Origin of the sequence: Alkaliflexus imshenetskii DSM 15055 (assembly GCF_000517065.1) — a bacterium.
GTDB lineage: Bacteria > Bacteroidota > Bacteroidia > Bacteroidales > Marinilabiliaceae > Alkaliflexus > Alkaliflexus imshenetskii.
The window spans coordinates 523,635-754,320 of sequence record NZ_KI912105.1; the positions used below are offsets into that span (position 1 = coordinate 523,635).

Annotated in this window: 156 protein-coding genes; 48 read left to right on the plus strand and 108 right to left on the minus strand. The window is 43.1% G+C overall.

Annotated features, from left to right (window positions below; genetic code table 11):
- Positions 1-75: 75 nt before the first annotated feature.
- Positions 76-792, minus strand: coding sequence for a tyrosine-type recombinase/integrase (locus ALKIM_RS17360; RefSeq protein ID WP_052345252.1), 717 nt, complete (start codon positions 790-792; stop codon positions 76-78).
- Between the two features lie 295 nt (positions 793-1,087).
- Between ALKIM_RS17360 and ALKIM_RS0102345 the strand changes: the two genes are divergently transcribed.
- The 4 genes from ALKIM_RS0102345 (at position 1,088) to ALKIM_RS20350 (ending at position 3,869) form a co-directional block, all read left to right on the plus strand.
- A complete protein-coding gene (locus ALKIM_RS0102345; RefSeq protein ID WP_026473245.1) occupies positions 1,088-1,432 on the plus strand; it encodes a type II toxin-antitoxin system RelE/ParE family toxin in 345 nt (114 codons plus the stop codon).
- 2 nt (positions 1,433-1,434) lie between these two features.
- A complete protein-coding gene (locus ALKIM_RS0102350) occupies positions 1,435-1,734 on the plus strand; it encodes a helix-turn-helix domain-containing protein (protein ID WP_026473246.1) in 300 nt (99 codons plus the stop codon).
- 180 nt (positions 1,735-1,914) lie between these two features.
- A complete protein-coding gene (locus ALKIM_RS0102355) occupies positions 1,915-3,435 on the plus strand; it encodes a TlpA family protein disulfide reductase (RefSeq protein ID WP_026473247.1) in 1,521 nt (506 codons plus the stop codon).
- A gap of 275 nt (positions 3,436-3,710) precedes the next feature.
- Positions 3,711-3,869, plus strand: a complete 159-nt coding sequence (locus ALKIM_RS20350; RefSeq protein WP_394332393.1) for a PLDc N-terminal domain-containing protein — start codon at positions 3,711-3,713, stop codon at positions 3,867-3,869.
- An 84-nt stretch (positions 3,870-3,953) separates the two neighbouring features.
- Here the strand turns inward: ALKIM_RS20350 and ALKIM_RS0102360 are convergent, their stop codons facing one another.
- Positions 3,954-4,919 carry a lytic transglycosylase domain-containing protein gene (locus tag ALKIM_RS0102360; protein ID WP_044117695.1) on the minus strand — a complete coding sequence of 322 codons (966 nt, stop codon included), beginning with the start codon at positions 4,917-4,919 and terminating at the stop codon, positions 3,954-3,956.
- 217 nt (positions 4,920-5,136) lie between these two features.
- Between ALKIM_RS0102360 and rluF the strand changes: the two genes are divergently transcribed.
- Complete coding sequence (rluF, locus tag ALKIM_RS0102365; protein ID WP_235714358.1) at positions 5,137-5,964, plus strand: 23S rRNA pseudouridine(2604) synthase RluF; 828 nt, start codon at positions 5,137-5,139, stop codon at positions 5,962-5,964.
- A 17-nt stretch (positions 5,965-5,981) separates the two neighbouring features.
- Here rluF and ALKIM_RS0102370 read toward each other — a convergent pair whose 3' ends face one another.
- A complete protein-coding gene (locus ALKIM_RS0102370) occupies positions 5,982-6,359 on the minus strand; it encodes a hypothetical protein (protein ID WP_026473250.1) in 378 nt (125 codons plus the stop codon).
- Between the two features lie 176 nt (positions 6,360-6,535).
- Here ALKIM_RS0102370 and ALKIM_RS0102375 point away from each other — a divergent pair, with 176 nt between their 5' ends.
- Entirely contained in the window at positions 6,536-7,090 is a 555-nt protein-coding gene (locus ALKIM_RS0102375) for a carbonic anhydrase (protein ID WP_026473251.1), read from the plus strand.
- 311 nt (positions 7,091-7,401) lie between these two features.
- On the opposite strand, the gene rsxA is transcribed toward ALKIM_RS0102375, so the two are convergent.
- The 7 genes from rsxA to ALKIM_RS0102410 all read right to left on the minus strand — a co-directional run bounded on the left by rsxA (position 7,402) and on the right by ALKIM_RS0102410 (position 13,070).
- Positions 7,402-7,977 carry an electron transport complex subunit RsxA gene (rsxA, locus tag ALKIM_RS0102380; RefSeq protein ID WP_235714359.1) on the minus strand — a complete coding sequence of 192 codons (576 nt, stop codon included), beginning with the start codon at positions 7,975-7,977 and terminating at the stop codon, positions 7,402-7,404.
- 12 nt (positions 7,978-7,989) lie between these two features.
- Positions 7,990-8,574, minus strand: a complete 585-nt coding sequence (locus tag ALKIM_RS0102385) for an RnfABCDGE type electron transport complex subunit E (RefSeq protein WP_026473253.1) — start codon at positions 8,572-8,574, stop codon at positions 7,990-7,992.
- Positions 8,558-9,280 (minus strand): RnfABCDGE type electron transport complex subunit G, encoded by a 723-nt coding sequence (locus ALKIM_RS0102390; protein WP_026473254.1) that lies wholly within the window; start codon positions 9,278-9,280, stop codon positions 8,558-8,560. Before ALKIM_RS0102390 ends, ALKIM_RS0102385 begins: the two co-directional genes overlap by 17 nt.
- A 24-nt stretch (positions 9,281-9,304) precedes the next feature.
- Entirely contained in the window at positions 9,305-10,306 is a 1,002-nt protein-coding gene (locus tag ALKIM_RS0102395; RefSeq protein WP_157363730.1) for an RnfABCDGE type electron transport complex subunit D, read from the minus strand.
- Between the two features lie 45 nt (positions 10,307-10,351).
- Complete coding sequence (gene rsxC, locus ALKIM_RS0102400; protein WP_026473256.1) at positions 10,352-11,683, minus strand: electron transport complex subunit RsxC; 1,332 nt, start codon at positions 11,681-11,683, stop codon at positions 10,352-10,354.
- A gap of 101 nt (positions 11,684-11,784) precedes the next feature.
- On the minus strand, positions 11,785-12,660 hold the full coding sequence (locus ALKIM_RS0102405) for a Fe-S cluster domain-containing protein (RefSeq protein WP_235714360.1): 876 nt from the start codon (positions 12,658-12,660) through the stop codon (positions 11,785-11,787).
- Positions 12,657-13,070 carry a SoxR reducing system RseC family protein gene (locus ALKIM_RS0102410; RefSeq protein ID WP_044117696.1) on the minus strand — a complete coding sequence of 138 codons (414 nt, stop codon included), beginning with the start codon at positions 13,068-13,070 and terminating at the stop codon, positions 12,657-12,659. Before ALKIM_RS0102410 ends, ALKIM_RS0102405 begins: the two co-directional genes overlap by 4 nt.
- A 577-nt stretch (positions 13,071-13,647) precedes the next feature.
- Here ALKIM_RS0102410 and ALKIM_RS0102415 point away from each other — a divergent pair.
- Complete coding sequence (locus tag ALKIM_RS0102415; protein WP_084555778.1) at positions 13,648-14,268, plus strand: C40 family peptidase; 621 nt, start codon at positions 13,648-13,650, stop codon at positions 14,266-14,268.
- Positions 14,269-14,274: 6 nt separating this feature from the next.
- Here the strand turns inward: ALKIM_RS0102415 and recG are convergent, their stop codons facing one another.
- Positions 14,275-16,374, minus strand: a complete 2,100-nt coding sequence (gene recG, locus ALKIM_RS0102420) for an ATP-dependent DNA helicase RecG (protein WP_026473260.1) — start codon at positions 16,372-16,374, stop codon at positions 14,275-14,277.
- 114 nt (positions 16,375-16,488) lie between these two features.
- Between recG and ALKIM_RS0102425 the strand changes: the two genes are divergently transcribed.
- From ALKIM_RS0102425 to ALKIM_RS0102445, 5 genes are all read left to right on the plus strand, one after another.
- Positions 16,489-17,295 carry an O-methyltransferase gene (locus tag ALKIM_RS0102425; RefSeq protein ID WP_157363732.1) on the plus strand — a complete coding sequence of 269 codons (807 nt, stop codon included), beginning with the start codon at positions 16,489-16,491 and terminating at the stop codon, positions 17,293-17,295.
- A 54-nt stretch (positions 17,296-17,349) separates the two neighbouring features.
- Positions 17,350-18,720: an aldehyde dehydrogenase gene (locus tag ALKIM_RS0102430; protein ID WP_026473262.1), complete on the plus strand. Its 1,371-nt coding sequence runs from the start codon at positions 17,350-17,352 to the stop codon at positions 18,718-18,720.
- A gap of 221 nt (positions 18,721-18,941) precedes the next feature.
- Positions 18,942-19,649 carry an ABC transporter ATP-binding protein gene (locus tag ALKIM_RS0102435; RefSeq protein ID WP_026473263.1) on the plus strand — a complete coding sequence of 236 codons (708 nt, stop codon included), beginning with the start codon at positions 18,942-18,944 and terminating at the stop codon, positions 19,647-19,649.
- 336 nt (positions 19,650-19,985) lie between these two features.
- Complete coding sequence (locus ALKIM_RS0102440) at positions 19,986-20,546, plus strand: cob(I)yrinic acid a,c-diamide adenosyltransferase (RefSeq protein ID WP_026473264.1); 561 nt, start codon at positions 19,986-19,988, stop codon at positions 20,544-20,546.
- A gap of 84 nt (positions 20,547-20,630) precedes the next feature.
- Positions 20,631-20,852 carry a DUF2795 domain-containing protein gene (locus tag ALKIM_RS0102445; protein ID WP_026473265.1) on the plus strand — a complete coding sequence of 74 codons (222 nt, stop codon included), beginning with the start codon at positions 20,631-20,633 and terminating at the stop codon, positions 20,850-20,852.
- Between the two features lie 39 nt (positions 20,853-20,891).
- Here ALKIM_RS0102445 and ALKIM_RS0102450 read toward each other — a convergent pair whose 3' ends face one another.
- From ALKIM_RS0102450 to guaB, 5 genes are all read right to left on the minus strand, one after another.
- Positions 20,892-22,478, minus strand: coding sequence for an OstA-like protein (locus tag ALKIM_RS0102450; protein WP_044117697.1), 1,587 nt, complete (start codon positions 22,476-22,478; stop codon positions 20,892-20,894).
- A gap of 47 nt (positions 22,479-22,525) precedes the next feature.
- A complete protein-coding gene (locus ALKIM_RS0102455; protein ID WP_026473267.1) occupies positions 22,526-23,884 on the minus strand; it encodes a peptidylprolyl isomerase in 1,359 nt (452 codons plus the stop codon).
- A 31-nt stretch (positions 23,885-23,915) separates the two neighbouring features.
- A complete protein-coding gene (locus ALKIM_RS0102460) occupies positions 23,916-24,773 on the minus strand; it encodes a hypothetical protein (protein ID WP_026473268.1) in 858 nt (285 codons plus the stop codon).
- Between the two features lie 89 nt (positions 24,774-24,862).
- Complete coding sequence (locus ALKIM_RS0102465; RefSeq protein WP_026473269.1) at positions 24,863-26,806, minus strand: foldase protein PrsA; 1,944 nt, start codon at positions 26,804-26,806, stop codon at positions 24,863-24,865.
- A gap of 473 nt (positions 26,807-27,279) precedes the next feature.
- Entirely contained in the window at positions 27,280-28,749 is a 1,470-nt protein-coding gene (guaB, locus tag ALKIM_RS0102470; RefSeq protein ID WP_026473270.1) for an IMP dehydrogenase, read from the minus strand.
- 139 nt (positions 28,750-28,888) lie between these two features.
- Between guaB and ALKIM_RS0102475 the strand changes: the two genes are divergently transcribed.
- From ALKIM_RS0102475 to ALKIM_RS0102495, 4 genes are all read left to right on the plus strand, one after another.
- On the plus strand, positions 28,889-29,704 hold the full coding sequence (locus ALKIM_RS0102475; RefSeq protein WP_026473271.1) for a hypothetical protein: 816 nt from the start codon (positions 28,889-28,891) through the stop codon (positions 29,702-29,704).
- Positions 29,705-29,922: 218 nt separating this feature from the next.
- Positions 29,923-36,990: an Ig-like domain-containing protein gene (locus ALKIM_RS0102485; protein ID WP_084555779.1), complete on the plus strand. Its 7,068-nt coding sequence runs from the start codon at positions 29,923-29,925 to the stop codon at positions 36,988-36,990.
- A gap of 5 nt (positions 36,991-36,995) precedes the next feature.
- On the plus strand, positions 36,996-37,937 hold the full coding sequence (locus ALKIM_RS0102490; protein ID WP_162148784.1) for a PorP/SprF family type IX secretion system membrane protein: 942 nt from the start codon (positions 36,996-36,998) through the stop codon (positions 37,935-37,937).
- A gap of 1 nt (position 37,938) precedes the next feature.
- Positions 37,939-39,471, plus strand: a complete 1,533-nt coding sequence (locus ALKIM_RS0102495) for a PD40 domain-containing protein (protein ID WP_026473274.1) — start codon at positions 37,939-37,941, stop codon at positions 39,469-39,471.
- A 7-nt stretch (positions 39,472-39,478) separates the two neighbouring features.
- Here the strand turns inward: ALKIM_RS0102495 and ALKIM_RS0102500 are convergent, their stop codons facing one another.
- Together ALKIM_RS0102500 and ALKIM_RS0102505 are read right to left on the minus strand one after the other, a co-directional pair.
- Entirely contained in the window at positions 39,479-39,856 is a 378-nt protein-coding gene (locus ALKIM_RS0102500; protein ID WP_026473275.1) for a DUF3127 domain-containing protein, read from the minus strand.
- A gap of 124 nt (positions 39,857-39,980) precedes the next feature.
- The gene (locus ALKIM_RS0102505) at positions 39,981-40,442 is read right to left on the minus strand and encodes a peptidylprolyl isomerase (protein WP_026473276.1); all 462 of its coding nucleotides are present in this window, start codon (positions 40,440-40,442) and stop codon (positions 39,981-39,983) included.
- Positions 40,443-40,652: 210 nt separating this feature from the next.
- Between ALKIM_RS0102505 and ALKIM_RS0102510 the strand changes: the two genes are divergently transcribed.
- Entirely contained in the window at positions 40,653-41,237 is a 585-nt protein-coding gene (locus tag ALKIM_RS0102510; RefSeq protein ID WP_026473277.1) for a plasmid pRiA4b ORF-3 family protein, read from the plus strand.
- A gap of 87 nt (positions 41,238-41,324) precedes the next feature.
- On the opposite strand, the gene ALKIM_RS0102515 is transcribed toward ALKIM_RS0102510, so the two are convergent.
- Positions 41,325-42,140: an FKBP-type peptidyl-prolyl cis-trans isomerase gene (locus ALKIM_RS0102515; RefSeq protein ID WP_044117698.1), complete on the minus strand. Its 816-nt coding sequence runs from the start codon at positions 42,138-42,140 to the stop codon at positions 41,325-41,327.
- Positions 42,141-42,192: 52 nt separating this feature from the next.
- On the minus strand, positions 42,193-42,786 hold the full coding sequence (locus tag ALKIM_RS0102520; RefSeq protein WP_218916654.1) for an FKBP-type peptidyl-prolyl cis-trans isomerase: 594 nt from the start codon (positions 42,784-42,786) through the stop codon (positions 42,193-42,195).
- Positions 42,787-42,938: 152 nt separating this feature from the next.
- On the opposite strand from ALKIM_RS0102520, the gene ALKIM_RS0102525 reads away from it, so the two are divergent.
- Positions 42,939-44,795: a mechanosensitive ion channel family protein gene (locus ALKIM_RS0102525; protein ID WP_026473280.1), complete on the plus strand. Its 1,857-nt coding sequence runs from the start codon at positions 42,939-42,941 to the stop codon at positions 44,793-44,795.
- The gene (locus ALKIM_RS17365) at positions 44,785-46,029 is read left to right on the plus strand and encodes a DUF6807 domain-containing protein (protein WP_052345254.1); all 1,245 of its coding nucleotides are present in this window, start codon (positions 44,785-44,787) and stop codon (positions 46,027-46,029) included. The genes ALKIM_RS0102525 and ALKIM_RS17365 overlap by 11 nt, the downstream gene beginning before the upstream one ends.
- Positions 46,030-46,032: 3 nt before the next feature.
- Here ALKIM_RS17365 and mnmD read toward each other — a convergent pair whose 3' ends face one another.
- The 4 genes from mnmD to ALKIM_RS0102555 form a co-directional block, all read right to left on the minus strand.
- Complete coding sequence (gene mnmD / locus ALKIM_RS0102535) at positions 46,033-46,692, minus strand: tRNA (5-methylaminomethyl-2-thiouridine)(34)-methyltransferase MnmD (protein ID WP_026473281.1); 660 nt, start codon at positions 46,690-46,692, stop codon at positions 46,033-46,035.
- A gap of 142 nt (positions 46,693-46,834) precedes the next feature.
- Positions 46,835-48,265, minus strand: a complete 1,431-nt coding sequence (locus ALKIM_RS0102545) for an MATE family efflux transporter (RefSeq protein ID WP_026473282.1) — start codon at positions 48,263-48,265, stop codon at positions 46,835-46,837.
- 82 nt (positions 48,266-48,347) lie between these two features.
- Positions 48,348-49,013: a transaldolase family protein gene (locus tag ALKIM_RS0102550; RefSeq protein ID WP_026473283.1), complete on the minus strand. Its 666-nt coding sequence runs from the start codon at positions 49,011-49,013 to the stop codon at positions 48,348-48,350.
- Between the two features lie 383 nt (positions 49,014-49,396).
- Complete coding sequence (locus ALKIM_RS0102555; protein ID WP_026473284.1) at positions 49,397-49,960, minus strand: hypothetical protein; 564 nt, start codon at positions 49,958-49,960, stop codon at positions 49,397-49,399.
- A 335-nt stretch (positions 49,961-50,295) separates the two neighbouring features.
- Between ALKIM_RS0102555 and ALKIM_RS0102560 the strand changes: the two genes are divergently transcribed.
- Both ALKIM_RS0102560 and ALKIM_RS0102565 read left to right on the plus strand, forming a co-directional pair.
- Positions 50,296-51,861 (plus strand): PepSY-associated TM helix domain-containing protein, encoded by a 1,566-nt coding sequence (locus ALKIM_RS0102560; RefSeq protein WP_052345257.1) that lies wholly within the window; start codon positions 50,296-50,298, stop codon positions 51,859-51,861.
- A 244-nt stretch (positions 51,862-52,105) separates the two neighbouring features.
- Complete coding sequence (locus ALKIM_RS0102565; protein ID WP_026473286.1) at positions 52,106-52,522, plus strand: RNA recognition motif domain-containing protein; 417 nt, start codon at positions 52,106-52,108, stop codon at positions 52,520-52,522.
- A gap of 92 nt (positions 52,523-52,614) precedes the next feature.
- On the opposite strand, the gene ALKIM_RS0102570 is transcribed toward ALKIM_RS0102565, so the two are convergent.
- The 7 genes from ALKIM_RS0102570 to ALKIM_RS0102600 all read right to left on the minus strand — a co-directional run bounded on the left by ALKIM_RS0102570 (position 52,615) and on the right by ALKIM_RS0102600 (position 58,805).
- Positions 52,615-53,517, minus strand: a complete 903-nt coding sequence (locus tag ALKIM_RS0102570; RefSeq protein WP_026473287.1) for a cation diffusion facilitator family transporter — start codon at positions 53,515-53,517, stop codon at positions 52,615-52,617.
- Between the two features lie 21 nt (positions 53,518-53,538).
- Positions 53,539-53,979, minus strand: coding sequence for a copper resistance protein NlpE (locus ALKIM_RS0102575; RefSeq protein WP_026473288.1), 441 nt, complete (start codon positions 53,977-53,979; stop codon positions 53,539-53,541).
- A 414-nt stretch (positions 53,980-54,393) separates the two neighbouring features.
- On the minus strand, positions 54,394-55,620 hold the full coding sequence (locus ALKIM_RS19505; protein WP_235714361.1) for a DUF4861 family protein: 1,227 nt from the start codon (positions 55,618-55,620) through the stop codon (positions 54,394-54,396).
- A 78-nt stretch (positions 55,621-55,698) separates the two neighbouring features.
- Entirely contained in the window at positions 55,699-56,499 is an 801-nt protein-coding gene (locus ALKIM_RS0102585; protein WP_044117699.1) for a gluconate 5-dehydrogenase, read from the minus strand.
- Between the two features lie 12 nt (positions 56,500-56,511).
- A complete protein-coding gene (locus ALKIM_RS17370; RefSeq protein WP_052345260.1) occupies positions 56,512-56,862 on the minus strand; it encodes a cupin domain-containing protein in 351 nt (116 codons plus the stop codon).
- Position 56,863: 1 nt separating this feature from the next.
- Positions 56,864-57,700 (minus strand): 5-dehydro-4-deoxy-D-glucuronate isomerase, encoded by an 837-nt coding sequence (gene kduI, locus ALKIM_RS0102595; RefSeq protein WP_026473291.1) that lies wholly within the window; start codon positions 57,698-57,700, stop codon positions 56,864-56,866.
- Between the two features lie 79 nt (positions 57,701-57,779).
- Positions 57,780-58,805, minus strand: coding sequence for a LacI family DNA-binding transcriptional regulator (locus ALKIM_RS0102600; RefSeq protein ID WP_044118095.1), 1,026 nt, complete (start codon positions 58,803-58,805; stop codon positions 57,780-57,782).
- A 292-nt stretch (positions 58,806-59,097) separates the two neighbouring features.
- Here ALKIM_RS0102600 and uxaC point away from each other — a divergent pair, with 292 nt between their 5' ends.
- The 13 genes from uxaC (at position 59,098) to ALKIM_RS0102665 (ending at position 73,717) form a co-directional block, all read left to right on the plus strand.
- Positions 59,098-60,492, plus strand: a complete 1,395-nt coding sequence (uxaC, locus tag ALKIM_RS0102605; RefSeq protein ID WP_026473293.1) for a glucuronate isomerase — start codon at positions 59,098-59,100, stop codon at positions 60,490-60,492.
- Between the two features lie 47 nt (positions 60,493-60,539).
- The gene (locus ALKIM_RS0102610; RefSeq protein ID WP_026473294.1) at positions 60,540-61,577 is read left to right on the plus strand and encodes a sugar kinase; all 1,038 of its coding nucleotides are present in this window, start codon (positions 60,540-60,542) and stop codon (positions 61,575-61,577) included.
- Between the two features lie 90 nt (positions 61,578-61,667).
- On the plus strand, positions 61,668-62,339 hold the full coding sequence (locus ALKIM_RS0102615) for a bifunctional 4-hydroxy-2-oxoglutarate aldolase/2-dehydro-3-deoxy-phosphogluconate aldolase (RefSeq protein WP_026473295.1): 672 nt from the start codon (positions 61,668-61,670) through the stop codon (positions 62,337-62,339).
- A gap of 5 nt (positions 62,340-62,344) precedes the next feature.
- Positions 62,345-63,193 (plus strand): SDR family oxidoreductase, encoded by an 849-nt coding sequence (locus ALKIM_RS0102620; protein ID WP_026473296.1) that lies wholly within the window; start codon positions 62,345-62,347, stop codon positions 63,191-63,193.
- 268 nt (positions 63,194-63,461) lie between these two features.
- Positions 63,462-64,541: a sugar kinase gene (locus ALKIM_RS0102625; RefSeq protein WP_044117700.1), complete on the plus strand. Its 1,080-nt coding sequence runs from the start codon at positions 63,462-63,464 to the stop codon at positions 64,539-64,541.
- Positions 64,542-64,613: 72 nt separating this feature from the next.
- Positions 64,614-65,888, plus strand: coding sequence for a lactate racemase domain-containing protein (locus ALKIM_RS0102630; protein WP_026473298.1), 1,275 nt, complete (start codon positions 64,614-64,616; stop codon positions 65,886-65,888).
- 204 nt (positions 65,889-66,092) lie between these two features.
- On the plus strand, positions 66,093-67,547 hold the full coding sequence (gene gnd, locus ALKIM_RS0102635) for a decarboxylating NADP(+)-dependent phosphogluconate dehydrogenase (RefSeq protein ID WP_026473299.1): 1,455 nt from the start codon (positions 66,093-66,095) through the stop codon (positions 67,545-67,547).
- 147 nt (positions 67,548-67,694) lie between these two features.
- Complete coding sequence (locus ALKIM_RS17375) at positions 67,695-68,732, plus strand: TRAP transporter substrate-binding protein (protein WP_044117701.1); 1,038 nt, start codon at positions 67,695-67,697, stop codon at positions 68,730-68,732.
- Between the two features lie 17 nt (positions 68,733-68,749).
- Positions 68,750-69,235: a TRAP transporter small permease gene (locus ALKIM_RS0102645; protein ID WP_026473300.1), complete on the plus strand. Its 486-nt coding sequence runs from the start codon at positions 68,750-68,752 to the stop codon at positions 69,233-69,235.
- 70 nt (positions 69,236-69,305) lie between these two features.
- Positions 69,306-70,610 (plus strand): TRAP transporter large permease, encoded by a 1,305-nt coding sequence (locus ALKIM_RS0102650; RefSeq protein WP_044117702.1) that lies wholly within the window; start codon positions 69,306-69,308, stop codon positions 70,608-70,610.
- A gap of 239 nt (positions 70,611-70,849) precedes the next feature.
- A complete protein-coding gene (locus ALKIM_RS0102655; RefSeq protein ID WP_026473302.1) occupies positions 70,850-71,896 on the plus strand; it encodes a substrate-binding domain-containing protein in 1,047 nt (348 codons plus the stop codon).
- Positions 71,897-71,958: 62 nt separating this feature from the next.
- Positions 71,959-73,209: a tagaturonate epimerase family protein gene (locus tag ALKIM_RS0102660; RefSeq protein ID WP_026473303.1), complete on the plus strand. Its 1,251-nt coding sequence runs from the start codon at positions 71,959-71,961 to the stop codon at positions 73,207-73,209.
- 31 nt (positions 73,210-73,240) lie between these two features.
- A complete protein-coding gene (locus tag ALKIM_RS0102665; RefSeq protein ID WP_262480529.1) occupies positions 73,241-73,717 on the plus strand; it encodes an FKBP-type peptidyl-prolyl cis-trans isomerase in 477 nt (158 codons plus the stop codon).
- A 661-nt stretch (positions 73,718-74,378) separates the two neighbouring features.
- Here ALKIM_RS0102665 and ALKIM_RS0102670 read toward each other — a convergent pair.
- The gene (locus ALKIM_RS0102670; protein ID WP_026473305.1) at positions 74,379-75,446 is read right to left on the minus strand and encodes a serine hydrolase domain-containing protein; all 1,068 of its coding nucleotides are present in this window, start codon (positions 75,444-75,446) and stop codon (positions 74,379-74,381) included.
- A gap of 709 nt (positions 75,447-76,155) precedes the next feature.
- Here ALKIM_RS0102670 and ALKIM_RS0102675 point away from each other — a divergent pair.
- Positions 76,156-77,424, plus strand: a complete 1,269-nt coding sequence (locus tag ALKIM_RS0102675) for an MATE family efflux transporter (protein WP_026473306.1) — start codon at positions 76,156-76,158, stop codon at positions 77,422-77,424.
- 52 nt (positions 77,425-77,476) lie between these two features.
- On the opposite strand, the gene ALKIM_RS17380 is transcribed toward ALKIM_RS0102675, so the two are convergent.
- From ALKIM_RS17380 to ALKIM_RS19080, 16 genes are all read right to left on the minus strand, one after another.
- Positions 77,477-78,841 (minus strand): glycoside hydrolase family 28 protein, encoded by a 1,365-nt coding sequence (locus ALKIM_RS17380; protein ID WP_084555781.1) that lies wholly within the window; start codon positions 78,839-78,841, stop codon positions 77,477-77,479.
- Positions 78,842-78,864: 23 nt separating this feature from the next.
- Positions 78,865-79,656, minus strand: coding sequence for a rhamnogalacturonan acetylesterase (locus ALKIM_RS0102685; protein ID WP_044117703.1), 792 nt, complete (start codon positions 79,654-79,656; stop codon positions 78,865-78,867).
- Positions 79,657-79,815: 159 nt separating this feature from the next.
- On the minus strand, positions 79,816-81,087 hold the full coding sequence (locus ALKIM_RS17385) for a DUF4861 family protein (protein ID WP_162148785.1): 1,272 nt from the start codon (positions 81,085-81,087) through the stop codon (positions 79,816-79,818).
- 69 nt (positions 81,088-81,156) lie between these two features.
- Positions 81,157-82,500 (minus strand): pectate lyase, encoded by a 1,344-nt coding sequence (locus ALKIM_RS17390; protein ID WP_235714362.1) that lies wholly within the window; start codon positions 82,498-82,500, stop codon positions 81,157-81,159.
- A gap of 255 nt (positions 82,501-82,755) precedes the next feature.
- Complete coding sequence (locus tag ALKIM_RS0102700; RefSeq protein WP_026473308.1) at positions 82,756-83,940, minus strand: glycoside hydrolase family 88/105 protein; 1,185 nt, start codon at positions 83,938-83,940, stop codon at positions 82,756-82,758.
- A 67-nt stretch (positions 83,941-84,007) separates the two neighbouring features.
- Positions 84,008-85,888 (minus strand): pectate lyase family protein, encoded by a 1,881-nt coding sequence (locus ALKIM_RS19075; protein WP_052345264.1) that lies wholly within the window; start codon positions 85,886-85,888, stop codon positions 84,008-84,010.
- Positions 85,889-86,007: 119 nt separating this feature from the next.
- Positions 86,008-87,570, minus strand: a complete 1,563-nt coding sequence (locus ALKIM_RS0102710) for a pectate lyase (protein WP_026473309.1) — start codon at positions 87,568-87,570, stop codon at positions 86,008-86,010.
- Between the two features lie 151 nt (positions 87,571-87,721).
- Positions 87,722-89,326 (minus strand): DUF5123 domain-containing protein, encoded by a 1,605-nt coding sequence (locus tag ALKIM_RS0102715; protein ID WP_026473310.1) that lies wholly within the window; start codon positions 89,324-89,326, stop codon positions 87,722-87,724.
- Between the two features lie 20 nt (positions 89,327-89,346).
- Positions 89,347-91,251 carry a RagB/SusD family nutrient uptake outer membrane protein gene (locus ALKIM_RS17400; RefSeq protein ID WP_162148786.1) on the minus strand — a complete coding sequence of 635 codons (1,905 nt, stop codon included), beginning with the start codon at positions 91,249-91,251 and terminating at the stop codon, positions 89,347-89,349.
- A 13-nt stretch (positions 91,252-91,264) separates the two neighbouring features.
- Positions 91,265-94,498, minus strand: a complete 3,234-nt coding sequence (locus ALKIM_RS0102725; protein WP_026473311.1) for a SusC/RagA family TonB-linked outer membrane protein — start codon at positions 94,496-94,498, stop codon at positions 91,265-91,267.
- A gap of 423 nt (positions 94,499-94,921) precedes the next feature.
- Positions 94,922-95,671: a rhamnogalacturonan acetylesterase gene (locus ALKIM_RS0102730; protein ID WP_026473312.1), complete on the minus strand. Its 750-nt coding sequence runs from the start codon at positions 95,669-95,671 to the stop codon at positions 94,922-94,924.
- A gap of 119 nt (positions 95,672-95,790) precedes the next feature.
- Positions 95,791-97,500 carry a glycoside hydrolase family 28 protein gene (locus tag ALKIM_RS0102735; RefSeq protein WP_026473313.1) on the minus strand — a complete coding sequence of 570 codons (1,710 nt, stop codon included), beginning with the start codon at positions 97,498-97,500 and terminating at the stop codon, positions 95,791-95,793.
- Between the two features lie 74 nt (positions 97,501-97,574).
- Positions 97,575-98,558 carry a pectinesterase family protein gene (locus ALKIM_RS0102740; RefSeq protein WP_026473314.1) on the minus strand — a complete coding sequence of 328 codons (984 nt, stop codon included), beginning with the start codon at positions 98,556-98,558 and terminating at the stop codon, positions 97,575-97,577.
- 80 nt (positions 98,559-98,638) lie between these two features.
- Complete coding sequence (locus tag ALKIM_RS17405; RefSeq protein ID WP_044117704.1) at positions 98,639-99,844, minus strand: glycoside hydrolase family 88/105 protein; 1,206 nt, start codon at positions 99,842-99,844, stop codon at positions 98,639-98,641.
- A gap of 69 nt (positions 99,845-99,913) precedes the next feature.
- Entirely contained in the window at positions 99,914-100,906 is a 993-nt protein-coding gene (locus ALKIM_RS0102750; protein ID WP_044117705.1) for a pectinesterase family protein, read from the minus strand.
- 283 nt (positions 100,907-101,189) lie between these two features.
- On the minus strand, positions 101,190-103,751 hold the full coding sequence (locus ALKIM_RS19080) for a T9SS type A sorting domain-containing protein (protein ID WP_157363737.1): 2,562 nt from the start codon (positions 103,749-103,751) through the stop codon (positions 101,190-101,192).
- 609 nt (positions 103,752-104,360) lie between these two features.
- On the opposite strand from ALKIM_RS19080, the gene ALKIM_RS0102760 reads away from it, so the two are divergent.
- The gene (locus tag ALKIM_RS0102760; protein WP_026473316.1) at positions 104,361-108,770 is read left to right on the plus strand and encodes a hybrid sensor histidine kinase/response regulator transcription factor; all 4,410 of its coding nucleotides are present in this window, start codon (positions 104,361-104,363) and stop codon (positions 108,768-108,770) included.
- A gap of 286 nt (positions 108,771-109,056) precedes the next feature.
- Here the strand turns inward: ALKIM_RS0102760 and ALKIM_RS0102765 are convergent, their stop codons facing one another.
- Complete coding sequence (locus ALKIM_RS0102765) at positions 109,057-109,386, minus strand: helix-turn-helix domain-containing protein (protein WP_026473317.1); 330 nt, start codon at positions 109,384-109,386, stop codon at positions 109,057-109,059.
- Positions 109,387-109,391: 5 nt separating this feature from the next.
- Entirely contained in the window at positions 109,392-109,736 is a 345-nt protein-coding gene (locus tag ALKIM_RS0102770; protein WP_026473318.1) for a type II toxin-antitoxin system RelE/ParE family toxin, read from the minus strand.
- A 406-nt stretch (positions 109,737-110,142) separates the two neighbouring features.
- Between ALKIM_RS0102770 and ALKIM_RS19085 the strand changes: the two genes are divergently transcribed.
- The 4 genes from ALKIM_RS19085 to ALKIM_RS17420 all read left to right on the plus strand — a co-directional run bounded on the left by ALKIM_RS19085 (position 110,143) and on the right by ALKIM_RS17420 (position 116,172).
- Positions 110,143-113,673 carry a pectinesterase family protein gene (locus ALKIM_RS19085; RefSeq protein WP_162148787.1) on the plus strand — a complete coding sequence of 1,177 codons (3,531 nt, stop codon included), beginning with the start codon at positions 110,143-110,145 and terminating at the stop codon, positions 113,671-113,673.
- A gap of 136 nt (positions 113,674-113,809) precedes the next feature.
- Positions 113,810-114,109, plus strand: a complete 300-nt coding sequence (locus tag ALKIM_RS0102780) for a type II toxin-antitoxin system HigB family toxin (protein WP_026473319.1) — start codon at positions 113,810-113,812, stop codon at positions 114,107-114,109.
- 2 nt (positions 114,110-114,111) lie between these two features.
- Positions 114,112-114,462: a helix-turn-helix domain-containing protein gene (locus tag ALKIM_RS0102785; RefSeq protein WP_026473320.1), complete on the plus strand. Its 351-nt coding sequence runs from the start codon at positions 114,112-114,114 to the stop codon at positions 114,460-114,462.
- Positions 114,463-114,711: 249 nt separating this feature from the next.
- On the plus strand, positions 114,712-116,172 hold the full coding sequence (locus ALKIM_RS17420) for a carbohydrate-binding protein (RefSeq protein WP_044117706.1): 1,461 nt from the start codon (positions 114,712-114,714) through the stop codon (positions 116,170-116,172).
- 128 nt (positions 116,173-116,300) lie between these two features.
- Here the strand turns inward: ALKIM_RS17420 and ALKIM_RS0102795 are convergent, their stop codons facing one another.
- The 11 genes from ALKIM_RS0102795 to ALKIM_RS17425 all read right to left on the minus strand — a co-directional run bounded on the left by ALKIM_RS0102795 (position 116,301) and on the right by ALKIM_RS17425 (position 134,969).
- Positions 116,301-116,735, minus strand: coding sequence for a putative toxin-antitoxin system toxin component, PIN family (locus ALKIM_RS0102795; protein WP_026473321.1), 435 nt, complete (start codon positions 116,733-116,735; stop codon positions 116,301-116,303).
- Positions 116,716-116,946 (minus strand): type II toxin-antitoxin system VapB15 family antitoxin, encoded by a 231-nt coding sequence (gene vap15 / locus ALKIM_RS0102800; RefSeq protein ID WP_026473322.1) that lies wholly within the window; start codon positions 116,944-116,946, stop codon positions 116,716-116,718. Before vap15 ends, ALKIM_RS0102795 begins: the two co-directional genes overlap by 20 nt.
- Before the next feature lie 210 nt (positions 116,947-117,156).
- Positions 117,157-117,795 carry an urease accessory protein UreH domain-containing protein gene (locus ALKIM_RS0102805; protein WP_026473323.1) on the minus strand — a complete coding sequence of 213 codons (639 nt, stop codon included), beginning with the start codon at positions 117,793-117,795 and terminating at the stop codon, positions 117,157-117,159.
- Positions 117,796-117,879: 84 nt separating this feature from the next.
- The gene (locus ALKIM_RS0102810; protein ID WP_052345281.1) at positions 117,880-119,388 is read right to left on the minus strand and encodes a RagB/SusD family nutrient uptake outer membrane protein; all 1,509 of its coding nucleotides are present in this window, start codon (positions 119,386-119,388) and stop codon (positions 117,880-117,882) included.
- A 1-nt stretch (position 119,389) separates the two neighbouring features.
- Positions 119,390-122,440, minus strand: coding sequence for a SusC/RagA family TonB-linked outer membrane protein (locus ALKIM_RS0102815; protein ID WP_026473325.1), 3,051 nt, complete (start codon positions 122,438-122,440; stop codon positions 119,390-119,392).
- Positions 122,441-122,843: 403 nt separating this feature from the next.
- Positions 122,844-124,211 (minus strand): RagB/SusD family nutrient uptake outer membrane protein, encoded by a 1,368-nt coding sequence (locus tag ALKIM_RS0102820; protein WP_026473326.1) that lies wholly within the window; start codon positions 124,209-124,211, stop codon positions 122,844-122,846.
- Between the two features lie 11 nt (positions 124,212-124,222).
- Positions 124,223-127,222 (minus strand): SusC/RagA family TonB-linked outer membrane protein, encoded by a 3,000-nt coding sequence (locus ALKIM_RS0102825; protein WP_026473327.1) that lies wholly within the window; start codon positions 127,220-127,222, stop codon positions 124,223-124,225.
- Between the two features lie 1,051 nt (positions 127,223-128,273).
- Positions 128,274-129,608, minus strand: coding sequence for a TolC family protein (locus ALKIM_RS0102830; protein ID WP_026473328.1), 1,335 nt, complete (start codon positions 129,606-129,608; stop codon positions 128,274-128,276).
- Positions 129,609-129,933: 325 nt separating this feature from the next.
- Positions 129,934-132,996, minus strand: coding sequence for an efflux RND transporter permease subunit (locus tag ALKIM_RS0102835; protein ID WP_026473329.1), 3,063 nt, complete (start codon positions 132,994-132,996; stop codon positions 129,934-129,936).
- A gap of 56 nt (positions 132,997-133,052) precedes the next feature.
- Positions 133,053-134,117, minus strand: coding sequence for an efflux RND transporter periplasmic adaptor subunit (locus ALKIM_RS0102840; protein WP_026473330.1), 1,065 nt, complete (start codon positions 134,115-134,117; stop codon positions 133,053-133,055).
- Positions 134,118-134,528: 411 nt separating this feature from the next.
- Positions 134,529-134,969, minus strand: coding sequence for a DUF4494 domain-containing protein (locus ALKIM_RS17425; protein WP_044117707.1), 441 nt, complete (start codon positions 134,967-134,969; stop codon positions 134,529-134,531).
- 287 nt (positions 134,970-135,256) lie between these two features.
- Here ALKIM_RS17425 and ALKIM_RS0102850 point away from each other — a divergent pair, with 287 nt between their 5' ends.
- Positions 135,257-135,496 carry an acyl carrier protein gene (locus ALKIM_RS0102850; RefSeq protein WP_026473331.1) on the plus strand — a complete coding sequence of 80 codons (240 nt, stop codon included), beginning with the start codon at positions 135,257-135,259 and terminating at the stop codon, positions 135,494-135,496.
- A gap of 72 nt (positions 135,497-135,568) precedes the next feature.
- Here the strand turns inward: ALKIM_RS0102850 and ALKIM_RS0102855 are convergent, their stop codons facing one another.
- The 5 genes from ALKIM_RS0102855 to ALKIM_RS0102875 form a co-directional block, all read right to left on the minus strand.
- Positions 135,569-137,095, minus strand: a complete 1,527-nt coding sequence (locus ALKIM_RS0102855; RefSeq protein ID WP_026473332.1) for a carboxypeptidase-like regulatory domain-containing protein — start codon at positions 137,093-137,095, stop codon at positions 135,569-135,571.
- 11 nt (positions 137,096-137,106) lie between these two features.
- Positions 137,107-138,099: a FecR family protein gene (locus tag ALKIM_RS0102860; RefSeq protein WP_162148788.1), complete on the minus strand. Its 993-nt coding sequence runs from the start codon at positions 138,097-138,099 to the stop codon at positions 137,107-137,109.
- A 57-nt stretch (positions 138,100-138,156) separates the two neighbouring features.
- Positions 138,157-138,702, minus strand: a complete 546-nt coding sequence (locus ALKIM_RS0102865; protein ID WP_026473334.1) for an RNA polymerase sigma-70 factor — start codon at positions 138,700-138,702, stop codon at positions 138,157-138,159.
- Positions 138,703-138,768: 66 nt separating this feature from the next.
- Positions 138,769-140,370: an endonuclease/exonuclease/phosphatase family protein gene (locus ALKIM_RS0102870; protein WP_044117708.1), complete on the minus strand. Its 1,602-nt coding sequence runs from the start codon at positions 140,368-140,370 to the stop codon at positions 138,769-138,771.
- Between the two features lie 176 nt (positions 140,371-140,546).
- Entirely contained in the window at positions 140,547-144,770 is a 4,224-nt protein-coding gene (locus tag ALKIM_RS0102875; protein WP_235714363.1) for an ATP-binding protein, read from the minus strand.
- A 303-nt stretch (positions 144,771-145,073) separates the two neighbouring features.
- Here ALKIM_RS0102875 and ALKIM_RS0102885 point away from each other — a divergent pair, with 303 nt between their 5' ends.
- The 3 genes from ALKIM_RS0102885 (at position 145,074) to rlmN (ending at position 148,548) form a co-directional block, all read left to right on the plus strand.
- Positions 145,074-146,576 carry a glycoside hydrolase family 10 protein gene (locus tag ALKIM_RS0102885; RefSeq protein WP_026473337.1) on the plus strand — a complete coding sequence of 501 codons (1,503 nt, stop codon included), beginning with the start codon at positions 145,074-145,076 and terminating at the stop codon, positions 146,574-146,576.
- 13 nt (positions 146,577-146,589) lie between these two features.
- The gene (locus tag ALKIM_RS0102890) at positions 146,590-147,261 is read left to right on the plus strand and encodes an FAD-binding oxidoreductase (protein ID WP_044117709.1); all 672 of its coding nucleotides are present in this window, start codon (positions 146,590-146,592) and stop codon (positions 147,259-147,261) included.
- A gap of 228 nt (positions 147,262-147,489) precedes the next feature.
- On the plus strand, positions 147,490-148,548 hold the full coding sequence (rlmN, locus tag ALKIM_RS0102895) for a 23S rRNA (adenine(2503)-C(2))-methyltransferase RlmN (RefSeq protein ID WP_026473339.1): 1,059 nt from the start codon (positions 147,490-147,492) through the stop codon (positions 148,546-148,548).
- Between the two features lie 285 nt (positions 148,549-148,833).
- Here the strand turns inward: rlmN and ALKIM_RS0102900 are convergent, their stop codons facing one another.
- The 14 genes from ALKIM_RS0102900 to ALKIM_RS0102960 form a co-directional block, all read right to left on the minus strand.
- The gene (locus ALKIM_RS0102900; RefSeq protein ID WP_044117710.1) at positions 148,834-149,673 is read right to left on the minus strand and encodes an alpha/beta fold hydrolase; all 840 of its coding nucleotides are present in this window, start codon (positions 149,671-149,673) and stop codon (positions 148,834-148,836) included.
- 1 nt (position 149,674) lies between these two features.
- A complete protein-coding gene (locus ALKIM_RS0102905; protein ID WP_026473341.1) occupies positions 149,675-149,989 on the minus strand; it encodes an HPF/RaiA family ribosome-associated protein in 315 nt (104 codons plus the stop codon).
- A 13-nt stretch (positions 149,990-150,002) separates the two neighbouring features.
- Positions 150,003-151,157: a baeRF3 domain-containing protein gene (locus tag ALKIM_RS0102910; protein WP_044117711.1), complete on the minus strand. Its 1,155-nt coding sequence runs from the start codon at positions 151,155-151,157 to the stop codon at positions 150,003-150,005.
- 807 nt (positions 151,158-151,964) lie between these two features.
- Positions 151,965-152,096 carry a hypothetical protein gene (locus ALKIM_RS20320; RefSeq protein ID WP_262480530.1) on the minus strand — a complete coding sequence of 44 codons (132 nt, stop codon included), beginning with the start codon at positions 152,094-152,096 and terminating at the stop codon, positions 151,965-151,967.
- A gap of 74 nt (positions 152,097-152,170) precedes the next feature.
- Positions 152,171-152,764, minus strand: a complete 594-nt coding sequence (locus tag ALKIM_RS0102915) for a YeeE/YedE thiosulfate transporter family protein (RefSeq protein ID WP_218916655.1) — start codon at positions 152,762-152,764, stop codon at positions 152,171-152,173.
- A gap of 17 nt (positions 152,765-152,781) precedes the next feature.
- Positions 152,782-153,315 carry a YeeE/YedE thiosulfate transporter family protein gene (locus tag ALKIM_RS0102920; RefSeq protein ID WP_157363739.1) on the minus strand — a complete coding sequence of 178 codons (534 nt, stop codon included), beginning with the start codon at positions 153,313-153,315 and terminating at the stop codon, positions 152,782-152,784.
- Positions 153,316-153,518: 203 nt separating this feature from the next.
- On the minus strand, positions 153,519-154,940 hold the full coding sequence (locus ALKIM_RS0102925) for an MBL fold metallo-hydrolase (protein ID WP_026473345.1): 1,422 nt from the start codon (positions 154,938-154,940) through the stop codon (positions 153,519-153,521).
- A 12-nt stretch (positions 154,941-154,952) separates the two neighbouring features.
- Positions 154,953-156,743, minus strand: a complete 1,791-nt coding sequence (locus ALKIM_RS0102930) for an SLC13 family permease (protein ID WP_026473346.1) — start codon at positions 156,741-156,743, stop codon at positions 154,953-154,955.
- Between the two features lie 259 nt (positions 156,744-157,002).
- Positions 157,003-157,593, minus strand: a complete 591-nt coding sequence (locus ALKIM_RS0102935; RefSeq protein WP_026473347.1) for a chemotaxis protein CheB — start codon at positions 157,591-157,593, stop codon at positions 157,003-157,005.
- Between the two features lie 356 nt (positions 157,594-157,949).
- The gene (locus ALKIM_RS0102940) at positions 157,950-158,555 is read right to left on the minus strand and encodes a YciE/YciF ferroxidase family protein (protein ID WP_026473348.1); all 606 of its coding nucleotides are present in this window, start codon (positions 158,553-158,555) and stop codon (positions 157,950-157,952) included.
- 39 nt (positions 158,556-158,594) lie between these two features.
- Positions 158,595-158,822, minus strand: a complete 228-nt coding sequence (locus ALKIM_RS0102945) for a hypothetical protein (RefSeq protein ID WP_218916656.1) — start codon at positions 158,820-158,822, stop codon at positions 158,595-158,597.
- A gap of 54 nt (positions 158,823-158,876) precedes the next feature.
- Complete coding sequence (locus ALKIM_RS0102950) at positions 158,877-159,335, minus strand: ferritin-like domain-containing protein (protein ID WP_026473350.1); 459 nt, start codon at positions 159,333-159,335, stop codon at positions 158,877-158,879.
- Positions 159,336-159,497: 162 nt separating this feature from the next.
- Entirely contained in the window at positions 159,498-160,088 is a 591-nt protein-coding gene (locus tag ALKIM_RS17430) for a DUF4142 domain-containing protein (RefSeq protein WP_044117712.1), read from the minus strand.
- Positions 160,089-160,357: 269 nt separating this feature from the next.
- Entirely contained in the window at positions 160,358-160,558 is a 201-nt protein-coding gene (locus ALKIM_RS0102960; protein WP_026473351.1) for a hypothetical protein, read from the minus strand.
- Between the two features lie 488 nt (positions 160,559-161,046).
- Between ALKIM_RS0102960 and katG the strand changes: the two genes are divergently transcribed.
- Positions 161,047-163,251 (plus strand): catalase/peroxidase HPI, encoded by a 2,205-nt coding sequence (gene katG, locus ALKIM_RS0102965; protein WP_084555783.1) that lies wholly within the window; start codon positions 161,047-161,049, stop codon positions 163,249-163,251.
- Positions 163,252-163,587: 336 nt separating this feature from the next.
- Here katG and ALKIM_RS0102970 read toward each other — a convergent pair whose 3' ends face one another.
- The 4 genes from ALKIM_RS0102970 to ALKIM_RS0102985 all read right to left on the minus strand — a co-directional run bounded on the left by ALKIM_RS0102970 (position 163,588) and on the right by ALKIM_RS0102985 (position 172,932).
- The gene (locus ALKIM_RS0102970) at positions 163,588-165,564 is read right to left on the minus strand and encodes a glycoside hydrolase family 97 protein (RefSeq protein WP_026473353.1); all 1,977 of its coding nucleotides are present in this window, start codon (positions 165,562-165,564) and stop codon (positions 163,588-163,590) included.
- A 24-nt stretch (positions 165,565-165,588) separates the two neighbouring features.
- The gene (galA, locus tag ALKIM_RS0102975; RefSeq protein WP_044117713.1) at positions 165,589-168,450 is read right to left on the minus strand and encodes a beta-galactosidase GalA; all 2,862 of its coding nucleotides are present in this window, start codon (positions 168,448-168,450) and stop codon (positions 165,589-165,591) included.
- Positions 168,451-168,738: 288 nt separating this feature from the next.
- Complete coding sequence (locus ALKIM_RS0102980) at positions 168,739-169,938, minus strand: TlpA family protein disulfide reductase (RefSeq protein ID WP_026473355.1); 1,200 nt, start codon at positions 169,936-169,938, stop codon at positions 168,739-168,741.
- A gap of 237 nt (positions 169,939-170,175) precedes the next feature.
- Positions 170,176-172,932 carry a phosphoenolpyruvate carboxylase gene (locus ALKIM_RS0102985; protein ID WP_052345286.1) on the minus strand — a complete coding sequence of 919 codons (2,757 nt, stop codon included), beginning with the start codon at positions 172,930-172,932 and terminating at the stop codon, positions 170,176-170,178.
- 385 nt (positions 172,933-173,317) lie between these two features.
- Between ALKIM_RS0102985 and ALKIM_RS0102995 the strand changes: the two genes are divergently transcribed.
- Together ALKIM_RS0102995 and ALKIM_RS0103000 are read left to right on the plus strand one after the other, a co-directional pair.
- Entirely contained in the window at positions 173,318-173,650 is a 333-nt protein-coding gene (locus tag ALKIM_RS0102995) for a type II toxin-antitoxin system HigB family toxin (RefSeq protein ID WP_026473357.1), read from the plus strand.
- 21 nt (positions 173,651-173,671) lie between these two features.
- Positions 173,672-174,112: a helix-turn-helix domain-containing protein gene (locus ALKIM_RS0103000; RefSeq protein WP_026473358.1), complete on the plus strand. Its 441-nt coding sequence runs from the start codon at positions 173,672-173,674 to the stop codon at positions 174,110-174,112.
- A 251-nt stretch (positions 174,113-174,363) separates the two neighbouring features.
- On the opposite strand, the gene ALKIM_RS0103005 is transcribed toward ALKIM_RS0103000, so the two are convergent.
- The 7 genes from ALKIM_RS0103005 to ALKIM_RS0103035 form a co-directional block, all read right to left on the minus strand.
- Positions 174,364-176,769, minus strand: coding sequence for a glycosyl hydrolase family 95 catalytic domain-containing protein (locus tag ALKIM_RS0103005; protein WP_044117714.1), 2,406 nt, complete (start codon positions 176,767-176,769; stop codon positions 174,364-174,366).
- Between the two features lie 285 nt (positions 176,770-177,054).
- A complete protein-coding gene (gene galB / locus ALKIM_RS0103010; RefSeq protein ID WP_026473360.1) occupies positions 177,055-179,481 on the minus strand; it encodes a beta-galactosidase GalB in 2,427 nt (808 codons plus the stop codon).
- Between the two features lie 593 nt (positions 179,482-180,074).
- Positions 180,075-184,220: a hybrid sensor histidine kinase/response regulator transcription factor gene (locus tag ALKIM_RS0103015; protein ID WP_044117715.1), complete on the minus strand. Its 4,146-nt coding sequence runs from the start codon at positions 184,218-184,220 to the stop codon at positions 180,075-180,077.
- Between the two features lie 299 nt (positions 184,221-184,519).
- Positions 184,520-186,307: a cellulase family glycosylhydrolase gene (locus tag ALKIM_RS17435; RefSeq protein WP_084555784.1), complete on the minus strand. Its 1,788-nt coding sequence runs from the start codon at positions 186,305-186,307 to the stop codon at positions 184,520-184,522.
- Between the two features lie 150 nt (positions 186,308-186,457).
- Positions 186,458-187,903, minus strand: a complete 1,446-nt coding sequence (locus ALKIM_RS0103025; protein ID WP_026473362.1) for a hypothetical protein — start codon at positions 187,901-187,903, stop codon at positions 186,458-186,460.
- Between the two features lie 42 nt (positions 187,904-187,945).
- Positions 187,946-189,580: a RagB/SusD family nutrient uptake outer membrane protein gene (locus ALKIM_RS0103030; RefSeq protein ID WP_026473363.1), complete on the minus strand. Its 1,635-nt coding sequence runs from the start codon at positions 189,578-189,580 to the stop codon at positions 187,946-187,948.
- 11 nt (positions 189,581-189,591) lie between these two features.
- Complete coding sequence (locus ALKIM_RS0103035) at positions 189,592-192,714, minus strand: SusC/RagA family TonB-linked outer membrane protein (protein ID WP_044117716.1); 3,123 nt, start codon at positions 192,712-192,714, stop codon at positions 189,592-189,594.
- A 566-nt stretch (positions 192,715-193,280) separates the two neighbouring features.
- Here ALKIM_RS0103035 and ALKIM_RS0103045 point away from each other — a divergent pair.
- The gene (locus ALKIM_RS0103045; protein WP_026473365.1) at positions 193,281-196,751 is read left to right on the plus strand and encodes a hybrid sensor histidine kinase/response regulator; all 3,471 of its coding nucleotides are present in this window, start codon (positions 193,281-193,283) and stop codon (positions 196,749-196,751) included.
- Positions 196,752-196,820: 69 nt separating this feature from the next.
- Here ALKIM_RS0103045 and ALKIM_RS0103050 read toward each other — a convergent pair whose 3' ends face one another.
- The 17 genes from ALKIM_RS0103050 to ALKIM_RS0103130 all read right to left on the minus strand — a co-directional run bounded on the left by ALKIM_RS0103050 (position 196,821) and on the right by ALKIM_RS0103130 (position 230,211).
- Positions 196,821-198,371, minus strand: coding sequence for a RagB/SusD family nutrient uptake outer membrane protein (locus ALKIM_RS0103050; protein WP_026473366.1), 1,551 nt, complete (start codon positions 198,369-198,371; stop codon positions 196,821-196,823).
- A 168-nt stretch (positions 198,372-198,539) separates the two neighbouring features.
- Positions 198,540-201,602: a SusC/RagA family TonB-linked outer membrane protein gene (locus tag ALKIM_RS0103055; RefSeq protein WP_026473367.1), complete on the minus strand. Its 3,063-nt coding sequence runs from the start codon at positions 201,600-201,602 to the stop codon at positions 198,540-198,542.
- Positions 201,603-201,705: 103 nt separating this feature from the next.
- The gene (locus ALKIM_RS0103060; protein WP_052345291.1) at positions 201,706-203,433 is read right to left on the minus strand and encodes a glycoside hydrolase family 9 protein; all 1,728 of its coding nucleotides are present in this window, start codon (positions 203,431-203,433) and stop codon (positions 201,706-201,708) included.
- Between the two features lie 49 nt (positions 203,434-203,482).
- Complete coding sequence (locus tag ALKIM_RS0103065) at positions 203,483-205,915, minus strand: GH36-type glycosyl hydrolase domain-containing protein (RefSeq protein ID WP_026473369.1); 2,433 nt, start codon at positions 205,913-205,915, stop codon at positions 203,483-203,485.
- 45 nt (positions 205,916-205,960) lie between these two features.
- Entirely contained in the window at positions 205,961-207,574 is a 1,614-nt protein-coding gene (locus ALKIM_RS0103070) for an MFS transporter (RefSeq protein ID WP_026473370.1), read from the minus strand.
- Between the two features lie 15 nt (positions 207,575-207,589).
- Positions 207,590-208,354 carry an NUDIX hydrolase gene (locus ALKIM_RS0103075; protein WP_044117717.1) on the minus strand — a complete coding sequence of 255 codons (765 nt, stop codon included), beginning with the start codon at positions 208,352-208,354 and terminating at the stop codon, positions 207,590-207,592.
- Between the two features lie 504 nt (positions 208,355-208,858).
- The gene (locus ALKIM_RS0103080) at positions 208,859-209,278 is read right to left on the minus strand and encodes a hypothetical protein (RefSeq protein ID WP_157363741.1); all 420 of its coding nucleotides are present in this window, start codon (positions 209,276-209,278) and stop codon (positions 208,859-208,861) included.
- Between the two features lie 97 nt (positions 209,279-209,375).
- Positions 209,376-211,676: a carbohydrate-binding protein gene (locus tag ALKIM_RS0103085; RefSeq protein ID WP_026473373.1), complete on the minus strand. Its 2,301-nt coding sequence runs from the start codon at positions 211,674-211,676 to the stop codon at positions 209,376-209,378.
- A gap of 594 nt (positions 211,677-212,270) precedes the next feature.
- Positions 212,271-213,128: a T9SS type A sorting domain-containing protein gene (locus ALKIM_RS0103090; RefSeq protein WP_026473374.1), complete on the minus strand. Its 858-nt coding sequence runs from the start codon at positions 213,126-213,128 to the stop codon at positions 212,271-212,273.
- Positions 213,129-213,329: 201 nt separating this feature from the next.
- The gene (gene bglX / locus ALKIM_RS0103095) at positions 213,330-215,579 is read right to left on the minus strand and encodes a beta-glucosidase BglX (protein WP_026473375.1); all 2,250 of its coding nucleotides are present in this window, start codon (positions 215,577-215,579) and stop codon (positions 213,330-213,332) included.
- A 4-nt stretch (positions 215,580-215,583) separates the two neighbouring features.
- Complete coding sequence (locus ALKIM_RS0103100) at positions 215,584-216,915, minus strand: hypothetical protein (protein WP_235714364.1); 1,332 nt, start codon at positions 216,913-216,915, stop codon at positions 215,584-215,586.
- A 180-nt stretch (positions 216,916-217,095) separates the two neighbouring features.
- On the minus strand, positions 217,096-218,943 hold the full coding sequence (locus ALKIM_RS0103105; protein ID WP_044118109.1) for a glycoside hydrolase family 2 protein: 1,848 nt from the start codon (positions 218,941-218,943) through the stop codon (positions 217,096-217,098).
- A 230-nt stretch (positions 218,944-219,173) separates the two neighbouring features.
- Positions 219,174-220,109 (minus strand): hypothetical protein, encoded by a 936-nt coding sequence (locus ALKIM_RS0103110; RefSeq protein WP_026473378.1) that lies wholly within the window; start codon positions 220,107-220,109, stop codon positions 219,174-219,176.
- 188 nt (positions 220,110-220,297) lie between these two features.
- Positions 220,298-221,383 carry an endo-1,4-beta-xylanase gene (locus ALKIM_RS0103115; protein ID WP_026473379.1) on the minus strand — a complete coding sequence of 362 codons (1,086 nt, stop codon included), beginning with the start codon at positions 221,381-221,383 and terminating at the stop codon, positions 220,298-220,300.
- A gap of 114 nt (positions 221,384-221,497) precedes the next feature.
- A complete protein-coding gene (locus ALKIM_RS0103120; protein ID WP_026473380.1) occupies positions 221,498-223,069 on the minus strand; it encodes a RagB/SusD family nutrient uptake outer membrane protein in 1,572 nt (523 codons plus the stop codon).
- A 33-nt stretch (positions 223,070-223,102) separates the two neighbouring features.
- Entirely contained in the window at positions 223,103-226,081 is a 2,979-nt protein-coding gene (locus ALKIM_RS0103125; RefSeq protein WP_026473381.1) for a SusC/RagA family TonB-linked outer membrane protein, read from the minus strand.
- 281 nt (positions 226,082-226,362) lie between these two features.
- Positions 226,363-230,211, minus strand: a complete 3,849-nt coding sequence (locus tag ALKIM_RS0103130; RefSeq protein ID WP_026473382.1) for a hybrid sensor histidine kinase/response regulator transcription factor — start codon at positions 230,209-230,211, stop codon at positions 226,363-226,365.
- Between the last annotated feature and the right edge of the window lie 475 nt (positions 230,212-230,686).

Below are 230,686 nucleotides of genomic sequence, written 5' to 3' on the forward strand. Positions count from 1 at the left end.
GCTCCTGTAAGGTTACAATGTTTAAGCCCTGCTCCAATAAATGGGTTGCATACGTGTGGCGTAAGGAGTGAAGGTTCACGTTTTTAGAGATGGTGGTTTTTTAAGGCTTTCCCGCATAACCCAGGATAATCCTTTGACGCTGTAGCGTCCATCAGCCTCTTTGCCATTGAATAGCCAAACATGCGGATTCTCGGCTCTGAGATATTTCTTGAGCCCGATGACCATTATGGCGGACAAAGGCACAATCCGATCTTTCTTGTATTTGCTCTGGCGGATGTGGATGACCATGCGCTCAAAGTCAATATCGGATATCTTAAGGTTGATGACCTCTTGCCCCCGTAATCCGGCAGAATAGATCAGCGTAAGGATAATTCGGTGCTTAAGCAGCGTAGGTGCCGAAAATAGCATCTTTAGCTCCTGGCGGTTCAGCACAACCGGCAACTTGCTCTCTTGCTTTAATGAAGGCAAAGCAATGGCCTTTTTGTTCATGCCCAGCAAACGGTAGTAATACCTAAGGCCATAAACCATGTGCTTGAAACTGCTCCGCGAAGGAGCCTTGACATCGCGTGCCAAAGCCACCAGATACTCGTTGATTTCATCTTCGGTGACGTCTTCGGGCAGTTGTTTAAAATGGATAACAAACAGCGCTATGCGCCGAATGTAATTATTCAGAGTGCTCTGACTCTGTCCACGAAGTACCACCTGATGCTCCATCTTTAAAGCCCTGGCCTTAAACTCCGGAACAAGAACGAGGGCGCGCTCTACAATCGTTAAGGTTGTTTTCTTTCTCATAACTGCATAATTTAAAAGTGAGTAATGCAGTTATAACGGCTTGCATCTAAAAAGATTAATGCTATTTTTGAAAGAGGCTATCCCGGAGGGATTTAGTTCAACATGCAATATAGCAAAAGGCGGGTTTAGTGGTTGTTTGAAGCATTCTGCCCCGCATCAAATTTTGTAACGGTGGATAAGGACGTAGCCCGCAATCCGCCACTGGTCATATTGCAATCCGTTAGCCCCCATAGTAGGAAAAAAAACACTTGTAAATTTGTAACTTATAAGTTAACTTTGACAAAAAACGAATTAGATGGAAAGAATTCGGACAGTCATTGCTTATAAGGATTATTTCAAGGAATTTCTCATTGAACAACCGCAGAAAGTTCAAGATAAAATTTTCAAAATCATTGAAATTATTGAATTCCAGCAGAGGATTCCAGAGAAATATCTCAAACACATTGACGGAACGAAAGGTCTTTATGAAGCAAGAATAAAACTTGGTTCTGATATTTGGAGAGTCTTTTGCTTTTTCGACAAAGGGAAACTGGTGATTTTACTAAATGGATTCCAGAAAAAAACTCAAAAGACACCAAAATCTGAAATCGAAAAGGCAGAGAAGTTAATGAAAGAGTATTTCAACGAAAAAGGAGAATGATTATGAAAAAAGAAAATACAACAACATGGTCTGAATTGAAAGACCAGGTTTACGGAAAAAAAGGAACTGAACGAAGAGACCGCTTAGATAGAGAATTTAAATCATTAAGAGTCGGACTAATGCTTCGAGAAGCAAGAGAAAAAAAACAAATGACTCAAGACCAATTAGGACAGGTCATTGACAAGAAACGGAGTTTTATATCACGAATTGAAAATGACGCAAGTAATATGACTTTAAAAACTCTTTATGACATTGTTGAAAAAGGACTTGGAGGAAAAATTAAAATACAGATTGAATTGTAAATCAAATAACTACGGGGCTAATGCAATATAAAACATTGGAGTTTAAGTGGTTATGCAAGCGTTCTGCCCCGCATCAAGTTCGGTGTAGCTGGACAGGTTTGTAGCCCGCAATCCCCAAGATATACAATTACCGTTATGCCTAATTAAGAACCAAACCCTTACTCAATAACTTTTGAAATAATGAAAACCAATCTTGAAAAACTCGCATTTATTCTATTAACATTTTCTATTTTGATTTCTTGTCGTCCGGAAGTTGAATTAAAGCCCGTTCAAACGACTTCTAAACCGGTTTTTATTACCGGAAAAGTTCTAAATCAAACATCAGAATATAATACCGTAACAATTTATGTCAACGAATTACTTTCGGGGGAACAAATGTCTTATGTGAGTTTAGTCGATTGTTTCGGCAATTTTCAAACTAAATTCAATTTGTATTATCCACAAGACATTTTAGTTAGATATGGAGATAACGCCTTTCCTATCATAATTCACCCCACAGATAGTATCCATATTGTATTTGATGCAAATAAGATATCTGACAAAGACGAACTGTCAAAATCTATTCAGTTTTCTGGAAATAAACATGACAACGAAAGATTGATAACATTTCATGCTATAAATTCAAAAATATTTATCCCTTGGGAACAATATTGTCAATATGAGAAGGAGTATAATTCAGATGAATTTACAGCCCTGCTTGACAGCTTAAGAAATCTAAAAAAGGAAGTCGCCAATGAATTTATTCGACAAGGCGTATCCAAAGAACTTGAAAACTGGATTAAAAATGAAGTTGACTTTGATTATTACAGTTGGCTTGCCCGTTATCCACATGACCATGCTGGCTTTAATCAATTAGATGAATACACTATTGTACCGTCATCTTTTTATGATTTTATGAATATTGAACTTTCTCTTAATGACCTGAGTAACTCAAAATCAATTGATTTTATAAGTCTTTATCGTTTCGGAAGAATTCGTGTTTTATTGATTGACGAAGGGAAGCTGTATAAGAGAAATGAAAGATGGACTTACAAAGCCAATGCAAACAAAGCAATAATCAGCACAATCATCAAAAATACGAGTGATACTCTTTTAAAGGAAATTCTAATTGCCCGTGAACTTTATAAGATACTTGAAATGCGTGACGTTAAAGAATTCGATAGACACTACTCATTGTTTAAAGAAATAGTGAAACAGCCTTTTTTGAAAGAACCTCTTATTAACAAGTATATAGAGACAAAAAAACATTTTGAGAATGCGCAACCAATAGAAAACACATTATTGAAATTGACAAAAAACACACCCGCAAACGAACTCATTACCAAAATTCTGGATGACCATAAAGGGAAAATAATATACTTAGATATTTGGGCTACATGGTGCAGTCCTTGTCGAAGAGAAATGCCTTTTTCTAAAGAGCTAATGCAAACGTTGAACAATGACAAGGTTGCTTTTGTGTATCTGTGTGTTGACTCCGAAGAAGATAAATGGAAAGCAATCATTAGTGAACTAGATATTTCAGGCAGTCACTATTTAACGACTCCAGACCAAAGTAGGTTTCTTTACCAACTGTTTGAAATGAACGGAGTACCCCAGTACATATTACTAGATACTAAAGGCAATGTGATAGAAAAAGGAATTCACCTGCGACCAAGTGAAAGTTTAATAAAAACTAAAATTGACAAGCTATTAATGGAATAAAACTGGGAACAATACATCGGAATATGAGCACTTCAATGACCCCGCGATTATTCCAGGTTGAACGACATCCCGTCAGGACTACAACTGGTAACTATGGACTTTTTGTTGTATTTGTGATGAATTATTTACTAAAACATGAACTACTTCAATTTGCAAAAATCAAATCTTTCAAAGATTGAAATCTTAATTTTAAAAGTTGCAGTTTTATTACGGATACATTACTAATATGAACTAGATAACTCAATGAATTGGATATTTTATTGGTAATATTAATTGTGCTCTCAGCAATCTTATGGGCTTGGGCTGTTTTCGATATAAACAAATCAAGGATTAAAAACAAACAGAGCCTAATATGGATTCTACTAATACTAGCCTTCCCACTGGTTGGACCAATTATCTATTTTCAAATGAAAAGAAGGTACCAAAGCAATTAAAGTGTACCATGACTAAACAAATGTTACGAAAAAAGTCAAGTTGACCCCAATAGTAACAGGGCCTATAATTCTCTTGATAATTCGTTAATCCTCCTTAGGTCCAGGCACGAGAAATGCACCCGGCTTAGGAACTTTTATCACATACTTTTTACCCGATGAATTTGAAAGAAAAGTTTCACGCAACCAAGGGTTTAAATCTTTTATTTCTCGATAGGTTGCCCCATGAGACTGCGCAAAGTCGGCAAAATCGGCAATGGGAGCTTTCACCTCCACATCGTAAGTCTCAATAACCGGGTAGAGGTCGTCCACACCAAGATGAAACCCAAATTTTTGAGGATTGGAAAAAATCTCCTTAATCGCAATGATTCGAAAAACGTAACGACTGGTCTCCTCCACCAAAAGCAAATCATAATAGCTATCCACTTTTTGCCGTCCAATTTGTCGGTCGATACCACGAATACCTGCATTATACGCAGCTGCGGCAAGTGACCAGCTTCCATATTTTTCGTAAGCAGATTTAAGGTATCTGGCAGCCGCGGCAGTACTCTTTTCCAGATGATATCGCTCATCAACCTCTTTCGATACCTCTAGTCCAAAATCACGTGCCGTTCCAGCAAGGAATTGCCATATTCCGGCTGCACCAGCCGGCGATACCGCCCTCTCAAGAAAACCGCTTTCAATCAATGCCAGATACTTAAAATCATCGGGAACACCTTCACTGGCCAATATTGGCTCAATTACCGGAAAATAACGATTGGCGCGTTTCAAGAAAAGTAACGTTTGCGATTGCCAGTAGGTATTTACCAACATTTCACGGTCGAAGCCCTCACGCACATAGGTTTTTTCCAAAGGAACCCTTTCACCGGCAAAATAGAGTTCATCGGGGATGGGAAGGGCATGCACACTGTAATTCTTCTGAAAAAGGCTTATTTCTACTTCGTCGCCCGGTGGCACTTGAATTGGGGCTGAAGAATGAACAAATAAGCTAAAAACCAAGGCCACAGCAATAACAGAACTCGATATGGATAAAACTTTTATGTAGGCTGACATATAAATACAAATCAAAATATGAATACTCATCAATTTCCCTCAAACAATTATAGCATACGAGATGCTTCCTGCGATGTTACAAAAAGCGTACCCTTTGCAAACCATTAAACTATCAGTAAAATTAGCGAAACCACAAGAGAACCGCATCTTTTTAGTGATAAAAATATTTTAAGCCTGGCCGTAAAATTTTAAACCTCTCAATTACAAAGACAAACCAATGAATGAGTACAATCCGGAAGTTCATTGCACCTCGAAACATAAAGGTATTTCACCATTAATTGGTACTTTTGCATGGCACAATCCGATAAAGAATATGCATAAACAGGAACCTACTCGCATCAATAAATACTTAAGTGAAATTGGTTACTGCTCAAGGCGTGCAGCCGATAAGCTTATTGAAGAAAAGCGGGTAACCATTAATGGCAAAACACCTGAGGTAGGCACCAAGGTAATGGCGGGCGACGACATCCGGGTAGACGGGAAACCGCTTAAACCATCAAAAGACACTCATACATACATTTTGCTAAACAAGCCGGTAGGCATTGTATGCACCACCGATATCAAATCCGAAAAGAATAACATCATTGATTTTATCAACCACCCAAAACGTATTTTCCCCATCGGCAGGCTCGACAAGGATAGTCAGGGTTTAATTCTGCTCACCAGCGATGGCGACATAGTGAATAAAATTCTGCGAGCCGGCAACAATCACGAAAAAGAGTATATTGTAAGCGTGAACAAGCCCATCACCAAAGAGTTTATCCGTCGCATGGGCAGCGGAATCCCAATTCTGGGTACCATCACAAAAAAATGCAAAGTGGAACAAATTTCGAGGTTTACATTCAGAATAATCCTCACTCAGGGACTAAACCGGCAGATTCGGCGGATGTGCCAATTTTTGAATTACGAAGTTACAGACTTGCAAAGGGTACGCATCATGAACTTAACCCTTGATGTGCCAGTTGGCAAGTGGCGCGACCTCAGCAGCTCCGAGCTTAACACCATCCTCAAACTGGTAGAAAGTTCATCAAAGACACACCTTTAAGTTAACAGAATACCAAGTCAGTCCATGCTATCCCTCTTTCCCTGCCGGGCAGCAACACGTATGGCACGCATCTTACGAATAAACACATACACAAAAAATGCCTTAAGCACCACCCCACTCACGGTAAACGAGAGAGCTAAAAAAGTATCGTACATATTTTTTCTAAGCCATGAACCCAAAATAACCATTGTTACGCCAAGGCCAAGATACAACAATTCAATTCCGGGCTTATAACCCCCAAATTTCATAATCAGAAAAACATAGACCAACTTGAGAGAGCCTCCCACCGACACAAACACATTGCCCAGGCCACTGCCGTTCATTAAAAAACGCAAAATTAATCCGGCCACAATAAAAACCAGACCGGCATATAATAAAAGCTTAATACGCTGCATAGAGAAAAATTTCAAATGGCAAAAATACCACGATATCCCATCGCCACCTAATCATTGCGCAAAATAATCAGTCATCACATCACCCAACTAAAATAAAGATAAAATGAACAAAAAGCATCCTTTTATCTTTTTATAATTTGTTAACACAATCAAAAGAAGCATCAAAATAACAGCTTATGAACAGAATGGTTCCCGTAAACACTGAAAATGAAATATTTCCGCACTACCATGATACACCTGTTGGCCGTCTGTTGAAATACCACAACCTTGCGTATCCATTTGACGAATACGAGAAAGCCCAGTTGCTCATTGGAATGTGCATGGACAACCGGCACCAGCTCAAAATACCAAACAACTTCGCCTATATACTGCGCACCGGAGGCGGCAATCTCCGCCCTGCCGAATTCAAAATATCCTATGCGGTATCCGTTGGTCAGGTTAGCCACATCGCCCTCATTGGCCATAGCAATTGCGGCATGGTCAACCTTTATTCACGTCGCGAACAGTTCATCAACGGGCTGGTAACCAACGCCGGATGGGATCGCGATTACGCCGAAGAGCACTTCAACAATTTCGCCCCCATCTTCGAAATTGGCAACGAAATAGACTTTCTCCTTTGCGAAACACGGCGCATTCGTCAGCGATATCCCAAAATAACCGTTGCCCCGCTCTATTATCGCATCGAAGACAATCGCCTCTATCAACTCGACGAAACCAATACAAACCTCTAAAACACCATCCTTGGGGCGTGCCCCGCTCAGGCGGGTCGGGCTTTTCGCTTCAACTCCCCGCCCGGCCTCTAAGCCGTGCGGCGGGTTTACGCTTCAATCCCTCACGCGCATCAAGCTACACACCTGCATAAACAAGAAAAGCTGCCTTCGCAGACAGCTCTCTTTACCGTAATGTAATTCATTTATTTTGTGATAAAACGAAAATTGCTCAAACTACACACACCCAATCCATCCCGCAAAAATCCATACTATCATTTATCTAAAATCCAACCTTCTAACATCTAAGAATCTTCTATCTAATCATCTAAAAACTAAACCATCCCCGCAAAACCCATAAATGCCAAAGCCATAATACCTGCCACAATAAGTGCTATTGGTGCACCTTTCATCCCGTCAGGTATATTCATAAGCTCCAGATGTTCACGTATGCCGGCAAATGAAATCAAAGCTAGTCCAAAACCCACTGCCGATGCGATGGCAAAAACAACAGCCTCCACAATATTAAAATCCTTGGCAACAGTCATTATGGCCACACCCAGAATGGCACAATTGGTTGTAATAAGAGGCAAAAACACGCCCAAAGCCTGATAAAGGGGCGGACTAACCTTTTTCAACACAATCTCAACCAGCTGAACAAGCGACGCAATTACAAGAATAAATGAGATTGTTTGCAAAAATGTAATTCCAAAAGGAATCAGCACCATGTTTTGAATAAACCACGTAACAATGGTAGCAATAACCATCACAAACGTAACGGCTCCTGTCATTCCAATACCAGTCGAAATACGCTTGGAAACACCCATAAACGGACAAATCCCCAAGAACTGCGCAAGAACAATATTGTTAACAAAAATGGCGCCTATAATAATCAGGAAATAACTCATCATAACTCTTCCTCCTTATGCTTTTTTTAACCGGTTAAGAATTGCTATTAAATATCCAAGTGCAATAAAAGCACCAGGAGCCAGCACAAACACCAGCATACCATAATCCTCCGGATAAATGGCAAATCCGAAAAAATGCCCGCTGCCCAGCAACTCGCGCACACCGCCAAGCAACGTGAGTGCAAAGGCAAAACCTAAGCCCATTCCGGCACCATCAACTATCGATGAACCAACGTTATTCTTTGAAGCAAACGCTTCGGCTCTTCCAAGCACCAAACAGTTAACCACAATCAGCGGAATAAACAGTCCGAGTGCATCAAACAGGGCTGGCACATAAGCCTGCATGGTCATCTCTACGATGGTCACAAACGTGGCAATAACAACAATGAATGCTGGTATACGCACCTTATCGGGGATAAATCCCTTAATCAGTGACACCACAATATTGGCCATCACCAACACAAAGGTGGTTGCCAGTCCCATGCCTAGTCCATTAATAGCCGAGGAGGTTACCCCCAATGCCGGACACAAACCCAGCAACAGTATAAAAACAGGGTTCTCCTTGAGAAAACCTTTTGAGAAATTACTCCACTGGTTCATTGTCTCCTCCTTCCTCTTCGTTATATTGAGTTGTTGCCGAACTAGCGGCATCTGTTCTTTCCGTGTAAGTAGTATAGGCCACTTCTACAGCATGTAAAAATGCACGGGAAGTAATGGTAGCAGCCGTAATGGCATCCACTTCTCCCCCATCCTGCTTCACAACCATACGTGTGGTACCGGGATGTTTTCCCAGAATATTCTTTGTGTCGCCGCTCTCTCCGGCCTTAATACCAAAGAAACCATCGAGTAAACGGGTTCCCGGCTCTTTACGGCCTTCAACAACTACGGCAGGTTTAAACCAGTCGTCCATTTTCGTACCAAGCCCTGGCGTTTCTCTGTGTTCAAGCACCTGATAGTTAATAATAGAGCCATCGGGCTTAAGCCCTACCATAATCTTTATTTCACCACTAAAGCCACGATTACTCATGGTCTCAATAGCAACCCCTACCAGCTCTTCGCCCTTACGTGCAGGAAAAACCTTAAGCGGAAAGCCCTCTGATGAAGTTAGTTCATACATTTCCGCAGCGGGATCATTATCAAAATCAGGAACCACCAATTGAATCGCTTCCTGTTGCTTTGCAACAGCTGCTGCCTCAATAGGAGCCTTCGTCATTTGAAAAACAAATCCCAGGGAACCGCCTGCCACTGCTGTAATCATCAGCAGGGTCAGTACCATATTGGGTAATGATGATGCGCGTTTGCCCATTGTAAATATCTTTATTTTAGGTTTTTATGCTTTGGATTTTATCACTTCGCCAAACCGCTTGGGTTTAATATACTTGTCAATAAGTGGCGTAAACATGTTCATTATCAGGATGGCGAATGATATTCCTTCAGGATAGGAGCCATACGTTCTAATCAAGACCGTTATTACACCAATGCCAACACCATAAACCAACATCCCTTTAACCGACATGGGCGAACTGGAATAGTCTGTGGCCATGAAAATGGCACCCAGCAATACACCTCCCGTTAATACGTGGAAGAGCGGACTGGCATAGGCAGCCGGATCTATCAGGTGGAGCACTCCGGTAAAGGCAGCTACCGCTCCGACAACTGCAACCGGAATGTGCCACGTTATAATCTTGGTCCACAACATATATATCAGACCGATGACCAACGCCACACCGGCAATTTCACCGGCAGAACCGCCCATCACTCCCAAAAACAAATCGAGGTAAGATGGCACATCTCCCATTACTTCTGAAAATGGGCGACCCGTGGCTAAGCCTTCCTTCATTACCGAAAGCGGAGTAGCACCGGTTGTGGCATCAAGATAGCTGGCTCGTGAGGCCAAAGGAAGTGGCCAGCTAGTCATCTGAACCGGGAATGAGATGAGCAAAAACACACGTCCAACCAAAGCCGGGTTAAATGGGTTCTGTCCAAGGCCTCCAAAAGACATTTTGCCGATGCCAATGGCTACAGCCGAACCAATTAGTATAATACCCAAAGGGATATTGGTAGGCAGGTTAAATGCCAGAAGCAATCCGGTTACCGCAGCCGAGCCATCACCGATTGATGCTGGCTGCTTCAGTATATACTTCTGAATTAGAAACTCGAACAAAACGCAGGCAACCACTGAGGTAAGTGTTACTATCAGTGCGCCAAGCCCGAAAAACCATAAAGAAGCAGCTAATGCAGGCAACAGGGCTATGATCACTCCATACATGTTTTTCTTCACAGAATCGCCGCTGTGTACATGTGGAGATGGTGAAACAATTAGTCTGTTCATAATTAGTTTAATGTGTCAAATATTGAGAACCCTCAACAATCAAAATTATTTTGTTCTGCTACGCATTATTTGTCCTACTTTCCCTTTGCCAAGGCGTATATAATCAAGTAGTGGACGAGACGAAGGACAGGTATAGCTGCAAGAACCACATTCGATACAATCCATTATCTTTTCCTCTTCGGCCATATCCCAAATGGCCTTCTCAGCCAATGTCATGAGCAAATAAGGAGACAGCCCCATCGCGCATACCGAAACGCATTTGGAGCAGCGGATGCAATTTTCAACTATGCCGCGTGATGCTATCTTTTTGGGAAGAATAAGAATGCCTGATGTGCCCTTGGTTACAGGCACTTCGATTGATGTTAGCGCTTTACCCATCATTGGACCGCCACCCACTATTTTTCCTGTATCTTCAGGCAGCCCGCCGGCAGCTTCTATTATTGCTGAAATAGGTGTTCCGATTCGAACCAGATAGTTGCCTGGCTTTTTTACCGACAAACCGGTCAGAGTCACGATGCGTTCCACTAACGGTTTGTTTTTCTGAACGGCTTCATAAACTGCATACGCGGTACCCACGTTATGAACAACTGCACCAACTTCAATCGGCAACTTTCCGGATGGAACCTGACGGTTGATGCATGCATCTATCAACTGCTTCTCACCTCCCTGAGGATATTGCACTTTCAATGGTTGTACGGTGATGCCTGTGAATCCGGCGGCAAGCTTCTCGATATGTGCAATGGCATCTTTCTTATTGTTTTCGATACCAATAATTGCCTTGTTCACATTCAGTGCTTTCATCAAAATTTGGACGCCAACCAGCATCGCTTCGCCTTTTTCGAGCATAAGGCGGTGGTCACTTGTCAGGTAAGGTTCACACTCCACACCATTTATGATGAGCACCTCACATACTTTTCCGGGGGGGGGCGACAATTTAACCTGTGCAGGAAATGTAGCACCTCCAAGTCCAACAATACCGGCTTCGCCAATACGTTTCACTATCTCTTCGGCCGACAGGGTAATGTCACGTTTAAGTTCGGGAGAGAGATCGATGTGTTCGTCCCACACATCGCCATCCGTTTTAATAATAATGGCCTTCCGTTTATAACCGGAAGCGTCGAGAATTTCATCTACCTTATCTACAATACCGGAAACTGGCGAATGGATATTGGATGATACGAAACCAGTTGTTTTAGCTATGAGCTGGCCTACTTTTACAGCATCACCCTTTTTAACCACAGGCTCACCGGGTGCGCCGATATGCTGTGACACAGGTACCGATACCACAGCAGGTATGGGCAGAACTTCAACGGGACTACCTGCCGATAGTTTGTTTTCGGCAGGATGAATGCCCCCAAGTGAGAATGTCTTTAACACTGTGAATCCTCCTATATTTTTGCTTCAGTTCTTATGAATTAGAGGTTGCTAACAAAGAACCTAAGCGAATGATGATCAATAAAGAAAATTAATTACCCTGATTATTCCACTGGAGCTTTTGCAGGCTCTTCCTTCTCCACTTTTGGCTTGCGTGGTGGGAAGTTGATCTCATGGATGGCATTGGTTGGGCAAACCTCCGGACACTTACGGCACAGCTTACATTTGTCATAGTCGATATAGGCCAGATTGTTCTCAATGGTAATGGCATCGAACTCACATACCTTCTGACACTTGCTACATCCGATACACGCCACAGCGCATGATTTTTTGGCAGCTGCACCCTTATCTTTGTTTATACAACTCACGAAAATCCGTCGTCCTTTCGGGCCTTTTTTTCGTAGTTCTATTATACTTTTTGGACAAGCAGTGACACAAGCTCCACAAGCCACGCAATTGTCCTCTATAATTACAGGTAAACCTGTTGCTTCATCCATATACATGGCGTCAAACTTACAAGCAGCCACACAGTCGCCTAATCCCAGACATCCGTATGAACACCCGGATTCTCCTCCATACAACGAAGCTGCCACGGCACATGACGTAGCGCCCTGATATTCATTTAATTTTGGACGATGTTCACATGTTCCGTTACAGCGCACGACGGCAACCATTGGTGTAGCAGATCCGGCCTCTTTACCAAGCATCTCAGCCACTTTATTCATGGTATCTGCACCTCCAACCGGGCAGTTCATGCTTGATATATCGTCAGATTTCACAAGCGCCTCGGCAAAAGCCCTGCAACCAGGAAACCCACATCCACCGCAATTTGTAGCAGGCAAAATCTCCTCTACCTGATCGATTCTGGGGTCTTCAAAAACCTGAAACTTTTTAGATGCCAGATACAAAATCACGGCAGCAATTGCCCCCAATCCGGCCAATGTCACTATTGTTATCAGAACAACACTCATGATGGTCATTCGCTTTTAGATTTAATCGTGAATGAAAAAGTCTGTTTCATGGCCTTATCGGCCAAACGTATACTAAAATAATAGGGAACCAGAATAAGCAAGGCCAGAAATCCGGCCAAACTTTCATTGCCAGTTGCCGAAAAAACCACGCTAAGCGTGAGGAGCATTAAAACAACAGGAAGAATATATGCCCACCAGGCAGCTTTAAGCCCCTGTGAGCGCTGTCCGACCAACACCACATGATCTCCAGGTTTAAATGTATCAGAAGTAATTACATCCACCTCCTTATCCTGAATATCGGCAGCCGTACATGCGCCCTTTGCATGGCAAGATGCACAAGCCGACTCACTGACAATCTTCACTTTAACGTGATTTCCGGAGATTTGGTCAACCACTCCATCATGTTCAATTATCTTCATATTTTCCCGTTAAAAATCGGGTCGGGTGAAACAAAAGTATGTAATATCGATGGATTCTGTAATGTAAAAATATCAGTTTCAAACAGTTTCTATTTAGAATAAATAAAAATAATAAGCTGTTAAATAATGTTATTAACTGAGGAATAGAAACTTATATTGCTATGTTGAGATAGCAAAATACACATCATACTGCTATGCAAAACTTCCGTTGATTCACACGGAGACATAAAGCAATTTATAAACAGCTCATTAGCTAAACGTAAGCAAGCCCATTACATAAAATGCTTGAAATTACACGGGAACACACGACCTTAAACACCAACAAAATAGCTTATTCAAACATCTGTGAGAAACACATAACTTTATCGCATCGCAACCGTAATACACTTTAAAAAGTTGTAAAAAACTTACAAAACCTTTTACCTTGCCACCTGAAAAAGTTTTCATCTTATCAAATTTCAATCACGAATATGCCAGTGCATTGCGGTTGAATATTCTACATTTGATTTTACAGGCACTGATTTAAAAAAAACGCATACACTGAAATAAATCTGATAAAAATCTGTTCACATTAGATATGACAAATCAACCTTCATCTCTACATAAACCATCATCACAAAAGGCATCATACACATCAGCAGTGTATATCATGCTAATTGCTCTGATTCTGATTGCCTCCTGCTCAAGAGAGCTATACAAAACATCGAAACCCACGCAAGAAAGCCGAAAACCAGCACCCACTAAAACTGAACAGACCGAAGATCCGAAACTCAATGCATTTTTAAACGGGGGAAGTGGTAAAACCTTAAATACAGGCAGTTTAGATTCAGAAAAGATTATTAAAACAGCATCGGCCCGAATTGGCACACCACATTGCATGGGTGGCAGCACCACCAGATGTATGGATTGTTCAGGTCTTCTGGTATTTTCCTTTGCACAGCATGGCATAAAACTACCACACAACTCACAGGAACAAGCGCGATACGGAAAAATCATTTACGATATAAATCAACTTAGGAGAGGTGATTTGATATTCTTTATTAATACATACCGCACATCAAACTACATAACTCACTCAGGTATATATTTGGGAAATGGTGATTTTCTGCATACCTCCACATCACAAGGCGTTACCATCACTTCAATATCGAACCCCTGGTGGCGCGAGCGATACATCTTTGGCACAAGGATTTTTTGATGTTGATTAGCTAATCATGCTCCAATTAATTTTTGCACGTGCTAGCTTGGTAAGTTGTTTAGTGAGAATATAGTTTTCAGGCTTTTCGAGTAAAGGGTCATCCTCTAAAATATCTTCAGCTACTTTACGCCCCATTTGAAGAATCTGGCTATCGCGCGACAAGTTGGAAATTTTCAGTTCAAACGGCAGACCCGACTGTTGAGTACCCTCCAAATCGCCCGGGCCACGCATCTTCATGTCAGCCTCAGCAATTTCAAATCCATCGGTGGTACGCACCATTATTTCCATGCGCTTGCGTGTCTCCTCAGCCAGTTTAAAGTCGGTCATAAGTATGCAAAAACTTTGTTCGGCTCCCCTGCCTACACGTCCACGCAACTGGTGAAGCTGTGACAGACCAAACCGCTCGGCACTTTCAATCACCATCACCGATGCGTTGGGCACATTAACGCCTACCTCAATCACTGTAGTTGCCACCATTATTTGTGCATTGCCCGCAGCAAACTCATGCATCGCAGCATCTTTCTCCGACGGTTTCATACGACCGTGAACCATAACAATCCTGCTTTCAGGAAAAGATTTCTGCATATACTCATATCCTTCGGACAAGTTCTTGAAGTCCATCTTCTCCGACTCATCAATAAGTGGATATACCACGTAAACCTGACGGCCTTTTTGAATCTCATCACGAAGGAAACGGTTAAGCTGATTGCGGCGATTGTGAAAATAGTGCACTGTCTGGATAGGCTTCCGACCGGGTGGCAACTCATCAATAACAGACACCTCAAGGTCGCCATACACTGTCATGGCAAGCGTGCGGGGAATGGGCGTGGCAGTCATCACCAGTACGTGCGGTGGATTGGGGTTTTTACGCCAAAGGCGTGCCCTTTGCTCTACACCAAAACGGTGCTGTTCATCAATCACCACCAATCCTAGCTTTTCAAATATCACAGTATCCTCAATAAGCGCATGCGTTCCGATAAGAATTTGCATCTCCCCGTTGCGCAATGATTGATGGATTCGGTCACGTTCAGTTTTTTTTGTTGAACCAGTGAGTAAAGCCACATGTATGCCTAACGGCTCTACCTGTTTTGAGATGGTCTCATAGTGTTGTGTGGCTAAAATTTCGGTTGGCGCCATTAAACAGGCCTGATAGTGATTGTCGAGTGCAATCAGCATTACCATGAGCGCCACGAGTGTTTTTCCGCTACCTACATCACCCTGAAGCAGACGATTCATCTGTTTTCCACTGCCCATATCATGGCGCATTTCGCGAATCACACGTTTTTGGGCATTTGTAAGTTCAAATGGCAGATGTTCAGCGTAAAAAGTATTAAGATAACCGCCCACAGTGCCAAACACATGGCCTTTGATGTTATATGTGCGTTGGTTTCGCAGTCGCAGAATATTTAACTGTATGTAGAACAGCTCCTCAAACTTCAGCCGAAACCGGGCTTTTTCCAACTCCTGATTGTTCGAGGGCAAATGAATAATTCGAAGCGCATCGTTTAGAATCATCAATCTATATTTATCGATGATTGACGATGGCAATGTTTCAGGTATTTTACCTTTCCATGAAGCAAAAAGCGTTTGAATCAGCTTACCAATTACTCTCGAATTGAGAAAATTGCTTTTCATCTTTTCCGAGGTATTGTAATGCGCCTGCAACCCCATCTTAACGTTTGCCTTTGCCTCATCAAATCGCTCTATTTCAGGATGCACAATACTTATTCCGCCATTAAAAACAGATGGCTTTCCAAAAACAATAAAGGTACTGTCACCATTGATACTGCCCTGCACATACTTCAAACCTTTAAACCACACCAATTCCACGGTACCTGTACCATCTGAGAAAGTTGCAGATAAACGTTTGGTGCGTCCTTCCCCTATGGTTTTTAAAGATGTGAACCGTCCTTTAAGCTGAATGTGTTGCATGGATGCATCCACCTCGCGAATGGCATAAATTCGACTGCGATCAACATACTTATAAGGAAAATAGTAGATGAGATCTTCATAGGAAGCAATTTTTGCTTCCTGCTTAAGGAGTTCAGCTTTTTTAGGCCCTACCCCTGACAGATACATAATATTTAAAGTAGCTAACTCTGACATGACGATTGCCAAAATTAACTTTTCGCAACGAGTGTTGCAAATGGGTAAACACAACCATTGAGCAAACAAGTTCACAATCCCCCACCCCTTTTTAGTTAACACATTTTTCTATCTTTGAAGCAAAATAAGAACATGAACCTGTTTCAGATAAAGCGTTACGCTGCATTTATGCTAAAACCAAACCATTGGAAAGGTTTTGGCATCCACTCGCCATTCATTTTCGACTTGATAACCGGCTCTTTCCGCGTAAGACATGAATATTATGCGTTTGGCCAAATTCGTTCGTGGAGAAATGCATTACTGCGAAACAGAAAAGAGATTGCCATTCGCGATTATGGTGCAGGATCAAAAGTCACTGGTAATAAAATCAGACGTGTTCAAGAAATAGCAAAGCATAGTTGTATTCCCGAAAAATATGGCCAGTTGTTGTTCAAAATGGTATGTAAATTCAATTCTGTAAACATACTGGAGTTGGGCACATCTTTGGGAATTGGCACGCTGTACCTAGCCATGCCAAACAGCAAAGCCCGAGTAATTACCATTGAAGGATGTAAAGAAACGGCATCGATTGCAAACCATACCTTTGAGCAGATTCAAACGACCAATGTGCAGTTACTGACCGGCACATTTAACGAGAAACTGCCCGAGGCACTGGAAATGCTTCAGAAGGTTGATTTGGTGTTCTTTGATGGCGACCACCGGGAGCTATCCACACTTGCATACTTTAATCAGTGTTTACCCTATGCGCACAACGACTCCATCTTTATCTTTGACGACATACACTGGTCACTTGAAATGGAAAATGCATGGAATCAGATTGTTAACAACCCGCAGGTCACCGTCTCGCTTGACCTGCTCCGGCTGGGCATCATCTTTTTCAGAAAAGAGAGCAAAAAGGAGCATTTTGCTGTTCGGGTTTAAATGGGGATGACGAACAGGGATAGATGGCATCATTTAAAAAAATCCAAACAGAAAATGAATATTTCAGAAATATACGATAAGCAACAAGCCTTTTTTAATTCTAATAGAACAAAGAGTGTTAGTTTTAGAATTGAGCAATTAAAAAAGTTTAGACGCATTCTCAAAGAGAATGAGGATTTATTATTGAAAGCAATTCATGATGACTTCAGCAAACCTGAATTCGAAACCTATGTAACAGAACTAGCGTTGCTATACCACGAAATAAACCTCTTTATAAAAAATATTAAAAGATGGAGTAAACGAAAAAGAGTTACAACCGGATTGGCCAATTTCCCTGCCAGAAGTTATATCATTCCAGAGCCGTTGGGGACCACATTAGTAATCGGGGCATGGAACTATCCTTATCAACTTTCATTAGTTCCTGCAATAACATCGCTAGCTGCAGGCAATACTGTGATTTTAAAGCCAAGTGAAATCCCAGCCAAAACTTCAGAAGTAATGGCTAAGATTGTCAATGAAAACTTCCAAAACGAATATTTTTATGTGGTTCAAGGTGGGATTAAAGAAACCACAGAACTCTTAGATTATCGATTTGACAAAATATTCTTTACGGGGAGTATTCCTGTTGGGAAGATAATCTATCAAGCCGCAGCAAAACACTTAACACCTGTTACACTTGAACTCGGAGGAAAGAGTCCAGCCTTTGTACTAGCCGATACAGATATTGAAATGACTGCCAAACGGATAGTTTGGGCAAAATTTTTGAACGCGGGGCAAACCTGTGTTGCTCCGGACTATATTTTAGTTGAAAAGACGATTGAACTTAAGCTCCTTGAAGCACTAAAATCTGAACTTGAAAAAACCCACAAGAAAAACGAAGAGGGTATAGGAGAAAATTATGTGCAAATTATAAATGAGACAAATTTTGACAGACTCCATAAATTAATCGATATTGAAAAACTATACCACGGGGGCAAAACAAACAGGGAGCAGAGATTTATTAGTCCTACCATTTTAAAAAATGTGTCTTTCGAAGATGAAGTAATGAAAGACGAAATTTTCGGCCCGATTCTTCCAGTACTGCCATTTTCAAACCTCGACCAAGCAATCAAATTGGTTAAAGAAAGACCAAAACCATTGGCATGTTATATCTATTCTAAAAACAGAAATACAATTAATAAATTACTCGAAGAAATATCATTCGGTGGAGGAGCTGTAAATGAGAGTTTAATGCACTTAACAAATAGCAACCTTCCATTTGGAGGAGTTGGATTCAGTGGAATAGGAAGTTATCATGGGAAGTTTGGTTTTGATACCTTCACTCATTACAAGAGCATCTTATATAAACCATTTTGGTATGAATTCAATAAAAACCCACCTTACACTAACGGAAAACTAAAGATAATCAAACTGTTATTTAAATAAATTACACAGACAAAACACATTGTATAAGTAATGGCAGATGAAATGGCATATATGAAAAGTACATCCCACTTAAACTGCTAAGCGGTTTTAAAGCAAACTATCACTTAACCAACCTCTAATCAGTCAATTTGCCGATAATGAAACTATTCAAATCTGTTTGACATTAAACCATAGCATCCATCAAAAGTCTAAAGTCAATAAATGCACAAAACAAAGGAAGCATGTCGATGAATGTAATTGAAATTGATAAAATAGAGAAGAACTACGAAGTTGGCACCCAGATTGTACGAGCGCTTCAGGGAGTATCAACCAATATAGTAAGAGGAGACTATGTGGCCATTATGGGTCCGTCGGGCTCAGGAAAATCCACACTGATGAATATTATCGGGGCACTAGACACCCCTTCGGCAGGTTCATACGTTCTAAACGGCACCGACGTGAGTCACCTGACCGACGACAGGCTAGCTGAAATACGAAACCGCGAAATAGGATTTGTTTTTCAGACATTTAACCTGCTTCACCAATACACAGCGTTGGAAAATGTGATGTTGCCATTGGTTTATTCCGGAGTACCAAAAGCTGAGAGGATAGAACGGGCAAAGGAAGCCTTGGATCGTGTAAATCTGGCAAACAGAATGACGCACAAACCCAATGAATTGTCGGGCGGACAGAGACAACGTGTGGCCGTAGCCAGAGCGCTAATCAACAACCCATCCATCATATTGGCCGATGAACCCACCGGAAACCTTGACTCCAAAACATCCATCGACATAATGCGGTTATTCGACAATATCCATCAGGCAGGCAATACCATCATCCTTGTAACTCATGAGGAAGATATTGCACGGCATGCCCATCGTATTGTGCGTCTTCGCGATGGCCTGATTGAATTGGATGAACGCAATCAGCAAATTACAAAAATGAACTAGACGTACCGAAATTTAATGACCAAAAGCAAAACCCTATTGCTTGCGGATTGTTATATTTGAAATTAAAGAGTAGACGGAAAACCTTTCCGATACTCTTTTTTTTTCAATAAAACCAAACTGCTCTATCTGAATAGCTCAATAGAGCAGCTCATAAAATAATTAAAGTTGCATTAAACATGAATAGAAACTTCATATAACCAAAGGCTTAAACATACTATTTTCACATGAAACGAGCCATGAGTAACTATAACTCACAAAGGGGCATGATTATTAAGGCGAGTTCCATCCCGATAAATTGGGACAAGTTCTGACAACTGAAAAACAAAATTTAAACAGATGAAAAAAAGCTTGATATATACTAAAACCGGCGACAAAGGCACCACCGGCCTCATTGGCGGAACAAGAGTTGAGAAAGACCATTTCAGACTAGAGGCCTACGGCACTGTGGATGAGCTAAACGCTCATATTGGCATGATACGTTCATATCCTATTGATGAAACATCTGCCGCAACGATTGTGCGCATTCAGCACCTACTCTTCACAATTGGCTCCTATCTGGCCACCGACGAGTCGGTTTCGGACTTACGTGCACGCCTTAATACCGATGAGAAAGAGATAGAGTTTTTGGAATATGAAATGGATCGCCTCGAAGACGCACTACCTCCATTAAGAAATTTTGTAATCCCTGGTGGACATGGAGCAGTATCGCAGGCACATATTTGCCGAACAGTTTGCAGAAGAGCAGAACGTCGCGTGGTTTCCATGTCGGGCGAAGTTCCGGTTGATGAATGGGTAATCAGATACCTCAACCGTTTGTCAGACTATTTCTTTGTATTATCGCGACATTTATCAAATTATTTCGGAGTTAATGAAATTCCATGGATATCGGGCTTGTAAGAATGAATTTTTTTTATAATTTCGCCGTAATCAGAAAAATTAAACGAAACAAAATATTGTTTAAGAGTTAAAACCCGAATAACTATGTATTGGACTCTTGAATTGGCCGCTAAGCTAGAGGATGCTCCATGGCCAGCTACCAAAGAAGAATTAATTGATTTCGCCATCCGTTCAGGTGCACCTCTTGAGGTGATTGAAAATCTTCAGGAAATTGAAGATGAAGGTGAGATTTATGAGAGCATCGAAGACATCTGGCCGGATTATCCAAGCAAGGATGACTTTTTCTTCAATGAAGATGAATATTAATTTAACAAAAAAGGAGCTGAAATTCGGCTCCTTTTTTTGTTATCTTTTAGGTAGGGTTCTATCGAATAAGAACTCATTATAATTTATTTGCTCCACCGACTCTGGCGGGGCATCTCTCAGAAATATGTCCTCTCTGCGCTTTGGACGATACTCTTCGAGCCATCTGAAACCACTTAAAAAGCGTCCATCGCGCTTAACCAAATATGGTGGATTAAGATTTCCGGATGGCTGTGTGCGCAAAATAATACCCGTCACCTGATTGTCTTCAAGTAATATGCTTAAAGTACTTGCTTCGGCACGATTCATCCCAATTATTACATTGTCTTCTTTAGGATAGTAGATAGTCTGGCCGTTGCCATCCACATCAATACGGTAAAGTTTATTGTTGCGAATGTGACCAGTCATATTGCGACCTTTAATCTGGTTATAACTCCCCGTATCCTCAGGCGCAATCACAAAACTGTTTTCCAAAAGCTCGGCCTTAAACAAAGCCCTGTTTCGGGTATGAAGCCTAATAGTGTTAGCTGTCATCTGATTGCCTTGTGCCCAAATCACCGGGTCTTTATAGAAACTATTGATCGAATCCTTTAGATCATAGACCATTGAATCACATCTCCCTTGAAAATCGGGGCGGTAAAACTTCACATTGCGGTATGCACGTATCCTTTGAAACTCAGTATCGGGAATTGGATCCACCCTAAGAGTATCTGCATGCAGAAATAGCGTATCGTTTTGGTGAACCTGCATTAAAACAGCTCGCCGGGTAGCCAATGCTCTTTTGGTCAACTCATTATAATAACCATAGTCGCCGGTCACTATTACATGGTTGGTAGTATCGTGCAAGAACATATTGGAAAAAACCTCCCCAAAACCACTGCGGCGATCATAAAAAATTGTATCCCCTTTAAGTGTTTGTTCTTCGCCCTCGATGGAGCCGTTGCGTTCCAAACGTGCCACGTCATTCTTTGTGTCATAATAACCGGCTTCGGCATAAATCACGTTGCGTTCGCTCTTAATGGTTGTAGGGCCTACAATTTTCACTATTTCGGGAACGGTAAAATATAAAAGCGTATCGGAATACATCACATATTGCGGGTTTGTTACAACCACATTGTCGCGAAAATGGGCCTCTTCGGTTTTGGGATAGTAGTATCCCCATGAACTCACAAGAATATTGTCGCCACTCGTAATTTTTCCGCCATTGTAATAATATGCCACATCGTTACGCCGGTCATAATCCAGAAAGTCAGTAGTAAGTACAACCTCTCCGTTCACCATGCGGACATTTTTACGCACCATCGCTTTATCTTCATTCCCTCTGTAATACAACACTTTACCATAGAGATGTATGGAGTCATCCTGAATTACGTGAATGGAACCATAAGCATGAACCATATTGGAGTCACGATAGAAAAAAGCACTGTCGCAATGCATTAGCGTGCGATGATGACGGAAGCGCACATTACCAAAGAGCGCCTGCACATTTTTGCCAAAACGCTCAGAGGCTTCCATGACATCGGCATGCTCAATGTGTATAGTGGTTCGTCCACCCCTTTGCTGCTGGGCTGGCACAAAACCAACCCATAAGAGTATCAACAGCACGGCGAAAAATCGAATAAACTTCATTAAGGAAGAGTTATTTAATCTCCGTATTTATAGGCTAAACCGGGGTTTTATTTGCGCCATCCTTCAAAGTCGAACCGGCAATTTACCCAGTTTGGACTAATTGAAATGTAGGTCTCGTGTTGCTTCTTAATTATCCATTGGTGAAATGTCTCCTCCCGTTTTTGATTTTCGAGAAGGGTTTGCAACAGCTGATAGTCATCCCGAATATTTGCACGGTGGGGTTCGTTACGCGAGCGCAGTTTTACCAGCGCAAAATAGTCTTTACCCAATCGTTCGTCCTTCATCATGAAGGCATTTGAAACGTCACCCACTTCCATATTTTCGATTTGGCGGTTGATGGCAGGAGCAATATGCGGTATTTCAAACTTAGTGGATTGATTCATTGGGTTTACCATCAAGCCTCCATTGATACGTGTATCTTTATCCATTGAGAACCGTATTGCAGCCTCTTCAAATGACATTTTTCCATCTCTGATGATGGTGGCAATAGAGTCGGCACGTTGTTGGGCCTCAACAATGGCAGCCGGACGGGGTTTTGGACGTAAAAGAATGTGGCGCACATTTATCCTGTCGCCTTGACGTTCAATAAGCTGAATGATGTGAAAGCCAAACTCAGTTTCAACAATTTTTGAGACCCTTCCAGGTTCCTGAAGGTTAAAAGCAACCTGCGCAAACTCTGGTACAAGCTCAGCACGGGCCATGAAACCGAGCTCGCCTCCTCGTGCAGCCGACATTGGGTCTTCTGAATAGAGCACCGCAAGTGTGGCAAAATCACGACCGTCGGCTACCTGGCGTTGATACTCACGTAAGCGCGCCTTCACATTTTCTGTATCCTCCAACTCAATTTTAGGAAACAGAGTTATTTGTTGTACCTCAAACTGAGCAGGTACCATCGGAAGACTATCCTGTGGCGTACGTCGATAAAAAGCTCTGATTTCGGCAGGTGTAACTCTGATATCTTCTGCAATTTTGCTCTGCATTTGTTGCGTCAGCATTTGGTTACGTACCATTACCCGTTGCTCGCGTTTTATTTGGTGCAGTGGTTTGTTAAGCCACTCTTCAAGTTTTTCGCGTGAACCGGCGCGATTAATAAACTCATTAATCTGGCGGTCAACCTGCATGATAACCATGTTTTCACTCACCTCAACACTATCTACTTTCGCTTGTTCTAAAAGTAAATTTTGCATAAGAAGCTGCTCAAAAATGTGACATTTGAGATCTCCGGTAAAGGATACTCCCTGCATCATGGCCTGTTGGTACTGATACTCCACATCGGATCGAAGAATGGGGTTGTCACCAACAACAGCAATCACTTCATCAATCACATTGGATTGGGAACGTGCCGCAGAAGACACAAATAAACCTAAAACAAACAAGCTAAGTAAACGGGGCTTCAATAATAACATATTTCAAATTTTGTGGTCAAAATTAAGAAAACTAATGGAAATTCACGATTTTATCACGTAATGCTTCTTCATAAAGGTCTTGTCCAAGGCGCTGAATGAATTCCATACGTTTTTTGTTCAATAAAATGGCTTTGATTCTATCTTCAACATAATTTAATGGTGCGGTGCTGCCTGCAAGTTTATAATCGTGCACCGAAAAGTAATAATTATAGAGCGAATCTCTGGCTTCATGATTTCTTGTCCAACGCAGGAAGCTCTCCTGGTTTCGGATTGGCTCAGGCAGTAATGCATTGATGCGATTAAATGACACCCATGTTTCAATAAACTGCTCATACTTTCGGGCATATTGAAACGAATACGCCTCGAGGTTAATAATATCTTCCTGTTTCAGGGAGCGATACCACCGGCGAAGCTGATCCTGATTTGGTGCATTCACGGGCACTTTTATAAATACGCCCTTTATGATATTATCCTGCAGATTAAAATTATCCTGCATCTCGTTATAATACTGGGCTATTTCCCGGCTGGTAACCAAAGGGGAGTGTTTCTGATCAAGCATTTTTTGCTGATAGAGATGAACCAATAGGGAGGTGCGGTACTCATCGAGCAGCCGCTCCACATTTTTTTCGGCTGGTGAAAGGTTGAGTTCTGCCTGCCTGAGCATTAACTTGCTGCGAACCCAACGGCCAATAAAATCATCGGCAAGGGCAATACTATCGCTATAACTAAGGTTTTCAGGGATGGCGTTCTTCAAATCTCCAAAAGTGAGTGTGCTGCCATCTACTGTTACGATGGGTCTTTTAAGTTCATCATCCTTTGGAGAGCCACAGCCCAACATTGCAATGAAACCCAAAGCACACAAATACACGGTAAATTTATTAGCCATCATCTCTAGCTCTTGTATAACTTAAACTTGCTACTAATAATCCGATTCACCATCGGAACAATTATTGTATCAGCAAAAAAATGCCTTCCAATCTATTTTTTGCGTTTCTTAATCAGCTTGTAATTAAAAACTGGCTGATACTTTAAGTTCAATGATTCTACCCACTCTGCTTCAAGCCTGTTTTGATAAGCACTCATTACCTGACCTCTTACCTCTTCAAACAGCGGTACTGGGTTTGAACTGATTTCGCCTTGCCAAAACAACTTATAAGAGCTGGCCGACAAGATGTTTTCGTCAGGTAAAACACTCCCATCCAATGGATTATTTGCATCCATCAAGAAAGGAAAACGCCCTTCGCTACAGGTATAACATTGCTCCGACCGGGCATTGTCTATCAATATTTGTACCAGATTTGCCTGGCTATCCCTTTTTATAGCGTTTGAAGCACGTTTGGCAAGTCTTTTCGTTTTTACTTCACAAATAAATCCGGTTAAAACAGGCGGCTTTGCAAACAACATCGGGTTTTCATTAAAAAGGTTTACCAGGGCGGTGGAATCGCTACCCACCTTTTGCCATACCTCTTTATTACTCAACTCAAATATCAACAATCCGTCATGATACTCATTCACCAGATATCGATACTCAGGTACATTCTTCGCCAAATCGCGTTTCTCAACTTTCAGTATTGCTTCATTTACCATACCATCGAGCAAGCGGTTGACAGCAGGCGCACCTTCAAGTGAATTAAACGAAATGGTATTCTCAATGGCTTCAAGAAACTGATGTAGTTTAAACTCATAATCATGATACCTAAACAACAAGTTATCGCCATCAGACTTTAATCTTTCAATAAAGGCTTTTGAGTTAGAATTATCAGCAATCATCTCTTTAATGATACGTTCAAGCAATGGTTCATTGAGCTTAAATCTGGTGCTGTTTCGTTTTGCGGCAACAAAAGCGTCATGCCCGGTCTGGTCGCGTCCATCGCGCCCCATCATGTTCATGATGGTTGCCCTCTCTGCGGTAAAGTCGCCAACAGGGATGTGCTCCAGTCGTTTAATGATGTGCCAGCCAAAGTCGGTACGTACAGGTGTCGAAATTTCGCCGTCACTGGTTAATTCGAAAGCAGCAAGCGCAAACTCCGGCACCATCTCCTGAAGCGAAAAAGCGCGCATTTCACCACCTTGATTTGCGCTCTGTCCATCGTCGGAATGTTCACGGGCGAGGGATGCAAAATCTTTGCCCTTCAACAATTCATGGTATATTGAATCGATTGTAGCATACGCCTTAGCTTCGTCGCTGGCAGTTACGTTACGTGGAAACATCTTCATAATGTGAGCCACCCGGATACGACCGGGGTTGGGCTGTCGGGAGTGTACCTTAAGAATGTGGTAACCAAAATCGGTTCGTATGATGTCAGATATGTCGCCTTCGGCAGTTGCATAAGCCGCTTTCTCAAAAGGATAGATCATACGAAAAGCAGAAAAATAGCCAAGATATCCATTGTTACCTGCAGCAGATGGATCTTCTGAGTAGGTGGCAGCCAGTTTACCAAAGTCTTCACCAGACAATGCTCTTTTGTGAACAGAATCCATCTTTTGCCATGCTATAAGCGTGTCGGAAGCGGCTGAACCAGGTTGAAGGCGAATAAGGATATGACTTGCTTCAATCATCTCCTGCATATTACGGTGTGCTTCACGAGCTACCTTCTCCAGTGCAACAGAATCAACCAGGAAAGAAGTTTTAAGGTCTTCGGCATATTTTCCAAACTCCTTAACAAACGAAGGCACTGTGTCCAGCCCCTGCTGTATTGCCTCTACAACCTTCAGTTTATAATTTATAAAACGAACAGCAAAATCTTCAGGCGTTTCATTAAAACCGGGCAAATGACGGTTCTTGTTATATACATGCCAAAACTCACCTTCGGAAAACTGGTGGTTACCAATGGTGAGAATATTGCGATTATCTTGTGCAGATACATTTGCAGCACTCAGAAAAATAAAAAATGAGACAAGGGAAAAGAATGTACTTTTCATAAAAAAAACATTTTTTAAAACCACTAATTCAATAGCCGGAGCTAATCTTAATATAGAACTGACGCAAAGTGCGACATGCAAAACAACCACCGACAGGGCATGCTCATTTGTTAGAGACTGTTTAATATTTGTATAACAATTTATTTCAAGAATTTTAGATATTAGATATTTAGAAAAACAGAAAATAAGACAAATCTAATCATCATTCTCAATGATACTATCTATCTAAAATCTAGCACCTTTGAAACCACATCATATTTTACTAACTAAATCTAAACAGTTGCTTAAACATTCATTGAAACTCCGAAATTAAAAACACTTTTAGTCACACTAAAAAAACGCCAAAAATTAATCATTTTTTTGCGGGTTCACAACAAAAAGCACCTGGTTGGCTCATCAAATAAAAAATGGGGAAACCCTTTATATAGCTTCCCCATTTGAATATGTTATATAAAAACATTCGTAATCAGACCCTATCGGGAGTAGTTAGGAGCTTCGCTGGTAATTGTAACATCATGAGGATGCGACTCCTCAACCCCTGCATTTGTAATACGCGTAAACCTGGCGTTGTGAAGATCTTCAATGTTTGCGGCTCCGCAATATCCCATTCCAGCTCTTAAACCACCAATTAGCTGATAGATTACTTCATAAAGCGTACCTTTATAAGGAACACGTGCTGAGATGCCTTCGGGGACAAGTTTCTTAATGTCATCCTCCACATCCTGGAAATATCTGTCCTTAGAACCTTTTTGCATGGCTTCGATGGAGCCCATTCCACGATAAGTTTTAAACTTTCTACCGTTAAAAATGATGGTTTCGCCCGGTGACTCCTCTACCCCGGCAAACAATGAACCAGCCATCACAGAGTGTGCACCCGCTGCCAATGCTTTGACAATGTCGCCGCTATACCTGAGTCCACCATCGGCAATCAGAGGCACTCCAGTACCTTTTAAAGCTTTTGACACTTCATAAATTGCAGATAACTGTGGAACACCTACACCAGCTATTACACGTGTGGTGCATATTGAACCGGGACCAATTCCAACTTTAACGCCATCGGCACCGGCTTTTATCAAATCGGCAGCAGCTTCGGCAGTAGCAATGTTACCAACAACAACTTCGAGCTCGGGATGGCGGCGCTTAGCCTCCTTGAGTGTTTCAATAACTCCTTTGGAATGACCGTGAGCTGTATCGATGACAATGGCATCTACATTGGCTTTTACCAGAGCTTCGATACGCTCAAACGTATTAAACGTAACACCTACGCCGGCAGCTACACGAAGCCTGCCTTTTTCGTCCTTACAGGCAAACGGCTTATCCTTTGCCTTGGTAATATCCTTGTATGTTACCAGACCTATCAGTTTGTTGTTTTTGTCAACAACAGGTAATTTTTCAATTTTATGTTGCTGAAGAATTGCCACAGCACGTTCCAAGTCAGTAGATTGATTGGTAGTAACAAGGTTTTCGCTCGTCATTACCTCATCGATAAGGCGGTTAAGATTAAACTCAAAACGCAGATCCCTGTTTGTAACAATCCCTACCAGATAACCATGTTGATCAACCACTGGGATGCCGCCAATTTTATATTCGCTCATCAGCTTTAATGCATCGCCAACAGTACGACCTTTGGTGATGGTAATGGGATTATAAATCATACCATTTTCGGCACGTTTTACAACTTCGACCTGACGGGCTTGTTCTTCGATGGTCATGTTTTTATGAATCACACCAATTCCCCCTTCACGTGCAATGGCGATGGCCAGCCTCGATTCAGTTACTGTATCCATTGCAGCAGATACAATTGGGGTATTTAACTGGATGTTTCGGGAAAATGCAGTAACCAGGCTTACATCACGTGGCAATACTTCAGAATAAGCCGGGATAAGCAATACATCATCGAATGTTAATCCGTCCGATACAATTCTATCTTCAATAAACGACATGGGAGAAGCTTTTGGGTGTTCGTAATAAATTTTGGCAAAGGTACACAAAAATATTGTACACGAAAGATGTTCAAACGGCTTTACCGCTAAAAGCATATTTTTATATCTTTGCCAATAGATGTATAAAAAATACAGAAAGATGGACTTTACACTCAGGACGATTTCAATTTTCTCGTTGGTTGTATTATTTGCCTGCGGTCCTTCGCGACTGGAAGAAGCCGGGCGCAGACTCGAAGAAGCACACAAGCTCAGAGAAGCAGGTAATTTTAATCTGGCAAAGTTGAAGCTGGATACAATAATTAGGGAGTATGACGATCAGTCTGAAAAAGTGGTACTTGCCCGTGAGTTGTTGCGTCAAATCAATATCAATGAACAGGAAAGAAGTCTTCATTTTCTGGACAGTATGCTATTGGTAAAAGAAGATCTGCTCGCACCCATGATGCGTAACTTTTTACTGTCAGACGAGTATGGTACCGAAAAAATATTGATACACAGACGTCAGAGGCCTGAAAACAGCTTTAACCGCACCTTTTTAAGAGCCCACTTAAATGAGGCTGGAGATTTTTTCATCTCAAGCAGGTATCACGGTACCAACTGGATAAACCATCGCCAAATAAGAGTATATATACGCGATCAATCTGTTTTATCGGAGGCCATTCCAGAGGATGGATTCAATAACAGGAGATTTGAAGATGGTCAGGACAAATGGGAGATTGTGAACTACAAAGATGGGAAAGACAACGGCATTATCGATTTCATAGCCAAAAACTGGAACGAACCCCTACGTGTACAATTCATTGGTCAGAGACATGAGTACATCATACTGGAACAATTTGACCGTGAAGCCATTCGAGATGGCTACGAGATATCATTTATACTAAAAGACATTCGTGAAATCAAGAATGAGAAACAAAAAACTCAAAACACACTGAACGAACTCAGAAGAGAGCGATAGTATGTGCATGTGTATTTCATCATACCTCACTCAAACCGAAGGAATAGCGAAATAATTCTATTGTTAACACACCCCGAAAACCAATTTAAAACCATTCCAAACTATCACAAAATATTCGGGGTTCACATCAAAATCATACGGTTTTATCAAAAAAGAAGTGCGCATGGCGGTTTGACGTTGTAAATTGGTACCTCCTTACAACTGAAAACAGCCAACTTATGAAGCGTTCTCTACTTCTATGCATATTTAATTTATTGCTTATATTCTCTCAAGTTGCTTTCGCAACTACCCGAATTTCTCCGGATGATTTTTCTTTGGAGGCGAATAAATTCCCTTTATCATACAACAGCCTTTGGGATGACGAATCACACGCGGTTGCCGTCACTATTGAGGCCAATAAATTATCGTACAGCAACATTGGAGAAACCATAACCTACACCATCACTGTTACCAACATCGGAACTTCGCCCCTTACCAATGTTGCCGTAACAGACATATTGGAAAATACCACAACGAATATGGGGCCCTTAGCTCCTGCCGAATTTCTTACAACCACCAGAACCCATTCTGTTACCCAGGCCAATATCGACAATGGCTCTGTTGCAAACAGTGCATCAGTAACATCAACAGAAGGAGCTAATGCAAATAGCACCATTCTAACAATTCCGGCAAACCAAATTACAACGGTTACAGCAACCATCAACTCCTCCTCCCCATCAAACTTCTCAACACCAGGAGAAAGCATTACCTATAATGTAACCATACAAAATACAGGCAACGTTACGCTAAACAACATAAACGTTACTGGCACAAAGGATGGAAGCACGCTTTCCACTATTGGGATTATCACCCCCGGTTCATCAGAAACAATAAACTTTACATACATTACCACACAGAGCGACATTGATGCCGGAAGCGTGGTGAATGCTGCAAAAGTTACGTCAGCACAAATTACAGAGACCACATCGGGAAGTGTGACCACAACCGCTACGCAGACCAGAACTGTGGCCCCTAACATCACCAATGCCACGCCGGGCTCGTTTGCTACAACCGGAACGACAATCACTTACTCGGTTTCGGTGGAGAACACGGGCAATGTTACACTCACAAACCTATCCGTGACTGGCACTAAGAGCGGAAGCACTGTGGCAACGATAACCTCGCTGGCACCTGGCGCCACCGCCAACACATCATTTACATACAACACCACACAGAGCGACATTGATGCCGGAAGCGTTGTGAATGCTGCAAAAGTTACTTCGGCACAAATTACAGAGACCACATCGGGCAGTGTGACCACCACCGCTACGCAGACCAGAACTGTGGCTGCTAACATCACCAATGCCACGCCGGGATCGTTTGCTACAACCGAAACGACAATCACTTACTCGGTTTCGGTGGAGAACACGGGCAATGTAACACTCACAAACCTATCCGTGACTGGCACTAAGAGCGGAAGCACTGTGGCAACGATAACCTCGCTGGCACCTGGCGCCACCGCCAACACATCATTCACATACAACACCACACAGAGCGACCTTGATGCCGGAAGCGTGGTGAATGCTGCAAAAGTTACGTCGGCACAAATTACAGAGACCACATCGGGAAGTGTGACCACAACCGCTACACAGACAAAAACAGTTACAGCATCCATAAATGCCAATAAATCCTCTTACAGTTTGGTTGGTGAAACCATCACATATACCATAACAGTCAACAACACCGGAAATGTCACACTTACCAACATTGTTGTGACTGACGCACTATCATCTACGCAAACAATCATTCCATCAATTCTTCCGGGAGCCAGTGCCACAAGCACGCGAAACCATGTGGTGACCCAGACAAACATTGACAACGGCTCTATTGTCAATTCGGCCTCTATCACTTCAGCTGAGGGTGCTACGGGCAATACCGGGAATTTTACACTCAATGCCTTAAAAGATGAAGGAGTTGTAGCTGTAATGTCGGCTAACAAGTCACAATACTCTACAGTAGGAGAAACCATCAACTACACAATTACAGTAACAAACACCGGAAACATTACACTTACCAACGTAACCGTAGTTGACATCCTCTCTTCCACCCAAACAACTTTTGCCTCCATTGCCCCCAACGGAGGCGTCGCAACTACAACCAGAGTGCACTCTGTAACCCAACAAAACATTGACAATGGACAGCTTGTCAATTCTGCCACAATCAATTCGACACAAAATGTAACTGGCTCTACCGGCAACTTTACGATTACAGCCCAACAAAATAAGGTTTTAACGGTATCAGTAAACCATAGCCCATCTACATTTTCAACAGTTGGTGAAACCATCACCTATAACATTGAGGTTAGAAATACAGGTAACACAACACTTAGTACCATTACTGCTACGGATAACCTGACAGGACTGAATCAAAATCTGGGAACACTGGCACCAAATGCGGCCTCAAATTTTGCAACCACATACAATGTAAATCAAAACGACATCACCAATGGCAGCGTTACCAATACAATAACTGCTACATCGGGAGCGCTTCAATTCCCGAAAGAACACATCGTTAATGCGGTACAAAATCCAGCATTAAACATTACCGTTACCCCATCAAAAACCACTTACCGTAAGGCAGGTGAAGCAATATCATATAACATATCTGTAACCAATACCGGTAATGTTCCGCTAACGAACATCAACGTAAATGAATCGTTAACAAGCTACAACAATGTAGTTGTGAGTTTGATGCCCAACACCAGTTTTTCATTTGTTACAAATTATACTACAACCACCAACGACCTAAACACGGGTGTAATTAATAATAGTGTAAGCGCCACAACAGTTTTTGGCTCCACCAACGTATTAAGAACTGTCACAAGCAGCATAAACGTAAACGCCTCCGACATCGCATTAACATTACTGGCTGACAAATCGACTCCAAACGTTGGCGAACAAGTTGCATATACCATTACAGTGCTCAATAATGGCCCTGACAATGCTACAAACTTATCGGCATCGACGACACTTTCCAATGGACTGAACTATCATTCACATCAAACTTCAACCGGTACATACATCTCAACTACCGGACAATGGAATATCGGGAATTTGAATGCTGGCAGTCAGGTAACACTCATCATCACCACTGTTGTTAACACTCCGGGGGCTGGCATTACGTATAATCATGCTGTAAACACTACTGTAGATCAACATGACCCAATCACATCGAACAACCAGGCAAGTGTCACCATTACACCCCAACAAGCAAACCTATCCATTACCAAAACAGCAAACGAATTAAACCCAAATGTGGGTCATCAGGTTACCTTCACCCTAACAGCCGGAAATGAAGGTCCTCATGATGCTACCGGCGTTATAGTTAATGATTTATTACCATCGGGACTCAAATACTTTAACCACCTAACAGCCACTGGAAGCTACAATGCTGCAACAGGGATATGGAACATAGGCGGGTTGTCATCTGGCACAACAGCAACCCTGAGCATTTCGGCAACTGTTGAAACACCGGGCAGCGGCATCAACTTTATAAACACTGCATCAATAAGCGGTGTGCAATACGACCCTGGAACAACCAACAACACATCGCAAGTTGAGATTACGCCTCAACAAAGTGACTTATCCATATCAAAGACAGTAAATATAGAACGTCCTTTGGTAAACAACGAGGTTGTGTTTACAGTCACAGCCTCCAACAACGGCCCAAATACTGCCACCACAGTAATAGTGGCCGACAAGTTACCGGGAGGCTTCAGCTACATTGGTCACAATGCAGCTAAAGGCACCTATGATGCAAACAGCGGTAATTGGAACGTTGGCACACTAAACTCAGGTGAAGCCACTACTTTGGCCATTACAGCATTGGTTAAGGAACCATCTGATGAACTTTCCTATTTAAATGTTGCGCTAATCAGTGCGGACCAGTTCGACCAAAACACCACCAACAACAGTGCACAGGCCTCAGCTATACCGCAAAAAAGCAATCTAAAATTAACCAAAAGCGTGAATAACAACACGCCAGTGGTTAATGAAGAGATTACCTTTACCATCACTCTTACAAACTCAGGACCAGACAACGCCACGGGTATTGAGATCACAGATGTTGTTCCTGTGGGTTACGGCGCAATTTCGGCTATCTCAGGCAATGGAACAGCCACCGGTAACACCATTCGCTGGACAGGCTTAACACTCAACAATGGCGCAACTGTTCAGACTAGCTTCAAGGCAATTGTTCAGCCGCCATCAGGAACCATAGGTGAATATACCAACATGGCTCAGGTCACCAAATTGAATCAGTTTGATCCTGATCATTCAGACAATCTGGCCTATCTGACCCCAAATATCAACAACACACCGCCTGTGGCAAACCCGAATGTTTACACCACCAATGAAGATACGCCTCTTGCAGTTACCGTTGAGAACGGACTTCTGTCGAATGACACTGACATTGACGGCGACGCACTGACGGTGGTAAGTTTTTCAATTGGAGCACAAACACATACGGCCGGAACTACGGCCACATTTACCCATGGAAAACTAACCATTAACGCCAATGGAAGTCTGACTTATGAGCCGGCACTCAATTATTTCGGCACCACATCAGGTATCACCTACACCATCACCGATGGAAAAGCCTATGCCAATGCCAACCTCACGTTTACTGTGCTTCCGGTAAATGACCCTCCGGTGGCCAACGACGATTTTCTATACACTGCTGAAGGCACACCTGCCAACATGAACGTTTTGGCCAATGACAACGATGATGCCGATGGTATCCTGGGTGGTATTAATCCAGCAACACTTCGCATCACCCGTCAGCCCGTCAATGGCACCATCATCATTCTGCCAAACTACAATATCAACTACACGCCCCATGTTGGGTTCTTTGGCGAAGACAATGCAGAGTATGAAATATGTGACAAAGGCCATCCACTGCCACCTCAATGCAGCAGAGCAACCATCCATATTTTTGTGGCAAGGCGCTCTCCTCTGGCTGTAAACGACATTGCCGAAACAAACGAAGATGAGTCCGTTAACATTGACATCCTTGCCAACGACATTGATACTGACATCAATCCCGCAACGGTAAACATTGTTATAAAACCCAAAAACGGCACCGCCGTTTACTTAGGAAATGGCATTGTAAAATATACACCCAATCAGGATTATAACGGCACCGACTTCTTTACCTATACGGTGAGGGATTTCACCAACCTCATCAGTAACGAGGCACGCGTGGACATCACCATCCATCCGGTACCTGACCCTCCTGTTGCACTTGATGGTTGGTATTCAACACCTGAAAACAAGCCAATTGCCATTCCGATAAACGAACTCGTTACAGATCCCGACAATGACGTTGATTTTAGTACCCTGATTATTGTGACTGAGCCTGAATCGGGCGTACTTGAATCCGGCAGCACAAATCAGGAAGTCATCTATACCCCCAAAACAGGTTTTGCTGGTGTCGACTTTTTTGAATTCTACATCTACGACTCCACCGGATTGATGAGTAACACCGCCAGAGTCACCATCCAGATATCCGATCAGGCTCCGGTAGCTGTTGACGATGCTGTAACCATAAACGAAGATGAAACAACCATCATACATGTGTTAAGTAACGACACCGATCCTCAGGACAATATAGATCCCACAACTGTGAGCATCATAACACAGCCAACCAGAGGCTCTGCTGTTCCAAATCCGGATGGAACCATCACCTATACGCCAAACAAGGATTATTATGGAACAGATAGCTTTGTTTACAGAGTCTGTGATTTAACCGGTTATTGCGACGAAGCACGCGTGTCGATTACAATACTTCCGGTAAACGATGCACCTGTGGCTGAGGATGACCATGTTACCATTCTGCAAGGCAGTTCTGTTTTTATTGATGTTTTGGCCAATGATTTTGATGTGGACAACTCGAAAGATGAGCTAAAACTTTCCATTATTACTGAACCTGCAAATGGCTCAGCGCAGTTGGTAGCATCACCGGCAGGTATATTTTACGTACCTGATCCGTGGTTCTCGGGAAGCGACAGTTTCACCTATCGGGTTACAGATACAGAAGGATTATGGGATGAAGCAACTGTGTACATCACTGTTACATGGGTAAATTCACCTCCCACAGCAATGGACGACACTTTTGGCCCAATTAGTGGAGCCGGCATGACCCTTAACATCCTGCAAAACGATACCGACCCGGATGAAAACATTGACCCATCCTCTGTTTCCATCATCACCCATCCTGAACATGGCCAGGTGACAGTAAACACCAATGGCACTGTATTTTATCTGCCTGAGCCTGATTTCTTCGGAAATGACAGTTTTGTTTACTCAGTATGCGATATGGCTGGTGAGTGCGATATGGCAGTTGTAACACTTTTTGTTGTAGCAGGTAACGGACCACCTACCGCCAACGATGTGCACATTGAACTTGATGAGGACACACCCACGCGCATTGAACCATTAACCAACGACACAGACCCGAACAACAACATCGATCCGGCCTCTATAAAAATAATCAGTGGGCCGTTACATGGCAAAATTGAGTTTACGAGTGACGCTGGTTCTCTCCTCTACACGCCAAATGCAGATTTTTACGGAGAAGACGCTTTTGTATATGAAGTTTGTGACTCCGGAGAACCGGTATATTGCGATCAGGCAACTGTGTATATTACCATCAGGCCTGTGAATGATGCGCCCAGACCTATGCCCGATGTGATGTTCCTTTATGATAATACTTCGGCCACCATCAATTTGCTCGACAACGATTTTGAACCGGAAGGAGAAGAGATGACTGCTGTCTTGATTTCAGATGATGTAACAGAGTATGGTAAAGTAACACTTGCCGCCGATGGAACCTTTACTTTCGAGGCGTTTCCGGGTAAGTTTCACAATATAGTAGAGGTGCATTATTTGGCTTGCGACCCACACGGCGCCTGCGCCGAATCTTTTGTAACCATACACATCGAACCATTGGATACCGATGGTGATGGTATTCCTGACCATATCAGCATCCCATCCACTTTCTCGCCCAATAACGATGGTGTAAATGACAAGTGGATCATTCATGGCATTGAGGAGATAGCCAACAGTGAACTGTCGGTTTTTAACCGATGGGGTAGCCTGGTTTACAGTAAAAGCCCGTATGACAACAGTTGGGACGGCCGAGCCTCCACTTCTGTGCTTGGCAGTCAGGTACTACCTGAAGGCACTTATTTCTATATACTCAAAATCAACGATCGCTATTTTAAAGGAAGCGTGTACATTAAATGGTAAGAAAAATGCGTCAACTACTTAAAATTATATTACTCCCCAGTCTGTTACTGATTCTGCACGTGCAACCCGTCAGCGGACAGCAGGATCCCATACTCACGCAGTATATGTTTAACACACTGGCGCTTAACCCGGCATATGCCGGTACCGGCGGCGTATTGAATGCCATGATCACAACAAGGCACCAATGGGTTGGCTTTGACGATGCACCATCCACTCAAACCTTCACGATTCACACACCGGTATCGTCGGCCAATTTTGGTGCAGGCTTATCCTTTATCCATGATAAGATTGGGCCAGTGACCAACACCACCGCCTTTCTGGATTACGCCTATCATTTACACCTTAACAGGCAGGTTAAATTGTCTCTCGGATTGAAAGGAGGGTTTAGCCATTATCAGAAAGATCTTTCGCGTTATATTACCGAAGTTGGAGCCGATGACAATGCTTATTCCGAACCATCAGAAACAAGTTTTCTGCCCAATTTTGGCTTTGGCGCTTATGCATGGTCGGGCAGATTCTATTTTGGCTTATCCGTTCCAAGACTCATCGAAAACCAGTTTGACAATGATGATCAAAACGCATCGACACTAATTCCAAAAGAAAACCGACTTTATCTGCTTATGGGAGGTTTGGCCATTCCCATACACCGTGAACTGGTTCTAAAGCCATCATTTATTCTGAGAGCTACCAACTCGGCTCCACTCTCGGGCGATGTCAATTTGAGTCTTCTGATACGCGACAGACTTTGGACGGGTGCCATGTGGCGTCCCGGTGAAGCAGTAGGCTTGATACTTCAATACCGCATAACTGACCAGTTGAGCGCTGGATATGCTTATGATATAAACACCAATAAATTACTCTCTCAATTTGGCAATACTCATGAAATAATGGTTAGTTTTGAACTTAATTTCCAAAAAGAAAGAGTGTTAAACCCAAGATATTTCTGATATGCTGCAACGGATTCTCATCATCCTGCTTTTAACAACACCTGTATTTGCTGCGTCTCAAAGTCGTGATTTGCAGCGGGCAGACTCTTTTTACAACCGATTTAAGTATCCCAAAGCACTCTCTTCTTATTTGAAGGCCGAGAAAAAAGGCGAATCAGTATATTATGTTACCAGAAGGATAGGTGATTGCTATCGCCACATGAAAATGCCTGAAAAAGCTGTTGAATGGTACCAAAAAACAGTGACTTTTCCCGATGTAGAGCCAGACACCTATTTTCATCTGGGTCAGCTGTTGCGAACCCTTGGAAGATACGAGGAATCGGATGGTTACCTAACCAGATTTTACACCCTCACCCGCACACAGGCTGCCTTTCGGGGATTGTCGCCGGAGGATCACCTTCAATCCATCCTGTCAGATTCCGGACGGGTAGAAATCCTAAGGCTCGACATCAATACCCGCCATTCGGAATTTGCTCCGGCAATTTGGAACAATAAGCTGGTATTCATGTCGAATCGTCCTGGCTCCTCCCCGGTCAGAACAAGAGATGCCCGTAGCAGAGAATCCTTTTTTGACCTGTATGCTGCACAAATAAAATCGCTGACAACATTTGGTCGTCCGGAGTTATTCGACAGCAGACTAAAAACTTCACTCAATGATGGGCCGGTAAGTTTTTCGGCCGATGGCCAGCAAGCCTACATTACGCGAAACACTGGTCGAACCGTGGATGGCGTAAGCGAACTTGACATTGTCGTTGCCCGATTCAGAGACGGGCAGTGGCAAAAAAACACCACAACATTGCCATTCAAAATCAGAGGCTTCTCGATTGCCCATCCGGCTACAACGCACAACAATGAGCGTATCTATTTTGCTTCAGATATGCCTGGCGGCTACGGTGGAATGGACCTCTATTACAGTGAACGGCGCGACGGCTTTTTGTCGCAGCCCGTAAATATGGGGCCACTCATCAATACTCCAGGGAATGAAATTTTTCCTTATGTAGATGAGAAAGGTCGTCTTTTCTTCGCTTCTGACGGACATCCGGGTCTGGGTGGACTCGACATTTTTGTGGCCTTACCTACACCTGACGGTTATGCAGAACCGATAAACCCCGGTCCAGGCATCAATAGTTCCCATGATGATTTCACTATTGCATTTAATGAGGATGGTCTTTCAGGATATTTTGCCTCAAACCGACCATCGGGAAGTAATCAGAACAACCAGAACGACAATCTATATGCGTTCCGCATGATTCGTCCCCTCGAATTCACGATGATTGATGGATTTGTGCGCAACCAAACCACTGGTGCACCGGAGGCCGAAGTGACAATCTCAGTTTCAAAATCTGACGGCACACTTGTCTCTACTTTTGAGAGCGATGAAAAAGGTCGATTTTTGGTTCACTTGCTGTCTGATGTGGAATACAAATTCACCTTCCGAAAAAGAATGATGGAACCATACGAAAAAAGCATAACCCCCACTGACATGAAAGGTTATGCTTCGTATAATCTTCAGGTGAGTATGTCACCCAGATAGAGCTTAATTAAAATGGCAAGTCATCCTGCGCTTCCGCAGGCGGAATATCTGTTTCCTGAAATGGCGGAGGAGCAGGAATTGCACCACCCTGTGCCGCTGCCACACTCTCTATGCGCCAGGCTTCTAAACTGTTAAAATAGTTTACACGTCCATCCTTTTCCCATTTCCGGCCACGAACGTTAAATGATATTTTCATCTGATCGCCAAGTTGAAAAGAGTCGAGTAAAGAACATTTATCCTGAGTTAGCTGGAATTTCAAGAAATCGTTCCAGTCGCTGTTGCGCTCATTCACCACTTCAATCACAAACTCACGCTTCTTAAAATTGGCACTGATGTCAACGGTGTTCTCCTTAACAATCAGGGCTCCTGATATTTCAAAATTCATCTATTAACTTTTAAACTTATTAATACAACGGTTATCTTTTGTGAACGAACCTGCAAATATTTCAGGAGCCGGAAAACTAACCGGACTTAAGTTAGTCAACTCCTTACATCTTCAAAAAAGAGAATTATTCAGCATCCACAATAACAATCTTTTCAATTTTGTCGCCCGCCCTAATCTGATCTATCACATCAAGACCTTCGTAAACTTTACCAAAACAGGTATGGTTTCTGTCGAGGTGAGCGGTGTTTTTGCGGCTGTGACAGATAAAAAACTGTGAACCACCTGTGTTGCGACCGGCATGAGCCATGCTCAGCACACCGCGATCGTGAAACTGATTGTCACCATCGAGTTCACAGTCGATTTTATAGCCCGGGCCACCAGTCCCCACGCGCGGATTTCCGGCTTCACGTGATAGAGGGCACCCTCCCTGAATCACAAAATCAGGGATAACGCGGTGAAACGATAAACCATCATAAAACCCCTCAGTAGCGAGTTTAATAAAATTTGCTACCGTTCCCGGCGCATCAGCATGGTAAAAGTTTACCTTCATCACGCCTTTGGATGTATGAATTTCAGCACTTTGCATAACACTATATTAATAATTGATAAATAATTTCTCAGTTTCACACTCAAAGTGTAAAAATAACCAATTATAACGGGGCAGACAAAAGCCATTTCAATTTATTTTAAACAAACTGAGATTCATTTACATACAAAGACGATAACGACCGCAAGAAATTAATTATCACTCCATTTGAATTAAATAATTACATTTGTATAAATTATTAACTTAACGATGATACAAGTACCAGCGATATACCAAATTAAAATTACTCTGGATGGTGTTACACCAGCTGTCTGGAGACGTATTCAGGTGCCTTCAGACCTGTTTTTACACGATTTTCACAAAGTGATACAAACCACCATGGGCTGGGAAAATGCCCATCTGCATCAATTTACAAAAAATGGTCGCACATTTGGTATTGCTGATGACGAACTGGAGATGTCAGACAAGTTTATGGATTACACATCCATCAGGCTTATGGACATCCTGAAGAAGCGTGGCGAAGAGATTCAGTACATTTACGACTTTGGCGACAATTGGAAGCATAAAATACTGTTGGAGGAGATTCTGGAAGCGGCCAGCGATCAATACTATCCGATTTGTATCGAAGGAAAGCGTAATTGCCCGCCCGAGGATTGTGGTGGCTATACTGGTTATGCCGAACTGCTTAAAGTGATAAACAAACCCGGACATCCGGAAAGAGATGAGTTACTTGAATGGCTTGGCGACGACTATGACCCTGAAGATTTTAACCTCGATATTGTTAATGAATTGTTGATGGAAGATGATTTCGGGTGCTTACCTCTCATCGACTAATTCACTCCCTATAACAAAAAAGCTGTAACATCTTAGTTGACGTTACAGCTTTTTTGTTTGATGAATATCTTTTACTTCAAATATGGATTACTCTTCAATTATTTCGAGCAATTCTACTTCGAAAATCAAAGTGGCATTAGGGCCAATGTCAGAACCTGCACCTCTTTCGCCATAGGCCAGTTCAGAAGGTATGTAAAGTTTCCATTTTGAACCAACAGGCATAAGCTGTAGCGCCTCGGTCCATCCGGGAATAACCTGATTGAGTCTGAAAGAAGCAGGCTCCCCACGTTCTACAGAACTGTCAAATACTTTACCATCGATAAGCATACCATGATAATGACATTTGATGCGGTCTGTTGATTGTGGTTTTGGGCCACTACCCTCAGTAATAATCTCGTACTGCAGTCCGCTCTCAAGCACAACAACACCTTCGCGTGTAGCGTTTTCAGCCAGAAAGGTGATGCCTTTTTGCGCACTCTCCTTTGCCAGTTTATTTGTCTCTGCGTCTTTTGCGGCTCTGGCTTTCTCAAAACTGGAACGAAGAAAAACATCGGCAGAAATGTCGGTAAAATAGGATTTACCATAAGCCAGTTCGTTGATAAAAGCTGTTTTAAACACCTTCTCGTCAAAACCCATGAACTGATCCTTGCGGAAATCAGTATACCCTTCTCTCACGGCAGATTTTGAAAACATACGTGCAGCCGTTTTAGCATCAATCGAGTCAAACACTGAAGTCTCATCAAGTGCTTTTCTGAACTGTTGAGCCTCAAGAAAACCGAGCGCATAACTCACGCTGTCGATGTTGTCTTTAAGCACAACTTTACCTGCACCAGGAACTCGAGAACAAGAAACTGCGGCCAAAAGTGCTACTGAAACCGCAAATAAAAACAGATTTCTTTTCATACAACTAATTGTTAAGAATTAAAGTTTAATGATTTATGTGTGTAATTTAAAATTAGTTTTCGATGGCAATAAGCTCCACATCAAAAATCAAGGTAGCATTGGGACCAATAACGCCTCCGGCTCCTCGCGTGCCATAGGCAAGGTTAGAGGGTATATACAAACGCCATTTGCTGCCTTCGTTCATCAGCTGAAGCGCTTCTACCCATCCCTGAATAACGCCATTTACAGGAAACACAGCAGGCTCGCCACGCTGTACTGAACTGTCAAACACAGTGCCGTCAATCAAGGTACCATGATAATGGCACTTTACGCTATCTTCGGCGCTGGGACGCTCCCCTGTTCCATCATTCAAAATTTCATACTGAAGGCCACTCTCTAAAACAACCACACCTTCTTTTTTAGCATTCTCAACTAAAAAAGCTTCCCCTTCTATGGTAGCTGCCTCATGCTTCTTCGATTCCAAAGCCATAAAATGCTGCTGAAGCAATTGATTGGCTTCATTCATATCCATCAACGGAGTACCATTCTCCAAAGCGGCTTTCATTCCTGAAACAAAATCATCATAATTAACAGACTCCATTCCGGAAGCCATCAAATTTCTGGCAATATTCATTCCCAGTGCGTAACTTACATTGTCCATGCTCATCTATTACATAATATTAAAAAATCCCCGAAAGGTACAATAAATTTCCTTTTCAATTTGTATTTTGAAGTTTACATTTGATAGACCAAAACAACTCATCAGGGGTTGTAAACATTGTGCTAGCCATCCCATAAACTTTTTCAACACCAACAAGAATGAAAAAACGCCAAATATTACCCTTTCTAGCCCTTCTATTTGCGCCATTATTATCAACAGCGCAGAACGATTCTATTTATGAGCGGCTGATACATTTCAAAAAACTGGTTGAAAATGCGGGGTTTACGGATGAAGCTGATTCACTTCAAAAAACAGATTTGATAACCCATATCAACACGCTCATAGAATATGAATCGAGTTTAATGACGCTTAGCCAAACTGCCACCGCAGAGGAAATGCGCGACACCGAGACTAAAGAGGCTGAACTCATCAGCGGATTGCAATCTCTAAAGAAAAAGGCGGCGGGCGTGCCTGTCATTCTTTTTAAGGATACACTGTTTCACATCTATACCGGAACTGGCAATTTAACTGCAGACGAAAGGGCTGCCAACATCACGCGACGCATCAACAATATCTATGATGATTTTACCTTAAAAGATTCTCTAATTGTTTTAAACACCGAACGTAGCGCCGACATCGTGTTTCACGACATAATTTTAATGAGTGTTACAAATGAAGATGCCGCCTGGGAGTTTAGCAGCAAAGAGAACGTTGCACAGGAATACGTCAAAATTATTACTGCATCCATTGTGGATGAAAAAGAAAAGGATAACATCACTCTGTTTTTGATTCGTGTTGGGCTTGTAATATTGGTAATTACAGGCATATATCTGCTTATCTGGGGTATTAACAAGGGTCATAGGCGCATGACAAGGTTTATCACCCGAAACAAGGATAAGTGGTTAAAAAATCTGGCCTATAAAGATTACACTTTCTTGTCGGCCGAACAGGAGCTACGCCTTGTGTTTGTGTTATTCAACCTCTTAAAGTGGTTCATGATTCTGATGTCGTTATACCTGGTGCTACCTCTTGTTTTTAGCATATTTCCATTTACGCGTGGCTGGGCAAACATCCTTTTCAAACTGGTATGGTCACCTTTTAAAGGAATTTTTATAGGCATCTGGGATTACATTCCCAATCTCTTCACCATACTGGTTATCTATTTAGTAATGAAATACTTCATCAGATTTGTGAAGTACATTTTTTCTGAAATAGAATCAGAAAAACTTAAGATTTCGGGTTTTCATATCGATTGGGCTCAACCAACCTATAGCATCATTCGTTTTTTGCTGTATGCCTTCATGTTTATCCTCATCTTTCCTTATTTGCCGGGCTCCGATTCAGAAATCTTTAGAGGTGTATCAGTATTTCTAGGTATCCTCTTCTCGCTGGGCTCATCCACTGCCATTTCAAATATGATAGCCGGATTGGTAATCACCTATATGCGACCCTTTAAAATTGGCGACCGCATAAAAATTGGCGACATGACGGGAGATGTGATGGAGAAGACACTTTTGGTTACGCGGCTGAAAACGGTAAAAAATGAAGAGATTACCATACCCAATGCATCTGTGTTAAGCGGAAATACTGTAAACTATTCGGTTCACGCACGGGAAGAAGGTCTCATCATCCACACCACCGTAACCATAGGTTACGACGTGCCATGGAAGCACATGCACGAGGCTTTAATAGAAGCCGCAGCGCGTACAGCAGCAGTACTCAAAAATCCTGAACCTTTTGTTTTACAGACTGCCCTAGATGATTTTTACGTGTCGTACCAGCTAAATGCCTTTACACGAGAGGCACAACGTCAGGCATTTGTATATTCAGACCTACACAAACACATTCAGGATGTATGCAACGAACGGGGCATTGAGATACTCTCGCCGCACTACCGGGCACAAAGAGACGGGAATATGACCACAATTCCGGCAGACTATCTTAAACCAGATTATGATGCGCCCTCATTCAGGGTTGAAAACAGAACACAAAATGATGCTAAACATGACATATAAAAACGGACTGTTTCTAATTTTTATGCTCCTGACAGGGTCAGTTCTGTGGAGTCAACCAATTGCATTTTTAAAAGTTGACGCGGGCAATCATCAAAGAGAAAACACTCTGGTATCAGTTGTCATCAGCAACAAGCTAAACTTGTCTGATAAATGCATACAACTGTTTGAAATTACCGGAGACGGACTCAAACCAACACCCTTTCAGATAAAATCAGTTGACGCCGTTGAACTATGGTGGGTACTCGATGGCATCACAGCAAAAAAGCAATTGCGAAGCTACGAACTCCACATTGGAGAAACACCTTCTGCTACCGCACCAAACGAGCAATTTGTGAGAGACGCCACATCCTACCTTTTTCTGAATCATACACATAAGGCTCTCAAATACAACTTTGCCCCTGCCCCGGTACCCTCAGGCGTTGACAAAGCATTCTCGCGTAGCGGATATGTACATCCACTTTACAGTCCATCGGGCAAAACGCTCACCTACATACAACCACCGGATCACATTCACCATTATGGGTTATGGAATGCCTGGACCAGAACACAGTTTGAAACTAGATCGGTTGATTTCTGGAATCTGGGACAAAAACAAGGAAGAGTTGATTACATCGCTACCATACACACCCTCACAGGTGACATTTTTTCCTCACTTAAAGCTCTACATCACCACAAAGTGGTTAACACAGATGAGAAAAATGACATTGCACTGCTCGAAACATTGGAATTAACGCATTACAACGCGTTACAGGAGGTTTATGTAACCGATTACACCTCAACATATAACTGTGTCAGCACGCAGGGACTTTTTCTCGAGGAATACAGATATGGTGGATTTGTGTTCAGAGGAAGTGAAACATGGAATCCTAAAACGGTGGAGATGCTGACCTCTGAGGGCAAAAACCAATCCAACTGCGATGACGCGCGGGCACGCTGGTGTCTTGTAAATGAAATAGCAGATGGTGGAGCCGGTATTTTGCTGATGAGTCATCCTCATAATTTCAACCATCCGGAACCACTCCGCACCTGGGAGCCAGGTGCAAACAAAGGAGAAGCCAACATATTCATAAATTTCAGCCCAATCAGAAACAGCAGCTGGGAAATGAAGTATGGCCAAAACTACACGTTAAGATATCGTATCGTAACCTTTAACGGTAAGATGTGTCAGGAAACAGCTGAAAAGTATTGGATAGATTTTGCCCATCCACCTGTGGTTGAAATGAGTCTGCCTTAACTCTCAGACCTTCATTGCCCTTAACATTTCACGCTTTCCGGGCGGCCCCTGAAGCCTCTCAACTTTAAAACCGGCCGATTGCATAAATCGTCGTACCACTCCCTTGGCACAATAGGTGGTTAGAATTGCGCCATTGCGCATGGCCTTGAATAGCATCTGAAAAACCGATTCGCTCCACATTTCCGGCTGTTTTTCAGGTGCAAAGGCATCAAAATAGACCAAATCATAAGTCGAATCAACTGAAAACATCAATAAATCGGCTTCCATTTTGGTGAGATAAAACCCATTGGCAATCTTTACTTCACGATTCCAGTCGGCAGTATGTATCTGGCCAAACCATTCGCCTGCCGATGGATGCGGAACAACTGATGGATAATTTATTACTGCAAGCAAATCGTTGGGCACCGGAAACTTTTCCAATGTATGATAATGAATCACCCTTTCAGCTTTATGTGTGAGCGTTAAAAGCGCATTCAATCCTGTGCCAAAGCCAATTTCCAGAATATGGATATCATTTTTGCAGACCATCTTTAAACCAGCATCAATAAAAACATGTAATGACTCTTGCACCGCACCATTCATCGAATGGTAATGCTCATTCAAGTCAGGTCTGTACAATGTAGAGCTGCCATCAGCAGATACTTTAACTTCAATATTTTTCATCTATCTATAATCTGCATTTCAATTGCCAGAACTTGTCCCGATTTATCGGGATGGAACTTGGTATTATAGTCATCCTTGTGTATGAGAGTCAGGCTCTCATTGCTCGCTTTAATGTACTTTAAGGACAAAGCTCTGTTTAACATTAGCTCTTTTTGATAAAGAATTGTTGCCGCAGCCTTGAAGGTATCAGATATATTAACCTGCTACCGAGGTGACCCATCCTGTTATCTCCTCCATGGCGCAAAACCAGTATAAACCATAATGGCAAAACAATGCCCTTAAAGACACTGGTGAGCGATATGGCCCACCAAACACCAAACAAACCCAATGCAGGAAAAGATATCAGCAAGTATGCCAATGGCACTCTTGAACCGGTAAAGAGGATGCCCACCAATGATGGCGGCACAGTTTGCCCCACCCCATTAAAAGCACCACGGGTGGTTATTTCGTAAATCATAAACAGCTGTGAAACGGCCAGAATATAGAGATAAATTGCACCCAATCTCTGCGATTCAGGGTCTTTCAGAAACAGAGAGAATATCTCTTTCCCAAACAAGAGAAACAGCGCTGTAACCATTAATCCAAGCACGGTACCAATCAACAAAGTATAACGGTAACCAGTGCGAATGCGATCCCAACGTCCGGCGCCATAATTTTGCCCGGTAAAACTACCAAGTGCAGTGGCAAAGCCTGAGGAAGTCATCCATGAGAGGGCCTCAATTTGTGCCCCGATGCTTTGAACCGCAATGGCCACAGCACCAAAGCCAGCAACAATACGCGCCAGAAAAATGGCAAATACCGCAAACAGCGCACTTTCAGAAGCCACCGGAATGCCGAGTGCAAAAATCCGGCGTGAGATACCCCCATCAAATTTGAATTTCCGCAAATAGAGAGGCATCATCTCCTCCAACAGAATTAACCGATAAAAGAATATAGCAAAAACCAGAAATTGCGACATAAAAGTGGCCCATGCAGCACCCACCACACCCATTGCGGGAATTGGCCCAAAACCGAAGATAAACAGCGGGTCGAGCACAAGGTTAAGTGCCACACCGGCTGTCATATACCAAAACGGTGATCGACTGTTTCCCATGCCGTTATAAATACCGGCAAAAGTGGGGTTGACAAATGAAAAAACAAAGCCCATTGCCATAATGCGCAAATAGGATGCTGCATCGGTATTGACTTGTACAGAAGGCAGTCCAAAAAAACCTATGAGAACAGGCGTGAATAAAAGGACAACAACTGCCAAAAGCGCAGAGATTAATACGGCCCAGAACAAAGCATGCCTTACAAAGCGCAAGGCGAGTGCACTATCCTTTCGACCCAATGATTGCGACACCCCCACTTCAGCTCCCACTCTGGTAATCAACAACAACGAAATACCAAACCAGGTGTAGAAGCCGGCAACACCAACTGCCGCAACAGCATCCTCGCCCAACATGCCCAGCCAAAGCATATCGGTGAGATTATAGGTCATCTGCATAAAAGATGAACCTATTGTAGGAATTGCCAGTCTGAAAAGATGACGAAGGATTGGCCCGTTGGTAAGATCAATGTATTTGCTGCCCATAAGAGCGCAAAAGTACAAAAAAACCATGCAGCAGCGCGCTGACATAGGTCATTTCGCACTGCCGCATGGCAATTCTGGTGAGTTAATATTTTATGTCGTAAAACTCGGCACCATCACGCGAAAACCAATCCACATTCATATCGGTGAGCGGATGGCTTCTGAGTCGCTCAAGCACCTCATAGCAAACTGTAACGGCGTAACAGCCTGTTAAAGTCACACGATGCACCTGATCCACTGTTTTAAAACTGGCAGCCAGCACCTTGGTTGGCATCTTGTAGTCGTTAAAACTCTTCACAATATGTTGCACCACTTCGATACCGTGTGAGGAAATATTGTCGAGACGGCTCACATAAGGCGCCACATAATTGGCACCGGCACGCGCAGCAACCAATGCTTGCAGGTGGGTATACACCGCAGTAGCTGTAACTTTCAGCCCTCGCTTTTTGAGCATGGGCATGGCTTTGTAACCCTCTTCGGTGACGGGAATTTTAGCGTAGAAATTCACATGTTCACCAAGAAATTCCTGGTAACGCAAGGCCTCGTCGAGCATGCGGTCGGCTTTGTTGCTGATCAGTTGAACATGCAACATTTTCTCACCTACCAGCTCTTTAAGTCGTGGCAACAGTTTGGTCAATGGTCGCCCTTCGGTAGCAATTATCGATGGATTGGTTGTAACCCCTTCCAAGGGAAAATAAGAGAACAGCTTTTCAAGCTCATCCAGATTGGCACTATCGGCAAGAAACAACATAATTCAAGATTTTTATAAATAAAATACTCGTAAATGTGCATCCTTTGAGAATCCAATTTACGAGTATTTTTAATATCTGACTTAAAGAGTATGAAAAAAATATCGAATTTATGATTGAGATGGTAAGATATTAGATTTTAAAAAAGTTGGATGAATATTATTTCTCATTTAGACTAATAGACAAGATTAAACAGAAAAGAAGATCGTTCTTATCATCTTTCTCAACTACTCTATCTGTCTAAAATCTAACACTCTTCTCATCTGTAACAAGTTTCTATAATTAAAACAGTTACTTAATATGCTGCAAATTAACCAAATATCAAATTAACATGTGGCATTAAAAAAGGTGGATTCTGAACTAAAACGAATCTGTATAAACTGGATTATTTTGACATCAAACCATTGATTCTAGGCTGTAAAAACCACAATCCAACAGGAAAAATAATCATCAGAATAAACTCAGAGATAAGTTCATCAAAAACAGCAGGCTTTTGCAGTTCAGCCGAACGTAGCACCTTGGCAGTAAAATAAAAGCAATAAAACTTACTTATGATAAGCACCATCTGTAAAGGAATCAGAATCCAAAGTGCACCTGTGAGCGTATTGGCCATGGAGAATTTACCCATACTTAAAATGGATGCACCCCATATCCAGAAGGCCATTACCAATAATATCATTACCACCGGAACAATAATCAGGCTCCGAAAGAGTCCATTAGAAAAGAATTGCTGCAGGCCAAATCTGCGATACACCACTGTACCAACCGACCACATCCACAGATACAATGTCAACTGGGCGATGACAATTGCGACAGGCAGAGCAAAAAACAACCAGGCGCCATTAAAAAAATAAAGGGGCACCATAAACGCTGACAAAAAAAGTGCAAACGGAATAATAAATACAAATAGAAACAGTTGCCAGTGTCTGGCTTTTAAAACTTTATCCATAAAAATCGATTAAAAATCAAACCTCATTCACCCGCTGCAGCACCTTTATGTAGCCCCACGGTAGTGTTTCAGCACAAAGAAACAGAATTTAAAAATGCTTATACCAGTCTGTAACGAAAAAAAGCATTCACGGTTACATCATACCGCAAAAAACATGTAAAAATCGGCATTTTGCCAATGCATATACTTACTGATTTGATTCAATATTGATTTTTATTGAAGATATTTTTGTCCACTTTTAGTTTTTTAATATTTTTACGCAGCAGCAGACACCCCGATGCTCGCAGAGTAAACAATACAATTACAGTCTAATCAAACCAATTGACATTTTGCAGATGAGCGAAAGACTTAAACAAAAATCAACCCGAAGTAAATGGCTAAAGGCCATGCGTAAGTTTCACAAATGGCCGGGTATTATACTTGCTGTATTTGTCATACTCTTTTCCTTATCGGGGATAATACTGAATCACCGAAACTGGTTCTCAGCAGTAGATGTATCACGTAATCTGCTGCCACCAGATTTCAGGTTAAACAACTGGAACCTTGCTTCGATTCGCGGGGCAGTTCACGTATCGCCAGACGACATGGTGATATATGGTAACATTGGCGCCTGGCTCACCACCGAAAAAATGGATCGGTTCATCGATTTGAACGAGGGATTTCCAAAAGGCATCGACAACAGAAAAATTGATGCCATGCTGTTAACCAACAACGGCGAATTACTTGCCGGGACGCTCTTTGGACTTTACAGCTACAACGGTGAAACGTGGCAACCAGTAAATATTCCGGTTTCGCATAAGAGAATTACAGATTTAACTGAACACGACGAAAAAATCCATATACTTACCAGATCTCAACTGTTGCTAACATCAAACCTAAAGGATTTTGAGATAGTGAACCTCCCTCCTTCGCTACATGATGACAATAAAGTAAGCCTCTTCAGAACCTTGTGGACACTGCACAGTGGAGAGTTGTTTGGTGAAGTGGGCAAAATTGCAGTCGATATTTTGGGTTTAGGACTAATTTTTTTGAGTGTGACCGGGATACTACACTGGATTTTCCCGGGATGGATAAAACGCAGAAAAAAGAAAGAGCAAGGAGTTGAGAAGGTTAAGAAGGCGTTTGTTCAAAACTTGAAATTACACAACAAAGTTGGCTACATACTAGCATTTTTTCTAGTGATAACAGCCATTACCGGCATGTTTTTAAGGCCACCACTACTCATCACCATTGCACCAAAAAAAGTAAACAAAATACCATACACAATTTTAGACAACCCCAACCCATGGCATGACAAGTTACGCCGCATAATTTGGGACGAAGCGCATGAAAGGTATCTGGTATCCACCTCTGATGGATTCTTCTTTTTTGATAATACTTTCTCTGCTCCGGCCGAGCGCGTACCAATGCAACCACCGGTTAGCGTAATGGGATGTACCGTACTTGAACCACATCCTTCGGTTTTGGGCAATTACATTGTTGGTTCATTTACAGGCCTATTTAAATGGGATGTGCAAACAGGAGCTATCATCAACGTGATGACCAATAGCTTTTACAGTCCATCCGGGCGCATGGGATCACCCATATCAGAAAATCTGATTTCAGGATACATCCGCACCTCTACTGACAGATATGTAGTGGATTACAGTCGTGGACTGGAGCACTTAAGTGGGTCAAATACGCCACCACAAATGCCCAAGCCAATCATCGAGGCAACCCCTATGTCGCTATGGAATGTGGCATTGGATGTACATACAGGAAGAATTTTTCAGCATCTTTTAGGGTCTCTCTATATATTATATATACCCTTGGCCGGTATTACTTTGTTAATTGTACTGATAAGTGGTTTTGTTATTTGGTGGCTGGCTCATAAAAAAAAGAAAAAGGAGCAAGTCAGTTAAGTAATATTTGCTAAAAGCATTAAATCTAACGGACGCAAAAACAAACCACGGCAATCGACTGAGCTTCATCTATCCTTAGGAAAATAACGCCTTACAAGGTTAGAAAACTGCTTGTGTGAGGATAGAACAGAGAGATTCAATACCATAAAACAAATATTTTCAGTAAGTTTTTTTATAAAGAATACCATCTGAATAATAAAAACCATATCTTTAGGGAACAATTTAATTCTTTAAATATCTTAGGATGAACATTTTCGTTGGCAGCTTACCCTTTCGTTTGGAAGAAGCTGAATTAAGAGAGCTGTTTGAAGCTTATGGTGAAGTGTCCTCAGCACGCATCATCACTGACAAATTCTCAGGCAGAAGCAGAGGTTTCGGTTTTGTTGAAATGCCCGATGACGTAGCGGCCCAGAAGGCCATTGATGAATTGAACAGCGCCGAAGTTGATGGACGCGCCATTGTTGTTAACAAATCAGAAGAGAGAAAAGATTCTGACCGTAAGCGCTCATTTGGTGGTGGTGGCGGTGGCAACCGTGGCGGATTCGACAAAGGTGGTTACAACAAAGGCGGTTTCGGCGGAGGTCGTGACAGCGGTAACAGAAGAAACAGCGGCGGTGGCGGCGGTTTCAACAAAGAAAGAGGTAGCAGAAGAGATTACTAATCTCTGAAAATGCCGGCCACGGAAAGGAAAAATGATTATTCTTTCACGTACCATACTAAAAAGAGGATGCTCTCAATGAGCTTCCTCTTTTTTTATTTGCATATATCGCATACCTCACCCTGAAACTCAATGGCAATGGTGGGGTGATCAATGCCAATTTCTCGCAGAACCACATTGGCAGCAGACCTAACAGACACCTGCTGTTCCGAAGTAAGATCAACAGGAACCACAAGATGCACGCTCATCACATGGTAGTTACCATCCATACTCCAGGTATGAATGTCATGCACTTCCAGAACATTTTGAATGGCCATCAATGCGCTTAACACCTTATCGCCATCAAAATCGCGGGGGGTTGTTTGCATAAAAATTGCTGCAATGCCCTTCAAATTGACAATCACATTATAGAGAATAAAGGCTGCCACTCCCAACGAAAGGATGGGGTCTATCCAGTACCAACCGGTAAACTTTATAACAACGCTACCTACCAAAACCGCTATCCAACCCAGAACATCCTCAATAAGATGCAGCATAACGGCCTTGTTGTTAAGAGACTGATTTCCTCCTTTAAGTCGCAAAACGGCAATGCCATTAAATATGATTCCAAGCACCGCCATCACCATCATACCAACGGCCATTACCGGCTGTGGGTTAAGTATGCGGGGAATCGCTTCGTAAATAATGATGATACTGCCTGCAAGTAAGATGGCACTGGTAATGAAAGCTCCTAAAGTAGAGTAACGCTTATATCCGTATGAGTATTTTTCGTCGCGGCCGCGCTCCGACACCTTCTCGAGCCAAAGCGCGCTTCCAATGGCAATGGTATCTCCCAAATCGTGTACAGCATCGGAAATGATTGCAATGGAATTGGTATATACCCCGCCTATAAACTCGATGATGGTAAATGAAAAGTTGAGCAGAAACGCCACTTTCAGTCTCTTACGTACGCCCGGATCTTTTTTATCCGGATGAATATGATGGTGATGATGCCCCATTTAGAATAAAAAGTTTTAGAATCACTGCAATGTCAACCTGTAATGGTCGGCTAATTCACCCTGGATGCGGTTACCATCGGCATCGAGGTGCAAAAGATATCCCTCGCCCACAAAATAATGCCCCGGCATGCCATCTACATTGTTCAGTGTAATGGCTGATCCGGCATCATTCCATGAAAAAGTACCGCTAACCACATCGGTTAATTCAGTCTCCGCTCCTTGCCATGTTTGGCGCAATATAAATGTTTCGTCATAGCCTAACGTAAGCTCCGTAAGAATTCCGGAACAGCTGGCGCAGGGCAGCAGACCAACGTATGTGCCAGCCCAGTCGAGAGACGTGCGTGAGTTGTGCATATCAACTACTAAATCAGGAGTTTCAGCAACAACCTGCTGATTTGTAGTGCGCGGTTTGCAAGCAAAAGCGAGCATTAAAACTGGAAATAACAGAAAAACAGCTTTCATCTGTATATAATTTATTTTTAATTACCAGAGCTTGTCCCGATTTATCGGGATGGAACTCACCAAATTAGTCATCCACATGTGTGAGAGTCTGGCTCTCATGGTTCGTTTCATGTGATTACCTTATATTGAATGCATAGGTATATGCAATTAGACTATTAAAGATGTAAAGTTAGAAAAAGATTCACTGAGATATACAGTTCAACTTTCAACAATTGTTCAAAGTTAAAGTTAAATATACCAAAGTTTTGCGGCTATTATAGTTGTCGTTAATACTGTACAGCCGTTAGGAACTGCTTTTACTTTCGGAAATGGAAGCATCACCAACCCTTACAAAAAACCGCCTCCTCCACAAACGGTGTTGTGAAGGAGGCGGTCAACCACTTAAACAATAAAAAAAAATCAATTACCAATCAGCTACCAGAGTCGGCCATCAAGTTTCAAAGCCGCTTTGGTGAGCATATCTTTAAAATAAAATTCAGATGTAAAACCGGGGTCTTGAAGTTCCCATCCGGCAAAAAAAGCATACTCAGAGGGAGCATCAAAAGAGAGTTTAATGCCTGTAAGGTGTGTAAATGTTACCCCTTCGCCGGATTTAGGTGCTGTCTTCAGGTGAAGAAACTGCTCATCGGGGATGATGATGCCCAGACCGAGAATTTCATCGTCGAAACCCTGATTGCCATGTGTGCCAATGATGGTGTAGCCAGCCGATGCCAGTTCAAATGGCTCCAGTTCGTGTAAGTCAACCACACCGGAATAAAGCACCTCATCGCCAATAAGACCTTCGACCCAAACCTTGCTGCGATAAAAATGGTCGCCCGCATAAATTGAGATTTGGTGAACCACATTGTAGTTACGATTACCGACGGCAATACCGTTAAAATAGAGTTCGAGGATAGAGCGTACCGGCCCTTCAGTAATCAGGCGGAAACCAGCCTCATCGGCAAGGCCAATGCGGTAAATTTCATCACCAATGCCCAATGCAATGGCACCGGCACCAAGCGAATTGGCTACCTTGAGAATATCCATACCCCAATGGTCGAGTACGTGGTAGTCCTGTCCATCAATACCGGCATGGTCAAGCACCATATCGCTGGTGCGTTTTCCGAAAATATCCATCCCATTTCTGGCATCGTAATAGTTGCGGAAGCCCACAATGTCATTTTCCCATCCCGGACCTTCCATCTGATATATGGCCGATATGGTTGGGCTATCGGTAGATTTTAGTCTTAAATCACCTTTCGCATCACCATGAGGAGGATTTTTATATGCAAAGCGCACATTGGTACGTTTTGGAAACTCTTGAATTGCATCAGCAGGGAGAGCTGTAAAACTAAATTGTTGTAGTTCAGCAACACCAAAACTGGCAAGAAAGACGAGTTCGTCCCATTTCCCATCACCAGAAACATCGTCGAGTTGAGATATCAGAACCCGACCACGGCGATCGGTAACCTGAATCAAAGACTTATCGGTAAAATCACCCTGTATTAATGGTTCAACTGTGGCTCTATCCAGAACAATAGCTTTTCCAAGAACAGGTTCATTAAAAGGATTGGCCAGCTCAAAAACAGGTGGTTGCACCTTGCCACATGAAACCAGTAACATCAGACCTATTGCCACTGAAAAGATGTACTTTATATTCATAGGAGTAAATTTAAAGGGTTATAAATAAAAGAAGCATCAGGCGAAGGAATCAGATAAAGTACCCTTCGCCTGACACAACTAGATATCATTTTCGCCTTTCACATAGCCGAAGTTAGCCAATATACCACCATCCACATAAAGAATATGGCCATTGACAAAATTACTGGCTTTGGATGAGAGGAACAGCGCTGCATTGGCCACATCCTCAGGCTCGCCCCATCGTCCGGCAGGTGTGCGGGTCATAACCAAATCGTTGAATGGATGATTGCCTTCCCTGATGGGCGCTGTTTGTGCAGTGGCGATGTAACCGGGGCCAATACCATTGATTTGCAGGTTATATTTAGCCCACTCGCAAGTCATGTTTGAAGTAAGCAATTTCAGTCCACCTTTGGCAGCTGCGTAGGCAGACACAGAATTACGACCGTAAACACTCATCATGGAGCACATGTTGATGATTTTTCCGGCACGCTTCTCAATCATTTTTGGCGCCACACGTTTGGCAACGATGAGCGGAGCAATCAAGTCCACATCAATCACCTGCTTAAAATCGCTGAGGGGCATATCTAAAATAGGGATACGCTTAATGATTCCTGCATTGTTTACAAGGATATCCACGCTGCCTACTTCTTCCTCGATGAGCGAGATGCCTTTGTCCACATCGGCCTCGTTGGTTACATCAAACACAAGTGTAAACACATCGATGCCATCCTTGGCATATTCAGCTTTACAAGCATCGAGGCGTTCCTGTGACAGGTCGTTCACCACCACTTTGGCACCAGCCTGCCCCAGCACTTTTCCGATGGCCATTCCAATACCATGAGTTCCGCCTGTTATAAGGGCAACTTTGCCCGCAAGATTAAACAATTCGTTGATTATCATAATTCAAGTTCTTTATTTGGTTAAAAATTCCGCTCTGATTGGTGTAAACGAATCCACAATTCGCACATGTTTGGTGAGCCGCTGAATGGTGTGAGGCACATCTGATGGCATTGCGAACATATCACCCTTCTTCAGTGCTACCGGTTCTTTATCGCCCTCAAAAAGAAGGATTTCACCTTCGGCGATAAATGAGACCTGCTCATGTACATGTTGGTGAAAAGGGTCTGGTGCTTCGGTGGGGCCATCATAAAAATCGACCACCACCAACATCAGGTTATCCGTTTTTATAATGCGTCGCTCGATATCAGCCGAGAGATGGGTAACGGGAGCCTCATCATAGTTTTGCCACATGCCATCCATCATACTACTTCAATTCAGAAGGTTGACGCGTGTCCATATCACCATAGTCAAGGTTCTCACCAGCCATACCCCAGATAAACGTATAGTTTGAAGTACCGGCAGCACTGTGAATACTCCATGACGGAGAGATTACGGCCTGTTCATTTTTCATCCAGATGTGGCGGGTTTCGTCGGGTTGCCCCATAAAATGACACACCACCTGGTTTTCTGGCACTTCAAAATAGAAGTAAGCCTCCATACGGCGGTTGTGAGTATGCGGCGGCATGGTGTTCCAAACGCTTCCCGGCTTAAGTTCAGTCATTCCCATTTGAAGCTGACAGGTTTCCACCACGCTGTTTACCATCAACTTATTAATTTGACGGTGGTTAGAAGTTTCAAGCGCACCAAGCACAACCACTTCGGCATCGGCCAACGTGATTTTTTTGTTGGGATACTGTTTGTGCGCAGGTGCAGAATTAATATAGAGTTTGGCAGGGTTTGCCTCATCTTCAGATGCCAGCACCACATTTTGGTTGCCACTACCAAGATAGAGCGCTTCCTTATAACCAAGTTTGTATTCAACATCATCCGCTTTAATCACAGCCGGTCCACCAACATTGATAAAACCAATTTCTCGTCGTTGCAGAAAGTACTGCGCTTTAAGTTCCTCGAAAGGCTCAAGTTTACTACCAGCTTTTGTGGGCATGGCACCACCAACAATAAAACGGTCGTACATGGAATAAACCACTTTAATAATGCCGGAACTGAAGAGATCTTCCACAAGAAAATCCTTACGCAAACGTTCGGTATCATAGTTTTTTGCATCAGCCGGATGGGCTGCATACCTTAATTCCCATTGCATAATTCTACTCTTTTAAGGTTATACTATTGAAATAATATTCTAATACAATTTAAGGTCATAACCGTAGCTACCACAAGAGCTAAACGTTACTGCCGTTTTTCATGGATGAATCACGAACCAGTAACCGCACCGGCACCACATCTTCGGTTTGGATGGCAGTATAACCGGAGCGGGAAATGAGTTGAATCAATGAATTTGCCGCCCGGATACCTATTTCATAAGCATTTTGCTCAACCGTGGTGAGACCCGGAGAGATTATATCTGCAAACGGCTCATTGGCAAAACCGACTACGCCTATGTCATCGGCCACTTTCAATCCTTTTTCACGGATGGCTTCCATTGCACCAATGGCAGCATAATCACCTGCGCAAAATATGGCATCCACCTGATGTTTTTCTAAAAGCTCACGGGCACAATTCAGTGCGGTATCACGCGTGATGGCACCCTGGTAGGTGTGAGTCGCATCTATAAGCATCGATGCCTCATCCAGCGCATACTTATATCCACGAAACCTATCCTGATACACATTCACACTGAGCGAACCGGTAAGGTGGCCAATGCGTTTATAACCACTTCGGATAAGATGTTTCACGGCCATATACCCACCTGAAAAATTATCGTTTATGATACGTGGCCCTGGCACCTGTTTGGTTACCCGGTCAAACTGCACCACCGGAATATTTTCAGATGTTGCTTTAAGAATATGCGAGAAATCACTCATCTCCATGGCATGAGACATTATAATACCTGCCACACGGTTTTTAAGCAACACGTTAATGGCCTGCTCTTCGCGCAAAACCCGTTCGTGACTTTGACAAATCAGTAAATTATAGCCGGCAGGATTAAGCACCTCTTCCACGGCACTGATCACGTGACTGAAAAAATGCCTGTTGATGCGTGGCACCATCATCCCGATGGTATCACTCTTCCCTTTGCGCAGCGATGCCGCCACTATATTGGGCTGATATCCCAACTCCCTTGCTTTGTCCATCACCCTTCGACGCGTGCTCTCGCTCACCCTGAGGTTACCGGCCAACGCCCGTGATACGGTTGATGGCGTAATGTTGAGTGCCTCGGCAATATCGATAATGGTGATTCGCTTCATAGGTTGTTTGTATGATTCAAATGCAAAAATACAAACGTTTGCACAAAAAACACAATTTTTCAACCATCTTTTTTCATACAAGGTAAAAACACACCTTAAATGTATGGCAATAAACCATTGGATAAAAAGTTTAACACTTATCAAACCCACATATGTTTTGCAATGTTTATCAATCACTTAAAGCCACCAAACATTGTCACTATGAAAAAATTCGTCATTAATTATTAAAAAAACATTTGGAAAAAAACCAAACCTGTTCTATCTTCGTGTTCGTTAACGACAACAAAAAAATATGGCAAATTTTATCAATCCGGACTTTGTTCTTCAAGGAAAAACAGCTCAAAAGCTTTATCACGACTATGCAGAGAAGCTTCCCATCGTGGACTTCCATTGCCACCTATCGCCAAAACTGATAGCTGATAACCATCAGTTTGAAAGCCTGGGGCAAATATGGCTGGAAGGAGACCACTACAAGTGGCGCGCCATGCGCACCAACGGTGTGGATGAGGAGTTTTGCACAGGGAAAGCATCATTCCGCGACAAGTTTCAGAAATGGGCCGAAACGGTGCCTTCCACCATTGGCAACCCACTTCACCACTGGACACATCTTGAACTGGCACGCTATTTCGACATCTACGAACTTTTGTCGCCAGCAAATGCCGGTAAAATTTATGACCAGGCTACTGAAATGCTTCAGCAGGACAGTTTCAGGACTCAAAATCTGATTAAGAAAATGAACGTGGCCGTAATTGGTACCACCGATGATCCGATTGACACACTGGAGTATCACAAGGCATTGCAGGGATTCAGCGTGAAAGTGCGTCCCACTTTCAGACCCGACAATGTGCTTAAAACTGAAGATGCCCAATTCTTTAACAGCTATATTCAAAAGCTGGAAGCCGTATCCGGAAAAACCATTAAAACACTGGCTGACCTGATTCAGGTATTGGACGAGCGCCATGCATTTTTCCATGAAATGGGCTGTAAAGCATCAGACCACGGATTGGACAGATTGTACTATACGCCCAACTTTGCCGCTGGTGCTGACAAATCATTTGAAAAACTGCGCAATGGCCAGTTGCTTACCGACGAAGAGACAGAAGTCTACCGTACTTACGTGATGTACGAACTGTGTAAAATGAACCACAAACGTGGATGGGTTCAGCAGTTTCACCTGGGCGCCATGCGTAACAACAACACCCGCATGTTTAAAAAACTTGGGGCTGATGTGGGCTTTGACTCCATCGGAAATTCGCAGGATGCCAACAAAATTTCACGTTTCATGGATTTGTTGGATACAGAAGACAAACTGGCCAAAACCATCCTTTACAATCTAAACCCTGCCGACAACGAGATGTTTGTCACCATGCTGGGTAACTTCCAGGATGGCCGCACGCCGGGAAAAATCCAATATGGTGCCGGCTGGTGGTTCCTCGACCAAAAAGTAGGTATGGAAAAGCACCTTCGCGACCTGTCAGTTTTGGGTCTTACCGCCCGTTTTGTAGGCATGGTAACTGACTCAAGGAGCTTCCTCTCCTACCCGCGTCACGAATATTTCCGCAGAATACTTTGTAACCACCTGGGCACTGAAATCGACCAGGGTCTCATCCCCAACGACCAGGCATTGCTCAAAACGGTGGTTGAAGACATCTGTTACAACAACCCGATGAATTATTTCGGTTTTTAATCAGTTAAAAACAGTTACGTAAAATCTTACCAATTAAAATTAAATAGATGACACCAAGAGTTGTTTCTTTCGGAGAAATCATGTTACGCTTATCCACACCCGGATATCAGCGTTTTGCGCAGGCCACCTCGTTTGATGCCTGCTATGGCGGCGGTGAAGCCAACGTGGCCGTATCATTGGCCAACTATGGCATAGACTCATCATTTGTGACAGCCCTTCCAAAAAACGAAATTGGAACTGCCTGCCACATGGAGTTGAAGAAATATGGCGTCGACACAAAAGACATTCAATTTGGTGGCGAGCGCCTGGGCATCTACTTCCTTGAAACCGGTGCTGTGGCTCGTGCCAGCAAAGTGGTTTACGACCGTGCCCACTCCTCTTTTTCGCAAGTGAAAAAAGGACAGTTCAACTGGGACGAGATTCTGGAAGGCGCATCATTATTTCACTGGACCGGCATTACGCCTGCTGTTTCGCAGGGAGCAGCCGACGCGTGTCTGGAAGCCATTCAGGTTGCCAACAGAAAAGGCATCACCGTTTCAACCGACCTGAACTACCGTAAAAACCTCTGGAAATATGGCAAAAAAGCGAGCGAAGTAATGCCTGAACTTGTTGCAGGTTGCGACATTGTTTTGGGTAATGAAGAAGATGCAGAGATGGTTCTCGGAATCAAGCCGGAAGGTGTGGATGTAACGGGTGGTCATGTGGAAGCTGAAGCATACCGCAGCGTATCGCAGCAAATCATGAAACAGTTTCCTCGCGTGAAGAAAGTTATCACCACCCTTCGTGGTTCGGTGAGTGCCAACCACAACTCATGGTCGGGCGTGCTTTACGATGGTAAAAACTTGTTTACAGCACCAACCTATCAGATTACCCACATTGTTGACCGTGTAGGCGGTGGCGACTCATTCATGGGTGGTTTGATTTACGGATTGCTTACCTATACCAACGACGACGAAAAAGCGTTGCGCTTTGCAACCGCAGCATCTTGTCTGAAACACACCATTCTTGGCGACTTCAACCAGGTGACTGTGGAAGAGGTTGAGAAACTTATGGGTGGCGATGCTTCAGGTCGCGTATCGCGATAACGCCGATGACAATAAATTTGTGGAGAGAGCCGGTCGGTGAAATTACCGGCCGGCATTTCCCATCCAAACAAACAAAAAAAGGAAATTAATATGGCAAAATATAGTCGCAGTGAAGTGGTCATGGCTATGAAAGCCACCGGAGTGGTTCCAGTATTTTACCACTCAGATGTGGAAGTATGCAAGAATGTGGTAAAAGCCTGCTACGATGGAGGCATTCGAGTATTCGAATTTGTAAACCGTGGTGATTTTGCACATGAAATCTTCGGCGAAGTAAACAAATATGCACTAAAAGAGCTTCCCGGCATGATATTAGGCGTTGGCTCACTGGTGGATGCGCCTACTACAGCCATTTACATTCAATTGGGTGCCAACTTTATTGTTTCTCCATTGTTGAATGAAGAAATGGCTAAGGTATGCAACCGCAGAGGTGTGGCGTGGTCGCCCGGCTGTGGCACCATTTCAGAAATCAACAAAGCACAGGAACTGGGTGCCGAGGTGGTGAAAATGTTCCCAGCATCAGAAATTGGAGGCCCCTCATTTGTGAAAGCAGTGAAAGGCCCAATGCCATGGACCAACATCATGCCTACCGGCGGTGTAGACACCACCGAAGCCAACCTGAAAGGCTGGTTTAGCGCCGGAGTAACCTGCGTGGGCATGGGTTCAAACCTCTTCCCAAAAGAGATAATGGATAAGAAGGACTATGCAGGCCTCACCGAAAAGGTAAAGGAACTGATGAATACCATTAATAAAGTGAAAAACTAAACGTTATGACAGCTCCCATCAAAGAACTGAACCTGAAGGGCAAAGTAGCTGTGGTTACAGGCGGTGGCGGCGTTATTTGTTCCACCATGGCCAAAGCACTGGCCATGCATGGGGCAAAAACAGCCATCCTGGACCTGAACCTGGAAGCAGCGCAAAAAGTTGCTGCCGAAATTGAAGCCGAAACAGGTGCAAAATCGGTAGGTTTCGCAGCCAATGTGCTCGACCGTGCCTCATTGGAAGCAGCAAAAAAGGCCATCAACAGCGAGTTGGGCAAAATTGACTTTCTGGTGAATGGTGCCGGCGGCAACGCAGCCACGGCCACATCGAAAGTCGAAAAAATGGAGAAAGGCGACAACCTGGAAGACACCTTCTTTGGTCTTCAGCTTGAAGGCTTTGACAAAACCTTTGACCTGAACTTTAAAGGAACCCTGTTGCCAACAATGATTTTTGCCCAGGACATGTTAGAACTTGGAAAAGGCGGCATTGTGAACATCTCATCGATGAACTCCTACCGTCCGTTGACCCGTATTCCAGCTTATTCGGCATCGAAAGCAGCCATCAACAACTTTACGCAATGGCTGGCGGTGCACTTTGCCAAGACCGGTATACGCGTGAATGCCATTGCACCAGGCTTCCTGCTCACCAACCAGAATCGTTTTCTTTTGATAGATGAAAAAACCGGCGAATCGACCCCACGCGGCAAAAAAATCATCAACGGAACGCCAATGGAACGTTACGGAACACCCGAAGAGTTAACCGGATCGCTGCTCTATCTCCTTTCAGACTGGTCAGAATTCATTACCGGCGTAGTTATTCCCGTTGATGGTGGATTCAGTGCATACAGCGGCGTTTAATAAAAGATAATTAGATAAAAGATATTTAGATTAGAGATGTTTAGATAAAAGATGTTTAGAAGGATAGATTAGAGATTTTAGAGGGATAGATGACAGATGCTTAGAGGGCTAGATTGCAATGGGAAGATGCTTTGTCACCACAATAATTGGTTAACCTTACTTCTATAATCTAACATCTACTAACATCTAATCATCTTACATCTGTTGTATCTCACATCTAATTATCTACGACAAACAGAGCTTTACATACCCTTAAAATCGAACCAAGATGAGTATTCAATTGAAAAAAGAGTTTAAATGGTCACTGGTGGTTCCCACCAGTATGGGCGTGCGCATCACGCCTGTTAACGGCCAACCCGTACATAGCAGCGATACATTTATGATGCAGGCTACCAGTGCTGAAACCAACGTAGCAAGCATCTCATCATATTTAGGCCTTCCGGTGAAGGTGCTCACCACCTTTGTAAAGGATAGCCCCATTGCTCAGTTTATTAAGAGCAACCTCAAAACCCGCCACATGGAATATGAAGGCGCCGAAGTGGAGCAAGGGGACCCGTGGGGTTTCCGTCACCAGTTCAACATTGCCGACAGCGGCTTTGGCGCTCGCGGACCCCGCGTGCAAAACGACCGTGCCGGCGAGGTAGGGCGTACCCTCAACGTAAAAGATTTTGACCTGGAGCGCATCTTCGGAAAAGAAGGCGTACAGATTGTGCACCTCTCCGGGCTTATTGCAGCCCTCTCGCCCGACACAGGCACCTTCTGTCTGGAGCTGGCACGTGCCGCAAAAAAACATGGCACACGCATCTCTTTTGACCTGAACCACCGCGCCTCCTTCTGGAAAGGCCGCGAAAAAGAGCTACACGAGATTTTTACTGAAATTGCCTCGGTATCAGACATCCTGATTGGAAACGAAGAGGATTTCCAGCTTTGCCTTGGCATCGAAGGCCCCGAGGCCGGCGGAAAAGCCATTGCCGATAAAATCGACAGCTTTAAGGAGATGATTATCCGCGTGAAGAAGACATTCCCCAACGCCTCTGTGTTTGCAACCACCTTGCGTGAAGTTGAAAATGCCAACGAGCACCTGTGGGGCGGAATCATGCTCGAAGGCAACAACTGGCATGTGGTAGAACCTCGCGAAATACGTGTGCTCGACCGCATTGGTGGTGGCGATGGATTTGTAGGCGGCATGCTTTACGGCATCCTGAAAGGCTGGGAACCACAAAAATGGATTCAGTTTGGATGGGCTACCGGTGCATTGGCCACCACCTTCCTCACCGACTATGCCCAGCCAGCCGACGAAGAGATGGTTTGGAGCATCTGGGGTGGCAACGCCCGCGTGAGAAGGTAAATGAAGCATTGGGCTATTTCGACATGTTGTTCGGATAGCCCTGCTATTTTCAACAATTCAAAGAAAAACATCATGGTACTATATCAACGTGGTTCGGAAAATGATGTGCTGACTTCGGATGACCTGAAGAACGCACTGTATGAGGCTCTCGAAAAATTGGGCCCGCGGAAAAGAGTACTTGCCCTACCGCCCGACTACACCCGTTACCATTCGCGCTCGGGAGAGCTAACGGCCTATGCATGGCAATATTACCAGGATAAACTGGTTGATATTTTGCCGGCATTGGGTACGCACACTGCCATGCCCGACCACGAAATTGAGCACATGTTCCCTAACGTGCCAAAAAGTTTGTTCAGGGTGCACGACTGGCGCAACGATGTGGTGACCCTCGGCGTAGTGCCCGGCGCATTCATCTCAGAAATAACTGAAGGCAGGGTAACTTATGATTGGCCGGCACAGGTGAATAAACTGCTGGTAGAAGGCAATCACGACCTTATTTTGTCCATCGGCCAGGTGGTGCCCCACGAAGTAATAGGCATGGCCAACTACAACAAAAACATCTTTGTTGGCACCGGCGGCTCCGAAGGCATCAACAAAAGCCACTTTATTGGTGCAGTGTATGGCATGGAACGCATCATGGGACGCGCCAACAACCCTGTGCGCAAGGTGCTGAACTATGCATCGGAGAATTTTGCCAAACATCTGCCCATCATCTATGTGCAAACCGTGGTTGGCCGTAACAGCGATGGCAACCTGGTAACACGCGGTATTTTTATCGGCGATGACGAAGAAGTTTTTGAACTGGCCGCTGACCTATCCATCAAAGTAAACTTTGAAATGGTGCCCGAGCCTTTGAAAAAAGTGGTGGTTTATCTTGACCCCACTGAGTTTAAAAGCACATGGCTGGGCAACAAGAGTATTTACCGCACACGCATGGCAATGGCCGATGGTGCTGAACTGATTGTGCTGGCACCTGCACTTAAGGAGTTTGGCGAAGACAAAACCATCGATAAAATTATCAGAAAATATGGCTACTGCGGCACACCCAAAACGTTGGAGTATGTGGAAAGCAACGAGGACATGAAAAACAACCTGGGTGCAGCAGCCCACTTGATTCACGGCAGCTCAGAGGGACGGTTTTCAGTTACTTACTGCCCGGGTCATCTCACCAAAGAAGAGATAGAATCTGTGCATTTTAAATATGCCGATTTAAAAGAGATGATGTCACGCTATAATCCTGAAAAACTAAAAGATGGCGTGAATATTATGCCCGATGGCGAAGAAATTTTCTATATTTCGAATCCGGCAGTCGGATTGTGGGCACACAAGGATAGATTTAAAGATTAAAAACAGATGTAAGATATCTAGATGTAAGATATTTAGATGTTAGATGATTAGATGTAAGATGGATAGATTAGATAATTAGGTTCTATCAGATGCTTAAGTAATTTTGGCAACCTATTCGTTTAATTCCGTAATCGAAACCTCTTTTCTCTGTAAATCAAACATCTGACCATCATAAAATAACAACCCTTATAAATTAAAACAATAATGAAAGCATTATCAGACATTGGCCTTATTGGCCTGGCCGTAATGGGCGAAAACCTGGTGCTGAACATGGAAAGCAAAGGTTTTCAGGTATCGGTTTACAACCGTTCGACCGATAAAGTTGACAACTTCATGGCCGGCCGTGCCAAAGGCAAAAACATAAAAGGTACGCGCACCCTTGAAGAGTTGGTGCAGTCGCTTGAGCGTCCTCGTAAAGTGATGCTGATGATTAAAGCTGGTAGCGCCGTAGATGCATCCATCGAAAGCCTTATTCCGCTTCTGGAGCCCGGCGATATTATCATTGATGGTGGCAACACCCATTTCCCCGACACCGACCGTAGAACAGCCTATGTGGAGAGCAAAGGTCTGCTTTACATCGGCACCGGCGTATCGGGAGGTGAGGAAGGTGCTTTGTTAGGCCCCTCCATTATGCCAGGTGGTTCACCCAAAGCATGGCCCATCGTGAAGCCCATCTTCCAGAGCATCTCAGCAAAAGTTGAAGATGGTACACCCTGCTGCGACTGGGTTGGCGAAAATGGCGCCGGTCACTTCGTGAAGATGGTGCACAACGGCATTGAGTATGGCGACATGCAGCTCATCAACGAAGCCTACCACATCATGAAAGATGTATTGGGAATGGATGCCGACGAGATGCACCAGGTTTTCAAAGAGTGGAATGAAGGGCCACTGGACTCATACCTCATTGAGATTACCCGCGACATTTTGGCTTATAAAGATGAAGATGGCACAGCGTTGGTTGAAAAGATTCTGGACACTGCCGGTCAAAAAGGTACTGGAAAATGGACAGCCGTTTCAGCGCTTGACTTGGGTATTCCGTTGACCCTTATTGGCGAGGCTGTATTCTCAAGGTGTCTTTCGGCCATCAAAGATGAGCGTGTAGCAGCATCAAAGGTAATTTCAGGACCAAAACCAGAGTTTAAAGGCGACAAAAAGCAATTCCTGAAAGATTTGCAAGACGCACTATATGCTTCAAAGGTGGTATCTTATGCGCAGGGATATGCCCTGATGGCCGCCGCAGCCAAGGAGTATGGCTGGAACCTGAATTATGGTGGTATTGCGCTCATGTGGCGTGGTGGATGCATCATCCGCTCTGTATTCTTAGGAAAAATTAAAGAAGCATTTGATGCCAATCCGAACCTCACCAACCTGTTGCTGAACCCATTCTTTAAAGATGTGGTTGAAAAAGCCCAGGCCGGATGGCGCAATGTGGTAGCTACCTCAGTACTGAATGGCATACCCACACCAGCATTTGCCACTGCACTGAACTATTTTGACGGATATCGCAGCGAACGTTTGCCAGCCAACCTGTTGCAAGCACAACGCGACTATTTTGGCGCGCACACCTATGAGCGCATCGACAAGCCACGCGGTGAGTTCTTCCACACCAACTGGACAGGTCGTGGTGGAACAACTGCTTCCACAACATACAACGTATAACCATAGAACAACGGGGCTGTCTTTCTTATTACAGAGAGGGACAGCCCTTTTTACCAAAAGCCCAAGCAAAACAACCAAGCCCACACAGCCCTGTTTGTCACTCATATATTCAGGATTGTAACATCTATTCTAATAAACCATCAAAACATGAAAAAAAATTTTGCAATAACATTGTTTTTGGTCACGTTAATTCTTTCGGGATGTGGCTTAAAGAGCGATGTTAAGGTATTAAAACTTGGCCATACGCTGGATACACAACACTCGGTACACCTTGGCATGGAATATATGGCCAAGCGTGCCTACGAGTTGTCCGACGGTAAAATTGAGATACAGATTTATCCCGGTGGCGTGCTTGGGTCGGAGCGCGAGAGCCTTGAGTTGCTGCAGTTGGGCAGCATGGATTTGACCAAGGTATCTGCAGCCGCTATGGAAGGTTTTGTTGAAGAGTACAAAGTATTTGGTCTTCCTTATATTTTCAGAGACAAAGAGCATCTGTTCACCGTATTAGATGGCCCAATTGGCGATGCCATGCTGTCAAAAGGTGACCGGTTCTGGCTCAGAGGACTCTGTTTTTACGATGCGGGTGCACGCAGCTTTTACACCTCATCAAAAATTGAGACCCCCGAAGATTTACGTGGTAAAAAAATCCGCGTGATGCAAAGTATTACAGCCGTAGAAATGGTGCGTGCCATGGGTGGCGCCCCTACGCCCATTGCCTGGGGTGAATTATACACAGCGCTTCAGGGCGGTGTGGTTGACGGAGCCGAAAACAATCCCCCCAGTTTTTACCTGTCGCGCCATTACGAAGTGTGTAAATACTACCTGCTGAACGAGCATACCATGATTCCTGACGTGATGATTATAAGCACCCATGCCTGGAACAAACTCAACGAGCAGGAACGTGAGTGGCTGCAACAAGCTGCTGACGAGTCGGCAGTGGTTCAGCGTCAGTTGTGGTACCAATCAGAAATGGAAGCCCTGGCAGCAGTAAAAGCCGCCGGCGTTGAGGTGATTTATCCCGACAAGACACCCTTCATGGCACGTGTAGAAGGCGTATTTGACCTCTACAAATCGACTCCCAGGGTGTATGACCTGATTAACCAAATCAGAGCCATCCAAACAGAACCAACGGAAACGCCTGCGCCCGAAGCCGACCAGGAGACTGAAATATCAACATCACTATAATTAAAAAATATCATCTCATGACGCTCAGAACACGAATAGACAAAATTCTTGAAGTCTTTCTGGTAATCATCATGGCTACCCTGGTACTCGATGTGGTATGGCAGGTAGCCAGCCGCTATGTTTTTGCCAACCCAAGTTCATTTACCGATGAGTTGGCAGGCTTCCTGCTTATTTGGGTTGGCATGGCCGGTGCTGCCTACGTGAAAGGTCAAAACGAACACCTTGCCATTGATATACTGCATGGAAAACTATCACCCATATCCAGAACCAGACTAATGATTTTCATCAACATCCTGATAATTATTTTTTGCTTATCCATTATGGTTGTAGGTGGTATTTGGCTCGTTTACACGCGCTTTGTCCTTGGTCAGATTTCAGCAGCATTGCAAATCCCAATTGGTTATGTGTATATGATTGTGCCCATTAGTGGATTGCTGATGACCTATTATGCAGCTGACGACATAAAACTGCTTAACCACGAGCTTAAAGCGCTCCAAAGCTAAAAAACATTTAGTGCTGAAGCCTGGAGGCTTCGACCCACACATTCAAAAACTGATTTTAAAATCAACAACCATGGATTTGGATATAATTGGAATCTTAGTACTCATACTTTCCTTTCTCTTTTTTCTGGTCATTGGAGTACCGGTGGCCTATAGCATTGGTCTTTCGGCCATGGCAACCATGCTGGTAAGCTTTGACGCCATGCCGGCCTTCTCAACTCTGGCCCAACGCATGGCCACCAGTCTCGACAGTTTTTCGCTACTGGCGATACCATTTTTCATATTGGCAGGACAGCTGATGAACTCCGGAGGGATAGCCATCCGGCTCATTGAGTTTGCCAAAGTGTTGGTAGGTCGTCTGCCTGGCGGTCTGGCCTTTGTGAACGTAACTGCCAACATGCTGTTTGGCGCCATTTCGGGCTCGGCAGCTGCATCGGCATCGGCCATTGGTTCCATCATGGGCCCTCAGATGAAGAAAGAGGGTTATGAAGAGAATTTCTCGGCAGCCATCAACATCACCTCAGCTACAACCGGTTTGGTGATTCCTCCCAGTAACATACTTATTGTTTACTCACTTGCCAGTGGAGGCGTTTCCATTGCGGCATTGTTCCTTGCCGGATATCTGCCTGGCATTCTTACCGGTATTGCATTGATGATTGTGGGAGGCGTTTATGCCTATCGCAAAAAATATCCTGTGGGGCAAACGGTTACTTTTGTTCAAGGCATTAAGAAATTCTTAAGTGCTATACCCAGTCTTTTAATGCTTCTGATTGTGATTGGCGGTATTGTAGCCGGTTTATTCACAGCTACCGAAGCATCTGCCATAGCAGTGGTTTACTGTCTGGTTCTGGCATTTTTATACGGAGAGGTAAAATTACACAACCTGCCGCGCATCTTTGTAAATACGGTTAAAACCACCGGTATTGTGATGCTTCTGATTGCCACCTCTATGGGTTTGTCATGGGTTATGTCATTCGAGAACATTCCGCAAACAGTGAGCGATGGACTGCTGTCGGTATCGTCAAACCCCATCATCATTCTGCTGATGATTAACTTCATTCTGCTTTTTGTGGGGATTTTTATGGACATGACACCGGCAGTACTCATCTTCACGCCCATCTTCCTGCCCATTGTAACCACACAGTTGGGTATCGACCCCATCCATTTTGGTATCATCATGATTAGTAACCTCTGCTTAGGATTGTGTACGCCACCTGTGGGAGCTGTGCTTTTTATAGGTTGTAGTGTGGCCAAGCTGAAGATACAGGATGTGGTGAAACCGATGATTCCATTTTTCATAGCGATGATAGTGGTGTTATTGCTGATTACCTACATACCGGCCATCAGCCTAATAGTGCCACGTTTATTTGGATTCTAACATCGACACGCGGGAGCAATAAGCCCCGTAAAACAGATAAAACAGTTGACTACAACATACGCATAACAAGATGCGCCTGTTGTGGTCAACTGATATCAAAACCAACACATGGCCGATTTAAACATCTGTCATCAAGATTCATAAAGATTGCTGCGTTGAACATATAATACGAATAAGAAGCAATCAGACGAATAAGGCAACCACAAACCAAACTGCCTTAATTCAAACATCACACGACAATGAAACAAGTCAGAATTAAAGATATTGCTGAAAAAGCAGGGGTATCCATCGGTACAGTAGACAGGGTGCTGCACAACCGTGGCGAAGTAGCTGCCGAAACCAGAGAAAAGGTTCTTACCATTGCGCGGGAGATGCACTACCAACCCAACATTGTGGCACAGGCACTCACATCTAAAAAACAGTACCATTTGGCTGCTCTGCTGCCGCGCGGAGGTCAGGATAACGTATATTGGATGGCTCACCCGCAAGGCATCGAAAAAGCTGTGAACGAGTTACGCCCATTCTTTGTGGATGTGCACTTTTTCTTTTTTGAGCTACACAACGAGGCCGATTTCATTGCCAAAACCAGGGAGATTATCGAGTACAATCCCGAAGGCGTCATCTTTGCGCCGATCCTCAAAAAAGAGTCCATCCAGTTTTGTGCCGACCTCGACACCAAAAACATCCCCTACATTTTCATCGACACCTTTATTGAAGACTCCAATTGCCTCTCGTTTATTGGTGAGGACGCCTACCAGGGCGGACGCGTGGCGGCCAGCCTCATTGACTATGGACTGGATGCCGACAAAGACATTCTCATTGTTAACATTGCCAAAGACCTTGAAAACACCCAGCACCTGAACCGCCGCAACCAGGGATTCATGAGCTATTTTTTAGATGCCGGCAAAAACAGAGGGATGAAAATCACCGTGGAAATTCCTTCGGCCGAGAGAGCCGATGTGGAAGTACGCATGGACTCCATCCTCAACACCAACAAAAACATTGGCGCCATTCTGGTGTCGAGTGCCAAAACACACGTGATTGCAAGATATCTGGAACACAAAAAACTGAAAGACACCATACTGGTTGGTTATGAACTCACACGAAAAAACACCGACTACCTCAAAAAAGGCATCATCAATTTTCTGATAGGACAAAAACCGATGGAGCAGTCGGGTAAAGCGGTTAAACGGATGTTTGAATTCCTGACCACACGTCAAATCCCATCTAAAAAGGAGTTTCAGCCTGTAGAAATTATCAATGTTGAAAATGTGGATCTGTTTTAGCAATTCAGAAAAACCACCATCTAAATGTTAGTCACCAAGTAATTATATTAACACTATACGACATGGAAAAATTATCAAAATACTCCATCGGGATGGGCGACCGTTTTGCCCATCAGGCAGAGGCTCAATTGAAAGCCGTGATTGATGCAGAAAAAAAAGGATTCAGCATTACCCCGGTTTGGAACAAATCGAACCGCGAACACTCCTTTATTGGCAGCAAACCCGAAGAGACCCGCGCGGCTGTTGACAAGGCCATTTCAGCATTGGGCTGGACAAAGCCTTACTTTGTTGATGCAGACCACATCAACCTGGATACAGTTGATAAATTTATGGCGGCATCGGATTTTTTCACCATCGATGTGGCATCATACATAGGCAAACAGGGCGATTGCGCCGAAGCCGAAGCGTTCATAGCCAAAATGAAACCTTACATTGGTACCTTTAACATACCCGGCATTGCCAAACCCATTGTAGTTAACGAATCACAGCTTAAGGAAATCACCTATCAGTTTCTTTATGCTGCCTGCATGGCTGGTGAAACTTATAAAAAAATAGTGGCTGCCAAAGGCGAAGGCAATTTCATCACCGAAGTGTCGATGGACGAAGTGCCAAACCCCCAAACGCCGGTTGAAATGTTTTTTATTTTAGCGATGCTGGCGTATTACAACGTGCCGGTACAAACCATTGCGCCAAAATTCACCGGACGGTTTAACAAGGGTGTTGATTATGTGGGCAATACCAAACAGTTTGCCGATGAGTTTGAAGCAGATTTGATGGTGATTGATTTTGCCATTGAGCAATTTGGCCTTCCCGCAGAGCTAAAAATGAGCATCCACTCGGGCAGCGACAAGTTTAGCATCTATGAGCCCATTCGCGACCTCACCCAAAAACATGGCAAAGGCTTTCACCTGAAAACAGCCGGTACCACCTGGCTCGAAGAGGTGATTGGGTTGGCATTGGCCGGCGGCGAAGCCCTGGATTTCGCAAAAGAGATTTATGCCAAAGCGCTTCAGAATGTGGAGAAGCTTTGTGCACCCTATGCCGATGTGATAGACATTGACCCGGCGCAATTACCTTCTGCCGAAACAGTAAAATCATGGAGCAACGAAGATTTGGCCAACGCCCTTCGTCACATTCCGGGTCATCCGCAATACAACCCCAATATGCGCCAACTTGTGCACGTGGCGTTTAAACTGGCTGCCGAACAAATCGACAAGTACAACGCATTGCTTGAAAAACACGCCGAAGTGGTAGGACAGTGCGTATATGACAATATTTATGACAGGCATCTGAAGCGATTGCTGAATCTCTAATGATGTAAAACAAAATAGTACTGTTATTTTTGTGAGGGCTTTGCGCAGATGTGAAGCCCTCGCTTTATTTACAGAAATGGCAAACAGAGAGAAGAAACAAAGAAGCAAAGGTTCGGCAGGCAACAACAGAAAAAGTGGTGAGGATTTTCTGGAAATGAATGCCAAAAAAGAGGGTGTAATTGAGACCGAAAGCGGCCTTCAATACATGGTGGTGGAGCAGACAGACGGCGCCAAACCCGACGAGTGGAGTACAGTAGAAATACATCAGAGGGCACTGCTGCTTAATGGCACGTTACTGGAAGATACCTATCGGCTCAACCAAACATCCACCGTTGCCATGAATGAATTGATTGAAGGACTACAAGAGGGGCTTCAACTGATGTCGGCCGGTAGCCGGTACAAATTTTGGGTTCCCGCCGAGTTGGCATGGGGGCGTAAAGGCACCGGTAATAAAATCCCACCCAATGCAGTACTGCATTTCGACATAAGGCTTATGAGCATCCGCTAAGATGTTATATAACAACCTTGAGCATTATGCACTGGTTGCTGGCCTAAAACTCGTGAACCGCAAACAGTAGTTACACCCACTATGGGTAAGCATAGGCTACCACTATGGAAGTGCATAGGCTACCACAATGGGAGAGCATAGGCTACCTAATATAGTTTACAACGCGTCCATTTACGTTTGACATTCCATTGTGGTAACAGGCGACAATAACGCTGAGATAAACTTCTATGGAGTTATATGTGCCGTTCCTACGGAACTCAACTTCACTTGACTATCTGCAATAACCGGATTAAAATCCGGCCTATAACATTCTGCGTTCCTACGGAACTTCAAAAAAATATTGCTGATTGTACGCCGTTTTCAAGAGCCGTAGGTTCGAATACATGTTGTAGGGATGGATATTAAACCAAATTAAAATCCGGCTTTTAATATTCTGTGTTACTATGGAACTTCAAAAAAAATATTACTGGTTGTATGCCATTCTTAAGAGCCGTAGGCTCGAATCTATGTTATAGGGATGGATTATAAACAAAATTAAAATACGGTCTTTAATATTCTGTATTATTACGGAACTTCAAAAAATATTACTGCTTGTATGCCATTCTTAAGAGCCGTAGGCTCGAATCGATGTTATAGGGATGGATTTTAATCCATCCTAAAATTAATTTATTAGAGCGCTTAATTTAGACCAAAGTTCATTATCCAAACCTGAAACAGCAAAATTTGGGTTTGCCGGGTCAGAGGCATTTCCCATTCTAACAACAACCATATTTCTGCTTGGAACAACATATATGCGCTGGTCTTTTGCGCCCATGGCTGCAAACATATCATTGGGAGCATTCGGAATTAGCGGACCTGTGAATATAGCTTGGTCTCCAGGTAACATATATTTGATTTTTCCATTGAGCCACCATAAGTATCCGTAGGATGGATTCAAATTTTGAGATGAATTGCAACTTTCTGTAAAAAATTGCGCCTCAACAATTTGTTCACTTTCCCATTTCCCCTTATTGAGAGCCAAGAGACCAAATCGAGCCATACTTCTTGCGGTACTATGGTATATTGTGAAAATCAAACCAAAATTCCAATGACCATCCATTCCTATCTTGTTCTTCAGTTTCTCATTAAAATAGGTTTCAAAGTTTTTATTGGCGGCATTAGCAGTGATATCAGTCAATTTTTGAAAAACATTCCCATAGGCCCATCTCGTTCCAGCATCAGCAACATAAGTCAGGTTGGGTTTTATTGTCAATTGTTTTGTATCATCTATGCCCGAAGTCATAGAAAGCAGATGTTTAACGGTTATTAAATCCTCTTTTTCTATTGGCATATTTGTCCATCCAGCCCCCAAATAGTCTGAAGCTTTATTGTTTTTATTCAAAAAACCTTCCTGCTGAGCAATTCCTATGGTTGTAGCCACTAAGGTTTTTCCAGCGCTATTCCACTCCCATTGGGTTGATGAGGTGTGCCCATCAAAGTATTCTTCCATTACTATTTTCCCATCCACCAATATCATAAACGATTTTGTGTGTTTTTGAATTAGGAATTCCATTAAAGGTTGAACAGCATTTTGGTTCCATCCTAAACTGGCAATGGTTTTTGTTTCCCATTCATTGCCAGTGAGTGGTGGAAAGTACATTGATTTTAATGCAGATGAAGAATTGTCCTCCTCTTTACTACAACCCTGAACCAGAAAAAGGGTAATTAAAGTATAAGCCAGTAGTCTCATGTTTAAAGGCATATTTTAGAATTTGATTGTTTAGAATTAAAATCGCTGAACCAAAGTTATGACATTTTTTTGCCGGTTTGCATTGGTTTACTACCTGTGATTTTACATTTGACATACCATTACAGAAACAGGCGACAATATCGATGAGATAAACATATATGGAGTTATATGCGCCGTTCCTACGGAACTCAACTTAACTTGACTATCTGCAATAACCGGATTAAAATCCGGCCTATAACATCCTGCGTTCCTACGGAACTTCAAAAAAACATTGCTGATTGTATGCCATTCTTAAGAGCCGTAGGCTCGGATACATGTTGTAGGGATGGATATTAAACCAAATTAAAATCCGGCCTTTAATATTCTGTGTTATTCCGGAACTTCAAAAAATATTACTGGTTGTATGCCGTTCTTAAGAGCCGTAGGCTCGAATATGTGTTATAGGGATGGATTTTAATCCATCCTTAAATAGAAACAATCAGAAAAATGAGAGCCGTAGGCTCGGTACATTTTATAAGGACGGATTTAATCCATTCATCTGTCAACGGACGATGCAAGAACGTATTTTTTCTGTCCATTTCCACGATATAGGTCATTCTACAGATGAGATTTAATAGAATAAATTGATACTTTTAACCTACACAAATAATAAACACAGCATCTAATCAATCCAGGTATTTGTAAGGCCAGAAAACATCTAATCAACAGCATGTTAAAGAAAATATTTTCCACCTTTATAACTAAAATTCTGACAGGAATTATCAGTCTCTTAATAGCGGTATTGGTATCCAATTGGTTAGGGGCAGAAGGTAAAGGTATTCAAGGAATATATTTCACAACAATAGGACTTTCAATCACACTCATCAGCATTCTGGGTTTAATGCCTGTCACTTATCTGTATCGGAGAAAGCCATCCTTAAACTACTTTATGATTGTCTATTTATGGTCCTTCATATCGATACCTCTGTTATATTTTTCCTTAAAATACACCCAACTCATCAACCCGGAATATGTACTTTATGCCACCATTACTTGCTTCTGTTCTTCACTGGTAAGCAACAACTTATCCATCTTCATCATCAAGGAAAAACTGATTTATTTCAATCTGGCTTTGATTAGCCAGCCCATCTCAAAAATTCTGTTTATCCTATTATTTTATTACTCTAAACAAACCTTCACCATCGATGACTATATACACAGTTTATTGTATAGTTTTCTAATACTTTTATTATTTAGCCTAAAAGGATTGGTTCTTATTTTTAAGGAGCAAATACGCCTTAAGCTAAACAGCCTTATTAAGGACCTGATTGACATGTTTCGCTATGGCTTTCTGCACCAAATTACAACTATACTCCAATTGTTGAGTTTCAGAGTCACGTACTATATTTTGAACCATTTTGATGAAGTAAGCAATCTGGGTGTTTATACAAATGCGATATCTATCTCAGAATCGGTTTGGATAATAAGTAAAAGTTTATCGGTAGTATTTTATTCCAGGATGTTAAATACCAAATCGAATCAACATAAAGAGTTGTTTCAGACCTTCACATACGCTTCATTTTGGATACAAGCAGTGGCTCTTGCCGCATTGGTATTTATTCCATCCACCTTTTATACCTATTTATTTGGCAGCGACTTTTACAACCTAAAAAACCTGTTGGTTCTGCTATTACCTGCATCACTATTATTTGGTCAGTCATTCATTTTTGAGTTTTATTTTGCTGCAACCGGGAAACATCACATAAATGTAATGGCGAACTTAACCGGTATGGTGATAATTCTTGGTTTTGCATATTTGTTTATTCCTTCCTTATCGGCTGCCGGTGCTGCTTTAGCTACCAATATTGGTTGTATAGCCACAATTATAATCTACAACCACTTTTTGGTTAAGAATTTTAAGTACTCCATTTTAAAACATCTGTTCAGCATCTCAACATTTAAGACATATTACCAAAACCTGCGGCAGGTTATTAGCTGAAACAACGCTGTTTACCATCAGTAAAAGAGACAACTAGAGCAGCATTACGCAATCACTGCACCCACGATGGCGGCCCGGCCTGACCTCCAATGGATACATCTTCGAGGATTATGTTGCGTGCTTCCTGCAAATCGAAAGCAATTTGAGCCTGTTCGATGGTTACATTGGTGAAATGGATGTTGTGCACCTTCTTCTCAGGAAACCCGTGTATGACAATACCGGCGGCGGTGGCCTCGCGACAATACACATCCTCCACAAAAATATTGTGAATGTGCGTGACATGCCCCTTGCCCTCCTGATGGTAGAAAGAGGTGATAAAAAAGGCATCTTCCACTTTATCAAGCTTTACGTTTCGGAAGAAAATATTGGATATTTCGCCGCCACGGTCGGGGTTTGATTTGATGTAAAGACCGCGCTTCAGGTAACCAATGGCTTCGCAGTTTTCCACAAATACATTGTGTACCCCGGCGGCCATTTCGCTGCCGATTACAATACCATGCAAACCCAGCAATTTACAGTTACGCACAATGATGTTTTTGGTGCTTCGCCCAATGGTCCGACCTTCCAAATCGCGTCCTGCTTTGATGGCTACGTTGTCATCAGCATTGTTGAAAACCACATTTTCTATGAGCACATCCTCAGAGTATTCAGGGTCGATGCCGTCGTTGTTTTTATTTTGCGCATCGAAACGAATGCCGCGCACAGTTACATTCTGACACATGAGCAAATGCAGACACCAGAATGGTGAATCTTCAATTTTCACATCTTCCACCAGGATGTTACGGCAATCGTAAAACTGAATGAGGTGTGGGCGCAGGTAATGGCCATCACCAAAGATGCGTTGTGCCACAGGCACCTGATCGTTGTTCATTTGACGAGACAGTAGCTGGCTTTCGCGCTGTATCTCGCGCCAAAGTTGCCACGTATCAGAGGCCTCACCATCAATGACTCCACTACCGGTAATGGCGATGTTCTCGCACTGATAAGCATAGATAAACGGGCTGTAGTTATAAAGCAGCGTACCTTCCCAGCTTGTGGGTACTACCGGCAAATAGTGGGCAGGTTCACTGCTAAAGAAGAGACGTGCCCCCTCGGCCAGATGCAAATCCGTATTACTCACAAAATGAATTGGCCCTTCCATAAAGTAGTCTCCAGCCGGCACTACGATGCGGCCGCCACCAGCCTCTTCTGATGCCGCCATGGCTTTGTCAAAGGCCGGTTTGCTATTTGTAACACCATCACCCACCCCGCCAAAATCGGTAATTAAAAAGCTCCTTTGGGGAATCACTGGTGGCTTGATACGTGCCAGAATCTCCTCTTTGGTATCGAAGCGCGCATTAACGTCTCCATCACCGGCACATCCACACATGATACCAAATGCCATGGTTAAGAGGAATATGAACAGATAATTTTTCATAATAACAGATGTTGTAGTTATATCTAATTACAATCAAATTTGGCAATGGACTGCAAAGCATTAAACACCAGCTGTGCCACCGCCTTAGCTCCCTCGGGCTGAAAATGGGTGTTGTCGCGCTGTCCGTTGGGATAGGCAGGATAAATACCGGCATCCAGATTCATGAAATACTTCACTGTAACATAGTCACGACCCACCTTTGAAAAATGTTTCATGGAGAGATGGTTTAAGTCGATTAGCGGCACCGACATTTCAGCAGCAATCTCTTTCATTGCATTGGGATAATCGCCGTGCACATTTTCCAGGTGGTTGTCCCTCCAGGGATAGTTGCGAGCCACCGGCGTAAGCAATATGGGCATGGCACCTTTTTCGCGCGTCTGGCTCACATACAATCTCAAAAACTCTTTGTACCCATCCACAGGCACATAACGCTCCGTTTTCTCCTCCGATTGGTCATTATGACCAAACTGAATCAGGACCAGGTCGCCGGGCTGCAAAGCCTCGAAAACACTACGCCATCTTCCCTCCTGAAAAAAGGTACGTGTGCTTCGCCCACCCTTTGCCCGGTTGTCGACCACCACATTGGGCGTGGCGACTAAATTGCGTAGTTTCTTGAGGCTGTCGGGTACCATAAACTGAGGGAACTCTTGTCCCCACCCGGCAACTGGATGTCGGCGTTTCATATAGTCCTCTTCGAGGGTGTAATCAGCAACAGTGCTGTCGCCAATCAAAAATATGGTGGTGTGCTTTCGTTTTTCAACGTTGGTACAACCGGCAATGAGCAAAACAATCAGATAGAGTAGAATTAACCGCATGGCTATTTATTTTTTTTGTTTAAACAGAGAGTGAACCACTATAAATCCGGCCACAATGCTGATATATATACACTTGCGAACTGGATGATGAACAATTCAGGGAAGAGAGCGCAGTGGCAGAAAAGAGATTCCACCCGGCTCTCTCTTTAGTCATTCTGATTACTGTACCGATGCCTGAACAGGATTTTCAAGCACATCGAGGCTTTGCTGCAAATAGGCTTTGAAAGCCTCAAATGTGGTGACACCATCCGGCTCCTGCTCCCAGGCTGCCAGGAAGTAATACTCCACGGTTGTCAGCGGCTTTTCGAACACCACCAGATGGCTGAGCCTGTCGGCTGTTACGCGCCCGTTTTGATGGGCAGGAAATAAAACTGCCAACCCCATGTTATCGCCAGCCAGGCTTTGTTCGCCCCACGAAGCGATGGCACGCCATTTTCCGTTGGCAGAAGTCATCTCAAACATGTCAATACCTTTTTCGATGATAAAACCAGTGGCCACATTATGCTGTGGAGTATCAAATGTGAGTAATTCACGTGTCATTCTGCTACCGGCATCAATGGTTTTTAGCGAGATAAGGTTATTTTTTGTTTCACCGGTTTGCCAGCCATAATACCATGTTTTTACCTGCGAGCGAATAAGCCCATCGGCTTCGATTTTACACATTACGCTGTCAGTTTTCTCAACGCGCACAGCCTTTTCGCCATCAAACCAGGCAATGGAACCAATACCAAGAGAACGACCCACTTTGAGCACATCCATGCCCCAATCGGCCATGTGGTGATACGTTTCAAAACCATCAACCCCCACATCCTGAAGCACCATATCGGTAATTTTTTTGCCAAACACATCGTTGGCATTGCGCCAATCGAGATACATGCGGTATCCAACCTTGTCGGACTCCCAACCCGGCCCTTCATATTTTATGAAATAGGTATGATCAGTGAAACCATCGGGTACACGCAGTGAATCAAATCTGAAAAAGTTGCCGCCACCCCGGTAAACGCCGTTGCGCCAGTTGCCCGTTGTGCGGTGCCAGAGTTCGGCCTGAGTTTTTTTCACAAATTCCACATCGCCCGGATTGCCTGCATAAACGGAGAGTGCAACTGCCCCGCCAGCCGGAATCATTGCTTCAACTACAAGCACATCCAACCGGCCATCACCGTTGCTGTCAGACAGCTCAGCCGGCACAATTCCCAGAGGTGTTACCGCATATAAAGTACCTTGAGCGTGTTTCAGTTTACGGGTCTGATCAGCAGTTAATGCAACCTGATGAACGCCGGATAAATCGTTTGAAGCAGGGTTGTTTAACTGAACAACAAACTGCAACACACCGTTGTGACGCACCACTGGAGCACCCTGACGCACCGATACACATGCAGCCATCAACAGCAATACAAAAAGAGATAGTATTTTTCGTGATTCTATTTTCATTTCTGATAATTTATAAAATTTCAATACAATTTGAACACCTTCAGACATTTCAAAACCAGTGCATGTCTGCTATCGTGCCACAAGGCCATTGAGATAAACCTCAATATTGGTATATTGATTGGAAAGATTATAACCCGCATGGTCATTGGGATTATTTGGGTCTAATCCATTGGCAACTTCCCACTCATCGGGCATGCCGTCGCCGTCGGTATCAATCATGGGTGTCCCGGGTTCCAGATAAGGCCAACCGCCCACTTCATCTTGTCCGTTGATAATGCCTCGATCACCAAAAGTGTACGTTCCAGTGCGCACCTCCTCAATGACACGCGCATCAAGGGCATCTCTAAAATGGCTGGCTCCGGCATATTTAAGCACTGCATCGTAAGCATCTTGTGCAGAAACGGCCACAAAATCGGAAACAATATAAGGCTCAAACACTACCATATCATCCAGTTCTCCCCTGCGGGTGTTAACGCCAAGCAGATTATTTTCAGTAACCCTGTCACTGCCATGCATCACATTGCCATGAAGATAGAATTTTCCCAATGGCGCATAAGGTTCGAGAAACAGCTCCCGCTCGCTGTTGTTTGTAGCCGGTCCGGGTTTAAAATAGTTACCAATCATATTGTAAAAGCCCTCTTCGCCGCCATAGGCTGCCTTCGATTGCCAGTTGTAGACCACGTTGTTAACCATCTCCACCATCTCCTGTTGTCCATCCCGCAAACGGCGTCCTCCCTGAAAACGGGGGTTGCGACTGTTGTTGTGTGCCACCAGATTGTGATGGAAAGTGGCTTTGTTACCGCCCCAAATACCACCATAACCATGTTCTCCTTTGTGATGGTGAGAATCGTTGAGTGCCTCGCTCACAATGGACCATTGAACGGTCAGATTTTCGATGTTATAGAGGGATAATACTTCGTCGTTACCCCAACTCATGCTGCAATGATCGATGATAATGTCTTTATGATTGATGCCTGTGAGAGCATCCTGCTCGAGCGGAAAAATATCGCCCGGCCGCATACGAATGTAACGCATGATGACATTGTTGGCGCGAATGCGAACACCATGTCCGGTGATGCAAATACCGGAACCTGGAGCCGACTGCCCTGCAATGGTTAAATCGCCCTGGTCGATATAGAGCATGCTGTCGAGCTGGATATTGCCAGCCACATCAAACACAATGGTACGGGCACCCTTCATCTGTATGCCATAGCGTAAACTTCCCGGTCCGGCATCGTCCAGATTGGTGACCTTATAGATAAAACCACCGCGTCCGCCGGTAGTGTATTTTCCTGCGCCTTCGGCACCCGGAAAGGCAACCTCTTTTTGTGATGACGAATGATTGGCTGCACCACACGAAGCCAGTATTATGGCAGCAGCAACGATTATGAATGTAATGGATTTAGTGTACATAGTAGATGCGTAGATAGGGATATGAAAACAAAACGAGACTGAACCGTTGCCATCAGACATTCGACTCAGTCCCGTTTTGGATTAACAAACCTGATTTAAATAATATTTCATCTTTTGGAATAGATTAAAACCTAAGATGCCAAATAAATAGGTGCTCCGGGTCAGTCTCCGGAAAAAACACTCCATCTATCTCTTAACTACAAACAGCGTATGCCTGCGCTGTATATGCATTTCCGGCGCAAGCCAAAGATGACCTTACCTGTCGAGTTCAAGCGCAGCTATAATGAATGGCGCCGTACCTTTTGGGTCGTTGTCAACAATAGTTTCGCTAATGTAATATTCGTAAGAACCGTCGCGGTATGGATTGCCTCCCAATCCGGTTGGCCCCACAATGTTTTTCATGATGATAAGGCCATCCTCCTGCTCCACAATCAGATGTTCGATTATGCCATCAAAAGTAGTGTTGGCAATATCCCAATATTTTTTGTCGAGGTAACCATTTTTGGCACCTTTGGCAAACACATAGGCAAACATGGCAGAACCAGAACCTTCTACGTAATTACCATCCTTGTCGCCCAAATCCAACACCTGAAACCAGAGACCGGTTTCCGGGTCACGCACCTTCAGCAAAGCCTCAGACACATTCTGTAGAATTGTAATGATGGAATCACGATCAGGATGATTTTTTGGAAGGAAATCCAAAACATCCACAATGGCCATGGTGTACCATCCCATCGCACGCCCCCAGAAATGAGGCGATTGACCTGTTTCAGGATTGGCCCAACCCATTTCACGGCTCTCATCATAAGCATGATAAAGCAAGCCGGTATTCTCATCCAGCGTAACCTGATAAGCGAGTTTAATCTCTTTGGTTACCAAATCGAACCATTCGGGCGCGTTAAATTCCTTGGCATATTGTGCCAGAAATGGAGATGCCATATACAAACCATCGAGCCAGATTTGATTGGGATAGATTTTTTTATGCCAGAAACCACCCGACTCGGTTTTGGGGTGTTCGCGCATTTGCTGAATGTGCAGTTCAATGGCATCGCGGTATTTCTTTTCGCCCGTACGCTTATATAGCGTAATAAGGTTTTTGGCCGGATTGATGCGGTCAATGTTATACTCTTCAACACGATAGCGATGCACGGTACCATCTTCACGCACAAAGAAATTGATGTAATCCTCCATGTACTTGGAGTATTTAGGGTCTAAATCGCCAAGTTTATCAATGGCCTGTCCCACAAAAGAGACATCGTACTGCCAACGTATACGGCCGCCGTCCATTTTCAGGAGCGTATCGTACTGCACCATCAAGGTATTGGCCATGCGTACTGACCACTTCTCCTGGCTCTTACCGGCTGAATTGCTGCCGCTTCCGCAACCGGGCACAGCAACCAGTAAAAACAACGCTGCAATTGCAAAAATTAGTTTCTTCATTGATTATTGTTTTTCAAGTTATACCAGAGATAACATCTTTGTAAAAATCAAAGAGTTAATTATAATTTTATTCCACTATAAATTTTACTGTTTGGCTTCCCAAACCGGCGTTTACCTTTATGAAATATACACCTTGCTTAATCCCTTCTGTGTTGATAACCAGCTTACTTTGTCCGGCAGGGTAGTTTTTCTTTGCGATGCCGCTCATCCGCACACCCGAAAGAGAATAGAGATCCACCGAGACAGCCATGGTCTGGGGCAAATTGATGTATAGATTCAGTTGATTTTTAACCGGATTTGGGAAAATCTCTGAATCAACAGCTAAGGTTGTCTCTCCGCCAACCGATGACGCCTTATCGCCCAGAAGCGCAGGCAAAGCCGAAGCTTCCACCAAAAGATGCTCATAAGCATAAGGCACATCAAGAACACATTCGGGACTTGTAATGTAGCTACTCGACTGAAAAACATTGTCTATCACCTGCAAGTAACCGCCCTCAATACTGTAATCAATGTGTATGGCTTTGCCCACATTCTCAAAAAAGTTGTTTTCGATGCGCACGCAAGCACCCATTCGTGAATTGATGCCATCGCCACAATTTTTATAGTAGTTATTAAAGATGTGTGCTTTGCCGAAACGGATACTGGGGATTCTGCTTCCAAGGTTATAGAAGTAGTTGTGATGCATCGTGATACGAATCACATGATCATTGGTTTGCCCGTCGCCGGAACTTATGAGCACCGACTTAAAGTGATCATGAAAAACGCTGCGTGAGATGGTGATGTGTGTGGCGCCATTTTTTATGTCGAGCAGCCCATCATAATAATCCTGGTGGTGATCCCTGTCGTTATAAAATTCACAGCCATCAATCCAGATATTTCGCGAACCATGGGTAATCTCAATCAAGTCATATTGAATCACGTGCGAAAATGTCATGTTTTGAATAATGATGTTTTGCGCGTTGGTTATTTGCATCATGATGCCCTCAATATGTGCATCATCCGTGATGCCGATAAGCGTTTTATCAGAGCGTATTTTTACCTGGCCAGTTCCTGTTATTTTGCGGTCAACAGTTACCACAAGCGGCTCATCGCTATCGAGATAGTTCTCAAGCTCCTCTTTGTTGGTGGCAAGTACGGTGCGCCCTAACTGACCACCAATGAGCAAAAATGGCGTACCCAAATCATCCTGAATGGCAGCATATCCAATAATATCAGGATTCATGGTAGTACCTTCGGGATAAAACATTGCTGTAACAACGGAGTTATCAGAAATAGCAAAAGTATGCTCCCACTCTGTTGATGGCGCATTTCCGGACCAGCTGTGAAAAAAGTTTCCCTCGTTGGCAGTAGCCCTTACGGTGATTAGAGTACCCTCGTCATAGTAAGATTGCACAGGCTCATAAGTGATAGAGCCAGCATCTTCAATGTTTTTACCTACCGATAAAGTGTACGAAGGCAGACACTCGGCACCTGCTAAACCTTCGCCAGTAAGCTCAAGAAAATCGGTGTTAGGCAAGCCGGTTGATAACATGGCCACCAATCGGATTTTATTGACACCCTCCTTCAATTCGATAGAAAAATAGTCGGTATATGCCCAGTTGGTCCATGCACCTGTATGAACAAACTCAATAATGGCAGCTTCCACCGATTCGTTGATCATGAGGCGTCCGTTACGAGGATTGTTCCATCCGCCAAAAGCGTAGCGCAAACGCATTTGGTAAGTGCCTGCCTGGGCGGCATCCACACTCCATAAGATATAGGCGCCCTCCGCATTGTTCACGTTGGCATAGCCCTGCGGACTTTCAAACCCCGCAACCCCTCTGTCAATAAATCCAACAACGGAACAAAAACCGGATTCACCGGTGTAAATCTTTTTCACTTCGGCATTGGCTTGTGATACAAGCGTGACACCTAGCAGTAGAAATAATATTTTGTAGATTTTTTTCATTCGCAACTCGAAATTAGCATTACACAAAAGCTGAACTATTTGGTTTGATAAAAAGAATGATTTTAAGGATTTACCATGGGATGCGTTCACAGAGGCATCCCATGGCACCCTTTATAATGCTAGTTATCTGAACCAAACTTACTGCTGACAATGCTGTTCAGATAGACTTCAAGATTTGGATAAGTCTCATCCAGATTGTATTTCCAGGCGTCAGACGCATCGTTGGGATTGAGTCCATTAGCAATTTCCCAGGCGTCGGGCATGCCATCACCATCGGTATCAACCCAGGCTTCGCCGGGGCTCAACTCTGGCCAGCCACCCACATCCGACTGTGAGTCAATCAGTCCAAGGCGACTGCCCTTTGATCCCTGAAACTGATAGGATCCTGTTTCCACATCATTCACAATGCGTATGTCCACAGCATCGCGACTTATTGACGCACCGGCGCGAGCCAGCACTTGCGCATAAGCTTCGGAAGCAGTATGTGTGGTTACAAAAGGCATGTTGAACTCGGTGGTAGACTTGATGCTGCTTACCCCTCCCTCGGGAAGCGGAGCGGCACCCGTATTCACATAGAACCCATTCCAGTTATCGCTGTTGGCGCTGGCAATGGATATACGATGTGTTGAAGTGAGATAAGAACCGGTATCGTCAATATAGTTTCCATTCACATAGAATACACCCCAAACACCTTTGGGCTGGCGATTGGCGCCATTGTCACCATTGGCCTCAAAGATGCGGTTAACCAGATTATTTTTGGTGGCTGTAACAGGACCGGGTTTATAATAGTTGTTCACGATGTTATATGAACCCCCTTCACCGGCATGTGCCCCATTGGCATCACCCCAGTTATAGAGCACATTGTTTCGGAAATCGACTTTTTCGTTTACAGGATCGTTTGAATAGCGACTGCCATTCATACGCGGGGTACGGCTGCGGTGATGCGCAATCAGGTTGTGATGAAAAGATGCATTCTTTCCACCCCAGATGCCACCATAACCGTGCAGACCTTTTTCATGAACGGAATTGTTCAAGCTTTCGGAGATAATGCTCCATTGCATGGTGAAGTTGGTGTTATCGTAAAAGGACGACACCTCATCGGTACCCCAACTGATGGAACAATGGTCGATGATAATATCCCGGCGGTTTTGACCTTCGAGGGCATCACCTTCCACAGCTCGCTCATCACCCATACGGAATCTGATAAAGCGAATAATCACATTATTGGCACGCACCTGTACAGGAAAATCCCGTATGGTAATGCCATCGCCAGGCGCAGTTTGACCGGCTATGGTGATATTGCCATTGTTGATGTTCAAGGCACGGCTTAAACGAATTGTGCCTGCCACATTAAAAACTACTACTCTGGCTCCGGAACGTTCCACCGCATAGCGCAGGGTACCCGGGCCAGCCCATGCCGGATCTTCAAGACTTGTCACTACATATACGGTGCCGCCACGGCCACCTGTAGTGTACATACCCCCCCCTTCAGCACCTGGGAAAGCAGCTACCGGACCATCAGGACCGGGAAATTCATTGTTCTCATCGTCGTCATCATCATTACCTACAGGATCTACAATTTCCACATCATCCAAATCATCATCCTTGCTACAACTCATTACAGCAAATGACAACATGGCAACCAACAACCACAAGGGTAATTTAAAAAGAAGTCGTTTCATACTTCAAAACTTATTATCTGTTAACGATCAACGGCCATCTCCACCAACCTGGCAACACTTTAACCCGGCAGAAGCGTCGTTAAAAATATTTATCATAAAACACAAAACAGGAAGCGCACCTATAGTCCGCTCCCTGCTTTGTATATTTTAATTACCACCAGCGTGGGTCTCCGGCTGTTCCGCGACCACCAAAAGCGGTATCCTTAATGCGGTAATCTACATTGTCGGGATTTTGGAATACATCGCCAGACGGACGGCCATAAGAAGGCACATCAATCTTACGGGTTTGACCAACTTCGGAAAGGTTCTGAGAGAAATCACTCAAAGCATACGAACCGGGTGAAGAGAACACAGCACCATCCACAGGCGACATACCAAACACACCACCTGTATTGGCTTCAGCATTCCAAACTGCGCCACGGGTTTTGCCCAAAATAGAGTTCTCAAACACCACCGAAGCAATGGGTGATTTTAGTTCAACCATGAAACGTCCTGCATCGCAGAAATCATTTACGGTACAGTTTTTCAGATGGAACAAAGCGTTTGGAATATTGGAGTTGTTGCGCACCAATCCACGGTTGCTTCCTACAAATGTACTGTTGCTGTAAACAATCTCATTGATGTACGAATCATTTTCCATTACAACCACCGCATAATCAGAAGTAGCACCGGTAAAATTCACAATTGAGTTATGGATTGTCAACTTATCCATGTGAGAGGTAGAACGATAGCGGATAAAGTTACGTCCAAACATTGAAATGATTGAATTTTCAATAACCATCTCGTTAAAACCACCCGCACCATTTTTGTTGATAAAGTGAGGATGCCACAATGCAGGCGCAGCACTCTTATCGCCGGCGGGCGCTCCTGTAAGCTCAATATTGTCAATTCTCAGGTAATCCACACCTGGATCGGCCTGGCTGATACAAGTAGAACCTGAAATGGCATTGAAGGCAAACACTGGTTTCACAAGACCCGGCCCACCTTTAATGGTAAGGCTTACCCCAGAAACCATTGTCCAGGTTCCTTCGTGCACAAAAGTGCTACCTGATTGCAGTACAATCACCTGCCCATTTGAAGCCGAAGCAATGGCAGCAGTGATGTCATCACCATCCTTCAGGAATACGTCACCTTCAACTTTTAAGCTGAGGGTACCACGTACATTCTCGTTATTGATAAGTGAGATGGTGTATTGCACATTGTTTTCAGCCACCTGCACCTGTTTCATTCCTGCCTCACGCTCAGCCTCCGACACTTCTACAAGAAGCGTTTCGCCAGCTGAAACAAGTGAAAGATGCGTAACAGTATTACCCGGTTGCCACTGTACATGTACAGTGCGCACATCAACCACACCGTTGTACACACGGAAATTATTAAACAGGTTTTCTACCGGAATGGAAAACTCCACATCGGCAAGTCTTGAATTCATAGAGGCGTCCTTGGCATTGGCCATCACTTTGGCCACGTAAGTAGCACCGCCATTCAATTCAGTAAACTGATAAAAAGTCTCTTCGGTGGTAACTTCATAAACCTTTACCTCATCCAGGAAGAGCTGCAAGGTATAGGAAACCGCGCCAGGTACCGATCCCCATGAAATTTTTGCATTCACCCTGTCAACTGAAGCTTCCACTGCGGTGGGACGGAATATTCGGGGAGCTTTCAAATCCTCCTCGTTGTCATCGTCACAACTTGTTAGCATAAATGAGAATGCCAACAATGCCATCAGATACACTTTTATATTTAATATCTTCTTCATAATTCTAATCTTTTAAATAATTAAGGAAGCTTAGTCCAGTACGCATCATTGGCCCAAAGACCTCCCGAAGTAGCTACCACTTCAGATGGGAATGCAAATAAATGGTTGTTTACCTCAGGATCATATCCTTCGTTAAGATAATTTATCCAATCCTGAATATAGGCAGTCTGGTTGGTTAGGCTAAGCGGATACCATTGTATGTCATAATATCCTGAACCGGGAGCCGGCACTTCACTTACCGGTGCATAGAAATTGGCAGAGCTGTAATCAATTTCAGGGTAAACACCGCTGGTATCGAACTTATAGTATAAGCGCGATGGCACAGATATGCCGCTGTTATTGAGGCGGGCAGGAAGCACGCCATTTACCGCCAGATTTGAGTTCTCAGTTTTAAACTCAGTCAATTTCTGACCAAGAAGATTCCAGCGAACCAGGTCATACTTACGTACGCCTTCACCTGCTAGTTCCCATGCACGCTCATCAACAATGGCGTTGAAGAATGAAGTACCACCCAGATTATCCACATACTGGTCTACTTTCGTGCTCCACTGGTCGGTAGGGAAAGCCCTGCGGCGAACCACTTTAAGCGCTTCTTTGGCGTCGGCAGAAGCTCCGTTGAGACGGTATTCAGCTTCGGCAAACATCAGATATACATCTGACATACGCATGATGGGCCAGTTGATGCCATTGAAATATTTCTGGTCGGTACCGATGCTTCCTGAAAGGGCAGCTCCGGTAAGATACTTAATAGACCACTTGCCAATACGATAATCTTTTGGATTGCTCACAATGCGTTGACGGTAACCAACAGGTCCGGCAGAACTCTCCTGCAACACATTGTCGTACACAAAAATTTCGACAGTAGGCTTAAGACGTGAATCCTGGGGGTCAAAAGAGTAGAAGAATACAGGAGATGTATTGATATAACCCTGGGTTCCACGACCGGCAAAAGCGTTAACGCCATTGAAACGGGTACCGTTGCTATAACCAACCTCGCCACTACGACCAATTCCGAAACCTACCTCAAACAAACTCTCGCGATAGTTCACATCCACCTGATGGCGGGTCTGCATGATGAAATAGTCATGAAAATTGGGATTCAAGCCATGTACACCTGCATCAATCAGTTCCTGAGTCTCTTTTTTGGCGATGGCGTAATAAACTTCAGGATTTGAACCCTGGCGGGTAACACCATCGGCACGCAATGAGTAACCGGCGCGGTAAAGCGCAATGCGGGCTTTCAATCCTTTGGCGAAACCTTTGGTGGCACGCTCAACAGTTGAATATCCGGCTTCACCAACCCATGGTAAAAGCGCTTCGGCCTCGTCCAGGTCAGCAATTAATTGCTCATAAATCTCATCTCTGTCGGTTCTGGGCAGATAGAAAGTCTGGTCACTGGCAGGCTCGATACGGAAAGGCACATCGCCCCAGTTACGAACCAACTCAGTATAAAGCAATGCACGCATAGTTAATGCTTCAGCGTAGAAAGTCCACATTCTGCGTGCATCCGCAGTTTCAGCTGCAACAAGCGAACTTTTTGGAACGTTGGCAATAACCAGATTCAAGCGCTCGATGGCACGGTAGATGGTGTTCCAGGGATTGGTGATATCAGCCATATCCATGGTAGGACGCGAAAAATAGTTGCTCAAACCTCTACGGTCGGCATTTTTGTAATCGGCAGCACCGAAAGAAGTTATCTCGATATCGGTATTGGTCATCCAAAACAAGCTCATACGGCTTGAGTACATTGCATCTTCATTTAAGAGTGCGTATGCACCTAAGAGAGCCAGGTTGGCATCGTTAACCGATTCAAAAGTTACGTCCACCGCCTGCGACGACAGTGATGTTGTTTCAAGGTAGTCTTCGCAAGCTGGCAGTAGTGTAAACAACAATGCCAAAAGACTGAAAAAATATATCCTCTTCATAATCATTCTGTTTTTAGAAAGTAACATTAACACCTGCAATCACAGACCTGCTTCTGGGGTATGCAGAGAAATCTACACCGGGAGTCATAGGTCCCTGAGCACGACGCGAGTCAACCTCGGGATCGTAACCTGAATAGTTGGTCCATGTATAAAGGTTGTAGCCTGTTACATACACACGCAGGCTCGAAATATTCACGCGCTCAACCAATGTTTTGGGAAGTGTATATCCAAGTGTCACATTGTTAAGGCGAAGGAATGAACCATCTTCAATGGCATCAGAAGTCATCCGTGAACGGGTGAGCAACGGAGAATAGATAATAGCATCCTGGTTAACAGCCTGTAATCTGGCAGGATCCAATCTGATGTTGTCACCTGTTGCCGGGTCGATATACATGAAGCGGTTCTCAGAGTTCATGCGGTTCAATACATTTCTGTATTTGTTCGAACTGTCGTACCCTATTGAGAAGGCCACTTTGTTTGCATTATAAATGTCATTGCCATACACCCAGTTAAAGAATGTACCCATGTCAAACTGCTTGTATCTGAAATTCAGATTCAAACCACCGATATGTATTGGGTTGGCATCGCCAATGATTGTTTTGTCAGATTCCAGACCAATCACATTGGTGCCATCATCTGCAATTTTCTTGTATTTAATGGCACCGGGGCCAAAGAAGGAAGCACCGGATACGGCGCGGTTATCGGGCACACCGGCATTTAGCACCCACTGGTTATTAGTAAAGGTGAAGTCATCGAATGTATAGAAACCATCATACTGATAGCCATAGATTTTACCCATTGATTCGCCTTCCTTCACGATGAAGTCGATACCGGGACCGTTGGCGCCACCATACCATCCTGAGTCAAACAGAAGGGTTTTCTCTTCGCCCAAACGATCAACATTGTTTCTGTTGAAAGAGATGTTGAATCCGGCGTTGAAAGAGAAGTCACGTTTTTCGATAATACCGGCATTAACAGAGAACTCAACACCACGGTTTGAAGTTCTGCCGATGTTCTGCATCTGGAATCCGTAACCTGTACTGGTAGGTATGCGCGAACGAATCAACAAATCGCGTGTGGTATTGTGATACAGGTCAATAACTGCATCGATGCGCGAGTTGAACAATCCGAAATCAACACCAAGGTTGCGAGTCACGGTGGTTTCCCACTTCAGATTCTCGTTTGACATTACGTTGTCGGGCACAAGGCGCGACTGCTCAACGTTGTTAATATAATAATCCTTTCCGCTGGTAGCAGTAGAATAGGTAAGTTTCCAGAGGTCATCGTCGATCCGGTTGTTACCCGCCATACCTACACTCACGCGAGGCTTTAAGTTCGAAAGCCAATGTCTGGTGCCTTCCATAAAAGACTCCTCAGACATACGCCATGCAAAAGCAGCTGATGGAAAGTATCCCCACTGGTTGCCGGGCGCAAACTTACTGGAACCATCGGCTCTGAAAGTAAGTGTAAGAAGGTATAAGTCACTATAGTTATAGTTGGCACGGCCAAAGAATGAAGCCATGTGGTGCGGATAACTCTCGTTGCTTGAGATTGATTCCGGACGACCTTTACGCATGGCAGCAATAACCGCTTCGGGAGACATCTCCACGGCAAATTCACGTGAACGCATGGTTGTGCTCTTGGTCCAATCGGCATTTACTTCCTGACCCACCATCAGGTTCAACGAATGTACGCCATTGATTCTGTCAAGATCATAAGTCATAATGTTGGCAATACGGTAACCTTCGCTGTTTGCGTTGGAAATGATACCTATTGGGAAACCGGAACCCTGACTACGCGACTGAGAAGTGGTGGGACCAAATACACGGTCGGTGCGGCGGTCGGTAATAGAATAACCAGCCTCGAAACGATAAGTCAGGTTACTGAGTAATTTATAATTAAATGCAGTATTAACGTTGGTGTTGATACGACGCTGCTCTTCAAAATCGTCGTTGGCCACATCGATTGGGTTGTACACCGCACTTGAGTTTTCCATCTCCTCAAGCAAGGCCAAATCCACCTCATCGGTAAATGCCATCAGACCCATGGTAGGGCGAAACTGAATGGCATGGCGCAAACGGCTGGTTGATGATTGTCCTGAACTGGCCAAACCGGCACCTTCTACATTGGTATATGCCAAGCGGAAGTTAACTTCAAAGCTTGCCCTGTCGTTGATGTCGTTGGTGAAACGGAAGTTCACGTTGGTACGGTCGAAACCAGAACCAATCATGATGCCTTCTTCATCGGTGCGTGTCACGCCCAGATTGTATCTTGATGTTTTAGAACCGCCGGTGATGCTCAGGTTATAATACTGAGTGATAGCCTCACGTCCGAACATCTCTTTTTGCCAATCAGTTCCTTTTTGATAATCATAAAGGTCCAAATCCCTGTAATCACCAAAGTAACGGGTAAAGTCTGTGGCAGTGGTTCCACTTATTTCGCCTTGGAGCATTACAAACTCACGTGGACTTAACACATCCAGATACTTGGAAATCTTTTTCACACCCACATAAGAATTGAAAGAGACAGTGCTTTTACCTTCTGAGCCCGACTTGGTAGTAATAATAATTACACCGTTAGCACCGCGCGCACCATAAATAGCAGCAGACGATGCATCCTTCAGCACGTCGATACTTTGAATGTCAGATGGGGCAATGTCAGAGATAGATGCTACAGGGAAACCATCTACAATGTAAAGGGGCGCGTTGTCCTGAGTAACAGAGCCACCACCACGTACACGAATTTTCACCTCGGCATCGGGCGAACCTTCTGTGGTCGTAATCTGCACACCAGCCAAACGTCCGGTGATAGCTTCGGCAGCAGAAGCAACGGGGGCATTGCTCAATACAGACTCGCCAACAGAAGCCACCGAACCAGTAAGGTCTCGTCGTCTGGCTGTACCATAACCAATGGCCACCACTTCAGAAAGTCCAATGGAACTTTCAGCCATTATTACATTAATGGTACTCTGCGCGCCAACCGCAATCTCTTGCTCGTTGAATCCAATAAACCGGAAAACCAATACAGCATTGGCAGCGTCGGTTACCTGTAGTTGGTAGTTGCCGTCAAAGTCAGTTACGGTTCCCGTACCTGTTCCCTTGATTATGATATTAACCCCGGGAAGTGGATAATCTTGCGTATCCACAACCTTTCCGCGGATTAATCTGCTCTCCTGGGCAAATGCTGAGACCCCAAAGGCCCATATACCCACGAAAAATAGCAATTTTACAATTTCTCTTTTTCTCATAATAATATTGACTAAGGTATTACACCATTAAACTATTGTTTTGTATTAACAATTTGTTGCAGTACTTTTTATAAAAGTGAGTTCTATCTTCAAATATTAAGTTGTTAACAATGCTTTACTAACCATTCAGGACTACCCTTAACAACCCTTAACCTTTCTGTTGCAATTTATACACAAGCCATCTTACCTCGTGTAGAGTAATTATCGAATTTACGGTCACAAATTGACTCAAAACACCTGCCACAAACTCTCTAAACTCTATATGTCAACATCTTAACAAACCAGCAAAAATGTCAATTGCGGAAAAAAGTATGCAAAAACGTGTTGAAATCAATTTTAAAAATTAACAAAGAAACCTTGAAAAAGTATAGTCTCCGCTCCACTTTATCCGGCTTCAAAACGTGCATTACTTAACCACCCCTCCTACTTCTTCAGATACTTTGCCAGCTCGGGAAAGTTATCGCGTATACCGGCCACAACCAGATCGGCCACTTTAAAGGCACCATAGGCCGACAAATGCGTATCATCCACAATATTTGCCGTTAGATGCGTATATTCTGTGGTATCGATATGCAAATAAAGGTTTTTGGAGCGAAACTCGCCAAATCGCTGTACCATTTCAAAAGTAGATTGGTTCAAATCAATGATAACCACATCTTTCTTTTTAGCCAGTCGGCGAACGGCATCCGGATAGTCGCCATGTGTTTCAATGAGTTTACCGGCACTATCGAAACGACGGCGCACTATAGATGTGGTTAATACAGGAATGGCTTGGCGGCTGCGCACCTCATCAATAAAACGTAAAAGGTTGTTGGTATAATCGCCCCAGGCGGCAGCATACCGTGTGGAGTCTTCGGATTTTGCATCGTTGTGTCCAAAACCAAAGAACACATAATCGCCCGGTCTCAATTGGTCAACCAACAGCTCCCACCTGCCTTCATCGATAAAGCTTTTGGTGCTGCGGCCATTAACGGCATGGTTGTCGATGCGCACGCCGGTGTTAAAATAGAGTGGCAAAACCTGCCCCCAGCCCTTCTCAGGATTACCGGTGCGGTACGGTTTGTCGGCAATGGTGGAGTCGCCAGCCAAAAAGATGGTAATCTCATCATGCTGCGGTGCCTTACATCCATTCAGAATAAGCAATGAGACAAGCAAATAGAAAAAATACTTCATGTGTTCACAATTTGTGTTAACCATACATTTAGATCATAAACAGACCAAATGTGTAAATTCGAAAAAGATAGAGCCGGAGTAATCCGAAGATTTCCCGGCTCTATCATCATCACACCTAACTAGTTCAATACAACAGCATCTTTGGACGCACCACCTATGGTGATTACCTGAGCTGCCGGGTCTGCAAAGTCAGCCCTGTTGAGTTTAATATTTTCAGAAACAGCACCGGCCACCACAACGCCGGGTTTATTCTCTTTAGTATCAAATTGGAAATTGCTAACAGACACATTGCTGCTATTGAAAATAGTCAGTGCAGGGCCGGTCTCCTGAATAATTTTCACATTCACAAGCTCCACGCCATCCACATCAATCATGTTAAAACCTTTAGGCGCACGTATCACGGCATTTTCGAGACGCACATTCTGAAGTTTCATCTCCGGAAGTCCCATGAACAACGCTGCATTGCCAAATCCATTGGCCACCACATTTTTCACAAAGATGTTACGAAATGAGGGTGTTTCTTCGGTAACTGGTTTTGGTGCCACATCAGTGCCAATCAGGCCGGTACTACTGGTGCCATCATCCAGAACTGGTGCCAGACCTTCATAAAAAAGGTTGAAACGAATGGGCTCCGTGGGAATATCAATCATGTTAATGTTTGATATGTAGATATTTTCCACCACACCGCCACGTCCGCGGGTGCTTTTAAAACGGATGCCGATGTTGGTTCCCATAAAGGTGCATTCAGACACATGCACGTTACGCACGCCGCCCGACATCTCGCTGCCTACCACAAAACCGCCATGACCATGATATACCACATTGTTTTTTACAATCACATTTTCGGTAGGTATGCCACGCTGGCGACCCTCTTTGTCGCGTCCCGATTTGAAACAGATGGCATCGTCGCCTACATCGAAGTTGTTGTTATAGATAACCACGTTTTTGCACGATTCCAAATCGAGACCGTCACCGTTTTGCGAATACCATGGATTGCGTACGGTGAGATTACGGATGGTTAAATGTTCACACATCAGAGGATGAATGTTCCATGCCGGTGAGTTCTGAAATGTTGGGCCATCGAGCAGAACACGCTTGCAATTGATAAGGCTCACCATTACCGGACGCAGAAAATCCTTTACCTCCGCGTACTCCTCAAAAGTGTCGAAGATGGGTATGTTGTTACCATTGCCGCGCACATAACCTAGAGCTGCGCTCTCAGAAGGAAACCAATATGCGCCATCATCCACCAGGGCACCACCGGATTTGAGCAGGTTACGCCACTGGTTTGCTGTCATTTTAAAGCGCTTTACAGGGCGCCATGCTTGTCCATTTCCATCAAACACTCCATTACCTGTGAATGAAATATTCTCCAGGTCGCGGCCACTGATTGGCGACTGACAGCGCCAGGTCATGATACCTTCAAAGGTACTTTCCACAATTGGATAGAGGTCAAAGTCATCGCTGAAGCGAACCAATGCACCATCTTCCAAATGGATGTTGATATTACTTTTGAGCACGATGGGGCCTGTAAGCCAGATGCCGGCTGGCACAATCACACTACCGCCTCCTTTGGCTGTGAGCTTATCAATGGCTTCAGCAAAAAATTGGGTGTTAAGTGTACGGCCATCGGCTATAGCGCCTAAATCAGCAATATTGATGCGGTTATTGGGAATAACCGGTTCCTGAACAATGGGCATGTCGAACTCAATGTTGTCGTACACCCACGAATAATCAGGCCCTTTGGCTTCGGGACTGCTACATGCGTATGCCACAAAACCTAAAAGCAACAGAGACAGTAGTCTGTTGGTGAATTTTCTGATTTTCATATTCTTTCTGTTTTTATCTGTTTTCATGTAAAAATTCTATCTATAATCAAAAGGGATTGAGTAATCATTCCCCTCTATTTTCGTATCACCTTTAACCATGGATTCCAGCCATCGTTACCACTCAGCACATTTTCAACAGTGTATTGGGCTGCAACATCCTTGGTAAGCTGATGTGACCAAGTCACGCGCTCCGACGGAGCAGCACCGGGGCCGTGTGATTTATACTCGGCATAAAAAGCAGTCTGCTCGGCGTTCGGCTTGTTCCAGTTGTGCCATCCTGCCGGATGAATCAACTCATCCATGTAACAATTCAGAAAAACAGTCTGGGCATAATCGCGCCAGGGGCGTCCCAGGTAGACTGAATGCTTTGGTGCATCGCCAACAATGCTGCAATTGCTGAACACAAACCCATGTTTTGTATCCTGGTTGGTAGATGCTGCCGTAACATAACCTCTGTTTTTTGAGAAGATTTCACACTGCTCGAACCATGCAGTGGACCATCCAAAGATAAAATCCACCGTTCCCTCGATGTAACAGTTATAATAAAACTGGCGGCCCTCGGAGCCGTAAGGATATAGCGTATCTTGAAAGCCCAGAAACCGGCAATTATCAAACACCACGCGGTCGCCACTAATGCGCACAGCTACAGCCTGTCCCACAGGTCCGGCACTGTTCTCAAAGGTGATATTGCGTGCAGTAAAATCGTTGCCAAACAGAAAAAACCCCGACGACCCTGTTGTTCCCATCTCTTCGCCAAACCGGTTGTGCTTAGAGGCATAATCATCATTGGTAACAATTGTATTTTCAAGGCATTCACCAATCAGGGTCACATTGCTTTTTGATTCGGGCAATATCAGTTTCTCCTTGTATATGCCTTTGCGGATAAACAGGATGGTCTCGTTTTTTCGAAAATCAGGTACCGCCATTATCGCCTCCTGAATTGTGGAAAAATCACCACTCCCATCGGCCGACACAATAAAATAGGATTTTATATCTGTTGCAGCCACCATTGCAATTGTCTGCCATACCATCAACCCAAACAAAAAATATCGTCTCATTAAAACTACTTTTTAAAGATGTTCACAAATTATTCACAACACGCATTATCCATTAAATATCCATACATTCAAAAAACACATTAATCCACAGCATCCAACAAACTCATTTCGATGGAAGCCAGAATAAATGGTCCTACACCCTTGGGATCATTGTCTCTTATTGGCTCCGATATGTAATAATCGTAAGAGCCATCGCGATATGGGTTCCCACCTAAACCGGCCACAGCGCAACATTTTTCAAGCGAAATGGTGCCATCCTCATCAGTACGGATAAGATGGTTCAGAACGCCATCGTAACCCTTTTGGGCAAAATTGAGGAAATAGCTATCCAAATATCCCAATCGGACCGACTTGAGCAAGAAATAAGTTAGCATTACCGACGCTGTGGCCTCCTGGTAATTGCCTTCACGGTGCGGCTGATCCATCACCTGCCACCAAAGTCCGCTCTCTGCATCCTGATGCCTTATGATACCTTCGGCGGTGCGCTGCAAAATGCGTATCAACTCCTGACGCTTTGGGTGATCATTGGGAAACCATGAAAGCGCATCCACCAACCCCATCGCAAACCATCCCATGCTGCGACCCCAGAAATTGGGTGAAAGACCAGTTTCCGGATCAGCCCAAAGCTGGGTTTTACGCTCATCCCAACCGTGATAATATAGGCCAATGGCAGGATTATACATGTTGTTATCGACTATGATATATTGCAATGCCACATCGTTGAGCAGACAGCTGTCATTAAAAGTCACGGCATACTGAGCCAAAAAAGGTGCACCCATGTATAGTCCATCGAGCCACATCTGGTGTGGATAAACTTGTTTGTGCCAAAAACCTCCTTCAGAGGTACGCGGATGGTGTCGCATCTGTTCAATAAGCATGTTTATAGCGCGTAACAACTTTTCGTCGCCGGTAATCTGATAAAGCTCTATCAGAAACTTTCCGGGGTTTATCCTGTCTATATTGTAGCCCGTGAGCTTATAGGTGAGTATGGAACCATCGTCACTCACAAATTTTTCGGCAAAACCCTTTACATAACTGAGGTATTGTGCATCACCTGTTTGCTTGTAGAGGGCCATATAAGCACTCATCATCAATCCGTGAGTATATTCCCATTTGGGTGTTTGCCTAAAGTCAATCATCCAGGCCTCCGGGTTGCGCTTCATATCAGAATCAGCCATTTTTACTGCCCACTGAAGATAATCGGAGTGGGTAGCGGCAGGTTGCCGGCACGAAGTCATCAAACCAAATAAAAACAAGACACTTAAAATAAATACACAACACTTCATATCCTGAACCTTAAGCTGTTAAACACTCAAATTAATGCGCTTATATTTGTTTAGTATCACCAAAAACCATTAATAGAGGCTTGCGCCATAATTGCCATCGGTGCTTGTGGCATCCCAATTATCGAAACCACCAAGTACATTGGCTATTGAATATGCTGACGCTTCTGAACTGTTAAGTCTCCTTGCCCAATCAACCCGTTTCAAACAGTTAGCGCCTGGTCCAAAAGAGCCATATTCGGCATAAAAAACGAGTTGTTCCACCGCCGGTCGGTTCCAGTTGTGCCAACCCTCATCACGTATGTGGGCGCCCATCTCACAATTTATAAAAACCGTTTTGGCATAATCGCGCCAGGGACGTCCAAGATAGACACGATCCACCTCATCGGCAGCTGTTAAGCGACAATCCACAAACACGTAACCAAATTCGATATTGGCAGGCGTGGATGCCGCTGTGATGTAACTGTTTCGCAAACTGTGAAGGGTGCAATTGCGGAAAAAAGCAGTGGAACCACCAAAAATAAAGTCTGTTGTGCCTTCGATGTAACAATTGTCGAAAAACTGTCGGCTGTTTTCACGACCTGTATAAACCGTGTCTTGATGACCCAGGAACCGACATTTTCGAAATACTACCCTATCGCCTTCCACATGCACAACTACGGCCTGACCAACGGAGCCTGCGCGGTTTTCAAATGTGATGTTCTCAGCAGTAAAATCATTTCCTGCAATCAGTATGGTAAAGGAGTTGAATGTGTGCATACCATCGCGCTTCCCGGAAAAGTCGTCCCACGTAATAACTGTGGTGGCAGCATCTTCACCTTTGAGTGTAATGCCGGTCATCCAGACTGGGATGGCCACTTTCTCACGATAGACGCCCGGCTTAAGATGGATGGTGATTGGCCGTGGAGAAAATGCCCGTTGGGCATCTATGGCAGACTGAACCGTAGAATAATCGCCACTGCCATTGCCACAAACAACCACTTCAACCTTTTCGGCCGCATTAAGTGTTGAGAACGACATCGCCATCCAAAAGCCCACACAAATTATTTTACATTTAGTCAACATTCTGTCACCTTCTTTTTTGAGAACAGTTTTTTATTTTAATTAACTAATGCAAGATAACGAGCTTAAAAAGAAGCATAGAGGTATAAATAGACCAAAAAAGTGTAACAAATTGGTCTGTGGGTAACGTGGTCAAACTATCTAATCACTAATTAGCAACACTTTACGAATCAACAAAAAACTGCCGGACAAATTAACGCTGAAACGAAAGTAAAAATGAAAGCGCTCTAAAGGTCTAAATCATTAAAGAAATAAACCTTTAGAGCGCCTATTTTAAGACAAATTGCTACTTCAACACTTTTACAGAAACAGTCATTCCATCGGTAAACAGAACCTTCACAAAATAGACACCTGAAGGTAAATCAGCCATCCTGATGGCGGTTTTTGACCCGAAAACAGCCTTCTCCTTTACAATGCGGCCATCAGGCGAAATCACTCTGATGCGTGCCATTTCAAGATTGGCAGCAGACTTTAGTTGTAACACATCGCGAACAGGATTTGGAAACGCCATTACCAAATCATCAGCATTTCGCAAGAGAGGTGCGGAACTTGTGGGGTTATTCACCGTAAAGGTGCCACCACGAGAGGCGGTAGTGACCCCACCAATGGTACGAATGGTGTACTGGAACACACCAGCCTGCACAGGAGCACCACTAAAAATGGCATGTTTATTCACATAATCCATCATCACATTTATTCCCTCGGGCAACCCTTCCACATCTACACCCAAAGCATTTACCCATCTGAAATGAAATCCTGCAATGGATTCGCCCATATTAAGCGTCTGACTAGAGGAACCGGAACCATGCTTAACTATCTCTGCATTGCCATCAAACACATGGATATTGATTTCGAGGCTGGCGGTAGTGAGCCCACCTACTGTAGTCAGTCCAAACTTATAACTTCCGGTTTGAGCAATGGTTCCGGAAACAAATATCTCCTGATTAACGTTATCAATACTTACATCGATGCCAACAGGCAAATCACCTACAATAACATCCGCAGCACCAACCCAATCAATTACAATATTCTGAATTGGACTACCTGTGATAACAGACTGCGTTAAAAGATGGCTGTTTACCGGAAAAAAACCGGCTCCACCATCTATTTCGATCACGCCCGACTGCGTTACCACAGACACACCTCCGGTTGTAGATACAGTAAACTCAAACACGCCCGATTGTGTGGGCGTTCCACTGATTGTAACAGTATGATTTTCATTATCCACATCAACCACCAAGCCGTTTGGAAGACCTGAAACCACGACCGATGCAGCTCTCGTCCATGAGAATGAAACAGTCTCGATGGCATCTCCTGCCTGAATAGACTGGTTCACCATACCATTGGCTGTTAACTCGGGCGCGCCTCCTATCACATCATAAATATCCTCATAGTTGGCAACTCCGCTGGCATTCTTATCAACCACAATATGTTGAACCAGGCTATTGAGATAAACCTCCACGTTGGTAAACATACTGTGCAATGTATATGCTTTTCCATCATCTGGATTATTTGGATCCAGCCCATAAAGAATCTCCCAGGCATCGGGCATGCCATCGCCATCGGTATCAACCGGAGCTTCGTCTGCCTGATAAACTGGCCAGCCGTTCACATCGGCCTGAGAATCAATAAGACCATTGGTACTGCCGTTTGACCCTTGAAAAGTAAATGTTCCGGTTCGCGTTTCGTGAACGATGCGATCATCCACTGCATCGCGACGCAAACTGGCGCCTGCCCATGCCAACACGGCATCAAACGCATCAGATGCAGAATGCGTGGTTATCTGGCCCTTGGCAAACTCTATATTGGATCTCAACTCACTCTTATTTTTTGAAGAGGGATTGGGATGCACCCCCACCCAATTGTCGGTAGTTACTGATGAACTGCCATGCACGTAATTTCCATTCACATAAAAACTGCCCCACACACCGGCGGGCTGAGAATTGCCGCCATTGTCGGCATTGGGTTGCATAATGCGATACCGCACACCTGAACTTGTTGCCGGGCCATGCTTGTAGTAATTGTTAACCATGTTGTAACTTCCGCCCTCGCCTGCGTAAGCACTATTGCCTCCCCAGTTATAAATCACATTGTTTCTGAAATCAACCAATTCAAGATCGGGTCTGTTGGTATAACGGCTGCCACAAAAACGGGGATTGCGGCTGTCGTGATGTGCTATCAGGTTGTGATGAAAGCTCGCCTTTTGGCCACCCCAAATACCCATATATCCGTGCCGGCCTTTGTCGTGCACTGAGTTCCGCAAACTCTCAGACAACAAACACCACTGCATTGTAAAGTTTGCATTGTCGTAAAAAGAGGACGCCTCATCCGTTGCCCAACTCATGGTGCAATGGTCTATAATGATGTTGCTCTGGCGGCGTCCCCAAATGGCATCATCTTCAGTGGCTTTTTCATCGCCCATGCGAAAACGTAAAAAGCGGATGATGACGTTGCTGGCACCAACATAAACCGTATAATTTTTCAGGGTGATGCCATCGCCCGGAGCTGATTGTCCGGCAATGGTAAGATCTCCGTTTGAAATGCTTATGCGCGATTGCAGTTCTATTACACCTGAAACCTTGAACATCACGATTCTTGGGCCACTGGCAGTTACCGCTGCCCTGAAACTCCCGGGACCACTGTCGTTCAGGTTGGTAACATAAATCACCCTTCCGCCGCGCCCGCCGGTGGTAAACCTGCCAAAACCCTCCGCTCCCGGAAAAGCAATGGGTGCGCTGTTTATTTCCAAATCGGGCGTAGAAGACGCACTCGATTCAATCTGCAAAAGTGGTGAGACCAAAAAGGCACATACCAACCACATCCGCCACATCAGTAAAAATCTACTCATAACACGCATAATAAATTTCACATATCACACACTACTCCTCTAACTAATAAAACCTTAATCTCAAATCATCTTAGGCAATTCAGATAATCGGGATGAGACTAAAAACATGAAGATTACATGTTGTAAACTCAAAATTATATTTTATTGATGCAGCTTCAACATGCACCTGATATCTTAACCAGATACTCCCACCTAATTGAACAAAACAGCCACATCCGACCAATCAGTTAACGGAAATTATCAAGGTATGTTACAGAATAAATTTTGAACTGACTCACACGCTTGAACTGCGCACAACACTGGATTTTCATTGTTTATCAGATAAATACAAACACCAACATAAACAAATCAGCTAAGGAATGGAGAGTTGGCCATCGCATTTTTACACCATTCACTTTCAAAAAAGATTCGAACTTTGTCAGAAATTGATATTTTTACATGCTCTTTTTCGTATATTAACATTTAAATACACAGTACCAGAATATGGACCGAAAAAGAGAGCCAAACAGCGTTCCCTCTTACCACGCATTAATCACTATTTGGCAATAACAACGCCATACCTGGCCCGGTGTTTTAAACAAGAATTGCTTAATACCACAACTATCAACCATGCGAAGCAGAAAATTCCATACATATTACCATATAGTCGCCACGTTATCCACTGTTTTATTTATTCTGAATCTCCGGCCTGTCGGAGCGCAGGACATCCTGCGTTTTGAACATTTTAATACATCAAGAGGCCTTTCTCAAAACACGGTTTCGTCGGTATTATCTGATTCCAAAGGATTTTTGTGGATAGGCACCAACAATGGACTGAACCGCTACGACGGGAACAAGTTCAGGGTATTCATGAATGAGGAGAGGGGTCAGCAGAATTTCACTCACAACCGCATCGTGAAAATATGGGAAGACAGAAGGGGATTCATCTGGTTCGAAACACATGATGGTCATTACCACTACTTTGACCCGGTAACAGAACAGTTTAGGTCATTGGCAGAGTTGCTGCCCGGAAATGACGAAGGACATGCCATTTTCAGTGATTTCCTTCAATACTCCCAAGACGAAATCTGGATAGGCATGAAGTCCAGGGGCTTATTAAGGCTCAAATATGACAAAAATGAGCATGGCTACATAAAAACGCATTACACATCGAGGGGAATCAACTCCCTCTCCAATGAACAGGTGGCCTTTGTGCGAAAAGACACCAACGGTAACCTTTGGGTTGGAACACGCAAAGGACTTAACCTGATGGAAAAGGATAACATCAACAAACCCGGATCTGGTTTCGACCACTTGTTCATCACCCACAGCTTCACCTCATTTCTGGAAACAGCAACAGAACTGTGGTTTGGAACTTCGGATGCAGGGATACTCAAGTTCCAAAGAAGCCATCAGCTATATACGTATGCCAATCCGGAAAACACCCCTTCACTAAAATCGAACCACATTACGCATCTCCATATCACCAAAACCGGAACCATTCTGGCTGCACTGTACAACCAAGGTCTGCAAATATTCAACGCACGCCGCAACAATTGGGAAACCATTACAGTACATGGCTCGCAGGTAGACCAGATATATGAAGACCGGTTTGATTTGGTTTGGGTGACAACCGAGAACTTCGGAATTTCAAGTTTGCAAACAGATACCCGTCAAACAACCTATTTTCGCTTCTTCAACCCACAGGAGGGCACAGTGCCCGATGCCGAAAGACACGTGTTTTTTGAGGACAGCAAAAACAATTTCTGGATTGGCACACACGAAGGTGCACTGAATTTATATGACAGAAACAGTAAGCGCTTCGTCCATTTCAGAAACAATCCCGGCGATCCCAATTCCATCTCGTCAAACATCGTTCTCTGCATCACCGAAGACCACTCGGGTCAGCTATGGGTGGGAACTGGCCAATTTCAGGGTGGTTTGGAACGCATCATACTTAAGGAGCCGGCTTTTGACCATCTATTGCCCGCCGGCGAATTCAACCACATTTCGGACAACATCGTGCGCGCACTGTTTCAGGATGCCCAAAAACGCATGTGGATTGCCACCAAAGCCGGTCGGCTGCACGTGATGCAAAACGGAAAAACCGAGCACATATTCAACCGATTCACAACGCAGAACGAAATACTTTCCGGTGTAAACATCTACTCCATTTTGTTGGATGATGACGGACATCTGTGGCTTGGCTCCAAAGGCAAAGGCATCCTGGTTAGCAGGCAACCTCTGGCACAATACAATCAAATCAGAGACATCACCTTTTACAATTACCAACCCGTTGCAAACGATTCCACAAGCCTAAGCCATGCAAACGTGTATAGCATAGCAAAGGATAAGTCCGGCAAAATATGGATTGGAACTTATGGCAACGGCTTTAACCTGGCTCAAAAAAATCTGGACGGACGCTATAAGTTTCGAAGGTTCACCATGGAGAATTCTGACCTTTCCAGCAACCTGGTGCGCTATATACTTCCCGACAGCCAAGGCAGACTCTGGATTGCCACCGGCTATGGACTAAACCTGATGGAACACTTTCCTGACAGAACACAAACACCGCGTATCCGGAGTTTTTTTGCCGACCAAACATCTCACTCCATAAGTCTTAACGACATCATCCACCTCTATGAGGATTCATCGAAACGGATATGGGCAGCATCGTTTGGCGGTGGCGTGAACATGCTCACAAATCTGACTGATACGGATGCGTATTTCACCAAATACACGCAAATTAATGGCCTGAGCAACAACGTGGTGTATGCCATGCTCGAAGATGGTACCGGACACATCTGGTTCAGCACAGAAAATGGCCTTTCCAGACTCAATACCACCAACAACACCTTTGAAGTTTACAATTCAAACAACGGATTAAATTTCAACAGTTTTTCAGAAAACACCTGTATCAAAACAGACGATGGCAAACTGGCTTTTGGTGGCTTTTTGGGTATAGAGATGGTTAACCCCGACAAAATATCGCGATCCAGATGGCAAAACAGAGTAGAACTAACAGACTTTCAATTATTTAACAAGCAAGTACCAATTGGTTCGGACTCTCCACTGCGAAAAAGCATCGCCTACACAAATGAGTTAACGTTGCGACACTTTCAATCAAGTTTCAGCATCGAATTTTCTGCAATGGATTATCTGGATCCGGATAAAACGCAATACGCTTATAAACTCGATAACTTTGACCAGGACTGGAACATGGTTACCTCTGAACGTCGCGCCGTATATACAAATCTATCGCCCGGACGATATGTTTTCAGGGTAAAAGCCACAAACCGCGAAGGTGAATGGATTGACAGCGACCGCATTGTACGGATTCAAATCCTGCCGCCCTGGTATAAAACACAGTGGGCATTTATGGCGTATTCGGTGCTTCTTGTGCTGCTATTCATTATCGTTTTCTCCACAGTTTCAAAAATAAACCAATACAGGAACGAGCTAAAAGTGGAAAGGCGTGTTAACGAAATGAAGCTGAGATTCTTCACAAACATCTCACATGAAATCAGAACGCCACTTACCCTCATCATCGGCCCCATCGAGGATTTGTTGCGAAAAGAGAGACTGGACAACGCCGACAAACCCAAACTCGATATCATTCGCCGTAACGGCAAAAGAATGCTTCAGCTCACAAACCAGCTTCTGGACTTTAGAAAAATACAAAACAACCGGATGCGGGTCAAAGTATCTGAATTTGATATCGTTGAATTTGCCCGTAACATCTTCGAGAGTTTTGCACCCCTGGCAAATCATAAAAACATCGACTACCGGTTTGAGTCGGCCAACAACTCTCTGTTTGTTTGGGGCGACCCATCAAAGCTGGATATGATTATATACAACCTGATTTCCAACGCCTTAAAATTCACCGAGGCACACAAAAAAGTGACCATCAGTATCAAAGAGAGTGACGACACAATAGATTTCACAGTTTCGGATGAAGGCCGGGGTATTGCCCGCGAAAACCTACCCCATATTTTTGACCGCTACACCATCCTTAGTGGCGAAGAGTTGGCCGGAACGGGCATTGGATTATCCCTATCCAACGAGCTGGCAAAACTGCATCATGGTGAAATAAGAGTGGACTCTGAATCGGGCAAAGGAAGTACCTTTACGCTCCGTCTCAACAAAGGTAAAGCACATTTCTTAGACGATGAAAAAGTTGTGTGGACAGATAAAAAAGAGTCATCGGATACTGTCATCGCGGCCTCCGATGATAAAACTTCTGACATTCAGGAGTTGATATCGGAGCAACACTTTGACGAGAAAGAATTGCCAGGTAAGCCAATGGTAATGGTGGTGGAAGACAATCACGAAATAAGGGACTACATCTGTCAATCGTTAAGCCCTGACTTTAGCACATGCCAGGCAGCCAATGGAGAGGAGGCCCTTGCATTCCTCAACACACGCAATCCTGACATAATTATTTCAGATGTGATGATGCCGGTGATGGATGGTATGGAGCTCACCCGACAACTTAAAGACAACTTCGCAACCAGCCACATACCCATTGTACTGCTCACATCCAAATCATCGGTTGATGACCAGATAGCTGGCGTGGAACTTGGCGCGGATGCATACATCACCAAGCCCTTTAACTCCGACTACCTGAAAGCTGTCACCAAAAACCTGGTGGATCAGCGACGCAACGTAATTGCCAAATTCCGAGACAATAAAACCATTGATCCGGCCACACTAAAAGTCAACTCCAAAGATGAAGAGTTTCTGGAAAAACTAGTAGCCTACGTGGAAGAAAACTACTCCGAAGATTTTACCATTGAGCAGTTGGCCGATGTGCTCTGCGTGAGTAGAACCGTGTTTTACAACAAAGTGAAAGGACTAACCGGGCTTAGCCCCGTTGAGTTTGTGCGCCAGTTAAAACTTAAAATAGCTGCACACCTGCTCACACAAGGCTACAACGTTTCTGAAGCTGCCATTAAAGTAGGCTTTTCCGATGCCCGATATTTCAGCCGCCAGTTCAAAGCACTGTTTGGTTACCTGCCAAGTAAGCATGTGAATAAATAGTTGCAAAGCGGCACAAAACTTCAGTAATTTATGTTCGGTGTTTCCTGCTAAAGGGTGACAAGCGTACTATTCATCCGATGACTACAGACAAACCATGTGAGTCATCGGATGAATTGTATAATGCTTAGCCTTATCTTGTCTATCAGTCTAAATGTCTAATGGGGATTGCGGGCTTCGTCCTTGTCTGCCGACACAAAAGCTGATGCGAGGCACATAAATTACCCACAAATTCATGCAATCTCTTTATTGCCAATACCTTATATGTAGTATTGCAAACCTAGTTATTCTATGCGATTCTAAAATCTCCATCAATAAGTTCTACATTGAAATTCACTTTTGCTTTCAATGCTTTAAAAACCCGCAGAATTGTTTCAATTGTTACATTCTTCGCATTTCTTTCAATACGAGAAATTTGAGATTTTTGTACACCAATCATTTCTCCTAATTCGGTTTGGGTCAAATGTCTTTCTTTTCTTGTGCGTTTAATTACTTCTCCCAATAAGTCAAGCCGAAGTTCGTATTCATACTTATCCCTTTTCTCAGTTCCAATTTTTCCGAGATGTTTGTCTTTCAGCTCGTCAAGGGTATAGGTTTTTATTTTTTTTGTTGTTTCCATTGTTATTATTTTTTGCTTTTCTGTTCAAAGTACAACTTCATGATTGCTTTCACTTTCTCGATTTCTGTCTTAGGAATTTTGTCCGTCTTTTTAATAATTCCGTGAGTTGCAACTACAAGTGTTTCTGTCTTGTTTGTTTTATCCCAGAATGCAAATAGTCTATAATACATTCTGTTATATTTGGTTCTAAACTCCCAAATTTCATCTTCAAGTTTCTTGAACAGTTCAGTGTCGTTAAAATATTTCGACTTATCAATGTTGTAAATAATCTTTTCTTTTGTCTTTTCGTCAAGAATATCAAATAGTTCCCAAACTTCATCAAGTAGAATAACATCAAATTTCGATTTCATTCATCGTATTTTATTAACAACAAACATAAGCGAAAGTTCTAATATATGGAAACTATTATGCGGATTTTTTCCTGCACTATGTTTGCTAACTAATTTATAAAGCAGGATTTAGACGCGAACAGTATTGATTTTTGACAGATTGAATAATTGAGGAAGATGATTAGATTTATCTTTTTCTCCGTATTTTTTCCTGCTAAAGGGTGACAAGAGTAAAATTCATCCGATGACTACAGACAAACCATGTGAGTCATCGGATGAATTGTATTAAACATCAAAATTTCTGGGCTACGGAACCTCTAAATTAAGCTCCAATCAAATAATACACCTTTTAAAACAATTCATGACACCTGCTGCTGATTTGGTTAGCTTAAATTCGCATTTATTAACACTGCCAAACAAATCAATTATGCGAAAGTTTACTTCCTTTTTATTTCTGGCATTATTGGTCACACTATTGAATGCCCAAGACAGAGAAACCATTGTGAGTTGGACCTTTTCAGGCGCCCTCACCCCTGAGCAGATGCTCCCGAACACATCCGGAACCGGAAGCGGCAATTTCTATTTCACATCCACACATGCAACACCGGCGACATCGTTCAACAACACATTTGGGCGTCCGGCAGTGCGATTTAACAACCATCTGGCCCATCCCGATGACCTTATCTGGCATGTGGCATTTGATGCCACCGGTTATAAAAATATTGCGCTTAGCTCTTATCTATGTGGCAACGGAACCGGAAACCGTGGCGAGGTGAACCTCGATTATCGCATTGGAAACGGTGATTGGACAACCATTAAAACGTTTCCGGCCGATATGGTACTCCGAGACAATCTCTCAAACGAATATGCCGTATCGGCGGAGGAGTTTAATGGCGTGTTGGACGACCAGGTGTACATCACACTTCGCTACCGCGAAACGGGCACGCCTCAGCTCTTTCGCTCTGCCATTGCCGATATCGTAATTACAGGTGAAAAAATGACCGATGCAGCAGTGCATACCCTCGAGGTGACATCCAACAATACAGCGCTTGGCACCATCGACATCCGACCTATCGTTTCGCTCTATCGCAACAATCAGGCCGTGGGCTTAAAGGCAAATCCCGTCCTTGAGGCCCGATTCACGGGCTGGTTCGATGCCGATGACAACTTACTTTCTGAGGATGAATTATTTGTATTTCGCATCCACTCTGCCATCTCCATTGTGGCTCGCTTCGAGTCACAAATTGTTTATGAATTTATTGCAGAGGTGGACCAAATCAAAGGTACACTCATCCAAAGCCCTCGCACCGATAACAACCAATACGCCGAAGGCACTGAAATCACCCTTCAGGTAGAACGTAAATTTGGATATACCTTTAACCGATGGTCTGATGGCAATACCGACAATCCCAGAACCATAGTTCTGGATAGCAATAAAGCCATCTCGGCCATTTTTGACGCGGTGACTACGCACCAGTTCAACCTTAATATTGAAGGCAGCCAATGGGGTAAAGTCCAGGTTAGTCCGCAACCCGTAAACGGTAAATATGAGACTGGCCAGATAGTGAACCTAAAGGTGGTTCCCAACGCCGTGACCTCATTCAGCTACTGGGAAGATTTGACCACCAACACCGAGCGAATCATACAGATAAACGAAGACATTACACTTACAGCTACCTTCGATGAAATTCCATTTATTGTAGGATGGGATTTTGTCACCCAGGAACCACGCACTGGTCGCTCAGGCGATTACTATGCACAGACCGACAATGTGGGCAGCATCTCACTCTATCGCCCCGATGGCACAACGGTGAACTGGCTGGCCAATACAGGGAGCTTTTCACCAAGTCTTGCCTGCATCCGCTACTGGACGGCAGAAGCCAGTTTTGCCACGGAAAAACGTTATTTACAGGCATCGCTCTCTACCGTCGGATATAAGAACATTGAAGTAAAGTCCCTGGCTGGTGGCAACTACCAACTGCATTCGGTGCAGATTCTCTCCTGGTCAACAGATGGAGAAAACTTTCATGAGCTGAACCGTGTAGACCTTACCGATGTTTACAACAGTGGCTGGAAGCCGCTTAATGCCACTCTGCCCCAGGAAGCCGAAGGACTAAATCGCATTTATCTGCGCTGGCATGCCGATGCCAACAGTCCTGTGCTTGGCACTGGCAACGATGGCACTGCCTTTACTCAGATTTTCATCTTTGCCGACAGCAACGTGACCGACGACACTGTAGCGCCGATCCTCATTTCAACTGTTCCGGCCAATGGGTTCGAGGGTGCTTCGGCCAGTGGCTCCATCGTGTTGACGTTTAATGAGCGCGTGAAAGCAGGTCAGGGCGATGCCACACTCGACAATGAGGTACTAACGCCTCTATTTGGCTCAAAAACGGCCACATATCAATACGCCGGACTTGATTACAACACCGAATACACCTTTTTTGTGCCCGATGGCGCCATCACTGATATGGCAGGCAACACCTTTGAAGGCGTTGCCATCACCTTCCGAACAATGGAAAGGCCGGAACCCATCAAAAAGCTGTTTGATTTTGTGGTTGCCAAAGATGGTTCCGGCGATGGCATCACCATCCAATCGGCTTTCAACGCTGTTCCGGCTAACAACAATTCGCCATTTTTAATTTTCGTGAAAGATGGTGTATATAATGAGCGACCATCATTGCCACAGGGTAAAAACAAGGTGAGCCTCATAGGTCAGAGCCGCGATGGCGTAGTTATTACATCCAACTACTACAGCGGATTAACAGTTGACGGCGTTACCTATACCACCTCAACATGCCAGACGCTCGAAATCATGGCCAACGATTTCTATGGAGAGAATTTCACCGTACAGAATACGGCAGGCATCAATGCCGGACAAGCGGTGGCCATGAAGGTGTATGGCGACCGCTGCGCATTCAAAAACATCAAACTCACAGGTTATCAGGACACCCATCTCACCGGGAATGGTCGACAGTATTACGAGTCGGCCCATATCCACGGAACCGTTGATTTCATCTTTGGTGGCGGTGATGTCTTTTTCAATGAGTGCCTGCTTTATCTGGAAGCCAGAACCACCGGCAACGTCATTGTAGCGCCAAGCACACAGGCTGCCAACCAGTGGGGGTACGTGTTTTATAATTGCACCATCGATGGCGATGCTGCCACTCAAAACAACAACTATCACCTGGGACGACCCTGGCAAAACGCGGCACGTGCCATTTACATCAACACGCGAATGAACCTCGTCCCCGTGGCAGAAGGATGGCGCAACATGAGTGCATTTCCGGCGCTTTTTGCTGAGTACAACAGCATGACGGCCAATGGCAACCCCATAGACCTGAACAACCGCCGCGACAACTACACGGTGAATAGCGAAACGCGTACGGGTTACCAAACTGTAATTACCGACACAGAAGCCGCGCAATATACCATCGGCAATGTACTTTCGGGCAACGACCAGTGGACGCCCCTGCCGCTGACTGAGAACAACGCAAAACCAGAGAATGTGAAATTTGCCAACGGCACAATCACCTGGGATGCAGTGCCATACTCCATCTGTTACATAATTATTAAAGATGGAGAAGTGACAGGATTCACCACCTCAACCAGTTTCGAGGATGAAACGCTCAAAGCAACCTCTGTATCGCACGATTACCAGATTGTTTCGGTGAGTGCTTCCGGAAGTCTGAGCCCGGTATCAGAGAAGGCATCTGCCGCCACTTCCATCAAACCGCAAAAAATAAATCTGACCTCGTGTTATCTGCAAAATGGTGAAATTGTGGTTGAATCCTCAATGCCATCGGCTGCTGTAACCATCACCAGCACCTCTGGTGTGGTTGTGGTGCGTGAAAGCAAAGTGACATTCCCTGCCAGATTCAAAGTTCCTGCCGGCATCTACATTGTGACAATTCAATTTGCCAACAAAACTGAATCGCACAAAATGATTGTCAGATAATTCTGAAACACCATTGAGCTTTTACATATTAAGGGTTTCACTAGCAGTGAGGCCCTTAATTGTTATACGCCATTTATTAGAACCAAACCCAATATCCCATATTGGGATTTAAGGGAAGATTTTATATCTTTGTGTTATGAGAATTATTGCCTTTAGAACTCTAAGAGAGTTTTATGAAAAACCAGAATACTCTGATTCCGAGGTTTCATTGAGAGCTTGGTACCATGATGTTAAATCGGCAGAGTGGAAAAACTCAAATGAATTGAAAAAGCAATACAAAAATGCAAGCATTATCGGAGATGGCAAAATAGTTTTCAACATAAAAGGCAATGATTACAGACTGGTTGTTGCAATTGACTATGAATTTCAGGTGGTTTTCATCCGATTCATTGGAACTCACAATCAGTACGATAAAATTGACGCAAAAACGATTTGACTATGGACATTCGACCAATAAAAACAGAAAATGATTACAATGATGCCTTACGCAGAATTGAAGAATTATGGGGCGCTAAAAAAGATAGTCCTGATGGTGATGAGTTTGAGTTATTGGTAACTTTAGTTGAATCTTATGAGATGAAACACTATCCCATAGCTCCGCCTGACCCAATTGATGCCATAAAATTTCGTATGGAGCAAATGGGAATGACCAATGCCGATATGAAAAAATATCTTGGAAGTCAAAGTCGGGTGAGTGAAATCCTTAACAAAAAAAGACGACTCTCTTTGGGTATGATAAAAACACTTTACAAAGAATTGAAGATACCTGCAGAAATTCTATTGTCCTGATAAACTTAAAAACGGCGTGCATCAATATTATATAAAACTAACCTAAAGGTTCTTGTTTGCTCGTATCAAGCAGATTAACGTTAGCCATTCTATTAAGGGTTTCACTAGCAGTGAGGCCCTTAATTGTTATACGCCCAACCGCCTCTATTCTACCTCTCATCAGTAAAAGTGAGTTTTTTGTGTGGTGGAATATTTTGAAAAATTAACATTCTATTCAATTTTTGTAACAAATCTTCAAAATCCACCAAAATGAAAAAAATCTATCTCACATTTCTCACTGCATTTCTATTAATTTCAATAAACACCTTCTCGCAGGATTGGGAGTTGGTTTGGGCCGATGAATTCACCAACGGCATTAGTGAGGACTGGGTATTCGAAATTGGCGACGGATGTCCCAACCTTTGCGGGTGGGGCAACAATGAACTTCAGTATTACCGTCGTGAAAATGCCACGGTGGAAAATGGTATGTTGGTAATCACAGCTAAAAGGGAGAACTATGGTACGCGCCAGTACACATCAACCAGAATGAAAACTCAAGGCAAAGCCTCATTTACCTATGGCCGTATTGAAGCCCGGATGAAACTGCCTGCATTTCAAGGCTCATGGCCCGCATTCTGGATGCTGGGCGAAAGCATCACCTCAGTAGGCTGGCCTGCTTGCGGCGAAATCGACATCATGGAGCAAATCAACACTGATAACAAAACCCATGGTACCATTCATTGGCACAACGGCTCTGGCTATGCATCTTACGGAGGTGCCACCTCCTTTGACGTAAACGTGACCGATTTCAATGTATATGCCATTGAGTGGGATAAAGACAACATCAAGTGGTTTGTGAATGGCACCCATTTCTGGACGGCCAGCATTGCCAACAGCATCAACAGCACCGATGAGTTTCATCAGCCACATTTCCTGCTCTTAAACCTTGCCATTGGCGGTAATTGGCCCGGCACTACCATCGACAATACGGCATTTCCGGCTAAGATGGTGGTTGATTATGTGCGCGTATATCAAAAAGAAGGTGATGACAACGGCACCACACCAGAGCCAATGGAGCCTTTACAAATAGAAGCCGAAAGCCATGGCTGGTCAAACGGCATTAGTGACCACCCCACCACCGACGAAGGTGGCGGTCAACACATCCGTTTTAATGCTGCAGGAAATTGGGCAGCCTATCATCCAGTCAACATTACGCAAACAGGCGAATACCTAGTGGAATTTAGAGTAGCCGCGGAAACCGCGGGTGGGAAACTACGCTTCGAAGCTGCTTCGGGCACCATGCTTCTGGCAACACTTGACATACCATCAACCGGCAGCAACCAAACATGGACCACCATCAGCCAAACCATTACGCTTAATGCCGGAAGCTACTCTTTTGGTCTCAACTCTCCGGTAGCTGGATTTAATCTGAACTGGTTTCGCATAAGTCCTGTGGTAGCCAATAACATCCCAAATCAGACACTAAACAAAGCATTACATATCTATCCCAATCCATTGTCTGGCAGCGAATTTCGAATAGATGCAAATGACATCAACTTGTCGAACGGCCGACTCTCGATGACTACCCTCGATGGCCGAGTGATTTTTCAAAAACAACTAACCGGTAACAACGAACACATCTCCCTTCCAAATCACACCGCGAAAGGGGTATATATTATCTCCGTAGAACTTCAGGATGGCATATTATCCGAAAAAGTGGTGGTGAATTAAACGTATTTACGGTTTGCAATATGACCAGTGGCAGAATGCGGGCGACATCCCTGTCTGCCGTTACAGAACTTAGTACGGGGTAGAACTTTTCAAGCTACCATTGCGCCAGCCATTGGTTATATTGCGTGCTAACGGTTCAGACTTTCTTTGCTAAGTCCTTTTTCAAATTCTGCCGGTGTTAAAATTTCTGCTGTTTTGAACGGATTAAGTGCTAATAAATCTTTATCACCTGTTACCAAATAATCAGCTTTCGAATAATCAATCAAGTCTAAAAGAAAATTGTCTTTGGGGTCTCTATTTTTAAAATGTGTTGGCTTTATTTCAACCTTTAACGCAATAGTCTCTAATAATTCAACTAATTCTTTAACGCTTTCTTTGGGAAAGTACTTTTTTAATTTTTCACGATTTGTTACAATTTTGATTTCAGTCAGAAGTTGATCAGTAGTAACAATGATTATACTGCCGTCAGAAATGTATTGCTTAATTTTAATCAAACGTCTACCAATCAAGAAACTAATCCAAACATTTGTGTCAAAGATGACTTTAACTTTTTTGTTTTTCATAAATTTCTTGTCTTACACTTTCCACTTCTTCGTCTATGGTTTTAATGTCAAGGTCTTTAGTTTTAAAAGTCTTTAATAAACGTGACAACTTTGAGTCAATAACTTCTCTTTCCAATTCTTTTGTCAACTTTACTTTTTGTTGTTTTGGAAGCTGTCTAACCAAAGAGAGGATTTGCTCAAATGTAAGATCTATTTGCAATGCTGTTTTCATTAATCAAGCTTTATTAGTTATTCTCCAAATTTACAAAATTATCATTGTAGAAGCCAATTTTCATTAAGTTCTTGTTCTTCTTAGCCTGACCGCTAACAGGAGCTTAAACATCTGTATGTCCAACGTAGTGATGGGATTATAAACCTGGTAAGGCGACTGCCGCACAACCAAAACTTCTGCGTTCTTCGTATGTTCGCAGGTTACCAGGCTCTAAAGTCCCAACACTTCAATGGCCAACCCTGAAAAGAAGATGACCAATCCGGCAATTGAATGACTATACTTCTCTATTGGTTTGAAGGAGACAAAGCTCAAGCCATAAGCAGTCACCCATACCGATGCCAACATGGTTAACAACGTGCTGATGCCAAACACAGCCGACACCGTTATCAACGCGCCCATGCTCTCATTGGCTGCCGGGTACATCAACACAGGAATAAGCACCTCACACGGGCCCAAAACAAATAAAATAAACAACACCCAGGGGGTAATCTTCTTTTGTGCCCCTTTATCTGGTGCTGTATGCTCCTTTTTTCTATACCAATGCCGTACGCCCCATATTGCGTAAGCCAAGCCAAAGGCAATCAAGCCCCAGGCGGCCAGATTTCCTCTGAAATCTTCAATATGTATAAGGCTCTCTACCTGCGAACCAATGGCAATACCGGCCATGCCAATCACAACAGAACTTAAAACATGTCCCACGCCACAAATAAACGTGAGCCAAAGTGTACGTGAAATATTCCACTCACGAGCCTTACCAATGGCCACAAAAGGCAAATAGTGATCGGGACCAAGAATGGTATGCACAAACCCCAACGAGGCAGCTGTTACAAGTAATAGTTGAAAATCCATAGATTATAAACTTATAAGCAAAACATAAAAACCGCCCCAGATGTTCTCTAGGGCGGTTTTAACTAAATTATAGAACCAATATCTTTAGTTAATGTATGCATCATTCTGAACCAAATTCTCATTAACATCTAATTCACGTTGTGGAATAGGTAAAACAAGCCTGCCATCATTCCACTCTAACACCTGTCCTGCCCAATCAGAACCACTCGGAGCAACTACAGAACCTCTAAATCGTCTTAAATCATGTAGTTTATGCCCCTCAAAGGCTAATTCTCTGTATCGCTCGTCACGAATATCGTTTAACGTTAATGTAGCCAAAGCAGTAGCATTAGAACGAGTTCGTATGGCATTAATATCAGCAAGAGGCTCAGCACCAATACTTGAACCATTTCTGAAATTTGCTTCTGCTCGCGTCAAAATCATTTCCGCAAGTCGAATTACGGGAATATTTGCATCATACTTACCCCATTTACTCGACATCACATTACCCGCATCAGTGCCAACCCCCACATACAACATAGATGGTACATCAGAGATTGATCCAATTTCAGGATTATCGGTAATTTGAACACGTAAATCTTGCGATTCAAATAAATCGAAAAATGAGGACGAAACGTAAACATCACCTCGACCCAAGCCGGGTAGACTTGCAAAAAAAGTGGTAATTCCATCATTGCTTTGCCCTGCATTACTCTGGGCGTTTTGATTAATCATAAAAACATCCTCAGAAGTATAGGAGTCACTATTAAATGCAGATCGAGGATCACCATGCAACGCCGCATACCCCCCAAATCTTGAAACTACTAAATTAGACTCATTGGCAGCAGCCTCCCAATTACCCATGGACAAATATACGCGTGCCAGAAATGCAGCTGCTACAGTAGATGTTGCACGACCTCCATTAGCACCAGAAGTTGTTCCTATACCTCCTAAAAGAGTTTTAGCATCATTCAAATCTTCCAGAATTTGAACATATACTGCATCAACCGTTGCACGAGAAACAAGATTCTCATTAGTTATGGACTTAGTAGGTGTTAACACTAACGGCACCCCTAATTGAGTATTAGATTGGTTAAACTCATACGGCAGTGCATAAAAGCGAACCAATTCAAAATAAATGATTCCACGCAAAAATTTGGCTTCACCTTCTACTCGTGCTCTGTCTCCTTCATTTACAACCTCCAGATTCTCAATCACGTTATTGGCCATATCAATAGCCTGATAACTCCTTAACCATTTATTGGTTATTGTTGCATCATTGGGATCCATAGATTTCCAGTTCATTTGACGATACCCAAGAAAAGTACCAATCCAACTTAATTCTCCTGAATTTCCTACTAAATCACTATGAAACACACTTGTACCAGCATAAAGCTGCGGCCCTGCTATTCGTTCATAAATACCATACAAGGCATTTACCACTCCACTATGGCTATCGTAAACAGTTTCATTACTAACTGATTGTTGTGGCTCAATATCGAGAAACCCTTCACAGGAATATGATACAAGACCCAACCCGATCAACCCTAAAAACATATATATACATGAACTTTTCATAAGCTCCTTAATTAAAATGTTAATAAAAGCATTCATCTTAGAATGTCATATTTAAACCAAAGGTTAAAGTGCGTGGCTGAGGGGCAGTATAAAAATCCCATCCTTGACGAATATTACTGCTTTGAGTAGTTGCATCAGCTGTTCCCGGAGAGCTAGCCTCTGGATCCCAGCCTGGATAATCTGTTATGGTTAGTAAGTTATATGCTCTGGCAAAAACTCTTACATTCTCTAAACCACCTCTCTGAACAATTCGTTTTGGAATTGTGTATCCAAGAGAAACCTCTTTTAGCCTAATATATGAGCCATCAAAAATTAACATGCTAGAGGTTCCATATCCATTACCCTCATAAAATCTTGGTTGTGGATACTTTGCATTATCTCCAGGTTGTCTCCAAATGTTTTCATAAAACTCAACAACCTGATTGTCAAACCAAGAAAAACCATCTGCTTGCCATTGTCGACCTTGATTAAAAATATCATGTCCATAAACAAATTGAAACATTACATTTAGATCAAAACCGGCATAACGGAATGAGTTAGTAAAACCACCCCAGAAATCTGGGTTTGGATCACCAACAATACGATTAGCTGCAGCGGAGAGACTAGTTGTTGTTTCATCCCCTGTTTCATTCAGGTAAAACAAAGCATCTCCATTTGTGGGATCAACTCCGGCAAATTCTTTTGTGTAGAAGACACCAATCGGCTGACCTTCCATAACACGCCAGATGCCTGAAGAAATAACTTGACCATCCAAATTCGTTATTTTATTTTTATTAAATGTAATATTGAAATTTGATGACCAGCTGAAAGGCCCCTCAATATTAACGGTATTAAGAACAAATTCCCACCCTTTGTTTTCCATCTCCCCAACGTTACGGTATACTGTTGAAAAGCCAGTGGTACCAGGTATTTGTACGTTTAGTAACAGATCAGTTGTTTTTTTGAAGTAATAGTCAATTTCGCCTGTTATGCGATTATTAAAAAATCCAAAATCCACTCCTACGTTAGTCTGGGTAGTGGTTTCCCACTTTAAATCGGGACTTGGTATAGAGGAAGATACCATACCAGACAAACCAGCATAATTACTTCCCATATACAACCCACGTGCAGCAAAGTTGTCAATTTCGGAGTTTCCTGTTACACCCCAACTAATTCTGGGTTTTAAAAAAGATAAAAAGTCATTATTCAAGAGAAAATCCTCATTAGATGCTATCCAAGCCAAAGCTGCTGAAGGAAAGAAACCATAACGATTGTCTTTACCAAAACGTGATGAACCATCAAATCGTCCACTAGCATCAATAAGAAAACGCTCCATCACTTTTAAGTTGGCTCTTGAGAAGTATGAGTTATAACGATAACCGGTTCCGCTTGACGTAGCATTGGTAATTTCAGAGGCACTTGCAATACGCTTAAAATTATCGTTAGGAAAACCCTTCGCTGATATTGCAGCAAAATCAAAATCTGCCTGTTGCAAACTATTTCCTAACACCACGTTAAGATCTAAAACAGGCGATAACTTTTGATTGTAAGTAAAAAAACTTTCGAGGTTATAAATCTTTGAATTCACGGAACGATCATAAGCCTCTCCTTCAGGCCCACCATCGTTGGTTAATCGACTTCGATACTCTATTTCTCGCTGATTCAACAAATCTACTCCTGCTTCAGTCCGGAAGCTCAACGATGGTAAAATATTGATTTGGGCATAAAGATTACCGAAATTCCTGAAAATTTCAGTATTCGACATATTATGTTTACGCACTATCAAACCATTCTCGTATAACGTATTAGAGTTAAGCTCACCAGTATTTGGATTATACTTTGGGTTTAACGGAGGTAGCGCAACCATTTGCAGAGGTGTAGAGAATGCATTGTCATTAGCTACCCTGAAGTTTCGGCTACGTACCAAATTCATATTCATACCAAAAGATACATTATCAGTTGCCTTTTGATCTAAATTTAAACGTCCACTAATCCTGTCGAAAGAATTACCATTTACGATGGAAGTTTGATCTACTGTGGACAAACCTGCATAAAATTGTGTCTTTTCGTTTCCTCCACTTGCGCTAAAATCAAATTGCTGCATAGATCCACGTCTTAACGCTTCATCCTCCCAATTTGTGTCAGGACCTTGTGATAAGTCGCTTGGATTGAGAGGATCTCGCCAATAGTTTAACCCCCAATCTAAAGCATCAGTCCAATCATCCCAAATAATATAGGGTTCATTTGATCCTCCTGCCACATTGGAGTAAGCTAACTCAAAAAGATCTAAATATTGAGCTCTATTTAAGAAATTCACTTTATTTGCTGGTTCACTAATCCCGATTTGACTCGAAAAATTAAATGTGGTTCTACCTGGCTTTCCCCTTTTTGTGGTGACTAAAATTACCCCATTAGATGCTCTGGAACCGTAAATTGCAGCAGCAGACGCATCCTTAAGCACCTGAATAGATTCAATGTCATTGGGATTTAAATCTGCAATAGGGTTGGTAGGTTCATTATTATTTGCACCAAGGTTCTGCGATTGGACAGGCATACCATCAATTACATACAAAGGCTGGTTACTAGCAGAAATTGATGAAGCCCCACGAATTCGGGTTCTTACGGCCTGCCCAAGTTTTCCACTACCTCCTACAACATGTACACCTGCTGCACGCCCTTGCAATGCGGACTCAAATGTAGGTGCAGTGTTATCTGCAATATCAGATGCTCTTACAGAAGCTATTGAACCAGTTAACTCTGCCTTTAATCGTGTTCCATAGCCAATCACAACTACTTCACTTACAGCTATGGCATCACTTGCGAGAATCACATCAATTACGCTTCTTCCGGCAATGGGTTGCTCCTGTGAACGCATACCCACAAATGAATAAACAAGCGTCTGCGCATCGGCAGGTACGTTGATTGAGTAAGAGCCGTTTACTTGTGTTACGGTACCAATGGTGGTTCCTTTCACAAAAACCGAGGCACCCGGTATGGGCATGCCATCGTCACTCCCGGTAACTGTTCCGGTAATGGTCCTGGTCTGAGCCATTAAGGCTGTGAGCCCACAAACCAGTACGAACGAAAGCGCCAATAGAACTTTCTTCATAAAGTCAAAGGTTTAAATTAATAAATAGGATAATAGAAATGAATTTTCTCCATTTCACTGATATTCAACAAAAGAAATATACTAAACTCAATTTAGAATAGTTTTCCAACTCTCATTTTTTGTCTTTCAAGAATATTTTGAAACTCTTAAAAAATGACTAGTCACTAAAAAACTGACTTAAATTGACTATAAATCTACAAAGAAATGAGTAATTAAAACAGTTTTCCTTACGTTTTTTGGCAAAAACACTGATATTTTTTATAAAATATCAACCAACACACCTTTTTTTAGTACAACTAGCAAGAAAAATATTGAATTAAATTAATCCAACAGAAAATACAATGACAGAAAAGGACTTTGAAACAGATGTTTCAAAGTCCTTAATCTTAAAAAATACTTTTACTTAGTAACCTGGATTTTGCTCCAGCAGAGGATTCACGTCTCTAGCTGCATCAGGAATCGGATATACCAAATCACGTGTTGTACGACCTTTAGACTCAAGATATACTAAAGCCATCGATTTATTTGGATTAGATTGAGATGGAGTTCTCTTCATGTCAGTCCATCTTGTGCCTTCAAAAGCTAACTCAACCCTACGTTCGTGTATGATTTTATGCAAATCTAAGGTAGTAAGCGCTGCTAATCCACGTTTCTGACGTACGGCATTAATTCTCCCAAGAGCTACTTCGTCAGTTGAATTATTTGATATTTTGAACTGCGCTTCAGCAGAAATAAGATACATCTCTGCAATACGAGATACGATAAATGGAGAGGAACCATCACCTGGATCACGAAACTTCTTTGCAAACCATTGCCAGCTAGGATTTGTAAATGCGGTAGGAATATTTACAACAGACGCATCTTTACGAGTATCTCCTTCTTCATACGCTTCAATTAAAGACAAATCAACAGGAAGTTCAGCCCTTCCACTGCCAACCATACTTGAATGCCTTAAAAAGAATCCCATAGAGTTTGTTCCATCTGTGGCTGTGTGGTTAATATAAAAAATGTGCTCTTTATCGTTATTTGCCTTTACCCATATATTATCATAGTTATCACTTAAGGCAAACAAATTACTGGCTATAACCTCATCAGCTAGTCTTTTGGCCTCGCCATTATTCCCTCGTATTAAATACACTCGCGATAATAAAGCTTTTGCAGCCTCCTTTGACACTAGAGTTGGGCCTTTATATGCGGCTGCATTATTTACAGCAAACACTAAATCATCGATTATATATTGCCAAACATCAGCCTCAGAACTTCTGGGAACGATTTGCATATCTGGATCTCTTGATTCAATAATGGGAACACCGCCAAATAATGTAACCAACTTGTAATATGCATACGCTCGCAGATAACGTGCTTCACCCTCTAATAGCTTCTTAGATTCTTCTGGAATTGCTGTCGCAACTTCAAGTAAATTAACAACATCGTTAGCAGTCTGTATAATAGAATATGGACCATTATAATAACGTAATGTTAGTACATTATTAGTTAAAATGGCATTATTATCAACTTCACCGTGTTGAAAGAAAGTTGCCCTATATACAAGATTGTCAGAAGATAAATCTTCAGTAAGGAAACTTAAATAAAAGAACGTTATTGGATTTCGCCATGTTGCATAAACACCATTCATTAACAGTTGAACGTCATCACTGGTAATTGTATTTGGCGTAAGCTGGTTTCTAGGAAATACATCCAACTCATCTTCGCATGAAGTAATAATACCTCCAAAGATGATAAGAAACAATAAATATTTAAATGCTTTCATAGTCTAATTGATTAAAAGTTTGCAGTGATTCCAAACTGAACAGTTTTCATCTGAGGAATGGCTCCTTGGTCAACACCATAGTTCGCTACAATAGTCTCTGTTGAAATCTCAGGATCAAATCCAGTATACTTAGTGAAAGTCAACAAGTTCTGACCAGAGACATATACACGAACTGAATTCAAATTGATACGTTCAGTGTACATCTTTGGGATTGTATATCCAAGAGTAATATTTTTTAAACGCACGTATGAAGCATCTTCGAGAAATCGAGAACTTCTTTGAGTATTAAATGTTCCTTGAGTTCCTGCTATCACTCTTGGTTGCTTAGCATTTTGACCAGGCGTTGTCCATCTGTCATCGTAAATATCCTGAAATACATTTGTAGCAGTAGCATTAGCACCTAGACTAGCCCCTCCACCAATTCCTTCTTCGTGAAGTTTATACAGTTTATGACCAAATGAACCTTGGAAGAAAAGTGAAAGATCAAATCCCTTAAACGAAAACTCATTTACCAAACCACCATAAACTTTAGGAAGTGGACTACCCATAAACTGACGGTCGTCGGAATTAATAATTCCGTTCTCATCCAAATCTTCATAAAGCATATCCCCGGTTTGAGGATCAACTCCAAGAGCCTTAATTACAAAGAATGCACCTAAAGGTTGACCTACTTCATGGCGAGTAACGAAAGAACCATTAATAGGTTGATCTTCGTAAAGCTTCGTTATCTCATTTTTATAAGTACTTAATGTAAGAGTGGTATTCCATGTAAATACTCCCCTCATATTATTGGTCTTAAGAGCAATATCAAGACCAGTACCTTCCATGTTTCCAATATTCTCTAATCTGGTATTAAAACCAGCCGTTGCAGGGATTGGTCTATTGATCAGAAGATCTTCAGTTTTCTTCTTATAATAATCTAATTCAAACATAATCCTGTTACGCAGGAAACCCAGTTCTAGTCCTAAATCGACCTGCTCTGTTGATTCCCATTTCAGGTTGGGATTACCTAATCTAGCCAAAGCTAAGCCTGAACGGTCGTTATAGTTTTGTCCTGCCTGAAAAGTTTGTAGATAACCGAAATCGGCTATACCACCTTGGTTCCCGGTCTTACCGTAACTTGCTCTAAGTTTGAACATCGAGACGAAATCAAGAGGAAGATCAGAAAAGAAATTCTCTTCAGCTACATTCCATCCGGCAGATAAGGAAGGAAAATAACCATATCTTCCCTCTTTAGGGAAACGAGAGGATCCATCACGGCGCATTGAAAATCCTAATAAGTATTTATCTTCCCATGACAAGTTTACACGTCCTAGAGTAGATTCAAGAGTATTTCCTGTCCAACTAGTCCAGCCAGCAACTACCTTAGCTCCGGCATCCAAAGTTCTGGTTACATCTGACGGAAAATCATGAACCTCGGTATAAGTCCTATCTCTGGTGTTTTTTTGATACTCAAAAACAGCAATAGCATCTAAATATAATCTATCCTCAAGAAAAGATTTACGGTAATTTAGATTTTGCGTTAGTACATAGTTCATCCTTCTTGAAATACCAGAAGTTGCACTACGGTTTGCTGCTTGCCCCTGAAAAGATTTAATTGGATTAAATGCATCTTCTTCAGTAATTACGTAATCAATACCAGCAGTAGACCTAAAAGTTAATCCATCATACAATTTTACTTCCACAAATGTAGATGTCAAAACATTGGAAAGCACTACGCTCAAATCTGGCTCGAACATCTGAACAGGATTATTAAATGCATTTGTACCATAAGAGCCATCTGCATTAAAAATCGGTTCATCTGGACGAGCAACCAACGCCCTTGGCCATGGACTATAAATACTATTGTCATTGGTGGTTTCAGCTCGTTCAGAACGAGATAGGTTCATATTTGATCCTACTTTAATGTAATCATTAATTATATGATCTAGATTTAAACGAATACTATATCGCTCAAAACGTTGCTTATTTAATAAACCTTCCTGACCAAAATATCCAACGCCCAAGTAGTACTGAGACTTCTCAGAACCTCCAGCAGCAGAAAACTGGTAATTCTGGACAACAGGGCTATCCTTTTTTATTTCATCTATCCAATTTACATCATAAGTCGGATTAATAATTTCACTTTCGGTAAAAACTGCTGCGTTTCCAGCTGCAATTTGTGCATCATTATACATTCTTCGATAATCACTTGCGCCCAAGAGTTTTCTTTCATTTACCAATGATTGAACTCCATAATATGAACTAAAGGTTACACTCGACTTTTCTTTTAAACTACCTTTTTTTGTAGTTATGAGAATCACACCATTTGAACCCCTAGAGCCATAAATTGCGGCGGCGGCGGCATCTTTTAGTACGTCAATCGAAGCAATGTCATCAGGATTCAAGTTTGCAAGAGGAGAGAATCCTTGTCCAATATTTGTATTAAACAAATCTTGCGTGTTGGATATTGGTACACCATCTATTACTACTAAAGGATCATTTCCTGCAGCAATTGAGGAGCGACCTCGTATCGCCATAAGAACATTACCACCGGGACGGCCAGAAGTTGCTGCAACATGAACACCTGCCATACGCCCAGAAAGCGCTTGAGCTACGTTGGCAACTGGCATATTCTCAATCTGTTCAGCAGATACACTAGCAACAGCAGTGGTGACTCGTCTTACACTTTGAGTACCATATCCCACTACTACAACTTCATCCATTCTAATGGCATCGCTTATAAGTATGGCATCTAATACAGTGCGCCCAGCAATGGGTTGCTCCTGGGTTTGCATACCCACAAAAGAAAACACGAGGGTTTGAGCATCGGCAGGTACATTTAGGGAGTAACTACCATTTACCTGAGTAACGGTACCAACTGTGGTACCTTTCACGAATACCGAAGCACCTGGTATTGGCATACCATCGTCACTTCCGGTAACTGTTCCTGTAATGGTTCTAGTTTGGGCTGTTAACGCAGATAGCCCACAAACCACCACGAACGAAAGTGCTAAAAGAACTTTCTTCATAAAGTTAAAGGTTTAAATTAATAAATAGGACAAAACAAGTTTAGTATTGATATATATATGACAATTAAAACATTATCCTAAATCCTTTGAGGTATTCATATTTTACCTCTGTCAACAAATAACACGTTTTCAATTTATTATAACCAAAACTTCAACAATTCAAGTCAAGTTAAGAATAAATTAAAACAAATAGTAAATGAATTGATACTTTTTTTTACTATTTACTTAAACAAATGTTATTTAATGACTTTTGTCAGGATTTTAACCTTCAAATATTCATCAAACACCGCACTATTATTACGGGACATCACAAAAATAACATTTTTAAGTTACAAACCATAAGTTCGATTAAAATAGTGTTATTTTTTTATCGAATCACCTATTAAAAACATACCCAAAAGACTCAAAAAACATTAGAATTAACAGCATATACGGCAATTTCATATCAACCTATCACAAAAAACTATATTGTATAGGCAAGAGCAAAAAACTGTAAACCTCTGTAAGGGTTATAAATGGTAGATAAACGAGTAATAAGTGATGTAACATTGAATACTTCGTAACAATTTTTCACAAGAAAGAATGACAAAACACATGGTTTTTACATGACAAATATCACTTTAAACCCACGCTTCCAGATAGTTATGCATGCTTTATATGGCCACAACATGCAGATAATAAACTGAAAGCAACCTAATTACAGCAACCCCATGAGCGTAACAGCAAGCCAAAGAGCAAATGTTATCTATTTGTTAAAATTTTGTAAAGAGAAATGGCATACATCTGATAAGGCAGAAATTTTTATGTAATCAGTGGTTAAATGGGAAGATAGATTAAATCGTATTCCTGTGGTTGTTTACAAAACTGCGCGACTTTGCCCCAAACAGGCAACATGTCGCTAAAAAAAAGGATGTACGGGAGCGTTGTGCCGCCCCCTATGGGGCGCACGGATTACAGATGAACGTAGTATTGTATGAGATGTGCGCACCTAACGGTGCGCCTCTTGATTAAAGAACACAAAAACTTTGTTATTGGCCGCAAAACGAAACTTCTAGTAGATTCGCTCCAGAAACTCCTCCATTTGACCACTCAATACCAGTAAAGAGAGTTCAAGCACCTTGGATTGATACATGGCATCGAGGGAGCGATCCACCGCATTGATATAGCTCAGCTGAAACTCCCTAAAGCCCAGACCGGAAAGCACTCCCAACTCATATCTTTCGAGGGCCAGATTCAGGTTGTTGCGCGATACTTCTACGTTCTGTTTTTCAAAGTCCACCATCAGCAAATTGTTGATGTAGGTATTGTAGAGCATAGCCATTTCACTAAACACCTGGAGCTTTGCATCTTCGTACGTCAACTCACGGTTTTCTATTTCGATGCGTGCATTTTTAATGGCCCGGTTTACTTGCGAGCCATTGAAGATGTTCATCGATGCTTCCAGACCATAATTAAACCCTTTGGATTGATTAAAAGTAGTGACCGACGCTGGCGATTCGGAGCGGTTGTAGGTATAACCGGTAACAAAATCAAGTGTAGGAAAACGAGCCGCCGTAGCCAGTCGCAACTCCTCCTGCGAAATGCTAATCCCCATCGCAGAGGCGGCTAAAAGGGAGTTATTCTCCAGAGCCATCAACTCAAGGTCATCCTGAACCAAAGGTAAGCCCAATGAGATGGTATCTGATACGTACATTGAACTTGCCAAATCCAGGTTCACCAATCTGTTTAAACGCACGTAGGCGTTACGTAAGTTCTCCGTTTGACGTACATAATAGGAGCTGTCGGCATTGAAATCCAACCGTGCCTGTTGTAAATCCATGCCCGAAGCGGTACCAATGTTCACTTTCTCGGTGATGATACGAAAGCGCTCCCTCGACAAGTTCATGAGTTGCTGTGCTGCATCCATGCGGTGCTGCTGCACCACAATACGGTAGTACTGATTGCTGATATTCACCACCAAATCTTCAACAGTACGTCGTGTCTGCATTTCGCTGAGTGAAAGATTCCAGGCTGTTCGGTTAAAATTGGCAAACATTGCAAGACCGTCGAACAAACGCCAGCTGAGATTGATGCCTCCATTGAGGTTTTCGGAGCGGGCATCCCTAAACTGACGCGTTACACCTTCGCCTTGAGCCAATGTAATTTTGCTCTCGGTGCGAGACTTGTTATACCTTCCGGTTCCTCTTACAGATGGTAAAAAAGGTTGATATGAGTGATTGTTTCGGGCCATCTCCGCACGGTTAATCATGATCTGCACCTGCGGATTGGATTCCAGACCCAACTCGATAAGTTGCGACAGCGGAATGGATGAAACTTCCTGAGCCTTGCTGCTCAATGTCAGTAAGAGTACAACCAGAAAAAGGATTACGGATTTATAGCGTATCATATTAAGAGACTGTTTGAAATTTGTATTAAATCTGTTTTTAAAGAATTTTAGACCCTTAGATGCTGAGCAAAGCGAAGTGCCGCAATGCGGGATAAGATATTTAGACTGACAGATAAGATATAACAGAAAATAAAAAAACTAATCATCTATCTCAACTATTCTATCTGTCTAAAATCGAACACTCTTTGCCTCTAATTCATGTTTCGTAAATTCAATTTAAACAGTTACTAATAATAGCAGACAATTCAAATAAAACGAATGACTTCACAACCATACTCATATTATTATCTCCGCTTTAAGATATATGCATTCACTGAGACGTAAGTTAAATTGCAGAGGGCTCTTCAAGATTAGACACCTCCTTGCTCTTTTCAGAAATAAGTGAGTAGACAACCGGAATGACAAATAGCGTCAGGAATGATGCAAACATCAGACCACCTACCACTGCAATACCCATCGACACACGGCTCTCGGCACCTGCTCCCCAGGCCAGTGCCATAGGCAGCACACCCAGAATGGTCGACATACTGGTCATGAGAATTGGCCTGAAGCGTGCAGCAGCAGCTTCGCGAATGGCTTTACCAATCGGCAGTCCGGCGGCTTTTCGCTGATTGGCAAATTCAACCATCAATATACCGTTCTTGGAGACCAATCCAATGAGCATGATGACACCAATCTGGCTAAAAATATTCAATGTCTGATCGAAATACCACAATGAAATTAAAGCGCCCACCAGCGCCAATGGCACCGTAACCATAATGATTAATGGATCGCGGAAACTCTCGAACTGCGCAGCCAAAACCAGATAAATCAGAATCAACGCGAGCATGAATGCAAAAAGCAAACTGGAGGTACTCTCCACAAAATCCTTAGAGTCGCCAGCCAGTGCTGTGCTGAAAGTATCGTCCAACACAGATTCTGAGATACGATCCATCTCTTCCAGACCCTGACTGAGGGTATATCCACGGACCAACCCTGCTGAAACCGTAGCAGAAACAAAACGGTTATAACGAAACAACTGAGGCGGTGTACTGCTTTCCTCCATCGTTACTAGGTTATCAAGCTGTATCAGGTGTCCACTGTTGTTTCGCACATAAACGGAAGCAATATCGGCCGGACGGTTGCGGTTGTCGCGTTCCAGCTCACCAATTATCTGGTACTGCTTGCCATTCATAATGTAGTATCCCACACGCTGACCACTCAATGTCAGCTGTAGGGTTTGAGCTATATTCTGAACCGATACGCCCATCATGGCCGCCTTTTCTCTATCGATGTGAATTCGGAGTTCAGGCTTGGTAAATTTGAGGTTCACATCATACGTTTGGAACGCCTCACTCTGCCCCACTGCCTCCATAAATTTAGGTAAGAACTCCTTCAATTTATCGAGATTCTGAGCCTGAATAACATATTGAACCGGCAAACCGCCCCGTCGTCCGCCAAAAGTCTGTTGCTGTGTCACAAAGCTACGGGCACCGGTGAGAGAACGCACACGTTCGCCCAAATCATCGGCAATCTGCTGCTGCGTGCGCGTACGGTCAGATGGATTCTCGAGCGTGACGTTAAAAAAGGCACTGTTGTTATTCCACAAACCGACAATTTGGAACAGCGCTCTGTGCTCGGGCACGTGCTCACGCACAAGCTCTGCCAGCTCATCGGTATATCTTAATGTATAATCAAATGTAGCGCCTTCCGGAGCAGTGGTGCTGATGCGTATTTGCGATCTATCCTCCAAAGGTGCCATTTCGGATGGAATACTGGACCATAATGCCCAAATGAGGATTACGGCAGAAATCATCAATAAAGGCGTGAGATACCATCGCTTCATGAAAGTTTCAAGCGAACTACTATAAGTATTTGTGAGCCAGTTAAAGAATGGTTCAGTGGCCTTGTAAAACTTGTTGTGTCCATTGGTACGCGGCTTAAGAATCTTAGTTGAAAGCATGGGTGTGAGTGTCAACGCCACAAAAGATGAGATCATCACTGCACCAGCAATCACAATACTAAATTCGCGAAACAGTCGACCAGTGACCCCCTGAAGAAACACGATGGGGAAAAACACTGCCACAAGCGTAATTGTGGTGGCAATAACGGCAAAAAATATCTCTGATGCCCCTTGAATACCGGCCTCTTTGGGATTCATCCCCTTCTCTATTTTGGTATAGATGTTTTCCATCACCACAATGGCATCATCTACCACCAGACCAATGGCCAACACCACAGCCAGAAGAGTTAGTATATTTATGGTGAAACCCGCGGCATACATAATAAAGAAGGACCCAATAAGCGAAATGGGTATGGCGATGGCGGGAATGATGGTAGTACGCCAGTCGCGCAAAAAGAGAAAAATGATTAGCACCACCAGCACAAAGGCCACATAAATGGTCTGTTGCACCTCGTTTATCGAGTCACGGATATATTGTGTATTGTCGAAACCCACTTCGGCGATAATGTCGGCAGGCAAATCACGCTTTATCTCTTCCAAACGTAAAAGCGCCTCATCAACAATGGAGATATAATTGGCACCAGGCTGAGGCACCAGCACGTTGTTCACCATGGGAACGCCGTTCATCTTCAAAATACTGCGCATGTTTTCGGCTTCAACCACGGCGCGACCTAAATCACCAAACCGCACCACACGGTCGCCATCCTGAAACACCACCATGCGGTTAAAATCCTCGACAGAGGTAAAGCGCCCCATGGTTCGTACGGTCAGCTCTGTGTTTGCACCTTCAATCATTCCCGAGGGCAACTCGATGTTTTCCCGGGCCAGAGCACTGCGAATATCCACAGGCGTAAGTCCGTAGGCAGCCAGTTTGGCAGGATCCATCCACAAACGAATGGCAAAACGCTTGGCACCCCAGGTCATCACATTGCTCACACCCGGAATGGTTTGCAGACGCTCCCTGAAATTCACCTCAGCAAATTCGGTAAGGTCGATCAACGAACGCGAATCACTACGTATGGTGATGGAAAAGATGGGCTGTGCATCGGCATCAGCTTTGGAAACCACAGGTGGATCCACATCCGGAGGCAGCATACGCATGGCACCAGACACTTTGTCGCGCACGTCGTTGGCAGCTGTTTCAAGGTCAACCTCCAGATTAAACTCTACCGTAATCTGGCTACGGCCATCGCGGCTCGAACTGCTGATACTTCTGATGCCGGGAATACCATTGATGGCCTGTTCCAGAGGTTCAGTAATCTGCGTTTCAATTACATCGGCATTTGCACCTGTAAAACCTGTTGAAACCGATACAATTGGCTGGTCCACACTGGGAAAGTCCCGTACACCGAGATATGAAAACCCGATAATCCCAATAATCAGGATGAAAAGGCTCATCACAATGGCTAATACGGGCCTTCTTATACTTAAAGAAGATAAACTCATTCTATTTCAGTTAACTACAACGTAATAAAACTAAATTGACTAATGCGTAAGGGTTATTATCGGTTCAGTATGGTCACCGGCATGCCTGAACGGAGTTGCAAAATACCGCTTGTAATAACCGTGTCACCGGCAGCCAGACCTTCAACCACGGCCACAGTGCGCTCAGTGCGCGTGCCTGTACGTATAGATGTTTGAACGGCTCTGCCATTTCGATATACAAACACCAGCTCGCCATCCATTTGTGGAATGATGGCCTCACTTGGAACCTGTACCACATCCTCTTCACGGCTAATGATAATTCTCAAATCGGCAAACATACCCGGCAAAAGTCTGTACTCCGAATTGGGATATGTTGCTCTTAGCACTACAGAGCGCGTCCGGGCATCCACCGAGGGCTCCACAGCATATACTACGGCCTCAAAAGTTTCGTTAAAGCCGGCCACATTAAAGTACACGGTGCGGCCAGAGAGGACTTCGGATTGGTACCTTTCGGGCACTGAAAATTCCAGTCGCAGAGGCGAATTCTTTACAAGGCGCGCCACACGCATGCCGGGTTGCATAAAGGTACCAGGACTTACATATCTGAAACCGATGAGACCTTCGAATGGTGCTCTGATTTGCATTTTTGCGATGCGTGTATCTAAAAGTTTAATCTCCGATTCAATTACCAGCAAATCGGTTTGAACCCGGTCAAAAGCTTCCCGGCTAATGGCCTCTTTCTCTAAAAGAATTTGCTGACGTTCAAAGGTTTGCTTTATCAGCTCGCGTTGATGAATGGCTTTATCGCGCTGAGCCTGCAACTCAGCATCATCAATGCGGAGGAGTAAGTCTCCCTTCTTTACGCGGGAACCTTCCTGAAAATAAATCTCGCGCACTATCCCGGAAATCTCAGTTGTCACATCAACCTCTTCGCTGGCAACCAATGTACCGGCAGACCGCAACGCGTTCTCCATAGCTTCGGGCTTTAATGCCACAGCCGACACCGGAAGCGATCTGGACATGCCTGAGTTGCCGTTACCTCCAGCCTCACTTTTAAACAGATTGGTTTTTGGCAAGATGATAATGCCCAATACAACCAAAACTAACAATATCAGTAATGTTCTTTTTAATGTGGTATTCATTTGAAAATTCTTTTATGACATTGGTCTAAATAATTCATGCTACATTATATGGCTATTGCAACCTAATCGCTTATTACTGTTACTGGCAGAATATAAACCACCTCTTTTTCACATCATTATAAAAACAGATAAAAACCATCATTGTTTCATGGTGCACCAAAAGATGCGTTTACGATGTGCATCAAGCAAAAAACAAATAAGTTGAAAAACACCTGTATTTATTAAAAACGGGATGCGATAAGGCCTGTTCACTTACAACAACAGTATTTAAGACCTCAATGGAAGTAAATAGTTTAACAGCCTAAATGTAAAAAAAAGTAAAACACGGAGCGCACAATGCATTATACTTTGTGCGGCTGCGTGTTTACAAATAAGTTGCTGATTGGTTATGCTGAGAATGAGACAAAATCTCTACTCCTCGTCTTTAAAATATGGAAACACATCCATTATCGGACTTTCGTTAACACCTGTCACATCAAAATCAACAGTCATTCCAGAAAGAGACGTAAGCAGATTGTCATAGGCCTCCTTCAGGTTATTGCCCATAACAAGCATTTGTGAAGTGATTTTCTTCTCCTTGCCGGCAGTCTCATCAATGGATACGTAGCCAACTTTGCATTTGTACCAGCGGTCGGCATCATCAAAAGGAAAAATATCGGAATAATCGGCTTTGCGGATGTTGGTAACATGAAATTCGCCACGTATCATCTGCTCAAGCTCTTTATGAATGCGGCTTTCGGCTTCAGTAAACGATACGGCATCAACCAGATAGGGCTCATTCACCTTTTTCTCTTTGCCGGTGGTTTCATCAATTTTAATATAACGTACTTTACACTCAAACCAAGTATGCATCTGGATAAAATTTTAAAATGAAAAAGGCAAAGATAACATCGTAAACCGTTCCAGAAACTCTTTTCAGGTTCAATTTATGAACAACTGAAAATCACAGATAATGAGCAGCGGATAAAAAATTCAAACATTTTGAAAAAAAATTCGCTTTTTCAATACGTGTGTGGCAGCTCTGATTTGTCATACTACTGAAAACCGATAAAAGAGGCTATTTCAATGTTACGGTTTCGCAATTTTTATGACTGAAAAAACATTGATAATAAGAACAAACCAAATAAAAACTACCTGATATGGACAATAAGGATATTCGCCGGAACTTATACCGGGTACTAAGAAAAACAGGCGTGCCGAGAGAGAGAATTGTAGTTGAGGCTAATTTCTCAAATGATTTGTTAATGGATGAAGTTGATATGACTTGTTTTCTATTCTATTTGGAAACCAAATTCAACGTGGATATTGATACCGCTACGCTACCAAAAATCCATTCTATAAAATCGACCATTGATTATCTTCAGCAACGTTGTGCCTGACCTGACATAGCTGAACATGAAAAGCACAGCCATGAAGACGCAAAGCGGGACTTTTTTCGAAGTTCCGCTTTTTTATTCCTGGCTGCCAAACACGCGCTCAAGAGCTTCGTCGGGTTTAATGATGTTGTAGTTTCGCCAAAATTCGGGATCAAAATCGCCCAACTGCTCCGAAAGCACATAATCGGGGCGAAAGGCATCGGCCCAACGTATGCGAGTGCGTGGCTCCAATATGTGCACATCGCTCACCAACATCTCCGATACGGTATGAAAGACACTTCGATCCCGCCGATCGCGATCCACGATGCGCAAGCTCACCTCACCCCTCACGCGCGACAAAACCCATAAATCGCCCCATGGACGGTAATCCACAATATAGCGTGCAAAAAATGGCCGCGTGCGAAACCGACGGGCATCGCGCTTAATCAAGTAGCTGCGGCTTCGACGTAACGAAGCAGCCGTCATCTCAAAAGTTGCACTCACCAGGGCATGGCTTTCGGAATCAATTCGCAACTCGCCCTGATAAAACAGTTCGCCACTATCGGTTACAGGTTTAAAACCGATTCGGTAAACCACTCTTTCATACTCAATACCTACACCCTCAAACGAATACTTATACCGGCCATTTTCACCAGTAGAAGGGAAAAAATCACGGTTGCGCACCACATCCAAACGTGAAAAATTATAAGGACCACCAACCAGTTTGAAATTGACAAAATCCATGTCGGAGGTTTCCCGCCCCTTACGTCCGCGAATGAAGCGCACCCGCTCGGGTTCGTCAGCAAAACGGTAGGTAGGCTTAAACACTTCAACAACGGCCTCTGAAACATCTACATAACGTCCATCCTGCTGTATTGTCTCCCGAAAGAAAGCAGTAAGTATGGCAGAAGTTTCAGAATAGTTGTTGGGAATATTTTCAACCATCTGACGAATAATATCTTCCGGGTTGATATAGACCACACGAACCTCGGGCAACCTGACAGAAGTTTCAGGCATGAGAATAAGCAGCGTGGTATCCTGCGCAGGGATAGTAACTTTTCGGCTTAAATAGCCAAGATATGAAAACATGAGTTGCTCGCCTGCATAGCTGTTGGGCAGGAGAAATTCAAACTGCCCCCCATCGTTTGTGGTGGTACCAACTGGTTTCCCCACCACACCTATATTGACCATTCCCATGGGGCGGTGAGAGCCAAACTCCTCTACACTGCCCCTGATGCGTATTCCGGATGCTTCGGTTATATGTCCACGCCTTCGACCAATGATAACCTGACGATCCATAAACTGCACCACCACGTTAGGTTGGCTAAAAAACTCATCAATCCAACGCTCAGATTGCGCAACAGGTATAACGACTGACACCAATGAGTCAGAGTTGATTAAATCGGCATCATACGCAAAATCATATCCCAGATGCTGGCTTAAGGAATCGATGAGCATCCGCACTTTAATGCGCTCATAACTAAGAAAAGATGTGTTATTGGAATTAGTCTGCCCCAAAAAGGGTTGACTGAAAAATGTGAAAATTGTCCACACAACCAACACAACCATTCCGATCCGCAGACGCGCGGAGAACAGAAAATGATTGCGGATGTGTAGCGTCATAGTGTAAAGTTTTACTCACCTTTTTTCTTTCGGGCAAGTATTAGTGCGCCATTGTCTTCGGTATATGTCAGGTCAAATGTCATACAAACCACATTCAAGATATAGGTAAATGTGTTTTGGGAGAAATGTGCTCCCAACCGTTCGTTCAGGATGGTGGTGTCATTTACCGACAGCTCTACATCGTAAACACGTTCGAGCGTTTCGAGCACTTCGGAGAGTGGCGTATTGTAGAACTTAATGTCACGGGTTTTCCAAGCCAGCGCGTTGGGATTGGCCTTAACACCGGTGAGCAATCCGGATGATTTGTGATAGACAGCACCCATACCGGCCTCGAGTTGAAGCACTTCTTGTGCATTGTGCTTCTGCCTGATTTCTACCAAACCGCTGCTTACATCTATATAGGCTACACCGGCCTCATTGTATGACCTGATATTAAACGAAGTGCCGCGCACATGCACGGTTAAATCACCCATATCAATTACAAATGGCCAGTTGTCAGCCCCTTTCACATCAAAAAAAGCCTCACCTGAAAATTGCACCAGCCGCTCATCGCTGGTAAATGGTTGCACACACATAAGATTGGTGCCATGATTTAAGAATACCACTGTGCCATCGGACAGAACTACTTCCTGTTGCACATCGGAGCTAACAGCAAATGATTCCGGGAGCAATATTCGCTCGGGCATCATAAGCCATATCAGAGCCGCTACCATCATAAGCAGAATAACAGATGCAGCAGCAAACTGCACAGGTCGAAACAACCTGGGAGCCACAATCACCTTTGGTTCAATTGCGTCACGTACCTTTTGCCAACCCTGCTGCACATCAACTTCCTGATATCGGGTAGCATCGGTGCCCAGCTGCCACGCCATGCGCAACTCCTCCCACAACTGCACATTGGCGGCCGACTCATTCAGCCAATGAATGTGCTGCGACCGCTCATCTGCAGTTGCTTCACCGGATAATATCCGTGCCGCCAGTTCGTAATTGATCATCTCAGACATTTTGTTATTTGATAATTGATTGTTCTTATCCATAATTATTGTTACCCGGCTATCAGCTTATAATCCGTTGGCCAACATTTTTCGGGTGAGGTGTTCTCTAAGGTATTTCAAAGCCTTACCCATTTGCGCTTCCACCGTTTTCACAGATATGCCTAACAAACTTGCAATCTCAGCGTATTTGAGTCCTTCAAAACGGTTAAGTCGAAAAATGCGCTGTCGCTGCTCCGGCAGCTGACCTATCACACTTTGCACCTTATTCACAATCGCCTCATCCAAAGGCACCTCATCATCTTCGGGTCTGTTAACCGGAAACTGGTCCAACGACTGAAACTGCTTTGCCTGTTTTAGCTCATTGATGCAGGTATTTCGCACTGCAATCATTAAATACGCAAATGGATTTGAAATGGAGACTTCAGCACGCTTCTCCCACAACTTCACGAAAACCGACTGCACCACATTCTCGGCAGAATCAGAATCGGACAGATACTTGCGGGCATAGATTACCAAACGTGCGTAGCAGGATTTGAACAACAGTTCAAAAGCTCTGTCATCGCCACGGGCAATACGTTGCATCAGGTCCTTATCACCATTTTTTTGTTCCATTCAATTCATCCGTCTAAGAGATAGACCAATTTAATGGAAAAAACCCTTACCTGAAACAACAAAAAATTATCTCCAACGAAAAGTGGTGACCACAGCAGCATGGTCAGAGGGAAATCCAAGCGGATAGCTATCGATGACATAAGCATTTACAGGTTCGATAGGCAAACCGGAGTAGTAGATGAAATTAACACGGTCCTGAAGCACTTCATTAAAAACGGGAGACCATGTATGACCAGGATGCTCTACCGGATCGGGATATATCTTGCGATAAGCATCGATATAGCCTGCCTGCTCGAGCAACCGGCTTGAGGGAAAGTCGATCACCAGCCCATAACGGTTGGCACTGTTGGCCTCAGTCCAGTCCAAATGAGAACCGGAATTGAAGTCACCGGCTAAAATCAGTGGCACCTGATCCTTTTGGTTCAGGAGCGATTGCAACTCCCAGGCAATGAAGCGCATTTCGGCACCACGGCTCTCAAGTTCACGCGCCAAAATGGTATCGGCCACAGCATTACCCGACATGATGTAGGGCCCCAGATTTGGCAGATAACTCAAGTGTATGGGGCAGAAAACAACCTGTCGCTGCCCCGGAAGTTCAATGGTGACAGCACCTGCCATTCGTGAGCGGTAAATATTATAGGTACGCCCAAGCGGATAACGGCTCAACACACTCAATCCATCGCTTCGCTGATAATGAAAGTATCCAAGCGCATCCGCAATCATCTCACCCGAACCAAAAGTCTCCTGTAGCGAAACAATGTCGGCACCCGACTGGCGTATTACATCCGTGATGCGTTGCACGCCCACAAATTTACCGTCACGCTGACCGCCATTCCAGATGTTCCATGTCATCACGGTTAGAGAGTCAGGCATTTTACGCTGACGTGAAATTCGCGTTGGTTTATATTTTGCATATAAAGCACCAACCTGCTCGGGGGTTAAAATCCGGCTATAAACAGACAAATCATCGATAAGGCCGTTATAAGTCTCCATTAGCGGCAGAGCCGAAGTAGGGTCGCCACCAAGCACAAAGGTGTTGTCGAGTATATTCAGGTTAAACTGTTGCAGGCTTATTACAGAAACATTGCGGCCATTGTAGTAAAGACGCGCTTCCTTGGCCTGAAAATCCAACGAAAAACCTATCTGATGCCACTCACCATCATTGATTGGCTGGTGTCGGGATGTGGGCATGTAGGATGCAGTATTAAAGCCATCAAAAATTTGCCAGTACCAGGCGCCGCAACCCGCTGCACCAATGCGCCAACCCGACTGGTTAAAATCGCTATTTTCAGTTTTTTGGGAGATGATGGTGTAGGCATTGTTATCTTCCGAATCCATTTTGGTCCAGAACATGAGCGTAATGCCGGGATAATCGTTGAAGGAGTCGCCAGCGCTTTTGGTAATGATTAACGGCTTGCGATATTTGGCAGTAGCTGACAAATCAAGACTTTTACCGGATATACCCGTCGCATAGCTCACATGTCCGTCTCCACGAACAAAAACCGGCAACACACCTTTGTTGTGCACCTGTTCATTAAAATCGTACATGATAAGTGGCATGGATGGCAACTCGGCCGGTCGGTTACCACTGTTACAGGAAATTTGTAAAAAACCTACAACAAAAAGCAGTAGCAGAGCTATTATCGGGAAAAGGACGTTTAAACGCATATATAAAGAGTTTCCATGGAAAATGATCAATCTTAAATTACATTTTTTAAGATTTGTACGGAGATTCTTTAAACTGGTTACGTACTCAGCACGCTGTGAACCTCAAAACACCTCTCCCAGAAAGCCCATTCATACTGCCATTCAACCAGTTAGACCACACAACTTTTCATCCGCAACTATCCATTCATAAAAGGCTGCTCCTGAATCCGCTTCACCAATGATGCCACCTCAAATATCAGCTTGTCGGCCAATTCATTGAAGCGGGGAGACTTTTCTTTGTATGTTTCTTCGGCCTCGATGGCCAGGGGATAAAGCTCCAATGCCTCCATAGTGCCCACAATACCTTTTAGCGAATGCAGTGTACGCACCAGCGTTTCATGGTCGTTCATCTCGAGCAGTTCCTGCATTAAACCACCAAAATGTTTGTAGTCGTGACAAAAACCGCGTAACAACCTCTTATACAAGTCAGTTCGCTGCCCCATTCGCTTAATACCGGCCTTCACATCAAGCCCCTCAATGGATGGAAAATCCACCACGTCTGAATCTGATTCGGTGATTTGCGCGCCAGCCGGAATGTTATCTTCACCAAAAACAAGGCGATAAATTACACCAAACAACTCCTCCGGATCGATGGGTTTAGCTACCATACCGACCATACCCGCTTGCAGACAAAGTGCTTCCACGTCACCAAAAGCTTCGGCTGTCATGGCAGCCACCGGCACATCGTGCCAGCCATCTACGGCCTTTAAGTGGCGGGTTGCTGCATATCCGTCCATTTCCGGCATATTGATATCCATCAACACCACATCATACGGACACTCGCCGTTGAGAGATTTAGCCATTTCAATTGCTTCGTAGCCGCCGGGCATCACGTCGGTTTTGATACCTGCCATATCGAGCAATTCAACAGCCAGACTGCGGTTGCTTGCTGTATCGTCAACAACCAATATGCGTAATGACCTTTTATCGAGAAGTAAATCACGGTAGAGACGTCGCTTCAAGGCAGAAACATCCGGCATAAACGTTTCGCCGCCAAGTACATCCATAAGACAATCAAACAACATGGAGTAATTAGCAGGCTTATTCAAAAATACGGCCGGTGCATCATACTGCCATGAATTGCGGATGGTTCCTTCGTTAAAAGGCGTGGTGAGAAAAACCAATGATTCATAAAACCCGGACATCTCCACCAGTTTTTGAAAGGCGTTGGTGTCTCCTTCCTGAAAAATATTTTTATCCACAAAGAGCAGTCGGAAAGGATTACCGCCTTCGGTGCGCTCCAGCTCACGCCACAATGCAGTACCTGAGGTGCAGCGTTTTACATTAAACCCAAAATCCTGAAGCATGTGCTGCAAGCTTCTGGCAGAAGAGCGATTGCCATCTGCCACCAGCACCGTTTCCCCAGCTCCTTCAAAGGCATGACGCATCTGCTCCTTCTTCTGCACGGATTGTTGCTTCATTCGGGCGGTGAACGAGAAAGTACTGCCCACACCATATTCACTCTCGACCCAGATTTCCCCACTCATTAAACTCGTGAGACGTTTACAGATGGCCAGTCCAAGTCCGGTTCCACCATATTTGCGCGTAATGGAGACATCGGCCTGCGAAAAAGCTTTAAAAAGGTGGTTCTTCTGCTCCTCTTTAAGACCAATACCGGTATCGGACACGGCAAAGAGTAGCTCAACCTGATTGCCTTCAATAATTTTGGAAGATATTTTAACTACCACTTCACCCTGATCGGTAAATTTAATGGCGTTGTTCACAAGGTTCACCAGCACTTGCTCAATGCGCAATGGGTCGCCAATGAGGCTCAAAGGCACATTGGGCGCGTAATCAAACACCAGATTAAGTCCCTTTTCGTTGGCTCGGAACAGAACAATATCGGCCAGATTCTGCATCACCGATTCCAAATCGAATTCTATACTTTCGAGCTCGAGACGTCCGGCTTCAATTTTGGAGAAGTCGAGTATGTCGTTGATAATACCTAATAACGAACGTGATGATGACTGTATTCGGCGCAGATAATCGGCATGCCCCGAAGAGGCCATCTTCTCGAGGCCCAAATGCGTCCAGCCAATGATTGCATTAAGGGGTGTGCGTATTTCATGACTCATACGTGCCAAAAAGTCACTTTTTGCGCGAGTGGCAGCTTCGGCTTTTTCTTTGGCCTTTTGCAGTTCGATGGCACCCTCGTTTCGGGCAATCACAATCCCAAGCGTAACAGCAAAGGCTTTGAACAGTGTTTTATGGGAGTCGTTCCAGTTGCTGTTGCGCAAGCCAATGCCAAAACCAATGAAACCCCAGAAATGCTCATGGACAAAAACAGGCACAAGCAGCACCGATGAGGAGCGCATGGCTTTCAGAAAGCGCTGTTCGCCAGCCTCTGCCTGACGCACGCTCACCATCACCTCCTTTTTTTCACTCATGCGGTAAAACCACGATGTGGAGAAATCCTCATAGGAAGCGCCATCAAAATCGGTTCGGCTGACCGGCTCAAGCACGGCCTTATCCCATTCGGTTAGGTGTTTGATGGTGATTTTTCCGGTCTCGGTGCATCGGCGGTTATAGAATGCAAATGCCCGGTCCACCCCAGCTCCAAGCCCCATTACCCGCAAGGCTTTAAGGACGGCCTCCTCGGGAACTGGTGTCATGATAAGTTCTTTAACCGCTTCGGACACCCCTTCTAGTAAGCGGTCGCGCAGCATCAACTCCGAAAGCGCATCCTTCTGCGCCGTGATGTCGATGATAACTCCTTGCAATGTTACCCGGGTTGATTCCCGATCATAAACCGGCAACCCTTTTTCATACACCCATTTGCGGTGACCGTATAAATCACGGATACGGTATTCAATCTCATACGCTCGCTGTCGCAACACAGCCTGACGAATGGTTTCGCGCACCTTCTGGACATCCTCGGCATCAACAAAAGGCATAATGGACTGACCTTCCACAATAAATGCATCAATACCCAATCCAATAAGTTTTTCAACGCCACCGCTGATGAAAAGCATGCTGCGGCGGGCATCGTTGTGACAGTGATACACCACACCCGGCACGTTTGTCACGATGTTGTGATAGTTCTCCCTGCTGCGTTCCAGATCCGACAATGCTTTTCGCAATGCAGTAATGTCAGTGGAAACGCATACCAGCGCAGTTGTGCTGCCGTCGGCACTTTGAATTGGAAATTTGTTTGACAGGAAGGTTCGCCTGCCCGAGGAAGAAGGCAGAAATTCCTCTATTTGAACGGGCTTACCGCTAGCAAGCACATCCTGGTCGTTTCGCTGAATCACATCGGCATATTCCGAAGGGAAAATATCCGCATCGCGCCTTCCGATGATGCGGTGTGCTTCCATACCCAAAATCTCTTCCATGGGTTGATTTATCAGGGTATAATGACCCAATAAATCTTTAACGTAAATAAGTGATGCACTGTTGTTGATGATGTCGTTGAGAAGTTTCCTATTCTCCTGAAGCTGTTTGTTGGCAGCTGCACGAGACTCCTCGTCCTTTCTTACTCGACGGATAAAGACAAAAGCCATCCAGAAACCCACACTGATAGCCAGCACCATTATAACGGTGAGTATGTAAAGGCTGTAGAGCGACCACTGCTCCATGGCCAAATTTTGATGGCGGTTGGCATTTTCGCCGGCATGCTGAATGCTGATGGCACTCTGAACCATCAAGTCCTGAGCTTCCTGCAATTCGTGAATGGCATTAACCAGTTCAATCATCACCACCCTGTAACGGTTAAGGTCGGCACCCAAACGGCGCACCGTTTGTCCCGCTCTTGATTCGGGATCCACAACCCCATCGGGTGGAAGCAAGCTCCTGATTCGCTGAAAAATAATTGTCACAGAATCGGCCGACACTACCTCTTGCGGAAAATTCCAAATCTTTTTCTCTATCTCTTTCAGATGCAAAAGTTGATACAAAAGGTCGTTCTGTGTATCGATACCGGAGTTGGAGCCTGACATTCCGGATGGCGGACGTGGGAATGGCTCTCTGGCGGTCATAAAAATGCGCTGAAAAAGCCTGTCCATGCGCGCTTCTGCCGAATTTCTGTCCTGCTTTAGCTGAATAAACATCAGCCAGTAACGGTTAAATTCACGCATCCAACTGTCAACATTTGCAAGCTCATTGCGGCTTTTGGAATAGAGGCGGCTGCTGCGGGCAGCCTCTAGCGCACGGCCAATCTCATTTGTAAGGCTATCTACCTGATAGGCATGCGTGGTATCACTGTTTAATGAAAAACCTTTAGCCTCTATCCGGGCAAGGTATATCTGGTGCAGAAGATGATCCACTTTTTCGGTACTGTCAACCCACTCATTCAGCCTTTTAACACCCCAGATGGTAGCACCAGATACCATCACCAACAGTAAAAGGTTGATAATGTATCCCATAAAAACCCTTTTACTAATTGAGCTTTGGGCAGAATGACGTTGAAGAAAAAAATTCAGCATGAAAATTTGAACCAATCGATATAAGAACTGCAAAAATCGCAAAAAATTATGGAAGTGAACAGCATTCAACTCTATCTTTTTAACGAAGCAACGAAAAAAAGGTTTACATTTTTTAACAGAACAACTGCCGTTAAAAACAACGTAGCCTGAAGAAGCGCTAAACCGGTTACTTTTTGTTTGTGCTCTCTTCAAATATTCACTTGAAAACAACTATATTGGCAGCGCAATTTCAAAACCACGTCAATGCTCAGAAAATCATTTTTCAGAACCTCCCTTCTTATACTCTCCTGCTTTTTTACTGCGATAAATATTACCCTCGCCAATCCGGTGTTCGAATTTCGCGGCGTTTGGGTGGCTACAGTAACCAACATTGACTGGCCCTCCAGGCAGGGTTTAGACGCAAAAGCATTAAAAGAGGAGACTGTAAAAATCCTCGACCTGCATCAGCAACTTGGAATGAATGCCATTGTTCTGCAGGTGAGGCCTGCGAGTGATGCCATCTACCCATCGGCGCTGGAGCCCTGGACTAAATACCTTTCGGGTGTTCAGGGCGTTTCGCCTGATGGCACCTTTGACCCTCTCAAATTCTGGATTGAGGAAGCCCACAAACGCGGCATGGAACTTCATGCCTGGATAAACCCTTTCAGAGCTGCCATGCGAAGCGATGAACCGCTGCACAGTTCGCATCCTGCTGCGCTTAACCCGCACTGGACCATAAACTACGCCAACCGCCTCTATTACAATCCGGGACTGCCTGAGGTAAGAAACCACATCAAATTGGTAATTGCTGATCTGGTATCGCGCTATGACATCGACGGTCTGCACATGGACGACTACTTTTACCCTTATCCCGTGCGTGGCGAAATATTTGATGATTCACTCACTTTTATCCGGAGCAAAAAGGTAAACGAAAATATTGGCATTGATGATTGGCGGCGCGAAAACATCAACATCTTTATAAAAGAGACCTATGAAACCATCAAAGAAATAAAACCATGGGTGAAATTTGGCGTCAGTCCGTTTGGCGTATGGCGTAATGGCGCCGACGACCCAAGAGGCAGTGACTCCAGGGCAGGCGTTACCTGTTACGACCATCTTTATGCCGATGTGCTAAAATGGTACGAAAAAGGTTGGGTAGATTATCTGGTACCGCAAATTTATTGGTCGACCAAAGACGAGGCAGCAAATTACACCAAACTAGCCCGCTGGTGGAATGATGCCATAAAAGAGCGGCACCTTTACATTGGTCATGGCATCTATAAAATAAATGGCCCTCAAGCCCATTGGGACAATCCCAATGAAATGAAAGAGCAGATTAACATCACGCGCAAATTAAGAAACACCCTGGGCAGCGTCTATTTTAGTCACCGACATTTTGAGAGAGACAACAACGGCCTTAATAAAAACTTATCGCAAGACCTCTACCGAAACCCTGCGCTTACACCGGCCATGCCTTGGCTTACCAAAACCACTCCCAATACAGTGAAAAACATCGACCACCGCAAGCGAGTGATAACCTGGCAAATGACAGAAGCGACTCATCAAATGAACCAATCTCCCAGATACATTGTTTTTTTCAAGCCTGTAAAAGGTGGAAAGGAGCAATGGATTATCACCGGTAACCCATTTATCAGAACCGAGACACTCTCAGCAGGCAAAAGAACTAGGTATAACGTACAGGTGGTTGCTTTGGATCGACTTAACAACATGAGTCCCCGCAGCGAAACCATCCGTATTAGGTTTTAATCTGATTTAAATAATGTCAATCACCAATCGCAAAAAGAAAGATCTGCACCCTGTTAAAATCCTCTCAAACAAAGAGATTGAAAAAGGCATCTTCATTGTTGACATAGAGCGCAGCTGGAATTTTATCCCCGGACAGGTTATAGCTGTGGCGATGAGTCCCGACGATGAACCTCGCCTTTATAGCATCGCTTCAGGCATCAACAGCCCATATTTCAGCATTTTATTTGATGTAAAACCGGATGGTGCGCTGACCCCTTCGCTGTCAAAAACAAAGCCCGGCGACCTTATATATATATCTGAACCATTTGGCAAATTCATTGATTTGGGCGAACCCGGATACTGGATTGCCACCGGAACCGGCATCGCACCTTTCATTTCGATGATGGAATCTGGTATAAGCAGCAATAAAACACTTTTGCATGGTGCCCGTGAACTCAGGCAATTCTATTTGGCAGAAAAATTTATAGCATCAATGGGAAGCAGATACCTTCGGTTTTGCACGGCAGAAACAGCAAATGATGTCATTTCAGGTAGACTGACAAACTATCTGAAAAATTCTGACACGCTCCTCCCCGATAGAAAGTATTATCTTTGTGGCAATCCGGAAATGGTAGTGGATGTAAGAGATGTCTTAATCAACAAAGGAATCCCGTTTGATAACATATTGGCCGAGATATATTTTTAAATTGCAACTACCTGAAATTTGGATTTGAACCAATGTTCACTTTTTTAATGCCATAAAAAAGTAGTTTTCACAACAACCAAACTGTCTTCATTTCACCGATGACCGCAAAATTTAAAAAGTATCGCGCACAAATTGAAATGAAACAAGACAGTTATTATAGAGGCATCGCACAAGAACAGAACAACCTGGTTTTATACAATTAAGAAGCTTACTGCTAAACATACAAAAATGCAACAACCATCCTCAAATAAAGATTTTCTTTACGGAAAGACGCTTCAAGAACTCGCGACCATTGTAAAATCATTTGGACTTCCGGGTTTTACTGCCCGACAAATTTCTGACTGGCTTTACAAAAAACAGGCAGGAACAATAGACGACATGACCAACTTGTCGAAAAAAGCGCGAACCCTGCTTGCCGAAAACTTTGAAATGGGCGTGACGCTGCCATCCAAGGTTCAGGAGTCGAAAGACGGCACAAAGAAATATCTTTTCCCAGCCCATGCAAACCTGTTTATTGAGGCAGCCTACATACCCGAAGAGGATAGAAAAACACTCTGTGTATCGTCACAGGTAGGATGCAAGATGGGTTGCTTGTTTTGCATGACTGGAAAACAAGGCTTTCAGAGTAACCTCACAGCAGGTGAAATTTTGAATCAGATACGCAGTATTCCGGAAAGCGCACTGCTCAGCAATGTGGTTTACATGGGTATGGGCGAGCCGCTGGACAATCTGGACGAAGTACTTAAAAGTCTTGAAATACTCACTGCCGATTGGGGTTACGCATGGAGTCCCCGACGCATCAATGTGTCCACCATCGGTTTGATTCCAGCACTGCGCCGTTTTATTGAAGAGAGTGAAGCGCACCTTGCCATAAGTATGCACTCACCATTTAACGAAGAGCGAAAAAAACTGATGCCCATCGAACAGGTTTACACCATCGAACAAGTAGTGGACGTGCTGCGAGAGTACGATTTTGGTCGTCAGCGGCGCATCTCATTTGAATACATTATGTTTGGTGGCATTAACGACACACCGGCTCACGTAAAAGGCATCACAAAACTTCTGAACGGTCTGCGCTGCCGAATAAACCTCATCAAGTTTCATCCCATACCGGGTTCACCACTCAAGGGCAGCACACTGGAAACCACACAATACTTTAGCGACCAGCTGAGCAAAAAAGGGATTGTAACCACCATTCGCCGTTCACGAGGAGAGGATATTTATGCCGCTTGCGGTCTTTTATCAACCAAAGAGCTGGTGAAAAAAGAGAATGAGGAGAGCTATTAACGTGTTGCATTTATATACCGTTTTCACATCTCCTTACCCATCACCCCGTTACCAAACAGGCCAGCCATCGAAAAGAATTGGATAGTTCAAATTTATCCGTAAATGAGTATCACCTTATTGTTTATCTCTGCGCATTCTCTATGACTCTTCTAAACCGTATGAGTCTTAGACCCCGCAGGGATTTAGTTTCATTGCTTTTGAAAAATAACACATTAAAATCAGGTTTGATAATTAACTTATAATTAACCGATTAACTAATATTTGTCTATACTGGTCAAAATCTATCTAGTCCTTCGCAAATTTTACTAACTCAGCATTAAACTTCTGGGTTTCTTCAAGGAATAAACTATGACCACTATCTTCAAAAGCAACAATATACGAATTAGCAATAGCGTTGTTCATTTGCACAGCTAGATCGAACGTGCAGATTTTGTCCTTTTTGCCGTGCATTATTAAAGTTGGAATTTCAATATTGGCAAGGTCGGATCTTAGGTCAGTATCACGCAAGGCAATCAAACACTCAGCCATTGCATAGGAGGAAGAACTGATATTTATTCCGTTTAACCAATTGGCGATGCCTTCGTTGAGTGAAGTTTCGGTGGCAGAAAATATTTTCCCAACATTGGCCAACAGTTTGGGTCGGTCTTTATAATTTAAGGCAATTAAATCATCAACAGCACTAGTGGAAAGGTTATAAGGAAAATCATCGCGTTTTGTCCATATTGGTGCGGCAGCACCAAATAGAGCGAGTTTCGAAATAAGAGCGTCTTTATCAGTTGCTGCAAAACGTATTGCAATTGCACCGCCCATTGAGAAGCCACCCATAACGGCATCCTTTATTTTAAGCTGGGTTAAAATCTTCCGTATATCAGAAACATGCACATCGTAACCATATTTACCGTATGGCTTATCAGATTTGCCGAAACCACGCAGGGTAATACCTATAGCTCTGAAGTTGTTTTTTATTAAAGTGTTATACTGGTATTCAAACATCTCGTCGCTTAATGGCCAACCGTGTATTAAAACAATAGGCCTGCCTTCACCTGCATCTGAAATATGAAGACGAACGTTGGGTTCTACTTCAATATATTCGGCTCTTATGGAACCTGTATGAACTTTTCCCATTTCAATAATTTTTAAAACGTCCGGTTATTTTTTCCAAAGAGGCTAACAATTTGTCAATAGCACCAAAAACAGCCTGCTCATGGGTGTTTGCGGAGTCAATCACAGCGATTGGTTTCATGCCTGCAAGTCGGGCTTCCACGAGACACCGCTTATCATTAACGCCATTTTTAACACCATTCTCATCTGAGATATGAACCTCCACCCTTGTTATGTGCTGACTGAATCTGCCTAGTTCATCCAATATTAAAGATGTAGAAGAGAGAATAAGTTCCTCGCTTCCAGTTACGTTTTTGTCTATGTTAATTTGTATTTGCATTTCTTTCAGTAATTTAATAACGAAATATTGCTGCCAATCCGGTTTCAGAAGGCATCTTATCGGCTGGAAGCACCACCACCTGACCACCCATTTTCATCACCAACTCTCCCATATCGTCGAGCAGATCATCAACTTTTGGATTACTCAAATCTCTTTTTTGAGTATTTCCAGTCACCAAATTTGTAATCCTCACAGGAATTATTCGGTCTGCCTCAACAATAAGTGTATGAACCTTTCCCTCAACCGCAGCAATAGCAACTTCCTTATAGTCATCACTTCCTTTGCCATTAACTCTTGCTTGAATAAAAAGGCCTACTATATTACTCAGTTTTAAGTTATACTCTGGCTCCATTATTTCCCATGCCATTTTTGCAAACTTAACCACTGAAACTGATGATGGGTTTATTGCAATGCCATTATGGAGTAGAAGAGGATTTTTGCTTAACTTATGAAAAAGGTTGTGGTGTTCAGGCAATGCAGCAAGTATAAGTGGCCAACCTGTGGGCTTAGAGTATTGTTCGTAAATCGTATTTGCTACAACACGAAAAAACCTTTCAGCGTCTTTTTCAGATTCCTCCTTTCTTCCACCATGCCCATGGTGCATAGACGAACTTTCGCCACCAGTACCACCATAAGATGCCACTGTTGAATGCTTATCTGTCAACTCCTTACCGAGTGCCTCAGTTATCGTTTTTGGAGTATCTGCAATAAGTTCAACTTCAGTTAGGGCGTAACGATTGCCCTCAAAAAGCTGCACGTCATGAAGTGTTAAACCCAAAACGTGAAAATGATCAAGAGATTGCAAATATTGCCGAAGCGGTTTTGTGTGGAAACTGTCGGCCACAATTGCTAACTCTTCAAACGATTGATGAACACCAACAACTTTAAACACATTGTGCGCACCAAAAACGGCCAGACCATTAAAAGTATGATTCCATTTAATATTGTCTTCAGCAAGCGCTTCAAAAGGTTCAAGGTGTTTTTTCACCACATCTAATGAATACTTCTGTAACAAGGATACTTTTAGTTGCCTAACAAGGTTTTTAAATAAAATTATATCCTGAAGATTATCAGGATGCGATCGATGAGTAGGCATGTATATTGAGAGGCATGGTGCCTGATTAGCTGCAAGGAGTTCATGAACCAAATCTTTTGTAAGTAATTCCATAATTTATCATTTAATTAATTCAACAAACTTACTTTCTGAACTAATGAATTGTTGCAGATTATACATTTTCCATTACTCGACTTAATCATAAATAAGAGCATGGAAAAAATATATCTTTCACCAAATTGGATCTGTTTAGCTAACTAATCTGTTTAAAACTTATTCTATTAGGGTCAGCATTAATGAGATTTCTGTTTAATTTGATTCTGCAAAATGCTGCGTAGGTAAAAGCATTTCTATTAGCATAAAGGTGAGAATGTAATGTGGGAATACGTTATATTATTTAAGAAAATCTTTACATCAATCACATATTATCATTTTATCATAACAGCACGTAAAAACATCAGTTCCGGCAATGAAACAATATTGAAAAAGACACTATTGGCAAGTCATCAATTAAAAAGCTAAAATCTATCAGCCTAATACGAATAAATCATGTCACTTAGATTAAACTCAATATGGTACGTTACTCATTACCCGGAAATGAGTTTGTTTTAATGTAACTTGGTGATTCAACCACATTGTAAGCATCCATTTAGTGCCAGTTTTCATGGTTGGTTGCATCTATATATTGTTCTCAAAATAATTAATTAATTACAAACAGATTTTACCTAAGAGCTAACTTCTTCTATTTACGTGGAATTACTCTTGGTCTAAACCGGTATAATTCTGGTCTTGCTTAATATTAGCAAACACCTAATTAATCAACTTGTGCGACAGGGCTGTTGCAAAATCGGAGAGCCTGTTCTGTTAGTCTAGATATTAAGCATGTACCCATACATCAGTGGTTTTAGTGGGTTTAAATCCTTAGGTAATTGGAGTTACAGCATTTAAAACATTAAAACCATTAGTTTGTTGCCATCCAGCATCACAATAGAGTATGACGACTACAAGGAGGATAAACACTAAAATTTTATTAACTCTTGCCAGTTGTTTCATCTGTTTATATTAAATTTTTTGTTATGAGGAACTAAATAGCTCATGAAATTCCTGCCCATGGGCATATTAATATATTAAATGCCTGCTTTCTCAATCCAATAAAGTAACAGAGCTATCAGAGCAACTAAAGGCACAATCACAACCCAGTTGTTTACTTTTAACAATCCAGGTATGGTAATCTCGCCGAAATCACCTTTATTCAAAATGCCGTCCTTTAATACGGGATACATTAATGCAAAAAACCAAGTTCCCAGAATGATTCCAGCCAGTCCGCCAACTATGGCATCTAAATAACCATTGCCAATGGCACCGGCAATCGTACCTGGGCAATAGCCAAGAATGGCAAATCCAACACCGAATATCAGTGCACCAATAACATTCTTACCTACAGAACCTTTCTTGAGCGAAAGCTTTATCCATCCTTGCGATTTCATAAAGTAAACACCAATCATCCCCGTTGCAATTGCAGAAAGCATAATTTTTACAACCGTAAAATCGGTTAGCAGCAACTGGCCAACAATCACATCATAGTTTGTGGCACCGCCTTTGTGCAGCAAAAAACCGAAGATAATACCAATACCCAAACCAAAGAATAAGGGACTTCTACTTGCTACTGCCACATCCATTCTGTTTTGTAGCGTTTCAGAAACTGTATTTTTGGTTTTCATTTTTGAAATGGTTTGCGTTAAGCGATTATGAAAAAAATGATATGGGCAGTAGTAATTCCTGCAATGAAAAAAAAGATTACCGAAACCCAGCTCGATACAGCAAGTTGTAATGTGCCGCTTATACCATGCCCACTGGTGCAACCACCCGAAAAGCGGGAGCCAAAACCCAATATGATACCTCCAATAATTGCAACAAATACGCGCAAAAGTACACTGTCGCCAAAAGCCGATGACCAGAGCGATGGTACCCAAACACCAATCTGAAAATCGTCAGAAACAATGGCTGACAGAAATGAGCCTAATACCACTCCTACAACAAGCATCCACTGCCAGTCTATCTTGAGTTTTATCATTTTATAGTAGGGTCTTTGCTTTGCCTTTCCTCCTGATATATAGTTTTCGATCATTCCTCCTGCACGGGCAAATGTGGTAGAAGTGGCAATGGGCTTGCCCGATATTAAAAAGCTTAGCCAACTCAAAATTCCAATGCCTATACCTGCTACATAGGGCGACCAGTTAGGATCAGTAACAACTGAAGCAATTGTTTCCATAATCAATTGTTTAAAATGTGCTATTATACCTAAATACATTATGCCCTCTGAAGTGTGAGTGCAACAAAGACACTTCAATTTATTTGTTTAAAATACTCGCTTCAGGAGCAGGTAGTTTCACCTCTTTACGAAAGGGAAAATGCACTGGCAATGAAGTCTCAATGCCAATTTATCTTTCTGCGCAATTATATTCGTTTCATATTTTAAATTTTTGAATAAAACCTTGACCCATGTGGAACCTGGCAAACATTACATTGTTTGGCATATCCGGCTGCGCTATATCCAGTTAATCCACCTGCTACATTGTAAAGATTTCTAAAACCTTTTTGCCTCATAATGCTTACACCCAAACTACTGCGATTACCTGAACTGCAAATTGCAATAATCGTATCTTCCTTATTCAGTTCTATATGTCGTTCTCGCAAATCGGCCACAGGAATATTAATTGCTCCCTCAATGTGGGCATCCTCATACTCTAATGGAGCTCTTACATCAAGCAAAACGAATTTATCAGTACCTGTAACCATATCATGTAAATCTTCGGCTGAAATTTGAATTACATGATTGGTTTTGTACCCTTTGGTAACCCAGTCTGCCATGCCGCCATCCAAATAACCAACAATACGATCTATACCAACACGTCGGAGCCAGACATTGGTATCTTTAGCTTCTTTAAAACTGTCGGATACAACCAGCAATTTTTTGTCAAGGGGTAACACCCATCCTGCAAAAGTAGGAAGGTTACCGTTAATGTCCAGACTCCACGAATCCGGAATATGCTGGCTGCCAAAAGCAAGATAACTACGGGTATCAACAATAGCTACGTTTTCTTCATTAATCATTTGTTTGAAAGATTCTGCATTGAGCTCTTTCATGCGAGGAAGCTGTGAAATAAGTACTGGCCCGTTACAGTTAACGGTTGTACTACGACTAAAATGGTCGGGCGCAGGTGGCATATCCTTAGTAAGCGACTTTATGAACTCAATCTTATCCATAATATGTAATGCGGTGTTATACTTCTTTTCGTAGCCAATGGTTGAGCGCCATTTGGCACCCATTGCACGTCCGCAAAGCGACCCGGCACCATGAGCAGGAAGCACTTCGCAAAAGTCGGGGAGCTTTAAAAGCTTATCAAACAAGCTGTGGTATAGTTTACCAGCCAGTTCTTCTGCTCTGTTGGGGAAAAGGTCGGGGCGCCCTACGTCACCTACAAACAGGGTGTCGCCTACAAAAGCACTAACGGGATCATCTCCACGCGATGTATCAACCACCACATAGCTCAAGTGCTCGGGCGTGTGTCCAGGAGTTTCCAATACTTTTATAACAATGTCTTCTATATCAATGGTATCTCCTTCGCTTAAAGCAACATGTTCGAAGGAGCAATTGGCCGATTTAGCCAAATAGATTTTGGCACCTGTTTTCGCAGCAAGATCCAAATGCCCCGAAACAAAATCGGCATGAAGGTGAGTTTGCAGAATATGAGTGATGACGACGCCCAACGCACGTGCCTCATCAATATAAATATCGATATCACGCTGTGGATCAATAACAGCGCAAACATCCGAACCGGCCAAAATGTATGAACTGTGGGCAATTTTATTGATGAAGTAATGTTTTATCAGCATTGCAATGGGTTATTAAATGATGAAAAAATAGAATAGTAAAACTGTAATTGTCAGAAAAAGAATTGATATTCCACTCCCAGCCTTTATATAGTCAGAAGTACGATATCCGCCAGACGACATTAGGAAGGCATTAACCTGGTGTGTAGGCAGAATAAAGGAGTTCCCGGCGCAAACAGCTGCCAAAAGTACAAGTGGCCGTGGATCCATTTCGGCAATAACTGCCATGCCCATTACCAGTGGAGCCAGTACTACAATTGCTCCCACATTGGACATGAAAAGTGAAAAAACGGTTGATAACACCCCAACCATCAGTACGATAAATACAGGGTGTACATCCACAACTACATTCATAATGGATTCGGCTAGGAACATGGCAGCTCCGGTTTTTTGCATGGCTATACCTAATGGAATCAATCCGGCTAGTAGAAAAACCACTTTCCATTCGATGGATTCATAGGCTTCTCCTATACTTAAGACCCGGGTAAGAACCAAGCAAAGTGCTCCCGTAAGAAAAGCTAAGGAGATGGAAAAGCCTGCCATGGCAAGGGTAATGGCAAATACAAAACAGCCAATTGCCGGCCATGTTTTCGATTTGTCGTTTTTATTCACTTCAAAACTTGTGAGTGCAACAAAATCAGAGTTTTCTTTTAAATCTCGTATTTTGACCCATCTGCCATAAACAATCAGTGTGTCACCTGGGCTAACTTCCACATCAGAAAAATCGCCATCTACTCTTTCTCCCTTATTAAAAAGTATTATCGGCTCAACAGCGTAGCGCTTTCTAATTGAGTATTCTCTTAAACATTTCCCAATTAGTTTTGAACCCGGTGGGATAATTAGCTCTGCAAAACCGCTAAATTTGGGGTTAAAATCATCAGAAAAATAGCGTGTATCTGAATGGTCATCAAGTCGAAAGTCTCTTGAAAACTGATCTATCGTTTCAGCAGAACCCAAAAGAGCAAGAGTTTGTCCATGTTCAAATTTAGTTTCACGCCAAGGGGCATAAACTACATTATTCTCTTTTGCAATGCCTAATAAATTAACATGGTAAGTTTTCCACAAACCAGCGTCTTCTGTGGTTTTTCCGGCTAGTAAACTTTCACCTGTGATTTTTAAAAATTTGATGTTGTGAGGTAAATTAAGCTTCTCCACAAGTTTTTCCTGGTCTGTTTTACCTGTTTCACCAACTTTTTTTTGGGGTAGAATTTTATTTCCAAACAGCAAAAAATAGCCTATACCCGACAACAAAAGAACAATGCCAACAGGGGTTACGCTAAAGAGATTGTAAGCTTCATGCCCGGCATTTCTTAACAGGTCGTTTACCAGAATGAGATTACCCGAGGCGACCATTGTAAGTGTTCCACCTAAAATGGCAGCAAAACCTATGGGCATAATAAGTGATGATGCGTGAATCTTTGTACTTCGTGAAACCTGCATTATGCCAGGCAGAAAGAGAGCAGCAGCGCCAATGTTTTGAATTATACCAGATAACAAACCTACTGAAATTGAGAGTAATCCAATTAAATTTCGTTTACGCGTGCCAGCCTTCTTGATAATAAATTTTGAAAACTCATCCATTATTCCCGTACGGGCAATGCCGCGTCCTAGTATCATCACACTCAGCATGGCGATTACAGCATTGCTGGAGAACCCCGAAAAACTCTCTTGCGGATTTAAGATGCCTGTCCAGCCAAGTGCCAGCATACAGCCAATGGCAACAATGTCAATGCGAAGCACATCAAGTATAAGTAAAATCGCTGTTGCGCTCAGAATCAACAAAACTGTAATAATATCTGTGTTCATTGTTTTTAGCTGAGTCTTAACTTTCGAAGTAGTTTTACATTTCCTTCCTGCTATACTGGTGTCCCCCATCTGAATCTATAATCCGGAAATCTGGATTTTGCATCCACTATAAAAATCCCATCTTTTTTGTCTATCTCAGACGAAAGTCTGGCGTCTCTCAACCTATCATAAAATTGATTTAAAACCGAAGGTTTTCAACAAATTTGTATTCTAACACAGTTTTCTGTATAGACCCAAACTTCGAATCTCACACCTCACATCAAACAACAAGCGCAATTCTCTTTATTTCAAGTGCGATATCCTCTGGAGAAAGAACTAAATCTATGTAGCTATTTGCCATGGCATCTTCAGACATATCGGGTTGAGCGGAAGTTTCGGGTTTCTGTGCTATGGTAATACCACCAGCCTCTTTCAAATTGCACAATGCACCTGCGCCCTCTCCATCATAACCAGATACAATTACAGTGATTAGTATGCCTTCCCAATTATCAGTAAGTGAGCGCATAAAAGCAGTAATCACATCAGGCCACCCCCAGGGTACTGAAATTGGCTTTAAACGAAACTCTTCATCAACAACATGTAAATCTCTCTTCTCTGGAATTATAAATACATGGTTAGGCTTAACATCCAGTTTATCTTTAAGCAATACTACCGGCATCTCTGTATAATACGGAAGAATATCGTGTAACAAATTAGCGAATGTTCTTAGGTGATTAACAATAACTATAGCCACTCCCAAGTCATCAGGTATTTTCCGGAGTAACTTAATATAGGCATCAAGTCCGCCAGCCGCCCCTCCCACACAAACTATTGGAAAGTTCTTTTTCAGACGTTCAGTTTTTCTTCGCATTATTTGTCTATTATATAGATAGTAAAACATGGATTAATTTGCTTCAAGTTTTATGCAGTGTTGTGTTCAAGGTTCTTACTTCCACTTTATCGTAAATTTTGGTTAACTAACTTTAAAATCATCACAAACCTCCCGAAAAGGGAGGTTTGTGAACCAAACTTATAGTTATTGGCATTATGATACTCCTATCTTTCAGAAAAATAGTATCACCAGAGTTGACCAACTCGCGATTCAGGAAATAAATGAATAAAAACACCTCTGATAAAGCTATATTATTCTATATCCCAAACAGCTACATTAAATAAAAGAAATGTAACAGCATACAGAATGTATCTCAAAATATTTTGAAATATGTGTTACCCATTTGAACTAGATGACACTCCAGATACTATTTTCACCTCTGCTGCTTCAACATTAATTGATTGTGCAACTTCCGATAGTTTTGCGTCTGCCGCTTTTTCTTCTTTGAGCGTTTCTTCAAGAAGTTTCACAGCTTCTGTTACACCCAGCGTTTTTGCAAATTGACGAAGTGTACCATAAGAGGCTATTTCAAAGTGCTCAGCTTTTTGTACAGCGGCAATAATTCCTGCATCGCGCATTGCACCTTTTTTGTATGATTTTATTTTTGATTTTGCCTCCTTAATCAAACCATTCATTGCATCACATTTTTTTGAAGATGCATCTTTGCCTATATATTCAAAAACCTTTTCCAGCCTCGTAACCTGATTTGTTGTTTCAGCAAGATGACTTGTCAAAGCATCATTAAGTCCTTGACATGTGGCATTTTTAATCATTTTGGGAATTACTTTGGTTAATGCCTTTTCTGCCCAGTAAATGTCTTTTAACTCAGCTTTAAATAATTTCATCAGTTGAGATGTTTGCAATAACCCATTTTCAGGCTTTTCGGCTAACTGTTTTTTGCTTTGGCGAGGAGTCATCATATTTGATTTTTGATTTTGCATAATTCCATGTTATAAATTGATTGATAATTCTTTACACAATTATTTTTCTTTGCTCGTCATTTTAGACATATCATTATCACGCGGTTCTTTGTTTCTCATAAGATTTAATCCATACGTGTGGTTTGCAGATAGAATTACATCATTGCAATCAAAGTGTTTGATGACACCGTCTTTTACAAGTGCAATAACCCAACATGTATTTTGATGCATCCCATAATCGATTACAAAGAGTGCTTGCCCTGCACCCAAAGGGGTTTCTACTAACATCGAAGGATCTAGTTGAAGTATCATATTTATGTACAACTAAAATGAAAGAATGACCTACCCTTTAACCAATGAATTTTTCAAAGCCTTTAAATGGTTTTGGTCAACAATTAGCATTGACTTTTGCTGAATTATCATGGTTTGTTGTTTTGAACTTAAATACTCTGAATCATTCTCCAACACCTTTTCATAAGTATCTCTGGCCTGCTCTTCTCCATATTCGCAAGAACTGAGAATTGTTTTACGGTCTTTACCTGTGAGTGCTGACTTTACATCCATCCACGCACGAAAAAATTTTCCTGAAACCTTTGTACCTGTGGCGACCTCCCCACCAAGTGTATTTACCTCCTTAACCAACTCTTGTTTGCATCGTCTACTGGTTTCAATAAACTGTGAGAACAAAGTTTTTAAATCAGTTTCATCGGTTTCTTTAGAGGCCGTTTCATAACCCTCTATTCTATCGTTATTAATAGTGATAAGTGTGTTTAACACATCCACTGCTTTTACATTTTTCATATTCGTTTCAATTAAACTCTATTATACTATTCATTTGCATTTTATAAAATAAAGGGCAGAATTTTAAAACCTGATGCTCAAGCAATCAGAATGACATTAAAATTGCTGCCCTACACTGCAGCGCATTTGCCGGGCGGGCATAACCTCGTGTAAAAAACTGAACTACTTCTTTGTACATTTCGTCTGACAATCTATGGATTGATTGAGATTTGTGCGCAAATCAGATAGTGTTGCTATTGCCCAATTATTAATATCACGATCATAACGATCTGTGGTTGCTTTCTCGAAGATGGCAATTGCATCTTTGTGCTTATTTACCATCATATCGGCATATGCTTTATCAAAATCATTTCCTGATTTGTTATTTAAATCATTATAGGCATTCCTTACTTTATTGGTTGTTGCTGTGGGAATCGTTATCCTTTTACTATCAGCAAGAGTCGTTAAATTCTTTAGCGACATGGTGTAAGCATCTTCAAGATTTTTCCCCAATTCTTTAACATGGGTTGATTGGCCTCTTTGCTGTGCTAATTGACCCAATTGAATTTGAGCCATGTTAATTTCAGCAGCGTTCACAATAAATTGTGCATCTCTTTCCTGCTTTTTGCTGTCAAATTTTTCTTCATTGTGTTTCTGGGCAACATCTCTGGTATCCTTCGGTTTCTGACTATTAGTGCATGAGGCAGATAGTAAAGTTGTGCCTAAAAAGGTCACGAGAAGGATTAATAAATTAAAATTTCTAATCTTTTTCATCTTGGTTTAATTTAATTGTTGGTTGAAAAAAAAACAGATAAACAGTTTTTGTCTTTCTATTTTAGTGTTAATAATAAGAATAGGCTAACGTTATATAGAGTCGCCCGAACGGGCTATGTGTATTTTGTAATCTTCTGCCAATAACATCCTATAACAAACACGTTTTTAAATAATTACGCAACATCAATTCATCACTTTGTTTGTATTCATTGTGATATGGGTTAAATCGCTACCAAAATTCTGAACATAGAGAAATAGGGTTTATTAGATTAAGCTTCTACGATTTTGATTTCTTCACGACTCCAAAAGCGATGTTTGGCAATACAACCAATAAATTTATCAACGTTACCATCGGTAATTAACCTTTGATTAGTCGTTAGTAATTCAGCTGCACCATTCTCTGTATTTACCAGAAGACCATCAATTTTTGATGTGGTTTTCTTCGCCGGATGCTTTTCTGAGTTTGGCATATCAAGTGTAATTGAACGTTATTATATATAAAGTAGCATTACAAAAGTAATTTGATTAAATCTGAAAGGTGTTATACTATGTGTTAGAATGTTTTCATAATTCACACATTTGCAATGAATTATCAAAAATTACTTATTATGATAACATTTAAGATTGGAAAGAGAAGATTATGAATATTTAGAGATAACAGAATTTTCTATGTTACATAAATGCCAAAGAGCCACTAAAAAGATGATCAAACGCCAAACAATTTATAATCTATGCCTTGAAACAGCACATACAAATTGGCAAATTATTGACAATGAGGTAAGATTTATCTAAATTGATAGGGTTTTATATTAAAAACAGGAGATATCACGAACGATAATACATCGGTTGAATGAGAACTTGGCATCAATCAAAACCAGCCATTTCGCCATGCAGACTATTTCATTCGATAATTCCAGTGTTTTTTTGTATTTTGTATCAAATTCTAAATTTTAGATAAATGGAAAAATCTAAGGGAACAGGTAAATGCCCGGTAACAGGCATGACAGGCAAACATAATGTAGGTGCTTCAGGCACAAAAAACCGTGACTGGTGGCCCAATCAACTAAAGCTTAATACGCTTCGCCAACATTCGTGCAAGTCGGATCCAATGGGTGAAAACTTCGACTATGCTAAAGAATTTAAGTCGCTTGACTTAAAGGCATTAAAAAAAGACCTACAACAATTAATGACCAATTCTCAGGATTGGTGGCCAGCCGATTTTGGGCACTATGGCCCACTGTTTATCCGGATGGCATGGCATAGCGCCGGCACATACCGAACCGGCGATGGTCGGGGTGGTGGCGGAACCGGACAACAGCGCTTTGCACCACTCAACAGCTGGCCCGACAACGTGAATCTGGATAAAGCAAGGAGACTGCTCTGGCCCATCAAACAAAAATATGGACGTAAAATATCGTGGGCCGACCTGATGATTTTAGCAGGTAACGTGGCGCTGGAATCGATGGGCTTTAAGACCTTTGGTTTTGCCGGTGGACGGGCAGATGTATGGGAACCTGAAGAGGACGTATATTGGGGTTCTGAAACGCATTGGCTCGACAACGATCAACGTGATCTGGATTTATCACAATCAGACAATCCATTAGCAGCCATACAAATGGGATTGATATATGTAAACCCTGAAGGTCCCAATGGCGTACCGGATCCGGTGGCTGCCGCAAAAGACATCCGCAACACATTTGCCCGCATGGCCATGGACGATGAAGAAACTGTAGCCTTGATTGCAGGTGGCCACACATTTGGAAAGACCCACGGAGCAGGCGATGCCGTACATCTTGGTTCAGAGCCCGAAGCTGCCGGCCTTGAAGAGCAAGGTTTGGGATGGAAAAACTCTATGGGAAAAGGGAATGCCGGCGACACCATCACCAGCGGCCTGGAAGTAACATGGACCCAAACCCCGGCTAAATGGAGCTACTACTTCTTCGACAATCTGTTTAAGTATGACTGGGAACTTACGAAAAGTCCGGCCGGCGCCCATCAATGGGTAGCCAAAAATGCAGGAAACGTGGTTCCTGATGCACACGACCCCGCCAAAATGCATCCGCCCACAATGTTGACTACCGACTTGTCGTTACGCTTTGATCCGGCATACGAGAAAATATCCAGACGCTTCTGGGAAAATCCGCTGGAGTTTGCCGACGCATTTGCACGCGCGTGGTTTAAGCTTACCCACCGTGATATGGGACCAAAATCGCGCTATCTTGGGTCTGAAGTTCCAGCCGAAGATTTGATATGGCAAGACCCCATTCCAGAAGTGAACCATCCTTTGGTAGATGAAAAAGATATAGCAGGGCTAAAAGAGAAAATAGTAAAATCAGGTTTAACAGTTTCAGCTCTGGTATCCACAGCGTGGGCATCTGCATCCACCTTCCGTGGATCAGATATGCGTGGAGGTTCCAATGGAGCCCGTATACGTCTAGCACCACAAAAGGATTGGGAAGTTAACAACCCTTCGCAGTTAACCAAAGTACTCGAAAAACTTGAGGCCATACAGAACGATTTCAACAATGCACAAAGCGGTGGTAAAAAAATCTCTTTGGCCGACATGATTGTGCTGGCTGGTTGTGCAGCAGTTGAAAAAGCTGCCAAAGATGCAGGTGTTGTTATCAAAGTACCCTTTGTTGCGGGACGTATGGATGCGCTGACTGAGCAGACCGATGTGGAATCGTTCAAAGTTTTGGAGCCGGTAGCAGACGGATTTAGAAATTATCTGAAGAGGAAATACACCATCCGTACAGAAGAATTATTGATTGATAAAGCGCAGCTACTCACCCTCACGCCGCCTGAGATGACGGTACTCATAGGCGGTATGCGAGCGCTCAACACCAACTGGGATCAATCCAATCATGGCGTATTCACCGATAAGCCAGGTGTGCTGACCAATGATTTCTTTGTAAACCTGCTGGATATGGGAATTGCGTGGATGCCCGTTTCAGAAGACAATGAATTATTTGAAAGTCGCGACAGAAAAACCGGAAAAACAAAATGGACAGGCACACGCGTGGATCTAATCTTTGGTTCCAACTCAGAACTTCGTGCGCTGGCCGAAGTTTACGGTAGTGCCGATGCACATGAAAAATTTGTTAAAGACTTTGTATCGGCATGGAACAAGGTGATGAACCTTGACCGTTTTGATCTTGAATAGGTTCTGAGGTATTAACCAGGCCAAGACTAAATTGCAGAGGCTGCCCGATTTTCATCAGGCAGCCTCATCTTTTAGGTGTGTAATATAATAAACCAGCAAAAATCTTGTTTCGTACAAAGCTAATCATGCCATGCCATCTGCCATAGAAAACCAACACATAACAAACACATGAACCAATGGCCGTCAACTCACAAAAAACTCATCAAAAACAACTATCAGATACAAGATACAACTATATATCAAACAATTAATCAATAAACAGTTGACAATACTCACCTCTCTAAAAATTACCGGTTAGGATAACTCCCAACCGGCAACTAACTAAAACAAACAGAATTACTTTACAGGCACCAATCGTGCAGCCCAACCGCCTCCTGGTGCCATATATACTTTTATGCGCGTATCTGAGGTTACCTCAACCACTTTTCGCTTGTAATCGTTGCCATTTCTATCGGCATTGATGCCATCTCTAAAAATCTCTGCCTCATACCTGCCATCCTTTAAAAACGAAAAATCAATTTCAATCTCTCTGGATTCCCAACTGGTCATTGCGCCTACGTACCAATCTGCACCATTTCGGCGGGCAATGGCCACATACTCGCCTAGTTTTCCGCTAAGCGCCACAGTCTGGTTAAATACAGTGGGGATGGAAGCAATAAAAGCAGTTGATTCAGGCTCTCGCTTATAGTGTGTAGGATTATCGGCCATCATTGAGAGAGGCGATTCAAATACGACATACATGGCCAACTGATGACAGCGTGTGCCCTGACTCATTGGCGTGGAATGCACCGCCCGCCAGTTCCATCGGTTGGCATTAATCATGGCGCCTGGCGTATAATCCATGGGGCCGGCAAGTGCACGGATAAACGGGATGGTCACATCGTATAAAGGCATGTCCAGATAGTCGGTCCACTTGACATTTTCCAAACCATACACACCTTCAAATGTGATTACATTGGGATAGGTAAATTGCAGTCCGGTTGGTTTGTAGGCACCATGAAAATTCACCAATTGCTTGTATTGAGCGGCTTTACGTGCCACGCGATAGTAAAACTCCACGGTTGGCTGATCATCACGATCCATGAAATCAATTTTATATCCGGCAACTCCCATTTTAGAATAGAGCGCCATCACCTTATCCATCTCCTCATTAAGTGGCAACCATCCGGCCCAAAGAATGATGCCAACACCCCTGTTTTTGGCATGGGTGATGATGCCTTCCAAATCGATATAGGGCTTAATTTGGAGCAGACTCTCCTGCTCCGACCAACCTTCATCCAAAATGACGTACTCCACACCATTGTCGGCAGCAAAATCAACATAGTATTTATAGGTTTCGGTATTTACACCCGAACGGAAATCCACACCAGTGATATTTAAATCATTCCACCAATCCCAAGCCACTTTTCCGGGTTTAATCCAGGACACATCACCAATCCGGTTGGGAGCGGCCAATCGTGCAACCAAATCATTGTCGAGCAATTCCACATCGTTTTGGCTTATGGCAATGGCCCGCCATGGATAAGAACGGGTTCCTTTGGTCTTAGCGATATAATCTGCCCGTTGTGTAACGATGGACTGAAGATTGTTGTGCCCCCCTCTCACCTCCTCGAGCGGGTATGGCGCAAAACGGCCTCGAAAGCCATTTCGTTGGTTGTTGATGGTAAGAAACATTCCCGGAAACTCCTCCAAATCCACCTCCGTAATTACAGCTTTACGGTTGTTACCCAACTCTATAAGCAGAGGCATGATGATGAGACTATCCGCCACAATGTCATCTAACTTCAATACATCATAAGTACTTTCAAAGGATGTGCTGAAAGGATCGAAAGGACGCGGAACGATGTAAGGCACCCAGGCTTTCTCACTTGCAGGAAACACCAGATTGGCTTCTTCATCCAAAATATGTATCTCCTTCTTGAAAGATGTATTTAACTGATATGCAACACCATCGTCATACACCCGAAAAACAACACCAAGACCATCGCGAAGCGCCAATGTCATTTGGTTATAATGATTAACCACACTGCTTTTGCGGTAAACCGGTGTTTGAATCACTTGGTTAATACTCTGACGTGTGACGCGTCTCACGCGGGTATTCCTCCCCAAAACACCTTCGTTTTGAACCGAAAGTGAAATATCTGAAGGCCCCATAACCAAATCACCATTCAAAAAGAGGCTCCAGGTTAAGCGGTCTGCCACATTTACACGAATTTCTATAATTCCGGATGGCGATTGAACTCTGTGTTCTTCGGCTTGTAGCCAAACCTGTGCAAACATCGAAAACAAAAGCGATAAAACAATTTTCTTCATAGTATAGGGATTATTGAATAAACATTATTGGAGAAATGGGCGACGCGGTGCTTTCACGGTTTTAATGACATAACGGACCGAAGTGAGTCCCGGTGAAGAAGCCGAAATGACTACATCACCCTGTTTACCGGTTGACTGGATAATAATTTGAGCCAAACCGTTAAATGTTTTTCGTTGCCATTTTTCATGCGCCTGAATAACCTGAACAGCGCCGGGATTGGTATTAACCTCATCCCATGGATTAACCTTCACGAAGGGATTAGCAACCACAGTCACGATGTTCTCGCCCGGCCTAACCACATCGCCCGAAAGCTTAAATACAAAATCACGCTGGTTGTTGTCAAGGTTTTCACCGACAAGGTGCCCGTTTACATAAACAGACTGGTTATTGCCAACACTTCGGAACATCCAATTGAGATTGCCTTTAAGATCATTCTCGGTTAGATGCAGTGAAGCCCGGTACAATGTAGGCAGGGAACTGCTTCCGGGTGCCAATCCACCATCTGAAAAAGCCGGCTGCCAGTCTGCAACAAAAAATTCAGGCATTACAGCTTCGGAGATGTTGACTCCAAATGCTGCCATTTGCTGCCATTTAGAGAAGCTAACTGTCCGCACCTCATCAAAGAATCTACATGGCTCATGTGAAGTAGGGTCGCCGTTGCCTACACCAATGATTTGAGCAGGCCCCGAAACCTCAAAATAAACCTGATGGTTTGCATCTGGAACTACCCGTCCCTTGCGATCGACAATCTTAACTGTCACCACCGACACATCTTCAAAATCACCTTTTAGTTCGGCTCTGTGTGGTTCCAGCGCAACACCTGAAGGTGCACCGGTAGTTTCAACGGTTGTGACCTGCACTCGTTTGCCATTTTTATACCCAACGGCGCGTAAAGTGCCGGGTACGTAATTAACCTGCCATGACAAATGGCCGTTGCGCTCCATTTTTTGTCGTCCCTGACTGCGATTGTTGACAAATAACTCAACCTCATCGTGATTACTATAAACCCACACATCAATGGGTTCACCTTCTCTACCCTTCCAGTTCCAGTGAGGAAGAATGTGCAACACAGGATCATTGGTCCACCACGACTTCAGATAGTAAACATTGTCCTTTGGCAAGCCACATAAATCCATCATACCGAAATATGAAACCACCGAGGGAAATCCGAAAGGTGTTGGTTCTCCACGATAATCAAATCCCGTCCAAAGGCACATTCCCGATAAATAATCCCTATCGGCATAATGCTTCCAACCATGCTGAATGCTGAAAAAACCAGAAGGCGTATCCCTATCGTATGCAGCCAGATACTGCTTGTCATAATCATCAAAATAGATGCCACGAGTGGTGTTTGTAGAGCCTTCCTCGGTACCAAGTGAGGCTTGCCACGGATATTTGGCGTAGTGCGCATCGGTGGATCCATGGCGCAAATAGTTATAACCCATAACCTCGACCACCGACGAGATGCCATTGCCCCAGGTGCCACTCACAGCAGCATTGATAGGCCTTGTGGTATCAAACTGTTTGGCATAGGCCTGCATATACTCAGCCATTCGGGCACCACGCTCATTGCCTTCAATGGCCCATTCTTCATTGCCAATTGACCAGAGAACCACACTCGGATGATTGCGATCACGTATCATCAGTCGGCGGAGATGATCCAGAATCTCATCGGTGGTTCCCATCAGGCGGTTTTCGTTGAGGATGAGCATCCCAACACGATCAGCAGCTTCGAGCAGTGCCGGAGAAGGTGGATAATGCGCCGTGCGGTAAGCATTATTACCCATATATTTTAACTGTATCAGGCGCCACTCATGCAATCCATCGGGGATGGCAGTGCCTACCCCGGCATGGTTCTGATGGTTGTTTGAACCCTTAATCTTCACATGCCTGCCGTTGAGGAAGAAACCTCTGTCGGGCGTCCACTCGATGGTACGAATGCCAAAAGTGGTGCGGTAAGTATCAACCACTGCATCATTTTGAATCACATGTGAATGCAGCTCATACAAATTGGGTGTATCTAAATCCCACAACATTGGATTGTCAACAGTGAATTTCATGGTGAACTCGTCAGTAAACATGGCAGCAAGTGAGATATTCTCCATTACAGCCGAAGCTACCACATTGCCATTGGCAGCCACAATTTGGTTACGTATGTCAAAGGTTTTACCTTCAAGAGCTTTGTTAAGCACTTTTACCCTGGCGGTTACCTCAGCAGCATTATCACTTACCTCGGTGGTGACGAACGCGCCGTATTGAGGCACATGCAGTGGATTTGTCTTGGTTAGCCAAACGTGACGGTATATACCAGCCCCTTCATAAAACCAACCCTCTTCCATAGATGCATCCACCCTAACAGCTATTACATTGTTACCGCCAAAATTCAGGTATTCGGTTACATCAAACGAGAAACTCGTGTAGCCACTTGGATCATTGCCACAATAAAAACCGTTTACCCAAACACGGGCATCGCGATACACACCATCAAACTCAATGAATATGCGCTTGTCGTCGTCCTCAACCGGCAAATGAAAATTCTTACGATACCAGCCCACACTCGATTCCGGAAATCCTGGTCCGATGGCTTTATAGCCGTGACTGTGGCTGGCATTCTCAGCAAATCCGGCCTCAACGGCCCAGTCATGTGGCAGATTGAGCGAACGCCAGGTGCGATCGTCAAAGTCGGGAGAGGCTGCACCATCGCCATATCCGGCCTTGGCAAGATAGGTGAAATAGGATGTACCCACATTAAAATCCTTCTCCACATCGGCCGCATGGCCAAAAGCAAATTTCCAGTCATAATTCATCAAAAGCCTTTCGCGGGGCGAAGCCGCTAACGCAATGGCGATAAAAATCAAACACAGGGAGGCAAAACTCTTCTTCATTCAGTTTGTATTTATAAGTTTAATGCTGAAGTTCAACTAAAATTAACATATAATCTCTCACACAAATGTATTTTAACAAAACAAAAATTTAAAGGTGATATGTTTTTAGCTTAAGGATTGTTTGTATTTAATAGCTGTTGAAATGTTCACGACAAGGGGGTGATATGTCACAATCAATGGCAGCTAAGAACTAAATCTCAAAACATTACAATCTAGTGAGATTATTGAAATGTAACAAATGGTAATTTGAGGCGGAGAGTGGAGATTGGTTATGATATTGTTATCTGTCTATTTTAGAGATTTGAGTTCAACATCACTTGTCTTAAAGTATCCAACATTAATAGTTGAATCATTTCTTTGTATTGTATTTTCAATTCCAAAATAGACATATCTGGGAATCTTTATTCCGCTTTCAACCATTTCAGAATAAAAGGCATCCAGTAAGCTTAGTAACTTGATTGCCTCATTACCATTCTGATACTTATAGTAATCGGTTGTGTCTGGAATTACAATCATGAAATCTTTCGAGGTGTTGTCTGTAATCTTTGCAAACAGGAATATGGAATGGTTTTCATTATCTATACTCTTACCGGAATCAGACAATAGGCCATTTTCAGAGAGTAAATTATAGGCCATACTAATTCGAATATCAGTCCCTTTGCTATATCGCCCATCAGGATAGATTATTATGGCATACGGAATCCCTGCAAATTCAAATAAAGCTCTGGTTTTTGCTTCATTTTTTGATAACAATTGTATTCCCGTTGGGTTGTTTTTTTCTAAATAATTCCGCCATTGTTTTTCGCCATCGAGGGCTATATCAACAAAAACAATGTTTGCACTGTCTTTAAAATCATTCTTTAATTTTTCCAAAGCAGGCTTCTCTTTGATGCAAGGCTTACACCATGTAGCCCAAAATGTTACATAAACAGTTTTTCCTTTGAGACTTTGAAGTTGAAAATCATTATTGTTGACATCCTTGAATGTATGTTTTGGTAACATGTCGGATTTTCCCTTTGTGAAATCCCATAATACAATCGCATTTTGCAATTCATCATTATGGTAACTTATCTCTTTTGTTTTCCTGATAATTAAGGGTTGAGATAGCAGAAAATAGCCAAACAAAGCAATTAAAACGCAGAACGATAGCAGCCGATACTTTTTTTCAAACTCTTTTCGTGTTATGAATAAACCGATGGTTGCAAAAAGAATTACAAAAATGAAAAAAGGAAAATATATGCTTCTCATTGGAACGCATACCAAAAGAGAAATATATAAAAGAGGTATCCATTGTAACGGTGTTTTACTGTTTATTATACCAGAGATATAAAAACCGGAAGCTATAATTAGCAGTTGAACCCATTTTAATGAAGGATAGTCCTGTATAAATACCAGATTGTCGAGAATGTGGATAACAAGGTAAAAAGGAATTAAGATGGCGAATATTCCTGCTGTAATTTTAATTGTTGTTGTAATTACGTTTTTCATTTTGAACGGATTAGAAGGTCGGCTTAGCTTAATTCCATGGGATATTTACACCACACAAGCGTATCTCAAATATACATATTTGTCAAGGCAATACTTGGATATCTCATGGGCTTTTGCTGAATGGTGCAAAACTTTCACAGATTACCCCTTTACCAATCACATAAAAAAAGATGGAAAGACTCCCGAAACGATATCAGGAATCTTTCCATCTCTAAACCAGCCCGGAAGAAAAAAGTATCAACCGGTATTCTTGACACCTCCGGATATGGCGGTGGTTATCATCAGTAATTTGTTAAGCAACGATTCGGCCATCACAGCATCCGAATCTTTAACAGCACGCCACTCCTGCAACTTACTCACCTGCATTTGGTGCAACGTTAACAGTGGTTTGCGGCGACGGTTAATGTTTTCAAGCAAACTCACCCGGCGACTCTCGGTATGGTCGCCAAGCAATGCTGCCACCTGATTGACACTCTCCGTGTGTTCAGATAATATTTTCTTTAAAAACTCATCCCGTAATGCTTCATCCACCACAAGTCCGGCATAATCGGTCATTAAACCCACATCGGCATTAAGCAGGTTGGTCTCGATATGAATAAGCGTATAGCGCAAAAATGGCCACTTCTGTGCATGCTCCTTTAGTTGCTGATACAACTCCGGTGCCTCCTTCTGCATGGTACGCAATCCATTGCCAACGCCATACCACGCTGTTAAGTTAAAGCGAGACTGTTTCCAGCTGAACACCCACGGAATGGCGCGCAAATCAGCCAACGTGCGTTGACCGGTGCGGCGTGAAGGACGCGACCCAATGCGGCTCTGCTCCACCACGTCGATGGGTGTACATTGGCTATAGAATTTAATAAACTCAGGATGTTTAATCAGTTCCTGATAGTGCGACAAAGAGAGATTGGCCAGATAATCCAGTGCCTCAAAGGGATATTGTCTCTCCTTGTATGGATACATCTGATAGCCGGTTTGCAACGCTGCCCCCGAAAGCAACATTTCAAGATTGTATGTGGCATTCACGAGGTTGGCAAATTGCTGTGCGATGGCCTCTCCCTGCACGGTAAGTTTAATTTCGCCACTAAAAGTACCCAAAGGCATACTATCCAGAAAGCGATGATACTTGCCTCCTCCCCTACTGATGGTGCCACCAATACCATGGAAATACCGAAGATAGATGCCATGTTCACGTGCCACTTTGGTAAGCGAAATTTCGGCCTGATGAATGTTCCAACGACTGGCAACAATACCACCATCCTTATTGCTGTCGCTATAACCAAGCATCACCTCCTGCACAGGCGGGAGGAGCGCACGCTGCACTTTGGTTACCGGATGCGACAGAAAACTGTCAAGGATTCCCGGAGAGTTGTGCAAATCTTCGATGGTTTCGAACAATGGCACCACTTGCAGGGGTAATCCTTTTAAACCAACCTCCCGCATAAAGAGGTAAACGATGAGTAAATCGCTCAGCCCCCGGGTCATACTCACAATAAGCGATCCTATTCCCTCATGGCCATATCTGGTGATATGCTCTTTGATGGCACGGTAACAGGCCAACACCTGATCGGCTTCCGGTCCAACTACAGTATCAGGAACCACAAAGGGACGGTTGCTTTTTAGCTCCTCGGTAAGGAAACGCACTTTTTTCTCCTCATCCCACTTGGTATATTCGTAATCGGCACACGAAGCAGACTTAAGCATTTGCTCAAGTGCCTTGTCGTGAAACGCGCTGTTCTGTCTGATGTCTAAACGAGCCAGATGAAAACCGAAACACTTCACCTGACGCTCCACCGGAAACAGGAAGGTTTCAGCTATCTTATGGGCACCAATTTCGGTAAGACTGTTACGCAGAAAACGCAAATCGTCCTGAAGCTGTGATGCAGACGCATACCATGTGCCCTCCAGCCCAAACTTATCGTTACGGGTGTTTTCCAGTTTAACATTGAGCAAATTCAGATACTGCCGCCAGGGTTCATGATTGTTTCTGCTCACAGCAGCTTCACCCTCAGCACCCAGAATATTCTTCATCTGGCTGATGCGTCCCAGAAGTTCTTCGGGGATGGGGTTACGATAATCGGAAAAACTCATTTCGGCAGCCAGTTGCGTCATTTGAGCCGACAGCAGATTTAATGCAGCAAAGCGGTGCTCCATTAGCGTGCGGCGTGTGACATCGGCCGTAACGTACGGGTGACCATCGCGGTCGCCACCCACCCAACTTCCAAAAGACAAAGTAGGGTAATTATCGGGGTCGCGCATGGTTTTGCGGTTAAAACCAAATGATTTCCAGGTATATTTCAGTCGCTTATCACTAAGCATAAGCGCTTCGGGAAATACGCGGGTAAAATAGTGAAGCACACTGTTACGCTCGGAACTCACATCCGGCTTTTCGAGATAGACCTCACCGCTACGCCACCAACGTTCCAGAAGAGCACGTATGGTTTCATTAATCACCTGACGCTCGGTTTCGGACCAGATGGCGTTTTCCTTTTTAACCAGAAGCAGATAGAGTTCGCGGTGCAATTCAAGTATTGATGTTCGCTTGGCCTCGGTGGGATGCGCCGTTAATACCGGCATAATATGCACTTTGGGAAGCAAAGCAGCAATCTGGCTTTCGTCAAGTCCCTGTTTTTGCCACTTGGTAAACGTTTCGGCCCAGGAACCACGGATGGAAGCAGCACCAACCCGGTTTTCCAGTTTACGGCGAAATTGCACAGCGGCATTCTCTTCCACAAGGTTCATCAGCTGAAACAAAATACTTAGTCCCTGAACCAGCTTCTCTTCTGACATATTGTACTTCTGCGTGATATCCTCCGGATTGTCGTCATTGATGGATGATATCAGTTTGGCAACTGCATCTTCCTTCAAATCCTTAAGCACCTCTTTCAGATATACACTTACAGATGCCAAATCTTTGCTGATTTTCTGCAAACCTTCGGTCTCAATCTGTTGCTTGGCTTGAGCTATTTCCAACTCAGACAGTTCTTTCTTCATTTTTAAATAATGGATTGTTAAGCAGATAAAACCCGAACAACATTATTATCCTCCGGATTAACCGTTTCGTTCCTTTAAAACATGAGAAAAATACAGCATCTAAGTTGAAAACAAAAGCGCCTTTCTGCTTTTTTTGTTTTTTTAGGAATATTGGCATTGAGGGAGGCACAATCCGCTAGCAACAAAGAGTCTGGAAAATGTCGAAACTTGAGCTACAAGTTTTCTCAAGCTGCTTGACCACACTTTGTCAATGTGTCATACCAAGTAAAGATCAGATGACGATCCAAGTAAGTTGTACAAAATTGAAAAAAGCCATTCTGCAAGAAAAAACCTTGACTTAGGTTTCCTTTTGTGAAACTTGTTTGATATTTTTGCGAATAAGATTATGAAAGTACATTTAATTAAAAAACAATCGATTGAGGACTATGTCTTAAGAAATGCCAGAAGTAAGGCATCATTCGAGATTTGGTTATCTATTATTAAACGAGTTGATTGGGCAGAACCTAATGAAATTATTACAACTTTCAATAGTGCTGATATTCTCGGTAACGGTTCAGATAGAGTAGTATTTAATATTGGAGGAAATAATTACAGGCTGATTTGTAAATATCACTTTGGGAATTCGAGAGTGCATCTATTTATTAAGTGGATTGGAACTTCTGCACAATATACAAAACTATGCAATGAGGGAAAACAGTACGAGATTGATGTTTATTAATTGTAATTTAAAAGGTTAAATATGGAAACATTAAAATATACAGTAATAAAAAATGTTGAGCAATACAAAAAGTACTGTGACATTTTAGAGAAATTGATTCTTAGCGATAATAAAGCATCAAATGATGAAATTGATTTGCTTACACTTTTGATTGAGAAATGGGATGTTGAACATAATACATTCAATGATTCAGACCCGATTGAATTACTTAAAACTCTAATGGAAGAACATGATTTAAAGGCAAAGGACTTAGTCAATATCTTAGATTTATCGAAAGGAACAGTCTCTAAGATTTTAAATTACCACAAGGGACTTTCGAAAGATACAATAAGAAGACTTTCCGATTATTTTAAACTATCTCAAGAAGCTTTTAATAGACCTTACAAATTAATTCATGAAGTAAACAGACATTTCCGAAATGCAAGTCTGATGAATACAAGGAAAAATATGATTGAGGCATAAATAGCAACATTTTCACAACATCATATATAAAATATTGGGGTTTTAGTGTTTACATTAATATTTCTGCCCCGCACCAACTTTTGTAACGGCAGACAAAGACGCACACCGCAGCCCCAACAATTCACTTATGTGACCGTTATGAATATATGGGAGTATAGGTGCTGAAACCATGGGAGCATAAGGTTAAGGATAATGGGACAAGTACCCCAATATCCTACCAAGACATTACATGCCGACAAAAGCAATCAAGGTTAATAAAACATGCGTATGGTGACCGGTTCGCCGGCTTTAAGCCGCACATCAAACTTATTGGGTTGTCTCTTATGTCCAAGTAAAACACCGGGAGCACTGGTTGCGCCTTTTACATGGGGTGCAGTGAGCTGAACGCGCTGCGAAATATCAGACAGAAGTGTGACCTCCAAACCCTCTTCGTTCCACTCCATCCTGCTAATAACAATTTGTCCTCGAAGCGCCATTCCTTCGATTGTGCCGCGTTGCCAGCCGGGCGACAAGGCCGGAAGCAATTCAATCGTCCCGGGTTCGGAATACGCAAGTGAACGCAGTATCACCGCCGGAAAACCGCCGCTCATATCCATGTTGAATAGGTTGCCCGGGTTGTGATAAGTAGCCATGGATGGCGCCCAAAAATAACGCGACATCAGGTCGATGATTTCGTGCGTTAAATCGGCCTGACCAGTGTTGGCAGTTACCATGCCCAGTTGAGCCAATCCAAATACCATCTCACCGCCGGCAGCCCCTCGTCGGTGTTCCATGCGTGCTTCAACGGTTTTCAATGCGGCTTCAATCAATTCCGGATTGTTTTTAAATTCTGTATCGATGCGCTCAAAAAGACTATAGAGCTGAGATACATGCCGGTGACTGTGGTTTTCCGTATATTTTTGTGGAAGCCACTCGGCCAGCTCACCATCCGCATTGATATGATAATCGGGCATTCGTTTCAGCATCTCCTCCCATTTCCGAATTTGAACACGGCTTTCGCCAAGCTTCTTGCCTGCCTCAATGCAATTGCGCAAAAGCTCTTTGGCAATCATCACATCCATTGTGGCATTTACAACCAATTGAGATGCACTGTTAGATGGATTATTCTCGGGCGAATAAGATGGTGAGAAAACATATTTCCCGTCGTCGCCAACAAAGAGAAAATCCTCATAAAATAAGGCACTCTCTTTCATGAATGGATATACCCTTTCTTTCAAAAGAAGTTGATTACCAGTATAGAGATAATAATCATAAAGAATGCCGGCAGTCCATCCAGCCCCGCCGCTCCAGAGCGACAAAGTCCAGGTTTTATCAAAATGGATGTTATAACCATGTGAACTGGAATGCGCCGGTACATGAATGCCGCGTGTCCCAAACAGTCGGTGTGCGTTTTCGCGATAACACGGCATCATCCGTTCATGATAATCGAGATAAGCCTCCATCAATTCGGATGTATTGGCACTCAACAGGTGCGATACCGCCACTTCTACGTTGCCATCGTGAGTAAATCCCGACGACCAGGGCGGTGTCCATGTGCCACTCCAAATTCCTTGCAATGTAGGTGGGTTTATGCCAGTAGATGAAATGATGTTGTAGCGAGCCGCATCAAACTGTTTTTGAATGATGGCCGGCGTGGAACCCTGACGGGCACGCACCACAAAAGCCTCGGACTGCAAACGTGCTTCAGCGCCATCTTCGAGCGTTAGCTTTACTCGATTGAATAGTTCACCATGAGTGGCTCGCTGCGCTGTTAAAAGATTTGAGTAATCGCCATCAATTGCTGTGAGCCGGGCTTTCAGACCTGGCACCAATGGTTCAGAGAAGTTATAGTTTGGCTCCACGCTCATGAGAATAGCAACCTCATCGGCATCTTCAACAAAAATCTGGTCGCCAGACGTACGCAATTTACCACCCTGCGCTTTAACCATGGCCACAGCCTCGAAACCCTGAGGCACACCTGCATAATGGTTCCTAAATGCTGTGCGATAAGTGAGAAACTGACTTTCGGCACCACTCTGGGCATGTTGTATTCCCTGCTCCACAAAAGCACGCTGATCCCATGCAATTGGATGTTGCCGCAAACTCACTGTCAGGTTTATTTTTGCCGCACTGCTGATGCGCATTACAATGATGCTGTCGGCCCGCGAAACAAACGAGCTACGTTGAAAAATATGTCCATCCTGATGCCATTGCACTTTTGCCTCGCCGGTTTCAAAATCCACCATCCGTATATAGTCCGAAACATTTCCGGGCTCCATGACCATACGGATGTTACAAACCGGCACAAACGGGTCGATCCACAACATTTCGCCGTAACCTTCGATAATGCTCTGCTCAACCGGGATGGCCGCCGCCTCCTCGTATCTGCCCTGAGCAAGTAGTTCACGGATTTCGGCAAGGCGAGAAGCCTGATCAATGGGTTTGGGTGGCACACGCATGGGAAGATGGTTCAGCGCGTGGTTCACAATGATGGTTTCATCATGCGGATTACCAAAAACCATGGTGCCAATGGCACCGTTCCCACTCAACAGCGCATCCTCCCAATGTGGTGCCGGCTTCCAACTCACAAAGCCCCGCTTGGGGTGTTCAAAGCCGTTTGCAACCAGAAGTATATTGCACAATATCATCCACACAAAAAACAGAACAAATTTTCTCATCGTAAGCTGATTAAAGGCCAATTGTATAGTAATTAGATTATTCTTTACATTATTGTCCGGTAAAAAAACATAATATTGGCGCGAAGAGTCTCAGATTTTAGATTGATAGATTAGTTGAGAAAGATGATTAGAGTGATCATATTTCCTGTCAAATCATATCTATCAATCTAAATGTCTTATCCCCCGTTGCGGGACTTCGCTCTGCTCAACATCAAATAGTCTAAAAGTCTTCAAGGTAGATTTTAGCAGCCATTTAAACGCTGATGACCATATTTATTGAGTGAGTTAATTAATCCGTACCTCCACTGTTGAACCATGTAATCCATCGGAAGATAAACTAACTACTGCAACCCCCGGATTTTTAGCGGCTCGAACAACCACCAGACATTTTCCGTGAAAGGCACTGATTTGTTCACCCACAAAAGGCTGATGATTCGTTTGACTTCCATTGTCCACAGCGGCTATTGAGCCATTACCTGACACTTTCACATAAATCAGGTTGTCGGCATAAGGCACCAGGATTCCATTTTCGTCGAGCACCTCAATGGTGATGAAGGCCAAATCTTCTCCACCGGACTGAATGGTAGCGCGATCGACCCGGGCCACTATCTGTGCAGGCTCACCGGCTGTTGATACCAGAGTTTCTTTTATCACGACACCATTTTTACGTGAAACAGCCCTCAACTTTCCAGGCTCAAAGGGAAGGCGCCACCAAACATGTAAATCATCGTCCGACTTGGATTTAACCCCCTTTGATACGCCATTGAGAAACAACTCCACCTCATCGGCATTGTTGTAATATGCCCACACATCAACCATTTGCCCCGGATCCCAATTCCAGTGCGGAAAAAGATGAAGCACCGTTTTGTTAGTCCATTCACTCTGATACATAAAGTAGGCATCCTTTGGAAAACCGGCCAGGTCAATCACCCCAAAATAGGAGCTACGCGATGGCCACTCATAAGGCGTAGGCTCCCCCAGATAATCGAAACCGGTCCAGATGTACATCCCCGAAAGGAAGTCGTGTTTACGCACTACTTTCCATGTTTCGGCATGGGTTGAGCCCCAAGGCGCACTGCAATTGTCGTATGCCGAACAGCTGTTGTCAGCATTGCCATCGGTGAAGGTCACATCCCAACGATAGGGCCAGCGGCGTATGCTATCCGAAGGCATATCGTAACTACCACGTGTGGCCAGCGCCGACGTGGTTTCGGTGGCAATAAACACTTTTCCCGGAAACAGATTGGGGAAGTCGGCATAGGTTTCATGCTTGTAGTTGTAACCGATTAAATCGAGCGCACCCGACTGAATCAGGAAATTCTCTGGTACCGCATGGTTGTTGCCCGCTGTTACAGGACGCGTGGGGTCAAGTGCCTTCACAATGGCGGCCAGCGTTGTGGTTATTTCCGAGCCTTGCGGTTGCCATTGTTCCAATATTTCATTACCGATGCTCCAAATGAACACACTAGGGTGGTTGCGGTCGCGCATAATGTGGTCACGCAAATCCCTTTCGTGCCATTCATCCCAATAAAGCGAATAGTCGTAGGTAGTTTTTGGAAGTTTCCACATATCAAACGTCTCATTCATGACAATGAAACCCATCTCATCGCAAAGATGCAACAACTCGGGGGCAGGCGGGTTGTGCGCCGTGCGTATGCCATTACACCCCATCTCTTTCAGTATTTCGAGTTGCCGCTGCATGGCGCGCACATTCACTGCGGCGCCAAGCGCACCCAAATCATGGTGCATGCATACGCCTTTTATCTTTAATGGCTCTCCGTTAAGAAAGAAACCCTTTTCTGCATCAAAATTAAAATAGCGGATGCCGAATCTGGTTTGCAAATCATCAATCACCTCGGTTCCCGACAAAATGGATTGGCGCAATGTATAAAGCGTTGGCGCATCTACCGACCAGAGTTCCGGGTTGCGCACCGTAACAACTTGTTTCACCACCGTTTTATCCTGCCCATTTACCGTATAGTTAGATTTTATTTCAGAAACCTTGTTTCCGGCAGCATCATACACCTCGGAAAGCAGCGTAAATTCACGTTCAGAATCATGACTGTTTTTGATAACCGATTCGATACTGACTTCTGCCCTGCCTTTATCCACGGCAGGCGTGGTGACAAACAGCTCCCATGGGTCAAGATAGAGTTTATCGGTAACCGTGAGCCAAACATTTCGGTAAATGCCCGAACCGGAATACCATCTGGAATTAGGCTGAAGCGAATTATCCACTTTCACCACAATGGTATTCACCACACCCGGCGTAATATATGGCGTTAAATCATAGCGAAAAGAGATGTAACCAAAAGGTCGCGTTCCCAGTTCATGACCGTTAACCCATACAGTGCTGTTTTGATATATCCCATCGAATGTGATTTCGATGCGTTTATTGTGGTAGTTTTCAGGTATTAAAAAAGATTTGCGATACCAGCCAATACCGCCAATCATAAATGAAGTGCCAAATCCGCCCGGATTATCGATGTGATAAGGTTCGGTGATGCTCCAGTCGTGCGGCAAATCAACAGACTCCCATTCGACATCTTCGAAAGCAGGCATGTACGCCCCATTGGTGTCGCCGTGATGAAAAAGCCATTGATCATTGAATTTTTCATGATAGCGTACCGTTAAAAGAGCGTTGTCATGAGGCTTGCAGGATACTACCAGCATTACTGCAGCCAAAAACCATAAAACAGTGCTATACCTCATCGAAGTCGAAAATTAAGTGTGAGAAACAATTGCATATAAACCAACCTGCCAAACAGTTATAAATGCCCCTGCGCAGACGTTTCTGCACAGAGACATTCACCCTTACCACTATTAAAGAAAAAAAATGTGTTATACAATTCATGTTTTGCAGTGTTGATTGCTGGACAACACCTTTTGTATAAAAATCATTTCTGAGATACTCAGTGACTGTTTAAATTTTATATTAAATCTGCTTTGAAGATTTTTAGACTATTAGATGCTGAGCAGAGCGAAGTCCCGCAACGCGGGATAAGATATTTAGACTGATAGATATGATTCAACAGAAAAAAAGATCAATCTAACAACCTTCTTTCTAATCTACTCTATCTGTCTTAAATCTAAAACTCTTCACGTCTATACCATATTGTATAAATTAAACTTAAACAGTTACTCAGATGGTTAATGCATCTGAGTAACATCCTCAAAAATAATTGAACAACTGTTGAGCAATCGGGCAAAAATGAACCGAAAAAAGGGTGAAAATGTCATTATACTATGGCATGATGTATTTATGAAGGGGTAAAAATGTCATCATAAAACATTACAAAAACCTATCAATCAACATCCTTCGGGTTACGCGCATACTCCGACGGCACCACACCAAACTCATCTTTGAAATACTTGGAAAAGTACTTTGGGTCGTTGAAACCAACCATAAAGGCTATTTCAGAAACCGTTTGCTGACTTTTTGCCAAATATTGGGCAGCACGTTTTAAGCGCATCAAACGAATAAATTCCACCGGTGTTTTACCGGTGAGGGCAAGAATCTTGTTGTAGAGATGACCACGGCTCACGCCAAGTTCGCGCCCCATGCGTTCTACAGAAAATTCGCTGTTTCCGATGTTCTTCTCCACAATTTTCAGCGCCTTGTTAAGGAACTTCTCATCGAGTGAGGTGATCCCAATTTCGCCCGGCTTAATTTCAAACTTACGCGAAAAAGCGTGCTGAAAAGATTGTCGCATCTCTATCAGCCGCTTGATCTTCAGCTCAAGAATCTCGTAATTAAACGGCTTGGTAATGTAATCTTCGGCACCGGCTTCCAGTCCTTCGAGTTTCTGCTCATTGGCAGTACGAGCTGTTAAAAGGATAACCGGGATATGAGAAGTTCGGGCATCCCCTTTTATTCGGCGGCAAAGTGCAATGCCATCCTCCACCGGCATCATAATGTCACTCACAACCAAACCGGGCATGGCAGAGAGGGTTTTCTCCCACCCTTCGAAGCCGTTGGGGGCTTCTAAAATGGTAAAGTTCTGTTTTAGGTTTTCCTTAAGATAGAAGCGAAGATCCTCATTGTCTTCCACTATTAAAAGAGTCGGTTTCTTATTGCTATCAACCAGATGCTCATTACTTTCAGCAACATCCTGAGAAATAAAATCAGGTTCAGCCTTTGGCGAATCAGGCAGCTCTTCCCTTGCAACAACTTCATCGTTCAAAGGCAATCGCACAATAAAGGCGCTACCATTTCCGGGTTCACTCTCCACGTGAATTGTTCCGCCATGCATCTTTACAAACTCCTGCGTGAGCGACAAGCCAATGCCACTACCCTGGTTGATGATGGTAGCATTGTCATCGATCTGAAAAAAGCGATCGAAAATGCGTTCCTGACGTTCCGGTGAAATGCCTATTCCGGAGTCTCTCACCTGTATTTCGAGATATTCAAGTCCGTTAAAACAATCTAAAAATTCACTACTATGTGGCTCACAACGTAATAAATGCAAATGTATCCGACCGTTTTCAGGGGTAAACTTCACAGCATTTGAGAGAAGATTAAAAAGTATTTTTTCCATCTTATCCTGGTCGAAATGAACCATGTACCTTTCCATGTTAGAGGAGATACTACAGGCAATACTTTTGCTTTCAAACAGATCGATAAATGAGTTAAAGCCATCGGAAATAAACCGGACTATATCACCATAGGATTTATTCAATGAGATTTTATCCACCTCCAGTTTTCTGAAATCCAGAAGTTGATTCACCAGGTTAAGCAAGCGCTTTGCGTTGCGGCCAATGAGCGTCAACTGCTCGCGAATGGCCGCATCCTTCACCTCCTTCAGAAGCTTATCGAGCGGTGTCAGAATAAGCGTTAAGGGTGTGCGAAACTCATGGCTCACATTGGTGAAAAATCTGGTTTTCATAGCATCGAGGTCGCGCATGCGATAGTACTCGGCTTTCTCCTGTTCACGCAAATAGTGCATGCGTTCACGTCGGCGGATGGTGAAAATCAGCAGCAATATCAACAAAACAAAAAGCACGAAATAGATAAGATATGCCAGTGAAGTGGCATAAAATGGCGGAATCACCCGGATGGTGAGTGTTGTTTCATGTTCATTCCAGCTACCGTCACTGGCCGATGCCATCACCCGAAAAAGATAAACGCCCGGGTTAAGATTTGTGTAAGTGGCCAATCGGTTGCGCGAGTCGGTCTCTATCCAATCATTGTTAAACCCTTCCAGTTTGTATCTGAAACGGGTACGTTCCGGATGAAAATAGTTCAAAGCCGAAAAACCGATGGCAAATACATTCTGGTTGTGCCTGAGTGACACCTCTGACGACAAGCCGATGGCCTGATTCAACACCACATGGCCATTCACCTTCTCGCCAATACCAACACTTCGATTCATCAGCTTAAAGTCGGTTAATATCACTGGAAAATCACGTTCATGCCCGGTAATATTATTCGGAATAAACAGGTTAAAACCATTTCCTCCACCAAAAATAAGTTCGCCGGCTGAAGTTTTTAGAGCGGAGTGCTCGTTAAACTCTAGTCCTTGCAAACCATCGAGCAGATCGTAATTTCGAAACGCGATGGAGCCATCGTTGGTTGTAACAAGGTTGGACAATCCATTGAGGGTGGCAATCCAGATGTCGCCCTTACCATCGTCGAGCATGGTGATGATGTTGTGATCTGGCAGGCCATCGGTCTCACGAATAACTTTAAACACGTTGCGTTCCCTGTCAAAAAGGTTTAATCCGTTTCGGGTACCAATCCAGAGGCGGCCTTTGGCATCTTCGAGGATGGAGAGCACGCTTGAGTGGCTTATTCCTGACGGGTTATTCTCATCGTGTATGTAGTGGCGAAAACGGTTGGTAGTTGCATCTAGCACCGTTAGCCCTGCGGATGTGCCAATCCAGATGTTTCCCTGGCTGTCTTCGTTCAGGGCGAGCACAAAATCTGAACTGATGGAATTAAAATCACCCTCACGGTGATGTACAAAACTGTTGGTTCGTTCGTCGAACATAGACAATCCGCCACCAAGAGTGCCAATCCAGAGACGGTTTCGGCTATCTTCTAATATTTGCCACACGCGGTCGTCAGAAATCCCGGATGGGTTGTCGGCGCTGTGTCGGTAATGGGTAAAACGGCGACCGTCGAAGCTGTTTAGCCCACCCTGATAGGTGCCAATCCACAAACGATCTTTATGGTCGATGCACAATGAGACAATGATATCACTACTTAAACTGTTTGTGTCTCCGGGTATATGCCGATAGGTGCGAAAACTGTTTTTTGCACGATCAAAATAGACCAGTCCGTTGCCATTGGTGCCAATCCAGAGATTGCCCAGCCTATCTTCGGCAAAACAGTTTACATCGTTTGAAAAAAACTGCGACTGTTGGTAGGGCAAACTTCGGAATAACTGAAACTGGTATAAACGTTCATGATAATAGTTTATGCCATTTTTAAAAGTCCCAATCCAGATAATGCCATCGGAACTTTTGTGTATGGATGTGATGACATTGGAGCTCAAACTGGTTACATCACCCGGTTTGCATAAAATCTGCTCAATAGACTGTGTGCGCTTGTTAATTACATTGATGCCGCCATGATCAGTGGCCACCCAAATCCGGCCATCTCTATCCTCCACAATACCCGAGATCAGATTATTGGAAAGCGCATAAGGTCTGGAGTTGGCGCTCACTACACGTGTGGCTCCGGTTAATCGGTTAAGATAGATGACGCCATCGCCATAAACTGCGGCATAAATCCAAAAATCACCATCGGAATCGATAAAAAGCCGAAACCCTCGGTTGGAATCCTTTGTTAGAACATCCGCGTTGAAAAAGATTCTGTCGATTACAGCGAGCGAAACCGGATCCACCACATCAATCACGCCGGAATGATGCACCAGATAAGCAAATCCGGCGTTGCAGAAAACCACGTCCGTTACCCTGTCAGAGGAGATTGAACCGGAATCATTTTGTTGATGCTGCAAATGACTTATGTAATCCTTTGCGGGATGATAATGGTAAACACCTGAAAAACTGTTGGATATCCAGAGAGTGGAGTCCCTTCCAACTCTGATGCTACTTATGTTATCCGTTGGCAAGGGAACATTTTTATGAAAAAGTTCATGATCTGTGCCAAACTTTTCAGTGCGCGGGTCAAAAATAAAGTGACGGTTGGTGGTGAAAAGCCAAAAATAACCAAGGTGATCTTCATACATCCTGTGTATGCTGTTTTCGGGCAGCGATGTAGGGTCGCCGGGCACATTCTTAAAAACCTTGAATGCATACCCATCGTACCTGTTAAGACCCGAAACTGTGGCAAACCAAATCACCCCTTTGCTATCAGAAAAGATTGTGTTTATCTGGTTATTGGAAAGACCCCATTCGGCATCGATGCGGCGAAACTGGTTGGCGGCCTGCTGTGAATAGGTTGCAGACCATACTATCAGAAAAAGTAAAATTGACGCTACTTTCATTGGCTTAGGGATTCATAATTAAATCCGGAAAATCTGTGTTAAAATAGTCAAAATCGCGCATCGAACCAAGAGATGGGATAGGGTTTAGAGTTTATAGTTGTGGGTTGAGGGATCAAGGTTGAGAGTTGAGAGTTGAGGGTTGATGTTATTAGGTTTATGAATTATTAATGCAGAAAAATCAATCTGACGACTTGTAAAGTGGTTGACGGTTGGTGCATTATAAGAATAGCGCTTATAAGATTGCGAAAGCTAAATAGGGTCAAAATCGCTGTGCGATTTTGACCCTAGAGCCGCTAAGTTCAGAAAGGGTAGCTTGCCGCCGCACCTTCAATAATGGCATCAATGGCAGTCTGGTCGATGACTGTGCGCGTGTTGCGGTTAAAGATGGCAAAGCTGTTATTTCCTACTCCACCACTGTGGCTCAGGTGACCATTGTCCCAATAGAATGGTACCATGCCATATTCTTTCATTTTGCGGGTCACATATTTCAGATAATAAGCGCGTGACTCCTGATGACGTTCTCTAAGAGCCGGATCTGTGATGAGATTTGACCGGTTTATCACACCATACTCACCCAAAATCACAGGAATGCCTTTGTCCACAAACTTGGTCTTCATCTTACCAAACAAACTCAACACTTCTGCTTCACCGGTTGATGCATTGCGGTTGATGCCGTTTACGGGTGGTTCCTGATAATTCTGGCCCCAGTACCAGGCTGCTCGCCCCCAAGATGCATCTGCTTCGAGGCCGCAAAAAGTCCAGGGCGTGTAATAGTGTACTTCCACCATCATTCGGTTGGGCACCGCATCCGTTGGCAAAGTGTTCATAAGAGAGTTGGTCTTATCGATGTCGGTTACCGGCCCCTGAACAATCAGATTTCGGTAATGGTTTCGTCCGCCGGTGGCACGCACAGCATCTACAAAAGTCTGTAAATACGAGTGCAACACACTCATTGAAGCCGCATTCTCGGCATGAGGCTCGTTGGTGCCGGCAAAAATGAGGCGCTCGTCATAGTCCCTGAAATGGGTGGCTATCTGTTCCCAAAAAGCCTTCTGCTTCATGTTTACCTCATCTTTTTTATCGGCGGAAATGTTATTCTCGAGCCAGCCACCGTCCCAATGAATGTTTAGGATGGCATACATATCGTTGTCGATACAATAATCCACCACTTCTTTGACACGGGCGAGCCAGTTGTCGTTAATCTTAGCCGTGCTTTGATTGGCGTACTGATTCCAGGCGCATGGAATGCGCACCGCATTAAAACCGGCTGCCTTCACCATGTCGATGATGGCTTTGCTGGTGCGTGGATTACCCCATGACGTTTCGGAACCGGTAGCTTCGAGGGAGTTGCCAAGGTTCCATCCCACCACCATTTTTGCGGCCAGCTCTGTGGCATTGCTGCCCATACCAGATAAATCTGGCGCAACCGGACTTAAATTATAGGATGGATAGAGTTGTCCGGCCTGCGAAACAACCACAGTGACTGTTGGTGTGTGTTCGGCAGTTATGGTGATTGTGGCCACACGTGCGCCAATGGTTTCTGAGGTGTTGGCCGGCGCAGTCACCAGGATGGTGATGGGCGACTGTGTTCCGGATGTTTGGTCAACAATGAGCCAATCGACATCGGTGGCAATAAGCCACTGTGGCGCCGAAGTGGTAAGCCGAAAAGTGGTGTGCCCTCCATTTAACGGCAGCGACAAAGAAGTGACTGACACTGTGGCGCTATACAGATAATCAGAAGCACCCTGAGTAACTACAATTTCAATAGGCACGGCATTTCCGGAGTGCAAAGTTAATGTGCCGCTACGTGCCTCAAGTGTGAGCGAGCTCACGCTTACAGTGACCATTGCCTGGTTACCAGAGCCTTCGGCTACTGACAATTCAATCCAATCGGGTGAGCTGTTATCAATCTGCCACGCTCCCGCATCCGTGGAAAGCGTAAATACAACAGAACCGCCTTCGGCGGGGATTTCGATAAACTCCGTGCTGACAGTAAGTGAGTTTACTTTGTTATCATCCTTACAGGCAAACAACAGCATAAAAAATAATCCAACGCTCAACATCGCTTCAAACCGAAATAATCTCATAACCAATCATTTTAAAACAAAAAAAAGAGTTACTCAAAAAGGAAGCCAGTTGAAAAACTGACCTCCTTTTTACTAATCAAAATGAACAAACTGCTCAAAATCTATCATAAAACAACGCAAAACTGATTCATGCATGAAGTCAATTTAGAACTATTTCTTAATCAGATGTACAGCATATGATTCATTCTTTCCATCATTTTGCTGACCAATCCAGATACCACTCGTTGAATAGTCATTTCCATCTGCATCCTTCTTTACATCAAGAACTTTAACTATTTTTCCTTCGAGAGATATCCAAACCAATGCAAATTCGTCCGTTAAATCATCACCAAAGGTTATAACACCATTTTCAACAGTAAATGTATTGCTCTTTCCAGCCAGGACACAAGAACCATCCGCATTAAAAACGAACTCTTTACTACTGGCAGCTGCAAATGTGTCTGCTGCATCCGCAGCACCCCATCCGGCTAAGGTCGTTGCCATATCGGCTGTGTTAGTCCACGCATTTAAACGGGAAGCCTCTTTGATAGTCCCCATGTCACCTACAGCATGCCAACCAATCCAATCCTGCATCACCGGATCAAACTTCCATGTACCAACCAGATCTTCCGATTTGAAGGATGTTTTTACCGGCTCGGTATAAGCAAACTCCTCTTTCACATACTCGTGACCCTCAACAATAAAATTATATACAACTACCCACTTAGATTCTTTCTTTGAGCCATCTTCGTTTTCACCTTCATAGACACGCTTTACACCTATTTGCATAGAGTGCTCAGTTAATGAAAATATTCTGAGTTCACTCATATCAGGAAATTGACCTTCATCTATTCGCATATTGTCAACCGGAATAATACAATCACTGATATTGAGTTTCATCGTTTCCGGATTAAAACTAAAGTTGTTGTTGCATGTTTCGCCGTTACGCACAATGGAAATGGTTCCGGCAGTAGCATTAAAAGTTATTGTACCATAGTTTTCTGCTGGCATTAACCATGTATTCTCTTTATAAACAGGAGACCAGTTGAAAAAAGTGGCCATTGATTTACCTTGCAAATCGTAAGGCAATTGTGACTCTAAGACATCCCATGCCCAATAAGGGTCAATATCATCACCGCTATAATAAATAGGGCCATCAAAGTATAGCGATTTGCCATTTTCATCAATATCCATCCGCCACGTTTTGGTCTTATTTGCACCGCCAGAGAGGAATAGCCACATACCTTCATCCAGGAAAGCCAAATCATCATTCTCAATCACCACATCAAAGGGCTCAGATGTTAAAGTAATGCCAGCAGCCAGCACATTGCAAGTGAATTGGTAGGTTCCTTTAAGCGGTAATTGAACCACTACCTGACCATCAACTACATTGTAGTTAGTTGCAGCATCTTCGTTACGAAACCAAACATTACCAGTACGTGTGGTGGCAAAACTGACAGAATTGCCTGTTACCACAAAACTAAAGTCCACATTAATTACCGGAACAGAAGAAGTAGGGTCTTCTTTTGGATCATCCTTGTCGTCTTTACAGGCTGAAAAAGCCAGCATCATAACCCCTGCAAGGGCTATTAAAAGTTTAAAACTCATTTTTCTCATAACGTAAATGATTTAGTTTAAGATTGCTAATTTGATAACCAACTACCAGCCATTATTTTGAGTCAACACATTATCTGACAGGGTAATTTGGTTATATGGAATTTGAAACAGACCTCTGGTTGTTTTAATGTTCTCACCATTTCTGGCTTTAGCAACATCGTTGTTACCGGTTTTTACAGTACCTGTATAGGTGATTTTTGAAGCGGCGTAATTCAGCGAATGATCATATCGCAGCAAATCCCAGTAGCGCAATCCTTCAAAAGCAAACTCATACATACGTTCCTGAAAAATCGCCTCTTTATTCACCGTACCCAACGGAGATAAACCAGCGCGGCTACGCACCTGATTCACATATTCAAGTGCATTGGCGCTGCCCAGTTCTGCGGCCATCAGCAACACATCGGAATAGCGGATGCTGAAATAGTCCTGAAACTGACCTATCATAAAGTTGACGCCTCCATAACTCTCGGCAATACTGTTGCCATTTTCATCGCAAGTAGGTACATACTTTTTGGTAAAATAACCGGTGTATTCCTTCACATCCTTTATCTGATTGTAGGCAATACCTTCCTGAGCTACAGCCATAATTGAGGCATCGCGACGGGTGTCGTTAACCGGCCAGTTCAGATAAAATTCGGGCACAACGGTACTTGCTCCCCATCCGGTGCCGTAACCGTATTTTGGAATGCTTTGCAGACGAATACCATTCATCACCATCCAGTGGTTACCATCCGTATTGCCATTGTAGTCACTGGTATATGTGTACTTTATGGCAAATACCACTTCCTTGTTCGTTTCACCTGCGTAGGTATGATCGCTAATTTTATTACCATCTTTCACCGCCTTATAGGTCGAGGCTGCCGGCCATAAATCGTAGAAACTCTCAACCAGACCATATCCACTGTTTGCAATTACATTTTCGAGATGCACCAATACTTGCTCACGGGATACCATACCTGCCAAATCGGCTTTATTATAATACCCGGTATAATAGAGATAAACGCGTGCCAGCAGCGACTTGGCAGCCCATTTATTGGCATATCCGTGCTGTGTGGCGGGAATTTGCTGATAGGTTACACTACTTGCATGTTCGGCAGCAAAAACGAGATCCTCAGCAATCAATTTATAGGTGTCGTCGGGATTTGCCTGAGGTATATTCTCTTTTGTTTCGCGCGTTACAAGGGGTACTCTTTCAAACATGCGTACCATATCGAAATAGAAGAACGCACGCAGAAATCGAGCCTGAGCAAGCACTTGATTCTTAAGTTCAGGACTTGAACTCCAGTCGGCCTGATCGATGCGACTTATGAGTTTATTGCATCTGAAAATGCCCTTGTAGTAATTTATCCAGTTTGCTTCAAACATGTTGAGGTCACCGGGAGAGACATTTTTATTGTGCTCGTCGAGCATTGAATAGCCATTGCCGTCGCTGGCACCGGTTCCGCCAAATGCATAGTCAGCCATTACAGTTGCAGCCACAGGAAGCGCTACGCCATCGGCCCAAATCAATTGCAGTGCATCATAGCATCCCACCAACGCTTCATAGCACTCTTCGGGTGTTGAGTAAAAATTTTCATCGGTTTTTCGGGTGAGTACATCGGTATCCAGAAAACTCTCACTGCATGCACTCACTATGGCTACCAGCCAGATATAGATTAGTATCTTGAAATCTTTCATCGCACTACGAATTAAAAATTAACATTCACGCCAAACAGAACGGTGCGGGGACGCGGATAAAAGCCCAGGTCGATTCCCGATGAAAACTTATCGGTGGCACCTCTGTCAAAACCATAACCAACTTCCGGATCCATCCCATTGTATTTGGTAAATGTGTAGAGATTCTGCACTGATGCATACACCCTGAAACGGGAAAAGAGCTCCATATTCATCACCTTGGCCAGATCAAAACCCAGGGTTACGTTGCTGATGCGCAAATAATCGCCATCCTGCACAAAGAGGTCGGAAAACTGATAATTGCGATTCTCATTGGTCACACGAGGAATGCGGTTAGAGGTACCAGGGCCGGTCCATCGCTCCAATATTTCGGTAGTATAATTGGCATACCGATCCACATGATTTCGGTACGACTGAACTATTTGATTCCCCGCAACACCATTGGCGTTCAGATAAAAATCAAACGCTTTGTAGTTGCAAGCAAATGAGAATCCATAGATAAAGTCGGGATTGGGATTGCCAACCATCACCTTGTCCAAGTCGTTGATGATGCCATCACCATTCTGGTCAATGTAACGCACATCGCCGGGCCGGGCGTTGGGGTGCACCACGCGGCCATTGTTAACATAACTCTGTACTTCAGCAAGTGATTGAAACAATCCGTCGGTCTGGTATCCCCAAAAGAAACCTATGGGATAGCCGGTTTGCGCACGGTAAAACTCCGTTGAATTGTTATAGAGCGAATTGGTAGCGCCATGAATGGTTTCATCGTCGGTGGGAATATCCTTTACCTGATTTTTATTATAAGCACCGTTAACCGATATGGAATAACCGAAATCACGATAGTTTCGGTTGTATGAAACCGCTAGCTCCACACCACTGTTCTCGACGTTACCACCATTTATAAATGGGGCATCGGTTCCGGCAGTAGCCAGCACAGGCGCCACAAGGAGCCAGTCTTTGGTGGTTTTTTTATACCAGTCGAAATTGATGGTCACCAGATTGTTTATCACATTGGCATCAAAACCTATGTTGAGCTGCTCACTGGTCTCCCACTTTAAATCCGGATTGGCCAGTCTGTTGGGATAGGCTCCGGGTGTACTCACCCCTTCAACATCGCCAAAAGCATAAGTTGCCTGGGTAAACTTGATGGGTGCCATATACTGATGCGCATCAATGGCCTGGTTGCCATTCTGACCCCAGCTGGCTCGTAATTTGAAGAAATTCAGATGCTGCGTAATGCTCTCCATGAAGGTTTCATTTGTAATCACCCAGCCAACCGATACCGAAGGAAAATATCCCCATCGGTTGCTTTTGGAAAACTTGGATGAACCATCGGCGCGGAAGGTGGCATTCAACATGTAGGTTTCATCATAGTTATATTGTACCCGGCCAAAATATGAAAGCAGCTTATCTTCGTCATTGGGTCCGCCGCCTATCGAGAGCTTTGCCCACTCCTGATTGGTGGTATTGCTTATCCAAGCATATTTAAGGGAATTAAATGCCAGGTCGGAATTGCTGGTATACATCCATGAGCCGTTGTACTGGCGCGACGACATCCCTGTCATCACATCCATTTTGTGTAATCCTTTGGTGAACGCATAACTTAGGATGTTGTCAAAGTTCCACGCTATTCCCTTACCCAAATTTTGTGAGGCCTCGTCGTTTCTGCGGTGTGCATAAATACTCAACTCATAAACAGGCTTGTACTCGCGACGCTCAGAGCTATGGTAATCAATACCAAAAGCCGTGCGATACTTAAGACCTTTGATGATATCGAGTTCGGCATATACATCGCCAAGTAATTTCTGATCGTTTCTTATATTCTGATTGTTCAGAACCATACTTGCATAAGGGTTTGCCTCGGTGTTGTTCCAATATGTGCGACCAAACTGATCGGTAATGGTTTGTGATGCTGTATTGAAAAAGTTACCATTATTGTCACGCACCGGCATGAGCGGACTTACATTAAATGCTCCACGAAGCGTATTCCCATACTGATCGCCAACGCTCACACCAACCTTCTCACTGTAGGTGAAAGTCAGATTCTGACCCACACGTAAACGGCCACCATACAACTTACTTTGTGAATTGAAGCGACCATTATACCGCTCAAAATTGGATAAATCACGACCGCCAACAATCCCTTCCTGACCAGAGTATGACAAGGACATTGAGTAAGTTGATTGATCATTTCCACCTATTGCACCAATCACGTAATTCTGAATGGCCGCGTTCTCCACAAACATCTCATCGAGCCAGTTGGTATCGGCAGGTCCGCCTTCCACATACGCTGCCATGTTATTGAGGTTGAACGGCAAATTATCGGGACGTCCGCCTGAATTCACATGCTGTTCGTTCATAATCATGGCATATTCACGAGCATTAAGCATGTTTATCTTCTTGGCCCGATTCTGAAAACCATAATAGGCATCAAAAGTGACTTGCGACTGCCCGGCCTGCCCTTTTTTGGTTGTAACCAGCACCACACCATTGGCAGCCCGTGAACCATATATGGCTGCAGAAGCTGCATCTTTAAGTACATCAATGGATTCTATGTCGGATGCATTAAGATGATCAATGTTACCTGTCGCCACCCCATCCACAATATAGAGTGGGCCAGAATTTCCGATAGTACCAAGTCCGCGAATCACCACTCGTGCTCCCTCACCGGGCTGTCCAGAAGTTGATGTAATATTGATTCCGGCAGCCTGCCCTTGCAAAGCTTGCAGAGGACTTAAAGCATTCCGGCTCTCGAGGGCATCGCCACGCACCTGCGCGGTAGCTCCGGTCACAAGTCGTTTCTTCTGAACACCATACCCAACTACCACTACCTCGTCCAAATCGGTTACTGCCGGTCTCATCTGTACATTTATAACAGCGCGTCCGGCAACCGGAATCTCCTGCGCTTCAAAGCCAATAATTGAGAATAACAGAACGGCATCATCACCGGCCGAAATGTTATAGGCGCCATCAACCTGGGATATTGTACCCTGCATAGTTCCCTTTATCAGTATCGAAACTCCGGGCACAGGCTCATTAAAATTATCTGTTACAACTCCCGTAACACTCCTCTGGGCCGATAGACCCAAGAAGATCATGAGCATTAATAAAATCAGAGATTCCCTTTTTAACATAGTCGAAATGTTTATTCCTTTAGTTGTTAAAATCTTTCACAAACATTAAAAACATCATTAAGCAAACGTTATTCAAAATTATTTTAACACTATTTAAGATATTAGGCGAAATGTGCAGACATAGGGTGTCAAATGTATTTGACCATTTCAGGAATGTCTTTTGAAAGGGGGATATTTGTATTCCTCAAAACATCATTTATCCTGATGTACAACGCATTATCAGGCTATCAAATCAACAATAAAAAGTGTGAAATCGGATAAAGGTTATTGTAGTATTATGGAAACGGAAGCCATAGAAACGTCATTTAATAGAAGAAACTCTAAAACCTTTTAAAAAAGTAACTCGTACACCTCGACAAGTCATGGTATATCACACAAAACTGATTAACTTTTGGTTATTTTATGAGCTTTAAATGGAGAAGATTATTGATAACCAAACACAAAAACTGCGCTTACCCATTCACAGTTTCTACACAATAATTACAAAAAACAAAAGCACGTTGATTATTTCGATGGAAAAGCAATATATTTAAGATACCAAACCCATATTTTTCAAAAATCAGAAAATGGCCCTATTTAATCTTAATAGAAACCACAAACATAAAAACCAGATACTTTCATTATTTGCGGCAATGATGTGTCTATTGCTGTCGCCCGAGGCGAATTCTCTTACGATAACGAACATCTCTCTCACACACTTTTCGGCCAACAATAAACTGCCCGGTGAGTCTATTCAATGCATTTATCAGGATAAATATGGCATCCTCTGGATGGGAATAGAATCGGCAGGACTTACAAAATACGACGGAAAAACACACACCCAATATAGAAATTCTCCCAATGATACATCCTCAATTTCAACCAATTATCCGGTATCGATAATCGAGGACAACCTTGGCTTTATGTGGGTGGCTACCACCGATGGACTGAATAAAATGAACCGTTTCAACGGAAAGTTTCAGAGATTTAGAAATGAGCCCAACAGCAACTATTCCCTTTCGAGTAACATCATCAATAAGCTGATAAAAGACAAACTCGGCATGATATGGATTGCAACCAGCAATGGCATTACCATTCTCAACCCATATAAAGATGAATTCATCCGGCTGTTTAACAATCCAGACCCGCAAACACCTGCCGCCGACAATGAAATTTACGCTCTACACATGGACAGAGATGGGAATATGTGGATAGGTTCGGCGCTACTGGGGTTGTACATGATAAATCAAAGTACCTACTTGCCTGTACTAAAACAATGGCAATCAGAGCCTGCTGAAAATCTGCAGTTCCCTTTGAAGGAGGTGCAGCGGTGGGATAAAGCATTGAAGCACGTTAACCTTCAAACCATTCGCACCATCACCTCGTCCAACACCGATACGATATGGATTGGAAGCCAAAATGGTTTATTTCGATATTTAAAACGAACTGACTCTTTTGAACATGTCAGGTTTTCGTCTCCTGAACAGAACCACCTGAATACTTGCACCTATATCACACTTTACATCGATTCATTAAACTATCTATGGGCTGGTAGTTCAAACGATGGACTGGTTGCCATAAACCTCAACAGCAATGAAGTAAGCTATCTCAACGAAAACGCATACGCCACCAACCAACTCAAAAGCAATGCGATACGTGATATTATGCAAACGCACTGTGGCTTGATTTGGATTGCCACAAAATTTGGCGGGTTACACTATTTCGATCGTCGAAAGCAAACATTTCCACTTCTTAAAAAGGGCACTGAACCGACACTTGGCCTGAGCGACGACTTTGTGCTTTCTGTAGCAGAAGACGTTGATGGTTACATCTGGATAGGCACCAAAGGTGGTGGCCTCAATCGGTACAATCCGATAACAAAGACATTTAAATGGTACCGAAAAGGAAATGAAACCGGCAATATTCAGAGTAACCGAATCGAATGCCTGCAAACCGACAACAGCCACACCTTATGGATTGGCTCAGAAGATGGTCTAATCAGTAAAAAAAGAAATTCAGAAATATTTACAACACATGCGAAAATGCATGTGCGAAACATATACATATCTGACGATAAGCACATTTGGATTGGTACAACCAATGGTTTGTTCAGATACAGCATTGAATATGCCCGGCTAAACCCACTGCCCACCCGCCATACTGATTTTTTCGATGTGGAAAATAATATTGGCATCACCCGTGTTTTTGAGGATAGTAAAGGCATACTCTGGATTGCAACCAATGCCAACGGGCTTTTTGAATATCATATCATCAGCGACAAACTCATCAGCCACACCCATAAAAGCGAAGTATCACACTCCATAAGTGGCAACCAGGTAAGGGCTATTTATGAGGATTCGAAAAACCGCCTATGGATTGGCACAAAATCAGACGGACTTAATCTTTACGACTACGCATCGGGGCATTTTATTCAGGTTTCAACACCCGAAACCTTGCCATCAAACACCATTTACCATATTCTTGAAGACAACTCAGGCTATTTGTGGCTTGGTACGCACAATGGAATCAGCAGGTTCAACCCTGAAGATGGGAAATTTATCTCCTTCTCTACACATCATGGACTGCAAGGTCTGATTTTCGACATCAACGCACATTGCAAAACCAAAAATGGCCTTCTGCTTATGGGTGGCAGTCAAGGGCTTAACATCTTTAATCCGGATGAAATAACCTTCCAGAGTTACAAAGCGCCGTTGATTATTTCCAGATTTAGTGTGTTTAATGCTACCAAGGCCATTGATATTGCAAGCCCTACGGAGTTTGTATTAGATACACGTAGCAACTATCTCTCGTTTGAAATCGCTCTCCTCGATTATGCTAATCCCGACGAAAACAAATATGCCTACATGCTCCAACCAATTGATAATGACTGGATTTATGCAGGCACACGCAACTTCACTTCCTACACCAACCTGGCTCCCGGAAAATACACCTTTAAAGTTAAAGGAGCCAACAGTGATGACGTATGGATATACGAAGGGATGGAACTCGAGATTACCATTCCGGCTCCGTTTTGGAAAAAACCCTGGTTTGTGCCTTTGTTCATTGTCATCGCCATTGCGCTTCTTCTGATTATCTACTACCTGAGAATAATAGCCAGTCGGCGCAGAGAAGCGATTTTAAAATCCGAAGTACAGCAACGTACCATGGATCTATCCAATGCCTACCGGAAACTGGAAAAATTTAACCGTCAGATAGAGAAGCACAACAAGACACTACGCTTGCAAAAAGACCGTATTTCGAGGCAAAACCTGGAACTTACCATACACAGACAAAACCTGGAGCTAATGGTAGTAGATCGCACGCGCGACCTGGAAGAAGCAAAATTAAAGGCAGAAGAGAGCGATAGGTTGAAATCGGCATTTCTGGCAAACATGAGCCACGAGATACGCACGCCGCTTAATGCTATCATGGGCTTTATCGACTTATTGGAGGCCGACGAGTTCGACGATGAGGAGAGAACAAGAATCAATGGCATTATTCAATCAAACAGCAGCGCACTGCTTCAACTTATCAATGACATTATTGACATCAGCATGATAGAGGCCAACCAGCTGGTTATTAAAAATCAAAATGTCGACTTCCATAAATTTTTGAATGAAATTCACACATATTACCTTACCAGCACTGAACTAAAGGACAAAGATGTGGCATGTAACCTGAGCATTCCGGATGAAACCAAGCCATTGATTATTGCTACGGATCCTAACCGCGTGAAACAAGTGTTTACAAACCTGATAAACAACGCCCTAAAATTCACCGAAAAAGGGCACATTACTTTTGGCTATAAATACAACACACCAAACAATCAAATCATCTGTTTTGTAGAAGATACCGGTACAGGTATTACCGAGGAGAACATCAATCTGCTGTTTGAACGTTTCAGAAAAATTGAACCTACACACTTGAAAGTTTATCGCGGTACCGGATTGGGACTATCCATTTCGAAAAATCTTTGTGAACTGATGGGTGGCGATATATGGGTGGAATCCACACCCGGAAAAGGAAGCACCTTCTATTTTACTTTGCAAATTAACTAAAATAACAAGGGCCACCCAACACAGGATGACCCTCATTTTTTTTGCTAAATAGCTTGAATGAAAATCTGATTAAAAACCGGGATTCTGATCCTCAAGCTCAATGGCGGTATTCAAATCAATTTCACGTTTTGGAATGGGATACAACTCATGTTTGTTGGTCACAAATCCGGAAATCTCCTGAGCTGCTCTACCCCAGCGCACCAAATCCCAAAAGCGATGACCTTCAAAGGCAAGCTCTAGTGCACGCTCCTTCACAATTACTTCGAAAAGTGCGTTACCTGTTAAATTCTCCCACGAAGCGTGATCGGTAAATCCGGCACGTTCCCGTACAAGCTTGATTAGTCCTACAGCCTCCACATCTTTGCTGTCTTTGTTATAGGCCTCCGCAGCCATCAACAACACATCTGCATAACGGATAATTTTAAATGGCGTACTATAGTTCACCTCAGGTACCGGAGGACCTGTTTCAGTAGGTTTGGTGGCATATTTCAGACGAATATAACCCTGGTAAGCAGCCCAATTGTTATTTCCTGATGGGTTATTCACCTGGCCTCCGGCAGCCACAAAATCTGCTTCAGAGATAACGGAGGCTCCTCTGCGCATGGCTCCTGCCTCATTGTAAAGTAACTGACCAAACTTACCGGTAGGCACGTTAAAGCCCCATCCATTGGTATAACCAATAGCCTCAAGATTTACAAAGGAGTCATCGCCACGAGGACCCATCAACTGAATCATAAAGTTTGACTCTGCTGTACCATCCCATGGTCCGCCCCAGTCGTGTGAATTCTTGCTGGTGTATAACACTTCAAAAATTGTTTCGCTTCCGGCACGGCCTTGCTTAAGCCAGATGGTGCCAAAATCACTTTCGAGTGCATACTCACCGCTCGAAATAACAGTTTGCAGCATCTGGTGTGCTGGTCCGTATTTACCTTGATAAAGCAGGGCTTTTCCCAGCAATGACTGAGCTGTACCTTTGGCAATACGGAACTTTTGACCTGCAGGCAACTGACTCTTTAATGGTAGTACAGCCGCCGCTTCGCTTAAATCTTGTTCTATGGCACGATATACATCTGCAACAGGTGTGCGCGCAATATGCGATTCAGCATTGGTTGTTGGGTTTACTGTGTAATGAGGCACAGCTCCAAACATCGTGACCAGTTCAAAATAGGCATAAGCCCTGAAAAACTTGGCTTCAGCAATCACCTGATCTCTGATGGTTACATTTTCGCCAATGTTATTGATAATACCGTTGGATGAGCTTACGATACGGTACAAAGCCAACCACACATCGCCAAGTGCCGGATTATCATATTCATGAGTCAGCGTGTTTAGAGACTGAAGCTTAGGCTGGTCGGCAGATGAACCACCTCCTGCATTTACATCGTCACCCGGAAGCAGTTTGGCAAAAAACAAACTTGACCAGTCGGCATAGTTGTTATAAGCCACCGATAAATAATCGTACACGCCAATTATTGCCGACATAGCCTCTTCATCTGTTGTCAGGTAATCTTCACTTGCAAAACGGCCGATTGGGGTCTTGTTCAGTTCATCATCAGAACAAGCACCTATCAAAAAGAGTGCGGCCAAAATGAGGAAATATTTATAAAAATGTGCTTTCATTTGATTTCAATTTTGTATTTGTTAATGTTTCAAAAATTACCCGCTGGCACAATTCACCTGCTATTCGTAGGTTTCCTGTCCTTACGGTATTTCTCATCATTAAAACTTCAATTAACACCTGTAGATAAATAGAATGGGGAGTTTATAAACCCTCTTTTAAATCAGGTATTAAAAACTAACAGAAACCCCAAACATCAGTTTCTTTGCCAACGGATAAAGTCCGCGATCAATGCCCTGGCGGTTGTTGTCGGCGCTGCCAGCTTCGGGATCCATTCCTTTATAACCTGTAATTGTAAAGAAATCATCCAGAGACACATACAAACGGGCACGTTCAAGACCCCATGCCGAAACTGTATTGCGAGGAATCGTGTAACCAAGCTGTATCTGTTTAACACGCAGGTAGGAACCATCCTTCACCATCAGGTCGCTGCGGTAGACGTAATCGCTCACGTTGTCAGGCGCCGGCATTGATGCATTAGAACCAGGTCCGGTCCAACGGTCGGTAAAGAAGAACTTTGGTTTGTTGGTCAACTCTCTGTCTGTGCGAAACCATGCCATGAACACATCATTTCCTGACATACCTTGCAAAAACATGCTGAAATCAAAGTTGCGATACTCAAGATTTACGCTAGCACCATAAATAAGATCGGGATGTGGACTGCCAATATCGGTAATGTCGAGGGCACTGATTACACCGTCATTATTTACGTCAACTACTTTTACCTCGCCAGTTGCAGGATCAATGCCATCGGTTTTGTAGCCACGGAAATACCAGATTGGCTTTCCAACTTCAAACCAGGTCATATCATAACCCCTTACAGCAGCGCCAGGAATTGGGGTTGGACTGTTCAAACTGGTGACCTCATTTTTAAGAGTAGAGAGATTTACATTGAACTGATATCTCAAACCACCTGCGGTGCGATTCCAAAAACCGGTTTCAAACTCCCATCCGCGGTTTTCAACTGTACCACCATTCACCGATGGTACAAAATAATACCCTACAGAAGGAACCGGGGTGCCATCAATAATCAGGTCTTTGGTAACTTTGGTATAATAGTCCACAGAGAAATTAAACTTGCTGTTGAATGCATACACATCAACACCGATATTTGTCTGTTCTGATTTCTCCCACTTCAGGTCTTTATTGGTGGGCTTTTCGATGCGAGAACCTTGTATCAAATCCTCATTTTCGTTAGGATACAGAATGTTGGCAGATGTCCAGAACTCCTTATCACTAAAAGGTATCACGTTAAAAATGCTACCATTCTGTCCCCAGCTGGCACGGAATTTCACAAAATCAATAGTCTCGGATGTCCAGAAATCTTCTTCTGAAATGGTCCAACCTCCCGATATTGAAGGGAATGTAGCCCATTTATTGTTTTCAGGTAATACGCTGGCTCCGTCACGTCGCATGGTTGCCTCAATCATATAACGACTCTTGAGGTTATAACTTGCACGTCCAAAATATGACACTTTGGTATTTTCACCAAAATTGCCGCCTACACGGTTGGTTGTGCGCTCAACAGAAAAATCATGATAGGCATACTGACTACCTTGTTTTGGCATCTGTGAACGTAAATAGTAGTTGGGATGGCGATAATCTTCGTAAGACATACCTACCATACCGGTAAATTCGTGGTCGTTGGCTCGCTTATAATAGGTAGCAAAGTTTTCCCATAACACGTTGCTGTGCTTGTCAATCCAGTCTTCAACCACATTCACCTCATTGCTTCTTTCAGATGAGAAATAGAACTTTGGCGACCAGCTGTTACGTGTGATAAAGGTCAACTCCATACCCACCCGGGTTGTAAGGCTAAGGCCTTCCATGGGTTTGATGGTACCATAAAATGAAGCAAGCAACTTATCAACAATCTCTTCGTTGTTGGTGTTCTCGATAAACGCTACCGGGTTGGCAGTTTCACCGGAAACAAAACGATTGAGTCCATAATACTGTCCTTTTGAATTTTGAAGTGGTGTATTACCTGCATCAATAATGCTCTGAATACGTGGCGTGATGCCTCTTTCGAGCACTGGAGTGTACGGATCCATCAACAGTGCGCTGTTTACAATAGAACGATACTCATCATCCTCGGGTAGAATCTTTCTTTTTGAGTGAGAGAAGTTTAGGTTGTTACCCACCTCGAGCCAGCTTTTCACGTCATTTTTGGTGTTTACTCGAAAGGTGTAACGCTCAAAAGCAGCATTGGAACCACCAATAACACCATCCTGTTTCAGATATGAAGATGAGAGCAAATAGGTTGATTTCTCGTTCCCGCCTGTAACACTCAGGTTATGACGCTGCATAGGAGCGGCCTCTGATATCTCTTTTAACCAATCAGTATCATAACCCTCGGTGTTATTTATCACCTGTCCGGCCTCTTCCATAAATACCTTGTATTCACTTGCGTTCATCATTTCAGCTTTGGTGGCAAGCGTCTGTATGCCATACTGAAAGTCATAATTCACTTGTGTACGACCTTTCACACCGCTTTTTGTGGTAATCAGTACAACGCCATTGGCACCTTCAGTACCGTAAATGGCAGCGGAGGCAGCATCTTTCAAAATTTCCACTGAACTAATGTCATTGGGATTGATATCGTTGATAGAACCGGTTTTCATTCCATCAACAATATAAAGCGGCTCACTGTTTCCGTTTGAACCAGTACCACGCACGCGCACTTTAACACCGGCGCCTGGTGATCCCGAATGGGGCAGAACCGTTACACCTGAAGTACGACCTTGTATGGCATGTTCCACACGACCAATAGAGGAGCGCTCCAACTCTTCCGCCTTAACCGATGATATGGCAGCAGTTACAACACTTTTGCGCTGTACACCATAACCCACCACAACTACTTCATCAATGGCGCGGGCAGACTCTTCGAGCACCACGTTGATAACAGACTGGTTGCCTATGGCCACCTCCTTGTCTGTAAAACCCACAAAGCTGTAAAGAAGTGTCTGATCGTTTCCGGCATCAATGGTGTATTTCCCACTCACATCGGTAATGGTACCGCGCAGTGTTCCTTTCACTACCACATTTACTCCGGGGAGAGGCTCATTAAATGCATCGGTAACAACACCTGTTATCTGACGCTCTTGTGCATAAGCAGTAGAAATACTCAATAAAATAAAACCCGTAATTGCGGCAAATCTTGCCAGAAGTTTAAAATAACGGATTTTCAACCTTTTTAACAAACCAGGTTCAAAGAATACTTGTCTTTTTTCCATAATTTTGCCATTTCTTAGTTTGACATTAATAAATGATTGAATTAAGAGAACTTATGCACTCAGCCGGTCCAACGACCAAATTATTCCGGCTGAGTGTTTTTTATTATCGGGAAAGTAACGCATCAAGTCCACCTGCCAAATAAACAAGTGGCGCGTTCCAGTTGATAGCGATTTCATTGGTTGAATAGCTACATTCCAAATCCACAAACGACTTTGCAGGAAAAGGACTTCGCTCCACATCCGGTCCGCAATCGGTAAGAACCGAAATGTTTGGACCTCCGGATAAGAAACCGGGTACAGGCTCTTCAATACCATCGGCGCCCGATGGCCTATGATGAATATTCATCACTTTTTTATCTCCAAAGCCGGTTACAAAACAATATCCTACGGCATTGCGACCAAGGATGTAATCCAGATCAGAAAGTGCTGAATGCACGTATTCCACGTTGCCGGTTAACTTGTGTCCAAAAAGCTTTAACATACCCTGGTTGGCTACATCGGAATTGCTTCCCCAGGCAAAATGCGAAAGGCTCACGCCATAAGGAGCTGTTTTTGAGGTATGCGTTAAATCATCAACCAGTGCAAGAAAGTCTTCGCGTAACCCCGTTGCACGAATCTCGTCGGGCAAACTGGAGTATTGGTTAAGCAATGACATGGCCCCCAGCGCATATACCTGATTCCAGGTTGGCACCACCGGCTTGGAATACTTTTCGAGTAAAACTGCTTTATACTCAGCATCTCCGGTTGACAAGTAAAGTTCAGCGGCGGCCCAAAACCATTCATCGTCAAAGTTGCGGTCGCCATAACCGCCTGTGTGTATGTCTTCGGGCTGAATGTAAGGAAGGTCGGGATTAAGAACAGCCCACTGCCATGCATATTTTGCATGCTGCAGACACTTATCAGCCAACCCCGGAAAATCATTCTCATAAGCAGACAGCACTCTGTAAGCTTTAGATGCCAATGCAGCATAATTCAAGGTGGCGGATGTTCCCTTAGCCACAACATAGCGCTTATTTGTGGCCTCATGTGGCATCACAAACCCTTCAAACTGCTTGGTGGTGAGTTTGTGGTATACACCGCCATCATGCGGATCCTGCATTGTTAAAACCCATTTCAGGTTATACAAGGTTTCAGAAAGAATATCGGGAACACCGCTTCCTGACTCAGGTATGTCCACATTAAGATTGCTGTGATAGACCGGGAAATCTTTCAAGGCTCTTAGCAAAGTATATGTAGTAATTCCACTGTTAACCACATATTTATTGTAATCGCCGGCATCATACCACCCAAGAGGCGAAGAGATAATGGTACCTTCCGGCCGGTTGGTATCAGCTGCAGAAGCATGCACGTAAACCACTGTATCGGGATGACCGGCAGGCCTTGCCCAAACACCACCAAATTCAGGCTCGATGGGCATCGCAGTGCGGTTGAAATAGAATGCCTTTAAAGCGGCTTTGCTAACCATGCGGAATGGCCTGTCAGAGATTTCAATAGCGGCAGTTTCGTTATGCCCGGGTAGAATAACTTTATAAACACCCGGTTTAACCAGCGCTGAAAAATTAACCTTACGCACTGCATCACCTGACAAATCCCAGTGAAGGGCTTGCTGCGGTTCGGCACTGAAAACCTCATTTCCCTCAGCATCTTCAATCACCACTATATCCACGTCTTCGGCAACCAACATCATTTTAGGCGCATTGGTAATATACCCCACCTGGTTGTAAAGGATACGATCCTGCCCATCGGGGGCAGATGTCCCTGACGTACCACAAGCATAAATTGAGAGTACGATTAAGACAACAAACAAAATCTGTTTAATTAGCTTCAACATAGTAAGCGGATTAAAGGTTTACAATTCGATTTAGCCGGTTATTATAGAACTATCCCATAATTACTTCAACTTGATATGTTCCTGGTTTGGCAAGTGGTATAACATTGCCTTCTACTTCCACATTATCTATCTTAATACTTTTCACGCCTTTGCAAACACCCAAGGGGTTCGAAATGTGAATGTGGTAGGTCGCTCCTCTCAATTTTCTTGTCACTTGATAACCCTTCCACGCTTTTGGAATACATGGATCTATCATCAGACCATTATATTGAGGACGTATGCCCAGGATATATCTGGTGATGGCATAATAGTTCCAAGCCGCGGTTCCTGTAAGCCATGAGTTTTTTGCCTCACCGGGCTTATGGGCATCTTTTCCGGCAATCATCTGCGAATAAACGTAAGGCTCTGTCTTATGCAAATCGCTTATATCTTCCAAGTAAGCAGGGCATATCTTTTTATAGTAATCCCAAGCCATTTCGCCACGTCCAATCATTGTTTCACCAATCATGATCCATGGATTGTTGTGACAGAAAATACCTGCATTCTCTTTATATCCCGCAGGATAAGTAGAGATTTCACCATACTCAATCACATATCGGGTAAAAGCCGGATTGTTCAATACAATTCCATACTCGCAATCCAAACGTTCCTTCACCGAATCCAAAGCCTTTTCAACCATACCCTCTTCCACACCAATTTCAGCCATAGAGCACCATCCCTGTGATTCAATAAAGATTTTGCCTTCTTCATTTTCATTACTGCCCACCTTTTTGCCAAAGAAATCATAGGCACGCAGGTACCATTCGCCATCCCATCCATGCTGTTTTATGGTCTCTACCATCTTCGCCACGTGAGCCGCTGCTTTATCAGCCTCCTCGTTACGTCCGGTTTGACGGCACAAAGCCACATATTCGCGACCGTACACCACAAATAGTCCGGCAATCATAACCGACTCGGCAGTTCCACCCTTCTTGTTTTCAGTGGTTTGAAACGACTCGTTGGGGTTAGATGAGAAACAATTCAGGTTGAGACAGTCGTTCCAGTCGGCACGGCCAATTAATGGTAGTCCATGTGGGCCCAGATTGTTTACCACATGATAAAATGAAGCTTTTAAGTGATCGAAATGAGGCTTTGCTGTTGCATCATCGTTGTCAAACGGAACCAGCTCATCAAGAATGCCATAATCGCCTGTCTCTTTTATGTAATCGGTAGTTGATAAGATAAGCCATAGAGGGTCGTCGTTGAAATTGCCGCCAATGGCATTGTTACCCCGTTTGGTAAGGGGCTGATACTGATGGTATGCTCCACCGTCCTCAAACTGTGTGGAGGCAATATCGATGATGCGTTCACGGGCACGAGCCGGCACCTGATGCACAAAACCGATAAGATCCTGGTTGCTGTCTCTGAATCCCATCCCACGACCAATACCTACCTCAAAAAACGAAGCGGAACGCGACATGTTAAAAGTTACCATGCATTGGTACTGATTCCAGATGTTAACCATTCTGTCGAGTTTCTCATCTCCGCTCTTAAGCACATATACGCTCAACAAGTTATCCCAATAGCTGCGTAAAGCATCGAAAGCCTCAGTCACCTTTTCCGGGGTATTAAACTGATCAATTACTGCTTTCGCCTTTGTTTTATTTATCACATTCTTCGACTCCCATTTCTGGTCATCGGCATTCTCTACATAACCCAAAATAAATACCAGATCTTTGGTTTCGCCAGGTTTCAATTCTATCTCCAAATAGTGAGAAGCAACCGGAGACCAACCATGAGCGTGCGAGTTTCGAGGCTTACCCTCTACCACTACTTGGGGAGCCGAAAACTCATTATACAATCCAACAAAACTTTCTCTGTCAGTATCATACCCCTGCACAGGCTGGTTAACATGGTAGTAGGCATAATGATTTCTACGCTCCTTATATTCAGTTTTATGATAGATGGTTGAACCGTCAATTTCAACTTCGCCGGTGCTCAGGTTACGCTGTAAGTTGTTCTGATCGTCTTCGGCATTCCACAGGCACCACTCCATAAAAGAGAATAACTTAAACTTTTTGGTATCACTTCCGGTGTTCCTAAGCGAAAGCTTTTGAACTTCGCACCACGATTTAAGAGGCACAAAACAGAGTAATTCTGCCTGAATGTTATTCTTGGATCCTTGAATACGTGTATAGCTTAACCCATGACGACACTCATAACTATCCAGCTCCGCTTTAACAGGTTTCCAACCGGGAGACCATATTGAATCGCCATCATTTATATAGAAATAGCGTCCGCCGTTATCCATCGGCACATTGTTGTAGCGATAGCGGGTGAGGCGGCGAAATTTGGCATCTTTATAGAATGCATACCCACCGGCACTATTGGATATCAACGAGAAAAAATCTTCGTTACCCAGATAGTTTATCCAGGGCCATGGCGTTTGCGGATTGGTGATCACATACTCTCTGTTCGCGTCGTCAAAAAAACCGTACTTCATATTTCAATTGATGTTTTAGGTGTGTTTCTCTGTTTTATATCGGAACTACTCTGCTGATTCACGTGCCCGGCGGCTGTTCAGCTCAAGCGTGATTTCATCAAGTTTACTCTGCGTAAGCGGATAAAGGGTCATTAATGCTGCGGCCAACAGTGCTATAATTGTGGGTATCCAGCTCATGAGCATTTTAATGGCCGGAATGGCACCTTGAATGGCGACCGAATCCTGTCCGCTGTAATGGTATGCCCCTAAAATGAGACCTATAATGGCACCCGCCACACCACCACCAAACTTGGTGGAGAAAGAACCTGCTGAATAGACGAGACCGGTTGCCCGACGACCGTTCTTAAACTCGGAGTAATCGGCAGCATCGCCAAGCATGGCAAAAAACAGTGTCGGAAAAATAGCAGCGGCAAACTCAGATATGATGCCTATTGCAAAGATGGCAGATATGTCACCGGGGCCACAAAATATGAGCAATGCATTTACCGCCCCAGAAAAAATCAGAGCATGAATAAACAGTTTGCGCTTTCCCAGCTTCTTGCCCAATGGGCCTGTGGCCATGGCTCCAGCTATTGAAGCAAGCATAAGTCCAACAAGATAGGTGCCTGCAAGTAGTTGATTGTTGAGATAATGGGTAAAATAAATGACTACAATTCCCTGTTTTATCGAATTGTACACGTTAAACAACAAACCAATGAATAGCAGAACCAGCCATGGTCGATTTTTTATCAAGTCCTTCAAATCCTGGATTAAATTACTTTGCTGAGTCTTTGGCGGCATAACCCGTTCACGTGTACTATAAAAGGTGATTATCATGAAAAGAGCCAAAAAAGCAGACATGATATAAATAGAATGACTATAACCGCGCTTCTGGTCAATGATGGATATTTTGTCAACCGTTAAGTCCGGCTCGCCTTCAACAAGAAACACATAACTCTCATTGGCTTCCATCGAGAAACTTAATGATGAAACAGCAATAGCTGTTTCGCTGTCTGCAACATCGTCAAACCATGAAAAGTGAGCTATTCCTGCTTTGGTTTTAATATTGACATTTTCCACATCCTTGGATACAGATACGGTGACCTGATAGCTGGAATCGTCAATTTCGGTGATTAAGACCGATGGATTCACATTGCCGAAATGCGCTACTAAAAAGAGTAAAGCGCCCTGCACAATCATTCCGCCGCCAAAAGCACCCACCATTCGATAGGAACCAAGACTGGTGCGCTCTTTGTTATCTCCTGTAATTACCGCCATTAATGCACCATACGGGATATTATTGGCTGTATAAATAAGTGTAAAAAGAATGTAAGTGATGTAGGCATAAATAATCTTTCCGGTTGAGGTCAAGTCGGGTGTGGTAAAGAGTAGGGAAAGAATTACGCCCAGAGGAATAGCAGTCCACAGTATCCAAGGGCGGAATTTACCATATCGCGAATTGGTGCGGTCACCGATAATGCCCATTAACACGTCACTAATGCCATCACTGAAACGTGCTACCAGCATAAGTAAGCCAACAGCGGCAGGGTTAATGCCAAACACATCGGTGTAAAAAACGAAAAGGAAGGTGGCTACGCCGCGCCATGCAATGTTGGCAGCTCCATCACCCAGAGCGTATCCAATCTTTTCACTGAGTTTTATCTTATCAATATTTGCCATGGTCAAGGTTGGGTTTTAGATAGCAAAATCAAGTAGTTCCGTTTTGGTTGTTTCGTAAATGTCCCTGTCGAACACATACAATCGCGCAGGTTTGTGTGCCACGCCCTTTTGCTTTTCATCCAGAGGGACGAGGTATTTCATCCGAGAGACTTTTTTCCTGAAATTGCGCTTGTCGAGGGTAACACCCAGTATTACTTCATAAAGTCGTTGCATCTGCGAAAGAGTGAACTTAGGAGGTAAAAGCTCGAAACCAATAGGTTCGCGCGTTAGTTTCTTGCGCAATGCCTGAAGTGCCTTCTGTAGAATTTCCATGTGGTCAAATGCCAGTTCTGTAACATCAGAAACCGGAACCCATCGTACATTGCGCCCTTTCCATTCAAGAGTAACCTTATCTGTGTCGAGTAATGAATAGTAACCAATTGTGATGATGCGGTGATTGGGATCGCGTCCGTTGGCAGCAAGCCAAGCCTTGTCGTTTTCGCGATTGATACGTGTTGGTGAGCCAAAAGTGTAGAACTGCTCCAGATAGATATTCTTTAACCCTGTAAGGTCAAAAAGAATACGGGCAGCGGCCTCATCCAGATCTTCTTCTTCAAAAATGTGGTTACCAGTAAGCGTAAGATCGTTAAACAGTTCTTTGCCGGATTTTTCATCGTACATTACCCGATCCACCAACAACACATTGAGCTGCATAAAATCAAAACCGAATATAACACAGTCAACAGAAACAGAGTTGTTAAGGACAATCTTTTGCTCAACCAAATTAGCCGTCGTATTCATCACAAAAAAAATTATGCTTAGTGTTTAAATTACACTTTATTAATCCGAGTGCTAAATTATAATATAAATGGAAAATTGCAAATGCTTTTTTTGTGGATTTTAGGATATTTTTACATTTGAAAATACAAAAGTCGCATAAACAGAGAGGTTCGTGTGATAGATACACTTATTAAAAATCGTTATTTGTATTGATTCTAAATAAGAAGCTGGTATTGTAACAAATACCAATGTCCAATAAACAATACTAATCACGACGAGTGTGACTTGTTACCTCAACTATGCTGTCATTGTCAACCAAGTAGGTTCTGGCAGGAAATATCGAAGATGGAATAACCGTCTTTATAGACATGCAAATTGATTTGATAAATTCGACCGCATCTTTCCTTCGGTATCAAAATCTCTAATTGTTTGCCAAAAATAACAAAAAAGCAAGCAGCTTTGAAGCAAAAAAACTTCGAAAGCTGCTTAGATTTACCAAACCAAACAATTATCTAGCGTATCAACTCACTTATCAGAGAAATTAGAATAAAAAAAGTCCTTCCTATCATTCTTAATACATAGCCAAAGTTTAGCCTCAAATATTGAAGAAAACGGTCTTAACTCTACGCATGACCAGTCGAGATTAAGCAGTATGGTATATGCAACTATTATTGGAAAATTACTCACCACAGCCACTCTGTGATTGGCACACTTGAACTGATTAGAAACTCCATATTTTAAAAAGTGCAAACTGTTAGCAAAAGATGTTTCGGTTACAGCTTCATCCAAATCCACAAGAATTGCAGTTGGTACATTTGCATCTGCTAATTTCTCAATGATCTGAAACCAGAGCATTGAAAACTCTAACCGACTTAAAATTCCAGTTCTTTTTAGAACATATTTCATCACTAACCCTCTTGAACCAAAACATTCGTGATATGTCATAATTGCAATATTAAAGTCCAGTCAATCTATAATGCATACATAAAGCAATCAGATAAATTAATGGTCATTCTCATGACACCATCACATAATTTGCATTCTAGAGTTTGACTACTTTGCGGGTGACTATCTTCACATTATTGAAAAGATTCAGAATATATACTCCACTGGGAAGGTTTGGAAATACCAACTCCAACGAATCGCCTGAAAGGCCATTGACATGCCAAACCATTTGCCCACATTGGTTATATAACTGCGCAGAGGAAAATCCTTCAGTTCCTTTAACAAACAAGCGATCGTTAAATGGTATTGGGTGTATGATCAACTTATGGCCATAGCCCAAATCTACTACCGAGTTAGAAATAAAAGGAACTATTTCGAACCAATTAAAATTAAACGGGCTACCTTCAGCAACAATCCGGATAGTTTGCACACCTGCCTCGAGACTAAAGGAAGTATTTCCCTCAACGGTAAACCATGATTGATACTGTTGTGCCCCTCTATTGGGAATTTGGGCAGTTGCCAAGTTGACATTATCGACATTTCGTAGAGCGATTTTACCTGTATCAGTCCATCCAGACACCCGGAAATTCACTTCATAAACCCCGCTTTCAGCCACATCGACAATATACTCTAACCAGTCACCGGTATCAATCCAGCCAATATTGAGACCTCCTCCATCATCTTGAGTATCTTGCCATCTAATCCCGTTCATGTCATCAAAGAACTCGGCTTCAATTTTACCTGGAACTGGCATAGGGTCTACCGGGGCAAAGCTGAAAGCATTAGCCACACTAATTGTTTTGGTGATAGTAGATCCACCATTAATGTGAGAAACAGCTTTCAGATCATAAAAACCCGCCTCTAAATCGTTCAGCAGTTCATTGGTGTAATCCCATGTGTAGGGTGCCTGAGTTATTTTCCCAATAAATTCATCGTTGATATACATATCAACCGATTCTATACCAGAGGCATGCTCTGCTGCTACAGTTATCGTAAGTTTTTGGCTGGTTTTAAGTCTATCACCATCCTGAGGAGTGACAAAAGTTAAAGTACCATTTAAAGCTGTAGCCGAAGAATATTCCGTAATAACTGGTCCGCAGAAATTTTTAGAATGTTTCTCATTATACTCGTAAGCTAATACTATATCACCCTGAGCATTAAACACTAACATCTTGGTCGTTTTTGCAGCAATATGTCCTGTTATCTCCTTTGAGATGCCGGCTGCCACACGAATACGTAAAGGAGCGCTGGCTCCATAGGCATTATTAAGACCAATATTAAAATCATAGGCTGCAGTTGCGCTGCGATTGATAATCATTACTGAAAAACCATCGACATCGCCCATGGAAACAATTGTGATGCCATTGTTGGCTCCATTTGGCACAGGACCGTTATGAGCATTTGGCAGATAATTTGCTTTCATATGCCTTCCCAGCATATAGCTGTGATAGAAGGAACTTCGACCGCGATTAGCACCACCGAAAAGTTCGTCCAGTCCGTCAAACAAACCTAAATCGCCCTGTGAACGATTTCCTCCACCTTCATATATACTCCATCCAGCGATGGTGACAGCTCCTCGGCGCATCCCAATATCGTATACTTCAGCAAATGTCTGCCCAGTATTAAAGCTCCAGCACTTCTGGGCATCGGTGGCCGTAGTGTTGTTGTAGTGCCCATTAAACTCCAAAATTGCCCACTCCATTTTCTTCCCTGCCGGACGCGTATTATTCTGACTGTTAACTAAGTTCACGGCAGAGGTTATAGTACCATTATACTCCAACCCATAGGTGATGGCATATTTATTCCAGGTTAGCACATCAATATAGTAGTTGCCATTGGCATCTGTTCCGGAAATATCATCAGCACCCTTATTTACAAATAAGGGATTAAAATAACTTGTATCATACCACGCCGTGGTGGGACCCATGGTTTTAATATTCGGATCGTAAGCCTTAAGCGCGGAGGCTATTCGTCTTGTATAAGTAGCCACCGTTGTTACAGGTACCAAAGGCTGATGGTTTGGTTCATTGCCAATAGCCCAATATTTCACATTAAGAGCTCTGGTACCGTTAATATAGGTAATCATATCAATAGCTTGCTGCGCGGTATGGGTATATGGAACCTGAACAATAGGTTCGGCACCCAGAGCGCGAATTTCCACCACCAAATCAGCGATACGGGCGTTAGTGTAAGCAGTGGCATTCTGTGCGCCATTTCCACCAATCCGAATCAACTGAAATCCAGCCTCCCCCATCTCAGATTTTAAAGCATTCCATTTCGACCCTGACATCCAAGGTGGAAGCCATACGTTATTTCCAATCAGATAGGGGCTTATTTGCTGGGCAAGCAGTGAATTAACTGCCATAAAAATTATAATAAAAGTCAATAACTTTTTCATTATCATAGGTTTTATATCTAAAAAATAAAAATGTGCGCATATAATTAAAGCAAAAGATTAAGACTATTGGATTATGACTTTCAAGTGAAAGGAATGATTACTTGAGTAACCAAATTTTTAATTTCAGAACACATAATGTCGATATCTCATGTTCACAGATGATAAAAAAAGCTCTATTTTCCCGATTCCAAACACATCCGGATGATTACAAAGTATATTACAAAAGGAATAGAGAATTTCACCTTACCCAACCGTCCAATAATTCGGGCTGCTAACCGCTAAATGACCAATGCGATAGAACTGTATCCACTTCGCTCATTTCAGCAATCAGAAAGCAGGCCACTAAAAATTCTATCAGAAGCAGTCCTAACCTAAGCAAGTATAATCTCTACTCTAGGCAATACTTCTAACCGAGTATGACAAACGAAAACAAACCAATAATAAGAAAACAAAAAACTGCTTCATGGAAATTAATATTTAGACATGTTATCTCTCTAAAAGTAGCATTTGTGTTATGTGGTTTCACGAAGACGTGATGATTTACAGCAAACCATAAATTCCGGGAGCCGAAGATTGGCTCCCAGTTTAGAGCATTTATTTCACTACAAATTTTACATAGCTTTTTTCACTTCCTGCAGATACTTGCATGATATACATGCCGGGAGGTTCAATAACAAATGGCAGTATGTGATTCCCAGCAGAGATGTACCCATCATTCACTGTCATAACCAACTGCCCTACAAGGGAATAAACTTTCACCACTAAATTAACTCCATCCACTAATGAAAGTTTTAGACTGGCAGTGCCTGAAGAAGGATTCGGCATAACCGAAACATCCGTGAACAAAGAAATAGTACTCGCAGATGTAGAAGTGGAAGACCAAAGTGTTATATCATCGATATAATAACGGTTAGCTGAACGGTTGTCACCAATTTCTGTATGATTAGGCCGAATCTGGAAAAAATCATAATTCATCTCGGGATTAATATTGAATGTCAGAGTTTGCCACGTACTCTGCTGGCTCAAATCCACATCCGCAACTATATCCATTGCCCCACTCCCGTTCATCCTGAGCGCCACACGAAAAACTTTGTTGGAATCAATATCAGCCTGGCTAGGGAAAATTGGAGAATTATCAGTTCCATTGTCACTATAATACTTCAGACTAATACGATCGAAACCCAGTGTACTAATCACATCTGCTGCATCGACACCTCGCGATGCGGTTAAGTTAACTGCAAAAAAACCAGAACCACCACTTCCGGTACGAAGTAAAACTTTGCTACTTGTATTAACCCCTTCGATTTTTGGATTATCCGTAACTGATGTTTCTGTAAACCGGTAATGACGAACACCTGATTCAAAACCATCAATAACTAACGGAGCCTGAGCAAAAGTAGTTGCACTAAGGATGATTAAAATCCAGAACAAAAAAGTAGATTTAGTTTTCATAAATTAAAGATTAAACGTTAAAACATTACCTGTTGACTAACAGAGATTTACAGAAGAAACAAAAGAGAAACTAAAAGGTCTGAACAAGGCATAAACTTTGGATTGTTAAGAGATTGATATTATATGATCCGCATTTGATTTTATAAAATATACCCATCTGGCATTTTTATAATCAATAAACTTATTATGCCATTCAGAAAGCTAAAGACAAACGGAAAATTGAGTCATAAGTCCTTCCTGACTATTGCCTCCGACCATTAGATTAAACATTCCAGGCTCAACCTTATACTCCATATCGATACCGTAAAATGCCAAACTCGCAATTGGCAGGTGAAAACTAATCTTCCGTGTTTCTCCCGGCTTCAGGCTAACGCGTCTAAACTCCTTTAACTCTTTCACCGGACGTACAGTGGAGCCAACCAAATCAGTCACATATAGTTGCACAACTTCTGTAGCCTCAAAAGCTCCTGAATTTGTAAGATTAAAACTAACTTCAAGGACTGCATTTGCATCTAGCTCAAGGCTTGATAGAATTAAGTTCTCGTAATCGAAAGTGGTGTATGAGAGTCCAAAACCAAAGTGGAACAACGGACCAAATCCCGCATCAAGATAATATGAAGTATTACCCAGAGAGGATTGACGAGCCTCTAAAGGAATTTCATCAAGCAGAACTTCGTTTCCACGCGCAGGTCTTCCGGTACGGTTATGATTATAATAAACTGGTATTTGACCAACCATCTTAGGAAAAGTCACCGGCAGTTTACCTGATGGAACCGACTTACCAAAAAGCATATCAGCAATAGCAGGGCCTCCCATCGTGCCGGGATGCCAGGCATATAACACTGCATCAGACAAATCCACCTCCTCGCCAATTGTAAGCGGACGACCTGCCATGAATACGGTTACCAATGGCTTTTTTGCTTTCTTTATCTCTCGTATAAGATCAGTCTGAGCTCCTTGCAGGCTTATGTCGGCCAAGGAGTGAGCTTCGCCTGACAGAATAGATTCTTCACCTACGAAGACAATGACCACATCGGCGCGTCTGGCTAAATCAAGCGCTTTGTTAAAACGTGATTTATCTTTATCCCTGCTGAATTTAAGTGCTTCTTCGTAAATAATATTAACCTGGTTTCCATACATCTCCCTCAAAGCAGTTAGTGGAGTTACAGTATGTTCCTTTTCACCATCAAACACCCAGGTACCCATTTGGTCATGTGGCGCATCAGCCATAGGGCCAATTACAGCAATGGTTTTTACCCTATCGTTAAGTGGCAACACGTTATTGTTGTTCTTTAGCAAAACAAAGGACTCTTCGGCAGCGATTTTGGCTGCTTGTAAATGCTCTTCAGAATAAGCAAGGCGGGTCTTATCAGTCTCAATATATGGATTATCAAATAATCCAAGTCGGAATTTTAAGCGTAAGATGTTTCGAACAGCTTCATCAATGGTAGAGATAGAAACTTTACCCTCTTCAACCAAAGTTTCGAGGTGACGAATGTAGCATAGGGAGACCATTTCCATATCGAGCCCGGCATTAATGGCGGTCATAGCGGCATCTTTATCATCCGCAGAAAAACCATGTACAACCATCTCTTTTACCGAAGCCCAATCAGATACCACTACTCCATCAAATCTCCACTCTTTACGCAGAATATCCCTCAACAAAAAACGGTTCCCGGTGGCAGGAATCCCGTCATTATCGTTAAATGATGTCATAATAGTGGCACATCCAGCTTTTACGGCAGCTTCAAATGGCGGCAAATACACATTTCGGAGTTGACGCTCTGGAATATAAGTTGAATTGTAATCTTTTCCCCCTTCGGCTGCACCATAACCAATAAGGTGTTTGGCACATGCAGCCATTGATGAAGGATTAGATAAATCATCTCCCTGAAAGCCTCTTATCATTGCAACAGCCAACACTTCAGTAAGATATGTGTCTTCACCAAAACTTTCGGCAATACGTCCCCATCTGGGATCCCTTGAAATATCCATCATAGGCGCAAAAGTCCATCGGATGCCATCCTGAGTTGCTTCGGCAGCGGCAATTCTTGCCCCCTCCTGCACTATATCAGGATTAAATGAAGCGGCCTGTCCCAATGGAATGGGGAATATGGTTTTATATCCATGAATCACATCTCGCGCAATCAACAGTGGAATTCCCAGCCGGCTCTCATTCACGGCTAAACTTTGAATATGATTAATCAACTCAGGCTGCTCAATATTTAAAATAGAACCTATCTCGCCGTTTTTGATTTGTTCAAAAAATGCTTCATCTGGCCTACGACCGTTTAGCTGATTCATCTGGCCTATCTTTTCACGCAATGTCATCCGGGAAAGAAGTTGTTCCACGTTCTGCTCAATTTTACATGAGACCTTTTCCGGGCCATTGCAGCCGGGCATCATCAGTGTGGTAAATACCACAATTGCTACTAGTTTAAATATCCTCATCTCGCTACTTTTCCACGTTATCAAAAAAATTGATTAACCCATACGTATTATTATTGACTTGCTTCATCTGTTCCAACAAAGGCAAATAGGGTTCATACCGAATTGTCATGATGCCCTTATTTGAATCACGATTAGATGGATCCGCATGAATATTTTCAGGATCATTATCCATATACTTGAACCAATGCCAGCCTACGCAATGCTTACTCTTTAAGAGTTCGATGGTGAAATTTTGGTAGAAATATCCACGATCCAACTGCGTAGGGACATTCCATCCAGCGCCCGTATGATTAGGCAATCCACTGTCTTCACCTTTAGTGTACCATTCAGTAATTAAAAATGGCTTACCAGACCATTCGCCCCAATTCGAAAGCATTTCCTGATCAGGTTCCCACTTACGATAATGGTTTATCGATATTATGTCCATATATTCACCTGCCACTCGAAATATTTCGGGGTTGGTCAATTCCTGTTCTCGCTCCTGATTAAAGCGGCAACCCAAATACATGTGATTAGGGTCATACTTACGAAGTACTTCGGTAACCTTTCTCATATAGGTTTCGAAATAAAACCCTGTAAAAGCAATGCGATCTTCATGCGTAACATCCTCAAGTCCTGCTTCGAAACCTTTATGTTCATTGAGCCAGTTGCGTGCAGCAATATGTCCATGTTCGTCTTCACCAAGGAGTTTAAGGTGGCGATCCAGCGCATCGTTTACCCATGGAAGCTCATTATCGGTAAAATAACCTAAGAGGAACTGGTCATTTTTATACTTCTCTATCGGCTTGAGGGAGTTCTCTATGTGCTCATCAAACTCAGGATCAAAAACCATCACCAGGTCGTACCGGTAACCTTGCCAACCAGCTTGTTCATACTTCCCTCCAAATCGCTTAATATGCTCGCGACGATAGCTTGCCATTGGGGAAACAATCACGGTATATACCGGCGGCTGCTCCATTTCTCTGAGGATATCCGCAGCCGACCAGGCGCCGACGCCATTGAAGCCGTACTTAGCCAGTAAACGTGTTTGATCTTCTGCCCAATGAAGGTTGTCATCAAATAACTCGTTGAACGAACGCTTCATGTTATCTGACAAACCAGGACGAAACGCCACCACCGCCCGATGAATAAATTGATAACCCTCCGGATCTATAATCCACCATCGATCGCCTACCTTCTGAGTACGAAAAAAGCCTGTAGCCTCGAGCTTTTCTGTTCTCCAACCCCCAAACTGTGAAACCGGAGGTTCCTCAGACGGCTTAAACCCCGGAAGCCTGTCAATCGTTTTAGCAGAATAAGCAGTCCAGACTGTATCTAAAGCATTTCGTCTACTCATAACTTGATGATAATCTAAGAGATGACTAGACCTAGCTTCACCTCTCGATTTACAACTTAAACCCAGACCTGCTAAAAGAATAAATAACAGGCCAAAGAAACTATATTTTATCATAACACATTCGTTTTTAGTTATTCCGGATAATTAATCTGGGAAATGAATTTGAACAAATCTCAGGGATTACTTGAATTGCTCTTTCTTTGTCAAATAATATTCGCGCAGTACATAAAAAGCCTTCTTTCTATTTCCGGTTTGAGATATGACACCTTTTCGGTTCCATCCATCCTGAATATCTGACAGGGTTCGTCGGGGTGACCGGAAATCGGCAAGAATCCATGGAGTAATGCCACGCAATTGAGGAATTTTCTCCAACATTTTTAAAGTTTCGTCATATAAATGCTCCTGAAACTCTTCAGTCCACATTTGATCTTTAGAACCATGATGTCCCTGTAAAGCACCGCCACCGAACTCAGAAATAATAACTGGTTTGTCGTAATTGATTTCAAATACAGCTGTTGCGCAACGTTCAGGTAAGCCTGCATACCAACCGATGTATTGATTAAAGCTGATTACATCGACAAATTCCTGAAGAGGATCTTCAATCACCTGAATATTATCTGTACCTGGCTTGGTATGTCTTTCGAGGGCTGCACTGATTAACCGCACCTGATCCATTGATCGGGTTGTTTCAATCATTCTTTTAAGGAAGGCCGTTCGTGATTCGGACACAGGTGTTTCATTGGCCATTGACCAAATAATGACAGATGCACGGTTTTTATCGCGGGTAATCATTTGTACCAACTGATTTCGGGCATTATTAAAAGTGTTCTCGTTTTCCCAATGAATGGTCCAATAAACTGGTACTTCTGACCAAACCATTATACCCATTTCATCGGCTATCCGCACCATATTTTCGTTATGTGGATAGTGTGCCAGACGCACGAAATTACAACCCAACTCTTTGGCCCAACCCAACAACATCCGGGCATCTTCTTCGGAATATGCCCGCCCTCCACGAACACCATTTTCTTCATGGATACAAATGCCGCGTAGAAATACTGATTTACCATTTACCAATATGTCTGAACCTCTTGTCTTAATCGTTCTGAAACCTATCCGATCATGAAGAACGTTGTCATTGTGGACAATATTCACATCATACAAATACGGATTTTCGGGATGCCAAAGATTGAGTTTCCGAGCACGCACTTGTGTTGTGGCCAATCCATTTTCATCTGTAACAACATTAACTTTGATTTTTGCTTCAGGAATGTCAATAGAAACAGTCTGACCAGCTATTTCGTCTCCATTTAACCTGACCGAGATTTGAATTAGTTCTGAATTGTCAGGTGCCAGTTGCACAAAATAATCTTGTATAAAAGTCTCGGCCACTTCAACAATTTTCACGTCTCTGGTAATACCACCATAGTTCCACCAGTCTGTATTAATAGTAGGAACAGCCTCTGGTTTACGGGTATTGTCTACCATGAGAATAACGAAATTGTCATTCGGTTTGAGCTTACCGGTAATTTCAAAGTTGAATGGCGTAAATCCGCCTTGATGCATTCCAAGTTTTTCTCCATTTAGATAAACGTGTGCTTCATAATTAACAGCACCAAAATAAAGGAACTGACGCATGTTATCAGAGGTTGGCACATAGTTAAAGGCCTTATAGTACCAAATTGCTCCTTCATAATAAAAAAGATTCTCCTTCTGAGAGTTCCAATCACGAGGAACCAACAGATTGTCAGCCTTATCAAAATCATACTCGACCCGATCACCAGGAAACTGCGCCTTGTAACCAAGGAATAATGATTCTGCAGTGCTTGGTCTGGTCTGAGTGTCTCGTTGAATTTGTCGATAATCATAAAATCCGGTTTGATATGGATCGACGATATACCGCCAATAACCATTCAACGATACAGTTGATCTGTTCGACACATTTATAATCTGGGCATCTTGAGAAAACAAAGTGCCATTAAAAACACTCAGCATCAACACTATTAATCCTATTTGCTTAATTCTCATCACAATTTCTTTATTTAACTCAAATTCATACCCACTGAGAACTAAGCCTGTATTAATTCCCCCTTTGCGCATATACGATATTTTATAAGAATTTGGGATGTAGTTATCCCTGTACACCTCAAAATAGCTGAGGGTCCAACAATCTTTTCAACAAATAAGAGCAGATAATAATGACGACCCGCCCCAAACATGTCCGGGTCGTCATGTAAAAGAACTGTCTATTGGAGTGATTATTTCAAATCAAATTTTTCAGATACGAAAACATGATCCACATCAAATACATAAGGATCCCAGTTACGCACATCACCGCCAGTTCCATCTGGTAATGTCGTACTTCTGAAAAGGAGAAAGTCGGTAATTTCTCCTAAACGGAGGTTTCTAGCGGCATCAGCGGCAACAATGTCAGCTATGGGAATAGTAATGTGATGCCATTCGCCATCCCGCTTAAAACCATACTCTTCACCTTCAGCAGTAAAAGTTAGTATTGCGTTTCCTCCGCCAGTACTGCGAATACGGATTAGAATTGCTGCCTGAGATGCAGAACGCAATGCCACGTGATAATAGCCATCAGCAAAGGCAGAAATATCCACAGATTGTCCTCCATAATTTAGAGCCCCCATTGCCCAGTCGGATGCCCCGGTCGCCTCAAATCTGTATGCCTTTACTCCTTCGTATGTATCAGTAATCAAAGTACCGGGAAACTGATTCATGTTTAGAGCTACAGTGGTAAAACCACTTTGAGTTATCTCAACATCTTCCGTAAACAAACCAAGGGTGGCACCATATTCATATTCTGGCTTGATGGTTGCAGGATCCCGCTCCACCTCAATTGCAAACACTTCCATTTTCTTGCTGCCATCTACAAAAGTTAACTCAAGAATGGTATTATAAGAGCCTCCAACCGGATAGGTAACCGTTACTTCTTGTTCTGTAGAAGTGGCCGGGGTTCCACCTTGAAATGTCCATTTCCGGGCATGAACCTTGGTAGAATTATCGGTATACGTAATGGATTCATCCCAACTGATACTCACAGCACTAGCTGAAACACTTAGCTCTGGCGCTTCATAGATCACTGTATCCCATTTATATAAATCTTCGCCACAAGCGACTAATAAAAGCATAACAAGACCCACTTGGGCTGCTAAAAAATATTTTAACTTTTTCATCTGATAAGAATTTAATTGATTAATTCAGGATGCAAGCGTATTGAACCATTCCTATATGGTATTAGCAATAACCAAAACGCTGTGCCTGATAGAATTTAAAAACTACTTTATAAGATTCTACAAGACCATCATCCATTTAAATATCACCGAACTAAAAAAACTATCTAATTAGGAATATTGAAACAGAACTATTTCAGGCCTTTTAGAAAACCTTCGTATGCCTTTTTCTTGTTATAATTGGCATCAAAAAGCAAAGGATACTCTTTAGGATGCCACCAACCAGTCAACCATGTGTACTTATCGGTTACTCCCCAGGTTGAAATAGCGTATTTTTGTTGCTGAGGAATAGCCTCAAAAGACTCAACAATAAACTGGTATGCATCAGCTTGTGTCTGTTGCTCACTTTCGGTAAATACGTAACTGTCCGATTTATTTACATTCACCCTCAAATCCAGCTCAGAGATATGGAGCATCAAGCCGGTACTGGCCATATCATTCAATCCGGTTCGAATAGTGTTTTGGTTGGTGGTAACCATATAGTGAAACTGGTCACCAATCCCATCGATGGGATAACCGTCCCTTTTAAATCGCTCAACCATCTGTTTTATGGCATATCGTTTACCAGAAGCCAGTACAACATTATAATCGTTATAAAAAAGTTTTGTTTCAGGGTCAGCGTCTCGCGCATACTGAAAACATCTACCATAAAAACCGATCGGATCCTTAAACGTTTTAAATACCAGACAATCTACTGAACGAAGCGTGCCATTGTCGTTAAAAATCTCATTGACCACATCCCAACCTACTACCCGGCCTTTATATCGGGATACCACATTCTGAATATAGGTTTTCACATGACTCTCAAATGCGACTGAGTCGAGGTTTGCATTCTTAAACCAGTTAGGAAAAGATTTATACCAAACCAATGTATGACCATGCACTGCCATATTATTGTTCTCTGCAAACTGAACCAATTCATCAGCTTTAGTCCAGTTATAATTTGTAGCTGATGACCAAATCAGTTCCATCTTCATCTCCCATTCAGCAGATAATTGATTAAAATGAGCGCTAAAGGTATTGGCAAAAACTGATTCAGCCAGCTGCGTGGTCTTGACAGCAGCTCCAACCCTGAATGCAGCATCTGTCAACCGTGTCTTAGCAACAACATCTGACGGGTTTGGATCTGGTTCCGACGTATCAATTATGTCATTTGCATCTTTACTACATGCCGTTAATACAATAATTGACAATGCAAAAAATATCTTTTTCAACATACTACTGGGATTTAAAATCTTTTACAAATAGGGCTCCACTTAGGGGTTCTGATTTAAAAAGGTTTGTATCCGGGTGATGCACTTTACGAACACCACCCGGCACAAACATAGAGCCTAATAACCGGGGTTTTGCGGAAAGGTTCCCATCAATTCAATCTGAGATTGTGGAATAGGCAATCGAATCATGTGGGGCGCCATCGGTTCTGGAACGACATTAGTAGAACTTGAACCGTAACGATAGTGCGTATTCTGACGTTGAACTAACTCGCCTATACGTTTGAGCAAAAACCAGCGGTTCTTCTCGAAAGCCAATTCCCGAGCCGATTCTTCCAGATATGATTCTTTATCGAAACTTGTGAAAGGAGCCACACCAGCTCTTGTGCGAATCATATTGATATATTCCAGAGCTTTGGCATTATGAGGATTTTGATTATCAGCTCTCCAATGCGCTTCTGCTCCAAGCAACAAAGTTTCAGCAAAACGATAGAGCATATTGTCCTTATAGCTATTGTTGGTGGTAGCCACTTTCTCCTCGTCAAAAAACTTTTTGAGACTCCAACGATATTCTCTAAAATTGTCACGAATTAACGATTCAGGTATTGCCTGACCGAAATAAGGGCTGTTAGGGTTGTTACCAATTAATTGCTCTGAATAATAATATGTTGTAAAACGTTGATCATTTTCCTGATCATACAGTGACTTCAAATAATCATTAGGGAAACTCCAACCTAAAGCTTCTCCTCCATATACGGGATCACGTAATATATGTCCTCCCGGAATTTCATAAAAGCGAGCCTGGAAAACAGCGCCTATCCATGTTCCACCTCCACCGGCAAGTTCATCACTTCCACCCAACACCTCATTTCTGCGATATACAAACAAAGCTTCAGCATGGTTTAAGTTTTGACCAAACACCTGATTTAGTGCTACCAAACGATGAGTCCCATTCTCAACAATGGCATCAAAATGCGCCGCAGCTTCGGCATATTTATGGTTGCCCATGTTAAGATACTGAGCTTGCCATAAAAGACTTTTCCCCTTAATATGATGAGCTACGCCTTTACCATACCGGCCAAACTCAACGCTCCATGGAAGATGCTGAATTGCAAAATCCAGATCATCATCTATAAGTTTAAACACGTCTGCCGGATCAGCCACTTCGTATACCCTGTCATCAAATGCATTCTCAGGGGTCGTCGCAATTGTATCAAGCAAAATATTATCATACATCCGTATTAAGTCAAGATACAACTCGGCTCTGATAATACGAGCCTGAGCCAAAACACTGTTTCTAACTGTCTCATTCATCTCCACATTTCTGGCTGCAGTGATTACAGCATTGGCTCTGTCAATAATTTGATAAGTGTGTGTCCATTTAAATGCATCAACTGATGATGAATTCCAGTTTGGACCATAAGGACGGTGCCATGTTCTGTTAAGACCTAAATCATCGGCCATGTAGAAGAACACATTGGCACGCAAGGGTTCACCTTCTTGTGCTGGAAAATTATGTCTCCTCATACGGTTATAGAGCGCATTTACTGCAACTTGAAGGCCTTCTCCGCTGGAATAAAGATAATCCACCGACACCTCGGTTATCACTTCCTCATTCAAAAAATCCTCACAGGAAGTGTTAAGCACCATAACTCCCAATATCGATAATAAGAATAACTTGATTCTTTTCATTTTCGTAACATTTAATTAATTAACAAAGCCTTATTAGAAGGATAATTGAATACCACCAATAACCGATACCGCCTCAGGGTAATCATTGGGGTTCTTCTCAGGGCTGTATGACTGGAACTTAGTCCAAGTCATTAAATTATGACCTGTACAATAAACTCTTAGATTGCTCAATCTGACCCTTGTAAGTAACGTTTTTGGAAACGTATATCCCAGGGTAACTGTTTGTAACCTTACATAAGAAGCGTCTTGCAATCCCATAGTCCAGATGTAAACCGGATCGTTAGCCTCAGTGGGGCGTGGCCAGTTTCCTGTAGGATTCTCAGGCAACCAATAATCCTGCTTAATTCCGTTGAATACACCTCTTAAAGAGCCTCCATCCACATAATTATATAGGTAAGGATTGTTTCTGATTACGCCTTGAACAGTTAACACGTCTGCAGAGAAATCAAAAGACTTGAATCTCAAATCAAGATTAAACGTTCCAAACCACTTTGGGTCACGCTTAGTGATTACACGGTCGTCAGCATCAAAAATGCCATCGCCGTTTCTGTCCAGAAGTTTAATGTCGCCTGGTTTTGCTTGAGGCATATGTGAATTCACTATATCTTCACCTATCTGCCAAATGCCAATGGGTTTATACTGATAGAAAACATCAATGGGCTGTCCAATAAACCAACGGTTTGCTACATCGTCAATTTCTTTACCATTCTCATCCAGATCGCCGTAAAGGCTAATAATTTTATTGCGATTCATTGACACTGAAAAACCGGTATTAAGCATAAAATCCCGACGGTCTACAATCACACCGTTAATATTAAACTCAAGTCCTTTATTCTCAATCTCGCCAAGGTTTGTAAGCCTGTTTGAATAACCCGTTGAAGCACTTAAGGATTGGCGCATTAACAAATCAGTGGTTCTGGTATTATACAACTCCAAAGTACCAGATAATCGGTTACGGAACAGACCAAAATCGAGTGCAGTGTTTAGTGTAGTAGACGTTTCCCATCTTAAATCTGGGTTTGGCAATGAGCCACCTGGCACATAACCTGTACGTCTATTTGTTCCAAAGATATAGTCTCTCTGATCGGCAGAACTTTGACTTTGATAAGGACTTATTGCTTCATTACCAACGCTACCGTAACTGGCTCTCAACCTCAGGTTAGAAATAACCGGAATATCCTCTATAAATGCTTCACGATATATGTTCCAACCTACTGCAGTTGCAGGAAAATAACCCCATTTATTATTTGCCCCAAACACCGTTGATCCATCAGCTCGGGCTGAAACATTTAAATAATATTTACCTGCATAGTCATATTGAACGCGACCTACAAAAGAAAGAAGTGCCCTTCGGTTGGCACTAATAACCGGACGAGTTATTTCGGCAGACTCAATGCCATGAATCCCTAGCAAATCATTAGGAAACTGACTTGCGTTGTTAGTAAAACTATTGTACTTGGATTCAGTTGTGCTTTGAACAAAAGTAAAGCCTAATCTATGCTCATTGACTTCCATGTTATAAGTTACAATATTCTCCAACTGTAACTCCATATTATCTTCGAAGCGGATACTCCCCTGACCTAAACCACCCAGCCGGTAACCTTGCAGTGATTTTGAGGTGGAGTAATTCTGTGTTTTTCTGTTCCAGGAGCGTCGGCTTGCATTAATCCTGTAGTTAAAATTCCTAAAAGGGCTGAAATCCACAAAGATGTTCATAATATCATTGCGGTCGTAACGCGTGTTAGTTACCTCGGCCAAATCTAGCAATGGGTTAAAGCTCTCCTGCACACCGGTAGGGTTAATGCGATAGGTTCCATCCTCATTATAGATTTTACCAAGCGGAGAAGTAATAATTGTACGTTGTAAGGTTCCTCCAGTACCCGGATTATTATTTTGGGACAGCTGCCACGATGTATTTGCTCCCAATTTAATCCATTCATTTATAGTTTGGTCGATGTTTAAACGTACGGTACCTCTCTGAAAATCAGTCCCCGGAATTACACCTTCCCTGTTCTGGTAATTAAAACCGGTATAGATTCTGGACTTTTCAGTACCAGTAGCAATACTTAAGTTATGGTTTTGGGTCGCTGCAATTCTTAGCAATTCCTTCTCCCAGTCAATAAACTCCCCTGAAGCCAAAACTTCGCGTTCAATCTCGGTAAAAACGATCTCATCCGGGCGATACTGATTGTTATTATCGGTTCGCATCGCCTCTCTTTTAAGCTGTGCAAACTCCAATGGGCTGTATACATCAAAATTTCTCCGCACAGTTTGAGCACCGTAATAACCACTATACTCAACCTTAGTTTCTCCACTTTGCGCACGTTTGGTAGTTATCAGAATTACACCATTTGAGGCGCGTGCGCCATAAATTGCTTGGGCGGCTGCATCTTTTAATACTTCGAGAGACGCAATATCGGCGGGGTTAATGTCATTTATGCCTCCAATTGGTACTCCATCGGCAATCACGATAGGCGCATTACCAGCCGTGAGTGAGTTTTTACCCCTAATAAGGATATTTGAGGAACTCCCTGGGCCTGCATTATCTACTGTAACATAGACACCAGTGGCTTTACCTCTCAACATCTCACCCACATCTGTTGACGGAACTTTGGTTACAGATTCTGGTTTTACGCTTACAACAGAACTAATCACATCGCTTTTACGTTGCACCCCATAACCAACAACAATAACCTCATCAAGATCAGCCCAGGCTGATAGCATCGTTACACTAATTTGAGATTGGTTACCAACCCTTACCTCTTGAGTTTCCATACCTATAAATGAAAAAAACAATATTGCATCCGGGCCTGACACACTAATATTGTAATCACCATTTACATCTGTAATTACCCCCATGCTACTTCCTTTCTCAACAATAGTCACACCAATCAGGGGCTCTCCCCGTTCATCAGTTACTTTTCCTGTAACCCTGTTTAAATTTGTTTGCGCATAAATATTGGCAAAAACCATTACCAATAACGCAAAAAACAACAATCTTCTTTTTTCCATAATGACGATTTTATTATTTGGTATTGACACAAAACTAGTTCGACACGTTGGCTAAGTCTATTACGATTTTCCATAATTGTTATAAAATCGTCCAAAATGATTATAAATGTTAAAAACCATCCACCCCAACAAGACAAATTAAACACTAAATCACAACCGTGACTTAAAGCATCCACACTCACACAACAACCTGTATTCAAAACAAATAACCCTCCCAAACTACATTAAAATAGTCCAGAAGGGTTTTAAAATAATCCAACAAAACGATGCAATACTATATACTATTGCATCTCCTCATCTATGAAATTCTTTGGAGATTTCCCATATACTTTTTTAAAGCAAGTGGCAAAATAACCAGAATCATTAAAACCGGTCATCACGGCAATTTCATTGATGGAGTACTTTTTTTCGCGTAAAATTAATACTGCTTTCTTTAATCGTGTGATTCTGATAAAGTCATTAGGGGTATATCCGGTAATCGATTGAAACTTATTATATAAAAGCGATCGACTCAGACCCATTTCTTTGGAAAAGTCAGTAATTGAAAACTTGCTTTCAGTTAATCTGGCGTCGATAATCTTAATGGCCTTTTCAATAAATTCTCTATTAAGTTGATTATCTAAATCATCCTGAGATGGAGAAATAACATCCACATCCAAATACTTCTTACGAACCAGATTTCGATTATTAAGTATGTTATCTATTTTAATTTTCAGAAACCTGACGTCAAATGGCTTGGCCATATAATCATCGGCTCCGGTTTTAAGTCCTTCTTCCATATTTTTCTCATCTGCCATCACAGTAAGTAATATTACCGGAATATGACTCGTTTCGAAGGTCGTTTTGATGTTCCTGCAAAGTTCAAATCCGTTCATCTCTGGCATTTGCAAGTCAGAAACTACTATATCGGGATTCACTACTTGAAGCTGCTCCCATGCCTCGTGTCCATTCTCCGCATCATAAACTTTAAAATAATGTCCCAAAGAAAGTTTCAAATAAGCTCTAAGATCTTTGTTGTCTTCAACAACCAGAACTTTCTTGCGAATATGTTTATACTCCTCATCAATCTGACTATTAAATTCTTCCTTATTAATTGGCAATCGGGAATTATCCAGCATAATACTGTTTTCGAAATGCTTGGAACCATGCTTAAACCGAATGTAAAATTCTGCTCCTTTATTCTCTTCACTATGAAATGCAATGCTACCTGAATGAAGTTCCACATAAGTTTTTACCAACATCAGACCCAATCCGGAACCTGTTTCCTGCGAGTTGATCGCATTTTTAGCCCTGTAAAATCTCTTAAACAGACTTTTACGCTCTTGTTTCGGGATTCCGATGCCATTGTCAGAAACCGACAATTGCCAACAGGCTTCCTCAACGGTTAATTGAACCTGAATACTTCCTCCTTCAGGTGTGTACTTGATTGAATTAAACACCAAATTATCAAGTATTTTATCCATTTTCTCACTATCAAACCACTCTCGAACTATACTATCCGGTAAAACCAGCGTTAACTTCTGATTCTTTTTGTCTGCCAGCGGCATCCAATACATCAATCTGTCTTTTAAATAATTATTCACATTGCGCTCCCGTACAACCAGCTGCTCTCTAGATTCATACACCTTCTGAAAATCAAGAAGTTGAGAAAACATTAAATTAAGTTTTTCCAGATTGGATGTAATCAAATCGAACAAATAGGCATTGCGTTCAGTTTTATACAAATTCTCTTTCAATTCATACAACGGAGAACTAATAAGAGTCAGCGGCGTGCGAATATCATGCGTGGTATTAATAAAAAAACGGATTTTTTCTTCTGAATGTCGCTTTTCGATAAAATGTCTTACATACAAATACACCCAATACAATAGCAAAATCATCAGGAGTGCGAAAACAAGTCTGGCCGGAACTGCTTGCCAAATAGGTGGTTTCACGACAATTTTAAGTACTCGTTCATCCAACACCCTATTATTATCGCCAATTGATTTAATTCTAAGAATATACTCTTTAGGTGCAAGATTTGTATAATTAACTACATTATCTGAAGTTGGCCCAATCCAATACTCATCAAGTCCTTCAAGCTTCCACAAATGACGTCTGTTGCCTCCAGGGTCGAAATTAATTGTAACAAAATTGAGGGTAAATGAGTGCTGATAATGCTTTAGTGTAATTTGTTTGGTATCGTCCAAGGCTCTATGGAGGGGGGTATTCTTATCTCCTGGTCTAAATTTTTGGTTGAACAAACTAAACTCAGTTAATACAATTCGGGCCGACGTCTCCTGCAATGAGATTTTATCAGGATGAAAATACGTTACTCCGTTATATGACCCAAAGTAAATTTTACCTGATCGGGATTTCATTCGTGATAATTGACGGAAGCGAGTATCAGAGATGCCATCACCAATTGTGATGTGCGTAATTGCATAAGTATCCAACTCTATTTTGCCAATGCCATTTTCACTACTAAACCAGAGCCCGCCTCTGTCATCCGGCAAAATGGAATATACAAAATCGGAGTTTAATCCCGTTTTCGATGTAAAACTAACAACTTCTCCTGTATAATAATTACATCGATTTAATCCATCACCATATGTTGCCAACCAAATGATTGAATCAGATTCAAAATAAACATCACACACATAACGACTCTTAAGATTCGTCGAAAACTTGGTTTGCGCATAATCGCCAGTGAGCACATCCAACGCATAAACTCCTGACTCACAAGCAAACAACAATTCACCCGGTTTTCTTCTTAAAAAATAATTTGCCTGACTTAGAGAGATATGAGTAAATACATCATCTTTTACATAATACTTACTGATTCGGCCTTTCTTTCCTCCCATCCAGATATCGCCATTGCAATCCTCAATTATAGTATAGATAAAGTTGGAACCAATCTCCCCCGGCAAGCCTGCTTGTCTCATATAATGTTTTAAAATACGGCCATTGAGATCCAACTTATAGACACCTAAAGCATAAGTTCCCACCCAGATATTTCTCCTCGAGTCTTCATAAATCGTCAAAGCATTGGCTCGATTAAGAAGGTGTTGCCATTTGCTGTCTGCCGGACTATAAATACTAACCCCATCATTTGTGGCAAACCAGATTCTACCGCGTGAATCCTCTAACATGCCGCTCACATGGTCTCTTCCAAGCGAATTATCATTATTTTTCTCATGCCGCAAAATCTGAAATCCCTGACGTCCGAAATCCAGAATATTTACACCATCGGAATAGGTAGAAATCCACACTCTTTCCTCCTTGTCCCTGTATATATCATAAACTCCATCGCCACTCAAAGTAAAATCAAGACCTTCGCGTTGTTGAAAAGTCCGTACTACACGAAGTTGCTTTTGATCGATTAGCCATGCTCCTGCGCCGTCAGTACCCACAAAAAGAAGATAATCGCTTATTGGCAGAATAGTAAGTATTGGATTAAACCGCATTTGTGGATTGTCTATGAGCGACAACTTTTCGCTTTTAACATCATAAAAGAAAACACCGGCCTCAATAGTGCCAATCCATAACTGCTTTAATAAGGAGTTGTAATATATGGACTCAATATTAATTTGTCCGCTAGCATCCATCAGTCGGTTGTCAACTATTGGGATGAGGCTTTCCTCATTTAAATTGTATACGAGTACATCCTGATTGGTAGCAATTAGTAATTTTTCATCATCAAAATCACTGATTGATTTGATTTCAAGACCTCGTAACCGCGGCATATCAATTATTCTCAAGGAATCACCATCAACATATCCAAACAAGGATTTTGATCCAATCCAAATCTGATTATTCGTATCGAAATGTAAAGCTCTTAGATAGATGTTCAACTCTACATATTGTTCAAACTCATCACGACTTTCATTATATCGATATAGTGTTCCGCGATCAGAATATGCCCATAGCACAGAATCCCGACTCATTGCAACCCGAAACATACGCACGGAATAGCCAACTTCGTCAATGACTTTTAGTGGATAGTTCTTAACCCTGCTTCCATCGTATCGATCCACGCCGAACCGCGTAGAAATCCACATAAAACCCTTCTTATCCTGCTGAAAGTTAAATGCATGACGACCATTCAAACCCTCCTCTGTACCAAGATGGGTAATATGTTGGCCAATCATCGGAGCAAAGAAATAGAATGTATATATAACGAATAGTAATCGTCTCACACGCAAGGAAAAAAGATTCAACCGAAAAAATCGTCTCACAAAACCCATCCCAACACAATTTATATTTTTAAAACAAAGTTAAACAAATTAAGCAAAGAAAATTTGTTGTTGAATTTTGAACAAGAAAAATAGATATAATAAAAACTAGCCATTACACTGTTGACGCACTTCCAGTCACCACTTAATTATTTGAATATGGCTTAATTACAGAACTTAGCTTCAGCTAAATCGTCATTGACACTTTGTTATATCAGAAAAAACACAAAACTTACCTTAAAGTGATAGGATAGTGAAATTAGGCTAAATTAAAATATGGGTAGTTAATTTGAACATCTAGTGTGATTCAACCATAGATGTGCGCTATATGAATAACTCAATTACATTGGGAAACATGGAAAATTTCAACAAATTACTATCACCAAAACTA

Coding starts and splice junctions, on each gene's coding strand:
- ALKIM_RS17360 (WP_052345252.1), bottom strand. CDS start 792: ATGAGAAAGAAAACAACCTTAACGATTGTAGAGCGCGCCCTCGTTCTT.
- ALKIM_RS0102345 (WP_026473245.1), top strand. CDS start 1,088: ATGGAAAGAATTCGGACAGTCATTGCTTATAAGGATTATTTCAAGGAA.
- ALKIM_RS0102350 (WP_026473246.1), top strand. CDS start 1,435: ATGAAAAAAGAAAATACAACAACATGGTCTGAATTGAAAGACCAGGTT.
- ALKIM_RS0102355 (WP_026473247.1), top strand. CDS start 1,915: ATGAAAACCAATCTTGAAAAACTCGCATTTATTCTATTAACATTTTCT.
- ALKIM_RS0102360 (WP_044117695.1), bottom strand. CDS start 4,919: ATGTCAGCCTACATAAAAGTTTTATCCATATCGAGTTCTGTTATTGCT.
- rluF (WP_235714358.1), top strand. CDS start 5,137: ATGAATGAGTACAATCCGGAAGTTCATTGCACCTCGAAACATAAAGGT.
- ALKIM_RS0102370 (WP_026473250.1), bottom strand. CDS start 6,359: ATGCAGCGTATTAAGCTTTTATTATATGCCGGTCTGGTTTTTATTGTG.
- ALKIM_RS0102375 (WP_026473251.1), top strand. CDS start 6,536: ATGAACAGAATGGTTCCCGTAAACACTGAAAATGAAATATTTCCGCAC.
- rsxA (WP_235714359.1), bottom strand. CDS start 7,977: ATGATGAGTTATTTCCTGATTATTATAGGCGCCATTTTTGTTAACAAT.
- ALKIM_RS0102385 (WP_026473253.1), bottom strand. CDS start 8,574: ATGAACCAGTGGAGTAATTTCTCAAAAGGTTTTCTCAAGGAGAACCCT.
- ALKIM_RS0102390 (WP_026473254.1), bottom strand. CDS start 9,280: ATGGGCAAACGCGCATCATCATTACCCAATATGGTACTGACCCTGCTG.
- ALKIM_RS0102395 (WP_157363730.1), bottom strand. CDS start 10,306: ATGAACAGACTAATTGTTTCACCATCTCCACATGTACACAGCGGCGAT.
- ALKIM_RS0102405 (WP_235714360.1), bottom strand. CDS start 12,660: ATGACCATCATGAGTGTTGTTCTGATAACAATAGTGACATTGGCCGGA.
- ALKIM_RS0102410 (WP_044117696.1), bottom strand. CDS start 13,070: ATGAAGATAATTGAACATGATGGAGTGGTTGACCAAATCTCCGGAAAT.
- ALKIM_RS0102415 (WP_084555778.1), top strand. CDS start 13,648: ATGACAAATCAACCTTCATCTCTACATAAACCATCATCACAAAAGGCA.
- recG (WP_026473260.1), bottom strand. CDS start 16,374: ATGTCAGAGTTAGCTACTTTAAATATTATGTATCTGTCAGGGGTAGGG.
- ALKIM_RS0102430 (WP_026473262.1), top strand. CDS start 17,350: ATGAATATTTCAGAAATATACGATAAGCAACAAGCCTTTTTTAATTCT.
- ALKIM_RS0102435 (WP_026473263.1), top strand. CDS start 18,942: ATGTCGATGAATGTAATTGAAATTGATAAAATAGAGAAGAACTACGAA.
- ALKIM_RS0102440 (WP_026473264.1), top strand. CDS start 19,986: ATGAAAAAAAGCTTGATATATACTAAAACCGGCGACAAAGGCACCACC.
- ALKIM_RS0102445 (WP_026473265.1), top strand. CDS start 20,631: ATGTATTGGACTCTTGAATTGGCCGCTAAGCTAGAGGATGCTCCATGG.
- ALKIM_RS0102450 (WP_044117697.1), bottom strand. CDS start 22,478: ATGAAGTTTATTCGATTTTTCGCCGTGCTGTTGATACTCTTATGGGTT.
- ALKIM_RS0102455 (WP_026473267.1), bottom strand. CDS start 23,884: ATGTTATTATTGAAGCCCCGTTTACTTAGCTTGTTTGTTTTAGGTTTA.
- ALKIM_RS0102460 (WP_026473268.1), bottom strand. CDS start 24,773: ATGATGGCTAATAAATTTACCGTGTATTTGTGTGCTTTGGGTTTCATT.
- ALKIM_RS0102465 (WP_026473269.1), bottom strand. CDS start 26,806: ATGAAAAGTACATTCTTTTCCCTTGTCTCATTTTTTATTTTTCTGAGT.
- guaB (WP_026473270.1), bottom strand. CDS start 28,749: ATGTCGTTTATTGAAGATAGAATTGTATCGGACGGATTAACATTCGAT.
- ALKIM_RS0102475 (WP_026473271.1), top strand. CDS start 28,889: ATGGACTTTACACTCAGGACGATTTCAATTTTCTCGTTGGTTGTATTA.
- ALKIM_RS0102485 (WP_084555779.1), top strand. CDS start 29,923: ATGAAGCGTTCTCTACTTCTATGCATATTTAATTTATTGCTTATATTC.
- ALKIM_RS0102490 (WP_162148784.1), top strand. CDS start 36,996: ATGCGTCAACTACTTAAAATTATATTACTCCCCAGTCTGTTACTGATT.
- ALKIM_RS0102495 (WP_026473274.1), top strand. CDS start 37,939: ATGCTGCAACGGATTCTCATCATCCTGCTTTTAACAACACCTGTATTT.
- ALKIM_RS0102500 (WP_026473275.1), bottom strand. CDS start 39,856: ATGAATTTTGAAATATCAGGAGCCCTGATTGTTAAGGAGAACACCGTT.
- ALKIM_RS0102505 (WP_026473276.1), bottom strand. CDS start 40,442: ATGCAAAGTGCTGAAATTCATACATCCAAAGGCGTGATGAAGGTAAAC.
- ALKIM_RS0102510 (WP_026473277.1), top strand. CDS start 40,653: ATGATACAAGTACCAGCGATATACCAAATTAAAATTACTCTGGATGGT.
- ALKIM_RS0102515 (WP_044117698.1), bottom strand. CDS start 42,140: ATGAAAAGAAATCTGTTTTTATTTGCGGTTTCAGTAGCACTTTTGGCC.
- ALKIM_RS0102520 (WP_218916654.1), bottom strand. CDS start 42,786: ATGAGCATGGACAATGTAAGTTACGCACTGGGAATGAATATTGCCAGA.
- ALKIM_RS0102525 (WP_026473280.1), top strand. CDS start 42,939: ATGAAAAAACGCCAAATATTACCCTTTCTAGCCCTTCTATTTGCGCCA.
- ALKIM_RS17365 (WP_052345254.1), top strand. CDS start 44,785: ATGACATATAAAAACGGACTGTTTCTAATTTTTATGCTCCTGACAGGG.
- mnmD (WP_026473281.1), bottom strand. CDS start 46,692: ATGAAAAATATTGAAGTTAAAGTATCTGCTGATGGCAGCTCTACATTG.
- ALKIM_RS0102545 (WP_026473282.1), bottom strand. CDS start 48,265: ATGGGCAGCAAATACATTGATCTTACCAACGGGCCAATCCTTCGTCAT.
- ALKIM_RS0102550 (WP_026473283.1), bottom strand. CDS start 49,013: ATGTTGTTTCTTGCCGATAGTGCCAATCTGGATGAGCTTGAAAAGCTG.
- ALKIM_RS0102555 (WP_026473284.1), bottom strand. CDS start 49,960: ATGGATAAAGTTTTAAAAGCCAGACACTGGCAACTGTTTCTATTTGTA.
- ALKIM_RS0102560 (WP_052345257.1), top strand. CDS start 50,296: ATGAGCGAAAGACTTAAACAAAAATCAACCCGAAGTAAATGGCTAAAG.
- ALKIM_RS0102565 (WP_026473286.1), top strand. CDS start 52,106: ATGAACATTTTCGTTGGCAGCTTACCCTTTCGTTTGGAAGAAGCTGAA.
- ALKIM_RS0102570 (WP_026473287.1), bottom strand. CDS start 53,517: ATGGGGCATCATCACCATCATATTCATCCGGATAAAAAAGATCCGGGC.
- ALKIM_RS0102575 (WP_026473288.1), bottom strand. CDS start 53,979: ATGAAAGCTGTTTTTCTGTTATTTCCAGTTTTAATGCTCGCTTTTGCT.
- ALKIM_RS19505 (WP_235714361.1), bottom strand. CDS start 55,620: ATGAATATAAAGTACATCTTTTCAGTGGCAATAGGTCTGATGTTACTG.
- ALKIM_RS0102585 (WP_044117699.1), bottom strand. CDS start 56,499: ATGATAATCAACGAATTGTTTAATCTTGCGGGCAAAGTTGCCCTTATA.
- ALKIM_RS17370 (WP_052345260.1), bottom strand. CDS start 56,862: ATGATGGATGGCATGTGGCAAAACTATGATGAGGCTCCCGTTACCCAT.
- kduI (WP_026473291.1), bottom strand. CDS start 57,700: ATGCAATGGGAATTAAGGTATGCAGCCCATCCGGCTGATGCAAAAAAC.
- ALKIM_RS0102600 (WP_044118095.1), bottom strand. CDS start 58,805: ATGAAGCGAATCACCATTATCGATATTGCCGAGGCACTCAACATTACG.
- uxaC (WP_026473293.1), top strand. CDS start 59,098: ATGGCAAATTTTATCAATCCGGACTTTGTTCTTCAAGGAAAAACAGCT.
- ALKIM_RS0102610 (WP_026473294.1), top strand. CDS start 60,540: ATGACACCAAGAGTTGTTTCTTTCGGAGAAATCATGTTACGCTTATCC.
- ALKIM_RS0102615 (WP_026473295.1), top strand. CDS start 61,668: ATGGCAAAATATAGTCGCAGTGAAGTGGTCATGGCTATGAAAGCCACC.
- ALKIM_RS0102620 (WP_026473296.1), top strand. CDS start 62,345: ATGACAGCTCCCATCAAAGAACTGAACCTGAAGGGCAAAGTAGCTGTG.
- ALKIM_RS0102625 (WP_044117700.1), top strand. CDS start 63,462: ATGAGTATTCAATTGAAAAAAGAGTTTAAATGGTCACTGGTGGTTCCC.
- ALKIM_RS0102630 (WP_026473298.1), top strand. CDS start 64,614: ATGGTACTATATCAACGTGGTTCGGAAAATGATGTGCTGACTTCGGAT.
- gnd (WP_026473299.1), top strand. CDS start 66,093: ATGAAAGCATTATCAGACATTGGCCTTATTGGCCTGGCCGTAATGGGC.
- ALKIM_RS17375 (WP_044117701.1), top strand. CDS start 67,695: ATGAAAAAAAATTTTGCAATAACATTGTTTTTGGTCACGTTAATTCTT.
- ALKIM_RS0102645 (WP_026473300.1), top strand. CDS start 68,750: ATGACGCTCAGAACACGAATAGACAAAATTCTTGAAGTCTTTCTGGTA.
- ALKIM_RS0102650 (WP_044117702.1), top strand. CDS start 69,306: ATGGATTTGGATATAATTGGAATCTTAGTACTCATACTTTCCTTTCTC.
- ALKIM_RS0102655 (WP_026473302.1), top strand. CDS start 70,850: ATGAAACAAGTCAGAATTAAAGATATTGCTGAAAAAGCAGGGGTATCC.
- ALKIM_RS0102660 (WP_026473303.1), top strand. CDS start 71,959: ATGGAAAAATTATCAAAATACTCCATCGGGATGGGCGACCGTTTTGCC.
- ALKIM_RS0102670 (WP_026473305.1), bottom strand. CDS start 75,446: ATGAGACTACTGGCTTATACTTTAATTACCCTTTTTCTGGTTCAGGGT.
- ALKIM_RS0102675 (WP_026473306.1), top strand. CDS start 76,156: ATGTTAAAGAAAATATTTTCCACCTTTATAACTAAAATTCTGACAGGA.
- ALKIM_RS17380 (WP_084555781.1), bottom strand. CDS start 78,841: ATGAAAAATTATCTGTTCATATTCCTCTTAACCATGGCATTTGGTATC.
- ALKIM_RS0102685 (WP_044117703.1), bottom strand. CDS start 79,656: ATGCGGTTAATTCTACTCTATCTGATTGTTTTGCTCATTGCCGGTTGT.
- ALKIM_RS17385 (WP_162148785.1), bottom strand. CDS start 81,087: ATGAAAATAGAATCACGAAAAATACTATCTCTTTTTGTATTGCTGTTG.
- ALKIM_RS17390 (WP_235714362.1), bottom strand. CDS start 82,500: ATGTACACTAAATCCATTACATTCATAATCGTTGCTGCTGCCATAATA.
- ALKIM_RS0102700 (WP_026473308.1), bottom strand. CDS start 83,940: ATGAAGAAACTAATTTTTGCAATTGCAGCGTTGTTTTTACTGGTTGCT.
- ALKIM_RS19075 (WP_052345264.1), bottom strand. CDS start 85,888: ATGAAAAAAATCTACAAAATATTATTTCTACTGCTAGGTGTCACGCTT.
- ALKIM_RS0102710 (WP_026473309.1), bottom strand. CDS start 87,570: ATGAAACGACTTCTTTTTAAATTACCCTTGTGGTTGTTGGTTGCCATG.
- ALKIM_RS0102715 (WP_026473310.1), bottom strand. CDS start 89,326: ATGAAGAAGATATTAAATATAAAAGTGTATCTGATGGCATTGTTGGCA.
- ALKIM_RS17400 (WP_162148786.1), bottom strand. CDS start 91,251: ATGAAGAGGATATATTTTTTCAGTCTTTTGGCATTGTTGTTTACACTA.
- ALKIM_RS0102725 (WP_026473311.1), bottom strand. CDS start 94,498: ATGAGAAAAAGAGAAATTGTAAAATTGCTATTTTTCGTGGGTATATGG.
- ALKIM_RS0102730 (WP_026473312.1), bottom strand. CDS start 95,671: ATGAAGTATTTTTTCTATTTGCTTGTCTCATTGCTTATTCTGAATGGA.
- ALKIM_RS0102735 (WP_026473313.1), bottom strand. CDS start 97,500: ATGAAAATCAGAAAATTCACCAACAGACTACTGTCTCTGTTGCTTTTA.
- ALKIM_RS0102740 (WP_026473314.1), bottom strand. CDS start 98,558: ATGAGACGATATTTTTTGTTTGGGTTGATGGTATGGCAGACAATTGCA.
- ALKIM_RS17405 (WP_044117704.1), bottom strand. CDS start 99,844: ATGAAGTGTTGTGTATTTATTTTAAGTGTCTTGTTTTTATTTGGTTTG.
- ALKIM_RS0102750 (WP_044117705.1), bottom strand. CDS start 100,906: ATGTTGACTAAATGTAAAATAATTTGTGTGGGCTTTTGGATGGCGATG.
- ALKIM_RS19080 (WP_157363737.1), bottom strand. CDS start 103,751: ATGAGTAGATTTTTACTGATGTGGCGGATGTGGTTGGTATGTGCCTTT.
- ALKIM_RS0102760 (WP_026473316.1), top strand. CDS start 104,361: ATGCGAAGCAGAAAATTCCATACATATTACCATATAGTCGCCACGTTA.
- ALKIM_RS0102765 (WP_026473317.1), bottom strand. CDS start 109,386: ATGGAAACAACAAAAAAAATAAAAACCTATACCCTTGACGAGCTGAAA.
- ALKIM_RS0102770 (WP_026473318.1), bottom strand. CDS start 109,736: ATGAAATCGAAATTTGATGTTATTCTACTTGATGAAGTTTGGGAACTA.
- ALKIM_RS19085 (WP_162148787.1), top strand. CDS start 110,143: ATGCGAAAGTTTACTTCCTTTTTATTTCTGGCATTATTGGTCACACTA.
- ALKIM_RS0102780 (WP_026473319.1), top strand. CDS start 113,810: ATGAGAATTATTGCCTTTAGAACTCTAAGAGAGTTTTATGAAAAACCA.
- ALKIM_RS0102785 (WP_026473320.1), top strand. CDS start 114,112: ATGGACATTCGACCAATAAAAACAGAAAATGATTACAATGATGCCTTA.
- ALKIM_RS17420 (WP_044117706.1), top strand. CDS start 114,712: ATGAAAAAAATCTATCTCACATTTCTCACTGCATTTCTATTAATTTCA.
- ALKIM_RS0102795 (WP_026473321.1), bottom strand. CDS start 116,735: ATGAAAAACAAAAAAGTTAAAGTCATCTTTGACACAAATGTTTGGATT.
- vap15 (WP_026473322.1), bottom strand. CDS start 116,946: ATGAAAACAGCATTGCAAATAGATCTTACATTTGAGCAAATCCTCTCT.
- ALKIM_RS0102805 (WP_026473323.1), bottom strand. CDS start 117,795: ATGGATTTTCAACTATTACTTGTAACAGCTGCCTCGTTGGGGTTTGTG.
- ALKIM_RS0102810 (WP_052345281.1), bottom strand. CDS start 119,388: ATGAATGCTTTTATTAACATTTTAATTAAGGAGCTTATGAAAAGTTCA.
- ALKIM_RS0102815 (WP_026473325.1), bottom strand. CDS start 122,440: ATGAAGAAAGTTCTATTGGCGCTTTCGTTCGTACTGGTTTGTGGGCTC.
- ALKIM_RS0102820 (WP_026473326.1), bottom strand. CDS start 124,211: ATGAAAGCATTTAAATATTTATTGTTTCTTATCATCTTTGGAGGTATT.
- ALKIM_RS0102825 (WP_026473327.1), bottom strand. CDS start 127,222: ATGAAGAAAGTTCTTTTAGCACTTTCGTTCGTGGTGGTTTGTGGGCTA.
- ALKIM_RS0102830 (WP_026473328.1), bottom strand. CDS start 129,608: ATGATACGCTATAAATCCGTAATCCTTTTTCTGGTTGTACTCTTACTG.
- ALKIM_RS0102835 (WP_026473329.1), bottom strand. CDS start 132,996: ATGAGTTTATCTTCTTTAAGTATAAGAAGGCCCGTATTAGCCATTGTG.
- ALKIM_RS0102840 (WP_026473330.1), bottom strand. CDS start 134,117: ATGAATACCACATTAAAAAGAACATTACTGATATTGTTAGTTTTGGTT.
- ALKIM_RS17425 (WP_044117707.1), bottom strand. CDS start 134,969: ATGCATACTTGGTTTGAGTGTAAAGTACGTTATATTAAAATTGATGAA.
- ALKIM_RS0102850 (WP_026473331.1), top strand. CDS start 135,257: ATGGACAATAAGGATATTCGCCGGAACTTATACCGGGTACTAAGAAAA.
- ALKIM_RS0102855 (WP_026473332.1), bottom strand. CDS start 137,095: ATGACGCTACACATCCGCAATCATTTTCTGTTCTCCGCGCGTCTGCGG.
- ALKIM_RS0102860 (WP_162148788.1), bottom strand. CDS start 138,099: ATGTCTGAGATGATCAATTACGAACTGGCGGCACGGATATTATCCGGT.
- ALKIM_RS0102865 (WP_026473334.1), bottom strand. CDS start 138,702: ATGGAACAAAAAAATGGTGATAAGGACCTGATGCAACGTATTGCCCGT.
- ALKIM_RS0102870 (WP_044117708.1), bottom strand. CDS start 140,370: ATGCGTTTAAACGTCCTTTTCCCGATAATAGCTCTGCTACTGCTTTTT.
- ALKIM_RS0102875 (WP_235714363.1), bottom strand. CDS start 144,770: ATGGGATACATTATCAACCTTTTACTGTTGGTGATGGTATCTGGTGCT.
- ALKIM_RS0102885 (WP_026473337.1), top strand. CDS start 145,074: ATGCTCAGAAAATCATTTTTCAGAACCTCCCTTCTTATACTCTCCTGC.
- ALKIM_RS0102890 (WP_044117709.1), top strand. CDS start 146,590: ATGTCAATCACCAATCGCAAAAAGAAAGATCTGCACCCTGTTAAAATC.
- rlmN (WP_026473339.1), top strand. CDS start 147,490: ATGCAACAACCATCCTCAAATAAAGATTTTCTTTACGGAAAGACGCTT.
- ALKIM_RS0102900 (WP_044117710.1), bottom strand. CDS start 149,673: ATGGGAAAAGTTCATACAGGTTCCATAAGAGCCGAATATATTGAAGTA.
- ALKIM_RS0102905 (WP_026473341.1), bottom strand. CDS start 149,989: ATGCAAATACAAATTAACATAGACAAAAACGTAACTGGAAGCGAGGAA.
- ALKIM_RS0102910 (WP_044117711.1), bottom strand. CDS start 151,157: ATGGAATTACTTACAAAAGATTTGGTTCATGAACTCCTTGCAGCTAAT.
- ALKIM_RS20320 (WP_262480530.1), bottom strand. CDS start 152,096: ATGAAACAACTGGCAAGAGTTAATAAAATTTTAGTGTTTATCCTCCTT.
- ALKIM_RS0102915 (WP_218916655.1), bottom strand. CDS start 152,764: ATGAAAACCAAAAATACAGTTTCTGAAACGCTACAAAACAGAATGGAT.
- ALKIM_RS0102920 (WP_157363739.1), bottom strand. CDS start 153,315: ATGGAAACAATTGCTTCAGTTGTTACTGATCCTAACTGGTCGCCCTAT.
- ALKIM_RS0102925 (WP_026473345.1), bottom strand. CDS start 154,940: ATGCTGATAAAACATTACTTCATCAATAAAATTGCCCACAGTTCATAC.
- ALKIM_RS0102930 (WP_026473346.1), bottom strand. CDS start 156,743: ATGAACACAGATATTATTACAGTTTTGTTGATTCTGAGCGCAACAGCG.
- ALKIM_RS0102935 (WP_026473347.1), bottom strand. CDS start 157,593: ATGCGAAGAAAAACTGAACGTCTGAAAAAGAACTTTCCAATAGTTTGT.
- ALKIM_RS0102940 (WP_026473348.1), bottom strand. CDS start 158,555: ATGCAAAATCAAAAATCAAATATGATGACTCCTCGCCAAAGCAAAAAA.
- ALKIM_RS0102945 (WP_218916656.1), bottom strand. CDS start 158,822: ATGTTAGTAGAAACCCCTTTGGGTGCAGGGCAAGCACTCTTTGTAATC.
- ALKIM_RS0102950 (WP_026473350.1), bottom strand. CDS start 159,335: ATGAAAAATGTAAAAGCAGTGGATGTGTTAAACACACTTATCACTATT.
- ALKIM_RS17430 (WP_044117712.1), bottom strand. CDS start 160,088: ATGAAAAAGATTAGAAATTTTAATTTATTAATCCTTCTCGTGACCTTT.
- ALKIM_RS0102960 (WP_026473351.1), bottom strand. CDS start 160,558: ATGCCAAACTCAGAAAAGCATCCGGCGAAGAAAACCACATCAAAAATT.
- katG (WP_084555783.1), top strand. CDS start 161,047: ATGGAAAAATCTAAGGGAACAGGTAAATGCCCGGTAACAGGCATGACA.
- ALKIM_RS0102970 (WP_026473353.1), bottom strand. CDS start 165,564: ATGAAGAAAATTGTTTTATCGCTTTTGTTTTCGATGTTTGCACAGGTT.
- galA (WP_044117713.1), bottom strand. CDS start 168,450: ATGAAGAAGAGTTTTGCCTCCCTGTGTTTGATTTTTATCGCCATTGCG.
- ALKIM_RS0102980 (WP_026473355.1), bottom strand. CDS start 169,938: ATGAAAAACGTAATTACAACAACAATTAAAATTACAGCAGGAATATTC.
- ALKIM_RS0102985 (WP_052345286.1), bottom strand. CDS start 172,932: ATGAAGAAAGAACTGTCTGAGTTGGAAATAGCTCAAGCCAAGCAACAG.
- ALKIM_RS0102995 (WP_026473357.1), top strand. CDS start 173,318: ATGAAAGTACATTTAATTAAAAAACAATCGATTGAGGACTATGTCTTA.
- ALKIM_RS0103000 (WP_026473358.1), top strand. CDS start 173,672: ATGGAAACATTAAAATATACAGTAATAAAAAATGTTGAGCAATACAAA.
- ALKIM_RS0103005 (WP_044117714.1), bottom strand. CDS start 176,769: ATGAGAAAATTTGTTCTGTTTTTTGTGTGGATGATATTGTGCAATATA.
- galB (WP_026473360.1), bottom strand. CDS start 179,481: ATGAGGTATAGCACTGTTTTATGGTTTTTGGCTGCAGTAATGCTGGTA.
- ALKIM_RS0103015 (WP_044117715.1), bottom strand. CDS start 184,220: ATGAAAGTAGCGTCAATTTTACTTTTTCTGATAGTATGGTCTGCAACC.
- ALKIM_RS17435 (WP_084555784.1), bottom strand. CDS start 186,307: ATGAGATTATTTCGGTTTGAAGCGATGTTGAGCGTTGGATTATTTTTT.
- ALKIM_RS0103025 (WP_026473362.1), bottom strand. CDS start 187,903: ATGAGAAAAATGAGTTTTAAACTTTTAATAGCCCTTGCAGGGGTTATG.
- ALKIM_RS0103030 (WP_026473363.1), bottom strand. CDS start 189,580: ATGAAAGATTTCAAGATACTAATCTATATCTGGCTGGTAGCCATAGTG.
- ALKIM_RS0103035 (WP_044117716.1), bottom strand. CDS start 192,714: ATGTTAAAAAGGGAATCTCTGATTTTATTAATGCTCATGATCTTCTTG.
- ALKIM_RS0103045 (WP_026473365.1), top strand. CDS start 193,281: ATGGCCCTATTTAATCTTAATAGAAACCACAAACATAAAAACCAGATA.
- ALKIM_RS0103050 (WP_026473366.1), bottom strand. CDS start 198,371: ATGAAAGCACATTTTTATAAATATTTCCTCATTTTGGCCGCACTCTTT.
- ALKIM_RS0103055 (WP_026473367.1), bottom strand. CDS start 201,602: ATGGAAAAAAGACAAGTATTCTTTGAACCTGGTTTGTTAAAAAGGTTG.
- ALKIM_RS0103060 (WP_052345291.1), bottom strand. CDS start 203,433: ATGTTGAAGCTAATTAAACAGATTTTGTTTGTTGTCTTAATCGTACTC.
- ALKIM_RS0103065 (WP_026473369.1), bottom strand. CDS start 205,915: ATGAAGTACGGTTTTTTTGACGACGCGAACAGAGAGTATGTGATCACC.
- ALKIM_RS0103070 (WP_026473370.1), bottom strand. CDS start 207,574: ATGGCAAATATTGATAAGATAAAACTCAGTGAAAAGATTGGATACGCT.
- ALKIM_RS0103075 (WP_044117717.1), bottom strand. CDS start 208,354: ATGAATACGACGGCTAATTTGGTTGAGCAAAAGATTGTCCTTAACAAC.
- ALKIM_RS0103080 (WP_157363741.1), bottom strand. CDS start 209,278: ATGACATATCACGAATGTTTTGGTTCAAGAGGGTTAGTGATGAAATAT.
- ALKIM_RS0103085 (WP_026473373.1), bottom strand. CDS start 211,676: ATGAAAAAGTTATTGACTTTTATTATAATTTTTATGGCAGTTAATTCA.
- ALKIM_RS0103090 (WP_026473374.1), bottom strand. CDS start 213,128: ATGAAAACTAAATCTACTTTTTTGTTCTGGATTTTAATCATCCTTAGT.
- bglX (WP_026473375.1), bottom strand. CDS start 215,579: ATGAGGATATTTAAACTAGTAGCAATTGTGGTATTTACCACACTGATG.
- ALKIM_RS0103100 (WP_235714364.1), bottom strand. CDS start 216,915: ATGAGTAGACGAAATGCTTTAGATACAGTCTGGACTGCTTATTCTGCT.
- ALKIM_RS0103105 (WP_044118109.1), bottom strand. CDS start 218,943: ATGAGAATTAAGCAAATAGGATTAATAGTGTTGATGCTGAGTGTTTTT.
- ALKIM_RS0103110 (WP_026473378.1), bottom strand. CDS start 220,109: ATGAAAAAGTTAAAATATTTTTTAGCAGCCCAAGTGGGTCTTGTTATG.
- ALKIM_RS0103115 (WP_026473379.1), bottom strand. CDS start 221,383: ATGTTGAAAAAGATATTTTTTGCATTGTCAATTATTGTATTAACGGCA.
- ALKIM_RS0103120 (WP_026473380.1), bottom strand. CDS start 223,069: ATGAAAAGAATCAAGTTATTCTTATTATCGATATTGGGAGTTATGGTG.
- ALKIM_RS0103125 (WP_026473381.1), bottom strand. CDS start 226,081: ATGGAAAAAAGAAGATTGTTGTTTTTTGCGTTATTGGTAATGGTTTTT.
- ALKIM_RS0103130 (WP_026473382.1), bottom strand. CDS start 230,211: ATGATTGGCCAACATATTACCCATCTTGGTACAGAGGAGGGTTTGAAT.